This is a genomic window from Pseudomonas sp. HB05 (assembly GCF_016756915.1).
In the GTDB taxonomy this organism is placed as follows: Bacteria; Pseudomonadota; Gammaproteobacteria; order Pseudomonadales; family Pseudomonadaceae; genus Aquipseudomonas; species Aquipseudomonas alvandae.
In genome coordinates, this window is the sequence record NZ_JAESPG010000001.1 from 169563 (window position 1) to 398568 (window position 229006).

Consider the following 229006-nt stretch of genomic DNA (forward strand, 5'->3'; position numbering starts at 1 on the left):
CCAGTAACAGCCAACCGATCATTCGCATCTTCACCTCCACTCAAAGCCATTGATCTATGTTGCAGGACATCCCCACCCATGTCATCGCCGGTCCATTGGGTGCCGGCAAGACCAGCCTGATCAGGCACCTGATGGCCCAGCGCCCTGCGGACGAACGCTGGGCGGTGCTGATCAATGAGTTCGGTCAGGTCGGCCTGGATGCCGCGCTGCTGACCCAGGCCGCCGATGGTATCGCATTGGGCGAAGTGGCCGGTGGCTGCCTATGTTGCGTCAACGGCGCGCCGTTTCAGATAGGCCTGGGTCGCTTGTTGCGAAAGGCTCGGCCCCACAGGCTGCTCATCGAACCTTCCGGACTGGGCCATCCGGCGCAACTGCTGCGTCAATTGAGCGCGGCGCCTTGGCTCGGCGTGCTGGCGGTCCAGCCTTGCGTGATGGTGTTGGATGCCCGAGCGATGGCGGACGGCAAGCCATTGCCCGATACACAACGACAGGCGTTGGTTGATGCCGGATTGCTGGTGCTGAACAAATCCGAAGGCCTCACCGACAATGATCGGGCGCGCGTAATTGCCCAATTGCCTGCGCTGGGCGTGTATTGGACGCAACAGGCTGAGTTGCCGATGAGTCGATTGCCGGGCATTTCGGCTCGGGGCGATGGCGCTGTGGATAACCTGAGCCTACCTGTAGGGCTGGGGCAAATCCCGGCTATCTGGACCGATCCGATGGCGCCGATGTGCCTGTACCAGCAGCAGGGGGAAGGCTGGAGCATTGGTTGGCGGTGGCATCCGTCCCAGCGTTTTGATGCGGCCGCGGTGACGCGTTGGCTCGACGGTGCGCATTGGAAACGGGCGAAGATGGTTATCCACAGCGCTGACGGTTGGGTCTCGGCCAATGCGTTGGAGAGTGCGTCGTTGCAGTGGCAGGCCAGCGAGTGGCGACAGGATTCACGGATCGAACTGATCTTCGCCGAACCGCAGGACGTGGTTGCGCTGCAAACGAGCCTGGCAAATTGCCGATGTCCATGAATCAGTCGCGCTTCACGGCTTCCACTTGTTGTGCTCCTGGCGCCATTGGCTGAGCTCGATGACCTCAGCCCTGGGCCGGGTCTGGACCGGTTCAATCGGCGCAGGCGGGGTTTCTTCGAACGGCATCGGGTAAGGCGCCAGTTCGATGTGGGCGCTGTGGGCACCAAACTGAGTGATCGTACCCGAATGACGGGTCTCGCCCGTCACCGTGAATTCGAAGTTATACACACGCGCCAGGCGCCGTCGTCCGCTGGCGTCCTTTACGAATCCGATCTTGCGCAGCGCGACATTGCCGTCCAGCAACTCGATCTTGAGGTTGGCGCAATGTTGCATGACCCTCGCCAAGGCGCGCTCGCGCAAGCCATGGTTGTGCCACAGCCAGGCGCCACCGGTAGCCAGCAGCATCAGCACGAAAATATTTCCAAGGGTCAGCATGAACGGAAAGCTCCAACAAGTTGCCGTCAGCTTAACTGTGTCTCCGGCCTGTCGTACAGGCTGCGTTTAGTCGCATACTGCGCGGCTTGAATTTCATTCGTTTTACGGAAACTTCCCGCATGAAACGTACGCCTCATCTGCTTGCCATCCAGTCCCATGTGATATTTGGCCATGCCGGCAACAGCGCTGCCGTGTTTCCGATGCAGCGGGTCGGCGTAAACGTATGGCCGCTCAATACCGTGCAATTTTCCAATCATACCCAGTACGGACAATGGGCCGGTGAAGTGCTCGCGCCCGCCCAGATACCGCTGTTGGTGGAAGGCATCGCCGCCATCGGCGAGCTGGGTAATTGCGACGCGGTGCTCTCCGGTTATCTGGGTAGCGCGGCCCAGGGGCAAGCCATTCTGGCGGGTGTGGCGCGGATCAAGGCTTGCAACCCAAAGGCGCTGTACCTGTGTGACCCGGTCATGGGACACCCGGAGAAGGGTTGTATCGTGGCGCCCGAGGTCAGCGAATTCCTGCTGGAGGAAGCCGCTGCCGTGGCCGATATCATGTGCCCGAACCAACTGGAGCTGGACAGTTTTTCGGGGCGCAAGGCGCAATCATTGTTTGACTGTCTGGCCATGGCCCGTGCGCTGCTGGCCCGCGGTCCGAAGGTCGTGCTGGTCAAACACCTGGCTTACCCCGGCAAGCCCGAAGACAGTTTCGAGATGCTGCTGGTCACGGCTGATGGCAGTTGGCATTTGCGCCGTCCGCTGCTGGCGTTTCCGCGTCAACCAGTGGGGGTGGGCGACCTCACGTCGGGGTTGTTCCTGGCGCGGATATTGTTGGGGGATAGCCTGGTGGCGGCATTCGAATTCACCGCTGCGGCCGTGCATGAGGTGCTGTTGGAAACCCAAGCGTGCGCAAGTTACGAGCTGCAGTTGATCCGCGGCCAAGACCGCATCGCCCATCCGCGCGTGCGGTTCGAGGCAGTGCCGATCAGCCTCTGATCGATGCTAGCCATTGTGGGAGCGAGCTTGCTCGCGATGAGGGCCTCACGTCCAACATAGATGTTGGTGTGAAAACGTCATAGCGAGCAAGCTCGCTCCCACATTATTGGATTTCTGCGGCTGGTTAAGGCCCGTCCGCCTTGATTTCCTGATAGCGTCTCTCCAGCTCCTGGCGAATCTGCCGGCGTTGCTGGGCTTGTTCATAGCGCCGTTTTTCTTCGCTGTTCTGCGGTTGCAACGGCGGGACGGGGGCCGGCTTGCGCAAGTCATCCACCGCTACCATGGTGAAGAAGCAGCTATTGGTGTGGCGCACCGAGCGTTCACGGATGTTCTCGGTCACGACTTTGATGCCCACTTCCATCGACGTGTTGCCGGTGTAGTTCACCGAAGCCAGGAAAGTCACCAACTCACCGACATGAATCGGCTCGCGGAAAATCACCTGGTCGACCGACAGCGTCACCACGTAGCGGCCGGCGTAACGGCTGGCACAAGCGTAGGCCACTTCATCAAGGTATTTGAGCAAGGTGCCGCCATGGACATTGCCAGAGAAGTTGGCCATGTCGGGGGTCATCAACACCGTCATCGACAGCTGGGCGTTTCCGGGTTCCATAACGTTCTCACGGTTCAAGGCAGCATTTCAGGATGGGCGCCTCTGCGGGCGTTGGGTTGTGGTTATACCTACAAACCACTCATATCGGGACGCTGCGGCAATGCATGCCGTCACGCCTCGGTGGATCTGTTTCCGCATATTGCACCGTCTTTTTGCCAGAAGTTCCGGTGTTAACCTGCAAAAGCCCTTCATCTGGGTATTTCCTACAAGAGAAACGGACCTATCCGACTCCGCAGCATCGAGTCATGTTCAGCAAGGAGCCCCCACTATGCATGCCATCAGTTTCATACAAGACCTGGCGATCATCATGCTGGCGGCGGGGTTGGTTACTGTACTGTTTCATCGCTTCAAGCAACCGGTGGTGCTTGGCTACATTGTCGCCGGCTTCGTCATCGGCCCGCATACACCGCCGTTCGGCTTTATCCATGACGAAGAAACCATCAAGACCCTGGCCGAGCTCGGGGTGATCTTTCTCATGTTCTGCCTGGGCCTGGAATTCAGCCTGCGCAAATTGTTCAAGGTGGGGGCCACAGCGTTCATCGCGGCGTTCCTGGAAATCGTCTTGATGATCTGGATCGGCTATGAGATCGGGCGCTGGTTCGGCTGGAATGCCATGGACTCGCTGTTTCTCGGCGCCATCCTCGCCATCTCGTCGACCACTATTATCGTCAAGGCCCTGAATGACCTGAAGATGAAGAACGAGCGCTTTGCGCAGTTGATTTTCGGGGTGTTGATTGTCGAGGACATCCTTGGCATCGGCATCATCGCCTTGCTTTCGAGCATCGCGGTCAGCGGTGCGGTGAGTTCCGGCGAAGTGCTATCGACCGTCGGCAAGCTGTCGTTGTTCATGATCGTAGCGCTGGTGATTGGCATCCTGCTGGTGCCCAGATTGCTGGCCTATGTGGCGAAGTTCGACAGTAACGAGATGCTGTTGATTACAGTACTGGGGCTCTGCTTCGGCTTTTGCCTGTTGGTGGTGAAGCTGGAATACAGCATGGTGCTCGGGGCATTTCTGATCGGCGCGATCATGGCCGAGTCCCAACAGCTGTTGAAAATCGAGCGGCTGGTAGAACCGGTGCGCGATCTGTTCAGCGCAATCTTTTTCGTGGCCATCGGGCTGATGCTCGACCCGGCCATAGTGCTCCAGTACGCGTGGCCGATCGCCGTGATCACCTGTGCAGTGGTGCTGGGTAAAGTGCTTTCGTGTGGTCTCGGTGCCTTTATCGCAGGCAATGACGGACGCACCTCACTGCGCGTTGGAATGGGCCTTTCACAGATTGGCGAGTTTTCTTTCATCATCGCGTCGCTGGGGATGACCTTGCAGGTCACCAGTGATTTCCTTTATCCGGTGGCGGTGGCTGTCTCGGTGCTCACCACGCTGCTGACGCCCTATTTGATCCGGGCCGCTGATCCGTTGTCCGTCAGGCTGGCATCGGCGATACCGCGACGATTGGCGCGCGTGCTGGGCATGTATGGCGAGTGGTTGCGCAGTATCCAGCCCCAGGGTGAAGGAGCCATGCTGGCCTCCATGATCAGGCGAATCCTGCTGCAAGTCGGCGTCAACCTGGCGTTGGTCATTGCCATTTTTGTTTCCGGAGGGTACTTCGCCGAGAGGATGGCGGCTTATCTACAGGTGTGGATCAGCGACCCGAGCTGGCAAAAGGCGCTGATCTGGGGCGCAGCGTTGCTGCTGTCGCTGCCGTTCCTGATCGCGGCGTACCGCAAGCTCAAGGCATTGTCGATGCTGCTGGCGGAGATGGGTGTAAAGCCGGAGATGGCCGGCCGCCATACCCAGCGCGTGCGTCGGGTGATAGCCGAAGTGATCCCGATCCTGTCGCTGCTGGTGATCTTCCTGCTGTTGGCAGCCTTGTCGGCCAGTATCTTGCCGACCAACAAGTTGCTGTTGCTGATTGCCGTGGTGGCGACTGTCGTGGCGGCGCTGCTCTGGCGCTGGTTTGTCCGCCTGCACACGCGGATGCAGGTGGCTTTGCTCGATACGCTGGACAATCACAAGGAATCGTCCGGGAATTGACCAGCGCCGGGCCCTGGCGGATCAGCTTTCCAACCAGACGTCCCGTGCCCAATGCCAGACCGACTCCCAGGTTTCCTCGGCGATCAGTTCTTCGTCTGCTTGCCACAGCACCACGGTGCCGTCTTCTTCGACGCAATAATAATCGTCGCCGTCCTGGCAAATCGGAATCAGGCTCCGGTCGACGCCAGCGTCCCAGGCGTTGGCTGCCACATCGGGCAGGTAGGTATGAGATTGTGGATCGGTAACCGTTACCGGTTCCAGGCTGCCATAGACGACGTCACTGACGGTCAGCAAAAATTCCCTGAATACGAAGGGGATATCGATGAACAACTGCTCTTCGATTTCTACCAGCAGATCTTCATCAGGTAACTCCAGCGGAACCGGCACGGGTTCGTTGGCTTCGCGTAATTGTTCGATGATTTCTTCCACGTCCGGGATCCTCTTTCTCGATGGCGCGGTTTTATATGGGCGGTTTATACAGTAGCCCGCCATAGATGCAACTGCGAAATAGAAAACCCCGGCAAGTGCCGGGGTTCTTTTATTTCAACATGCGAAACGCGAAAAGGTTCAACCGTTCTGGCGGATACCAGCCACCAGCCAAGGCTGGTTCTCGCCTTGGGCGCGTTCCATGTTCCAACTTTCGCTGAACGCTTCACCCTGGTCGAAGCGGGAGTCTTTCGACACGCCGATAAAGGTCAGGGTGGCGATGGTCTTGTCGGCGCGATCGTCGACGCCGTCCAGTTGCACCTGCAGGTTATCGATGTAGGTGGACTGGAAGCCGTCACCCAGCTCGGCCCGCTCGCGCTTGAGGAACTCAAGCAGTTGTGGGGTTACGAACTCGGCGATCTTGTCCATTTCGTTCGCGTCCCAGTGCTGCTGCAAGGACATGAAGTGGCTGCGCGCCGCTTCGATGAAGCGCTGTTCGTTGAACCAGGCGGGCGCATTGATCACTGGACGCGCCACTGGAGCGGCCGCGCCACCAAAGATCGAACCGCCGGCAGGCTGCTGGTTGAACACTTCACGCTGCATCGGCGCATGACCGGCCGGAGCGAACTGCTCCTGCTGCTTGCGACGACGGGCTGCGATGAAACGGAAGACCAGGAAGGCGATGACCGCCATGATCAGAATGTCGAAGATCTGCATGCCCTGGAAGCCGTCGCCCATGAACATGGAAGCGAGCAGGCCACCGGCGGCGATACCGGCCAGGGGGCCGAGCCAGCGGGAAGCGCCGCTGGCCTTGGTAGCGGCGCCAGCAGCGCCGGCCGCGCCAGCGGTGGCGGCAGTGGACCCGGCGGCAGAGGACGGTGCCATCTGGCTGGTCTGGTGAGTCGGGGCTGCGCCCGAACTTTTACCACCGCCAAAACGCTTGGCGGCATTGGCGTCGATGGCCATCGTCAGGCCGATGCACAACGCCATGGCGATGCTAAGAAAACGTTTCATATAAAGGCATTCCCATTTGTGGATAGCACGCGCGCCATGTTGCACAGCTGAACTGTTGCTGGCTAGCGACAGAGTGTTTCGGGCTTTTGCGTGACAGCTTAGGTTCAGCTTTGGCTATGCAAGCAGGCCTGTTCGCTTTGGGCTGTAGGAAAGGTAAACAAGTTCTATCGGAAATTTTGACGTCTCCGAAACGACTGTGGGAGCGGGCTTGCTCGCGATAGCGGTGTGTCAGTCAGCATGAATATTGACTGATCGGCCGCTATCGCGAGTAAGCTCGCTCCCACAAGGGGACTGCAGAAATTTTTTAGATCGCCTCGAGCTTGGCATACCCCAGCATCAGCCATTTACTGCCTTCGCTGAAGTTGACCTGGACCCGAGCCTGGGCACCGGCGCCCTCGAAGTTGAGGATCACACCGTCGCCGAACACCGAATGCCGTACCGCCTGGCCAAGGCTGAAGCCGGTTTCCGGGATATCGCTGCCACCGAACAGGCTGCTGCTTTGTTGCTGGCTGCCGCCGAACGGACGGCTGACGCTGTTGGAAAGACGGACTTCCTGAATGAGACCTTTCGGTACTTCGCGTACGAAGCGCGACACCTTGTTGTAGGTCTCGCTGCCATATAAGCGTCGGGTTTCTGCGTAGGTCATCACCAGGTTCTGCATGGCGCGGGTGATGCCAACGTAGGCAAGGCGGCGTTCCTCTTCCAGGCGTCCGGGTTCTTCCAGGCTCATCTTGTGGGGAAACAGGCCTTCCTCCATGCCCACCAGGAACACATACGGGAATTCCAGGCCCTTGGCGCTGTGCAGGGTCATCAGCTGGATGCTGTCTTCATGCTCGTCGGCCTGGGTGTCGCCGGCCTCCAGGGAAGCATGGCCGAGGAAAGCCGACAATGGCGAAAGGTCTTCGTCTTCTTCCGTCGTTTCGAAGTTGCGTGCGGCGCTGACCAGTTCCTCGAGGTTTTCCACCCGGGCCTGGCCTTTCTCGCCTTTTTCCGCTTCGTGATAGGCGATCAGGCCGGATTGCTCGATGACGGTCTGGGTCATCAGGTGCAGTGGCATTTCCCCACACTTGGCAGCCAGGTCTTCTATCAAATCCATGAAGGCCTTCAGCGCGCCGGCGGCGCGACCGGTGACGCCTTTGTTGTCGACCAGCAGACGCATCGCTTCCCACATCGACACATGGCTGTGGCGGGCATGCTCGCGAATCGCCTCGACGGTTTTCTCGCCGATGCCCCGCGTCGGCACGTTGATCACCCGCTCCAGGGCCGCGTCGTTGCCACGGCCTTCGATCAGGCGCAGGTAGGCCATGGCGTTCTTGATTTCGGCGCGCTCGAAGAAGCGCTGGCCGCCATAGATCCGGTAAGGAATCCGTTCGCGCAGCAGGGCTTCTTCCAGCACCCGTGATTGGGCGTTGGAGCGATACAGGATGGCGATGTCGCTGCGGGCCAGGCCGGTCTTCAACGCGCTCTCGATGGTTTCCACAACATAGCGGGCCTCATCGTGTTCGTTGAAGGCGGCGTAGAGATTGATCGCCTCGCCTTCGCTGCCGTCGGTCCACAGTTCCTTGCCCAGGCGCCCGGTATTGTTGGCAATCAGGGCGTTGGCGGCCTTGAGGATGCCGGCGGTGGAGCGGTAGTTCTGTTCCAGGCGAATGACCTCGGCGTCGGGGAAGTCTGCCGAGTACTGGTGGATGTTCTCGATCTTCGCGCCCCGCCAGCCATAGATCGACTGATCGTCGTCACCCACCACCATCAGGCTGTCGCCGCCCTTGGCAAGCAGGCGCAACCACGCATATTGAACGGCGTTGGTGTCCTGGAACTCGTCCACCAGGACATGCCGGAAGCGTTTCTGGTAATGGGCCAGCAGGCCCGGGTGGTCACGCCAGAGATCCAGGGCCCGTAGCAGCAGCTCGGAGAAGTCGATGACGCCGGCACGCTGGCACGCCGCCTCGTAGGCTTCATAGATGCTGCGCATGGTCGCCAGGAAAAGGTCGCCGCTGGCCTGGATATGTTGCGGGCGCAGGCCTTCGTCCTTCTGGCCGTTGATGAACCATTGGGCCTGACGGGCCGGCCAGCGTTGTTCATCCAGGCCCAGTTCGCGAATGACCCGCTTGACCAGGCGCTGCTGGTCATCGCTGTCCAGGATCTGGAACGTCTGGCTCAAGCCGGCTTCCTGCCAGTGGGCTCGCAGCAGGCGATGCGCCAGGCCGTGGAACGTGCCGACCCACATGCCGGCCGGATTTATGCCCATCAGCTGCTCGATGCGATGGCGCATCTCGGCGGCAGCCTTGTTGGTAAAGGTGACCGACAGGATCGAATGGGGCGAGGCGTTCTCGACCTGGATCAACCAGGCGATACGGTGCACCAGCACTCGGGTCTTGCCGGAGCCGGCACCGGCCAGGACCAATTGACGGCCCACGGAGGCAGCAACAGCCTGGCGTTGGGCATCGTTTAGGGAGTTCAGCAGAAGGGAGAGATCATCGCGCATCGGCGCATTCTAGGGTGCGGCGCCACCCCGGGCAAACCGAGCTTTGCATCAACCGACAAAACACCGCTTGGTGACGACCGGTTGGTCAGCCTCTACAGGCATGGGCGGCGCTTGCCTGGCGTCACCAGTGCCCGGTGGAATGGCCATTTTTTTCAGCATTTTTATGAGCGAGAGCAGTGTGGGATGGCCTTTGGCTTGTGTATGCTCGGTTCTCGTTTCGGGTGCACCATGCGCCCCTGAATAAGAACAAGAACATCGACTATGACCTTCAATTCCGATCTGGCGGGCCCTTGTGTTGAGCCGCGGGTCATTTACAAGCAGTACGCCACGGAAATGGCGGTCGAACGCACAAGGCTGTTGTATCAGGGCTCACTGCTGCCCACGCTGTTCATGCTGATCAACGGTCTGGTCTGTGCCGCACTGTTGTGGCAGCCATCGCGCTATTTCCTGGTCAGCGTATGGCTGGTCTGGTTGTTGTCGCTGGTAGCGCTGCGGGTGATCCAGGTGGCAGCGTTCGATTCGGCGATGCCAAGCCGCCAGGCGCACCCGATCTGGTTGCGCATGTTTTTGCTGGGCTCGGCCATGACCGGCCTGACGCTGGCCGGCGCTGGCATTGCGCTGGTTCCGGCGGACAGCTTCCAACAACAGGCCTGGGCGTTTGGCCTGATCGGCGCGGCTACGTTGTCGGCCAGCGTTGCCTACGCCGTCAGCCTTTCGGCATACCTGTCCTTCACCCTGCCGTGCCTGTTGCCGGCAATCGGTTATCTTTTCTGGGGCGGTGATGAGCAGCAGCTCGGTTGGGGCTGGCTTGGGCTGGTCCTGCTGGTTTTCCTGAGTGTAGTGGCCTGGCAGGTCAACCGGCTGATACACAACGGCATGCTGCGACGGTTCCAGAACCAGGCGCTGATCGAGCATTTGCAGCAGGCGCAAGCCCGTGGCGCGCAGCTTAACGAGGCCTTGGCCCGGGAGGTCGAGCAGCGTCGTTCTGCCGAGGCCCGGCTGCGTGCGGCCCAGGTGGGGCTGGAGGAGCGCGTGGCGCAGCGCAGCCTGGAGCTGGATATCGCCAACCAAGCCCTGAGTAAAAGCGAGGCGCGCCTGGCCCTGGCCTTGAAAGCCAGCGAGCTGGGGCTCTGGGACTGGAACCTGCAGACCGACGAAGTCCATCACACCCAACTCAAGGAACTGTTCGGCCTGGAGCCCGAATACGTCACGGCCATGCTCAGCCATTTGACCCCGCGGCTGCATCCGCAAGACCTTCCCGCGCTCAAGCGCGCGCTTGTCGAGCACCTGAAGGGCCGTAGCGAGGATTACCAGATCGAATACCGTGTCCGTCACGGCGACGGCCATTGGGTCTGGATCGAAGACCGTGGTCGAGCCGTGGAACGCAGCCCTGGCGGTCGGGTTTTACGCATGGTCGGCACCCGGCGAAACATCAGCGCAAGCAAAGAGCTTGAACAGCAACGGCAACTGGCGGCCACGGTATTCGAGGCCGCCAGCGAAGGCATCGTGATCTTCGACCCAAACTACGCGTTGCTGGCGGCCAACCAGGCGTTCACGCGGGTGACCGGGTTCAATATCGCCGACATGTTGGGGCGCAACGTGGTCGACCTGCCATGCAGCCGCGATGCGCGCCGACACTATCCAATCATTCGCCAGGCCCTCAGGCAGCACGGCACCTGGCAAGGCGAACTGGTGGAGGCTCGCGCCAACGGCGAGCTTTATCCGCAGTGGCTGCAGCTGAACGTGGTCCGCGATCTGCGGGGCAACGTCAGCCATATCGTCGGCTTCTTCGCGGATCTCTCGGCCCGGCGCGAGTCCGAGGAGCGGATGCGCTATCTCACGCATTACGACGAACTGACCGGTCTGGCGAACCGTTCACTGTTTCGCGAGCGCCTGCAAGAAGCCCATCAGCGGGTGCGCCAGGGTGGGCGACGGAGCCTGGCGCTGCTGCATATCAATCTGGATCGTTTCAAGCTGCTCAACGACAGTCTCGGTCATGACATCGCCGACCAACTGCTGCAAAAAATGGCTCGGCGCCTGATCAATGCACTGCCGGAGGCCGATACCATCGCCCGGCTGTCCGGGGACGAGTTCGCGGTGCTGTTCGACGCCTACGGCAATCTCTCGAGCCTGGCACGTGTTGCGACCCGGCTGGCAGCCAAACTCCGCGTGCCGGTGACCATCGACGGCCACGAACTGGTGGTCAGCGCATCCATCGGCATCAGCCTGTTGCCCGATAACGCACGGGAAATTTCCACGCTGGTCAGCCAGGCCAACATGGCCATGCAGCACGCCAAGCATCTGGGTGGTAATAATTTCCAGTTCTACACCGATAGCCTCCAGGCCAGCACGCTGGAACGTCTGCAACTGGAAAACCAGTTGCGCAAGGCACTCGAAGAGCAACAACTGAATGTCTTTTATCAACCCAAGTTGTGCCTGAAGACCGGACGCCTGAACGCCGCAGAGGCGTTGGTGCGCTGGAATCATCCAAGCATGGGCCAGGTTCCTCCGGGGGATTTCATCGGTTTGGCCGAAGAAACCGGACTGATCGGGCCGATTGGCGAGTTTGTGCTGCGACAGGCGTGTTGGCAGGCGTGTGAGTGGCAGCGCCAGGGACTCGCGCCGATCAGGGTGTCGGTCAACTTGTCGGTGCATCAGCTGCGCCAAGGCAAGTTGGTCAGTCAGGTGCGGCAGGTATTGGAGGAAACGGGCCTGGCTCCTCGTTACCTGGAGCTCGAATTGACCGAGAGCCAATTGCTCGACAGCGTTGAGCATATTATCGCGACGTTTCAGCAGCTACGGGATTTGGGGGTCAAGCTGGCCATCGATGATTTTGGCACCGGCTATTCTTCCCTGAGCTACCTCAAGCGTATTCCGGTGGACTACGTGAAAATCGACCAGGCCTTCATTCGCGGCCTGGAGGAGGGCGGCGAGGACGCGGCCATTACCCGCGCGATCATTGCGATGGCCCATGGGCTTTCACTCAAGGTAGTGGCCGAGGGCGTGGAGCGGCAAGGGCAGCTCGACTTCCTGAAAAATGAACAATGCGACGAGGTCCAGGGGTATCTCATCAGCCGGCCGGTTGACGCTGAAGGCTTGGCCCGCTTGTTGGGGACGCAAAAATAGGACCGCGCGCTGGGTTTGATCGAGGAATCGTTTCGAACTTTTCCCTGCTTCCCTCGCTGCGACGGCTACATGAAGCGTTCCCCGCCAAAACAAGGGTTGGCGGGGCTAAATCAGTTACGTATTGGGCAGGCATAAAGACAATTCTTGTAGTATAACTACAAGATTGCTACATCCCGGCACCTGCCCATAACAAGAGTCCAGCCCTTTGAACCTGTTGCAACACATCGCCCAGTCACGCCACCTGCTGCGCAAGTCGGAGCTGAAAGTCGCCGATCATGTACTGCTTGATCCTGCGGCCGTGATGCACAGTTCCATGGCCGATCTTGCCCACAGCGTCGGCATCAGCGAACCGACCATCGTGCGTTTTTGCCGGGCCATTGGTTGCTCGGGTTTCCAGGACCTGAAACTCAAGTTGGCGCAAAGCCTGGCGGCCGGTGCGAGCTTCGGCCAGTTTGCGATCCATGAAGACGATTCGGTCGCCGACTACAGCCTGAAAATCTTCGATACGACCTTGCACACGCTGATGGAGGTTCGCGAGAAGCTCGATCCGGTGGCGTTGCAGAAGGCCGTCACGGCCATGTCCCAGGCCCAGCGCGTCGAGTTCTATGGCTTCGGTGCCTCGGGCGCGGTGGCGGCCGATGCCCAGCACAAATTCTTCCGGTTGCTGCTCACGGCAGCGGCCTATTCCGACCCGCACATGCAAGCCATGTCGGCCGTCACGCTGAAGCCAACCGACGTGGCGATCTGCATTTCCCAGTCGGGGCGTTCCAAGGACCTGCTGATCACCGCCAACCTGGTGCGTGAAAGCGGCGCCTCGCTGATTACCTTGTGCCCGAGCCAGACGCCGTTGGCGGAGCTTTCCACGGTAAACCTGGCCATTGACGTGCATGAAGACACCGAGATCTACACGCCGCTGACCTCGCGCATCGCCCATCTGGTGGTGATCGACGTCCTGGCGATGGGCGTCGCCATGGCGCGTGGCCCGAGCCTGGTCAACCACCTCAAGAGCGTGAAGCGCAGCCTTCGCAGCCTGCGGTTGTCGCCCAAGTCGGTGAAGGCGCTGGACGACTGAGCGCTGATTCTGAAAGTTAGGGGCTCTTGTGGCGAGGGAGCTTGCTCCCGCTGGGCTGCGAAGCAGTCCCCAACGATTTTTCCAGATACACCGCATGGCTGGTTTGCGACTGCTGCGCAGTCGAGCGGGAGCAAGCTCCCTCGCCACGGTTCATTCGCCCGAATTCATCGTTCTGTAACGGTCGCGCCCCCAAACCGTCATCCCCCGCCGTCATCGTAAAGCTCCCGTATACGTCTTGGGAGTCTCGACATGACCCAGTCCTACGAAGAACGCAGCGCCGCCAAAACCCGTCGTCAGCAGGAAGATCAGCGCCGCATGGCGTTCCGTCGTGCGATCGAAGACCGTTTCGAGCAACGCCAGCTCCTGGCGGAAATCAGCGAATTTCCTGACGCGGTTGAATTCAATTACTGGCAGGCAACACCGGCGGCTTCCCGTCGAAGCGCTCAACCAGGCCGATAATCTGCGCGCGCTCACCGCGAACGAAGGCCAGGAAGGCATGAGCCACCGGTGACAGGCGCTTCGCCCTGGCCTGCACCAGGCACCAGCTGCGGTACAGCGGCAGTTCTTCCACCGGCAACTCGATGAGCGCGCCGGATGATAGTTCCCGGCTCACGGCGTGGCGTGTCAAAAGCGCCACGCCCAGCCCGGCCACCACGCATTCACGCTGGGCTTCAGCCGAAGCCACTTCCAACGTCTGGGTGAAGTGCACCCGCTTTTCCTTGAAATATTCTTCGCAGGCCAGCCGTGTACCGGAGCCCGGTTCGCGCAGCAGCAGTGTGTAAGGCTCCAGGTCTTGCAAACGCAGTGGGCCCATGTGACACAGCGGATGATCGGGTGGCGCCACGGCGACGATCGGATTGTTGAGAAACGGCAGGAATTCCAGGCCCATGTCCTGGGGCACCATGGACATGATCACCACGTCGTCGCGGTTGTCCGAGAGCCGTCGGATGACCTGGCCGCGATTGACCACCGTGAGGTTCAGGTTGACCTCCGGATGCTGGCGCTTGAACGCGGCGAACAGATGCGGGACGAAGTATTTGGCGCTGGATTCCACCGCGAGCTTCAATTGGCCTTGCAGCGAACCCTGCATGTCCGACAGCTGCATGTCGAGGTTCTCCAGGCGTCCGAAGATGTCCCGGCTGGCGCGTTGCAACGCTTCGGCGGCTTCGGTCATGTAGAGTTTCTTGCCAACGTACTCAAACAAAGGCTGGCCAATAAGCTCTTCGAGGGAGCGAATCTGTAGGCTGACGGCCGGCTGCGTAAGCGACATTTCATCGGCAGCGCGACTGTAGGACCGCAGGTCGCACACCTCATTGAAGATTTGCAGTTGACGCAATGTCATACGCATCAATGACTTACGCATTTTTCAAACACTCTGGGTCGAGACAATTACCTCAACTATAAGTCTTTGCTTATGCACGGCCCAATAATTATTCATTTTTGTTAATCCCCAGCCGGGACTAGTGTGGACCTGCGACCAATTGTTACATCTGGTCACGCATCGGCCTGAACCCAGGCCGTGGGTATCACCGGCTCAAGGGAACCTCCAATTGATAACAAAGATCCTGATCGCCAACCGTGGTGAGATTGCCGTCCGCATCGTGCGCGCTTGCGCCGAGATGGGCATTCGCTCGGTCGCGGTCTACTCCGACGCGGACCGCCATGCGTTGCATGTCAAGCGTGCGGACGAGGCCCACAGCATCGGCGCCGATCCGCTGGCCGGCTACCTCAACCCGCGCAAACTGGTGAACCTGGCGGTGGAAACCGGCTGCGATGCGTTGCACCCCGGCTACGGTTTTCTCTCGGAAAACGCCGAACTGGCAGACATCTGCGCTGAGCGCGGCATCAAATTCATTGGCCCCTCGGCGGAAGTCATTCGCCGCATGGGCGACAAGACCGAAGCGCGCCGCAGCATGATCAAGGCCGGCGTACCGGTCACGCCGGGCACCGAAGGCAACGTCTCGGGCATCGAAGAAGCGCTGGCCGAAGGTGACCGGATCGGTTATCCGGTGATGCTCAAGGCCACGTCCGGCGGCGGCGGTCGGGGTATCCGTCGTTGCAACAGTCGCGAAGAACTCGAACAGGCCTTCCCGCGCGTGATCTCCGAAGCCACCAAGGCGTTCGGTTCGGCGGAAGTGTTCCTGGAAAAATGCATCGTCAATCCCAAGCACATCGAAGCGCAGATCCTGGGCGACAGTTTTGGCAACGTGGTGCACCTGTTCGAGCGGGACTGCTCGATCCAGCGCCGCAACCAGAAGCTGATCGAAATTGCCCCGAGCCCGCAACTGACCCCCGAACAGCGCGCCTACATCGGCGACCTGTCGGTGCGCGCGGCCAAGGCCGTGGGCTACGAGAATGCCGGCACCGTGGAGTTCCTGCTCGCCGAAGGCGAGGTGTACTTCATGGAGATGAACACCCGGGTGCAGGTGGAACACACCATCACCGAAGAAATCACCGGTATCGACATTGTTCGCGAACAGATCCGCATCGCCTCCGGGCTGCCATTGTCGGTCAAGCAGGAAGACATCCAGCACCGTGGTTTTGCGTTGCAGTTCCGCATCAACGCCGAAGACCCGAAAAACAACTTCCTGCCCAGCTTCGGCAAGATCACCCGCTACTACGCTCCGGGTGGCCCGGGCGTGCGCACCGACACGGCGATCTACACCGGCTACACCATTCCGCCGTTCTACGATTCGATGTGCCTGAAGTTGGTGGTTTGGGCACTGACCTGGGAAGAAGCGATGGACCGAGGCCTGCGAGCGTTGGATGACATGCGCCTGCAAGGGGTCAAGACCACCGCCGCCTATTACCAGGAAATCCTGCGCAATCCGGAATTCCGCAGCGGCCAGTTCAATACCAGCTTCGTTGAAAGCCACCCTGAACTGACCAACTACTCGATCAAGCGCAAACCCGAAGAGCTGGCCCTGGCCATCGCCGCCGCCATTGCCGCCCACGCAGGCCTGTAAGGAATCATGACAATGTCCAAGAAGATCCACGTTACCGACACAATCCTGCGCGACGCCCACCAATCGCTGCTCGCCACCCGGATGCGCACCGAAGACATGCTGCCGATTTGCGACAAGCTCGACAAAGTCGGCTATTGGTCGCTGGAAGTCTGGGGCGGCGCAACTTTCGACGCCTGCGTGCGCTTCCTCAAGGAAGACCCGTGGGAGCGCCTGCGCCAACTGCGCGCGGCGCTGCCCAACACCCGCCTGCAAATGCTGTTGCGCGGCCAGAACCTGCTGGGCTATCGCCATTACAGCGATGACGTGGTCAAGGCGTTCGTCGCCAAGGCCGCGGTCAACGGCATCGATGTGTTCCGGATCTTCGATGCGATGAACGACGTGCGTAACCTGCGGGTCGCCATCGAAGCGGTGAAAGCCGCCGGCAAGCACGCCCAGGGCACCATCGCCTACACCACCAGCCCGGTGCACACCATCGACGCGTTCGTGGCCCAGGCCAAGCAGATGGAAGCCATGGGTTGCGACTCGGTGGCGATCAAGGACATGGCCGGCCTGCTGACCCCGTACGCCACTGGCGAACTGGTGAAAGCGCTGAAGAGCGAGCAATCGTTGCCAGTATTCATCCACTCCCACGACACCGCCGGCCTGGCCGCGATGTGCCAACTCAAGGCCGTCGAAAACGGCGCCGATCACATCGATACCGCAATTTCCAGCTTCGCCTGGGGCACCAGCCATCCGGGCACCGAATCGATGGTCGCCGCCCTCAAGGGCAGCGAGTTCGACACCGGCCTGGACCTGGAACTGCTGCAGGAAATCGGCCTGTATTTCTATGCCGTGCGCAAGAAGTACCACCAGTTCGAAAGCGAGTTCACCGCCGTGGACACCCGCGTCCAGGTCAACCAGGTACCGGGCGGGATGATTTCCAACCTTGCCAACCAGTTGAAAGAGCAGGGCGCGCTGAACCGGATGAACGAAGTGCTGGCGGAAATCCCGCGGGTGCGCGAAGACCTCGGCTTCCCACCGCTAGTGACCCCGACCTCGCAGATCGTCGGCACCCAGGCGTTCTTCAACGTGTTGGCTGGTGAGCGCTACAAGACCATCACCAACGAAGTGAAGCTCTACCTTCAGGGCGGCTACGGCAAGGCACCGGGTTTGGTGAACGAGAAGTTGCGTCGCCAGGCTATCGGCAGCGAAGAGGTGATCGACGTGCGTCCGGCCGATTTGCTCAAGCCGGAAATGACCAAGCTGCGTGGCGAAATCGGTGCCCTGGCCAAGTCAGAAGAGGACGTGCTGACCTACGCCATGTTCCCTGACATCGGTCGCAAGTTCCTCGAAGAACGTGAAGCCGGCACCTTGACCCCTGAAGTGCTGCTGCCAATTCCAGAGGCCGGCAGCGTCAGCTCCGCCGGCGGCGAAGGCGTGCCGACCGAGTTCGTCATTGACGTTCACGGCGAAACCTACCGTGTCGACATCACTGGCGTGGGCGTCAAGGCCGAAGGCAAGCGTCACTTCTACCTGTCTATCGATGGCATGCCGGAAGAGGTCGTCTTCGAGCCGCTCAATGAATTCGTCGGCGGCGGCAGCAGCAAGCGCAAGCAAGCCACTGCGCCGGGCCATGTCAGCACCACCATGCCGGGCAACATCGTCGATGTCCTGGTCAAGGAGGGCGACGTGGTCAAGGCCGGCCAGGCGGTATTGATCACCGAAGCCATGAAGATGGAAACCGAAGTGCAGGCGGCCATCGCCGGCAAGGTCACCGCCATTCATGTGGCCAAGGGCGACCGGGTCAACCCGGGCGAGATCCTCGTCGAAATCGAAGGCTGATTCAAACAGCCTCGATGCAACGTTTTACCTCGGGGGAGCAGGTGCTCCCCTTTTTTTTCGCCTTTCAGAACATCATCTTCCACTGGCCCATCAGCGCACCGTTGCGATTGTCCTGGCCAGTCTCGCCGCTGTAGTTCAGTCCCAGGGTATGACGTGGCGATACGGCCAGGTCCAATCCTGCTTGCAAGAGCAGGCTGTCACGGTCCAGCTCGACTCCCTGGATGACGTACGTATTGCCTCCGCTGGCCAGATGTTGATGGGAGTTGCCCCTGATGTCGCCGTACAGGTGCTTCCAGCCGACATCGAGGCGCGGCGTCAATCGCATGCCTTGGTCGAATACAAAAGGGCGGGCGAGGCGCAGGCCGAGGTCGCTGCTGAAGTGTTCCTGGGTCTGGTCGTGGTATTGCAGCGCGGCATCGCCACCTTTTTCCGCGTAGGCGTCGCGTTGGTAGCGTTGGTAACCCACCTGGACGTAGGGCTCTATATCGAACTGTCCGACGTCCAGGTGGTAGCCGACCTGTCCGAAGACCTGTTGCGTCGTGGCGTCGTAACGGCCCTTGAGATGATCCTTGAAACCATTGAACGCGACATGGCGCTTGGTGCTGCCGTCATGGCTGCCATAGACGGCACCCAGGCGCAGCGCCACCGGCCCTTCCTGGCGCAAGGCGTAGGCGCCTACGAGCCAACTGTCGAGTGCTCCGTCGAATTGATAGCTGTCCAGTCGTGTTTGGGTCTTGCTGCCAATGACGCCCAATCGCCAATTGGAGCTGACAGCCCAATCGGTTCCCAGCATCAGGCCCTTGGTCGAATGCTTGAGGGCGTAGCTGCCCAATTGCTTGGCGAGGCTGCCGCTATTGCCAACGGCCTGGACCCAGACCTGGCCGTTACCATGTTCGCCCGACGGGTTATGCCTGCCCATCACGGACAGCATTCCCGTGCTGATCGGTGCGACGCTGCTCAGGGTGGCGTTGCCCAGGTCTGCCGTGTCGTAGCCGCCGAGTTGGTCGATGGCATCGGCGGCTGTGGCCATGTTGGTGCCGAGCAGGGCGTTGATGGCAGTGTTGGGTTTAGCTACAGGTTTGATGGGCTTCGCCTGGACGACGGGCTTGGGTTTGGCTGCGGCGACTACTTTTGGTGGTTCGGTGGGCTTTGCTGCAGGGCTTGTGGTTTTCGGTTTGCTCGCAGGAGATGGTTCAGGCTCTAAAATACCGTTGGTTTCTTGCCGCAGGTCCGGGATAGCGCCTGCAACTGCCAGCCCGTTGGGAGTCGACGCGGCTTTCGTGAGTGGAACGTTGTTGCGTGTGAGGACCAACCCCACTTGTTTACCTGCGACGTAGTCCGGCGTCGCGTTCATGTAAACGAGTTCATTCAAGACCTTCCCGAATTTGCCATCGATCTTTTTCGCCTCGATCACAACGTGCTTGCCGGCTTCAGTGGATTCGCCGGATACAGCGATGACTTTCAAAGTCGCATCACCCAAGGTGGCTGTACCGCCAACCTTAATCGTGGCGCTGCCTTTCTCCGCGTCAATTCCATAAACCAACGTCGCGCTCTTGGAGAACTTGAGGTCGTTGGTAACCGAAGGCGCACCGACGTCTGGACCGACTTTCATCAAGCCCGTCACATCCAGCGCATCGACCGTCCCGTTACCGCTGAACGTGGCGTTTTTCCCAACGAACACGGGCCCGCCCACGGTGCCTTGATTATCGAATATGCCGAGCACGTGCACCGCACCCGCAATCTGACCGGTGTTGGTCAACCTGGCCTTCGAGTCGACCAGACTTCCACCATTGAAAGCGCCGCCGTTGGACCATTCGCCTTGCTTGAGATGCAGATCCTTAACGTTGCTTATTTGATTGATGACGCCTCCCTTGGCGATATCCAATTGCAGGACATTAGTCCCGCCGCCGCCGTCGGTAAGCCCGAAAAGTTCGCCTTGCTTGCTGACAATCACCAGGTCGTTGCTGTCGCCCATCGATAGGGGAGCTTCCTGGGCCTTGATAACCTTTTCGACCTTCGTATCTGGAGCCGCCGCGAATGCCTTGAGGCGGGCCTGCGCCTGGGCAGTTGTTTCAACGGGTTGGGCTTCTTCGGCAACCGACTGGGCCATCGAAAGCTCGGCACAACCAAGCGCCAGCGCTATTGCCAGCGCGAGATGTTGGGGCAGGAATACGTGTTGGGTAGGCATTGAGTGCGACCTGTGATGGAGAAGGTCGCACTGTAAAAATTCAGCCGGGGCGGCGATGCCAGCCATCTTCCCGCCGTGGGCACGATTCAGTGGATGAAGTTTGTAGGCTGGTCGTGTTGCGTTCCCGCTATCGTCGCGATGGCTGGCGGGAACTGTGGCTTTTCCCTACAGCATGTTCATACACAGCCGTCAGCTGCGCTTGAGATAAGCCTTCCCATAATGCCGCTCCATCCGCGCCTGAATCAGCTCCAGTGCAATGGACATCAGCCAATAAATAATCGCCGCTGTCGTCAGCATCTCGATATACCGATAGCTGGAACGACCATAAGACTGCGCCAAGAACATCACTTCCCAGACCCCCATCACCGAGATCAGCGAGGAATCCTTGAGCATGGAAATGAATTGGTTGGTGGTCGGCGGGATGATGGTGCGCATGGCCTGGGGCAGGGTGACGCGCCAGAAGATCACGGTTTCGCTCAGGCCCAGGGCAAGGGACGCTTCGCGTTGGCCATGGGGGACGCCGAGGATGCCGGCGCGGAAGATCTCGCTCAGGTAGGCGCCATAATTCAGCGATAGGGCGATGATTCCGGCGGCGATGGCGCCGGGGACTACGCCCAGTTGCGGCAGGCCCAAGTAGATCAGCAGGATCTGGATCAACAGCGGCGTGCCGCGAAAGAACGACGCGTAGAAACTGGCGATGCCGAACGCCACCGCACTGCTGGAAAGCCGCGCCAGGGCTGTGATGAAGCCCAGCAAGGACGAAGCGACGATCGAACACAGGCACAGGAACAACGTCAGCATCGCACCCTGCAAAAAGCCATTGGGCGCCAGGTGTACGCCCAGCAGGTTCGGCAATTTGTCGAGGATGATCGAGAACTTCAGGTCGAAACTCAGGAAGAAACTGGCGAACAGCACCAGCATCGCCGCCCAGGTCAGGTACAGCCGGGTACGAAAACCGAAGATTTTTTGCAGGCGTGATTCAGCCACCGAAGGCGGTGGCTGGGGGGGTGGAAAAGAAGTCATTGGGTGATGTCGGCGCCGATCCATTTCTGCGAGAGTCTGCTCAAGGTGCCGTCCTGTTTCAACTGGGCAAAGACTTCACGCACCTTGCTGTCCCACTGCGCATCACCCTTCTCGATGGCCACCGAGTTCGGTTCGGAGTAGAGCGACGGGCCGGCCAGCTTGAAGCGCTTGTCCTCGGTCAGGCGCGGCTGGGCGGTCACCAGGTTGGTCAGCACCGCGTCCAGGCGTACCCCGGCGCCAAGGCCCAGGTCTTGGAACGCCACGTTGTCGGTGTCGTACGGGGCGATCTGCACGTCTTCGAACGGGTAGCTCAGTTGGGTATCCTCGGCGCCTTCGATCACCAGGTTCTTGTTCAGGTAGCTCTCGTAGCTGGAGGCGCTGGTCAAGCCGACTTTCTTGCCGCTCAAGTCCTTGGCGCCGTGGATACGGTCGTCCTTGGCATTGACCACGATGACCGCGGGCGACGCGTAGTACTGCACCGGGAAATCAAACACTTCGGCGCGGGCCTTGCTCGGCGTCATGGAACAGATGCAGATGTCGTAGCGCCCGCTCCAGTGGCCGGCCGCGATCACGTCCCAGGACGGCGTCTCCAGGCGCAACTTCACGCCCAGTTTCTGCGCCACGGCCTTGGCGACGTCCACGTCAAAACCGTCGAGCTGGTTCTGATCGTTGAGGAACGAGAAGGGCGGATAGCTTTCCATCAGCACGCCGACCAGTTCTTTTTTCTGTTCGACGCGATCCAGCGTGGCGCCGGCGAACACTTGCGAAGAGGCGGCCAGCAGCGTCAGGCCCAGGGCCAGCAACGGTTGTAATTTCATATGAAGGCCCTGTTAGAAAAATAAGTTGTAGTTCTCTGAATGGTGCGTATTAAATAGTTATAAGAACAACTCCGGTAGTGAGTATTTTTCATAAGCTTATGAGTGAATCGCATATGGGCGCAGCAACAGTCATTCTCGATGGCGGCATGGGCCGTGAACTGCAACGCCGTGGCGCGCCGTTCCGACAGCCCGAGTGGTCGGCGCTGGCCTTGAGCGAAGCGCCCCAGGCCGTGGAGGCCGTGCATGCGGCTTATATCGCCAGCGGCGCCAATGTCATTACCAGCAACAGCTATGCCGTGGTGCCGTTCCATATCGGTGAGGCGCGTTTCGCCGCCGAAGGCCAGGCCTTGGCGGCGCTGGCCGGCGAGTTGGCGAAGCGGGCAGTTGAGGCTTCAGGCAAAGCGGTGCGGGTAGCGGGGTCGCTGCCGCCGTTGTTCGGTTCCTATCGGCCGGATCTGTTCGACGCCTCCCGCGCCGCCGAATTACTTGCGCCATTGGTCGCCGGCCTGGCGCCCCACGTCGACTTGTGGCTGGCCGAGACCCAGAGCTCCACTGTCGAAGCACGGGCGATTCACGCCGGGTTGCCGAAGGACGGCAAGCCGTTCTGGCTGTCGTTTACCCTGAAAGACGAAGACACCGATGAAGTACCGCGCCTGCGTTCTGGCGAGCCGGTGGCAGACGCGGCGGCGGTCGCGGCGGAGCTGGGCGTCGAGGTGCTGCTGTTCAACTGCAGCCAACCGGAAGTGATCGGTGCGGCAATCGACGCGGCGCGAGAAACCTTCGAGCGGTTGGGCGTGAACATCCACATCGGCGCCTATGCCAATGCTTTCCCCCCGCAGCCCAAGGAAGCGACGGCCAATGATGGGCTGGACCCATTGCGCGAAGACCTCGACCCGCCGGGCTATCTGCAGTGGGCGGCTGACTGGCGCAAGCGCGGAGCCAGCCATCTGGGTGGTTGCTGTGGTATCGGCCCAGAGCATATTGCGGTGTTGGCGCAGCAGTTGGTCTGAGTGACCGGGTCGGCTCGGGTGGAGGGCACGCGTACAGGCGCTGCCAGGGAACCCGGTGGACGCGAGCTCCTCGCCACCGGGTAAGGCGCTGGTCTACAACCGGCATTCCACCAAGCTGCGCACTTGCCCATCCTCGCGCTGATTCTCTTCGCTCAGCCAGCGCTCGAATCCTGCGCCGATGGCTGGCCATTCCGAATCCAGCATCGAATACCAGGCCGTGTCGCGGTTCTGCCCCTTGACCACCATGTGCTGGCGGAACACGCCCTCGAACGTGAACCCCAGCCGCTCGGCGGCGTATCTGGAACGGGCGTTGGCGTTGTTGCACTTCCATTCCAGGCGACGATAACCCAGGGCGAAAGATTCCTTGGCCAGCAGATAAACCGCCTCGGTGCTTTTCGGCGAGCGCTGCATCGGCGCGCCGAAGGTCACATGGCCGATCTCGATGCGCCCTTGGGCGGGCACGATGGACATCAGGCTGAGAATGCCCTGCACCTCGCCGCTGGCACGGTCAATCACACTGAAGAAATACGGGTCGACGTTGGCCGCATGGTTGTTCAGCCAGGCATCGAACGCGCCGCGATCCTGGAACGGGCCATAGGGTAAATAATCCCAGAGTTTCGGGTCGGCTCCGGGGCCTTCCAAGGCTTGCCACAGGCCATCGGCATGGCGCGCCGGATCGAGTTTTTCCAGGCGGATGAAACGCCCTTCGAGCAACTGCGCGGACGGCGACGGGACACCTTTCCAATCAGCGAGTGAAGACATCGGGCACTCCTTAAAGGGCTTTGCGAAATTGAATGTAGCCAGGGCGTTCGGCGATGCGTTCGTACAGCTGGATCGCCGTGGCGTTGGTTTCGTGGGTCAACCAGTGCACCTTGCAGCAGCCGTCGGCCTTGGCGGTGCTGTAGACGAACTCGATGAGCTGGCGACCCACACCGGTGCCACGGGTTTGTTCCGCTACCAGCAGGTCTTGCAGGTAGCAGGAATTCTCGATGCTCCAGTTCGAACGATGGTAGATGAAGTGCACCAGGCCCACCGCCGTGTCGCCATTCCAGGCCAGGGCAGCATGGGTCGGTTCGCTGTCATCGAGCAAGCGTTGCCAGGTGCTTTGGCTCACCGCGTCCGGTAATTCGGTGTTGTAGAAGCGCAGGTAGGCTTGCCACAACGGCAGCCAGGCAGCGTGATCGTCGGCGCTGACGCGGCGGATGTCGAGTTGGCTCATGGTCACTCCTTGGACAATTGTTCAGGTATCAGGTGGGCGAGGGCCCGGTCCTGCGGATCAGGGCTGGCAGCGAGCCCGTTGCGTACCCCGGCGACATCTACCGGGCTGCGGTTCTGACTGAGCTTGCGTTTGCCCTCCAGACGCTGGATCGGCAGGGCAAAACCGACGATTGCCTTGAGCATGCTGTCGATGTATTCGGCCGGAGCATCGTCAATTTTCCAGGGCTGGGCCCGGCCGATCTCGTGGCGATCGGTGAGCGCGCCCACCAGGTTGCGCAGGCGATCAGCGTCGCTGAACACCTCGGCGGTGCCGTAGGCGTGCACGGCCAGGTAGTTCCAGGTCGGCACCACCTTGCCGTGTTCGATTTTGCTGGGGTAGAAACTCGGGCTGACGTAGGCATCGGCGCCGGGGAAAATCACCAGGGCGTTGGCGCCCGCTTCCAGGTCGCGCCATTGCGGATTGGCCCGAGCCATGTGCCCATAAAGGCTCCCATTCGGGCCTTGTCGTGGGTCCAACAGTAGCGGTAGATGACTGGCCTGCAAGCCCTGCTCGCCCTGAGTGATCATTATCGCCAGGCGGCAATCACCCATCATCTGGTGCAGTTGAGGCAGATCTTCGACAGCAAAGCCCTTGGGGTTGTACATGATAAGTTTTCCTTGGCGAATGCGAGCATCCTAGGCAGGCTATTGGTCTGTGTTAAGAGCCACTTACAGCCAATTTCATAGGTCCATTCGTCACGGGATATGAAAAGCGGATGGGGTCCCCGCTTATCTTCCTCGCTGTCTGCTGTGGGAATATTTACATAGGCCGATCCACTTACAATTTCTAAAACTCAATCCGCCTGAATATATATATGTATGCGCTGACGGGTTTAACGACACCGTAGGGTTCTGGTTCGTCAATCAACGCCGGACCTTTTTATGCCTACGTTCCCCAAAGATGGATCAACCGCGTCGCCGCAACCCGAACTTCCTCCCCTCAGCCCCCTCAATGGGCTGCCCGATGGCAATCCATTCAAGCCCCATGACTTTGTGGATCCGTGGCTACTTGCGTTGGGATTGCAAGGTGATGCGCAGGTTCGAGTGTTTTATCAAGAGATCAAAGCGGCCGGCAGAGCTGTTGAAGACAGCACCGCGTGGGTTCCCTTGCGCGCTGCTGTCACACAAGGTTTTCTTGAGGCCTATCAAAGCAAGCCGATTCCCAGCCCCACCACCTTTGCCCGATGCGAGAGTTGGGTGATTTATCCCTACAGAAACCGCATGAGCCTGGACTTTTCTCTGCTTCGAGTGGATGGGCTAAGGCTTTCGCACAGCGTGCTGACGAAACTGCAAACAGGCGTTCCCCCGCAATACAGCGGGCAAAATCAGGTCGTCGATACTGAGGTGGGGAGCCAAGAGAGCCCGGGCAGTCTCCGTGAAGAAGTTCAACGCAAACAATTGAAGCGCCTCTATGCCCATAAGGCCGATCTGGCGCGTCTTTTCGCCGGCCTGCCCACGTTCGACTCGGTGCTCAGCCATGTGGTGGTGGGGTTGATGCTGGAGACAATTGATCCCGGCAAGTTCCGAGGGCCAGTGCTGCAGGACGTCGATCCCGGTCATTGGTATGTAAATCGTTTCTCCACGGACTCACGGGGACACCGCTCGCTTGTGTCGTCCAGCACCTTCAGCGAAGTGCTCTGGGAGAGTTTGTTAAATCACGAGCCTCCCGACTTTGCCGTGGAGAACGTCGGCTTTTTTACCAGGCCCGATACGGTGCAAGAAATCGATAGCGTGTTCGTCGACCCGATAGATGAAAGCATCGTGCAAGCCATGGCGTCAGCATTTGATATCGCCAATCCTACGACCCACGACCGTGTCGCGCGCCAGTTCCTCGATGATTTCGTCGGCTTTCGTTTTAAAGAAATTCAAGGAGCGCTTGATCGTCCAGACGTTTTTACAACAGAAGAAGAACTCGCCCTCAGGCTTTCCCAACGATTCTCATATCTGTTCGATTTATACAAAGCTGACCGCGACCCCTCTGTCCGACTCAGTGATGCTGCTCGGATTTTGCAGCATGCCGAAGATCGTCTGCTTGAAATCATCATCACCCACCCCTCCAAAGCGGGTCGGGAACGGTTGATGAACAAGCAGGGCGTGCCGCGGGTGTACAAGGTCATGCTGGATATCAAGGACCAGGCAGCCCAAAAGTGGCCTGCTGCGATGGTGATTAAGCGGACCGATACAGAGGCTATGTTTCTTTATTCCCTGGAGGGTGGAATACAGAAATTCGACGATTTTCAAGAACTGGTGGACACGGTCAATCCTTTCCACGAAGGGCAAGAGCGGAAAATAGCTCATATCGACTTCGAGCTCATCGCGCCGGTTTTCGAAGATGCGGCAAAAGAGTTGCTACGGCTTCAATACACCGCGTTGGAATCGGTTCTGAAGGCTCCGGAAAAAGCGCGTTTTGATTTGAAAGTGTTCGCTGCAGCTACCGAAGCCGCGCTGCAATTGCCGATGTTGGAACTCGATGGTCCCTTGCTGGCCCGTATCAACACCTTGTTCAGGAATAGTCGACCCGAGGCCTACACCGTCGCATCGGTTGCGCAGAAAAGAACCTATCGGCATCTGGAGAGTGAAGCGTCGGAGGCTGATGAGAAAGCTGCCGGCAAGCGCATCCAGTCGCTCATGGAATTCACCCGCGAAAAAATAAATGCTTACCTTCGAACGCTCTTGCATGTGGACATCGATCCCGACCCAGATCGAACATTGATCACGCTGTTCCAAGGGGCAGCCTGTAATGTGAAGGATTCCCGTGTCGCCAGTTTGACGCAACTGATGCTGGACAACATTCGCCCCAGCGCCTACCCGAATGCGATGAGGGAAATATGTCCTGTTCAACTTGCCGATGAAGAAGGGCGACCTGTCTTTCACCCCGTGACCGGTCGTCTCATCGTCTTGAGCGGACCTGAGCTTGCCCAAATGGCCACGAGCCTGGATATCGGCGAAAACTATGACGCGTACCTCAGGGGAAAGTTGAGGGCACCTGACTATCAGGAAGCCTGGTGGTCCGCTTACAAAGCCAACATGAGTTTCAAGGGGTATGAAGCTACGCTCAACGGTGACCAAGTATTCACGTCCATGGTTATCGTTCAGGGCACCAAGTCCGCAAAACTCGAAAAGGTAATCCCGCTTTGGTTGAACGCCGTCCTGTCATCATCGACTGCACAGGAGCGTGGGCAGGTCCAAGGACGAAAAGTCCATGTCCACGGTCTGTTGCTCGGTGGTACCACTGCCATGGGAAATCATCCTGGCAGGATGAGCAATTCAACCAGCATTGACGGAGTGTTGATCTTCTCAGACCAGGAGGGTGCGGATATTCAAGGACCTGTTGGCGTTTATTTTCCGGACAGTCCTGGAGAGCATGATTTTTACGAATTCCCCGACCTTGGCGACGGCATCGCACAACTCCTGAAACTTGAAATTTGGCAGGACTATTTTTCTTCTCGCATCGCGACAAACAATCCTGATGAGCTGAGGCGAACGTTGGGGCTGCAAGGGGGCCGACCCTTGATCCGCGGTTCGTTAATCGACGGAAATCTTCCCGAAGCGCTTTATGCCGCTCATATCAGATTCCTGAATGCCTATGCGAACCATCGCTCCAACAGCAACCGGGAAATACGCTATCAAACCATCGTCACGCTTACGATGGCGGCGTTGGAAGCAGTCATCGACATCGCGTCGACCTTTGCTTTTTTCCTCGGTTTTTTAAGATTGTTCCTGGTGGTGAGCAAGACCGGTCGTATTCCTCTGCATTGGGGTATTGTCAGATACCTGACTGCGGTCGGTGTTGCACGGCGCCCTGTCGGCGGCATGGTGGGGCTGTCACGAAATCGATCATTTCTCAAGGACGTGCTTTCCCGCCTGAGGTCGCCTGGAAAAACAGGCGGGCTGCTTTTGGAGCGAGCCATATATAGCCGTTTCTTCGCGAATGACGGATCGGTAATAAGAGGAGTCGTGCCGGATGCCGGAGGGTTTTATCGCCCAACCGTACAAAATGTAAGCACGGGTATCGTGACTGCTCGCCCCGTGTATGTGCGGCAGCCGGACGGGACGGTGCTACGGGTCCACGACAATACGAAGTTGAATGCAACCGAGGCCACCCTAGTCGACCCCGAAACCGGCTTGAGCATACGTTCCAGTGGCGTAATGCGAAGCACCATTGCGCGAATGCCTGATGGCGAATGGCGCGCCGTGGGATTTGGCTTGGGGGGAGGCGGCGGGAAACGCTTGAGGAGCCCATCTCCCCAACCGGGCCCTTCACACGCGGGGTCTGCCCCAATACAGTTTCCAGACCAGGAGGCGTTTCCCCAGTCAATCGAGGAAATGGCCGATTTGGTAGAGAGATCTGGCGAATGGGATAATCCGGCGATGGATCTGGTTCCTGAATTCATTCCCAATCTGCCAGGTTGGCCCCAAAACCGGGGATTGGTCATTATTGATGAGCGCCCAGAAAGGGAAGCCTCCACGATGCGGTTTGGGCCAGGAGAAGCTCCTGTCTATCTGCTGAACAGTCCCCCCAATCCACGCACGGATGTCGTCTTGAGACGCACTGGCGGCAACCATTATGATCTGCTCCAGACCAACAATGCCCCGCCAGTGAGAATACCGGCCGATGGCGATTGTTTCTTCACGGCCGTTGCCTTGGGGTTGAATACATTCGGGGATGGCAATGTCTTCTCGATGCGGGGATTGCGTGTAGCGGCTGGCAGGTATATCCGCCGGAACCGGCAGCTTTTCAGTTTCATGGAGACTCGGCAACCATTGGCTTCACTTGAGTTTCCGCTTGAAAGGTTATTGGGCAAGGAGACGCAACCGCTGGCACAAGTGGAGTCAACACTCGAGGGAATACTTGGCAAAGAGGCGCTAGAGGTCCTGAAGAAAGCTTTATCCGATAAGCCCCGGTCGGACGAGTTGTTCCTCCCGCTCAGGTCATACTTGGGAAGACCTGGCTTATCGCTTGCCCCTACCGCCAAGCAGCACCTTGTATTGAAAGAAATTGCCGACCTGATTCAGGTGCGGCCTAGTTCCGGGTTGGCGCCGTTGCGTGCCCCCTATACGCCTGAACAAATAAAATCCATTCAGTACTTGGTCTACAACGTTCTACGGGCCCGGGGCCGTGACGGGACGCTAAGCTCAATACTCAAAGACACTTTTTTTGAAGTGAATGCAGATTTAATGCACCTGCTGCTTGAGTACGGCGTTAACGTCGGAGATTTACGCAGGTTTTACCCTCGAAACCCAGGAGGTTATGTGTTCTATGACGAAAATACACATGGGGGAATGGGGGTGTTTGAGCTCTTGGAGCATATGGGTAGTGCAGAATTTGTGTATGAACATCAATTGCAGGAACTGGCAGGTAGGCTGAGAACAAATACAGGCGAAGTTGTTACAGATATTCCTAAACTCATGAATATCTATAGGTATGAAGAGCAGGTCAGACGAACGATTGGTTTGCTTCGATCTACGCTTCGTAGCAGGCCATCCCTATTGGAACGCGCCGATATTCTTCTGGGCTCTCCCGTCATTTCACGCCATCTGGGTGGGCGCCTGTCCGTGCAGGTTTTTGCAAGGTGGATAAGTCATCCAGACATCAATCTGGTCAAGCTGAATTCTATTGCTAAATATTCAACTTCGCGTCTGTATGAGCTTCTGGAAACCGGAAACATAGACATCAGTTGGACTCATCTGCTTGATCAGTTTAATGCAAGGAAAATCGTCAATAACTCTAAAGAAATAGTAAGTTTTTATAAATTTCTAAAGCCGTCGTCGGAAAAAGTGGGCATGTCAGAAATCGTCAATTTATTCAGCAATCCTGGGGAGTATCCAATGAATACCAGGATAAAAATTCTGCTCCGCTCCCTGGACTTGTTCGATAAGCTCAAGAAAAATTTTTCACCTGAGCAGGCCCAAGGAGTTTGGGCGGAATTGATAAGCCCCAACTATACCAATGCCAATATAGAGAACACCCTTTTGCAGACGAACTCGCTGAGTTCCGAGGCTGATTTCACAGAGGCGTTAGTCATGAGCCTTGTATTGGATGCGCGCCGCGCGGACCACATAGCTACTCGTCTACTTAGAGATGAGTCGATTTCGCTGCAAGTGCGGAATCAGCTGTACCTGTTCGAACTGTCAAATAATCGCACAGAGCATAATTGGTTGAGTTTCGTAATGTCCGTGTCTCGTTATAAGCAGATACCGGGCTGGGCCTGGCAGTATAAAAAGCAGAACGGTTGATGCGCTATCGCCAGCCCTTCGACGTGTTATAAGCGATACCGTACTGTTTCCGTGAGACTTGTCGTGAAGAACGTTGTGCCGCCATTGTCCTTCAACCCTGCCGGGATCGAACTGGACCGCCGCCAAGGGCTCAGCCGTCAGCTCTACCAGGCGTTACGTGCCCGTGTGCTGGACGGGCGCCTGGCGAGCGGCACGCGGCTGCCGGCCAGCCGTGATTTGGCTGCGGCTTTGTCGATCTCGCGCAACAGTGTGGTGCGGGCATACGACCAGCTCTACGCCGAGGGTTTCATTGACGGACGCATCGGCGACGGTACTTACGTGGCACAACTGTCTTCAGCCATGCTGCCGCTGAAAAACATATCCACAAAACTATCCACAGAGATTCCCACAGGGTTATCCCCAAGCTTATCCACAGATTGGCTCGATTTACCTGTGGGTTCATCCAGTAAAATCGCCCGTAGCAATGCACTGAACCGTGTCGAAGAGCATTATCTGGCGCAGCCATCCGGTGGGCCGCCGCGGGCGTTTCGGGTCGGTGTGCCGGCCTTCGATCTGTTTCCATTCGACGTCTGGGCCAAGCTGAATGCGGCTTTCTGGCGCAAACCGGATCTGGAACAACTCTGCTATGGCGATTCACAAGGGGACGCACGTCTGCGCGGGCTGATCGCAGCTTACCTGCGCAGCTCTCGGGGTTTGCACTGTACGGCTGAGCAAATTGTGATCACCAGCGGTGCGCAGCAAGGCATTAGCCTTTGTGCACAGCTATTGGTGGATCCAGGGGACATCGTCGCGGTGGAAAATCCGGGTTATCGCGCGGCAGGGCATGCGTTTTCGGTAGCGGGTGCCGATGTGAAGGGCGTTCCGGTAGATAGCGAGGGTTTGGACTGCACGGTGCTCGGTACGTTGGCGCATTGTCGGCTCGCTTACGTGACACCGTCCCATCAGTATCCAACCGGGGTTGTCATGAGCCTGGCAAGGCGACTGGAACTCCTGGCCTGGGCTGAACGCAACGATGGCTGGATCGTCGAAGACGACTATGACGGTGAATATCGTTACAGCGGCGCGCCGTTGGCGCCCTTGGCTGCGCTCGATAGCCAGGGCCGGGTGCTCTACGTCGGTACGTTCGGCAAGGTCGCCTTTCCGGCGTTGCGACTGGGGTACCTGGTGTTGCCGCCTGGCTTGGTCAATGCATTCGCCCGCCGGCGCGCCGTGGACGTGCGTCACTCGGAAGTCAGTACCCAGGCAGTCATGGCGCAGTTCATGGCTGCCGGCCATTTCCAGCGGCACATCCGGCGCATGCGCAGGGCCGCCCTGGCTCGGCGAGATGCGTTGTTCGCGGGTTGGCCAAAGGCTGTGGCGGGTGTCGGCACCCTGCCCACGGTCGTCGCAGGGTTGCACGTCACAGTGCCTGTGGACACTGTCGAACGTGAACACGAGCTGATCGCTCAAGCGGCAAGCGTAGGGGTCGAGATCAATGGCCTGAGCGATTATTGGCTACCCGCCACACCTTCACCCGTGCGAGCCGGCCTGGTGCTGGGGTTTGCCGCGGTCCCGCCTGCGGCGATCGGCACCGCGTTGGCGAGCCTGGCAAAGGTCTGGGAAACATGAGGGCCTGCCGCACGGTGCCGACCGCAGGCCCGGCTATGAGCGTACTTTTGGAAAGAACACCTGCTGGGCCTGGTCCACGGCGATTTCGCTGCGGTAGTGATCAATCAATTGCCGTTGGCTGAATCCTCTCGTAGAGACTTCGATGGCTCCTGAATTGACCTGCTCCGCCGTTCTCAGGCGCGCTGAGAGAAATGCCCGATCAGACACCCAATACTGTGAATAATGAAAGTCCGCGAACCAGAGCGTTTTACCGGTTCCCTTGTCCTTGATTTCGTATCGGTCGAGGTAGCCCTTGAACGGGGTTCTGATGCGTTCTCGGTTAGTCCGCTTGCTGATTCGAATCCGGTTTCGGTCGTTGAGCCAGACAACGCCACTCATGGTGGGCGGGCTCTGTTTGATTATGCTCAGTACGGTTTCGAATTCCTCCGCGTACAGCGTCTTCGATTCCTTCTTGAGCTGTAATCGCAAGGCTTCAGCCGTGCGCTGCTCTTCCTGTGGAAGTTCTACCGTTTCGTTCGTGACGACACTTTCTGCCAGGTCCAATGCCTTTCTGATCGCCACGCCGACGGTTTCCATTCGGCTTGCATGCGCATTCATGAGCATGGCGATACCGGCAGGCGTGCGGTGGGGGTCTTGTGCATAGGTTTTGATTTGCGTCTTGAAGGCAGCCAGTCCGTCGATCAGGGCTTTACCTTTTTGAACGCTCGCTGCCAACGCAGGGATTGTCGCAGGAATAGAGGGCAGCACGTGGGGCACCCACTCACCGTTTTCCTTGTGATGAAAGGTAGCGATGATTTCATTCGAGAACGGATTTCTCACGTCGAGCCAGCCTGTTTCTTCGCGCGAGCTGGATAGGCGAGGCTCTCCGCTGACAAAGCCCCAGAAGCGCGTCCTGATGAATTTTTTCCTGGAGCGTGGACGCTGCTCATAAGGACGGCCAGATCGTCTCTGGCTGCTTCGCTCATCGAGAGCCTGTGCCAAGTTACGTAGCGCCAGTTTTTTTGAATCGCTTATCCGTCGTCGCAGTCGCGTGAGTTGCAGGGGAACACTGCTGTCTTGATACTCGCGTTGCATGTAGTCGAGGTGTTCCTGGATGGCCGCGAATTGTTCCGTCAGGCTGCCCAGTGCGTCGATTTTTTCATCCAGACGAATCGCGCTTCGCTCATCGATCGCGTCACGCAGGCTTTGGAAGGCGACTGTAGCGTTGTCGACCAAGCGGTTTATTTCTGCCCAACCTTCGGGCATCGTCGCGACGCTTTCAACGGAGAGGCAGAGGTGTCGATACATATCCAGCTGGATAAGCCGTAGATCGTCGCTGGTATAAACGGGCAGCTTTTTACGGTGCTCACGGACCAATTCAAAGCCACCGAAGCCCAGTTGCTTGAGACGGGTAAATCGAGTCTCGAGGTAATCCAGGCGCTCGATCATCTGGTCGCCGATGCTGATCATGCTATTGGCAGCGTCGATGTGTTGCTGCTCCGACGTCCTGACCAAAGACGTGATCATGCCCTGTGCCTTGGCCATGACGGGGGTAAAACGCTCTTTCAGCAGGTCGATCTCTGCGAAGGTGAAATTTATCTGCGCCCCCAGGTAGCCAATGCTGATCTGAGGGTAATCGGGTCTTGACTGGAAGACTGGCCATTCAACTAACGCCTTCAGTGCTTTTTCATAGTTTTCTCGCTGCTCTCGCAGAGTCGCCAGGTAGGTATTGGCCTGGGTTTCTCTGTCGGCGGGCGAGGTCAGCGCCATGGCTTTAGCCTCCATCGTCAGCATTCGCTCGTTCAACGGTTTCTGTTGTTCAAACGTCCTGAGTTCAGCCAGCAACTGAATGCTGCGGCGTTGTGCGTTGACAACGACTTTTTGCCTGGCGCCTTTGGAACCACTGCCACGTAAACGCAGGCGGCTGTCGACGTGCCATTGGCCATGCGCATTCCGGGTCAGGGGAGGACCGGTGCGTTCACCCTCGATGATGTTGACTTGCTCGCCCGTTACGCTGACCTCGAACCATTTGTCGGCGATGTTCGCGTACCACTTCTCTTCTTTCTGATAGAGCCCCTTGAGTGGTCCTTCGAGCTCGGGCTGGGTAACGTCGGGAGCATTGACACTGAAGCTGCCAAGAAGCGTGGCGTCCTTCCCGGCTTTACCCATCAGGGCGCCGCTGGTATGGACATCGTCGTAGTGCTCTTGTGGCAGCTCAGTTTGGATGAGCGGCGTGAGCGCCTTGATGACCGGTTCGGGTTTGGGCCCTGGCTGGGTTTTCGCCGGGACGACTTCCGGAGCATCGGTCGGACGGCTACGTCTGCTTGTCTTGGTGCGATCTATGGCAATGTTGATGACGCCCAATGCCACGTTGAGCAACAAGTCGACGAAGGTTTCCCATTTGGCCTGGCCTTGGGTTGCCCCGTCGTTTTGCGTGAGTTGTTCCAGGTCGTTCAATATCTGCCAGAGCCAGATCGTGGTGTTCGCCGTCGTGCCAAGGTAGGGCAAAGCCAGGTTGAAAATCAGCCAGCCCGCTTGCTTGAATGACTCCCAGCGGCTTTCGCTGTTGGAGACGGACTGACGGTCGGCGAGTGTGACCAGCGCGTTAGCGTTGGCCTTGAACAACAGCGACATGAAATCGTCTCCCAGGGCGTCGTCGCTGAGTGTCACGGGGCCGCTGTTGGCCAGAGACATCAGTGGATTCGCCACAAAATCAACAACGGCCCAGGGCGAGGGCATGGTGTTGGGGAAAACGTATCGGCTGTAGTTATCCCGTACCCCATCAGGCAGCCACGCCAGTACCGATTGGCGCAAGTCAGCGTTTTGCTTGATGGCGTACAGCAGGTTGCTGAACGAGGGAAACTGGAGCAGTTGCGGTTCGAGCAAGGGGCGATAAAGCAGGCAAGGTCCGGCACTCGCTGTTTGCGTGCCGATCACGAACATATTGGCAACGATGTCCTCTGATACACCCAGTTGCAGCTCGGGTACAAAGGCTAATTTGCGCAGCACGATAGGTTGTCCATCAACCTTGCGATCGGTCTCCAAAGGCTCCATCAGCGCCGCGACATAACGACAACCGCGATCATCTATATCGCCTTGCCCACGAAGCTTGCCTTCCAGCGCGATCATGGGCAGCTGGATGCGTAGCTGTGAAATGTACAAGCTCTCGCGCAGGGTCGACTCTGCCGGATCATCGAGCAATTTGTGCTTGATCAGCTCGGGATAGACGCGACCGATATCGATTTTGGTGATGAGATTTTCAACGTAGGCCACCGTCATCCAACTCGGCAACTCCGTACCGTCGATGGCGCGAATGGTTTTATTGCCCGATGGGACGGCAATCAGGTTCTGCAAGGCCAACTCGACGAGATTGAACCGCGTGGTATCCAGCTGGAAGGGCACAACGAAGGAGCCCCATACGACGGGACTTTTTATTTCGATCTCAATATTTTCAGGGACCCATGTCGAGGCGTCGGCGTGCTCGGCTTGCATCTGCGTCTTGAGTGCATTCGACGCATGGTTCTTGATAGACGCAATACCGTCCAGGTAGGTTTTACCGGCGTGGGAATTACTCAGCGCCGACAGGCTCTTCATGTACTGAGCGAACAGAACCTGGTCGGCTACCTGCGCGACTTGCAGCCACTCGGGTATCTGTTGGCGGAACCAGTCCTCGCCAGGCCCGTGGGTCAGGCCTGCGGCGGGAGGTTCGTTCTCTGCGAGGATCTGTTCTTGCTCGATATTGAGGAGGCCGAGAACCTTGACCTGTGTGGTGATGATTCCGCAGGCCTTGCTGTCAAAAACATTGCCACCGGGTTCATAAAGCCGCCATTGCAATACGTTAGGGCGCAACAAGCTGCCCAGATTGGCCAAAAGCGACTTCCCCAACGCCTCGCGAGATTCGTACTTCTGGTAGCCGCTGAGCAGCGAGTGGGCAAGGATGACCTCTTTTTTATCAATTGTGCCAATCAGCACCACCAGCGAGTTATCGCTCACGTGGCTTTTCTGGTTATCGGCGATCGCGTCGATTTCGATCAGATAGGCGTGGCTGTCGTACGCATCCTTTCGGTCCTGTCGATCAGGGTGAAGGTAAAGTTGCCTGGCCATGTCGCATTCAGCCACTGTCCAGCCGTCGACCTGCTTGACGTCCCAGAGTTTGCGCAACGTCAGGGAGAGTTGGTGCCAGCGTGGACCGTAATTGCCAAACGGAATGTTCCAGTACGCCAGTTGTTGTTCCTGGCGGGCTGGCACCATCGCGGGCGCCAATTCATTTATCAATCGCCCAACCTGGTCGATACGCACCGGCAAATGCACTTCGGGCGTGGTGATGGGCAGTTGCGTCAGGAAATGCAGCCCTTCGATCAACAAAGTCGGCTGGCCCTGCCCCTGGTCCATCTGCGCGGCCAGCATATCGCTGAGCGACTCATAAAGAGTGGGACGCGCAATGATCTCGCTGCCGACAATCTCCCAGGCCGGCTCGCCGACGACGGTTGTGTAGGGGTCGAGATCCAAGTCCGGATAAAGTTGTTTGAGTGCGTCCCGCAGGAGTACGGCGGCCACTTCCGCTGAGGTGGGGCCCGCGAGCAATTGGTTGAACAGCGCGCCCCTGAGGCTTGCTTCGGACGCAGATTCTGTATCGGTAGAGTCGGGTGCCATTTGAATGTCCTCTCTCGAAATAATGAAAAAACCGAAGCCGAACGCTTCGGTTTTTTCATGCTAGAGAGGGAGGGAGCGGGGAAGGTGGTAACTATGTATAGGTTGTCGCGCCACATTGCAGCCCGTCCGAGGCCATCGCCTGCGTGATCACTGGCCGGACTTGATTCGCGTCCAGGCCCGTGTGCGTGCGCGCTCGGCATCCCTGGGCAACGGTTGCAGCGTGTACAGCGAGGCCATGGCGGCTTCAGTTGGATAAAGGTTGGGGTTGGCGCGGATCGCCGGGTCGACCATTTCCGTGGCGTCCTTGTTCGGGTTCGGATAGCCGACGAAATCGCTGACTGGCGCGATCACCTGCGGTTGCAGCAGGTAATTGATGAAGGTGTAGGCATCGTCCGGGTTCTTCGCACCCTTGGGAATCGCGAGCATGTCAAACCAGATCGGTGCGCCTTCCTTGGGCAGTCGCATGTCCACCGTCACGCCATTCTTGGCTTCCTTGGCGCGGTTGGCCGCCTGGGAAAAGCTGCCGGAATAACCGACGGCCACGCAGATGTCGCCGTTGGCGATATCCGCCATGTATTTGGACGAGTGGAAATACGTGATGTAAGGCCGGATCTTCAGCAGCAGCGCTTCGGCCTTGGCGTAGTCCGCCGGCTTCTTGCTGTTGGGGTCCAGGCCGAGGTGCTGCAAGGCCAGGGGCAGGATCTCCGACGGTGAATCGAGCAAGGCCACGCCGCACTGCTTGAGCTTGCTGATGTTCTCTTCCTTGAAGATCAGGTCCCAACTGTCCACCGGCGCGTTGCCGCCCAGGGCAGCCTTGACCTTGTCCGGGTTGAAGCCGATCAGGATGGTGCCGTACATGTAGGGCACGGCGAATTTATTGCCGGGGTCGTTGGCTTCGATCAGCTTCATCAGCTTGGGATCGAGGTGGTTCCAGTTCGGCAGCTTGCTGCGATCCAGGGGCTGGAACACTCCGGCTTCGATCTGCTTGGCCAGGAACACGTTGGACGGTACCACCACGTCATAGCCGGCGTTGCCCGTCAGCAGCTTGGCCTCCAGCGCCTCGTTGGTGTCGAAGATGTCGTAGATCAGCTTGACCTGGCTGTTCTGCGCCTTGAAATCGTCCAGGGCCTTGGGCGTGATGTAGTCGAACCAGTTGTAGACGCGCAACGTGCGCTCCTCGGCCTGGACAGCGCCGCAAAGCAGCGCGGCGCACAGGGGCGGGGCCATCAGATGCTTGAGTCTGTTCATGCTATTGTTCCTCATTGGGCGCTTTGGAAACCTTCAAGGACGTTCACGGCATTGATGCCGATTTCTGCCACCGCGTAGCCGCCTTCCATCACGAACAGCGTCGGTTTGCCGAGAGCGGCGATGCGTTTACCCATCGCCAGGTAGTCGGGGCTGTCGAGCTTGAATTGCGAGATCGGATCGTCCTTGAACGTGTCCACGCCCAGGGAGACGACGATGACGTCGGCGTCGTAGCGTTGGACTTCGCCGCAGGCTTGCTCCAGGGCGGCGCTCCAGGTGTCCCAACCTGAGCCGGCCGGCAAAGGGTAGTTGAAGTTGAAACCCGCGCCGGCGCCTTCGCCGCGCTCATCTTCGTAGCCCAGGAAGAACGGAAACTCGGCCTCCGGATGGCCGTGGATCGAGGCGAACAGCACGTCGCTGCGGTCGTAGAAAATCGATTGGGTGCCGTTGCCGTGGTGGTAATCCACGTCGAGGATGGCGACCTTTTCATGGCCTTGATCGAGGAAAGCCTGGGCAGCGATGGCGGCATTGTTGAGGTAGCAATAACCGCCCATCAAATCGCTGGCGGCGTGATGTCCCGGCGGACGGCACAACGCAAAGGCACTGCGCGCGCCACGCTGGACTTCGGCCTGGGCGGTGAGGGCAACCTGGGCTGCGCTATACGCCGCTTGCCAAGTGCCGGCGGTGATCGGCGCACCGCCGTCGAAGCTGTAATAGCCGAGTTGGCCGTGCAGGCTGGTCGGGATCACCGTGCGCAGGGTTCGGGCCGGCCAGGTGTAGGGCAGCAGGTCGCCGTCGCGGTTGAACTCGGTCCAGCGCGCCCACGCGCCTTTGAAGAAGTCCAGGTACGCCGCGCTGTGGATACGCTGGATCGGCGCCAGGCCAAAATCCTTCGGCGCCTCCACCGGCCCCAACGCCCGAGCCTTGACCCACTCCAGCACATGGTCGGCCCGGGACGGCATTTCGAAGCAGGGCATCAACTGCCCGTCCATCAATTCGCAGCGTCCATGGTGCAGGTGGTGATCGTCCGAGTAGAGCGTCAGCATTCTTGTTCTCCGCAGGGCTGATTCGTTGGAACACAGTCTTGCGGCGCGCAGGGTTTAGGAGAACGGCAGGAAAGGCCAAAAGGGGATCGAAATGGCCAAAAGGTTTGACCGTAAATCGCCCCTTGTTGGCGCGGGTGTGCGCTGGTTCGGGGCGTAAGTCTACGGCTCCCAAAAATCCCGTGGCGAGGGGATTTATCCCCGCTGGGCTGCGCAGCAGCCCCTAACCAGCCAACCCAATCTGCCTGACCCACCGCGTCGTCTGCATTTTAGGGCCGCTTCGCGCCCCAGCGGGGATAAATCCCCTCACCACAGGTGATGCCGCGGTTATCGAGGATCGACGTTATCCAACACCCGGTTCGCCAGCAGCGAGCTCAGCTCGATCAGTTGTTGGATGCCGAGGAGGACGTGGCGGTTGGAGCCTTCCAGATCGAACGCCAGTTCGTTGACCATCGCATCGGCTGAAGCCAGGGTTTCGCTGAGGTTGGCCAGCAGGCATTCGTTGTCGAGATCTTTTACGACGGTGAATAGCTGGCCGGGCTTGATGGTTTCTTTGGGTTTTGTTGGTTTGGGCTTTAGATAAAAGTCCAATGCGCGGGTAGCGGCTTCTTCGAGTTTTTTGGCGTTTAGGCCGTCCAGGTAAGGAGAGTTGGGATCTGCTTCTGGAGGGTTTGGTGTGATCTTGAACATAGTGAAGCTCCTTTCATATGAGGAACCGTCACCGGCTGCCGCCAAGCAGTTGGGGTGACGGATTACGCAAGGTTGGCGGCCCGGAACGAAAGGAACCCGGTATCCCCGAGGGGATCCTTGCGCAACCCGTCATAACGAATGCCAATGCCAGAAGCATCGCAATAACGCTGAGGGGTATTGTTGCGCCTTTCGAAACCAGGCCGCCAAGCCTATTCGCTGGTGTCAGCGACAGGGAAACGATAGAGCCCGGGTGCAAGGCGCACAAGCCGGCGGATTCTGGCGTAGTTGTAGGCAAAGGCGCAAGGATGCGTGGCTTGGCGGAAGGGGCTGAGCAATCTGTCAGACGCGCCTCACAACTGTGGTGAGGGGATTTATCCCCGCTGGGGCGCGAAGCGGCCCCAAAACAGGACAACCTGGTGTGTCGGGCCGATAGAGTGGCTACTTTAGGGGCTGCTGCGCAGCCCAGCGGGGATAAATCCCCTCGCCACAGGGGCGATGTCGCACAAGCGGCAGGCGGTTCACGCCCTGAACCGACTCGGTGCCACGCCGCTCCAGCGTACGAAGGCATGGCGAAAGCTCGCCGTTTCACTGAAGCCAAGCATTTCGGCAATCCGATAGATCGGCAGTTGATCCTCGCAGAGCATTTGCTTGGCCCGCTCGAAGCGCAGTTCATCGAGCAGTTCCTGATAGCTGCAACCCAGATCCTTCAAATGCCGGCGCAGGGTGCGTGCCGAGCAGTTCATTTGTTCGGCCAGGCCCTCCAGGCCTGGGGCGGCATCGAGTTGCGCGACGAGCAGTTGGCGGATGCGCCCCAGCCAGGCCTGGCGGCCGGTGAATTCGGTGTTCTGCCGGCGGCAGCGTTCGGCCATGGCGTGATGAGTGATGGGGTCGGCCAGCGGCAGGGGTTGTTCCAGCCAATGGCGGTCGAAGGCGAAGGCGTTGTCGACGCTGTCGAAGCGCACCGGGCAATCGAACAGGTTGGCGTAGCGCGCCTGGTAATCCGGCGCCGAATGTTCGAAGCGCGCCGCACGCAAGGGCAGCGGGTGACCGAGTAGGTCGTTGCAGATCACCTTCAGCGAGACCATGCAGAACTCGGCGTTGAATACCGCCAGGGCCGGGTTTTCCCGATAGTCGCTGGCGCTGAGCCAGATGTGCTCGCCGTCATCGTCCAAGGCCAGTTCGAAGAGTGTTCCCAACAGCGCCGGATAGCGCAGCGCCAGGCGCAAAGCGTCACCTAAGGTGGCACTGGTGAGCAGGGCATAGCCGAGCATGCCGTAGGACGAAACGTGCATGTTGCGCCCCAGTTCCAGGCCGATATCCCGCTTGAGGGCGACGGCGTTGGCACAGACCTGCATTTCCTGGTTGGTGGTGATGCGCGTGTCGGCCCGGCTCAGATCCGCCGTGCTGATGCCGCTGCCGGCCAGCAATGCATCACGGGGCAGGCCGTCGTGCTTGAAGGCGTCGAGCACCAGGGAGACGGCGTTGAGCGTGGTGAGGTGGGAATGCAGCATGGTCCGTTTCCAGCCTGGGGAGACGGGAGATGGAGCAAGTTATATGCCGGCCCAGTTTCGCGACGCGAACGCTGGACCCTAGTGGGAGCGAGCTTGCTTGCGATGACGGTGTGTCAGTCGAAGTAGATGTCAACTGTGCCGCCGCTATCGCGAGCAAGCTCGCTCCCACAGGGTTTGGCAGGGTGTCAGATCAACTCACCACACAGATCCAACTCTACCAACCGCCGAACCTCATCCACCGGCAACCCGGCGCCAATCAACGCCTGCAACTTGCCGAACGCCGCTTCGCGTGTCATGCCGCCGCCGGACAACACACCAACGCCGCGCAAGCGGCTGCCGGCTTCGTACACGTCCAGCTCGACGCCGCCTTCGTGGCACTGAGTGACCGCGACCACCACCACGCCGCTGTCCCGCGCCCGCTCCAGGCTGGCGAGGAACGCCGGATTGTCGCTCGGCCCGGTGCCGCTGCCGTAGCACTCCAGCACCAGGCCCTGGAGGCCACTGCCCAGCAGGCCATCGAGGATTTCGGCACCGATGCCGGGGAACAGCGGCAGCGCGGCGACGTTCGCCAGGTGTTTCGGCTGGTTGTAATTCAACTGGGTTGGCAGCGAAGCGGCCTTGACGCCACCGCCCTGGCGTTCCAGGCGCTTGAACGGGTGACGACCGAAGCTGCGCACTTTCGCGCAACGGGTCGGCGCCAGCAGTTCACCGTGGAAATAAAGGTGCACGCCCGGCGCCAGGCCTTGGCCGAGGGCGACCAGCGCGCCGCTGAGGTTTTCCCAGGCGTCGCTGTCAGTTACGCCGGCGGGCAGCATCGAACCGGTGAAGCAGACCCGCGCGTGCAGGCCCAGTAACTGGAAGCTCATGGCGGCGGCGCTGTAGGCCAGGGTGTCGGTGCCATGCAGGATCAGCACGCTGTCGCAGCCTTGCACGTCCACGGCGTCGACCACCGCTTCGCGCAGTTGCTGCCAGTAGGCCGGGGTCATGTTGGCGCTGTCGATCAGCGGCGACATCTCCCGGAAGCGCCACTGCGGTACTACCAGCTCAGGCTGGCTGTGCAGGTAGTCGCGCATCCGCGCTTCGAAGCCGGAGGCCGGGGCCAGGCCGCTGGCGCTGGCTTGCATGCCGATGGTGCCGCCGGTGTAGAGCACCATGACGTGCTGGGCGGCAGGGTAGGTCGAGGAATTCATGGATTGTTCTCCGAGGATGAAAACGGCCGCTTGGGTTAGCCGTCACAACATGAGGCCGAGCATGACGCCGACCTCGTGCTGTGTCACGCCGGGCGCAGGGGATGCGCCCGGTTTTTTACGATCAGCCTGCCGCTCAGCGTTGCGCTGCGGCCGCGCCCGCCTGGGCGTTTTCAGGCTTGGCAACCGGTGCCGACGGGGTGGCCGGCCAGGCGTTGCGGTCCAGGTCCAGGTCCGGGAACTTGCTCGAGTCAAAGACCGGAACCTTGATACCGGCCGCACGCTGGTCGTCGTAATCGCGCAGGATGCGCATGCCGACCTTGAACAGCAGGAACAGCGCGATCAGGTTCACGAACGCCAGCAGGGTCATGGTGATGTCGGCGAACGCGAACACGGTACCCAGGTTCTCGATGGCGCCCCAGAAAATCAGCGCCAGGACCAGGGTGCGATACGCCATCAGCGCCTTGCGGTTTTCGCCGAGCATGAAGCGCAGGTTGTTCTCACCCAGATAGTAGTTGTAGAGGATCGAGGTGAACACGAACAACGACAAGGCTACGGAGATGAACACCCGGCCCCAGTCACCGACCACGGCCGCCAGGGAGTTCTGGGTCAGGGCAATGCCGTCGCCTTCGAAGCCCGGGGTGTAGAAGCCCGACAGCAGGATCAGCAACGCGGTGCAGGTGCAGATCACGAAGGTGTCCAGGAACACGCTGAACGCCTGGACCACACCTTGTGCCACCGGGTGCTCGACCGACGCGACAGCGGCGACGTTAGGCGCGCTGCCCAGGCCGGCTTCGTTGGCGAATACGCCACGCTTGACGCCCATGACGATGGCGCTGCCAATCAGGCCACCAAAAGCCTGGTCCAGGCCAAAGGCGCTCTTGACGATGGTCGCCAGCATGCCCGGTACGTGTTCGAACTGCAGCACGATCACGTAGAGGGTCACGCCGATGTACGCCAGGGTCTTGACCGGTACCAGCAGGTCGGCAACCTTGGCGATACGCTTGATCCCGCCAATGAACACCAGGCCCAGCAACACCGCCAGGCCCAGGCCGGTGTAAGTGGTGTCGAGGCCGAAGGCGTTGTTCAGGGAGTGGGTCACGGCGTGGGCTTGCAGGCCGTTGAAGGCGAAGCCGAAGGTGATCAGCAGCAGGAACGCCATGATCATGCCCAACCAGCGTTTCTGCAGGCCGTGCTGGATGTAATAGGACGGGCCGCCACGGAACTGGCCTTCGGAGTCGCAGCGCTTGTAGAGCTGGCCGAGGGAGCATTCGAAGAAGCTGCTGGACATGCCGACCAGCGCGGTCACCCACATCCAGAACACCGCACCCGGACCGCCGAGGGTCACGGCAATGCCGACACCGGCAATGTTGCCCGCGCCGACACGGCCGGCCAGGCTGAGCATCAGGGCCTGGAACGAGCTGAGCTGGTCAGTGCTGCTTTTCAGGCTGTCACGGAATACCGTGAACATGTGGAAGAAATGACGGAACTGGACGAAACGCGAGCGGATCGTGAAGTAGCCACCGAGCCCGACAATGAGCGCGATCAGCACTTTCCCTGAGAGGAAGTCGTTGATGACTTCGAGCATGAGTATTCCTCGCTGTTTTTTGTTTAAGCAATGATGGCCATTTGGAAACATCGTGTTACATCGGTCGGCGCGCGGCTCGACAGATTGGGGATGCTTCGTCCCGGTCCACTTCGCGGGTTTGTTATTAGTTCGGTTTTCGCATGTTGTTGAGGCCTCGTTGACGACGACCACTCATGCGAAGAGGGGCGGCACTATACCTATCAGTGCGACGCCCGTCTGCACAGTTGTGGTGCATGCGACGAAACGAACCCTTGTATCTCCTGGCCTTTCGGTCAGGTTCTTGCGGGAGAGAGCTGGCTCGCGATGGCGAGCGACGCGGGGTACAACGGCAGCGCGGCGCTGTTTATTGCCAGTCGGCTCGGTCCTACAGGTTCTGTCTTGCTTGCATCCTTCTGTTAAAAAAAAGGGCTTGGGGAACGAGTCCCCAAGCCCTCAAAAGGTGAGAGGTGTCTAGTCCCTCGACCTGGTGAGCGGTGGTCGCGTCGATCAAGCCTTCAGTGGGACCAGACGCGGGGCAATCATGTTTTCCGGGCGCAGGATGTCGTCGAGCATGGCGTCGTCAAGCAAGCCTTCTTCGCGCACCAGCTCCAGCACGCCGCGGCCGCTTTCCAGGGCAACACGGGCGATACGGGTGGCGTTTTCATAGCCGATGTATGGGTTCAGGGCGGTGACCAGGCCGATCGAGTGCTCGACCAGCTCACGGCAGCGCGCCTCGTTGGCGGTGATGCCGACGATGCAGTGCTCGCGCAGCATGTCCATGGCGCGTTGCAACAGGCGGATCGAGTCGAAGATCTTGAAGGCGATCAGCGGCTCCATCACGTTCAGTTGCAGTTGGCCGCCTTCGGCCGCCATGGTCAGGGCCAGGTCGTTGCCGATGATCTGGAACGCCACTTGGTTGACCGCTTCCGGGATCACCGGGTTGACCTTGCCAGGCATGATCGAGCTGCCTGGCTGGCGGGCCGGCAGGTTGATTTCGTTGATGCCGGTGCGTGGGCCGCTGGACAGCAGGCGCAGGTCGTTGCAGATCTTCGACAGCTTGACCGCGGTGCGCTTGAGCATGCCGGAGAACAGCACAAAGGCGCCCATGTCGGAGGTGGCTTCGATCAGGTCGGCGGCTGGCACCAGCGGTTGGCCGCTGATGGTCGCCAGGCGCTGTACGGCCAGGGCCTGGTAGCGCGGGTCGGCGTTGATGCCGGTGCCGATGGCGGTGCCGCCCAGGTTCACTTCGGTAAGCAGCTCAGGCGCCAGGGTTTTCAGGCGTGCCAGGTCTTCGCTCAGGGTGGTGGCGAAGGCGCGGAATTCCTGGCCGAGGGTCATCGGCACGGCGTCTTGCAGCTGGGTGCGGCCCATTTTCAGGACGTGGCTGAATTCTTCGCCCTTGGCGGCGAACGCCTGGATCAGGCTGTCGAGGCTGGCCAGCAACGCGTCGTGACCCAGCAGCAGACCCAGGCGGATCGCGGTCGGATAGGCGTCGTTGGTGGACTGCGCCATGTTCACGTCGTTGTTGGGATGCAGGTACTGGTATTCGCCCTTCTGGTGACCCATGGCCTCCAGCGCGATGTTGGCGATGACTTCGTTGGCATTCATGTTGGTCGACGTGCCGGCGCCGCCTTGGATCATGTCTACCACGAATTCTTCGTGGAAATCGCCGCGGATCAATCGTGCACAGGCTTCGCTGATCGCGGCATGCTTGGCTTCGCTGAGCTGGCCAAGTTCGCGGTTGGCGTCAGCGGCGGCTTGCTTGACCATTGCCAGACCGACCACCAGCTTGGGGTAATGCGAGATCGGGACACCGGAGAGACGAAAGTTATTGATCGCTCGCAGGGTCTGGATGCCGTAATACGCTTGCGCCGGTACTTCGAGTACGCCAAGCAGGTCTTTTTCTGTGCGGAATGATGCAGCGGAGGACATGATGGAAATCATCTCAATAAGGACCCGGTCTAGGCCGGAACGCTGTGAATCCTAGGCTTTCAGAAAAATTAGGGCCAATGCTGTTAAACACTGGCCTATGCATATTCGGCATAATGCCCGTGTGACGCCGACGACACGGCGAACGTGCGACCTGTTTTGGTGCGTCCTTCGGGAGGACGGTGATGAATTTAGAAAGCAAATGGCTGGAGGACTTCAGTGCCCTGGCCGCGACGCGCAGTTTTTCCCAGGCGGCCGAACGACGCTTTGTGACACAGCCCGCCTTCAGCCGGCGGATCCGTAGTCTGGAGGCGGCGCTGGGGCTGACGCTGGTCAATCGCTCGCGCACGCCGATCGAGCTGACCGCCGCAGGGCAACTGTTCCTGGTGACGGCGCGCACGGTGGTCGAGCAGTTGGGCGAGGTGCTGCGGCATCTGCATCATCTGGAGGGCGGGCAGGGCGAAGTCATCCAGGTGGCAGCCGCGCATTCACTGGCGCTGGGCTTCTTCCCGCGCTGGATCGCCCAGTTGCGCAACGACGGCATGAACATCGCCACGCGGCTGGTGGCGACCAACGTGGGCGATGCGGTACATGCCCTGCGCGAAGGCGGCTGTGACCTGATGCTGGCTTTCTATGATCCGGATTCGGCGATGCAGATGGACCCGGAGATTTTCCCGTCCTTGCATTTGGGCCAGACCGAAATGCTTCCGGTCTGTGCCGCCGACGCACAGGGCCGGCCATTGTTCGATCTGGAAGGCGAGGCCAGCGTGCCGCTGTTGGCCTACAGCGCCGGGGCCTTCCTCGGGCGTTCGGTCAATCAGTTGCTGCGCCAGCGCGCGCTGCGTTTTACCACGGTCTACGAGACCGCGATGGCCGACAGCCTGAAAAGCATGGCCCTGGAAGGCTTGGGCATCGCCTGGGTCCCTCACCTGAGTGTGCGCAACGAACTGGCCCGGGGCGAATTGGTGATCTGCGGCGGGGCGCAATGGCATGTCCCGCTGGAGATCCGCCTGTACCGCTGCGCCCTGGTGCGCAAGGCCAACGTGCGGTTGCTGTGGCGCAAGCTTGAGGGTGGCGTGGCGCAGGGTGTGGCCGGTTCTTGAAACCCATGCAGCCCCTTGTGGGAGCGAGCTTGCTCGCGATAGCGGCGTGTCAGCCAGTGTTGATTTGACTGACCTACCGCTATCGCGAGCAAGCTCGCTCCCACAGGGATCTGAGGCGTTTTTCTGCTGACCTGCGAGTCAATAAAACCGCCGCTTCGACGCAAATGACAGATGGTCGGCGAAAGTGCGTTTAATTTACCTTTTTCGGTATACTGCCCGGCCTTCGGTCGGTTAACCCGGCCATCATTCGTACAACAAGCCACGCCGGTTTCCCGCGTGGCTTGTTGTTTTTTGACGCGCCCGAGGGCGCCCAGAGAGAAGAGGCACGACGATGAGTGCACTGGTTGGCGTGATCATGGGCTCCAAGTCCGATTGGTCCACCCTTAGCCACACCGCCGATATGCTGGAAAAGCTCGGCATCCCTTACGAGGTGAAAGTGGTGTCCGCCCACCGTACCCCGGACCTGCTGTTCCAGTACGCCGAAGAAGCCGAGGCGCGCGGCATCGAAGTGATCATCGCCGGTGCCGGCGGCGCGGCCCATTTGCCAGGCATGTGTGCGGCCAAGACCCACCTGCCAGTGCTGGGCGTGCCGGTGCAATCCTCGATGCTCTCGGGTGTCGATTCGCTGCTGTCGATCGTGCAGATGCCAGCCGGCATCCCGGTCGCGACCCTGGCCATCGGCAAGGCCGGCGCGATCAACGCGGCCTTGCTGTCGGCGAGTATCCTGGGCGCCAAGCACCCACAGTTTCATACCGTGCTGAAAAAATTCCGCGCTGAGCAGACAGACAGCGTCCTGGACAATCCAGACCCACGCATTGCCTGAGGTTGTTGACGAATGAAGATCGGTGTAATCGGTGGCGGCCAGTTGGGTCGCATGTTGGCCCTGGCGGGAACCCCGCTGGGGATGAACTTCGCTTTCCTGGACCCGGCGCCGGACGCCTGTGCCGCTGCCCTGGGTGAACACCTTCGGGCCGACTACGGCGACCAGGATCACCTGCGCCAGTTGGCCGATGAAGTCGACCTGGTAACCTTCGAATTCGAAAGCGTCCCGGCCGAAACCGTTGCCTTCCTGTCCCAGTTCGTCCCGGTCTACCCGAGCGCCGAAGCCCTGCGCATCGCCCGCGACCGCTGGTTCGAAAAGAACATGTTCAAAGACCTGGGCATCCCGACGCCGGCCTTCGCCGACATCCAATCCCAGGCTGACCTTGACGCCGCTGTCGCGGCCATCGGCCTGCCGGCCGTGCTCAAGACCCGCACCCTGGGTTACGACGGCAAGGGCCAGAAGGTCTTGCGCAACCCTGAAGACGTCGCCGGCACCTTTGCCGAGCTGGGCAGCGTCGGTTGCCTGCTGGAGGGTTTCGTACCGTTCACCGGTGAAGTCTCGCTGATCGCCGTGCGCGCCCGCGACGGTGAAATCCGCTTCTACCCGCTGGTGCACAACACCCACAAGGACGGCATTCTCAAGCTGTCCGTCGCCAGTACCGACCATCCGCTGCAAGCCCTGGCCGAAGACTACTCCAGCCGGGTGCTCAAGCAGCTCGATTACGTCGGCGTCATGGCGTTCGAGTTCTTCGAAGTGGACGGCGGCCTCAAGGCCAACGAAATCGCCCCGCGCGTCCATAACTCCGGACACTGGACCACCGAAGGCGCCGAGTGCAGCCAGTTCGAAAACCACCTGCGGGCGGTGGCCGGGCTGCCGCTGGGTTCGACCTCCAAGGTCGGTGAAAGCGCGATGCTGAACTTCATCGGCAAAGTGCCGCACACCGAGAAAGTCCTGGCGATTGCCGACTGCCACCTGCACCACTATGGCAAGGCGTTCAAAGCCGGGCGCAAGGTTGGTCACGCCAACCTGCGTTGCGCCGATCGGGACACCCTGGCCCAGCAGATCATCAAGGTCGAGACGCTGATCGCCGAACAATAGTCTGCAACACCGGTGGAACCATTCATCGGCTAACCTCTCTCATGGCTAAGTGCCAAAACCTGATCAGGTTTTGGCTTTGCGTCTAATCAGAGGGGAATGCCATGGGAATCATCGGAACCATTTTTATCGGCTTGATCGTTGGCCTGCTCGCGCGCTTCCTGAAGCCTGGCGATGACAGCATGGGCTGGATCATGACCATCCTGCTCGGTATTGGCGGTTCGTTGGCAGCCACTTATGGCGGCCAGGCCCTGGGCATCTACCAGGCCGGTCAAGGCGCGGGTTTCATCGGTGCCCTGGTGGGTGCGATCGTGCTGCTGGTGATCTACGGCCTGATCAAAAGAAACTGATTAAACTTGATGAAGCCCTCTCTGCGCGGCGCACAGAGAGGGGCTAAACTGCCCGGCGTTTCATTCCTTACTCATTGCCGAGCCCATTCATGCGCCGTCTAGTGTTGACCCTTCTTTTGTTGGGCAGTGGCCTGGCCCACGCCGCCGAGCTGCCGGAAACCGACTGGCTCGAACTGATGCCCAAGTCGGACCAGAAAGCCCTCGAGGCCATGCCCGAAATCGATCACAACTCCCCCGAAGCCAACGGCACCTTCACTGAAAAGGGTGGCTTGAAGCAAAGCAAAGGCTTGCCGGCGGTGATGTATTCGACCAAGACCGTGGCGTCGATGAACGACAAGCACATCCGCATCGGTGGCTATCCGGTCCCCCTGGAAAGCGATGCCAAGGGCCGCAGCACGCTGTTTTTCCTGGTGCCTTACCCGGGTGCCTGCATCCACGTCCCGCCACCGCCGCCTAATCAATTGGTGCTGGTGCGCTATCCCAAGGGGCTGAAGCTGGACGACATCTACACGCCGCTGTGGGTGACGGGCACGTTGAAGATCGAGAAGGTCGATAACGACCTGGCGAGCGCAGCGTATGCGCTGGAGGCGGAGAAGGTGAGGGTGGTGCAGGAGGCGGATTTGTAACCGGCCCATTGACCCAACACAAAACCCAATGTGGGAGCGAGCTTGCTCGCGATGGCGGTGTGTCAGTCGACGCTGAGGGTGACTGTCAGCCCGCTATCGCGAGCAAGCTCGCTCCCACAATGGTTTTTGCGGTGTCAGAGCGGCTTGCTGCAGATGCTCACGCCCAGGGTATGGCTGGCGTCGGGCAACAGCGTCACCACGTCATCCATCACATTCGCCGTCTCGATGCACAACATGCGCTGCCAGCCGTCGTCGGCCATGTCGCTGAAGGCCTTGGCCCGTTCGGTCCAGGGATTCCAGATCACCGCCGAGCGTGAGCCGGTGCTGGTCAGTTGGATTCGGCGTTGCCAGTGCGGGTCAACGATGCTCAGTGTCGGCGGGGTATTGAGGTAGATGCGGTCGGTTTCGCCGGCAAAATGCAGGTCACCGGCCTGGGCGTGGGTCTTCCAATCGTCCAGGGTCTCGATGTAGCTCAAGCCATCCACCCCTTCGACCTGCACGTTGCGCACATCGCTGACAGCGAAATAGCTGTGCAACGCCTGGCTGAGGCTGACGGTTTCACTGCCACGGTTATGGCTGGTGAGGTGGATATGCAGTTGCTCGTTCATCACGATGGTCAACGTCAGGTCGACCTGATGGGGCCAACCCGACAGGCCGTTTTCAGGGTAGGGCAGGACGAATTCGATTTTCAGGCTTTCACCTTCGGCCTCGATGCCCCTCAATTCCCAATCCATCGCCCGCACCAGGCCGTGGGCCGTTGCAGGCTCGTTGCTGACGCGCATGGCCTGGACGCTGTCGGGGTTGCGGGTCAGGTTGCCGAACCACGGCCAGCACACCGGCACACCGGCGCGGATGCTCTTGCCGGCCTTGAAGGTGGCCTGGTCATTGAGCCAGATCAGCGGCGGCTGGCCGTCCACCTGATAACTGAGGATATGCGCGCCTTGCTGGGCCACCAGCAACTCGGCCTGACCGTGGCGGATGCGCCAACCGTTCAGTTCATCCAGTTTGACGGCTTCGACGTTGGGCGTAGGCATGTTGCAAATCTCGTTCAGGAACATGGACTGCAATGGACCGCAAAACGGTTGCCGCGTTTAACGGGCCCGTGGTGGAACCGAACGGGTACGACCGCTACCGTCGATGGCGACGAACACGAACACCGCTTCGGTGACCTTGCGCCATTCACTGGACAGCGGGTCGTCGCTCCACACCTCGACCATCATCTGGATCGAGCTGCGGCCGATTTCCAGCGCCTGGGTATAGAAGGACAACTGTGCGCCCACGGCCACCGGCACCAGGAACGCCATGCGATCAATCGCTACGGTCGCCACGCGCCCACCCGCCACCTTGCTGGCCATCGCGGTGCCGGCGAGGTCCATCTGGGACACCAGCCAGCCGCCGAAAATGTCGCCGAAGCCGTTGGTGTCACGGGGAAGTGCGGTGATTTGCAGGGCCAGGTCGCCTTGCGGAATTGGATCTTCTTGTTCGAGCTCTATCATGCCGGGGGTGCCTCTGACCCGTAACTCTGTCGTGTACTTCAGGTGAATAGCCGTCTTTGAAAAAAACGATTCAGCCCGAACATGCCTCGTTCGTCACGTTTTTCATAAAGGCGTGCCAAAGGGAAACTCTGCGAAACCGGCTGATTTGTACTACATCACCAACGACGTTTTCGCACAGCAACCCCTTACAGAGTGTCGCAAGGTTGCGAGTATATCGGGCGATAGACGTCGATACGACCATCGGGTTCTGATTTTGACTGTCAATTACGCGCCTCTATGTGCTTTTTCGAACAATTTGCTATCGTGCCGAACCGGCCCGGGCTCCCATCCGGTGTTGTCGGGCCGAGAACTGACTATAAGAGAAGCCCTTGCCATGACCACTGCGCCTTCGAGCACGGCGACGCCCGCACAACCCGCCCGTCCGCTGACCCGTAACGACTACAAGACCTTGTCGCTTTCTGCCCTCGGCGGCGCGCTGGAGTTCTACGATTTCATCATTTTCGTGTTCTTTGCCACCGTGGTCGGCAAACTGTTTTTCCCCGCCGAAATGCCTGAATGGCTGCGCCTGATGCAAACGTTTGGCATTTTTGCCGCCGGTTACCTGGCTCGCCCGTTGGGCGGAATCATCATGGCTCACTTCGGCGACCTGCTGGGGCGCAAGAAAATGTTCACCCTGAGCATTTTCATGATGGCCGTGCCGACGCTGATCATGGGCTTGCTGCCGACCTATGCACAGATCGGCATGTGGGCGCCGATCCTGCTGTTGCTGATGCGCGTGATCCAAGGCGCCGCGATTGGCGGCGAAGTACCGGGGGCTTGGGTATTCGTTTCCGAGCACGTTCCGGCGCGGCACATCGGCTACGCCTGCGGCACCCTGACCTGCGGCCTGACGGCGGGGATCCTGTTGGGTTCGTTGGTCGCTACCGCCATCAACAGCATTTATACGCCAGTGGAAGTGGCGGATTACGCCTGGCGGATTCCGTTCCTGCTGGGTGGTGTGTTCGGCCTGTTCTCGGTGTATCTGCGCCGCTGGTTGCACGAAACCCCGGTGTTCGCCGAGCTGCAACAGCGCAAGGCCCTGGCCGAAGAAGTGCCGCTGCGCGCCGTGCTGCGCGACCATCGTGGCGCCATCGCCATTTCGATGCTGCTGACCTGGCTGCTGTCGGCCGGCGTCATCGTGGTGATCCTGATGACGCCAACGGTGCTGCAGACCGTCTACCACTTCAGCCCGACCACGGCGTTGCAGGCCAATAGCCTGGCGATTGTGTTCCTGAGTCTTGGTTGTATCGGCGCCGGTGTATTGGCCGACCGCTTCGGCGCTGGCCGGGTGTTCGTCTTCGGCAGCGGCCTGCTGCTGATCACCTTCTGGACCTTCTACCACAGCCTGTTCGCCCACCCCGAGTGGCTGTTCCCGCTCTACGCCTTGAGTGGCTTGCTGGTGGGTACGATCGGCGCGGTGCCCTACGTCATGGTCAACGCCTTCCCGGCCGTGGTGCGCTTCAGTGGCTTGTCGTTTTCCTACAACCTGGCCTACGCAATCTTCGGTGGCTTGACCCCGATGGTGGTGACGTTGCTGTTGAAGGAGAGCCCGATGGGGCCGGCGTATTACGTGGCGATCATCTGCGGGATCGGGATGGTGATTGGTGGGTATCTCTGGAAGAAAGGGCGCTAAGCAGCGCAGAACAGCCTCTGTGGCGAGGGGATTTATCCCCGCTGGGTCGCGAAGCGGCCCCAACACTGCCAACTCAATCTATCTACCACATCGAGTTATCAGGTTTAAGGGGCTGCTGCGCAGCCCAGCGGGGATAAATCCCCTCGCCACAAGAATCATCTTGCAAAACTCAATACTGGCCTTTCATCCAATTGTCATATTTCAGCCATAGAGTGTTCACACGGCTTACCGATACTTGGCCGACTTAACACACCCTATCTGCTAGGAGTAAGGCATGAAACTGAAGCGTTTGATGGCGGCAATGACCTTTGTCGCTGCTGGCGTTGCGACTGCCAACGCGGTTGCCGCTGTTGACCCTGCGATCCCGAGCTACACCAAGACCACTGGTGTGTCGGGCAACCTCTCCAGCGTCGGCTCCGATACCCTGGCCAACCTGATGACCTTGTGGGCCGAGAACTACAAGAAAGAATACCCGAACGTAAACATCCAGATTCAGGCCGCCGGTTCCTCCACCGCGCCACCCGCACTCACCGAAGGCACCGCCAACCTGGGCCCGATGAGCCGCAAGATGAAGGATAACGAACTGCAGGCCTTCGAACAGAAGTACGGCTACAAGCCAACCGCTATCCCGGTTGCCGTGGACGCCCTGGCCGTGTTTGTGCACAAGGACAACCCGATCCAGCACCTGACTATGGAACAGGTTGACGCGATCTTCTCGTCCACTCGCCTGTGCGGCGCCAAGGCCGACGTGAAGACCTGGGGCGACCTGGGTGTGACCGGCGACCTGGCCAACAAGCCAGTGCAACTGTTTGGTCGTAACTCGGTGTCCGGCACCTACGGCTACTTCAAGGAAGAAGCCCTGTGCAAAGGTGACTACAAGCCAAACGTCAACGAACAACCAGGCTCGGCTTCGGTCGTGCAGTCGATCAGCTCTTCGCTGAACGGCATCGGTTACTCGGGCATCGGCTACAAGACCGCCAGCGTGAAGACCGTGGCCCTGGCCAAGAAAGGCAGCACCGAGTTCATCGAAGACAGCGAAGAGAACGCCCTGAACGGCAAATACCCGCTGTCGCGCTTCCTCTACGTGTACGTCAACAAGGCCCCGAACAAGCCTCTGGCGCCGCTGGAAGCTGAGTTCGTCAAGCTGATCCTGTCCAAGCAAGGCCAGGAAGTCGTGGTCAAGGACGGCTACATCCCGGTTCCAGCCAAAGTCGCCGCCAAGGCACTGGCTGACCTGGGTCTGCAAGAAGGCGGCAACGTCGCCAAGAAGTAACACCTGAACCCGGGCCGACGCCCGGGTTTCCTGTGGGAGTGATGCCTGCTCCCACAGCCCCAATTCCTGTCCGCTGCCGCTCACCGCTGGCGGCGGATTTGTTGCGTCACTGCATTGTCATCTTTCTGTCATACAGGATCGCTAGGGTGTGCGCATGAATGATCTGGCCAACTCCACAATGACTACGACTTCCCCTCCCAAGCGCATTGACTTCAATACGCCTGAGCTGCAACGCAAGCGCCGCATCCGCGCGCTCAAGGATCGCCTGACCCGCTGGTACGTGTTGGTCGGCGGCCTCGCCGTTCTCGCGGCCATTACCCTGATTTTCTTCTTCCTGGCCTATGTGGTGCTGCCGCTGTTCAAGGGCGCGGACCTGACCGCCAAGGATTCGATCACGCCTGCCTGGATGCAAGATGCCGGCAAACCGCTGATGATCTCCATCGAAGAGCAGAACCAGGTGGCCATGCGGGTTTCCGACAAGGGCCAGGCGCTGTTTTTCGACATCACCAGTGGCGCCGAACTGCGCCGCGTCGACCTGCCGATCCCGGCCGGCGCGAGCGTGACGTCCATTGGCGAAGACCAGCCCGGCAGCCCGCTCGTGGCGATCGGCCTGTCCAACGGCCAGGCCTTGGTGTTCCGTCACACCTATAAGGTGTCCTACCCGGACGGCAAGAAAACCATCTCGCCTGCCGTCGAATATCCTTATGGCGAGACGCCGATCGCGTTGAACGAGCAGGGCGCTGCGCTGGAACATGTCAGCCTCAACGCGACTGATTCGACCTTGTTGCTGGCCGGTTCCAGCGGTGCTCAACTGCAAGTGCTGTCGCTGACCAGCGAAGAAAACATGATGACCGGTGAAGTCACCAGCGAGCAGACGCGTATCGATCTGCCGCAAATGACCGAGCCGGTGAAGAACATCTTCGTCGATCCGCGCCAGCAATGGCTGTACGTGATCAACGGGCGTGCCCAGGCCGATGTGTTCAGCCTGCGGGACAAGAGTCTCAACGGTCGCTACAAGCTGCTCGAGAACGCCGATGCCCAAGTCACCGCGGCTACCCAGCTGGTGGGCGGTATCTCGCTGATCATTGGCGACTCCAAGGGCGGCCTGGCCCAGTGGTTCATGGCCCGCGACCCGGACGGCGAGCTGCGCTTCAAACAGATCCGTACCTTCCAGATGGGCAACACGCCCATCGTTGAAATCACCGCCGAGGAGCGTCGCAAAGGTTTCGTGGCCCTCGACGCCGCCGGCAAGCTCGGCGTGTTCCACAGCACCGCCCACCGCACCTTGCTGGTGGACCAGGTGGTCGATGGCCAGGGCCTGTTCGGCATGTCGCCACGGGCCAATCGCCTGATCGTGGAGCAGGGCGGCAAGCTGCAACCGCTGACGCTGGAAAACCCGCACCCGGAAGTCTCGTGGAGCGCGCTGTGGAGCAAGGTCTGGTACGAAAACTACGACGAGCCCAAGTACGTCTGGCAATCGACGGCTGCCAACACTGACTTCGAACCCAAGCTGAGCCTTTCACCGCTGACCTTCGGCACCCTGAAAGCCGCGTTCTACGCGATGCTGCTGGCCGCGCCGCTGGCGGTTGCCGCCGCGATCTACACCGCGTACTTCATGGCACCGGGCATGCGCCGCAAGGTCAAGCCGGTCATCGAACTGATGGAAGCCATGCCGACGGTGATCCTCGGCTTCTTCGCCGGCCTGTTCCTGGCGCCCTACGTTGAAGGGCACCTGCCGGGGATCTTCAGCCTGCTGATGTTGCTGCCGATTGGCATCCTGGTCGCCGGTTTCGTCTTCAGCCGCCTGCCGGAGTCCATTCGCCTGAAGGTGCCGGACGGTTGGGAAAGCGCCTTGCTGATCCCGGTGATCCTGTTCGTGGGCTGGCTCTCGCTGTACATGAGCCCGTACATGGAAGCCTGGTTCTTCGGCGGCGACATGCGCATGTGGATCTCCCATGACCTGGGCATCACCTACGACCAGCGCAACGCCCTGGTGGTGGGCCTGGCGATGGGCTTCGCGGTGATCCCGAACATCTACTCCATTGCCGAAGACGCCGTGTTCAGCGTGCCGCGCGGCTTGACCCTGGGTTCGTTGGCCCTCGGTGCCACGCCGTGGCAGACCATGACTCGCGTGGTGATCCTCACCGCCAGCCCGGGCATCTTCTCGGCGCTGATGATCGGCATGGGCCGCGCGGTGGGCGAGACGATGATCGTGCTGATGGCCACCGGCAACACCCCGGTCATGGAAATGAACCTGTTCGAAGGCCTGCGCACCCTGGCGGCCAACGTGGCGGTGGAAATGCCTGAGTCGGAGGTCGGCGGCAGCCATTACCGCGTGCTGTTCCTGTCGGCCCTGGTGCTGTTGCTGTTCACCTTCGTCATGAACACCCTCGCCGAGCTGATCCGTCAGCGTCTGCGCAAGAAATATTCGTCGCTTTAAGAAAGGTAGAAGTCTGTGAAACAGAACTCCCTGAAAGGATGGTTCAAGAGCGGCGCCCCCGGCGTCTGGATCAGCGGCGGCGCGGTGTCCATCGCGGTCATCATGACCATTGGCCTGCTGGCGGTGATTGCCGTGCGCGGCCTGGGCCACTTCTGGCCGGCGGACCTGATCCACGCCAGCTACACCGTGCCGGGCATGCCTGCGCAATTGGTCGTCGGCGAAGTCGTGCAGAAAGAAGAAGTGCCTCGCGAGCGCCTGAAAAGCGCCGGCCTGCCGGTGCCGGACGAAGGCCCGGAGTTCATGACCCGCGAACTGGTCAAGGTCGGCAACCGTGACCTCAACGGCACCGACTTCACTTGGATCGTCGGTGACTGGCTGAAAAACCAGACCACGCCGCCCGAGCTGATGGCCATCGAGCGTCGCGAATGGGGCAATTTCTACGGCTACCTGGTCAACGTCAAGGAAGAAGGCAAGGTCGTAGCCGAAGGCGAAGCAGCCTGGCCGCAATTGCAGGCGCGTATCGAGCGCGTCAACAAGCTCGCCGACGAGCTCAAGACCCTGGAGAAGGTCGACATCGGTGCGATCAACGCCGGTCTCGAACGCATCCGCCTGCACGGCCGCAAGCTGGAACTGGACGGCAAGCTCGACGCCGCCGCCCAGGCCGACCTGGAAAGTGAACGCGCTGAACTCAATGCCCGCTACAAGGACATCGAAGCGCGCCTGGCCGACCTGCATGCGCAGTTCAACCGCGACAGCCTGACGGCCCGTGATGCCAACGGCAAAGAAGTGGAAATCGAAATCGGCAAAGTGGTGCACGCCTACCAGCCAAACGGCATGGGCACGTTCACCAAGATGGGTTTCTATTTCAGCAAGGTCTGGGAATTCCTCAGCGACGATCCCCGTGAAGCCAACACCGAAGGTGGCATCTTCCCGGCGATTTTCGGCACGGTGATGATGACCTTGATCATGGCGATGATCGTCACGCCGTTCGGTGTGCTGGCGGCGGTCTACCTCCGTGAATATGCCCGCCAAGGCCCGATGACCCGACTGATCCGCATCGCGGTGAACAACCTCGCGGGCGTTCCGGCGATTGTCTACGGCGTGTTCGGCCTGGGCTTCTTCGTCTACGTGCTGGGCGGCTCGGTTGACCGGCTGTTCTTCCCCGAAGCCTTGCCGGCGCCGACCTTCGGTACGCCGGGCCTGCTTTGGGCGTCCCTGACCCTGGCGTTGCTGGCGGTGCCAGTGGTGATCGTCGCCACCGAGGAAGGCCTGGCGCGGATTCCTCGGACCGTACGCGAAGGCTCCCTGGCCCTTGGCGCGACCAAGGCCGAGACCCTGTGGAAAATCGTCCTGCCGATGGCGAGCCCGGCGATGATGACGGGCATGATCCTCGCCGTGGCTCGTGCCGCGGGTGAAGTGGCGCCGTTGATGCTGGTGGGCGTGGTGAAACTGGCGCCGTCGCTGCCGCTGGATGGCAACTATCCGTACCTGCACCTGGACCAGAAAATCATGCACCTGGGCTTCCACATCTACGACGTCGGCTTCCAGAGCCCGAACGTCGAGGCAGCCCGGCCGCTGGTCTACGCCACGGCGCTGCTGCTGGTGCTGGTGATCGCGACCTTGAACCTGTCGGCGGTGTGGATCCGTAACCACCTGCGCGAGAAATACAAAGCACTGGATAGTTGATGATCGACGCGGACCTTGTGGGAGCGAGCTTGCTCGCGAAGCTTCTGGCGGCCTCGATGGCCCCATCGCGAGCAAGCTCGCTCCCACACTGATCGGCGTTCACTGGAATTTCATTGGGCCGCCAGAAAAGGCGTTCCGAACCGAATTTGTTAGCACAGGGAGCCTCCCATGCAACACGAAGCACACACTCACGGCATCAACATGTCGGCCCTGGGCCGCGACAAGCAGAGCCTGGACCTGGCCCAGGAAACCGTCGCCATCGAAGTGCCCGGCCTGAACCTGTTCTACGGTCAGAAGCAGGCGCTGTACGACGTCAGCCTGAACATCCCGAAACAACGCGTCACCGCGTTCATCGGCCCGTCGGGCTGCGGCAAGTCGACTTTGCTGCGCACCTTCAACCGCATGAACGACCTGGTGGACGGCTGCCGCGTCGAAGGTGAAATCAACCTCTACGGCAACAACATCTACCGCAAGGGCGAAGACGTCGCCGAGCTGCGTCGCCGCGTGGGCATGGTGTTCCAGAAGCCCAACCCGTTCCCGAAGACCATCTACGAAAACGTGGTCTACGGCCTGCGCATCCAGGGTATCAACAAGAAGCGCATCCTCGATGAAGCCGTGGAATGGGCCCTCAAGGGCGCGGCGCTGTGGGACGAGGTCAAGGATCGTCTGCACGACTCGGCGCTGGGCTTGTCCGGCGGCCAGCAGCAACGCCTGGTCATCGCCCGCACCATCGCCGTGGAGCCGGAAGTCCTGTTGCTCGACGAACCCTGCTCGGCCCTCGACCCGATCTCGACGCTGAAGGTTGAAGAACTGATCTACGAGCTCAAGTCCAAGTTCACCATCGTCATCGTGACCCACAACATGCAGCAGGCGGCGCGGGTGTCCGACTACACCGCGTTCATGTACATGGGCAAACTGGTGGAGTTCGGCGACACCGATACCCTGTTCACCAATCCGGCAATGAAGCAGACCGAAGACTACATCACCGGTCGTTACGGCTAGGAAGCCGTTGTTGCTCATTGTGAATCTACGCTGCGGTCCGCCGCACCTTACCGGACGCTCCAAGGACGCCAAAGATGATTAGTAAAGAAGGCCTTACCCACCACATTTCCGCACAGTTCAACGCCGAGCTGGAAGAAGTGCGCAGTCACTTGCTGGCCATGGGCGGGCTGGTGGAAAAGCAGGTCAACGACGCGGTAACCGCGCTGATCGAGGCCGACTCCGGCCTGGCCCAGCAAGTGCGCGAGATCGACGACCAGATCAACCAGATGGAACGCAACATCGACGAAGAGTGCCTGCGCATCCTGGCCCGTCGCCAGCCGGCCGCTTCCGACCTGCGCCTGATCATCAGCATCTCCAAGTCGGTGATCGACCTGGAGCGGATCGGCGACGAAGCCACCAAGATCGCCCGTCGCGCCATCCAATTGTGCGAAGAAGGCGAAGCGCCGCGCGGTTACGTCGAGGTTCGCCACATTGGTGACCAGGTGCGCAACATGGTTCGTGACGCACTGGACGCCTTTGCCCGTTTCGACGCCGACCTGGCGCTGTCGGTGGCCCAGTACGACAAGATCATCGACCGGGAGTACAAGACTGCCCTGCGTGAGCTGGCGACCTACATGATGGAAGATCCACGCTCCATCTCGCGGGTGTTGAGCATTATCTGGGTGCTGCGTTCCCTGGAGCGTATCGGCGATCATGCACGCAACATCTCGGAACTGGTGATCTACTTGGTGCGTGGTACCGACGTGCGGCACATGGGCCTCAAGCGGATGAAGGAAGAAGTGGAGGGCACCCCGTCCGAAACCGCTAATGTTCCCGGTGAAACTGACGATAAGTAAGATTGCCAAGAAAAGCGCCCGGCCTTCTGGTCGGGCTTTTTTTTGCGGTTTTTTTAATCGAAAGCAGCACCCCGTGAACGAAAAGTCCCGGCGTGACTGAAGGTTTTTGGCAATGTGCCATCAGTAAAGCGGTATGCTTGCCGGGATTTTTTAGAGGTGTATCTGGATGAGTAAGGTCAGTGTGTTGGTCGTGGACGATGCTTCGTTCATTCGTGACTTGGTGAAGAAGTGCCTGCGCAACTACTTCCCAGGCATCCGCATCGAAGACGCGGTGAACGGCAAGAAAGCCCAGGCCCTGCTGGCCCGTGAAGCGTTCGACCTGGTGCTGTGCGACTGGGAAATGCCAGAGATGTCGGGCCTGGAGCTGTTGACCTGGTGTCGCCAGCAGGACAACCTCAAGGGCATGCCGTTCGTCATGGTCACCAGCCGTGGTGACAAGGAAAACGTGGTCCAGGCGATCCAGGCCGGCGTTTCCGGCTACGTCAGCAAACCGTTCACCAACGAACAATTGCTGACCAAGGTCAAGCAGGCCCTGAACAAGGTGGGCAAGCTCGACACCTTGATGAACAGCGCCCCGACCAAGATGAACTCGGCATTTGGCAACGATTCGCTCAGTGCCCTGACCGGTGGCAAGGCCGCTCCGGCCGCCGCCGCAGCGCCAGCCGCGAACCCGTTTGCCAAGCCCGCTGCCCCGGCCGCCGCGCCTGCACCGGCTGCCGCCCGTGGCCTGCTCAACAGCCCGCCCGTCAAGGCACCTGCCGCGTCCGCGCCGACCAGCAATCGTGGGCAAGGCCAGTTGCGTCTGTCCAGTGGCACCCAGCAATGCGTGATCAAGGCCCTGAGCCTCAAGGAAGCGCTGCTGGTGGTCAAGCGCACCGACACCCTGCCACAAGTACTGGAAAGCTCGGTGCTGGACATGGAGCAGGGCGACAACGCCGAGACCGCTCGTCTGAACGGCTACCTGCACGCCATCGTCGCCCACGAGCAGACGCCGGACAGCGAATGGCTGCAACTGACCTTCCGCTTCGTCGACAAGGATCCGCAGAAACTCGACTACATCTCGCGCCTGATCGCCCGCGGCACCGCGCAGAAACACTTCGTACCGGGTGCCTGATTCGGCGGCGCCCTTGAGTCCGCTATCGCGAGCAAGCTCGCTCCCACAGTTGATCCAGTGAGCGCTGAAGATCCTTGTGGGGGCGCGCTTGCTCCGGGCGGCGATCCGACGATGGGGCCATCAGCTCCAACACCGACCGCTGATCCAATTTTGAAACATCTGCCGACTACGCTGGTCCATCCCAGCTGCTAGGCTGCTTTGCAGGCCTTCATTTCGACAGAATTCTTGCCCATGCTCGTGCCGTTGCTGTTCGCCTGTGGTCTCGTCCTGGCCGCCACCCCGGCCCTGGCCATGACCATCTACAAATCCACCGATGCCAATGGTGTGGTCTCCTATAGCGACCGCCCCAGCAAGGGTTCGCAGGTGTTCGTGTTCCGCGATCGCATGGTCGAGCGCCTCGAGCGCCAGGTGTTCCTCGACATCCAGAAACAGAAGGGCGCGGACGCGGTGTACGTGCGCAACGACCTGTACGCCCCTGTGGAGATCGAGCTGAGTTTTGCCGGGCTGCGTAACGTGAGCGGGGCGCCGAGCCGGCCGATTCGTCGGGTGCTGCCGGCGCGCAGCAACCTGCGCCTGGCGCTGCTGACGGCGACGCGACCGGGAAGGCCGCTGGCGTATACCCCAAGGTTCGAATACTCCCTGGGCGACCCGGCAGGCGCCGCGCAGGCCTATCAATATCCGTTGCCGTGGCGTGGCGGGCCGTTTCGGCTGAGCCAGGGCGCCAACGGTCAATACAGCCACTACGGTCCGAAGAACCGCTACGCCATGGACATCGCCATGCCCGAAGGCACGCCGATCATCGCGGCGCGGGGTGGCGTGGTGGTCAAGACCGAGAACGAGCAGACCGGGCGTGGCACCGATCCCTCCGGCAACTTCGTGCGCGTGCTGCACGATGACGGGACCATGGGCGTCTATCTGCACCTGCAGAAGGGCTCGGTGAGCGTCAGGGAAGGGCAACGGGTCATGGTGGGCACGCCGTTGGCGCTGTCGGGCAACACCGGCAACAGCTCCGGCCCGCACCTGCACTTCGTGGTGCAGCGCAACACCGGGCTGGGTTTGGTGTCGATTCCCTACCAGTTCAACCAACCGGTGGGCGAGTTGCCCAACTTTGCGTTGGGCAAGCAGTAGCACTGGATATTCGAGGGGCTTTTTGTGGCGAGGGGATTTATCCCCGCTGGGCTGCGAAGCGGCCCCAAAATCTGCCACCTCGGTGTGTCGGGAGGATTGTGCTCGATCTTATTGGGGTCGCTTCGCGACCCAGCGGGGATAAATCCCCTCGCCACAGGAGAGTGTCGCCGGAAAGCAGGTCGACCCTCAATCGAGCATCAACACCTTCGCCAGGATGATCTTCGGCCCTTTCATCTTCTTGATGATGATCCGCAGGCCTTCGACTTCCAGCACTTCTTCCTCTTCCGGCACCCGCTTGAGGGTTTCATAGACCAACCCGGCCAGGGTTTCCGCCTCGATGTGATCCAGGTCGATCCCCAGCAGGCGCTCGACCTTGAACAGCGGCGTATCACCGCGTACCAGCAGCTTGCCCGGCTGGTAGGCCAGGATGCCGCGTTCGGCCTTGCGGTGTTCGTCCTGGATATCGCCCACCAGCACTTCCAGCACGTCTTCCATGGTCAGGTAGCCGATGATGTTGCCGTCGGCTTCCTCGACCACGGCGAAGTGCGAGCCGCCCTTGCGGAACTGCTCCAGCAATTGCGACAACGGCATGTGCCGCGACACCCGTTCCAGCGGCCGGGTCAGTTCGGCCAGGTTGAACGACTCGGGAATGTGATCCAGGGCGGCCAGTTCCAGCAGCAGGTCCTTGATGTGCAGCAGGCCGACGAACTCCTGTCGCTCGCTGTCGTACACCGGGTAACGGCTGAACTTGTGGCGGCGGAACATCGCCAGGATTTCCTTGAGCGGCGCGTTGAATTCCAGCGTCACCAGGTCTTCCCGGGAGTTGGCCCAGTCCACCACTTCCAACTCGCCCATCTCCACGGCGGAGGCCAGCACGCGCATGCCTTGGTCGCTCGGGTCCTGGCCACGGCTGGAGTGCAGGATCAGCTTCAGTTCCTCGCGGCTGTAGTGGTGTTCATGATGCGGGCCGGGCTCGCCTTGGCCGGCAATACGCAAGATGGCGTTGGCGCTGGCGTTGAGCAGGTAGATCGCCGGGTACATCGCCCAGTAGAACAGGTACAGCGGCACGGCGGTCCACAGCGACAGCAGCTCGGGTTTGCGGATGGCCCAGGACTTGGGCGCCAGCTCACCGACCACGATGTGCAGGTACGAAATGATGAAGAACGCGGTGAAGAACGACACGCCCTTGATCACTTCCGGCGACTGGACGCCGACCGCGCCGAGCAACGGTTCGAGGATGTGGGCGAACGCCGGCTCACCGACCCAGCCCAGGCCCAGGGAAGCCAGGGTGATACCCAGTTGGCAGGCTGACAGGTAGGCGTCGAGCTGGCTGTGGACGGTGCGCAGGATATGTCCGCGCCAGCCGTTCTGCTCGGCGATGGCCTCGACCCGGGTCGAGCGCAGCTTGACCATGGCGAATTCCGCCGCAACGAAAAAACCGTTGAGCAGGACCAGGATCAGAGCAAAGAGAATCATGCCGAATTCGGCGAAGAGTGTAACGAGGGACAAGCCAGGGGAAGGGTCCATGATGGGGTTTTGCGGGTTCCGTATGTTCGTAGGGTTGGAAATCGGCGCCTGAAAAGGCAGGCACAAGTCAGCCAATGTAGCGGCTGACCGGTCGATTGCCTAGAGGGGACGGCCGGTCGGCATCACTCGTCGCGGCTTGAGCGTCGTCCGTGAACCACTTGGGCCGGGGCGAAATGGCAGGTAAACGTACTGCCGTGGCCGGGTACGCTGCTGATTTCCATGCGTCCGCGATGGCGTAGCAGAACGTGCTTGACGATGGCCAATCCCAAGCCGGTTCCGCCGGTGTTGGAGTTGCGGCTGGAGTCGACCCGGTAGAACCGTTCGGTCAAGCGCGGCAAGTGCTTGCTGTCGATGCCGATGCCGGAATCGCGCACGCTCAGGTGCGCGCCTTGCTCATCGCCCCACCAGCGAACATGGATCCGCCCTTGCTCCGGCGTGTACTTGACCGCGTTGAACACCAAATTGGAAAACGCGCTGCGCAGTTCCGCCTCGCTGCCCTTGAGTTGCACGGCAGGGTCGGCTTCAAGCGTGATCGCCTGCTGCTTGGGGCCGGACAGCTCCTGCGCATCTTCGGCGATGGTCTGCAGCAGCTCTTCGATGGGCACTGGCTGGTTGTCCGAGGGGTAGTCGGTGGCTTCCAGCTTGGCCAGCAACAGCAGGTCGTTGAGCAGGGTCTGCATGCGTCCGCTCTGCTGATGCATCTGCTGCAAGGCCCGGCTCCAACGGGGATTCACCTCCTCGACGTTGTCGAGCAGGGTTTCCAGATAGCCGCAGATTACCGTCAACGGCGTGCGCAATTCATGGGAAACGTTGGCGATGAAATCCTTGCGCATCTGTTCCAACTGATGGATGCGGGTCACGTCGCGCACCAGCATCAAGTGTTCATTGTTGCCGTAGCGCGTGATGTAGAGCTGGATGCGCAGCCGATCGTTGGTCGGCGAGGGGATTTCCAGGGGCTCGGCGTAATTGTCCTGCTCGAAATATTCCTTGAAGCGCGGGTGGCGCACCAGGTTGGTCACCGGTTGGCCGCTGTCCTGGGGCGTCTTGAGGCCCAGCAGGGTTTCGGCGGCGCGGTTCCACCATTCCAGGTTGCCTTCGCTGTCGAGCATGATCACCGCGTCTTTCAGCGCGGCGGTGGACTCCTGGACGCGGTCGATCACCGCTTGCAGGCGGCCCCGGACGCGCTGGTCGCGCCGTTGCAGGTGATAGATGCTGTCGAACACCTCGCCCCAAAGGCCATAGCCGTCGGGCGGGGCTTCGTCGGGTTGGTGCAGGCGCAGCCACTCGTGCAGGCGCAGCAACTGCTTGAGGGTCCAGGCCAGGTAGAGCCCAAGGCCCGCGGCCAGGCTCCAGCCGTAATACCCGGTGATCAGGCCGATCAACAGGCAACCGGTAACCAGCAACAACATGTGGCGAATCAGGGTGCCATGCCAGTTTTGATTCACGTGACGCGCGTCCTTGTCAGCTTGTCGGGCGGTAAGGGCTCGGATCAGGCCTTTGTCGAAAAACGATAACCGGTGCCGCGCACGGTTTGTACCAGATTCTCGTAGGCATCGCCGAGGGCTTTGCGCAGGCGGCGGATGTGTACGTCCACGGTGCGCTCCTCGACATACACATTGCCGCCCCAGACCTGGTCCAGCAGCTGCCCACGGGTGTAGGCGCGCTCCTGGTGGGTCATGAAAAACTGCAGCAGGCGGTATTCGGTCGGGCCCATCTCGGCAGGCTTGCCGTCGATGGTCACGCGGTGGCTGATCGGGTCGAGCAGCAGGCCGCCGACTTCGATGGGCGCTTCGCCATCGGTCGGCCCGGCGCGACGCAGCACGGCCTTCAGGCGCGCCACCAGTTCTCGTGGGGAAAACGGCTTGGTGATGTAGTCGTCGGCGCCGACTTCCAGGCCCTGGATCTTGTTGTCCTCTTCGCCCTTGGCGGTGAGCATGATGATCGGGATATCACCGGTCAGCTCATCGCGCTTGAGGCGCCGCGCCAGCTCGATGCCGGACGTGCCGGGCAGCATCCAGTCCAGCAGGATCAGGTCGGGCTTGCGGTCGACGATGATGGCGTGGGCCTGTTGGGAGTTCTCTGCTTCCATGCAGTCATAGCCGGCCATCTCCAACGCAACGGCGATCATCTCGCGGATGGGCGCCTCGTCGTCGACGATCAGAATGCTCCTGCCAACCATGGGGTAATCCTCTTGTCATTTAACTGTCTTGCGCCGCATTAGATAACGGAATTATTGCAGTCGTGTGACAGAAATTTCTGTGCGAGGCGGCAAAGGGGATCCTGGACTACGCTTTTCAGTCCGAATCCTGACAACTACAAAGGAAGGTTTCCTATGACGCGCATGACTGTTTCTTCGAAAACCCTGCTGATATCTGCTGCCCTGGCCCTGCCTGGATTTGCGATGGCTGCCGATCCTGCGATGGAGAAGGACGGCATGTTCACCGACCACAAGGGCATGACCCTTTACACCTTCGCCAAGGACTCCGCCGGCAAGTCGATGTGCAACGACAAGTGTGCGGCTAATTGGCCACCGTTGATGGCCAAGGCAGGTGCTAAATCCATGGGTGACTGGACCGTGATCAAGCGCGATGACGGCTCGATGCAGTGGGCCTATGAGGGCATGCCGCTGTACACCTTCGTGATGGACAAGAAGGCCGGAGACATGACCGGCGACGGCAAGATGGACGGTGCCTGGAAAGTTGCCAAGCCCGACTGACAGTTTTTCGCCAAAGTAGCGACAGATCATCTGTGGCGAGGGGATTTATCCCCGCTGGGTCGCGAAGCGGCCCCGGATCTGTCGCCTTGGTGTGTCAGGCGAAACTCATTGACTGTTTTGGGGTCGCTACGCAACCCAGCGGGGATAAATCCCCTCGCCACGGGGCCGCGTGGGGACTCAGCGCAATCCGTAATCCAGCACAATCCCCACGAAAATCGCCAAGCCGGCCCAGTGGTTGTGCAGGAACGCCTTGAAGCAGCGCATCCGATCCCGGTCGCGGGTGTACCAGAACTCCCAGGCGAAACACGCCGCAGCGGCCACCAGCCCCAGGTGGAACCAGCCGCCGAGCTTGAACTGAGCGCCAGCCAACAGCAGGCAAGCCAAGGCCAGGCCCTGCAACGTCAGGATGATCACCCGGTCGGCATCGCCGAACAGGATCGCCGTGGATTTCACGCCAATCTTCAGGTCATCGTCCCGGTCGGTCATCGCGTAGTAGGTGTCATAGCCCACCGTCCACAGCAGGTTGGCGATGTACAGCAGCCACGCAGCCGCCGGCAAATGACCGGTTTCGGCGGTAAACGCCATCGGCATGCCCCAGGAAAACGCCGCGCCCAGTACCACTTGCGGGTAATACGTGTAGCGCTTCATGAACGGGTAACTGAACGCCAGCGCCAGGCCGCCGAGGGACAGCAGGATCGTTGGCGCGTTGGTGCACAGCACCAGCAGGAAACTTACGCTCATCAACACCGCGAAGAACACCAGCGCCTCTTTCGAGCTGATCTTGCCACTGACCAAGGGGCGTTGCTCGGTGCGTTTGACATGACCGTCGACCTTGCGGTCGGCCCAGTCGTTGATCACGCAACCGCCGGCTCGGGTCAGCACCACGCCGAGCACGAAGATCACGATGTTGGTCGCGGATGGCGAACCTTCCCCGGCAATCCACAGCGCCCATAACGTCGGCCACAGCAGTAGATAAATACCGATGGGCTTGTCCATGCGCGTCAGTTGCACGAAGTCCCAGGCCCGAGGATTGAGGCGGTTCAAGGATTTGAGCAGTTGCGTGTACATCAGCAATTCTCCGAATAGGCGCGGGCGACCGTCCACAGGCGTGGCAGGAACACCTCTGCCACCAGCACGCTCAATGCGCCTCGATCGAAACGCGAACGACGACCCCACAGCGCGCTGGCGCGAACCTGCGGCGGCAGCCATTCGCTCGGGTAGTGGCAGACCTCGATCGCCCGGCGCTGGAACGCCTGGTCACAAAACAGCAGCTCGCCCAACGAGCGGCTGCCCAGTTCGTCCATCTGCAAGCCGTCGCCTTGCAATGCACTGCGGGCCGCCACGCTGCGGGCGAACACCCAAGGCTCGCCGTGGCCGCGCAAAAACACTTCGCGCACCCAACCCTCGCTGCCCTCGGCGAGGTCCAGCGCGGCACACTCATCGGCGCGCAAAGGCTGCCAGCCTTCGAACAGCGGCGTCACGCTGAAGTGATCGTTCGACAGGCCTGTCAGGCGCCGGGTCAGGGAGCCTTCGTCAAACAGCCAATCCATGACGCACGCATCCGGGCGGGGCGACAGCAGGTGTTGGGGCAGCCATTGAAGTGTAGGAAACATCGAATTTGTCGGCGGCACTGGGGTCTTGAATGGCAGCAAATGAGGTCGCGAGCTTACCATGCCGGTCGGCGATTTTGGCCGAGCCAACCCGCCGTCACGCCGATGCCGCTTGCATCTGTCGCGACCGATCAGTACAAAACGGCCCTGAGCCGGAAAATACCGGCCAAGCCTGACATCTCGAGGAAGTAGTGGAATGAAGAAGTGGCAATGTATCGTCTGTGGCCTGATCTACAACGAAGCTGATGGCTGGCCGGACGATGGCATCGCGCCCGGCACCCGTTGGGAAGATGTACCCGAAGACTGGCTGTGCCCGGACTGCGGCGTCGGCAAGATGGATTTCGAAATGATCGAAATCAACTGATCGTTTCATAAACGGAGAGCAACATGAGCGCACCTGTCGTTATCGTCGGTACGGGCCTGGCCGGCTACAACCTGGCCCGGGAATTTCGCAAGCTCGACAGCGAAACCCCGTTGCTGCTGATTACCGCGGACGATGGCCGCTCCTACTCCAAGCCGATGCTCTCCACGGGCTTTGGCAAGAACAAGGACGCCGATGGCCTGAGCATGGCCGAACCCGGCGCCATGGCCGAGCAACTGAACGCCGAGGTGCGCACCCACACGCGCATCAGCGGCATCGACCCGGGCCACAAGCGCCTGTGGATCGGCGAAGAGGCGGTGAGCTATCGCGACCTGATCCTGGCCTGGGGCGCTGAAACCGTACGTGTGCCGGTGCAGGGCGACGGGGCGGACCTGATCTTCCCCATTAATGACCTCGAAGACTACGCGCGCTTTCGTGCCGCCGCCGCTGGCAAGCGCCGGGTGCTGCTGCTCGGCGCCGGCCTGATCGGTTGCGAGTTCGCCAACGATCTGATCCTCGGCGGCTACGAGGTAGAACTGGTGGCCCCGTGCGAACAGGTCATGCCGACGCTGTTGCACCCGGCTGCCGCCGCCGCGGTACAGGCGGGGCTGGAAAGCCTCGGCGCACGTTTCCACCTGGGGCCGGTGCTCAATCGCCTGCAACGGGTGGCCGACGGCTTGGAAGCGCACCTGTCGGACGGCCAAGTGATCGCCTGCGACCTAGTGGTCTCGGCCATCGGTCTGCGCCCGCGCATTGACCTGGCCGCCGCGGCTGGCCTGGTGGTCAATCGCGGCGTGGTGGTCGATCGTCACCTGAAGACTTCTCACGCCAATATCTACGCCTTGGGCGACTGCGCCGAGGTCGATGGCTTGAACCTGCTCTACGTCATGCCGCTGATGAGCTGCGCCCGCGCCCTGGCGCAAACCCTGGCCGGCAACCCGACTGCGGTCAGCTACGGCGCCATGCCGATCACCGTAAAAACCCCGGTGTGTCCACTGGTGGTTTCACCACCGCCACGGGGCAGCGAAGGCGTGTGGAGCGTCGAAGGGCAGGGCGCCGACATCAAGGCTCTGTGTCGCGATGCCCAAGGCAACCTGCTGGGCTATGCCCTGACCGGCGCCGCGGTGATGGAGAAACTGGCGCTGAACAAGCAGCTTCCAGCGCTGCTGGCGTAAATGCCGGTCGTTCTGTCGTAAATACCCTGCTTTTGACCCCACAAACACCCGCCGGCCACTGGCGCCGGTTGCGGCCCCGTGCCATCCTCACTCCCGTCTGCCGCAGAGTAGAGCCTGCGGCGCCTTAGGGGTTGTTCCGAAGAGAACAGCACGGACATAACAACAAAAAAACCGTCAAAGGGGCTTCATTCATGCGTAAACCAGAACTCGCCGCCGCCATCGCGGAAAAAGCAGACCTCACCAAAGAACAAGCCAACCGCGTCCTCAACGCCGTCCTCGAAGAAATCACCGGCGCCCTGCACCGCAAGGACAGTGTCACCCTGGTCGGCTTCGGCACCTTCCTGCAACGCCACCGCGGCGCCCGCACCGGCAAGAACCCACAGACCGGCGAGCCGGTGAAGATCAAGGCCAGCAACACCGTTGCATTCAAACCGGGCAAATCCTTGAAGGACAGCGTCAACCCGTAATTGCAGCGAGTACCTCGGTCGAGGGAAGGAAGCGGCAACAAAAAAGGCATACCGAGGGTGATCGGCATGCCTTTTTTTGTGGCTGTTAGATAGCAACCATCTGTTAATCCACCACAGTGGGTTGCGGTGTGGCGGCTAGCGGGGATCGACGTTATCCAGCGCCCGATTCGCCAGCAACGAACCCAGCTCGATCAATTGCTGGATCCCGAGGAGGACGTGGCGGTTGGAGCCCTCCATATCGAAAGCCAGTTCATTGACCATCGCATCGGCTGAGGCCAGGGTTTCGCTGAGGTTGGCCAGCAGGCATTCGTTGTCGAGGTCTTTCACGACGGTGAATAGCTGGCCGGGCTTGATGGTTTCTTTAGGTCTTGTTGGTTTGGGCTTTAGATAAAAGTCCAATGCGCGGGTAGCGGCTTCTTCGAGTTGCTTGGCGTTCAGGCCGTCCAGATAAGGAGAGTTGGGGTCTGCTTCTGGAGGGTTTGGCGTTATCTTGAACATCGTTGCGTTACCTTTGATTAGGCTGCAACCATCTCGCTACTAAACGAATGGAGGCAGCTGTGCGCAAGTTAGTAGACCGGTAAAGGCAACGGAACCCGGCGCGCCCGAGGGCGCCTCGCGCACAGCCACCATCGAGTGCAGGCAATGCCTGACTGATGAGACTCATGCAGCCGTTGCTATTACCGAGCTACTAAACCCGACCACTGATGGGCAGTGGCAGGCAAACGATAGAGCCCGGGGGCAAGGCGCACAAGCCGGCGGATTCTGGCGTAGTTGTAGGCAAAGGCGCAAGGATGTGTGGCTTGGTGGAAGGCTAAGGGGCAGCGAATAAACACCCCCGCCGAATTCACCCAAAAACCCGTGGCGAGGGAGCTTGCTCCCGCTCGGTTGCGCAGCAACCGCAATCGGTTGATGCGATATTTCTGTAGGAAAACTTGCCTTTCAGGGGCCGCCGCCGAGCTCGTCCGCCATTCGACTACGGCATGCTCATCAGCGTCATTCTCAGCCGCTTGATCAGTTTCGGGGTCTTGAGGCAATCGGCCGGGCGTTTGTCGCCCAGGGCGGGCACGGACCGTTCCAGCCACTGCAGCGCTCTCTCGCGTCCCATTTTTCCGCAGAGCACAACGGCCATGTCCAGATGGTCATCCATGGCCTTGGCCAGTTCCCGGGCGTCATCGTTGAGGTAATCCTCTTCGTACACTTGCACGAAATTCTGCCAATCGGCATCACCGACGTATTCGTCTTCCAAGCCCATTCTAAAAACCTTCGAAAGAGATCAAGTTGCTGCCGGTCGGGTTTCGGGCCGACGGCGCCAGGATCCCATCATAGCCGTTGGCCTTGGCCCAGGCGCCGATCTGATGGGTCTGGGTGTATTTGTTGCCGGTGATGCTTTTGAGGGATACACCCAGTTGCTTGCGCACATCGGCCCGGGTCAGGTCCAGGACGTTATTGAGTTGCACTTTTTTGCTCACTAGCACCCGCGTGGACAGGTCGACGCCCCCGTGGGCGGGAAAAGAGCATTGCCAATGCCCTCGCATATATTGCTCAACCCCTTGTCAGCCCCGGTCTTGCTCATGGCGAGGCCGACCACGGCGCCCACCACCGCGCCGAGCAGGAAGCCACCCAAGCCGCCGGTTGCAACAGTAATACCCGTGGCCGCCACCACGGCAGCCGTCGCCACCGCGGTGATCGCAATGTTCGCGGCCACTTCCAGGACGCCGCCGAGGATATCGGCCATCATCGAGGTGTGGTTCAGCGCGTCGCCTAGCCGGGCGGCCCAGAGTGCATCAGACATGCAATGTGCTCATCAAGCCGGGACGTCGAATACCAGCGAGCCCTTGATCGTCGCCCAATGCGCCGATTCGGCATCGCCCAGCTTCTCGGCTTTCACATAACTCAAGGCAAGCATCTTGCGCGTGCCCGGCAATACCAGCGCCAATTGGTACTGGAAGACTTTTTCGTTGCCCTTGTTGAACTGGCTGCGCAGCTCGATGGCTTCGACTTCCTGGTTGGCGCCCACGCGCAGGGTGGCGCCCGGTTGGCAGCGCAAGTCCTGGACTTGTTTTTCCAGGCGCTTGAGCTGGTCGTCGAGGTTGCTTTGCAGGGTTTCGCCCTCGGCCAGCAGGCTGCGGCTGACGATCAGGGAGGTGCCCAGCTCGGGAAACTTGAGGATGTTGATCGAGGCGTCGAGCAACTCGCTGGGCGGCAGTTGAAGCTGGAATTCGTTGAGGCGGTAAGTCATGGCGCATAAATCTCGAAATTAGCCCTTGGGGAACGCGGCGCTGATGTTGGCGTCGATACTGCCCTTGACGCCTTGGCCGTCCGGCGTGGCACCGGGGCCGCCGCCATTGTTCAGGTGCAGCACGCCGCCGGTGTTGAACTCGGCGTCGCCGCTGGCATAGAAGCTGATCTGCACGCCGGTCAGGTTGATCTGGCCGCTGGCGTTGAGCTCCAGGATGCTTTCACCGCACACCAGGCGCAGGTTCTCGCCCACTTCGATGACGTAGCTCTGGCTGATGCTGTCAGTCTTGCGCTGGCCCACCGAGAGGATGTCCTCCTGCTTGACGATGCGCAGGCGGTTGTTGCCGATGGTCACGGTTTCGTTGTGGCCGATGCTCTTGTTGCGGTCGTGGCCCACCGAATGGCTCTCGTCCACCTCGACCACGATGTCCTGATTGCGCTCGGCATGGATGTACAGTTGCTCGGCGCCTTTTTTGTCTTCCATGCGGATTTCGTTGAAGTTTGCCGGCGTGCCGCCCTTGCTCGAACGGCTTTTCATGCCGCTCTGGGTCGCGTTCTCGGGCAGATCGTAGGGCACGGTCTGCTCGGCGTTGTACACGCGACCGGTGATGATCGGCCTATCGGGATCACCTTCAAGGAAGCTGACAATCACTTCCTGGCCGATGCGCGGAATCTGCATCGAGCCCCAGTTCTTGCCAGCCCAGGATTGCGACACCCGAATCCAGCACGAGCTGTTCTCGTTGGATTGGTCGTGACGGTCCCAATAGAAATGCACCTTCACCCGGCCGAACTGGTCGGTCCAGATTTCCTCGCCCTTGGGCCCGACCACCAATGCGGTTTGCGGGCCCTTGACGATGGGGCGGTGGGTGATCGCCATCGGGCGAAAGCTCTGCTGGGCGTCGATGCAGGTCAGGCTGCTTTCGAATTGCGCCGAAGGCGCGCCGACGCCGCTTTCACCGCTTTCCTGGGAGAGGTAATAACGCGCGCCGACAATCAGGTATTCGCGGTTCTGGTCCTGGCGCGTGAAGCCAGTGAGGCTGAACAGATGCCCCGAGCCCAGGCCCCGGGCGTTGCCCGCCAGCTCGACTTGCTCATGCAGGGTCTGCAAGGCTTCGATGCGAGTGCGCGCATAGTGTTCGCCGTCTTCGCTCTGCACGTAGGTGCCCGGGTAGTCGAACAGCGGATAGTCGCCAGCGGCGTGCGGCCGGGGCATGGCCGAGCGCACGTCGATGCGTGCGCTGGGGCGCTGGAAATCATAGTCGTTAAGTTCCAGCGAACCCGGCTGGACTTCCTGCGCCAGGTGCCAGTCGTGGATGTGGTCGCGTTCGCGCTGCTGCTCGTTCTTCGGGTAATAAGGCACCGATCCGTAGCCGGGCGCGGCGGTGTGGGCGCCGTAGGCGTCGGCCAGCACCAGTACGTGGCGGCCCTGCTCATGGCGGAAGAAGTAATAGATGCCTTCCTGTTCCATCAGACGGCTGACGAAGTCGAAGCTGGTCTCGCGGTACTGGACGCAGTATTCCCACTCGCGATAGGGCCGGCTGAGGGCGTCTTCGAAATCGGAAAAACCCAGGTCGCGGAACACTTGCTTGATGATCTGCGGGATGGTCAGGTTCTGGAAAATCCGGCAGTCCGAGGTGCGCGTCAGCAGCCACAGCCACGGGCGCAAGGTGGCTTGATAACTGGCGAACTGGCCCTGGTCGACGTTCTGGCTGAAGCGCGCGACGATGCCGTGGAAATGCCGCTCGCCACCGCCATCGAGTTGCAGGCTCACGCACATCGGCTTGCCGAGTACCTGGTTGAGGTCGATGGCGTTGTCCAGCGAATGCAGCTGCAACTCATAGTTGAACAGCCGCCCCAGCTCTTCGCCGCCGCCCATATCCTTGAGCAACAGCACCTCGGGACCCAGGGGGCTGGTGATCTTGGCCAGGCGGGAGGCTTGATTCAATAGCATGGGTCGTCCTTATCGCTGCCGCAGTCCTTTGGATGCTGCGCAAGATTGCCGGCTTTCGAGGCTGAAGATCAAGCGATCGCGCCCTTCGACAGCCCGTGCACAGGCAGGTAATCACCGGAGAAGTGACGCTGATCGCATAATGTAGTTTGTTACGCGGGGCAGAGGAACCCGGTTCTTGATTGTTGCCAGGCATTACTTGAATATCTGCTCCTTCGCGCGTCACCTCACGTCCATGGAAAGCGATTACTGTGACTTCCTACCGCATTCAAGAAGCCGATCTCGACATCCCCGATGCCTGGCAAGACCAGAGCATCAATATTTTCAAGCTGCCGGCTATCGGTCCTGCCAAAGAAGCCAGTTTTGTGATCAGCCGCGACGCCAGCCAGGGCGACGCGCCCTTTGCCGAGTACGTGGATCGCCAACTCAAGAGCGCGGAGCAGCAATTGCCGGGTTTCAAGCTGGTCCAGCGCTGGGACACGGTGTTGCAGGGGCTCACGACCACGTTGCTCGATTACACCTGGCAACGCGAGGGGCGCGACCTGATGCTGCGCCAGGTGTTCATCGAGCGTAAGCCGGCGGTGCTGATCACCACCTTGACCACGACCCCGAACGACTTCCCTTATCACGAGCCGGCCTGGAAGCTTGCGATGCATTCGTTCAAGCCACAGCCTCCGATTGCTTGAGCATCGATACGACCCACTGAGCACTCAGTCACATCAGTAAGGTAGTTGCGCGCAATGGATGCACAGGCAGCAGCACGTCTGGGAGATGAAATCGCCCACGGGTTCGGGTTGGCCGCGATGGTCGCCGGCGCCGTGGCCGGCGCCTTGATCGGCGCGGCGGTCGTTGCCGCGACGGTCGCCACCGGCGGCGTGGCCCTGGCGATCATGGCCGGCTCGATTGCCGCCGGCGGCTTGTCGATGTTCCAGATCGTCAAGGGCCTCTCCACCATCTTCAACCTGCCCGAACCCACCACGGGGGCGTTGATCACGGGCAGCTTCAACGTCTACATCAACGACCGCAATGCCATGCGGGCGGGCGAAGACGTTTCGTCGTCCTGCACCGGGCTGCCGATGAACCATCCGATCTGGCCCTTTCCGGTGCTGATCGCCGAAGGCAGCGCCACGGTGTTCATCAACGGTAAACCGGCGGCGCGCCTGCACAGCAAAATGGTCTGCGGTGCCCACATCAAGACGGGTAGTCCGAACACCTTTATCGGCGGGCCGACGGTGTCGGTGGCGTTTGTGCTGGACCTTGAAGGGTGGATGCATTCCGGGTTGGAAGTGTTGGGGTTGGCGGCGGCGGGCGGAGCCTTGTTGCTCGCGGCTTTTGCCGGCGCTGCCGCTTTCTTCGGCGCCCTCGCCGTCGGTGGTGCGTTGTATGTCGGCATGGAGCTGCTAGGTGATTTGGGCGACCGTCTCGGCCCCGGCTATCGGGACTTGTTCCAAGGCGTGGCAGGCATGGCCCTGCTCGGTGCTGGTCCGAAGCTGGCACGTAAGCCCATGACGGCGGCCGAGCGAACGATCCTGGCTCGTCAGCGACAGGAGCAGATGCTCAAGGACAATCGAGGATTCAACATTAGCCCGACGGCATGGGATACATACCCTACGATTGGCCGGGCCGGTACTTTTGTTTCTGACAAAAAAGGCATCACCGACGTTATCGGGAATTTTTCGGGTCGTTCCAAGATCACCATCAGTGGTAAAAAAGCTGCAGAACTGGAGCGCGCCTTTGGTTTGGAAAAAGATGCGCTTAAAGGCGGATTCAAGATCAGGCAGGTCGATGATGTCGTGGGGCGCATGCCCAGAAGTCCGATGGAGGGGAACCAATATTTCCTGGGACCAGGCAAACACTTGCCAGGTGGAGCTCCAGAAATGGTTGTCGAATCGATTCCAACCAAGGACGCGGACGGTATTACCACTTTAACCGAGGTATTTGTCAGTGATTAATGATGTGTTGAAGGCGTACGTGGAAAAAGCGGACGGTGACGTGATTCATGTTCAAGTCATCGATAACGCCTTGGATTCGCCTTTGCGGACCATTGGTTTTTCGAATGCGGCAGAGAAAGATAGCTACGTTCTGCAGGTCGCGGACAACAAGCAAAAGGCCAAGGTGTTCGATGAACTCCGTTCATTAGGCGTGGCCTTTTCTGCGGGCAAGGAATGGTGCCCGTCCGAAGTGTTCGAATACCTTCGCGATGAGCAATTGCTGAGCGGCAAGTACCTGCGAGTCGCATGGACGCAGCCCGGTCAGTACCGGCTTACGAACGAGTGAAATTTGCGTCCTTGGACAACGTATTACTGCTGGCCCTGGCCAATGACGAGTTGGATAAATTCCTCGTCGGCGAGCCGTTCTATTTTCAAGAAGCCAAGAATGACAATGCTGAACCGCAGAACGTCGTCGCGGCTTTCGATCAACTTGTGCTGCGTTATTGGCAACAAACTCACGACAGTCAGTTTCCCGGGCGCTTCGTGGCGGCTTTGCTCAAGATTCTCGCGACCTACCCTGACCGCAATCGGGCGATTTATGTCGCTGCGGTGTGGGTCTGGTACTACCAGTTTTGCCTGAGCAAAAAGCAGGCACGACCCGAGGGGCTTTATGCCGACCTCTTCGAGATCGACATGGGCGCCGTGGCGCTGGCCCTTCAGAGGCAGCTTGAGCTCAACAAGGCTGAGTTGGTCCAGGATACGCGTTGGGCCGGTGCCAGTTGGAACAGCCAGAACGGTTTGTGGGGGCCACTGATGCGCACAGCCCTGGTCGTCCGGGACAAGCTGGGCGGCCCTGATTTTGTGCCGGCCAATCTCTGAGCGATTGATTCTGTATTCGGGGCTATCGGTGAATCCGTGGCGAGGGAGCTTGCTCCCGTTTAACCGGGCTGGCGCTCCAGTGCGAAGCGCTCACAAAAGGGGCCGCTACGCAGCCCAGCGGGAGCAAGCTCCCTCGCCACGGTGAACCTCAGGGCTTGGCCTTCGCCGGGAACAGCGCCTTCACCGCCGCGTCGATAACGCCCTTGATGCCCTTGCCCTTGGGATCCACTTCGCTGGCGCCACCGGAGTTGAGGTCCAGGCGCCCGCCGGTGTCGATGTTGCCGTTGCCACTGGCGTAGATGTTGAACGCGGTGCCCGAGATGTTGATCTCGCCACTGGCGTTGAACTCCAGCACGCTCTTGCCACACACCAGTCGAATCTGCGAGCCCGCCTCCACGAGGTATTGGGTGCTGATGCTGTCGCTCTTGGTTCCGCCGACGAGCAGGGCATCGTTGCACTGCACGGCCCGCAGTCGGTCTTCGCCAATCCGCACGGTTTCATTGCGGTCGATGTTCTTGCGCCGGTCGCGGCCCACCCAGTGGCTTTCATCCACTTCCACGGCAATGTCCTGGTTGCGCTCGGCGTGGATGTACAGCTGCTCGGCGCCTTTCTTGTCTTCCATGCGGATTTCGTTGAAGTTCGCCGGCGTGCCGCCCTTGCTTGAACGGCTTTTGGTGCCGCTCTGCGTAGCATTGGCGGGCAGCGCATAAGGTACGGTTTGCTCGGCGTTGTACACCCGACCGGTGATGATCGGCCGATCGGGGTCGCCTTCGAGAAAGCTGACGATCACTTCCTGGCCAATGCGCGGGATCTGTACCGAGCCCCAATTTTTCCCGGCCCAAGCCTGCGACACTCGAATCCAGCAAGAGCTGTTCTCGTTGGATTGGTCGTGACGGTCCCAGTAGAAATGCACCTTCACCCGGCCGAACTGGTCGGTCCAGATTTCCTCGCCCTTGGGGCCGACCACCAATGCGGTTTGCGGGCCCTTGACGATGGGGCGGTGGGTGATCGCCATCGGGCGAAAGCTCTGCTGGGCGTCGATGCAGGTCAGGCTGCTTTCGAACTGTGCCGACGGCGCGCCGACGCCGCTCTCGCCGCTTTCCTGGGACAGGTAATAACGCGCGCCGACGATCAGGTATTCGCGGTTCTGGTCCTTGCGACTGAAGCCAGTGAGGCTGAACAGATGCCCCGACCCCAGGCCCCGGGCATTACCCGACAACTCGATCTGCTCATGCAATGTCTGCAGGGCTTCGATGCGGGTGCGGGCGTAGTGCTCGCCATCCGAGCTTTGCACATAGGTGCCGGGATAGTCATACAGCGGATAGTCGCCAGCGGCGTGCGGGCGGGGCATGGCCGAGCGCACGTCGATGCGGGCGCTGGGCCGCTGGAAGTCGTAGTCGTTGAGCTCCAGCGAACCCGGCTGGACTTCCTGGGCCAGATGCCAATCGTGGATGTGATCGCGCTCGCGCTGTTGCTCGTTCTTCGGATAGTAGGGCACCGATGCATAGCCGGGCGCACGGGTGTGGGCGCCATAGGCGTCGGCCATCACCAGCACATGGCGACCCTGCTCATGACGGAAAAAGTAGTAGATGCCTTCCTGTTCCATCAGGCGACTGACGAAGTCGAAACTCGTCTCGCGGTACTGCACGCAGTATTCCCACTCGCGATAGGGATGACTCAAGGCATCTTCGAAATCGGAAAAGCCCAGGTCGCGGAACACCTGCTTGATGATCTGCGGGATGGTCAGGTTCTGGAAAATCCGGCAATCAGAGGTGCGCGTCAGCAGCCACAGCCAAGGCCGCAGCGTGGCCTGGTAACTGGCGAATTGGCCCTGGTCGACGTTCTGGCTGAAGCGCGCAACGATGCCATGAAAATGTCGCTCGCCACCGCCGTCCAGCTGAACGCTTACGCACATCGGCTTGCCGAGTACCTGGTTGAGGTCGATGGCATTGTCCAGCGAGTGCAGCTGCAACTCGTAGTTGAACAGCCGCCCCAGCTCTTCGCCGCCGCCCATGTCCTTGAGCAGCAGTACCTCAGGTCCGAGGGGGCTGGTGATCTTGGCCAGGCGGGAGGCTTGGTTGAATAGCATCGGTTGTCTCGTGCAAGTTGTAGTAACCGGAGTAACGCAATCAACTGTGGGAGCGAGCTTGCTCGCGAAAGCGGTGTGTCAGTCAACAAGGGTGTCACTGACAGATTGCATTCGTCGGATCGCCGCCCGGAGCAAGCTCGCTCCCACAGGGTTATGCGGTGTTCCTTCGGGTCAGGCCGCGTCGCTGAAATCGTACTTCAGTTCGTTGTCCACGGCACTGATCCGCACACCGGCCAGGGCCTTGCCTTCGAGCATGCGAGTCAGGAACTCGCGGCTCATGTCCGGCAGCAGGCTGTTGGTCAGGATGGTGTCGATCATGCGCCCACCGCTTTCGGTTTCGGTGCAACGCGAGACAATCAGGTCGATCACCGCGTCGTCGTAGTCGAAGGCCACTTTGTGTGTGCTCTCCACGCGCTTCTTGATGCGGTTGAGTTGCAGGCGGGTGATGGCCTTGAGCATCTCGTCGCTGAGCGGGTAGTACGGGATCGTCACCAGGCGACCGAGCAGCGCCGGCGGGAAGATCTCCAGCAACGGCTGGCGCAGGGCCTTGGCAATTTCTTCCGGCTCTGGGACGTTTTGCGGGTCCTTGCAGACCTGGGCGATCAGCTCGGTGCCGGCGTTGGTGGTCAGCAGGATCAGGGTGTTCTTGAAGTCGATCACCCGGCCTTCGCCGTCCTCCATCACGCCTTTGTCGAAGACCTGGAAGAAAATCTCATGCACGTCCGGGTGGGCTTTTTCCACCTCGTCCAGCAGCACCACGCTGTACGGTTTGCGCCGCACGGCTTCGGTCAGCACGCCGCCTTCGCCGTAGCCGATGTAGCCCGGTGGCGCGCCCTTGAGGGTGGACACGGTGTGGGCTTCCTGGAACTCGCTCATGTTGATGGTGATGACGTTCTGCTCGCCGCCGTACATGGCTTCGGCCAGGGCCAGGGCGGTTTCGGTCTTGCCCACGCCGGAGGTGCCGGCGAGCATGAACACGCCAATCGGCTTGCTCGGGTTATCGAGGCCGGCGCGGGAGGTCTGGATGCGCTTGGCGATCATCTGCAAGGCATGGTCCTGGCCGATGATGCGTTTCTTCAGGTGCTGGTCGAGGTTGAGCACGGTTTCCAGTTCGTTGCGGGCCATGCGGCCCACCGGGATACCGGTCCAGTCGGCGACCACCGAGGCCACGGCCTGGTAATCAACGGTTGGCAGGATAAGCGGGTTCTCTCCTTGCAGGGCGGTCAGGCGCTGTTGCAGGTCCACCAGTTTCTCGCGCAGTTCGTGACTTTCGTTGTCGCAAGCGTCGCTGCTGTCTTCGCTGTCCACCACGCCAACGCGTTCGCGCAGGGTGGCGCGGGTTTCCAGCAATTCGTCCACCAGGGTTTTCTCTTCGGCCCAGCGGCTTTCCAGTTCGGCCAGGCGTTCGCGCTCAGCGCTCAGCAGGCTTTCGCTGTGGGTCTGGCGAGTGCCGATGACCACGCCAATCGCGTGTTCGCGGGCGATGATCTGCAGCTCGGTTTCCAGTGCTTCGATGCGCCGGCGGCTGTCGTCCACTTCGGCCGGCACGGCGTGCAGGCTGATGGCGACGCGGGCGCAGGCGGTGTCCAGCAGGCTCACGGATTTGTCCGGCAGCTGGCGTGCGGGAATGTAGCGGTGGGACAGCTTGACCGAGGCTTCCAGGGCTTCGTCGAGGATCTGCACCTGATGGTGTTTTTCCATGGTCGAGGCCACGCCGCGCATCATCAGCAGGGCTTTGTCTTCCGACGGCTCGGCCACTTGCACCACTTGGAAACGACGGGTCAGGGCCGGGTCTTTTTCGATGTGCTTCTTGTACTCGGCCCAGGTCGTGGCGGCCACGGTACGCAAGGTGCCGCGGGCCAGCGCCGGCTTGAGCAGGTTGGCCGCGTCGCCCGTGCCGGCGGCGCCACCGGCACCCACCAGGGTGTGGGCTTCGTCGATGAACAGGATGATCGGCTTCGGCGAGGCCTGGACGTCTTCGATGACCTGGCGCAGGCGCTGTTCGAATTCACCTTTCATGCTCGCGCCGGCCTGCAACAGGCCTACATCGAGGCTGCGCAGTTCCACGTCCTTGAGGGACGGCGGCACGTCGCCGGCGACGATGCGCAGGGCGAAGCCTTCGACCACGGCGGTCTTGCCCACGCCGGCCTCACCGGTGAGGATCGGGTTGTTCTGCCGGCGGCGCATGAGAATGTCCACCAGTTGGCGGATCTCTTCGTCACGGCCAACTATGGGGTCGAGCTTGCCGCTGCGGGCCTGCTCGGTGAGGTCGACGGTAAAGCGCTTGAGGGCTTCCTGTTTGCCCATCGCACTGGGGGCCATGGCGCCGCTGGCTTCGCCCGGCACGCTGCCCGCGTTGAAACCGTCGCTGGCGGTCAAGGCGTTTTCCGGCGAGTCGCCGACGTATTCGTCAAAGCGTTCGCTCAGGGCTTCGACCTTGACCTTGTCGAACTCCGACGACAGGCCCAGCAGCGCATGGCGCAGGCTCGGCGTCTTGAGGATGCCGAGCACCAGGTAACCGGTGCGCACCTGGCTTTCGCCGAACATCAGGCTACCGTAGACCCAGCCGCGTTCCACGGCTTCTTCGACATGGGAGGACAGGTCGGTGATCGACGTCGAACCCCGTGGCAAACGGTCCAGGGCCTCGGTCAGGTCACGGGCCAGGCGCGCCGGCTCGATGTTGAACTGGCGGATGATGCGGTGCAGGTCCGAGTCCTGCAATTGCAGCAACTGATGAAACCAGTGGGCCAGTTCCACGTAAGGGTTACCGCGCAACTTGCAGAATACGGTGGCGGCTTCGATGGCTTTGTAGGCCACGCTGTTGAGTTTGCCGAACAACGCGGCGCGACTGATTTCACCCATGCTCATGGCTCCTTGAGGTCTGTGAGGTGTTGGCCTGTTCGGCGTAATGCCTGGCCAGTATTAGATCGTTGGCATCTTTTTCAGGACGTCCCAGCCAGGTGTTGAAGCCCAGGCGGAAACGGCCATTGAGTTGTAGTGCGGGCACTTCGGGCTGTTCCAGGACCAGGTTGAGGTCCCAGTCCAGCTCGTGGCCCAGGTATTCGGCGACCCAGGCCACCAGCTCGTTGAACGGTTGGCTGCCGGGCAGCATGCCCATGTAGTCGACGAGCTTGAGCGGCCCCAGGCGAATGCGGAATTTGTGCTGGCGATCCCAGACGAACCGGCCCAGGCAGAAGTCCACGCCCAGTTGAGCGTTGACGCCCACGCGGCTGCGTTCCGGTAGTTCCAGCCATTGACCGACGTATTCTTCGATCTCCACCGGCAGGCCGAAGTACTCGCTGAGGATCGCCTTCAAACCGTCCGGGTAGCGGGTTTGTGCCGACAGGTGGCCGCTGTAGTGCAGCTTCGCCGTGTCAGGGATCAGCCCCTGGTTGAGCAGGCTCGGCATGCCCCGGCCGCTGAGTGCCGCCAGGCGCGCCGACCAATAGTCATCGTCCGGGCGGTCGTGGCTGACCGTTGGCCGTGCTTCGGCCCAGGCCCGGTAGAACAGGCTGAGCAGGCGATGGTGGAACACGTCGAGGAAGCGCTTGCTGGTGCTGTCGCCGTTGTTGCGCTGGCGCTCGCGTACGTACTCGGTGATGTGCAGCGGCATCGGGCCGTTGGGGCCGCCGAGGCCGAAGAAGAACTGCTCCAGGCGCGCGGGCGTACCGTCGCCGCCCGGTTGCACCGAGGCAAGGGTGGCCGGGGCGAAGGTGCAGTCGGCTTGTTGCCCGAGGCGCAACGGGTCATCGGCCAGGCGCAGGGAATGGCCCAGGCGCGGCAGTTCGGGGGATTCGCACTCGATGCGCCGCAACGCCTGGAAGAAGTCGTATTCCCAGGGTTCCTGGTGCATCGCCTCCAGGGTACTCACAGGGTCGGACGACGTCCGGGCTTGGCTTTCCATCGCATGATCTCGCCGCGTTCGGTGGTACGGATCACCGTCTCGGTAAAACTGTTGATCGACACGTAGCGTGCCAGGAAGCGTTCCAACACCGCGCCGAGCAGGAACACCCCGGTGCCGCGAAACGCGTTTTCATCGAATTCCAGGGTGATCTCCAGGCCTCGACCGAACACGATCGGGCCGGGCATCGGCAGGCGCCGGGTGCAGGGCTTGCTGCTGACCTCGCGCAGGCCTTCGATCTGCAATTGCAGCGCCGCGTCGTTGCTGTCGCCGTACAGGCGCAGCAGTTCACGCAGCGCGGCGGCGCCCTGGCCTTGCTCGCTCAATGACAAGTAGTTCAGCGACAACTGGCTGATCAACCGCCAGGCCTTGGCGTCGTGGGCATGGCTGGCCCGCGGCCGACTGGGCCCGGCGACGCAGCGCACCGCGCCCACCGGCGCACTGTCGGCGAGGGTGAAGTCGGTCTTGCCGTTGCCCACGCTCATGAACAGCGGCAGGTCGCGGTTGGTGCACAGCGCGGTCACGCCCAGTTGGCGCAAGTCGTGGCGGTAGGGCGCTTGTTGGCTGTCCACCAGGCTGACAAAGGTCTCGCTGCCGACGTAGGTCGAACGCGGGCCGTTGCGGCGCTGGTCGCTGGACAGCACGCGGGGTTCGCGCCGTACCGTGTAATAGGCCTTGTCGCGCCCATAGCGGGACGGATCGCGCACGGCATAGAACGGCAGGAACGGTTGCTCTGGCCCGGTGCCGTGGCCGGTCAGCCCGGTCAGCGAATGCACTTCGAAATCCATCGGCCGGGTGCGGTCGGCAATCACATGGTGTTCGTTGACCCGGTCCGACAAGTGAATGCGGTCCAGGCGCTTGGGAAACAGGTTGATCGCCGGGGTGCAGAACGGCAGGAACTGCGAGGCGCCGACGCTGCCTTCCAGGCTCGGATCATGGCGGTCGAACAGCACGATCAACTCCAGTTCCTGGCCGTCGCAGCGCTTGACTGCGCGACTCAACTGGGTGAAGTCGACAAACAGGAAACGGTGGGGCAGGGCGAAGTATTCCTGCAACAGGCGATAGCCCTGGAACGCCCGCGACACCACTGGCAGGGCGGCTTCGGCGTCATCGAAACCCTGGGAGCGCAACGCATCCTGCGGCAGCCGCTCGACCCAATTGCCGCCCGGCTGGCGCGCAAACACCGCGCAGGCGTTACCCAACAGTTGCTCGTAAAGGCGGAAGGGTTGCTCGTCTGCACCGCTGAGGTACAGCGGCAGGTTGTCCAGGGCCAGGCTGTTGAACGGCAGCTCGGCGCCGGTGCGCAGGGTCAGGCGCAGGCCAGCCTTGGCTTTCGGTTCGCTGGCGGCCAGGCGCCCGAGCACGGCGGACGGGTTGCCGAAATACTCGGCCTGGCTGACCTGCAACGGCCACAACGTCACCGCGTGGGCAGTGCGGTACTCGCAGCAGGTCTGGGATTCGCGACCCAGGGCGGCGCGCATGATGGTGTCGCGGGGCAGCGGGAAACCACTGCTCAGGGAGCCTTCGTCCGGGTCGGCCTGCATCTGCACCACGGTCATCGACGGTGTCGGCGCCAGGTAGTGCGGGTAGGCGATCTCCAGCAGGTTGTGAGTGAACGTCGGGTATTCGGCGTCGAGCTTGAGTTGCACCCGCGCCGTCAAATAGGCGAAGCCTTCCAGCAGGCGCTCGACGTACGGGTCGGCGCAATCCATGCCGGCCAGGGTCAGCCGACTGGCGATCTTGGGGTATTCCTTGGCGAACTCCGCGGCGCTTTCGCGCACGTGGTGCAGTTCCTGGTTGTACAGCTCCAGCAGGCGCGGGTTCATGGGCGTCTCCGCTGGTCGGCGTTGACCACGCGCACGTGGCCGGTTTCCAGGTCCAGGTCGGTTTGCAGCATCAGGCGCAACGGCACCGGCTGCGCCCAGAGGTCGCCTTCGATCTCGAAGCTCAGGGCGTTGTGGTTCATCTCGGCCGTCGCCCGGGCCCGCACGCGCAAGGTGTGGCGCAGGATGCGCGGCTCGAACGTGGCGATGGCCTGGTGGATCAGGGTTTCCAACGCGGGGACGTCAACGTTCGAAGCACTGTTGCCCGCCAGCGCCGGCAGCCCGAAATTCACCACCGACGTGCCCGCCGCCGTGTGCAGCGTGGCATCGTCGTCGAGCAGCGAGGTGGTGTTGAGCAGCCACGCCAAGTCACGCAACACCGAGGCTTTCAACTGGGTAAGGGAGAGCACGCGCTTGTCGGCGCTTTCCTTGGGGTTGGTCGGATCGTCGTCGGTCAACCGGTCCAGCAGGGACGGTTGCAGGCGATCGCGGGTGGCGATTTCGGTTACCACGTGAAAAGGCCCGTGTAATCCTTCTGGTCACCTGTGCCAGTCATGCAGCTGGCAGTACGAGCGATTATCGAGGGTTCGAGTTGTCCATTGATCTGGCGTATGGCGCGATACTCGGAGCGACACTCCTGATTGTTATGGGGGCCAGCAGATACATGGACAACGATGACAATAGGCACCTCGCCGAAGGTCTCGACGTGGGGTTTGCCTTGTCGATCGACCCTGAACTGGCAGGGCCAGGCCAAGTCGAGTGGCATCAGGGTCTGGTCGGGTTTGCGCAGCGCGCAGCGCGCCTGGTCGTTCGCCAGCTTCAGCGTTTGCCCGCCCATCGAGACGATCTGCTCCACCGCTAGGGAGGGCGTTGCCGAGGGGGATTGCTCCTGGGCACAGGCGGTCAGGCTGGTCAACAGGCAGCCGACCCATATCGCGCAATGGGCCTTGATCATACGAGCTCCCAGAACCAGATCGCTCGGGCTCGATAGGCCGGATCGTCATAACCTAGGGTCAGGCCACGGTTCCAGAGGTCGATATGATCTCCGGTGCGACCTTCCGAGGCTTCTCCCACTTGCTGGAAACAATCCTTGAAGAAAATCAGGCCAGTCTTGTCTTGCAGCTTGCGCCGGTCCGCGGCCGTTCCGCCAAGGATCAACGGGCGGCCCAGATGATGTTTCCACAGCCAATTTGCCAATGACTCGGCCCCACGTGCATGCCCATGGGCGCATTTGGGTTCGGTGTAGGTGGACTTGTTGACCTTGATGGTCAGTTCAGTATTGAGCGTGATGCTCATGCGAATCGCGCACTGGTTTGCCCAATGGCCGTCGCAAGGTTTCGCGTCGGGATAGGTCACCAGCAAATCGGAATACGCTTTCCACAAATTGATAAACGAAGGCTTGGCCATGACTCAGACACCGGACAGAAAGGGATGGGATGCGAGCAAGCACCAAACACCCCCGGCGCGTGGCACCGGGGGTGTGTTCGATTACACCTTGACGTTCTGACGGATGTTCCAGCCGAACTTGACCGGGCCGCCTTCCTTGGTGCCGTCGGCTTTCTGCGGCTGGTAGTCGACCAGCACCTTGGCGAAGTTCAGGGTGATGTTTTCAGTCAGGCGATCATCGCTGCCCGAGCCACCGGTGCTCAGGGAAGTGATCAGCACTTCTTCCAGGTTGATGATCATGTACTCGACCTGGCTTTCACCACCGGCCTTGCGCACGGTCAGCTTGACCTTGTCGACGTGCTTGCCGCTGGCGCAGTGCATCATCAGGTTCGGCGAAGCCTTGTCGACGTACTTGGTCAGCGACAGGTCCTGGATGTTGACCTTGCCCGCGCCACCGCCGCTGCCGACGTGCATGTTGCCGGACTGGGACATGCCCCAGCTCCAATTCAGGACGTCGATCTCGTCCTTGTGGGCCTTGTCCATGGACTCGCCCTTGATGTCGCCAATCTTGATGAAAATATCAACAGCCATGTTTTCTCCCTGTGTGGTCTCTACCACATTGTTTGGTTGACGCTGACCTTGCGAAATTACTTTGAATGTCAGTCAAGACACCGAACCTGTGGGAGCGGGCTTGCTCGCGAATGCGGTGGGTCAGTCGACATCGATGCTGGCTGATCGACCGCCTTCGCGAGCGAGCCCGCTCCCACACAGGAGCGAGCCCTTTCCAACAGAACCTCTGTTTATGCGCCCTTGGCCGAAGGCAGTTTCGATACCAGGCGCAGCGACACGGTCAGCCCTTCGAGCTGGTAGTGCGGGCGCAGGTAGAACTTGGAGTTGTAGTACCCCGGGTTGCCTTCGACTTCTTCGACGATCACTTCGGCGGCAGCCAGTGGGTGCTGGGCCTTGGTGGTCTCGGTGGAGTGCGCCGGATCACCGTCGACGTAGTTGAGGATCCAGTCCTGCAACCAGCGCTGCATCTCGTCCTTCTCTTTGAAGGAACCGATCTTGTCGCGCACGATGCACTTCAGGTAATGGGCGAAACGGCAGGTGGCGAACAGGTACGGCAGGCGCGCGGCCAGGTTGGCGTTGGCGGTGGCGTCCGGGTCGTCGTATTCGGCCGGTTTCTGCAGCGACTGGGCGCCGATGAACGCGGCGAAGTCGGTGTTTTTCTTGTGCAGCAGCGGCATGAAACCGTTCTTCGCCAGTTCCGCTTCACGGCGGTCCGAAATGGCGATCTCGGTCGGGCACTTCATGTCCACGCCGCCGTCGTCGGTCGGGAACGTGTGGGCCGGCAGGTTTTCCACTTCACCGCCCGACTCCACGCCACGGATGCGCGAGCACCAGCCGAAGTGTTTGAAGGAACGGTTGATGTTCACCGCCATCGCGTAGGCAGCGTTGGCCCAGGTGTACTTGGAGCTGTCGGCGCCGTCGGTGTTTTCTTCGAAGGCGAAGGCTTCCACCGGGTCGGTCTTGGCGCCATACGGCAGGCGTGCCAGGAAACGTGGCATGGTCAGGCCGATGTAGCGCGAGTCTTCCGATTCACGCAGCGAACGCCAGCCGGCGTATTCCGGGGTGGTGAAGATCTTGGTCAGGTCGCGCGGGTTCGACAGTTCCTGCCAGGAACCCATGCCCATTACGGTTGGCGAAGCAGCGGCAATGAACGGTGCGTGCATCGCGGCGCAGACTTTCGACAGTTCGCCCAGCAGTTCCACGTCCGGTGGCGACTGGTCGAAGTAGTAGTCGCCCACCAGGCAGCCGTAAGGCTCGCCGCCGAACTGGCCGTATTCTTCTTCGTACATCTTCTTGAAGATCGGGCTCTGGTCCCACGCGGTGCCCTTGAATTTCTTCAGGGTCTTGTGCAGGTCAGGCTTGGAGATGTTGAGCACGCGGATCTTGAGCTGCTCATCGGTCTCGGTGTTGTTGACCAGGTAGTGCAGGCCACGCCAGGCGCTTTCCAATTGCTGGAAATCCGGGTGGTGGATGACCTGGTTGACCTGGGCGGTGAGCTTGGCGTCGATGGCGGCGATGATCGACTCGATCGACTTGATGGCGTCGTTGGACACCAGGTCGGTCTGCGCCAGGGCCTGTTCGGCCAGGGTGCGCACGGCGGTCTCGACGGCTTCGCGGGCACGTTCGGTCTTGGGTTTGAATTCTTGCAGCAACAGCGAGGCGAACTCGCTGGTTTCTTCGGTGGCGCCCAGGTTCTGGGGCTGATTGTCGCGTACCAAATCGTTCATGATCGTTAGTCCTTAAGCCTTGGGCTCTGCGTCGGCGGGCTTCGGCGCGCTCGCCAGGGCCTGCAACAGCGCTGGGTCCTTGATCGCCTTCATGATGATTTCCTCGGCGCCGGTCTTGCCGTCCATGTAGGTCAGCAGGTTGGCCAACTGAGTGCGCGCTTCGAGCAGCTTGTTCAGCGAATCGACCTTGCGCGCCACGGCTGCCGGGCTGAAGTCGTCCATGCTTTCGAAGGTCAGGTCCAGGCTCAGGTTGCCTTCGCCGGTCAGTTCGTTAGGCACATGGAACGCCACGCGCGGCTGCATGGCCTTGAGGCGCGAGTCGAAATTGTCGACGTCGATCTCGAGGAACTTGCGATCGGCCACCGGTGCCAGAGGCTCGGCGGGCTTGCCGGCGAGGTCGGCCATGACGCCCATGACGAAGGGCAACTGGACCTTTTTCTCGGCGCCGTAGAGCTCGACGTCGTACTCGATCTGCACTCGAGGCGCGCGATTGCGCGCGATGAATTTCTGAGAACTTTGCTTCGCCACGTTGCTGCTCCTGGTCGCTTGAGCGACGGTGTTGGCGTCATCGGGGGTACCTATGACGTGACTGCGTGATCCGCTCGCTTTTTATTCGCTTTCCGGGCCGCGCAGGTTTTCAAATTGACTCATGCCGTCGGGAATCAGATTGCGCACGATCGCCGCAAAGTCGGCGTGCACCAGATTCTTCGCCCGGTTCAACAGCACCGGCAGCGGGCTGGAGGGCTCGTGGCGGGTGTAATACGCCAGGATACGGTCCAGGCTGCGCAGCACGTCGTCACGGTTGTTGATTTCCCCCGGGACGGTACTGCTGCGCGGCGCGCTCGGTGCGCTGGTGTGTTCAGCCGGCGCGGTGTGGTCGGGTTCGACGGGATCGGCGAGGTCGCTATCGCCGCTCTGTGGGGCGAACTGACCGAGAATCTGCAGGGCCATCTTCAGCGGTTGTTTCAACGGGCCGAGGTCCACGCCCTGGGCGGAACCGACCTGGTCGCTGACCTGCTGTTCGATGGCTTCGGCGGCGCTGCGGGCTTCCAGCAGGGCGGCACGGATGGTTTCCAACTGCTCGGGATCGCTGTCGAGCAGGGCCCCGGCAAGCTGTTCGGCACCAAGGCTTTCATCGGCAAAACTCTGCAAGCCACTGGCATTGGCGGCGGCGCGCAGGCTGACGGCACCGAATGTCCGTGAGCGGGCCAGGATGCTTTCACGCAGCAAGCGAATGGTGACGTCCGAGGTCAGGCCGGCGAGGGCGTTGATGCGCACGGTGGGGTCATTGTCGTCATCGGCGTCCAGGCGCGGATGCAGATCAGCCCAATACTGCTTGAGCAGTTCGCTGATCAGCGTCAGTACGCGGGCGAGGCCGGGAATGCCTTCCAGGGCCAGGGAGCTTTGCAGCAGGAAATGGGTGATGCGCAGGTCTTTGCTGCGTTGCAGCAGGTCCAGGCTCTGCTGCTGGATGCTGCGCCACTCGGGAGGTTCGGCAGGCAGGATCGAATCGCCCATGCTGCGTTCGGGTTGGCCCCGAGAGTCGCGTTCCAGGCGCAAGAAATCCGCGTCATATTCCAGGTCTTCACCGCAAGGCGAATTCGCGGAAACGGCGGCGAGCAACAAAGGCACATCCACTTGGATCGATCTCCCTATCACCCGCTGAAGAAGTCGGGCAGTGCACACGCAAGTTTCGGATGAAACTCCACATGTTCCTTGATGATAATGGCGCTATAAGTGCGAGATGATCTTAAGGTGCCATCATGTATATTCAAGAAGTTGTGCATTTTTGGTGTAGTACTTATCCGTTGTCAAGGTAAGCTATTTCGCCGATGTGACAGTTGTGAGGTGCTTAACAACCCGCGCGACCCATGGGTCGAAGCGCGTACCGATGCAGGTTTTTTGTCATGCGGGCCGGTTAAGATCAGCAATCATGCTGGCAAAAAGCCGTTTCGGGTTGTTTGCAAGGTGTGTGGCGCATAGCCGGCGCCGCTCCCAATGTATCGTCGGCGACAAGAAGTATTCAGCAAGGAGGCGAGATGCCGCTGTGTTTGACTATCACTAGTTATCACAAGATTACCCCCGGACAGTGCTCTGAAAAGACCTTGGGCCAGGGAGTGATGGCAATTGGCCGCAATTCCGATAATGACTGGGTATTACCGGATCCGGAGCGCTTGGTCTCGGGCAAACATTGCGTTATCCAATATAAGGATGGGCGCTATTACTTGACCGATAACAGCACTAACGGTGTGGAATTGGTCAAGGCCGGTATTCGCTTGCGCAAAGGCAACAGCGAGCCGTTGCAGGACGGCGAAGTGATCCGCATCGGTGACTACGAGATCCAGGCGCGGGTGGACTTCGACCTGCCGATGACCGACAGCAACCCTTTCGCCGAAGCCCCCAGCAGTTTCGAAGCCTTGATGGGGCGCCAGAGTGCCCCCGTGCATACGCCTTCGCCAATGCCCGTGAGCACGCCGGCGCATTTTCAAGGCGTGTCGTCGATGGACACGCTGCCGGACCTGTTCGATTTTCTCGCGCCGACCAGCGTCCCGCCGGCCACCCAGCCGGACCACGTGCCGGCCGAGCAGCATGATTTCCGTCCGCCTACGCCGATTCCACGCCCGAGCCCACCACCGGTAGCTGAGCCAGTGTTCGAGCCGGTGGCCGTGACGTCCGCCCCGGTCATCCCGGATGACTGGGACCCGTTCAGCGACAAGCCCGCGACAGTGGCACCGATGCCCGTCGCGCCGCTGCCTGAGCCGGTTTCCATGCCGTCGCTGCCGGTGCTTGAACCAGTACCCCCGCCGCCGATCCCTGTGGTTGAAGTTGTTGCGCCGATTGAATCCGCGCCACAGCAAGAAGCGCCGGTCAGCCGTGTCGAGCCGACGGCCACCCCGGCGCAATCCTCTCAACCCGACCTGCTGCAAGCCTTCCTGCGTGGCGCCGGGCTGGATCAGCTGCGCCTGGACAAGGCCAACGCCGAAGCCCAGATGGAAAGTATCGGTCGCAGCTATCGGTTGATGGTCGAAGGCCTGATCGATGTACTGCGCGCCCGCAGCAGCCTCAAGGGTGAATTCCGCATCCAGCAGACGATGATCCAGCCGGTGGAAAACAACCCGCTGAAGTTCGCCCCCAATGTCGACGAAGCGCTGCTGTTACTGCTGCGCCATGGCAACCAGGCGTTCATGGCGCCGGATGCGGCGGTGCGCGACAGCTTCGATGATCTGCGCGCCCACCAGCTGGCGGTGATGGCCGGTGTGGAAGCGGCGATCAAGCATTTGCTGGCGCGTTTCGAGCCGGCGCAACTGGAAGAGCGCATGGGCAAGCCCGGCGGGCTGTCGGGCATTTTCAGCGGCTCGCGACAGGCCCAGTACTGGCAGCAATTCACCGAGCTCTACAGCAACATTTCCCGGGAAGCCCAAGAGGATTTCCAGGACCTGTTCGGTCGCGAATTCAGCCGCGCCTACGAAGAACACAGCACACGACAGCGACGCCGTTGAGCGCCGCCGTCTTATAACAATACTGATCAAGTCAACAACGGATAGCTCAAACGTCATTGAGGACGCAGGATGATTCCCAGGTTTTTACTCGCAGTCGCCGCAGCGCTTCTGCTGACGGCGTGTGCCAAGGATGCGGCCCCACCCCAGCCCGAAGAAGCTGAGGCCGACACCGCCGCCATCGAGTTGCATTTCCATGCCATTGCCGGCCTCAACCCCGGCGCCACCGGACAGCCGGCCCCGGTCCGGGTGCGCATTTTCGAACTGAAAAATGCCGCGACCTTTGGCCGTTCGGATTATTTCGCCTTGGCCGAGCGAGCCCAGGCCACCCTCGGCGCCGACCTGATCGACCAGGACGAAGTGCTGATCCAGCCCGGCCAGCAATTGAGCCTGCAACGCGACCTCGACCCTTCAACGCGGCACATCGGAATCCTGGTGGGCTATCGCGAGCTGGACCAGTCGCTGTGGCGCACGGTGATGAATGTCCCGCCGCGCGAATACACCGAATACCAGATCAGCCTCGATGTGCGCGCCGTGCGCAGCGCCGTCGTCGTTACCCCATCCAGCCCTGCCCAATAAGCAATCGGAGCCCCCATGTCCTGGAACAATCGCGTGGTCTGGTCGGAAGGCATGTTCATTGGAACGCAGCACTTCCAACAGCATGACCGTTACCTGGAAAACCTCATCGACGCACGCAGCCGCCCCTTGTCGGCCGGCGCCTGGGGTTTTTCCGAATTGCTGATCGACCAGGGCCTGCTGGCCCAGGGCAAGCTGGCGATCATTTCGGCGCGGGGCCTGTTGCCGGACGGCACGCCGTTCAACATTCCCCAGGATGACCTGGCGCCAACGCCGCTGAACGTCGATGACAACCTGCGCGATGGCCTGGTCTACCTGGCCTTGCCGCTCAAGCGCGCCGGTGCCCGCGACACCGTGGACGAAGGCGAGGACCTCGGCGCTGCACGTTATGTAAGCCAGGTGTGCGAAGTGCGCGACGACAACGCGCCGTTCGAAAACCGCGCGCCGGTGGCCCTCGGCTCGCGGGCCCTGCGGTTGTTGACCGAGCAGGATGGCATCGGCGACTACGCCGCCATCGGCGTGGTGCGCATCAAGGAAAAACGTGCCGACCGTGCGTTGGTGCTCGACGATGTCTACATCCCGCCGCTGCTGGATGTCATCGCCTCCAAGCCATTGGCGGCGTTCCGCAGTGAACTGCTGGGCCTGCTGCATCAACGTGGCGAAGCCCTGGCCGGGCGGGTGGTGGCGTCCGGTGCCGGTGGCGCCTCGGAGATCGCCGATTTCATGCTGCTGCAACTGGTCAACCGCGCCCAGCCGCTGATCCAGCACCTGAGCCAGTTGAGCCCGCTGCACCCCGAGCGTTTCTACAGCGAACTGGTCAGCCTGGCTGGCGAGTTCTCCACCTTCACCGCCTCCGGCCGACGACCGCAGCAATATCCGCCTTACCAGCACGATGACCTGGCGCTCAGCTACGCGCCGGTGATGCAGGCCCTGCGCGAAGCCTTGTCGATGCTGATCGACAGCAAGGCCACGCCGATCCCGATTGTCGAGAAAGCCTACGGCATCCACGTGGCGATGCTGGCCGACAAGACCCTGCTCGACAGCGCCAGCTTCATTCTCGTGGTGCGCGCCGATGTGCCCGCCGAAACCCTGCGCGGCCGCTTCGGCCAGCAGAGCAAGGTCGGTTCGGTGGAGCACATCCGCGACCTGGTCAACCTGCAACTGCCGGGCATCGGCCTGCTGCCGTTGCCGGTGGCGCCACGGCAGCTGCCGTACCACGCCGGTTCCACCTATTACGAATTGGACCGGGGCAGCGACCACTGGCAGCAACTCAGCAACTCCGGTGGCTTTGCGTTCCATATCGCCGGCCAGTTCCCAGGGTTGAACCTGGCGTTCTGGGCGATCCGAGGATAAACCGCGATGAGCAACGACGATCGTACCCAGTTCATGCCGACGCCCGGTGGCCGTGGCGCGGATCCGTTCCGTCCGGACCCGGCACGCCAGCAGCCGGCACCCGCACCGGCGCCGTTGTCGATGCCGGCCGCGCCAGTCCTGACCGGCAAGGCCCAAGGCCTCAACCCGCTGGAAAGCGCCGCCGGCCCGCTGCTGGCCCTGCTGACGCGCCTGCGCAACACCATCGCCCACCCGGCGCCGGCCAGTTTGCGCGCGCAACTGTTGGCGTACCTGCGCCAGTTCGAAGAGCGCGCCGAGGCCGCCGGTGTGGTGCGCAACGATGTATTGCTGGCCCGCTACGCCTTGTGCACCGCGCTCGATGAGGCGGTATTGAGCACGCCCTGGGGCGGCACCAGCGACTGGGGCAAGCAAAGCCTGTTGATCACCGTGCACAACGAGGCCTGGGGCGGCGAGAAGGTGTTCCAGCTGCTGGAGCATTGCCTGCAAAGCCCACGCGAGCGCCTGTATCTGCTGGAGCTGCTGTACCTGTGCATGTGCCTCGGTTTTGAAGGCCGCTATCGGGTGATGAACGACGGTCGCAGCCAACTCGAAGCATTGCGCGAGCGCACCAGCGCGGTGATCCGCAGCGCCCGTGGCGACTATGAACGCGAGCTGTCGCCGCACTGGCGCGGCGTCACCGTGGCCCGCGATCGACTGGCGCAATTCATGCCGCCGTGGATTGCCGTGGCCATCGGTGTGGCTTTGCTGCTGGCGCTGCTGTTCGGCCTGCGCATGAAACTGGCCGCCGATGCCGAGCCGGTGTTCAAGAACATCCATTTCCTCGGTGAAATCCCGGTGCAGACCATTGACCGTCCGGTGGTGCAGCCGAAAGTGATCGAGCGCCCACGCCTGGCCGGTTTCCTTGCCGATGAAATCCGCTCCGGCAAGGTCGCCGTGGAAGACGCCGTCGATCGCTCGGTGGTGACCATCCGTGGCGATGAACTGTTCGCCTCCGGCAGCGCGAGCATCAAGGATGATTTCCAACCGCTGATGCTGCGCATCGCCGATGCCGTGCGCAAGGTCAAGGGCCAGGTGCTGGTGACCGGCCACAGCGACAATCGTCCGATTGCCACGTTGAGGTTCCCGTCCAATTGGGCCTTGTCCGAGGCACGGGCGCGGTCGGTGCTGGACATTCTTTCGGCCAAGACCGGCCAACCCGAGCGCTTCAGCGCCGAGGGCCGCAGCGACACCGAACCGTTGGCGTCCAACGCCACGACCGAGGGACGTGCGCGCAATCGTCGGGTTGAAATCACAGTGTTGGCGGAGGGGGTCGAGTGAAGGCGTTTTTCAGTTTCATGATCCGCTGGGTCATTCCATTGCTGGGGCTGATTGCCCTGAGCCTGATCATCTGGTTCGTTGGCCCGCTGCTCGATTGGCTGGTGCCAGAAGGGCGGCGCTGGACGTTGATCATCCTGGTGTTCGCGGTGTGGATCGCCTACCGGGTGTTCCGCATTATCCAGGCCCGCCGCCAGGCCGCGGAAGTGATGCGCAGCCTGGCCGCGCAGACCCCGCCCGACCCGACCAGCATCGCCACCGCCGAAGAACTCGAGACCCTGCGCCAGCGCATGGACGAAGCCTTGGCCTTGCTCAAGAAAGCCAAGCTCGGCGGCGACGAGCGTCGCAACCTCTACGAACTGCCGTGGTACGTGATCATCGGCCCGCCGGGCTCGGGCAAGACCACTGCGCTGGTCAACTCCGGCCTGCATTTCCCGTTGGCCGCGCAACTCGGTGCCGGTGCCGTGCGCGGTGTCGGCGGCACGCGCAACTGCGACTGGTGGTTCACCGACCAGGCGGTGCTGCTCGACACCGCTGGCCGCTACACCACCCAGGACAGCGACGCGACCGTCGACAAGGCGGCGTGGCTGGGTTTCCTTGGCCTGTTGAAGAAGCAACGGGCGCGTCGGCCGATCGATGGCGCGTTCATCGCCATCAGCCTTTCGGACCTGCTGTTGGGCAGCGACGCCGAACGCGCCGCCCACGCCGCAGCGATTCGCCTGCGGATCCAGGAGTTGTACACCCAGCTAGGCGTGCGTTTCCCGGTCTACCTGATGCTGACCAAGCTCGACTTGGTGCCGGGCTTCATGGAGTACTTCGACAGCCTGAGCAAGGAAGAGCGCGCCCAGGTCTGGGGCATGACCTTCGCCCTGGACGACGGCAAGAGCAACGACAGCCCGTTGGCGCACCTGCAAAGCGAATTCACCTTGCTGGAGCAGCGTCTCAATGACCGCTTGGTCGAACGCCTGCAACAAGAGCGCGACCCGGCGCGGCGCGATTTGATCTACGGCTTCCCGCAGCAGTTCGGCGCGTTGAAGGACTGCCTGCAAAGCTTCCTCGACGGCGTGTTCAAACCCAACGCCTTTGAAGAGCGGGTGTTGCTGCGCGGTGTGTATTTCACCAGCGGCACCCAGGAAGGCAGCCCGATCGATCGCCTGATCGGCTCCATGGCCCAGAGCATGAACCTGGACCGCCAGCACCTGGCGCGCCAGACCGGCACCGGGCGCAGCTACTTCATCGAAAAACTCTTCAGCGCCGTGGCGTTCGCCGAGCGCGGACTGGTGGGTGTCGATCCGAAGGTCGAGCGTCGACGCAAATGGATCGCCCGTGGCGTGCTCGCGTCCACCGTCGTGCTGGTGTTGGTGGTCAGCACGTTGTGGTGGGTCAGCTACCGCGCCAACCAGGCCTACATCGCCCAGGTCGATCAGAAAGTCGCGCCGCTGGGCCAGACCGTGCAGAACCTCAGCCCGGCCCAGCGCGACGTCCTTGCGGTGTTGCCGCTGCTTAATGCCGTCAAGCATTTGGCCGGCGACGCGCCCGACTGGGCTGAAGGCCTGGGCCTGTATCAGGGCGACATGCTCGAAGCGGAGTCCGGCAGCGTCTATCGCAAGCTGTTGATTGCGGTGTTCGCGCCACGCCTGCTGACGCGCATCGAAGAGCAACTGCACAGCGGCGGCAATTCGGACTTCCTCTACGAAGGCTTGAAGGCTTACCTGATGCTCGCTGATAACGAGCATTACGACGCCGACTTCATCAAGGCCTGGATCGCCCTGGATTGGGACCGCAGCCTGCCACGGGATTTGCCGGCCGAGCAGCGCCTGGCCCTGACCGGGCATTTGCAGGCGCTGTTCGAGCGGCGTCCGCCGACTGCGCGCCTGGACCCACGCCTGATCGAAGACCTGCGCCGCCAGCTGCAACAACTGCCGGTGGCCCAGCGCGTCTACGACCGCATCAAACGCCAGAAGCTGCCCGAAGGGATCCCGGACTTTCGCATCAACGAAGCCGCCGGGCGTGACGCCGCGTTGGTGTTCAGCCGCAAGAGTGGCAAGCCATTGGGCGAACCGTTGAGCGGGTTCTTCACCGTCAAGGGCTACCGCCAGGGTTTCTTGCTCAGCAGCCTGAGCCAGACCGGCACCCTGGCCGAAGAGCAATGGGTGCTGGGCCACGAAGAGGCCGACCAGCAGAACGTCGCCAGCCTGGCCGCCGACGTGCGGCGCCTGTACTTCCAGGACTACATGCGCCAATGGGACGCCTTGCTGGCCGACATCGACTTTGTGCCGATCACTAGCGTGGCCCAGGCCGCCGACGTGCTACGGGTGATTTCCGGCCCGACCTCGCCGTTGAAAAAGCTGCTGGTGGCGGTGGCGAAGGAAACCGACCTGCAACAGGATGAACGCTTGCTGGCCGCACAAGGCGCGCCGGTGGAAGGTGGCGTGGACAAGCTCAAGGAGCGCCTGGGCAGCCTGCTCGGCCAGGAACAGGCGACGTCAAACGCGCCGGCGGCGAGCGATGACCCGATCACCGCGCATTTCGCCGAGCTCAACAGCATCGTCAACAAGAACGAAGGCGAACCTGCGGCCATCGACGGCCTGCTGTCCGACATGAACGCGCTGTACGTGCAAGTCAGCGCCATGGTCGGTGCCAGCGGCGATGCCTTGCTCGGCGAGGCCAAGAACCAGGCGTCGGCCGCCGCGACCCGCGTCAGTCTCAATGCCGAACGCCAGCCGCCGCTGGTGCAGGGCCTGGTCAAGTCGGTGGTCAACTCCACCACCAACACCATGATGGGCGGGGTGCGCAATCAACTGAACGCCGCCTGGACCAGCGAAGTGGTGAACATCTATCGCCAGTCCCTGGCCGGGCGTTATCCGATGTCGCCGGGCAGTGCGCGGGACGCGACCCTGGATGACTTCGGCCAGTTCTTCGGCGTCGGCGGGGTGATGGACAACTACTTCCGCAAGTACCTGCAACCGTACGTGGACACCTCGACACAGACTTGGCGCTGGCAGCCGGGCGCGGCGCAGAAGCTCGGGATTTCCCCGGGTGTGCTGCAAACCTTCCAGCGTGCGGCGACCATCCGCGATGCGTTCTTCCGTTCCGGCGGCACGCAGCCGATGGTGCGCTTCGAGCTCAAGCCGGTGGCGATGGATTCGACCATCACTCAATTCCTCCTCGACCTCGACGGCCAGCAGTTGAGCTACGACCACGGCCCGAGCCGCCCGACCGCCATGCAGTGGCCGAACCCGGGCAGCATTGGCGTAGTGCGGATCTCGATCATGCCACCGTCGTCCAGCGGTCGTTCCGGCATCACCCTGGACGGGCCGTGGGCCTGGTTCCGCCTGCTGGAGCAATCGGACCTGACCGCCGGCAATTCGCCGGACCGCTTCAACCTGCGGCTGCGGGTCGATGGCGCCAGCGCCTCTTACGAGTTGCGCGCCAACAGTGCGTTCAACCCGTTCAAGAGCCGCGTGCTCAGCGGTTTCAGCCTGCCGGAGCGTCTATGAGTACGCCGGGCTTCTATGGAAAGTTGGCCAGTCGCGGGGACTTCGTCAGTCGCGGCTTGCCCCAGAGCTTTATCGGGCCGTGGGACTCCTGGCTGGCGGCGGGTTTGCTCGCCAGCCAGACCAGCCTCGGCGAGCGTTGGCTGGACGCCTATCTGGTCAGCCCGCTGTGGCGCTTCATGGTCGCGCCCGGCGTGTGCGGGCCGGACGCTGCCGTTGGCGTGGTGATGCCGAGCATCGACCGGGTCGGGCGCTATTTTCCGCTGACCGTCGCGGTATTGCTGGACCCGGATGCGGACCCGGCCTCGGTGGTCGGTGGCGCGGACGACTGGTTCGAGCGGGTCGAGAACCTTTTGCTGAGCACATTGAGCGTCGAGGCCAGTTTCGAGGCATTCAACGAACAGCTGGAAAACCTGGGCAGCCCGATGTACCTGCCACGCACCCCAAGCAGCCGTTTCGCCAGCCTGCATCGCTTCGATGCCACCGACCCGCAGCGACGCATGAGCGCCCTGGCCGAGTCGGCCTGCGAAGGCGCGAGCCTGTGGTGGGGCCAGGGTTCGGAGCGCATCGCGCCCGGTTTGATGCGCTGCCAGGGATTGCCGGCGGCGGCTGATTTTGCGCAATTTTTGCTCGGCCAAGAAGGTGTTGTGTAGATGCGTCCAAGTGCCGGAAAAGCAATCAAGTCTGCCAGCAAGAGCCACGTCGGCATGGTCCGCCAGGTCAACGAAGACGCCTGCCTGGACCTGCCGGAAAACGGCCTGTGGGTGGTGGCCGACGGCATGGGCGGGCACGCGGCGGGCGACTACGTCAGCAGCCTGATCGTCGATAGCCTGCGCAGCATCGCGGTAGGCCGTTCCCTGGATGAATACATCGCGGCGCTGCAAAGCGACCTGCTGCGGGTGAACGCCGCCGTGCGCGAAGAAACCGCCAACCGTGGCGTGACCATGATGGGCAGCACCGTGGTGGTGCTGGCCGCCCGCGACCTGCGCGGCATGTGCCTGTGGGCCGGCGACAGCCGCTTGTATCGCCTGCGCGACGGCGTGCTCGAAAGCATTTCCCGGGACCACAGCTACGTCCAGGATTTGCAAGACAGCGGCCTGCTCAGTGAAGCCGAGGCCCGCGTGCATCCGCGCGCCAACATCGTCACCCGCGCCATCGGCGTCGAGGCGCAACTGAACCTGGCGATGACTGAGCTGTTGCTGGTGCCCGGCGACAGCTACCTGTTGTGCAGCGACGGCCTGACCAAGACCGTCGAGGACGAGGAAATCCGTGAAGTCTTGAGCCACGACGAGCCCGGCGAGATCGCCAGCAGCCTGGTGTCCCTGGGCCTGATGCGCGGCGCGCCGGACAACATCACCGTGGTCGTCGTGAAGGTGCCGTCATGAGCTTGACCCTGAACATTGTCATCCCCGGATACGACATCGACGGCGAGATCGGCGAAGGCGCGATGGCCAGCGTGTACCTGGCGACCCAGCGCTCGCTGGAACGCAAGGTGGCGCTGAAAGTCATGGCCGCCGCCCTGGCCGCCGACCCGACGTTTTGCGAACGTTTCCTGCGCGAAGGCAAGACCCTGGCGCGCCTGTCGCACCCGCACACCGTCACCATCCATGACATCGGCAACGTCGGTGAGTTGTATTACATGGCGATGGAATACCTGCCCAACGGCACGCTCAAGGAACGCATCGCCGCGGGCCTGACGCCGGAGCAGGGCCTGACCTACATCCGCCAGATCGCCTCGGCCCTGGGTTACGCTCACGGCTTGGGCCTGGTCCACCGCGACGTGAAGCCGGCCAACATTCTGTTTCGTGCCGACGGCACGGCGGTGCTCTCGGACTTCGGCATCGCCAAGTCCCTGGACGATCGTACCCAGTTCACCCAGGCCGGTTTTGCCGTCGGCACACCGAGCTACATGAGCCCGGAACAGGCCCGAGGCCAGGACATCGATGGCCGCGCCGATCTCTACGCCCTGGGCGTAGTGCTCTACGAAATCCTCGTCGGCAAGCTGCCGTACACCGGCAATGACGCGCTGTCGACGGCGCTGGCGCACCTGACCGAACCCTTGCCGGAACTGCCGGTGCATCACGGCCGTTACCAGGACGTGTTGCGCAAGCTGCTGGCGAAGGATCCGGCGGAGCGTTTCCCGGATGCGGCGGCGTTGCTGCGGGCGTTGGACAATTTGCCCCAGGAATCGTCGGAAGCGACGCTGATCCGGCCGTTGTCGTTTGAACTGCCTGCCGTGCCGCCTCCGGTGGATGACTTGGCGGGCTTGACGCCCATGTCCATCGACATTCCCAGCGGTCCGGCTTACTCGCAGCCACAACCCAAGCCCGTGCCGCCGCCGATCAAGCCAACACCACAATCCACGGTCTCGGAGCAACGCAAGGGGCCGGTATTCGCTCTGGCTGCCGTTGCGGTCGCCGTGGCGCTGGCGTTGGGCGGCGCGGGTTATTGGTGGTTGGCCGGCGACGACGGCAAGGAAGTGAAGACGCCGGTGGCCAAGACAACATCGGTCAAGCCTCCGGAGGTCGCCCCACCGAAAGCCCCCGAGGTACCTGCGGTCAAGCCTCCCGTCGCCCCTCCAGCCCAGCCGCCCGTGGCGACCGAGGCCGACGGCGGCCAACGTCCGCTGCTGATGGCCGGCAAGAAAACCCTGTTCCAGCGCGTGCTCAGCAAACCGGGGGCGAAACTCGCCGACGCACCGGGTGCCGCGCCGGGCAAGGCATTGCCGGCGTTTTCCGTGTTGTATGTCTACCAGCGCAAAGACGTGGATGGCAGCGGATGGGTGCGCGTCGGCGCGGCCACCGACGGACGCAGCGACGGCTGGTTGCCCGCCGCCCAAGTCAGCGACTGGAAACAGAGCCTGGTGCTCAAGTTCACCGAACGTTCCGGCCGTGCGCCGGTGATGTTCCTGCGCCAGCCCGGCGAGGTGGAGAAGCTGCTGGCCAATCCGTCGGCGGCCAAGAACGTGTTGCTCAAGGCCCAGCAGAGTCCCCAGGACGACCAGCAAGTGCTGGCCCTGGAACCGGCCGCCAGCGCCGTGCCGCAGAACCAGTTCTACCTCTTGCCGATCTTCGATTCCCGCGAGAGCTTCGACGACAACGGCCAGCCGGTGCAGTTGTTGAACGTGGCCTCCATCGACCCTGGCAATGCCCCGAAGGCGGCGTCCAATACGCCGATCACCACCGCCAATGCCGACGCGTTCCGTACCGCCGTGGTGTTGGTGGTGGACACCACCGTGTCCATGCAGCCCTACATCGACCAGGTCCGCGACGTCGTGCATCAATTGCAGACCCGCATCGCCGAACGCGGCGAACTCGACAGCGTCAGTTTCGGCATGGTCGGGTTTCGCAGCAGCATCAAGAAAACCCCGGGCCTGGAATACACCGCCAAGACCTTGATCACCCTGGAACAGGGCCGCGACCCGCAACGCTTCCTGGAGATGGCGCGACAGGTCAAGGCCTCCACCGTATCGAGCCACTCGTTCAATGAAGATGCGTTTGCCGGCGTCATGGAAGCGGTGGAAGGCATGGACTGGTCCGGCTACGGCGGGCGCCTGATCCTGCTGGTCACCGATGCCGGTGCGCTGCGCAAGAACGACCCGTTCGCCGCCACGCAAATGAACGAGGCCGAAGTGCGCCAGGCGGCGCTGGGCAAGCAGATCAAGATCTACGCGCTACACCTGCTCAGCGACGCCGGCAAGAAAACCCACGCCGGTGCCCAGAGCCAATACCGCACGCTGACCGCCGACGCCAACCCGCAGATCGGCGACCTCTACATCCCGGTGCCGGGCGCCGACGTGCGCAAGTTCGGCGAGCGCGTCGACGAGATCGGCTCGGTGTTCGCCGACCTCGTCCATCAAGTGCGCAGCAATAAGCCGCAGAGCGTGCCGTTGCTCAGCGCCGCGCCAAGCCTGACTGACAAATCGGCAGCGGTCGGCTACGCGATGCACATGGATTTCCTGGGGCGCAAATCCGCCAGCCAGGCGCCGCAACTGGTCAGCGCCTGGACCGCCGACCGTGACCTGACCAACCCGGCGCTGCCGGCATTCCAGGTCTGCGTGATGCTGACCAAGCTGCAACTCAACGACCTTCAGCAATCGCTGAAACTGATCGTCGACGCGGCGCGCAAGACCCAGAGTTCGCCCAAGGACTTCTTCCAGGAAATCGCCAGCGCCAGCGCCTACATGAGCCGCGACCCGTCGGCCCTGCGCAAGGGTGGCAACCTCGCCACGGGCGGGATTCTCGGCGAGTACCTGGAAGGGCTGCCGTACCGCAGCAAATCGCTGAACATGACCCAGGACTTGTGGCTGTCGTTGAGCGTCGCCGAGCAGGAGGATTTCATCGACGAGCTGGAATCGAAGATCCGCCTCTACGAAACCTTCCACAACGACCTCGCCAATTGGGTGCGCTTCGGCGATGCCGAGCCGGGCGATGCGTTGTACCGCGTTCCGTTGTCGACGCTGCCGTGATGCTGAACCTGAGCGCGGTGCACAAAAGCCGGGGCGCCGGCGGCCAACGCTACAGCCTGGTGATACCCCGGCTGCAACTGCGCGCCGGAGAACAACTGGCGGTGGTCGGCCCGAGCGGCTGCGGCAAGAGCACCTTGCTGGACTTGCTGGCGCTGGTGCTGGCGCCGGATCAGGCCGGGCAGTTCGACTTCACGCCCGCCAATGCGCCGCTGGACATCGCCAAACTGTGGCGTGCGTCGCAACAAGGCACCTTGGCCGAGCTGCGCAGCCGTCACCTGGGCTATGTTCTGCAAACCGGTGGCCTGCTGGGCTTCCTGGACGTACGCGGGAACATCGAGTTGTCGCGCAAATTGCTGGGCTTGAAGGATGACGGCAGCGTGAAGCGCCTGGCCGGACAATTGGACATTGCCGATCAACTGGACAAGAAACCGGCGGACCTTTCCGTCGGCCAGCGCCAGCGGGTCAGTTGCGCCCGGGCGTTGGCCCATGGCCCGCGCCTGCTGCTGGCCGATGAGCCGACCGCCGCCCTCGACCCGCTGAACGCCGAACGCGTCATGCAATTGCTGGTCACCCAGGCCCGCGAGCACGGCGTCTGCTGCGTGGTTGCCACCCATGACGAAGCGTTGGCCCGGGCCAGCGGCTTGCAGGTGCGTCGCATCAGCTGCCGTCGCGATGTCGACGGTGGCGTTACGGCCACGCTCGGGGAGGCTTGCTGATGCGCGGCGCGCTGGTGGCTTCCCTGGCCTGGCAGGATTACCGCAACGACGCCTGGCTGTCGGCGTGTTCGGTGCTGGCGTTGGTGGCTGTGGTGGCGCCGTTGCTGGTGCTGTTCGGCCTGAAGTTCGGCCTGGTCAGCAGCCTGACCGAACGCCTGCAAAACGACCCGGCCACCCGGGAAATCATTCCCTTGGGCGGCGGCCGCTTCAGTGCCGGATTCGTTGAACAGTTGGCGCAGCGCAGTGATGTGGCGTTTGCCTTACCGCGCACGCGACAGATCGCGGCCACGGCGGACCTGAGCAGCGAGGCTGCTGCCGTCACGGTCGAGATGATTCCCACTGCCGCTGGCGACCCTTTGTTCGATCACCTGCCGGTGCCACAAGGCTTGGATCAAGTGGTGCTCAGCCAGACCGCCGCTGAAAAACTCGGCGCCAAGGCTGGCGATTGGTTGCAGGCCAGTTTCGGTCGGCAGGTGGCCGGGCGCAGCGAGGCGCAGCGCACGCGGGTTCAGGTGTTGAACGTGCTGCCGCTGGAAGCCTTTGCGAGGGACGGTTTGTTCGCACCGTTGGCCTTGCTCGAAGCCGCGGAAGATTACCGTGACGGTCGCGCCGTGCCCGCCTTCGGGTGGCCGGGCGATGCGGTGGGCGAGGCCGGGCAGCGGGTCTATCCGGCGTTTCGCCTGTACGCACGCAACCTCGGCGATGTCGAGCCGCTGCGCCAGTTCTTCGCCGGGCAGAACCTGTTGGTGTCGACCCAGGCCCAGACCATCGCACAAGTGCAATCGTTGAGCCGCAACCTGTCGATCGTGTTCTGGATCATCGCCGGGTTGGCGTTGGCCGGCGCCTTCGCGGCGATCTTTGCCGGTGCCCTGGCGGCGGTCGAACGCAAGCGCCGCGAGCTGTCGGTGCTGCGCCTGTTGGGGGTTTCCACCGCGGCACTGTTGTTGTTCGTGGTGTTGCAGGCGCTCTACAGCGCCACGTTTGCGGCCCTGCTGAGCGCTGGCCTGTATGGCCTGGCGCAGTCGGGCCTGAATCTTTTATTTGCGCAGATGCCCGGCGAGTACGCCAGCCATCTGCTGGTGCGTCATTACACCTTGGCCCTGGTGGCCGTGCTCGGCGTCAGCGCCGTCGCGGCGGCTTGCGGTGGTTGGCGGGTGGCGCGCATCCAGGCGTGTGAAGGAATTCGCGATGTATAAGTTATTGGGTGCCGCCGTGGCGCTGAGCCTGGCCAGTCTGGTCTGGGCGGATGAGGGCACGGACAAGCTGGACAATCCCAAGCCGTTGCCCGACGACGTCAGCCTGCCGCTGCCGTGTGAAGGGCAGATGGTGTTCCGCTACGTCTATATCCTCGCCCAAGGCACCCTGGACGATCGCGAGATCAGCCTCGGCTACCCGTTCAGCGAAGGCGAGGCGGGCTATCAACAGTCGTTCATTTCCGGCTACCGGCGCGACTTCATCAACGGCCAGTTCACCCTCAAGGACCTGCCCAAGGACTGGAACAAGACCATCACGCCGTTGATGCCCAAGACCGACGCCAAGACGCCGCTTAAGCCGATGCTGTACTTCATCGGCAAGTACGAAGTCACCGCTCGCCAGTACGCCCAGGTCATGGCGCAGGCGCAGTCGCTGGCCAGTGGCGAAGCGGCGCCGGCCTGCGAGGCGCTGTTGGCCGAGTTGCCCCAGGGCATGGCCGGGCGCTTACCCAAGGTGAAGCTGTCGAAGTTCGAGGCCGAGCGCTTCTCGGCGGTGTACAGCGCCTGGCTGATGAAATATCACAAGGACCTGCTGCCGGTGAGCGGTCGCGGCACTTCCGCCGAAGACGGCGGCCTGGGCTTCGTGCGCCTGCCCACCGAAGTGGAGTGGGAGTTCGCCGCCCGGGGTGGGCAAGCCGTCAGCCGTCAAGAGTTGGAAGGCCGGCTGTTTCCACGACGCCTGGAAGGCAGTGAAAGCGACGGGCCGCTGGCCGATTGGGCGGTGTTCAACCAGGTCGCCGGCGGCACCGGCCAGGCTGCGCGGCTGATGCCTATCGGCACCAAATTGCCGAACCCCATCGGCCTGTTCGATGTGGTCGGCAACGCCGCCGAGATGGTCCAGGAATCGTTCCAGTTGGTGCACGCCGGTCGCCGCCAGGGCGCCTATGGCGGCTTCGTGGTCAAGGGCGGTAATTACCTGGAAGGCGAGGGCACGCTGTTCACCGGCATGCGCCGCGAGTACCCGTTATTTGCTGCCGACGGCACTGAGCAAAGCAACGAAACCACCGGTTTTCGGGTGGCCGTCGGCGCGTTGTCGGCGCCGCGTTCGCGCTACAAGGAATTGTTCGCCCAGTGGCAGAAGGAGGGCCGGCTTGCATCCTTGACCGATGCCATCGACGACGCCGACGACCCGACCAAGCGCCTGGACAGCATCATCTCCGCGAGCACCGATCCGCGCCTGCAAGCCGAGTTGGGCCTGGTCAACGAAGAGCTCAAGCGCAACGTCTCGCTCATCGCCCAGCAGCGCGAAGAAGCGGCGGGCAACCTGATCCAGTCTTCGGCGCTGGTGGCCGAGACCATCAACAACTACAACATCCGCCTGACCAATCTGCAGAACAGTCGGCAGGCGGCCTTGGATGCCAAGGACGAGGCCAGCGCCACGCTGTTCGCCACGGCCATCGACAACGGCCGCAGTGCGCTGGACGGCGCGGTGGCGATCTACATCGACAACCTGGCAACCGGCACGCGCTACACCGATGCCGTGATCCAGGCGCAGTTCCAGCGCATCAAGGAAGAGCTTGAGCGCAAACCGGTACTGGGCAAGAGCCTGGTGGCGCGTGCAACGTTATTCGTTCGTCATGTCGGGGATTATCGTCAGCAGAAACGAGCCGACCCGGCGGCGATATTGAAGGAATTGCTCGCATCGAATGCTCAGCGGTCTTGAGTGTTCGTTGTCAGCGAGCTTGGAAGGGACTCAGGCGGCGATAGGGCTGCGCTGAGCTGGTCAAAACTTAAACGAGAACACAACTATGCTTTTCTCCCGTAAACCTTTTGCTTCGGTTTCCAAGCGTCATTTGCTGCTGGTCGCTGTTGGCTTCAGCACCGTACTGACCGGCTGCGCTTCGTCGCCGACCTCCAAGGTCGCTTCGAGCACCAAGGTCGAGTACTACCCGAATTGCTACGAGCCGGTGCAGCACCTGCGCTCCACCGAAGGCAACATGACCAAGTCGGTCGTCACTGGCGCAGCCGTCGGTGCCGTCGGTGGTGCGCTGCTGGGCGCCCTGACCGCCGACAAGGAAGACCGTGGTCGCAACGCCGCCATCGGTGCCGCGGGCGGCGCCCTGGCCGGTGGTGCAGCCGGTTACTACACCGAGCGCCAGAAGCAGATCGCCGATGACAACATGCGCATCGCTTCCTACGCTGCCGACGTCAGCAAGAGCGCTTCGGACATCGACCGCAGCACCGCGTACGCCAAGGCTTCGCAACAGTGCTACCAGAACGCGTTCAGCAAACTGGTTGCCGACCGCAAGGCCAAGACGGTCAACGACACCGAAGGCCGCAAGCGCCTGGCGGAAATCGTTGCCGGCCTGAAAGAGTCCAACGACCTGATCGTCGCGGTGAACGGCAAGGCGTCCGAAGACCTGAACAACTACACCCAGGCTTACGAGAAAGACCTGCAACAAGTGGGCGTGCAGCGCACTGACGTGGTGACCGTGGCCACTGCTGACACCACGCAGGTTGTGGCGGCGCAGACCAGCACCAAGACCAAGAAGAAAGTGACGCCGGCGAAGAAGAAAGAACTTCCAGTGGTGCCGAAAGAAGCGGTCGCTACCGAGAAGACTTTGCAGGATGCCAAGGCCAAGCAGGATCAGAGCAAGCAGGTTGCGAGTGCCGGTACTACGCAGGTGAACAGCATGTGCAAGAACCCGGACCTGGGTGACTGGGCGCCGGTTCCTTGCCCGAATGTTTGATCGGGTGCATATCCGTTGCTGCGGTGATGGCGGCTGGCGGTTACGCCCTTACGGCGTGTCACTTTTGGCAAACGCCCCAAAAGTAACCAAAAGGTCTTGCCCCACCACTCGGCACCTCGCCTAGGCTCGGTGTGCCCGAACGCAGGCATTGCTCCGTGGGCCGCCGCGAAGGGTCATCCATGACCCAGCGCGGCTAACCCGGCATCCATGCCGGGTTGCCCACTGCGCAATACCTGCGTTCGGCCATCGTGGTTAACGGGGCCCCAAAATCAAAAGCCAAGCCGAGGCGGCCTTAAAGCCGACCTGGCTTTGGGTGAGACCGTGTTTCCTCTGTGGGAGCGGGCTTGCTCGCGAAGGCGGCCGTTCAGCTTGCATCGATAGCGACTGATCGACCGCTTTCGCGAGCAGGCTCGCTCCCACAGTTGTTTTGTGGTGACCGAAATATCTGCGACAACCCCGATCCCTTGTGGGAGCGAGCTTGCTCGCGAATGCGTCGGTTCAGCTTGCCTCTATGTCCGTCCTATCCCTTGGCTGCGGACGCCGCCCCCTTCGTCTCCAGATGATCCAACGCCCGCTCGACCAACAACTGCACCCCATCGGCCATGCGGCTGATCGCCAGGGCGATGCAGCGGCGTGATTCGTCGATGTCGTCGGCCAGGTCGGCGGCGATGGTGCTGATGGAGAGCAGGTCTTCGGAGGCGTTGGCGAGCAGGGTTTCGGTGTCGATGTGGGGAGAGACGATGAAGAGTTGGTCTTTGTCGGGTTCCGGCGGTGAGGCGGGGTGGGGCTTGAGGTAGTAGTCGAGGGCGCGGTTGGTGGCGTCTTCGAGGCGTTTTTCTTCGAGTTTTTCGGCGCGGGATTTGTGTTCTTTTTGCGGTGGGTTCGGAGTTGCTTTGAACATAACGAAATTTCCTGGAAGTGGAGCCGGCACCCTCCGATTGCACGTCGAAAAATGGGTGGCAGCTGTACGTAGGTGTGCAAGACCGGTCCAGGAACCCGGCAGACCCGAAGGTCTCCCACGCGCAGCCGCCATAACGATCGGCGAGCATAGAAAAATGCCCGACGAATAGCCATAAGCGAATGCACCTGGATCGGACTTGCACGTCCGTGTCACCGTTTTTTCGATGACGAACAGAGGTTAGCCGCGCTCGGTTGCGCTGCCTAGTTCATGAACAGCTCGCCGTTTTGAAGGAAATGTCCGATGGACCTGAAGTCCAGCGAATGAAGCTTCTAAACGTGACTTGGCGGTCATCATGCGCAAAAGATGGCCGATCTTCCCCAAACTGGATTGGATGATGGCGTTCTTCTGAAGAATCGCTAAACTGCGCCAGCCGTTCATTTTTCTCACGAGGCTGTGCCGATGAAATTTCGTTTCCTGTTGTGGATGCTGGGGTGGTTGATGGGCAAGGCCAGCCGCACCAATCCAGCGTTCCAGCAGCAGTTGGGCGACAAGGAGCTGGTGTTCCAGCTGCAAACCCTGGACGGCAAGGTTGCCCGGCACTTCACCGTGAAGAACCAGCGCATCACCAGCCAGTCGGGTGTTTATCCGACGCCTGCCTTCGCCATCGCGTTCAAGGATGCAGGCTATGGCTTCGCCACGATGCAGGCGAAGAACAAGCAACTGGCGTTCATGACCGGGATCCAGGACAAGTCGATCCAGATCAAGGGCAACCCGGCGCTGGTGATCTGGTTTCAGGGGTTGATGAAGTATTTGAAGCCGAGGAAGGCGAAGAAGGCTTGAGCCCAGTGAGTCACTGTTCTGAGAGAGGCTTCTGTGGCGAGGGGATTTATCCCCGCTGGACTGCGCAGCAGGCCCCAAAAAGCTAAGTGCGGTGAGCCTGCTTAACCGGGGGGCTAGGTTTTAGGGCTGCTTCGCAGCCCAGCGGGGATAAATCCCCTCGCCACAACAGCCCATCTGCCGCATTCATTAGTGGCTGAACTGCGAAGCCAGCTCCCGCAGCAGCACTTCAGCCTCAAGCACCTTGCTCACCACATCATCGGCCTTTTCCCGAGTCAGCCCTACGCGATCGAGCAGTGCATCCGGGATCTCTTCGTCCGGACCGGAGCCGATGCTGCGCGAGCGCAGCAGGCGCACGGCCAGGCACACCAGGTTCGGGTAGGCGGCGTATTCGCCGTCGTAGTGGGGGTCGTGCTGGAAGCGCAGGGCGGTGGCCAGTTCGTCGGGCATGTCCCAGTAGCGCATCAGCCAGGCGCCGATCTGCTCGCGGCTGATGCCCAGCAGATGTTGCTCCACGTAGCTGTGGCACAGGTGCGGGTTGACCTCCAGGTGCCGGCAGATCAATGAAAAATGCGGCGGGAAGACGTGGGCCAGCAGCAGGTAGCCGAAGTTGTGCAACAGGCCCGACAGGTAAGTCAGGCCGCCTTCCGGGCGCTGGGCGCGGGGCATGGCGCGGGTCAGGCCTTCGATGACGGCGGCGGTGTAGATCGATTGCTGCCAGTACGGCGTGGTGTGTTGCGGGTGATCCTTGGGCAGGCTCAAGGTCTTGCCCAGGGCCAGGCCCAGCGCCAGGTTGATCACTAGGTCGAAGCCCAGCACGCGGACGATGGCGTCTTCCACCGAGCGAATCTTGCCCGGCGACGCGTAGTACGGTGATGCGGCCCAGCTCACCACTTGCGCGGCCAGAGCCGGGTCGGTTTCGACCACGCCGGTGATGTCGTCGATGGTGGCGTCGGGGTCGACCCGCAGCTTGATGATTTTCTGCGCGGTTTCAGCCAGCGGCGGGATCTCGATGGTCTCTTCCAGCCGTTGCTGGATGCGCCGGGCGGTGAATGCCTGTACCGCTTGGGTGATTTCCTTGCGGTCGTCGTCCGGGCGGTCCAGGTTCGGGGTGATGTTGCTCACAGGTTCGCCGAACGTCGCGGCGCTGGCCTTGGTGAGCATGGTCTTGAAGGCTTCGCTGGAGACCTCCAGCAGCAACCCCGGCTCGCCCGAGTTGATCAGCAGCTTGGGTTCGCGCAGCAGGCCTTCTTCGTACAGGCACGGCGAACTGGTCAGCGCGGGCAGGCCTGGCAACAGGCTCAGGCTGTGTTTGCCGAGCATGCGCTCCAGGCGCTCGGTCGGCACCGCCGTGAGCTTTCGGCCAGTCAGTTCGGCGAGGCGGTTGAGGTCCAGCAATTGGCTTTGCGGAAACAGCACCATGAGCGCGCCAACGGCATCGTGCAGCAACACGGCCTGCACTTTGCGAGCGGGGTTGAGGCCCGGTCGTTCGATGACTTCGTCAAAGGCGATGCCCAATTTCTCGAGCAACTGCCGAATCACAGACGGAGCGTGCGGGGTTTCGGGGACGAGGGCAGCTTCAGTCATGGTCTGTATCCGTTTTCCTACAAGTGGGTCAGTATAACCAGCTTGTCTAGAAGGCGCGTCCAGAAAACTGAGCGCGTGCTCACACTTGGCCGTATTGCTGCCCATGGCGCAGCCAGCGGTCCAGCAGCGGGCTGACATGGTCGGGCCAGCGCTCCAGCAGCGCCTGGGCAGCGTCGCGTACTGCCGGGAGCAGGTCGGCGTCGCGCATCAGGTCGGCCACCTTGAATTGAAGCAGACCCGTCTGGCGCGTGCCGAGCATTTCGCCCGGGCCGCGCAGTTCGAGGTCTTTTTCGGCGATGACGAAACCGTCGTTGGTTTCGCGCATGATCCCCAGGCGCTGGCGCCCGATCTGCGACAATGGCGGATGATAGAGCAGCACGCAATGGCTGGCGGCGCTGCCCCGACCGACGCGGCCACGCAACTGGTGCAGCTGCGCCAGACCCAGGCGCTCGGGGTTCTCGATGATCATCAGGCTGGCGTTGGGTACGTCGACGCCGACCTCGATCACGGTGGTGGCGACCAGCAGTTGCAGGGCGCCGGCCTTGAACTCGGCCATCACCGCGGCTTTTTCGGCGGGCTTCATGCGACCGTGGATCAACCCGACCTTCAATTCGCCGAGGGCGGCGGTGAGGTCTTCATAGGTGGTTTCGGCCGCCTGGCAGGTCAGTTCTTCCGATTCTTCGATCAGCGTGCAGACCCAATAGGCTTGCCGTCCTTCGGTGCAGGCGCTGCGCACGCGCTCGATCACTTCCACTCGTCGGGTATCGGTGACCAGCACCGTGTTGACCGGCGTTCGACCGGGCGGCAGTTCGTCGAGGATCGAGGTGTCGAGGTCGGCGTAGGCACTCATCGCCAGGGTCCGCGGGATCGGTGTCGCGGTCATGATCAGCTGGTGCGGGCACATCCGCCCGCCGACGCCTTTCTGCCGCAGGGCCAGGCGCTGTTGGACGCCGAAGCGGTGCTGTTCGTCGATGATCACCAGGGCCAGGTTCTTGAACTGCACTTCGTCCTGGAACAAGGCGTGGGTGCCGACCACCATCGGCGCGCCCTCGGCGATCTGCGCGAGGGCGGCGGCGCGGTTCTTGCCCTTGAGCTTGCCGGCCAGCCAGGCGACTTCGATGCCCAGGGGGTCGAGCCAGCGCTGGAAGGTGATGAAGTGTTGCTCGGCGAGGATCTCGGTGGGCGCCATCAACGCCACCTGATACCCGGCTTCCAGCGCTTGCAGGGCGGCGAGGGCAGCGACCACGGTCTTGCCCGCGCCCACGTCGCCCTGGATCAGCCGCAGCATTGGCTCGGGCTGGCTCAGGTCGTAGGCGATTTCGTTGCCGACCCGCTGCTGCGCGCCGGTGGGGGTAAAACCGAGATTGGCCAGGTAGCGAGCCGGCAGCTTAGTCGCCTTGGGCATGGCGGGGGCGCGCAGCGAGCGCAGGCTTTCGCGCAGGCGTTGCTGGGACAGTTGATGAGTCAGCAGCTCTTCGAAGGCGAGGCGATGCTGGGCCCAGTGGTGTCCGAGGGCGAGCTCTTCCACATCCGCGTCGGCAGGCGGGTGATGCAGGTAGCGAATCGCGTCGGCCAGCGGCGCAAGCTGATAATCCCGGGCCAATTCCTTGGGCAGCCAGTCCGGCAGGCTGGTGGGGCCGAGCATTGTCAGGGTTTGCTGGCAGAGTTGGCGCAGGCGCTGTTGGGTCAGGCCTTCGGTGAGCGGGTAGACCGGCGTCAGGGTTTCCGCGACGGGCGGCGGCTCGTCGCCGGTGATGGCGCGGTATTCCGGATGATAGATCTCCAGCCCCGAGGCACCGGGCCGCGCCTCGCCGTAGCAGCGCACGCGGGTGCCACGCTTGAGGCCTTCCTTTTGTGCATTGCTGAAGTGATAGAAACGCAGGCTCAACCCGCCGGTGCCGTCCTGCAGGCGCACCACCAGGCTGCGACGCCGGCCCATGACCACGTCGGCGCCGCTGACGGTGCCTTCCACCACCGCATCCTGCCCGGGCCGCAAATGACCGATGGGCACCACGCGGGTGCGATCCTGATAGCGCAACGGCAGGTGAAACAGCACGTCCTGGAGGTTTTCCAGGCCGACCTTGGCCAGTTTCTCGGCCATGGCTTCACCGACACCCTTGAGTGTCGTCACCGGCACTTTCGACAGCTCAGTCATGGCTACGGCTTACTTGGCGGCAGGCGGCTTGGCCACGGAGCACAAGCGGATCGAGTCGGCGAGGATCTCGATGGCCTTGGGTCGCGGGAAGCTGGCGCGCCAGGCGATGGCAACGGTGCGGAACGGCACGGGGGCCGTCAGCGGGCGGACTTCGATCACGCCGGGGGAGTAATGATGGCTGTCCACCGCCGACAACGGCAGGATCGAAATGCCCAGGCCGGATGCGACCATGTGGCGAATGGTTTCCAGGGAGCTGGATTCCACCGTGGTGTGCTTGGCGCCTTCGCTGCCCTTGGTCAGCGTCGGACAGGCTTCGAGTACCTGGTCGCGGAAGCAGTGGCCTTCGCCGAGCAACAACAGGCTCTTGTCGTTGAGCAGGGCCGCGTCGATGGTTTTTTTCTGGGTCCAGGGGTGCTGGGCCGGCATCAAGACGTAGAACGGCTCGTCGTAGAGGGGCAGGGTCAGGACGTCGGCTTCGTTGAACGGCAGGGCGATGATGATCGCGTCCAGTTCGCCGTTGCGCAGCTTGTCACGCAGCACGTGGGTGAAGTTTTCTTCGATATACAACGGCATCTGCGGGGCAACCCGGTGCAGTTGTGGAATCAGGTGCGGGAACAGATACGGCCCGACGGTGTAGATCGCGCCGACTTTCAGCGGGGCGGTCAGCTGGTTCTTGCCGGCCTGGGCCAGTTCGCGAATGCCCTGGGCCTGTTCCAGGACCTTTTGCGCCTGGGCGACGATGCCTTCGCCCACCGGGGTCAGGCGCACGGCGCTTTTGCTGCGCTCGAAAATCAGCACACCGAGTTCGTCTTCAAGCTTTTTCACACCCACCGACAGCGTCGGCTGGCTGACATGGCAACGCTCGGCCGCGTGGCCGAAATGCTGCTCTTGGGCGAGGGTCACGATGTAGCGTAATTCTGTGAGGGTCATGGCGAAACGTCCGTGAAGTTGCGAGCCAAGCATACCGGCTGCAATCGATAGACGCACGTTATCAGACTGGAGGCGCGGTGCGACACTGGCGAATGTCTGATGTGGTGAGGGGATTTATCCCCGTTGGGCTGCGAAGCGGCCCCAAAACAGGATTGGCTACGGGAAAGCCGGGGGGCATGTCAGCTTTTTTAGGGCCGCTACGCGCCCCAGCGGGGCGGTGCGACGTTTCGCTAAATCCCCTCGCCACAAATAAGAAGCCCCTAACAGGGGCTTGCAATTTGAGGTCAGCGCCGACGCTTGTCGATGGAATACAGGAACGGCGCCGTCAGTTCGACCGTGCCGTTGGTCAGCAGGTCGGCCGGTGGCTTGGGCAGCGGTTGGGCGCGGCGGATCATTTCCAGGGTGGCCCGGTCCAGATCGGCGTTGCCTGACTTGCCCACCAGTTCGAAGGACAACACGTTGCCTTCGGCATCCACCACGAACCGCAAGCGGTTCATGCCTTCCTTGCCGCGTGCCTGGGCGCTGGCCGGGTACTTCTTGTATTTGCCCAGGTGCGCCAGCAGCGTGCCTTGCCAGCTCGCCTTGGCTGCCATTTGCGCGGGCGAAGGGCCTGGGGCCGGCTGCGCGGACTTCTCGGTCGGCGCCTGGGTGGGCTGAGTGTCGGCGGGCTTCTGCTCCGACGGCGTTTCCTTCGGCGGTTCCGGCTTTTTCTCCACCGGCTTGGGCTTGGGCGGTTGAGGCTTCGGCTTGGGCTTGACCGGCTTGGGCACGGCGATTTCCGCCTTCGGTGCTTCGGCCAGTTTCGGCAGCGGCAGCTCTTCCATCGGCTCGGGCGGTTGCGGCGGTGTGACGACTTTTGGCGGGGCAGGCGGTGGCGGCGCTGGAACCGGGGCCAGTTCGACCATCATTGCCTGGGGCGGCAATTCGATGGGCGCACGTGTCGTCCAGTTCAGCGTCAGTGCGATGGCGAGCGCGTGCACGCCCAGCACCACGGCCAGGCTACCGCTGTAACGCGTCAGCTTTTGGCGCGTCGTGATCATTTTTTCGGCGCCGTCTCGAGTCCGACCAGGCCGACCTTCAGGTAACCGGCGCCGCGCAGGGCGTCCATCACGCTCATCAGGTCGCCGTAATCCACGCCTTTGTCGGCCTGGAAGAAGATCGTCGTGTCTTTCTTGCCCTGGGTCTTGGCGTCCAGGGTCGGGCCGAGGCTCTCGACCTTGATTTCCTCTTCGCCCAGGAACAGGCGCTGGTCAGCCTTGACGCTCAGGAACACCGGTTTTTCCGGCCGTGGCGACGGCTTGGCCGTGGACGCGGGGAGATCAACCTTGATGTCCACGGTGGCGAGCGGGGCGGCCACCATGAAGATGATCAACAGCACCAGCATCACGTCGATGAACGGCGTGACGTTGATTTCGTGGTTCTCGGCCAGATCGTCGTCTGCGCCTTCTTTCAAATGCAGGCCCATGGCCGATTACCCCACTTTCACCATGTGCGGTTGCGAGCCACGCTCGGGCGGCAGGTGATCGAGGTCGCGGCTGACCAGCAGCAGGACTTCGGCAGAAGCATCGGAAACCTGGGCCTTGTAGCCAGCGATGGAGCGAGCGAAGACGTTGTAGATCACCACCGCCGGGATGGCCGCGACCAGCCCCAATGCGGTCGCCAGCAAGGCTTCGGCAATGCCGGGGGCGACGACGGCGAGGTTGGTGGTCTGGGTCTTGGCGATGCCGATGAAGCTGTTCATGATCCCCCACACGGTACCGAACAGGCCGACGAATGGCGCGGTGGAGCCGATGGTGGCGAGCACGCCGGTGCCGCTGCTCATGTTGCGACCGCAGGCAGCCACCAGGCGCTCGAGGCGGAAGCTGACGCGTTCCTTGATGCCTTCCTTCTCGCGGCTGTTGGCCGACAGCTGCATTTCTTCGAGCGCGTCGTGCACCAGCAAATTGGCGAGGGTGCCTTCCTTCGCGGCGCTGGCGCTGGCTTCCTTGAGGGTGGCGGCCTTCTTCAGTGCGGCGATTTCACCCCGCAGGCGACGCTTGGCGCCCAGCAGTTCGAAGCCCTTGGCGATCCAGATGGTCCAGGTGATGATCGAGGCGATGGCCAGGCCGATCATCACGGCTTTGACGACCACGTCGGCGTTTTTGTACATGCCCCAGGGCGACAGGTCGTGGGCCATGCCCAGGGTGTTGTCTGCTTCGAGCACTTGAGGCGCGTCGGCTTCGACGGCCTGAGTCTGATCGGTGGCCACGGGCGTCGCAACGGGTGCGGCCGGGTCGGCGGGTGCCTGGGCGCCGGCCGGCGCGGTGGCCGGAGTCGTGGCGGGTGCCTGGGCATCAGCGAAGGCGGCGCTTGGCGCCAGCATCAGGCTGAGCAGCAGGGCTGCCACCGCGCTCCAGGCGCGAGGTCGGTTGGTTGGCGAAGCGGAGGAGAGAGAGCGTGTCATGCTGGCCGGACCTGAGAGGAAAAAGAAGGTTGATGTTCTTCCAGGCCTCGTGAGGCCGAGAACAAAAGTGGCGAGCATTATTGCAAGTAATTCTTGTTAACAAAAGTAATACAGTTACTTTTTTTGTCGCATGGCTAGCCGCTCATCCCTCTGGCAGCTAGTCTGCGGCTTTTCCAAAAGGAGATCCTGATGCCCGCGCCTTCTGTTTTGATTGCCGGTTGTGGTGATGTCGGCGGTCGTCTGGCCACGAAACTGCTGGCGGCTGGCTGGCATGTTTATGGCCTGCGCCGTGATGTCTCGCGGTTGCCGGACGGTGTGACTGGCGTTGCCGGCGACCTGTTCAATGAGGACTGCCCCATGACTTGGCCGGTAGGCGCTATCGATTATGTGGTTTATTGCGCCGCCGCCACCGACCACGATGAGAATGGCTATCGGAAGGCATACGTCCAGGGACTGCAGAACGTGCTGAGTTGGTTGGGTGACTACGGGCAGGTGCCCGATCGACTGATTTTTGTATCCAGCAGCAGTGTGTATGGCCAGCAGGACGGTGCATGGGTCGATGAGACCTCCGAGACTGTCGCTGCCGGCTATTCCGGACGCTTGATGCTTGAAGCCGAGCAGGTGGCACTCAATAGCGGTATTCGCGCAAGTATCCTTCGCCTGACGGGCATTTATGGCCCGGGCCGCGAATGGCTGCTGACGCAAGTGCGTCGGGGTTATCGCGTGGCGACGGAGCCGCCGCTCTATGGCAACCGGATTCATGCGGACGATGCTGCTGGATTGCTGGCGTTTCTGTTGGAAAAGGATCGGCAGGGCGTACAGCTGGAGGATTTCTACATCGGTGTCGACGATGCACCCGCGCCGTTGGCCGAAGTGGTGGGTTGGCTGCGCGAATATCTGGGCGTGACCGAGTGGGCTGATGACGCCAGCGTGCGCCGCACGGGTAGCAAGCGTTGCAGCAATGCGCGGGCGAAAGCGTTGGGCTGGGTACCCCGTTATCCGAGTTATCGCGAGGGGTATGCGGCGATTCTGGAAGGGCGCTGCTGATTTTTTCTGCCAGCCGAAAAAACGACTGTGGGAGCGAGCTTGCTCGCGATAGCGGTATAACAGTCAACTCGATGTTGGGCGTTATGGCCTCATCGCGAGCAAGCTCGCTCCCACAGGGGAACCCCGTCGGGGCTACTATTGTTTTTCAAGCACCCACTTGCGGGCACCCGGCGTGAACGACGGCATTTCATCCGCCAGCGCCGCATTCACGGTCTGGAAGATTTCCAGTTTCTTGCCATCGCGGGCGAAGATCCAGGTGTTGCCCTGGCCGTTCTGCTGCAGCCAGATGTTGTCGTTGCCACCGCTCATCGAGGCGCAGTCGCCGGCCAGGCACAAGGCGTAGCGATCGGCACCCGGCAGGCCGCTGACCTGGCCGTCGGGTTGGAATTGCACCGTGGCGCCCTGGCCTGGTCCCTCGACGATGTTCCAGTTGCCACCCAGGTAGGCGGTGTACAACGCTCGCTCGAAGCTGGCGCCAATCGGTGCGCCTTCAGGTATCTGCACCTGGGCGCGGTCGAATAGCTGCTGCGGCTCGTTTTCGGTGGCGGCCTGGCTCAACTGGTCGCCGTCGCGCTTGAGTTCGCTGGCGGAGCTGCCGTAGAAGTCGACCTTCCACGCGCCGTCCTGTTCGCCGAGCAGCTTGCCTTCGACATTTTCAAAACCGTTGGTGTAGCGCGCCTGGCCGGCTCGGGTGTTGACGTCCCATTCCAGGTTAGGGCCATAGGCCTGCAGTGCTTCGCGAAGCGGGCCGCCCTTGGCGGCAGCGTCGATGGCGGCCTGGTTGATCCAGGTGCCGCTGATGTCTCGGTCGGCAGGGTCGCTGGCGCAGCCGCTCAGAAGGAGGGCAAGCAGCGAGAAGGCAAGCGCTTTGCGCATGGAGGAATCCTTTCAAAACGAAAACGGCGCAGCGGGGAAACGCTGCGCCGGGTTTTTTACTCGATGACCAGGATGGCGTCCATCTCGACTTGGGCGCCCTTTGGCAAGGCAGCCACGCCAATGGCTGCGCGGGCCGGGTAAGGCTGGTCGAAATACTTGCCCATGATCTCGTTGACCTTGGCGAAGTGGCTCAGGTCGGTGAGGAAGATGTTGAGCTTGACGATGTCCTTGAACGAACCGCCAGCGGCCTCGGCCACGGCTTTCAGATTCTCGAAGACCTGCACGGTCTGGGCTTCGAAGCCCTCGACCAGCTCCATGGTTTTCGGGTCCAGTGGGATCTGGCCGGACATGTACACGGTGTTACCCGCCTTGATCGCCTGGGAATAAGTACCGATGGCGGCCGGGGCCTTGTCGCTGGAGATAACGGTCTTGGTCATTCATGACTCCTTGTAATGAGGGCGCTGTTTGCGGAGCTATGCACGCATCCGCGTGATGCGGATAACCCCTGTCAGGGCGCGCAGTTTCTTGATCACACGGGCCAGGTGCACGCGGTCGTGCACGCTGACCACCAGTTGGACGACGCTGATGCGGCCATCGCGTTCGTCCATGCTGATTTTCTCGATGTTGCCGTCGGCGGCGTTGACGCTACTGGCCAGCAGGGCAATCAGGCCGCGCTGGTGCTCCAGCTCGACCCGCAGCTCGACATTGAATTCGCCGGTGACATCCTTGGCCCAGGAGAGCTGGATGCATTTTTCCGGGTTGTGGCGGATTTCACTGATGTTGCGGCAGTTGTCCAGGTGCACCACCATCCCTTTGCCGGCGGACAGGTGGCCGACAATCGGGTCGCCCGGGATCGGTGTGCAGCACTTGGCATAACTGAGCACCAGGCCTTCGGTCCCGCGAATTGCCAGCGGGCCTTCGGGGCTCGGCAATTGTTCGCCTTCGCCGAGCAGGCGACGGGCGACGACATAGGCCATGCGATTGCCCAGGCCGATGTCCTCGAGCAGGTCTTCGATCAATTCGAGGCGGTATTCGTGGAGCATGACCTGCACGCGCTCGGCCGGGATCTTGTCCAGCGAGCTGTCGAAACCGTTCAGGACCTTGTTCAGCAGGCGTTCGCCGAGGCTGATGGACTCGGAGCGACGTTGCAGCTTCAGCGCGTGGCGGATGTGCGTGCGGGCCTTGCCGGTGACCACGAAGTTGAGCCACGCCGGGTTGGGGCGCGCGCCGGGGGCGCTGACGATTTCCACCGTGGAGCCGCTTTGCAGCGGTTCGGACAACGGTGCCAGGCGGCGGTTGATGCGGCAGGCGATGCAGCTATTGCCCACATCGGTGTGCACGGCGTAGGCAAAGTCCACGGCCGTGGAGCCCTTGGGCAGCTCCATGATCCTGCCTTTGGGCGTGAAGACGTAGACCTCGTCCGGGAACAGGTCGATCTTTACGCTTTCAATGAATTCCAGGGAGTTACCGGCGCGCTGCTGCATTTCCAGCACACCCTTGACCCACTGCCGCGCGCGGGCGTGAGTGCTCTTGGGTTGCTCGTCGCCGCTGGATTTGTACAGCCAATGGGCCGCGATGCCATTGTTGGCCATCTCTTCCATTTCGCGGGTGCGGATCTGGATCTCGATCGGTACGCCGTGCATGCCGAACAGCGTGGTGTGCAGCGACTGGTAGCCGTTGGCCTTGGGAATCGCGATGTAATCCTTGAAGCGCCCCGGCAACGGTTTGTACAAATTATGTACGGCACCCAGCACGCGGTAGCAGGTATCGACCTTGTCGACGATGATCCGGAACGCATAGACGTCCATGATCTCGTTGAAGGCCCGACGCTTGCCGCGCATTTTCTTGTAGATGCCGTAGAGGTGTTTCTGCCGTCCGCTGACTTCGCCTTCGATGCCGTCGATTGCCAGGCAGTGGCTCAGGGACTCTTCGATCTTGTTGACGATTTCCTTGCGGTTGCCCCGGGCGCGCTTGACGGCCTGGTTGATCCGCGCCGAACGCATCGGGTGCATCGCCTTGAAGCCCAGGTCCTCGAACTCGATGCGGATCGCATGCATGCCCAGGCGATTGGCGATGGGCGCGTAGATTTCCAGGGTTTCCTTGGCGATGCGCCGGCGCTTTTCGCCGGAGAGCACTTCCAGGGTGCGCATGTTGTGCAACCGGTCGGCGAGCTTGACCAGGATCACGCGGATATCGCGGGCCATGGCCATGGCCATCTTCTGGAAGTTCTCGGCCTGGGCCTCGGCCTTGGTCTCGAAGTTCATCTGGGTCAGCTTGCTGACCCCGTCGACCAGTTCGGCCACGGTTTCGCCGAACTGCGCTTGCAGCGCTTCCTTGGCAATGCCGGTGTCTTCGATCACGTCGTGCAGCATGGCCGCCATCAGGCTCTGATGGTCCATGTGCATGTCGGCAAGAATATTCGCCACCGCGAGCGGGTGCGTGACGTACGCCTCGCCGCTGCGGCGGCGCTGGCCGTCGTGGGCTTGTTCGGCGTAGAAATAGGCTCGGCGGACCAGGTTGACCTGGTCCGTGCCGAGGTAGGCCGATAAGCGATCGGCGAGGGCGTCTATGCTCGGCATGATGATGACTCCTGCCGTCTGCTGTGACCCCGCGCCGTGCTACGTCGACCAGGCATAGGCTTAGACCGCCTCGTTGGACTCGTCCTCGAACGCCGCGAACAGCGGTTCGTCTTCAACGATTTCAGCGTTGGCGATGAACTCGTAGCTCATCAGGCCTTCGGCGATTTCACGCAGCGCTACCACGGTAGGCTTGTCGTTTTCCCACTGGACCAATGGCTCTTTGCCGCCGGTGGCCAGTTGACGGGCACGCTTGGTAGAGAGCATGACCAGCTCAAAGCGGTTTTCCACGTGTTCTAGGCAGTCTTCAACGGTTACGCGGGCCATGGTATTCCTCGGAGCGAATGCAATATGCGCGCTGCCCGGTTGGGCGAGCGGACTCGACAGTTTAAAAAAACACCAGCGTTTAGGGAAGCGCTGATTTTTTGATCAAACCCCTCGGCGCGCTGCGAGTACCAATGTAAAGCCGTCGCAGCGGTTTTGGGAAGGGCTGTTCAGCCCAGCAGTTCGGCCAATAATTTACCGAAACGTTGCTGTTGGCGTTTTTGCTGGAGCTGGCTGGCGCGGAAAATCGCCTTCAAGTCATCCAGTGCATGGGCGAAATCGTCGTTGATGATCAGGTAATCGTAGTCGACGTAATGGCTCATTTCGCTGACCGCTTCGCGCATCCGGCCTTCGATGATTTCATCGCTGTCCTGGCCGCGGTTGGTCAGGCGCTGGCGCAAGGCTTGCTGGCTTGGCGGCAGGATGAAGATCGAACGGGCGTGGGGCATCAGCTTGCGAACTTGCTCGGCGCCCTGCCAGTCGATTTCCAGGATCAGGTCGTGGCCCTCGTCGAGGGTCTGCTGCAAATAGCTTTGCGAAGTGCCGTAGAGGTTGCCGAAGACTTCGGCGCGTTCGAGGAAGTCGCCGTGCTCGGCCATCTTCACGAACTCCTCACGATCGACGAAGTGATAGTTCACCCCGTTGACTTCACCCGGGCGCATGGCGCGGGTGGTGTGGGAGACCGAAACGCGGATCTGCGGCTCTGCGTCGATCAGGGCCTTGACCAGGCTGGTCTTGCCGGCGCCCGAAGGCGCGGAAATGATGTAGAGAGTGCCGGTGCTGTGGGTCATGTCGGGTTAGCCTTACTCAATGTTCTGCACTTGTTCGCGCATTTGTTCGATCAACACCTTGAGGTTGACCGCCGCTTGGGTGCTGCGCGGGTCGAAGGCTTTGGAGCCCAGTGTATTGGCCTCGCGGTTGAGCTCCTGCATCAGGAAGTCGAGGCGACGACCGGCCGCACCACCGGACTTGAGCACCCGGCGAACTTCGATGATGTGGGTGCTCAGTCGATCCAGTTCTTCAGCCACGTCGCTTTTTTGCGCGAGCATGACCATTTCCTGTTCCAGGCGCTGCGGGTCCAGCTCGGCCTTCATGTCGGCGAAGCGGTCGAGGACTTTCTGGCGCTGGGTGGCGAGCATCTGCGGGACCAGCTCGCGCAGGGTGACGACGTCTTCTTCAATGGAGGTCAGGCGCTCGTTGATCAGCCGGGCCAGCTCCGCGCCTTCGCGCTCGCGACCGGCCTTGAGTTCCTTCAGGCCTTGATTGAACAGCGCCAGCGCCTCGGCGTTCAGCGCCTGGGGATCGCTCGCGTCGCCTACCAGTACGCCGGGCCAGGCCAGGACCTCGAGTGGATTCAGGGCGGCGGGATTCTTGATCAGGCTGGCGACGGTTTCTGCGGCGGCAACCAGTTGCGCCGCGCGCTCGCGGTCGATCTGCAGCGTCTTGCCGCTGCTTTCTTCGGTAAAGCGCAGGGTGCATTCCAGCTTGCCCCGGGACAGGCCCTGGCGCAGCGCTTCGCGCACGCCGCCTTCGAGGTCGCGGAAGGACTCGGGCAAGCGCAGGTGCGGCTCCAGGTAGCGGCTATTGACCGAGCGCAGTTCCCAGCTCAGCGTGCCTTGGGCGCCGGCCTTCTCGACGCGGGCGAAGGCGGTCATGCTGTGCACCATGGAGGTTCCTCGCAATGCAGGCACCCACAACGGTGGTCGTGGCGCCTGGGACTTGTGGATAAATGCCGCAGGGCAGCAAAGGCGCAGGATTGTAGCGCAGTGGGACGCAGTGCCCAAACAGCTCCGGTTACAAAGCGCTGCAGCCCGTCGGCCGGGGCCTCCAGCGTGTTCACCCGTCGCGTCGGCTTTTTAGATATGCCCTATGGCTGTCCACGGCTCTATAATGCCCAGCAGTTTTCCGTCCTCTGTACAGGTGTTCCCTATGAAACGTCCAAGTGGTCGCGCTGCCGATCAGCTTCGCTCGATCCGCATTACCCGCAACTACACCAAACACGCCGAGGGATCTGTACTGGTCGAATTCGGTGATACCAAAGTCATCTGCACCGTCAGCGTCGAAAACGGCGTGCCTCGCTTCCTCAAGGGGCAGGGCCAAGGTTGGCTGACCGCCGAATACGGCATGCTGCCGCGCGCAACCGGCGAGCGGAACCAGCGTGAGGCCAGTCGTGGCAAGCAGGGCGGCCGGACCCTGGAAATCCAGCGCCTGATCGGTCGTTCGCTGCGCGCCGCGCTGGACATGTCCAAGCTGGGCGACGTCACGTTGTATGTCGACTGCGATGTGATCCAGGCTGACGGCGGCACTCGCACCGCGTCCATCACCGGTGCGATGGTTGCGCTGGTCGATGCCTTGAAAGTGATCAAGAAGCGCGGCGGCCTGAAGGGCGGCGACCCGCTCAAGCAAATGATCGCCGCCGTGTCGGTGGGCATGTACCAGGGCGAGCCGGTGCTGGACCTGGACTACCTGGAAGACTCCGCCGCCGAGACCGACCTGAACGTGGTGATGACCAGCGCCGGTGGCTTCATCGAAGTCCAGGGCACTGCCGAAGGCGCGCCGTTCCAGCCGGAAGAATTGAACGCTATGCTGGAGCTGGCGAAGAAAGGCATGAACGAAATCTTCGAACTGCAAAAGGCCGCATTGGCCGACTGATCGTTGTGCGCTTCAGACAAGGAGAATGTCATGAGTGATGAGCAAGTCCTGTTGCCCCAGCCGAGCAGAGAAGTGCGGCAATGGGCGATGTTTTGTCACCTGTCTGCGCTGGTGGGGATTTTCATTCCGTTCGGTTCGCTGATCGGCCCGCTGATCATCTGGCAGATCAAGCGTGAATCCGACCCGTTCATCGATGCCCAGGGCAAGGAAGCGCTGAACTTCCAAATCACTGTGGCGATCGCCGCGGCTATCAGCTTGCTGCTGATGATCGTGGTGATCGGTTTCTTCCTGTTTGGCCTGGTGGCAATCGGTGCGTTGGTGCTGACCATCATCGCTGGCGTGAAGGCCAATGAAGGGCAGCCGTATCGGTATCCGTTTACCTGGCGGTTGGTTAAATAACGATCAGTAAACGCCTGTCCCTGTGGGAGCGAGCTTGCTCGCGATAGCGATTTTTCATTCAGCATCGGTGTTGAATGATCCACCGCCATCGCGAGCAAGCTCGCTCCCACAATGGGTCTTCAACGCCCACAAAAAACCGACATTGCTGTCGGTTTTTTTGTAGCTGCGGATGACACTTAGATCGTCAACGTCCAGTCGTAGTCCACGATCAGCGGCGCATGCTGCGAGAATCGTGGTTGGCGCGGCAGGCGGGCGCTGCGTACGAAGCGGCGCAGCCCAGGCGTCAGCAACTGGTAGTCGAAACGCCAGCCGAGGTTGAGCATCTCGGCCTGCTCGTTGTCCGGCCACCAGCTGTACTGGTCGCCTTCGCGGCTGACTTCACGCAGGGCGTCGACATAACCCATGTTGCCAATGATCTCGTCCATCCAGGCCCGTTCCGGCGCCAGGAAACCAGGAGATTGCTGGCTGTCGCGCCAGTTCTTGATATCCAGCTTCTGTTGCGCCACGTACAGCGAGCCACAGTAGATGTACTCGCGACGTTTGCGCCGCTGTTTATCAAGGTAACGGGCGAAGTCGTCCATCAACTTGAATTTCTGATTCAAATCTTCATCGCCGTTCTGCCCCGATGGGAGCAGTAAGGTCGCGATGCTGACCTTGTCGAAATCGGCTTGCAGGTAGCGCCCGTAGCGGTCCGCCGTCTCGAAACCGAGACCGTTGATGACAGCCTTCGGTTGCAGCCGCGAGTACAGAGCCACGCCACCCTGGGCGGGGACTTCGGCATCGCAGGCATAAAGGAAGTAACCATCCAGTTGGAAGGCTGCATCGTCCAGTTCAAAGGCGGAGGCGCGGGTGTCCTGCAGGCAGATGACGTCGGCATTCTGTGCTTGCAGCCAACTGAGCAAACCACGCTCGACTGCAGCCTGAATACCATTGACGTTCACACTGATGATCCGCATAAATGGCCCCAAAAATCACGTGCGTGTATGATACACGCCGTGTACCTATTTAGCTAAATCCGCGGTATTTGAGGCTTTTTTTCATGCAGGCGTATCAGCGCGATTTCATTCGCTTTGCCATCGATCGCGGCGTTTTGCGCTTCGGTGAGTTCACTCTCAAGTCCGGGCGCACCAGCCCGTACTTCTTCAATGCGGGCCTGTTCAACAGCGGAACCGCGCTGGCGCAGTTGGGCCGGTTCTATGCCGCGGCCATCGTCGAGAGCGGCATTCCGTTCGACGTCTTGTTCGGCCCCGCCTACAAAGGCATCCCCCTGGCCGCCACCACCGCCGTCGCCTTGGCCGAGCACCATGGCCGCGACTTGCCTTGGTGCTTCAACCGCAAGGAAGCCAAGGCCCACGGCGAGGGCGGCAGCCTGGTCGGCGCGCCGCTGACCGGCGACGTGCTGATCATCGATGACGTCATCACCGCCGGCACCGCCATCCGCGAAGTGATGCAGATCATCGCCTCGCAAGAAGGCGCCAGGGCCGCCGGCGTGCTGATCGCCCTGAACCGCCAGGAGCGCGGCAACGGTGAGCTGTCGGCGATCCAGGAAGTGGAGCGCGACTTCGGCATTCCGGTGATCAGCATTGTCTCGCTGAACCAGGTGCTGGAGTTCTTGGCCGACGATCCGCAGCTCAAGCAGCATCTGCCTGCGGTTGAGGCTTATCGAGCGCAGTTCGGCGTCTAAGAAAACCGCTGATTTTGATCCTGTGGCGAGGGAGCTTGCTCCCGCTGGGTCGGTCCGACGCTTCGGGCGCAGCGGCCCCAATATTTTTACGGTCGCTGCGCACTGGAGCGCCAGCCCGGCCGAGCGGGAGCAAGCTCCCTCGCCACAAAAGCATCGTCTGAAAAAGTGGTGTAAAAAAAGACCCCGCTCAACCAGGTTGAGCGGGGTCTTTTTATCAGGGTATTGCTTACGGACGCTTGCGATTGCTGATCAGCGTGCCCACACCCGTATCGGTGAAGATCTCGAGCAGGATCGCATTCGGCACACGACCATCGATGATCAGCGAGCTGCCAACGCCGCCTTGTACCGCTTCCAGCGCGCAACGAATCTTCGGCAGCATGCCGCCGTAGATCGTGCCATCGGCGATCAAGTCATCGACTTGTTGGGTCGACAGTCCGGTCAGGACCTTGCCGGTCTTGTCCATCAGGCCGGCAATGTTGGTCAACAGCATCAGCTTCTCGGCCTTCAGTGCCTCGGCAACCTTACCGGCCACCAGGTCGGCGTTGATGTTGTACGACTCACCGTTGGCGCCCACGCCGATTGGCGCGATGACCGGGATGAAGTCGCCCTTGACCAGCAGGTTCAGCAGGTCGGTGTTGATGCCGACCACTTCGCCCACCTGGCCAATGTCGATGATTTCCGGCTGGGTCATCTCCGGGGTCTGGCGGGTAACGGTGAGCTTCTTCGCCCGAATCAGCTCAGCGTCCTTGCCGGTCAGGCCGATGGCGCTGCCGCCGTGGCGGTTGATCAGGTTGACGATGTCCTTGTTGACCTGGCCGCCGAGGACCATTTCCACCACGTCCATGGTCTGCGCATCGGTAACGCGCATGCCATCGATGAAGTGGCTCTCGATCGACAGGCGCTTGAGCAGGTCACCGATCTGCGGGCCACCACCGTGCACCACCACCGGGTTGATGCCCACGGCCTTCATCAGCACGATATCGCGGGCGAAGCCGGTCTTGAGCTCCTCGCTTTCCATCGCGTTGCCGCCGTATTTGATCACCAGGGTCTTGCCGACGTAGCGTCGGATATAAGGCAACGCTTCGGACAGGACCTTGGCGGTGTTGGCGGCGGCTTCGCGTTCGAGGGTCATTCAGGGCTCCGGTAGTGCTTCAAAAAATCAAAACGGTAGTTGGAGATCAGGTGCAACACGTTTGAGTTGGGCGTGGAACACGTCCTTGATGCGCTGCAGTTCGGCTTCGTTGTCGGCCTCGAAGCGCAGTACCAGCACCGGTGTGGTGTTGGACGCGCGAACCAGGCCCCAGCCGTGTGGATAGTCGACCCGAACGCCATCGATGGTGGTCAGTTCGGCGCCTTCGCCCCACTGGGCGTCGTGCAGTGCATCAATGATGCTGAATTTGCTCTCTTCGGTCACATGGATATTGATTTCTGGCGTAGAAATATCGTTCGGGAAGGTCGCGAACAGCTCTTCCGCGGTGGATTTCTCCTTGCTGAGGATCTCCAGCAGACGCGCGGCGCTGTAGATACCGTCATCAAAACCGAACCAGCGTTCCTTGAAGAAGATGTGGCCGCTCATTTCGCCGGCCAGCAGGGCACCGCTTTGTTTCATTTTCTTCTTGATCAAGGAATGACCGGTTTTCCACATGAGCGGACGACCGCCGTATTCCTTGATCAGGGGTACCAGGCGACGGGTGCATTTCACGTCGAAGATGATTTCGGCGTCGGGGTTGCGTGCCACCACGTCTTTGGCGAACAGCATCAACAGGCGGTCCGGGAACACGACGCTGCCGGTCTCGGTCACCACGCCCACGCGGTCGCCATCGCCGTCGAAGGCCAGGCCCAGGTCTGCCTTGGTTTCCTTGACCTTGGCGATCAGGTCCTGCAGGTTTTCCAGCTTGCCCGGGTCCGGGTGGTGGTTCGGGAAGTTGCCGTCAACGTCGCAGAACAGCGGGATCACTTCGCAGTTCAGGGCTTCGATCAGTTGCGGGGCGATCACGCCAGCCGCGCCGTTGCCGCAATCGACCACCACTTTCAGGCGGCGGGCGAGTTTCACGTCCTTGACGATCTCGTCGTTGTAGCGCGGCAGGATGTCGACCTTGGTCACGCTGCCTTGGCCGCTGCTCAAGTCATTAGTCTTGAGGCGGGTGTGCAGTGCCTGGATCTGCTCGTTGGCGAGGGTGTCGCCGGCGATGACGATCTTGAAGCCGTTGTAGTTCGACGGGTTGTGGCTGCCGGTGAGCATCACGCCGGATTTGCCGGCCAGCACGTTGGCGGCGTAGTACAGCGCCGGTGTTGGCACCAGGCCGACATCGCTGACGTGGCAGCCACTGTCGGCAATGCCCTTGATCAGTTGCTCGACCAGCTCCGGGCCGGACAAGCGACCATCGCGGCCGACGTTCACGTTCGGTTCGCCCTGGGCCAGGCTCTGGGAGCCGATGGCGCGGCCAATCCAGTAGGCGGTTTCAGCCGTCAGGGTTTCCGGCACGACGCCACGGATGTCGTAGGCGCGGAAGATGCTGTCAGGAAAGATCGGGGCGATTGCGGCTGGGGTGTTCATGGGCGGGGCGCTCTATCAGGAAGGTGACTGGACAGGCCGACATTGGGTGTCGGCAGGCTCAAGCTGAAGGGTATGACGACGTTTTTGGCAGAGAGTTCGCGGTGGGAAAGTGCCATGAGACAGCGTTACCCCGGTCTGAACCGTCTAAAACGTTGATTCCGGATGGGAAACCTCGTTGCCAGCCGTCGCGCATTTTTCGTCCTGAAACAGAAGCTTAATAAAGCAGCCGGGCAGGGCACCCGGCTGGATATGTGGCTCAATGGCTCCCGGAATGCCCGAAACCACCTGCGCCACGCTGGCTTTCGTCGAATTCCTGGACCAGCTCGAAGTGGGCCTGGACCACCGGCACCAGCACCAGTTGGGCAATGCGCTCGCCCACGGCGATGTTGAAAGCGGTCTGGCCGCGGTTCCAGCACGACACCATCAATTCGCCCTGGTAATCGGAGTCGATCAGGCCCACCAGGTTGCCCAGCACGATGCCGTGCTTATGGCCCAGGCCCGAGCGTGGCAGGATCAGCGCGGCAAGGCCCGGGTCACCGATGTAGACCGACAGGCCGGTCGGAATCAGCAAGGTCTGGCCTGGTTCCAGCACCGTGTCCTGCTTGAGCATGGCCCGCAGGTCGAGGCCGGCGGAGCCAGGTGTGGCGTATTGCGGCAGCGGGAATTCGTTGCCAATGCGTGGGTCGAGGATCTTGGCTTGTAGAGCGTGCATTGAAATTAAACCTGGTTCAGCCGTTCGGCGATGAAAGTGATCAGTTGGCGGGCGATCTTGCCCTTGCTGGTCTGGGCGAAAAGCGTGGCGTGCAACTGGCGGTCGATCACGCTGCAGGCGTTTTCTTCGCTGTTGAAGCCGATGCTCGGGTTGGCGACGTCATTGGCGACGATCAGGTCCAGATTCTTGTCCTTGAGCTTACGCGCGGCGTAATCGAGCAGGTGTTCGGTTTCGGCGGCGAAGCCCACGCTGAATGGACGGTCGGGGCGGGTGGCGATGGTGGCCAGGATGTCAGGGTTGCGCACCATTTGCAGGAGCAGGCCGTCGCCGCTCGTAGGGTCTTTCTTCAATTTTTGCGGGGCGACGACTTCAGGGCGGTAGTCCGCCACTGCCGCCGAGGCGATGAACAGGTCGCACGGGATGGCGGCTTCGCAGGCTGCAAGCATGTCTCGGGCGCTGACCACGTCGATACGGGTCACGCGGTCCGGCGTTGGCAGGTGCACGGGGCCGGTGATCAGCGTCACCCGGGCGCCGGCCTCCACGGCGGCTTCGGCCAGGGCGAAGCCCATCTTTCCGGAGCTGTGGTTGGTGATATAGCGCACCGGGTCGATGTTTTCCTGGGTCGGCCCGGCGGTGATCAGCACGTGCCTGCCCGTCAGGGCCTCGCGTTTGAAGCAGTCGGCGGCGCACTGGGCCAGGTCGGTGGCCTCGAGCATGCGGCCCATGCCGACATCGCCGCAGGCCTGGCTGCCGGAAGCCGGGCCGAAGACTTTCAGGTCGCGGCTTTCAAGCAGTTGCAGGTTGGCCTGGGTGGCTGGGTCGCGCCACATCGCCTGGTTCATGGCCGGTGCCACGGCGACCACTGCGTCGGTGGCGAGCACCAGGGTGGTCAACAGGTCATTGGCAATGCCTTGGGCGAGGCGAGCGATCAGATCGGCCGTCGCCGGGGCGATCAGCACCAGGTCGGCCCACTTGGCCAGTTCGATATGACCCATGGCGGCTTCGGCCGCCGGGTCGAGCAGATCCAGGTGGACCGGGTGGCCGGACAGGGCCTGCATGGTCAGCGGCGTGATGAACTCGCTGCCGCCACGGGTCATGACGACCCGCACTTCCGCGCCCTGGTCGATAAGCCTGCGAACCAGCTCGGCGCTCTTGTAGGCAGCAATGCCGCCGCCGACGCCCAGAACGATGCGTTTCCGATACAGCCGCTGCATAGGCCTGCCTTTCGATTTCAGTGGTCAGTGCAGGGCGAAACCCTCGGCATGAGCCTGCCTGGGTGCAAATCGCCTGCAAAAAAGATGGGCTAAGATATCACAGCGTCCGCTACGGAACAGCGGCGCCCACTATCAGGGAGATGCCATGAGTATTCGGGATTGGCCCGTGGCCGAGCGGCCGCGGGAAAGGTTATTGGCGTCGGGAGCGGGGAGCCTTTCGGACGCCGAGTTGCTGGCGATATTTTTACGCACGGGTGTGGCGGGCAGAAGCGCGGTGGACCTGGCGCGACAACTCTTGATCCAATTTGGCAGCCTGCGCGCGCTGCTTGAAGCGGATCAGATCACCTTCAGTAACCATATGGGGCTCGGGCCGGCGAAGTTTGCCCAGCTTCAGGCCGCTCAGGAAATGAGTCGTCGGCATCTGGCTGAACGGGCACGGGAGAAGACCACGCTGGAAAGCCCGTTCGCGGTCCGTGACTATCTGAAATCAATGCTGCGCCACGAGCCCCACGAGGTGTTTGGTTGCCTGTTTCTCAATTCCAAGCACCAGGTGCTGACCTTCGAGGCGCTGTTTCGCGGCTCGATCGATAGCGCCAGTGTCCATCCCCGGCAAGTGGTCAAGAGGGCATTGGCCCACAACGCCGCTGCCGTGATCCTGTGCCACAACCACCCCTCCGGCAACACCGAGCCCAGCCAAGCCGATCGAGCGCTCACCGAGCGGCTTCAGGAAGCGCTTGAGCTGATCGATGTGCGGGTATTGGACCATTTCATCGTTGGCGATGGGGAGCCATTGTCCATGGCGGAGTATGGGTGGATGTGAGCCCGATCTGACGATACGAAACCCTTGTGGGAGCGAGCTTGCTCGCGATAGCGGTCGGTCAGCCAACATCAATGTCGTCTGATACGCCGCCCTCGCGAGCACGCGCGGTCCCACAGGGGGTGGGGTGGGGGGGGGGTACTTGAGACTGACCTTGGAATAATCCTGGCGCCCAAACGGGCTCACCGCATACCCCTGCACATCCTTGCGGGTCAGTGCGAAGGCGGTGGGGTGCGCCAAGGGCAGCCAAAGGGCCTGCTGCTGGATCTGCGCCTGGGCCTGTTCGTAGAGCTTGGTGCGTACACCTTGCTCGCCAGTGGTCTTGCCGGCGCTGATCAGCTTGTCCAGGTCCGGGTTGCAATAACGGGCGAAATTGGTCCCGGACTTCACCGCGGCGCAGGAAAATTGCGGGGTGAGGAAGTTGTCCGGATCGCCGTTATCCCCGGCCCAGCCCATGAACAACAGGTCATGTTCGCCGGCCTTGGCGCGGCGGATCAGCTCGCCCCATTCGATCACGCGGATTTCCGCCTGGATGCCGATCTCTGCCAGGTCCGATTGCAGCAACTGTGCCCCCAGGCTCGGGTTGGGGTTGAGCAGGCTGCCGGAGGGGCGAGTCCAGATAGTGGTCTTGAAGCCTTCCTTCAAACCGGCCTTGGCCAACAACTCCCGAGCCTTGGCCGGATCATGGGCATAGCCGGGCAGGTTTTTCGCGTAGCTCCAGGTGTTCGGTGGATAAGGGCCGTTGGCCGCTTCGGCGGTGCCCTCGAAAACGGTCTTGAGGTAGCTGGGCTTGTCAAAGGCGAGATTGATCGCCTGGCGGACTTCAGGCTTGTCCAATGGCGGATGCTGGCTGTTGATCGCCAGGAAGGCGGTCATGAAGGCGTCAGTCTGTTCCACTTTCAACGTGGGCTCTTGCTTGGCGGCCTGTACGTCCAGAGGCTTGGGCGACAGTGCGATCTGGCATTCATTGCGCCGCAATTTCTGCAATCGGACGTTGGCGTCCGGGGTGATGGCGAAAATAAGGGGGTCTACCTGAGGCTTGCCGCCGAAATATTCGTTGTTGGCCTTGTAGCGAATCGAGGCGTCTTTCTGGAAGCGGTTGAAAATGAACGGGCCAGTGCCGATGGGTTGGCTGTTGAGCTGTTCCGGCTTGCCGGCGTTCATCAACTGGTCGGCATATTCGGCTGAATAGATCGACGCGAAACCCATGCTCAGCGTGGCCAGGAAGGTTGAGTCGGCGTGGTCCAGCGTGAATCGCACCGTCAGCGGGTCGAGTGCGTCGATTTTGGTGATCAGCGCAGGCAGTTGCATGGACTGCGCGTGGGGGAAGCCGCTTTGCGCAACTTTATGCCAAGGGTTGGCCGGATCGAGCATCCGATCGAAGCTGAACTTGACGTCTTCGGCCGTCAGGTCGCGGCGCGGTGTGAAATAGTCGGTGTGATGGAACTTGACCTGTGGCCGCAGCTTGAAGACATAGGTCAGGCCGTCGGGCGAGACGTCCCAACTGCTGGCCAGGCTCGGCACCACTTTGCCGCTGGCCGTGTCGAAATCCACCAGGCGGTTCATCAGCACGTCGGCGGAAGCATTGGTGGTGGTCAGCGAGTTGTATTGAACGACATCGAACCCCTCCGGGCTGGCCTCGGTACACACGCTCAGGGCGGCGGCCTGGGCCAGCGGGCTGATCAGCAGAGGGGCGAGCAACAAGGGTAGGGCAGCGAGGCGCATGATTGATTTCCTGTGCAGGTCGGAGGCCCATCTGCGAGTGCAGTCTGGAAAAGGCCTACCCTAGTGGGCTCGCCGGTAAATGACTATCCCCTTTTTGCATTTTCCGGCACTCTGCGGCGCTGTACTCAGGTTCCCATCGGGTGCCAGTGAAAAATTACCTGCGTGCAGCGACGAGCGGTAAAGGGCTGCGCCAGCCTCTGCCCCCGCCGTCCGGGGCGCTTGCTCGAAGATTCCCCAGGAAGACAAATCACAACGGCTGTTGTTGTGCCTGGGTCTTTCTGGTATAAAGCAGCGCTCTTTTCTAGGGGCCCGGTTCCTTCACTGTAGGTGTAGCCGGTAAGACCCTTAAAGAAACGCGGCGCCTGGCGCCAAATGACTGAGAGATTAAGCGGCCAACCCATGCCGGGTTGGGCATGTGGTTTTAGAGGGCTGAGGCATGTCTAGAGTCTGTCAAGTTACCGGTAAGGGTCCGGTGACTGGGAATAACATTTCCCACGCAAACAACAAAACCCGTCGTCGTTTCCTGCCGAACCTGCAGCATCACCGCTTCTGGGTTGAAGAAGAGAAACGTTTCGTACGTCTGCGCGTATCTGCCAAGGGCATGCGCATCATCGACAAGCGTGGCATCAGTGTCGTGCTGGCCGAACTTCGTCGCGATGGCAAGGTTTAAGGGAGCTAATCATGCGTGAATTGATTCGTTTGATCTCGAGCGCCGGTACTGGTCACTTCTACACTACCGACAAGAACAAGCGTACTACCCCGGACAAAATCGAGATCAAGAAATATGATCCGGTTGTTCGCAAGCACGTGATCTACAAGGAAGGCAAAATCAAGTAATTGATTTTTCCCTCTTTACGAAAAAGGCCCGTATCGCGAGATACGGGCCTTTTTTGTTGTCTTTTTTCTGTCTGTCAGGACCTCATCGCGAGCAAGCTCGCTCCCACAGGAGTCCAGGCGTCACACAGTCCAGTGTGGGAGCGAGCTTGCTCGCGATGGGGCCAGTCCAGGCAACACAAAATCCTCAAGCCTTCTGCTCAAACACCACATAGATCTTGCGGCACGGTTCCAGCACTTCCCAGGTGCCCTTGAACCCGGCCGGGATCACGAAGCGATCGCCCGCCCGCAGGGTCTTGGCGTAGCCATCGTTGTCCCGCAGTACGGAGACACCTTGGACGATCTCGCAGTATTCATGCTCGGTATAGTTGACCGTCCACTGGCCGACGGCGCCTTCCCAGACCCCGGCATTCATTTGCCCGCAGGGGCTGCTGTAGTGGTTGAACACCGCTTGTTCGGGATCGCCCTTGAGTACCTTGGCCGGGTCCGGGCGATAACGATCGGCGGGCGTATTGGCCTGGCCAAAATCGACGATGTCCTGAATGCTCATGCGCTTGGTCTCCGGTGATGGCTTGGAAGGCCTCGAGTCTATGTTTATTAAAATGAACATCGCAAGGCCGTTTGCCTGGGTTGTGTCAAATATATTGAAACATTACCAGCGGCTGGTTTAGGGTGGTGGATGCCCCGTGCCGAAAACAACGCCGTAAACAGGCTGGCGCGGCAGGAATTCTTGAACGCTGCGCGGGACGCGGCGTTCCTACCAATAAGAGGAGGACACTCGCATGACCACCCTGACTCGTGCCGACTGGGAACAGCGCGCCCGCGACCTGAAGATAGAAGGCCGCGCCTTCATCAACGGTGAATACACCGATGCGGTGTCCGGCGAAACCTTTGATTGTTTGAGCCCGGTCGATGGCCGCCTGCTGGGCAAGATAGCCAGTTGCGACGTGGCTGATGCCCAGCGCGCCGTCGAAAACGCTCGTGCGACTTTCAGTTCCGGCGTCTGGTCGCGCCTGGCACCGAGCAAGCGCAAGGCCACCATGATTCGTTTCGCCGGCCTGCTCAAGCAGAACGCCGAAGAGCTGGCCCTGCTGGAAACCCTGGACATGGGCAAGCCAATCAGCGACTCCCTGAACATCGACGTTCCTGGCGCGGCCCAGGCGCTGAGCTGGAGCGGCGAAGCCATCGACAAGATCTACGACGAAGTGGCCGCTACGCCCCACGATCAGTTGGGCCTGGTGACCCGCGAACCGGTTGGTGTCGTGGGCGCGATCGTGCCGTGGAATTTCCCGTTGATGATGGCTTGCTGGAAGCTCGGCCCGGCGCTGTCCACCGGCAACTCGGTGGTGCTCAAGCCCTCCGAGAAATCCCCGCTGACTGCGATTCGCATCGCTGCCCTGGCCATGGAGGCCGGTATCCCGAAAGGCGTGCTGAACGTCCTCCCGGGGTACGGCCACACCGTTGGCAAGGCCCTGGCCTTGCACATGGATGTCGATACGCTGGTGTTCACCGGCTCCACCAAGATCGCCAAGCAATTGATGATCTATTCCGGCGAATCCAACATGAAGCGCGTCTGGCTGGAGGCCGGCGGCAAGAGCCCGAACATCGTCTTCGCCGATGCGCCGGATCTGCAAGCCGCCGCCGAATCCGCCGCCAGCGCCATTGCCTTCAACCAGGGCGAAGTCTGCACCGCCGGTTCGCGGCTGTTGGTGGAGCGCTCCATCAAGGACACGTTCCTGCCGCTGGTGGTCGAGGCGCTCAAGGGCTGGAAACCCGGCAATCCGCTGGACCCGGCCACCAATGTCGGAGCCCTGGTCGATACCCAGCAGATGAATACCGTGCTGTCCTACATCGAGGCCGGTCACAGCGATGGCGCCAAGCTGGTGGCGGGCGGTAAGCGGATCCTCGAGGAAACCGGCGGTACCTATGTCGAGCCGACGATTTTCGACGGCGTGAGCAACGCGATGAAAATCGCCCAGGAAGAGATTTTCGGCCCAGTGTTGTCGGTCATTGCCTTCGACAGCGCCGAAGAAGCCATCCAGATCGCCAACGACACGCCTTATGGCCTGGCGGCGGCGGTATGGACCAAGGACATCTCCAAGGCTCACCTGACCGCCAAGGCACTGCGCGCCGGCAGCGTGTGGGTCAATCAATATGACGGTGGCGACATGACCGCGCCGTTCGGTGGCTTCAAGCAGTCGGGTAACGGTCGCGACAAGTCGCTGCATGCGTTCGACAAGTACACCGAGCTGAAGGCGACCTGGATCAAGCTCTGACCGGGGCTTCATGCAGCGCTGATCCTTTGTGGGAGCGGGCTTGCTCGCGAAGGCGGTTTAACATTCAACGGTTATGTTGACTGGTACTCCCCCTTCGCGAGCAAGCCCGCTCCCACATTGCTGTGTGCAAGGCTTGAAATCTGAATCCACAGGAGCGTGGAAATGCGTTGGGCGACTTATTTCGCCGTGTTGGCTTCTGTCCTGAGTGTCGGCCTGGCCCTGGGCGTAACCATGCCCCTGGTGTCGCTGCGCCTGGAAGGCTGGGGTTATGGCTCGTTCGCCATCGGTGTGATGGCGGCCATGCCGGCGGTTGGCGTGCTGGTAGGGGCCAAGGTGTCGAGCCGGCTGGCGGCGCGCTTCGGTACGGCGGCGCTGATGCGCTTGTGCCTGTGGGCCGGAGCGCTGTCCATCGGGTTGCTGGCGCTGTTGCCCAGCTATCCGGTCTGGTTGCTGCTGCGGCTGGTGATTGGCGTGGTCCTGACCCTGGTGTTCATTCTGGGTGAGAGTTGGATCAATCAGTTGGTCATCGAGCGATGGCGCGGGCGGTTGGTTGCGCTGTATGGCAGCAGTTATGCCTTGAGCCAGTTGTCCGGTCCGTTGCTGCTGGGGGCGCTGGGCACCGATCACGACTACGGCTTCTGGGTGGGCGTCGGCCTATTGCTGGGCGCGCCCTTGTTGTTGCTCGGTCGCAGTGGCGCGCCCAGCAGCGAAGCCAACAGTGTCACGCTCAAGGATTTGTGGGGCTTTTGTCGAGGCCTGCCGGCGATCGGCTGGGCCGTGTCCTTGTTTGCCGCCTTCGAAGCGATGATCCTGACGTTGCTGCCGGTCTATTGCTTGCGCCAGGGTTTCAGTGCGGATGTTGCGTTGGCGATGGTCAGCACCGTGGTGGTCGGCGATGCCTTGCTGCAGCTGCCCATTGGCGCCTTGGCTGATCGCCTGTCACGCCGTTCGCTGTTTACCGGGTGCGCGGTCGCCTTGATGTTCTCGAGCCTGGCGGTGCCGCTGTTGATCGACACGCTTCTCATCTGGCCGTTGTGGGTGCTGTTTGGTGCCAGCGCGGGCGGGCTGTTCACGTTGTCGTTGATTCTGATCGGCGAGCGTTATCGTGACGATGCGTTGGTACGGGCCAATGCCCATATCGCCCAACTGTGGGGGATTGGGTGCCTGGTTGGTCCGCTGATCGCAGGCGCGGGAAGCCAGTGGGTCAGCGGGCATGCGTTGCCATTGTTCATGGCGGCAGGGGCGTTCGGATTGGTGATTCTATTGCTGCGCCAAGGCGCGTTCGGGGCGACGCAGACTGCCTGAAAGATAGAAGCGACCTGTGGCGAGGGAGCTTGCTCCCGTTCGGTTGCGCCAACCGCAAAAGCCGGGACCGCTTCGCCCGAGGCGTCGGACCGGGCCAGCGGGAGCAGGCTTCCTCGCCACAGAGGCGGTCTACCAGAAAGCAGTCGATCTCTACAGCATCCTCTCCAATCCGATCGTCGTGGCGAACCAGGCATTGAACCGGCGCCACCAACTGCCCGGCTCACGGTCCAGGTCGTGCAGCTTGCCATTGTCTTCGGTGGTCCATATCAGCTTTCCGGCATCATCGAGGCGGGCCTGATAGCTCAGGGTTGGCGCCATGCCCTGCAATGCCAGCTCGCGCACCTGGCCGGCAAGTTCCGGGCTGTCTACCAGGACGCCGACTTCGGTATTCCATAGCACTGAGCGCGGGTCGAAATTGAACGAGCCGATGAACGATTTCTGCTGGTCGAAGATGATCGCCTTGCTGTGGAGGCTGGAGTCCGATTCGCCGTAGGACTTGCTGTAGAACAGATGCGGGCTGCTGCCGTTGTCGCCCGGTTGTCGACGCAGCTCGAACAGGCGCACGCCGTGCTGCAACAGGGCGTTGCGATACGGCGCATAGCCACCATGTACGGCGGGCACGTCGGTGGCTTCCAGGGAATTGGTCAGCAGGCTCACCGACACGCCGGCATCGGCGCGGCTGGTCAGGTACACCAGGCCTGGCTGGCCGGGCACGAAATAGGCGGAGATCATGATCAGTTCTTTGCTGACGCCGGCCAGCTCCGGGCCCAGTTGGGTGGTCAGCAACAATTGCGGGTCCGGCTCGTCTTTCGCCAGGACTTTACTCGGCGCGTCCCACAATGCCTGGTTCCAGGCCCAGGTCAGTTGGCTGCGCCAGGTGTCCAGGCGCGGTTGGGTCTTGTAGGCGGTCAACTGTTGGTACAGCGCGTGGTTTTCCTTGTGCGTCTGCTCCAGGGACTCCTGCAGGCGTAATCGGCTGTTGGCCAAGTCCTTGGCGGTAGGCCGATGGGACATGAATTGCTCGATGGGCTTGCTCAGCGCGCTGTTCCAGTACTGATCGAAGCTGTGCCCCAATTGTTCAGCCACCGGACCGACGCCGAGCAGGTCGATGTCGGTGAAGTTGAGGTTGGGTTCGGCATCGAAGTACTCATCCCCCAGGTTGCGGCCTCCGACAATCGCCATGCTGTTGTCCGCCAGCCACAACTTGTTGTGCATCCTGCGATGCTGCAATGACAGGTCGAACAGGCGTCCAAGGCTGCGGGTCACGCCGGTCGCTCGGCCAAGATGCAAAGGGTTGAACAGGCGGATCTGGATGTTTGGGTGCGCGGCGAGCGTCGCGATGATCTGATCCTGGCCGTCACTGGTGGTGTCATCCAGCAGGATGCGCACGCGCACGCCCCGGTCGGCGGCCTTGAGCAATTCATCCACGAGCATTCGCGTGCTGATGCCGTCGTGGACGATGTAGTACTGCAAGTCCAGGCTGCTTTGGGCGTTGCGGATCAATTCGGCACGGGCGGTGAAGGCCTCGGTGCTGTCCGACAACAGGCGAAAACCCGAGCGACCCTCATGAGGCGCAGCTTGCGCCTGGACCGAGCGACCAAATGCCGAACTCGCCGCTGGCAATGCCTGGCTGGGCTCGCGAGTAATGTCCAGGCTCGTACAGCCGCAGAGAAGCGCAGCAAGCAGCAGAGCGAAAGGCAGGGCCAGATGTGGTCTCAAATCAAGTCGTCCCGGATCGTTGCGAGGAAGTATGGCATGGCTTTGTGATTCATCCTGTTTGCGGGATACGACGCCTCAGGCTGTGGGAACCCGCTTCAGAAGTTGGAAAAGCCACAAGCCACGTTGAAAAAGCCAGATCCTTGCAAGGTCTTTTCCTACATAAAAATCCTACCTGATGAGCAACGATACGCAGGCATTGGCAGGGGGTGGTTGGTTCTCTTTCCCCGATGCCATTGCATGGCTGTATCCCTTTCTCTTTTGCAGGTACGTGACTATGAAAAAACGACTCTTGGCCACCTGCTTGGCCGTTGCCTCTACACCCTTGATCGCCCAGGCGGCCAGTGTTGATTTGAACGTGACAGGCCGAGTTATCCCGACATCCTGCATTCCGGCATTTGCCGGCGGTAGCGATGTCAATCTAGGTCGGATTTTCTCTTCGGCCCTGGCTCCCGACAGGCAGAACGATCTTCCCCCGCGGGATATCAGTCTGCAAATCACCTGTAGCGCCCCGGCATCCGTGGAGATCGCCGTCACCGATAATCGCGGTGCATCCAAGGTGCCCGGTCTGGCTTTCAATGGTCGTTCGGGCGACGAACTGTATTACGGCCTGGGCAGCACCCAGGGGGTTGGAATCGGTGGTTTCGGTCTGTTGAGTGGCTTGCCGCGGACTGACGGCGTTCCGCAGATTCTGCTGGCGCGAACGCTGGCCAATCCGAGCTGGAGTGTTCCGACCAATGGTTTGATTACCAATTCGCCGACGACTTACTCCTGGGGTTCAAGCTCGGCATCCGGCCCTGCTGCTGCTCGTCTTCACACGTTGCCGATGAAAGTCGCCGCGGCCATCCGTGCCACTTCCGAGTTGCCGCCGACTACGGATGAGTTCGATCTTGATGGTTCGGTCACGTTCGATGTGTTTTACCTCTGACGCCTGAAGTGACGGAGCGTCGTGAGCGTTTGAAAGGCCTGCAGTGACCTGAAGGTCTGCGCTCCGGCGGGTTGGTTTGCTGCCGACGGGACATGCCAGGCATGTCTCGGTCGGTGCTTCTGGAGATTTCCATGTTTTTGCGAAATTGCTTACCGGTATTGAACACGGTGGCGGCGTTGTGCCTGCCATTTATAGCCTCCGGCGCCCAGGCCGCTGGAATGGTCCCGGAAACGCCGGTAGTGATTGTCGACCAGGGCAAGGGTGAGGCGACTCTGAATATCAAGAACACCGATGAACGACCGGCGCTGCTTTACAGCTCTGTCTTGGATGTTCCAGAAGACTCGGAGCCGTTGCTTCTGGTCAATCCGCCCGTGGCTCGGGTCGAACCCGGGCAGAGCCAGCAGGTGCGTTTTATCCTGCACAGTCGCGCTCCTTTGCAGACGGAGCGCCTCAAACGCGTGGTGTTCGAGGGTATCAAGGCGCGTCCAGCGGCGGGTGGCGCACAGATTTCCATGGGCGTGCGTCAGAACATTCCGGTCATTATTCGTCCGGCGCACCTGGCGATTGAGCGAATGCCTTGGACGCGACTGGTCTGGAGCGCCAAGACCGGGCAGGTCAGCGTGAGCAATCCCAGCCCCTACGTCGTGAGGCTGGCAAGATCAGTGAGTTTGATTCCAGGCGGTACGACACTTGATCTGGGGCGTACCTATATTTTGCCCGGGGAAACGTTGACGTTCACCACCCCCTCGAGCCTGGGCACCCATGTGCGGTTGTTTCCAGCCACCACTTACGGGTTCGCGGCTGCCAGTCATGACGCACGCTTGAGCCTGCAATAATGCGCCCGGGTGTCCTTTGGCGGCTCGTCGGCAGCCTGGTCTTGATGTCGACTGCCCGGGCCGAAGCCTCGGCACAAGCATCCGCTGAATTTGACCGCTCGGTGCTGCGGGCGCGGGGAGTCGACCCGGATGTTGCCGAATATTTTCGCCGCGCCGCACGCTTTGCTGCTGGACGCCATCGTGTCGCCTTGAGCGTCAATGGCATTCCATCCGGGCAGGTCATGGCAATGTTCGATGGCGAAGGGCAGTTGTGCCTCGATGCGAACCTGCTTGAGCGCGCGGGGATTGCCGCGTCGCTTAATGCGTATCCCGGCGCTGACGATCCGCAGTGCGTGTCTGTTGACCAAGGGTTGGCCGGCGCTCAGGTGCGGCTTGATCCAGGGCAAAACCTTGTGCATCTGGTGGTCCCCGCAGACTGGCTCTTGAGGCCCACCGAGAGCCGTGGAAGCTGGGATTCGGGTGGGATGGCCGGCGTATTGAACTACGACGCGCTAGTCATTGCCGGCTCCGCCGCCGGCCAGTCCAGTGCCTATCGCAGCGTGGGCACCGAACTGGGCTTCAACGCGGGAGACTGGGTGGTCCGCAGTCGTCAGAACTACACGTCATTCCAGGGAGTAACGCGTTTCGAGACGTTGTACACCCAGGCATCCAAGACGTGGGAGCGCTTCGATGCGCATATTCAACTGGGCCAGTTGAATATGCGTTCGCCGTTGTTTTCCACAGGACCTTTCACGGGTGTGCAAATCTTTCCTGAAAATGCGCTTTCGGCGGGTGCGGATGGACTGGGGGGCGGGTCGCTGGTCCACGGGCTGGCCTATTCGACGGCCAGGGTCGAGGTCCGCCAGAGCGCAATAGTGATCTACACCACGTTGGTGCCCGCGGGGCCGTTCACACTGCGCGATTTACCGTTGATCAGTGACCGGGTGGACTTGGAAGTCAGCGTGTTTGAAGAGAACGGCGAACGTCGCGACTTTCATGTGCCCGCCGCGGATGTGCGTCCGGTAAGGCTCGGGGCTGTGTCCAGTTATGGGCTGGCGGCAGGCAAGATCAGGCAGTTCCCTGGGAGCGAGCGTGACACGCCGGCTTTCTTTGCTGCCAGCCGGGACTGGCGATGGGGACCGCAGACCCAGACAAGCGCAGGGTGGATGGGGGCCGAAGGTTACCAGTCCATGGGCTGGGGGATCTCACAGGCATTGACCCGAACGACAATACTAGGCCTGCAGCAACTCGGTTCACGCACGGCGCAAGGCACCCGTGGCCAAGAAATGCAGGCTACGCTCAACACCGTGGCGGGCGCTGGGCTAACCGTCGGACTGACGGCCGGCCAGCGCAGTTCCGGGTTTCGATATCTGTCCGAGGCGAGTCTCGACCCTGCCGTTGGTGATCCGCTTGCCCGGGCGACCCATCACTGGAGTCTATCGCTGAGGCGGGCGGATTCGTCGTGGGGAGCAGTCAGCGGATCGCTGACTCGCTACAAAGGCGCGGGCGGGAACGGCAATTCGCGCATCAGTACGGCATGGTCACGGGCATTCGACTGGGCGACGTTTTCGTTGAGTGTCGAGCATGACCGGGCTGAACAGGCAGGCCGGACCGGTGTGTTCGCCAATATTGGCGTGCCCTTGGGACGCAATCGAAGGCTGAGCATTTCTACTCGCCATGATGACTCTAGAGGATTGCGTACGGGCGCGCGCTATACCGAGCAGGTCAGTGACAGCCTGGGTTACAGCATCGGTGCCGATCGTTCCGCCGCTGGCCGGAACGACCTCAATGCCAGGCTTAACGCCTTGCCCCGTTACACCAGCGCCGAACTGGGATATGCCCAGACCAGCGCGGGAGCGCGCCATTATGACCTGGCGTTGCGCGGCGGGCTGGCTTTGCATGAGGAGGGCGTTACGCCTTCGCCGTATCCGCTGCGCGACACGTTTGGCCTGCTCAAGGTCGGCGACTCTGCGGGAATCAAGATTGGCACTTCCCAGGGGCCCGTCTGGACCGACGGCGCGGGGCGTGCAGTGGCGGCCGCGTTGCCGGCCTACCAGGCGAGCCGCATTGAAATCGACACGGTGAGCTTGCCGGGCAACGTCGAGGTACCTAACGGTTTCCAAGAAGTACGCGCCGCGCGTGGCGCGGTGCCGCGGCTCGACTTCCAGGCCGGCATGGTTCGCCGTCTGATGCTGTACGTGCGCAACGAAGAAGGGACGCCCGTGGCGAAAGGCTTGGGCGTCTATGACCATGAAGGGCAGTACCTGACGACGGTAGTCGACGCTGGCCTGGTCTACCTGGAGGATGCCCCCGACGTGGTTCGGCTCAACGTGACACGTGCCGATGAGCGAATCTGCCGTCTGGAATTCGATGCCCGCCAATTACCCGCTTCAACCGAACCCTATGACCGTCTTGAGGTGGTTTGCCAGGAAGGCTGAGCCCAGCGGTGCCTTGGATGTTGGCACGCAACGCTCAGGAGCCATCGGGCATGTCCGCCAGCAGTCGGCTGGCTGCTGTGCCGACCTTGCGCACGGCGTCTTCGATCTGCGCCGTGGGCTTGGCCGCGTAGTTCATGCGCAGGCAGTTGCGGTATTTGCCTGACGCCGAAAAGATGCTGCCGACGGCGATCTGTACACCTTGGTCATGCAGCACGCGATTGAGCTTCAGCGTGTCGAAACCCTCGGGCAGCTCGACCCAGAGCATGAAGCTGCCACGGGGGCGGCTGGCGCGGGTGCCTTGGGGAAAGTACCGGCTCACCCAATCCATCATTACGTCGCGATTGCGCTGGTATTGCGTGCGCATGCGGCGAAGATGGGGTTCGAAGTGCCCGTTCTTGAGGAACTCCGCGATGGCGATCTGAGGCTGCGGCGCGGTAGATCCGGTGCTGATGTACTTCATGTGCAGCGCGCGCTCAAGGTACCGACCGGGCGCAATCCAGCCGACCCGCAGGCCTGGCGCCAACGTCTTGGAAAAAGAACTGCAGAGCAGGACGCGGCCATCTTCATCGAAGGATTTGATCGTACGTGGTCGCGGGTAGGTGTAGGCCAATTCCCCGTACACATCGTCCTCGATAATGGCCACGTCGAAACGCTGGGCCAAGGTCAGCAAGGCGCGCTTATTGGCCTCCGGCATGATGTAGCCCAGCGGGTTGTTGCAGCTGGGCGTCAACTGTATGGCCTTGATTGGCCATTGTTCCAATGCCAGCTCCAGTGCCTCCAGGCTGATTCCCGTGAGCGGGTCGGTGGGAATCTCGAGGGCTTTCATGCCCAGGCCCTTCAGCGTCTGCATGGCGCCGTGAAAGCTGGGTGAATCCACTGCGACAATATCGCCCTGTTCGCAGGTCGCGCGAATGCTGACCGACAGCGCTTCGTGACAGCCGGTGGTGACGATCAGGTCGTTGGCTGTCAGTTGGCAGCCGGAATCCAGGGATAGCCGGGCGATCTGTTCGCGCAACTGGAGGTTGCCGTAGATGTTGTCGTAATACAGACCGGGCATGTCTTGTCGCCGGCTGATCTGCGCCAGGCTGCGCAGCAACGGTTTCATGGTGGGTGAATGGATATCCGGCATGCCACGGCCCAGCTGTACCACATCCTTGCGAGGTATTGCGCGTATCAGTTCCAGCACTTGGTCCCACTGGGAAATATCCACCGGGCGCTGGGCTGGACGGCCGATTGCCGGCAGGTCCGGCAGCTCACGGCTGACCGGGACGAAATAACCTGATTTGGGTTTCGGCGTGGCCAGCCCGTTGTCTTCCAGCACGCGGTAGGCCTGCTGGACGGTGCTCAGGCTGACGCCATGTTCCGTACTCAAGGCTCGCACCGAGGGCAGCCGGTCGCCGGGGCGGTAGAAGCCTTGTTCGATGCGGGTCCCGAGCAACTCGGCGAGATTCACGTAGAGCGTCATGGCGTAGTCCTGATCAGGTGAAAGCAGCGACCGATACAGATGAGCTGAAAAACTTCAATTCAGCCGTGAAAATAGCCTATCTGTATGCATGTAAAAGATATTGGTTGGATCTGTATCGCTTTTTGCCGTCCGCGCATCATGAAACCTCTGGCTACCCAAGTAAACAGGAGCGATCAAAATGAACGGCTTGAGCGATGTGCGGCTGACGTTACACAGTCAGGAACTGGCGGCGGGGCAGGAGAAGGGGCTGCGTAGCGGGGATTTGCGCAATGCTCCAGCCGACCTGAGTCGCTGGGGCCTGTTCTGGCATCGTTTGCATACACGCAAAGCCTTGCTGGATCTGTCGACCGAACAGTTGCGTGACATCGGGCTGAGCCGGGAGCAGGCACGGGCGGAAGGCCTGAAGCCGTTCTGGCGGCTTTGAATCGATAAGAAAACTGTGGCGAGGGAGCTTGCTCCCGCTCGGTTGCGCAGCGACCGCCAGAGCTTGGGGCTGCTACGCAACCCAGCGGGAGCAAGCTCCCTCGCCACGGTTACATCAGTTCTTTCAACCGATGCCACAACATCCCCAGCGCCAGCAATGGCGAGCGCAAATGCTTGCCGCCCGGGAAGGTCATGTGCGGTACCCGGGCAAACAGGTCGAAACCGCCGCCTTGCTGTCCACTGATCGCCTCAGCCAACAGTTTGCCCGCCAGGTGTGTGGCGTTCACGCCATGACCGGAATAGGCCTGGGCGTAATACACGTTCGGCTGGTCTTTCAGCCTGCCAATCTGCGGCAGGCGATTGGCGCCGATGCCAATCATCCCGCCCCACTGATAATCGATTTTCACGTCCGCCAGTTGCGGGAACACCTTGAGCATTTTCGGACGCATATAAGCGCCAATGTCCTGCGGATCACGCCCCGAATAATGACAAGCGCCGCCGAACAACAAGCGCCGATCTGCCGAAAGTCGATAGTAATCCAATGCCACTCGTTGGTCACAGACGGCCATATTCTGCGGCAACAGGGCTTGAGCCTGGGCTTCGCTCAGTGGTTCGGTGGCGATGATGTAGCTGCCGGCGGGCAATACTTTTCCACTCAATTCCTGATTCAGGCCGTTGAGGTAGGCGTTGCAGCCCAGCACCAGGGTATTGGCGCGGACCGAACCTTGAGAGGTGTGGATTTTCACCTGCGGCCCATAGTCAATGCGGGTAACAGCCGATCCCTCGAACAGTCGGACCCCCAGTTGTTGCGCAGCGGCCGCTTCGCCCAGCGCCAGGTTGAGCGGATGCAGATGCCCCGAGCCCATGTCGATCAGGCCACCAACGTAGCGGTCCGAGCCCACCACGCTGTGCATCTCATCGGCCTGCAGCAGCCGGGTCTCGTAGCGATAGCCCAGGCTGCGGAGCTCTTCGCCGTCTTCGGCAAAGCCCTCGAGGTCGCCGGGTTTGTTGGCGAGGTCGCAATAACCCCAGGTCAGGTCGCAAGCAATCTGAAAACGCTCGACCCGCTGTCGGACGATTTCCACCGCCTCGAGCCCCATCAGTTTCATCTGACGGACGCCCTCGGTGCCGACGACAGGAGCGAACTGATCGAGACCGTGGCCAACGCCGCGAATCAGCTGGCCGCCGTTGCGTCCGCTGGCGCCCCAGCCGATTTTGTGTGCTTCAAGCAGGACCACGCTCATCCCGCGCTCGGCCAGTTCGATGGCTGTGTTCAACCCGGAGAACCCGCCGCCCACCACGCAGGCGTCCGCTACCAACTCGCCTTGCAACGCCGGATGGTCCGGCTGCGGCAGGCTGCTGGCGGCGTAATAAGAGGCGGCGTGCGCGTGGCTGGGGACAGGTTGCTGAACACGGGCGTTCATGTGCGTAATCCTGATTTTTGTGTTTGAGAAATTTTACGGAGCATAAGCCGTGCTTTCCCCGGTCGGCAACACTGGTCGGCTGGTGCTGTCTGGCCTGCGGTTTTTAAGGCAGAATCCGGGGCTGTCCCGATCCGGTAATCGCCTCGATGAGCTGCAACAGTCAAAAAATCCGCACGTTGCGTCAGCAGATCCCGACGTTTGAGTGCGTTCCGGGCTGTCACGACTGCTGCGGTCCGGTGACCACCTCGCCCGAGGAAATGGCCCGCCTGCCGCGCAAGAGCCGCGCCGAGCAGGACGCGGCGTTGGAAGCGCTCGATTGCGTACACCTGGGGCCGAACGGCTGCACGGTGTATGACGAGCGGCCGTTGATCTGCCGGCTGTTCGGCACCACGGCGACCTTGCCGTGCCCCAATGGCCGGCGGCCGGTGGAGTTGATCCATCCGCGCGTCGAGAAGCAGATCCATGAGTACATGGCCAGCACTCGGCAGGTGTTGGTTTAACTGCCAGGGATACCGGGTCGCCGCCTTCGCGAGCAAGCTCGCTCCCACAAGGGATCTCCGTTGTTCGCAAGAAAGCGTTCGCCACCTACCTGTGTGGGAGCGAGCTTGCTCGCGATAGCGGCCTGGAGCCAGACTCAATCCGGAATCGGCAGGTTCAGGCTCTCTTTCACCTCTTCCATCACGATGTAGCTCTTGGACTCGCGCACATGGGGCAGCTTGAGCAGGATGTCGCCCAGCAGCTTGCGGTACGAGGCCATCTCGGAGATCCGTGCCTTCACCAGATAGTCGAAGTCCCCCGACACGAGGTGACATTCGAGCACATGAGGCAATTTCAGCACCGCGCGTCGGAACTCTTCGAAGGTGTCGCCGGATTTGTAGTCCAGGCTGATCTCGACGAACACCAGCAGGCTACCCTTCAGGTGTTGCGGATTGAGCCGGGCGTTGTAGCCCATGATGATGCCTTCGCGCTCCAGCCGTCGCACCCGCTCCGTGCACGGCGTGGTGGAGAGGCCGACCTTTTCGCCCAGTTCGGTGAAGGAAATTCGCCCGTCCGCCTGAAGGATGCGCAGGATGTTGCGGTCGATCTTGTCCAGCTCGCGTTTGGTCTGAGTGTTGGTCCGCACAGGTGATGCGCCTCCGTGAAAAGGGTTCTTGCCGAGAATTCTCGCCAAATATAGGCATTTATATAGTGAAAAGCACTGGCTGATCTTTTTTACACTGCGCGCATCTAAGGTTTGTACAACAAACGTCAGCGGTTATCCGCGATGAGGGTTTCAACATGCGCGTTCTGGTCTTGGGTAGCGGCGTCATCGGTACCGTCAGTGCTTATTATCTGGCGCGTGCCGGGTTTGAAGTGGTGGTGGTCGACCGTCAGCCGGCGCCTGCCATGGAAACCAGTTTCGCCAATGCCGGCCAGGTATCGCCGGGTTACGCCTCGCCGTGGGCCGCGCCGGGCGTGCCGCTCAAGGCCATCAAATGGCTGCTTCAGCGTCACGCACCGCTGGCGATCAAGGCCACCGCCGACATCGACCAATACTTGTGGATGGCGCAGATGTTGCGCAATTGCACCGCCAGCCGCTATGCCATCAACAAGGAGCGCATGGTCCGGCTTTCCGAGTACAGCCGTGACTGCCTCGATGAACTGCGCGCCGAAACCGGCATCGCCTACGAAGGCCGCAGCCTCGGCACTACCCAACTGTTCCGCACCCAGGCCCAGCTTGATGGCGCGGCCAAGGACATCGCTGTTCTGAAGGAATCCGGCGTACCGTTCGAAGTCCTCGATCGCGAAGGCATCGCCCGCGTCGAACCGGCCCTGGCGAATGTCACCGATATCCTTGCCGGTGCCCTGCGCCTGCCCAATGACCAGACCGGCGATTGCCAGATGTTCACCACTCGCCTGGCGGAAATGGCCGTGAAGCTCGGCGTGCAATTTCGTTTCGACCAGAACATCGAGCGCCTGGATTTCGCCGGCGACCGAATCAATGGCGTGTGGATCGATGGCAAGCTGGAAACCGCCGACCGTTATGTCCTGGCGCTTGGCAGCTACTCGCCGCAACTGCTCAAGCCGCTGGGTATCCGTGCGCCGGTGTATCCGCTCAAGGGTTACTCCCTGACCGTGCCGATCACCAACCCGGCGATGGCACCGACTTCAACCATCCTCGACGAAACCTACAAGGTCGCGATCACCCGGTTCGACAACCGTATCCGCGTTGGCGGCATGGCGGAAATCGCCGGTTTTGACCTCTCGCTCAACCCGCGCCGGCGCGAAACCCTGGAGATGATCGTCAACGACCTTTATCCTCAGGGCGGCGATTTGGCCCAGGCCAGTTTCTGGACCGGCCTGCGCCCGACCACTCCGGACGGCACGCCGATCGTTGGGGCGACGCCGTTCAAGAACCTGTTCCTGAACACCGGCCACGGCACCCTCGGTTGGACCATGGCCTGTGGTTCCGGTCGCCTTCTCGCGGACCTGATGGCAAAGAAAAAGCCACAGATCAGCGCCGAAGGCCTCGATATTTCCCGTTATGGCAGCAAACCCCAGGAGTCCGCGAAACATGGCAATCCAGCGCCAGCTCACCAATGACCGCATGAGTCAGGTTGTCGTGCACAACGGCACCGTTTACCTGGCAGGGCAGGTCGGCGACGACATGAGTGCCGGTATCGAACAGCAGACGCGCGAGACACTGGCCAATATCGAGCGACTGCTCGACCTGGCCGGGACCGACAAGAGCCGCCTGCTGTCGGTGACGATTTACCTGAAGGACATCGACGCGCACTTCGCCGGCATGAACTCGGTGTGGGACAAATGGCTGCCCAAGGGCGTCGCCCCGGCCCGCGCCACGGTAGAGGCCAAATTGTGCGAGCCGCAGATCCTGGTGGAGCTGTCCGTCGTCGCGGCGCTGCCCTGATCACTGTCAAGACTCTCCCTCTCCCGGCGCTGTTGTCGGCTGATGCCGTCAGCCGGCGCCGGTTTTTTTAACCATGACCGCCTAGAAGCCTGCCGCCATGCGTCCTGCCCGTGCCTTGATCGACCTCCAAGCCCTGCGTCACAACTACCAGCTAGCCCGTGAAGTCACGGGGGCCAAGGCCCTGGCGGTGATCAAGGCCGACGCTTACGGGCATGGCGCGGTGCGCTGCGCCGAGGCCTTGCAGGAAACCGCTGACGGTTTCGCGGTGGCGTGCATCGAAGAAGCCCTGGAGCTGCGGGCCGGTGGGATTCGCGGGCCGATCCTGCTGCTGGAAGGTTTCTTCGAGGCCGATGAACTTGCCTTGATCGTTGAGCACGACTTCTGGTGCGTGGTGCATGCATTGTGGCAGCTCGAAGCGATCGAGCGCGCGACGCTGGGCAAGCCGATCACGGTCTGGCTCAAGCTCGATTCGGGCATGCATCGGGTCGGCCTGCACCCGGACGATTTCCAGCCGGCGTATCGTCGTCTGCTGGCCAGTGGCAACGTGGCGAAGATCGTGTTGATGAGCCACTTCGCCCGCGCCGATGAATTGCATGACCCTAGCAGCCTGCAACAATTGGCAGTATTCGAGCAGACCCGCCAGGGCTTGATGGCAGAGGTCAGCCTGCGCAACTCGCCAGCGGTGCTGGGCTGGCCGCAGATTCCCAGCGACTGGGTGCGGCCCGGCATCATGCTGTACGGCGCGACGCCTTTCGAAGAAGCCAATGCCGTTGCTTCACGCCTGCAACCGGTCATGACGCTGGAATCGAAAATCATCAGCGTGCGTGAACTTCCCGCCGGCGAGCCCGTGGGCTATGGCGCGCGCTTTGTCACGGCGCAACCGACCCGGGTCGGCGTGGTCGCCATGGGGTACGCCGACGGCTACCCGCGCCAGGCGCCCAACGGCACGCCGATACTGGTGGATGGGCAGCGTAGCCAACTGGTCGGGCGGGTATCGATGGACATGCTGGCCGTGGACTTGACCCATATTCCCCAAGCCGGGCTTGGCTCAACCGTGGAGCTGTGGGGCAAGAATGTCCTCGCCAGTGACGTTGCGAAGGCTGCCGACATGATCCCCTACCAGATTTTCTGCAACCTGCGACGGGTGCCAAGGCTCTATTCCGAGGGCTGACACCCAGAGTGACCTACCGAAAGTCGCTTCACCGCACAGGATTCGGGCCAAGGTGTTGTAAATACTGAACGCTGTCGCCATGATAACGCTCACTTTACACATAACCTGATTCCCTGGAGGCTCCAGCATTGGACGTCGGTGAACGACTGCAATCCATTCGTAAACTCAAAGGCCTTTCCCAGCGTGAACTCGCCAAGCGCGCGGGCGTCACCAACAGCACCATTTCGATGATCGAGAAGAACAGCGTGAGCCCCTCGATCAGCTCGCTGCGCAAGGTCCTTGGCGGGATTCCCATGTCCATGGTCGAGTTTTTCTCCGAAGAAATCCTCCAGGAGAAACCGACCCAGATCGTCTACAAAGCCAACGAACTGATCGACATCTCCGATGGCGCCGTGACCATGAAATTGGTGGGCAGGGCGCATCCGAGCCGGGCGATTGCTTTCCTGAACGAAATCTATCCGCCTGGCGCCGACACCGGTGACGAGATGCTCACCCATGAAGGCGAAGAGACCGGAATCCTGGTGGAAGGGCGGTTGGAATTGGTAGTCGGCGCCGAAACCTTCGTGCTGGAGGCGGGCGACAGCTACTATTTCGAAAGTACCAAGCCCCATCGTTTCCGTAATCCGTTCGACGTGCCGGCGCGACTGATCAGCGCAGCCACACCGGCCAATTTCTAGAAGAAGAGGCGCCGAACCCGCAGGGCAAAGGCGCTCGAAGGTTGGGCTGTCATGACAAACAAGACCCTTGCGACTTTGGGGTTGTTTCGGAGTGACAGGCTTACCGCTATACTTGCGCCCGCCTGCAAACCGTGGCCGCAGGCGTGACTAGCCACCATTGAGGGTGTACGCGTGAACCTAATTATGAAAATGCTGGCTGCACCAGCAACCGTATTGGCCCTATGGGCTGCGAGCGCTCAAGCGGCGCCGACCGATGATATCGCCAAGCGCCTTGAACCCGTCGGCCAGGTTTGCGTCCAGGGCAAGGAATGCAAGGGCATGGAAGTGGCTGCCGCGGCGGGTGGCGCTGGCGGTGCCAAGGCGCCAAAAGACGTCATCGCCAAACATTGCAACGCTTGCCACGGTACCGGCCTGCTGGGCGCTCCGAAAATCGGTGACAAGGCTGCCTGGAAAGAACGCGCCGACCACCAGGGCGGCCTTGACGGCATCCTGGCGAAGGCCATTACCGGGATCAATGCCATGCCGCCTAAAGGCACCTGCGCCGATTGCACCGATGATGAACTCAAAGGCGCCATCAAAGAGATGTCCGGCCTGTAACAGGCATTCATCTTCCGCAAAAAAGCCGCTTACGAGCGGCTTTTTTGTGCCTGGGATTTTTTCCGGACTGGTCATCGCAACCAAGACCCGGCAAGCTCGGTCCAACCCACATTCATGGAATGTCCCGGAGGGTCGGATGGTGCAGTTGTGTTCAATCGAACAGGCGGTGGATGACGTACTCGAGCGTCTGCCCGCGCATATCCACCTCGGCATGCCCCTGGGGCTGGGCAAGCCCAACCTGTTCGCCAACGCGCTTTACCAGCGCATTGCGCAAATGCCCGAGCGACAGCTGACCATTTACACAGCACTGAGCCTGGGTCGGCCGAGCTTGGGCGACGGGCTGCAGAAGCGCTTCCTCGAGCCCTTTGTCGAACGGGTCTTCGGTGATTATCCAGAACTCGATTACCTCGCCGATCTGCAGCGCGACAGCCTGCCGGCCAATATCCGCGTCCAGCAATTCTTCATGCAGCCCGGCAGCCTCCTGCACAGCGCTTCGGCCCAGCAGGACTATGTCAGCAGCAACTACAGCCACGCCGCCCGGGATATCAATGGGGCTGGCTTGAACCTGATCGCGCAACTGGTGGCGAGCGACCCGGAACATCCGGATCGCTTGAGCCTGAGCTGCAACCCGGACATCACCCTGGACCTGTTGCCGATGATCGCCAAGCGGCGCGAGGCGGGGGAAACCATTCTCATGGTGGGCCAGGTCCACAGCGATTTGCCCTACATGCCCGGCGATGCGGAAATCGGCATCGATGGCTTCGACCTGTTGATCGATGAGAAGGACAGCCACACGTTGTTCTCCACGCCGAACATGCCGGTGGGTTTCCAGGACCATTTGATCGGCCTGCACGCCAGCACCCTGGTGCGCGATGGCGGTACGTTGCAGATCGGCATCGGCTCCATGGGCGACGCGTTGACGGCGGCGCTGTTGGCGCGCCAGGCCGATAACGCCGGTTACCAGGCCCTGCTGGCGGACGTGAACCTCAGCCAGTGGGCGCAGTTGATCGAGCGCGAGGGTGGGGTCGAGCCTTTCGCCAAAGGGTTGTACGGTTGCAGTGAAATGTTCGTCAACGGTTTGCTGGTGCTGGCGGAGGCCGGGATTATCCGGCGCAAGGTCTACCCCGACGAACCGACCCAGGAACGGACCATCGCCGGAACCCTCGACGAAGCGGCGCAACCCGACGGCATCTGCATCCACGGCGGGTTCTTCCTCGGCCCGCGCAGTTTTTACGAGCGCCTGAGGGAGTTGCCGCAGAGCCGCCTGCTCGAATTCAACATGACCCGCATCAGCTACATCAACGAGCTGTACGGCCAGGAACCGCTCAAGCGCTTGCAGCGCCTCGATGCGCGTTTCATCAACACGGTCTTCACCATGACCCTGATGGGCGCCGGAGTGGCGGACCAGTTGGAAGATGGGCGGGTGCTCAGCGGTGTAGGTGGGCAGTACAACTTCGTCGCCCAGGGCCATGCGCTGGTAGGGGCGCGCTCGATCCTGCTGTTGCGCAGCTGGCGGGAGTCGGGCGGGGTGGTCAGTTCGAATATCGTCTGGGAATACGGCCATTGCACGATTCCCCGGCACCTGCGAGACATCGTGGTGACCGAGTACGGCATCGCCGACCTGCGGGGCAAGACCGACGCGGCGGTGATCGAGGCGTTGCTGAATATCAGCGATTCGCGCTTCCAACCCGGCCTGATCGAGCAGGCACAAAATGCCGGTAAATTACCGAAGGATTTTCGACTTGATCCACGGTTCGCCGACAACACGTCGGAGCGTCTACAGGCGATCCAGGCGCGGCATCCCAACCTTTTTCCGGAATACCCGCTGGGTTGTGATTTCGACGGGATCGAGCGCGACTTGTTACGGGCTCTGAACTGGCTGAAGAGCAAATTCAAGCTCACCGAGATCCTGGACCTTGGCAAGGCCGCCCTGGATGCGCCGGAGCCCTGGGAATATGCCGGGCATCTGGAGCGGATGCAGTTGACGAATCCCGAGGGGCTGAAGGAGGAGCTGTATCAGCGGCTGTTGCTGGCGGGGCTCAAGGCGACTGCGCCATAACGGCCGATCCACCCCCTGTGGGAGCGAGCTTGCTCGCGATAGCGGTGTATCAGTTACCCGAAATGTGTCTGACAGGCCGCTATCGCGAGCAAGCTCGCTCCCACAGAGGGTAGGGCGTGATCAGTCGATAAAGGTCACGACCCCACCCGCCAGCGACTTCACCCGAGCCAACGACTCGACGCGATAGCCCTGGGCATCCAATTCCGCACGGCCGCCCTGGAACGACTTCTCGATCACGATCCCCAGCCCGGCGACGGTGGCGCCAGCCTGCTTGATAATGGAGATCAGCGCCTGGGAGGCTTTGCCGTTGGCCAGGAAGTCATCGATGATCAGCACGCGGTCGCTGCTGGTCAGGTGACGCGGGCTGATGGCGACGGTGCTTTCGGTCTTCTTCGTGAACGAATACACCGTCGCGGACAGCAGGTTCTCCGTCAGGGTCAGCGATTGTTGCTTGCGGGCAAAGATCACCGGCACGCCAAGGTTCAGCCCGGTCATGATTGCGGGGGCAATGCCCGAGGCTTCGATGGTGACGATCTTGGTGATGCCCGAATCCTTGAACAGTTCGGCAAACTCATCGCCGATCAGCTTCATCAACTGCGGGTCGATCTGGTGGTTGAGAAACGCATCGACCTTCAGGACCTGGTCGGACAGCACAATGCCTAGCTCGCGGATTTTCTGGTGCAGGGCTTCCATGAAGCCTCCTCTGGTGACGCGTCAGCGCCTGAAGTCGGTAAAAAAGTAGTCGATTCTAGCGCTTCAACATCGCGCGTATATCCGCCAGGGCATTGTTGCCGCGAACGGCTTTGACTTCCGTCGGCGTGTCGTCGTTGCCTTCCCAGGCGAGGTCGTCCGGCGGCAGCTCATCGAGAAAGCGGCTGGGGGCGCAGTCGATCACTTCGCCGTACTGCTTGCGCTTGGCGGCGAAGGTGAAGGCTAGCGTCTGGCGCGCTCGGGTAATGCCGACGTAGGCCAGGCGCCGTTCTTCTTCAATGGTGTCGGCCTCGATGCTGGAGCGGTGCGGCAGGATTTCTTCTTCCATGCCCATGATGAACACATAGGGAAACTCCAGGCCCTTGGAGGCGTGCAGCGTCATCATCTGCACCCCTTCGGCGCCGTCTTCCTCTTCCTGCTGGCGTTCGAGCATGTCCCGCAGCACGAGCTTGCCGATGGCGTCCTCGACGGTCATGTCGCCGTCTTCGTCTTTTTCCAAGGTGTTCTTCAACGCCTCGATCAGGAACCAGACGTTGCTCATGCGGTAGTCGGCAGCCTTGTCGCTGGAGCTGTTGGTGCGCAGCCAGTTCTCGTAGTCGATGTCCATGACCATGCTGCGCAGCGCCGAGATCGGATCTTCCCCGGCGCATTGCTCGCGGACCTTGTCCATGAAGCGCTTGAAGCGCGCCAGGCGGTCGGTGAAGCGGCTGTCCAAATGTTCGCCCAGGCCGATTTCGTCCGTGGCGGCGTACATCGAGATCTTGCGCTCGGTGGCGTAGTTGCCGAGTTTCTCCAGGGTGGTCGAGCCGATTTCCCGGCGCGGCACGTTGATCACCCGCAGGAAGGCGTTGTCGTCGTCCGGGTTCACGATCAGGCGGAAGTAGGCCATCAGGTCCTTCACTTCCTGGCGACCGAAAAAGCTGTTGCCCCCCGACAGGCGATAGGGAACCTGGTGATGCTGCAGTTTCAGTTCGATCAGCTTGGCCTGGTAGTTACCGCGGTACAGGATTGCAAAATCGCTGTACGGCCGATCGGTGCGCAGGTGCAGGCTGAGGATTTCCATGGCCACGCGCTCGGCTTCGGCGTCTTCGTTGCGGCAACGGATCACGCGGATTTCGTCGCCGTGGCCCATCTCGCTCCACAGTTGCTTTTCGAACTCGTGGGGGTTGTTGGAAATCAGCACGTTGGCGCAGCGCAGGATGCGGCTGGTGGAGCGGTAGTTCTGCTCCAGCATCACCACTTTGAGCGACGGATAGTCTTCCTTGAGCAACATCAGGTTTTCCGGCCGCGCGCCGCGCCAGGCATAGATCGACTGGTCGTCGTCGCCCACCACGGTGAACTGGTTGCGTTTGCCGATCAGCAACTTCACCAGCAGATACTGGCTGGCGTTGGTGTCCTGATATTCGTCCACCAGCAGGTAGCGGACCTTGTTCTGCCATTTTTCAAGAATGTCGGCGTGGTCCTGGAACAGCTTGACCGGCAGCAGGATCAGGTCGTCGAAGTCCACCGCGTTGAACGCCTTGAGCGTGCGCTGGTAGTGGGCGTAGACGATGGCGGCGGTCTGCTCCTTGGGATTGCGGGCATTTTCCAGGGCTTCGGGTGGCAGGACCAGGTCGTTTTTCCAGGCGCCGATCATGTTCTTGATCTCGTCGACGCCGTCGTCGCCCGAGTATTCCTTCTGCATGATGTCGGTCATCAGGGCCTTGACGTCGGTCTCGTCGAAAATCGAGAAGCCCGGTTTGTAGCCCAGCCGCGCGTGTTCCTTGCGGATGATGTTCAGGCCCAGGTTGTGGAAGGTGCAGACGGTCAGGCCGCGGCCTTCGCCGGCGCGCAACAGGCCACCGACCCGCTCCTTCATTTCCCGGGCGGCCTTGTTGGTGAAGGTCATGGCGACGATGTACTGGGCGCGGATGCCGCAGTTCTGGATCAAATGCGCGATCTTGCGGGTAATCACGCTGGTCTTGCCGGAGCCTGCACCGGCGAGCACCAAAAGAGGGCCGCCGACATAGTTCACGGCTTCTTGCTGCCGGGGATTGAGTCGGGACATGACAGAGTCAGGGAGTCGTTTGCGAAATGGGCCGGCATTTTAACAGGCTCTGAGAATTGTGCTGCCCTGTCCGACTTGTGACGCTGTCCATCATCTCCATTTGCCGCTTTTGTCACTTTCCCTCAGGATGCGGACAGAATTTAGGTCTAACGTTCGTTTTTGGATGAATAAACGCTCAAAAGCGGGTGTTTGAGAACCATTGGCATTGGTGATTGCCCTTCGGCGAGTCATAATGCCCCGCGCCTACCACCTTGCAGAGTCTAGGGAGTCAGCTTGTCTACGCCTGTCGAACCCTTGCGTTTGCTGTTGTTGGCCGAAACGCCTGAGTGGTCTGCGATATTGCGCGAGTGCCTGGCGCCCATGGGAGCCTCGGTCGTATTGATCAGCGCTCCGAGCTGGGAATCGGTCAGCAGCCTGTTCGAAGACAACCGCAACGCGGTGCTGCTGACTGTTGCGTCCCTGCAGCCGGCGCCGGGTCGCTGTCGTCTGCCGACGGTCCTGTTGCTGGAGCATGAGCCTTCGACTTCCCCGGATGGTGTCAGCGATTGGTTGGTGCGTGATGTTCTTGACGAGGCGACGTTGCGCCGTTGCCTGCGCCATGTGCGCGAGCGGGGGGTGCTGGAAAATACCCTGCAACGACTCGCCGAACAGGACCCGCTGACCGGCATCGCCAACCGTCAGGGCTTCCAGACCCTGCTGGCGGCGCGCCTGGCTGAAAACGAAGGTCGTGGCCTGGCGCTTGGTCACCTGGACCTCGATAACTTCCGTCACGCCAACGACGCGTTGGGGCATCAGGCCGGTGATCGGCTGATCCTGCAAGTGGTCTCGCGGCTCAAGGGCTCGCTTGAGGCCGGTGATCAACTGGCGCGGCTGGGCAGCGACGAGTTCGCCCTGCTGATCGACACCCGCCGTGCGCCGCAGCGCGCGGAGTGGATGGCCGAACGCATCACCGAGGCCATGGCCGAACCCTACTGGGTGGATGGCGAAAGCCTGTTGATCGGTTGCAGCCTGGGTATCGCCCATGCCCGCGCCCAGGCCGGTGCCGATCCCTTGATGTGGCACGCCCACATCGCCATGCAGCAAGCCAAGAGCACACAAGGCTGCACGTTTCATATCTTCAATGAACGCATCAATCGCAATGCCCGCAGCCTCGCCGACTTGGAAAGCGAACTGCGCCGGGCGCTGCGTCGCGATGAACTGGAGTTGCACTACCAGCCCCGGTTGAACCTTGATGGCGGCCATATCGTCGGCCTCGAAGCGCTGGTGCGCTGGCGTCACGGCGAGCGTGGCCTGCTGCCACCGAGTGAATTCGTGCCGCTGGCCGAGCAGAGCGGCTTGATCGTGCCGTTGGGTTACTGGGTGATTTCCCGGGCACTGCGGGACATGCAGGATCTGCGCGAACGCGGGCTGGCGCCGCTGCACATGGCGATCAACCTGTCATTCCGGCAGTTCCAGGACAGCCAGCTGCTGCCGACCCTGAGTCGATTGATCGCCGAGCGGGGCGTCGAGGCCCAGTGGCTGGAGTTCGAACTCACCGAAACCGCCGTCATGCGCCGCAGCGAACTGGTCAAGCAGACCATGGATGCGCTGGGGCGCCTGGGGGTACGGTTTTCCCTGGACGACTTCGGCACCGGGTTCTCATCGTTCGTACACCTCAACAGCCTGCCGATCGCCTTGCTCAAGATCGACAAGAGCTTCGTCGGCGGCATGGAGCAGCGCGAAGAGAACCGCAAACTGGTGCACGCGATGATCAACCTGGCCCATAACCTCAACCTGGAAGTGGTCGCCGAAGGTGTGGAAACCGCTGAACAACTGGACCTGCTGCGTGGCTTCGGTTGCGATCAGGTGCAGGGATTCCTGATCAGCAAGCCGTTGCCGCTGGTGGAGTTGGTGGAATACCTGACGTTCGGGGGGGATCAGCAGTCCACGCACGAAGTCGTGGTCTGACTCCTTTCCCTTGTGGGAGCGAGCTTGCTCAGTGTGTCAGTCAAAATCGATGTGACTGAACTATCGCCATCGCGAGCAAGCTCGCTCCCACAGGGGATGGTTTCATTTGGCCGGGATGGCTTCGAAACCGGGCTGCCCCGGCTCACGGCGAATCATCCGCTTCATCTTCCATTCGAACGCCAGCGTCAGGCTCACCGCCGCGCAGGCCAGCCCGAGGGCCAGGCCCCACCAGACGCCAGTTGGCCCCCAGTGCAAATGGAACGCCATCCACCACGCGGCTGGCGCGCCAATTAGCCAATAGCAACCCAGCCCCACCAGGAACGTAGTCTTGGCGTCTTTCAATCCGCGGATACAACCCATGGCAATGGTTTGCGTGCCGTCGAACAGTTCGAACCAGGCCGCCACGGCCAGCAGGCTCACTGCCAGGTTGATCACTTCGCGGAACGCCGGGTCGTTATGGTCCAGGAACAAGCCGATCAGTTGGTGAGGCAACAACCAGAACACCATGGCGAACGCCAGCATCGCCGCCGCGCCGAAGCCAATCCCGACTCGCCCGGCCAGTCGCGCCATTGGCAGTTGGCCGGCGCCGTAGTGCTGGCCGATGCGCATGGTGATGGCGTACGACATGCCCGCCGGCACCATGAACGCCACCGAGACGATTTGCAGCGCGATCTGATGGGCCGCCAGTGGCGTGCTGCCCATGGTGCCCATGCAGAGGGCGGCGAAGGCGAACAGCCCGACTTCCACCGCGTAGGTGCCGCCAATCGGCAGGCCGAGGCGCCACAATTCCTTGAGGTACTGGCGATTGGGCCGTGACAGGCCAGCGAGCAATGGATAGGCCCGGTAGGCCGGGTGCCGGTGGATGTGCCACGCCAGCGCCAGGGCCATGCTGTTGGCGACGATGGCCGTCACCAGGCCGATCCCCATCAAGCCGAGTTTCGGCAAGCCGAACATGCCGGTAATGAGTGCGTAATTGAGCAGGAAGTTGGCCACCGTGCCGCCGAGGCTGATCACCATGACCGGCGTGGCCCGGCCAATCGCGCTGGTGAAACCGCGCAGGGCCATGAAACTGAGGTAGCCGGGCAGGGCGAACGGCAGCGCCAGCAGGAACTGTCCGGCGGACAACACATTGGTTTCGGTCTGGCCGAACATCAACAGCACCGGCTTGAGGTTCCATAACAGCAGGCCCGCCATCAGCGCCATCAGCCAGGCCAACCACAAACCGGCCTGGGTCAGCCGAGTGGCGCCTTCGATGTCGCCCGCGCCCTGGCGGATCGCGACCAGGGTGCCCACCGCCGCGATCACGCCGATGCAGAAAATCGAGACGAATGAATAAGTCGCCGCCCCGAGTCCCCCGCCGGCGAGGGCTTCAGGGCTCAGGCGCGCCATCATCACGGTGTCGGTGAGGACCATCAGCATGTGCGCCAACTGCGAAGCTATCAACGGCCCCGCCAGCCGCAGGATGGCCCAGAGTTCGGTACGCGCTGGATGCTGCATGATCATCACGCTCCATGTTCAACAAGGCAGTAAAGCGTTGATTCTCGGCGCTCGCCGTGGTTTGCACAAAAGGATAAATCCGATTGCTGGCATGATTAAAACTCATGCTGGAACGATCTTCTGATAGGGTTCAAAAATCGCTATAGGAGCTTTCCCAATGTCTCGTCGTCTTCCTCCTCTTTATGCATTGCGGGCATTCGAAGCGGCGGCGCGATACAGCTCGTTTACCCGGGCTGCCGAAGAGCTGTCGATTACCCAGAGTGCGGTGAGCCGACACATCCGCACGCTCGAAGATCATTTTGCCTGCCGGCTGTTCCAGCGCAGCGGCCGCAACCTGCAGTTGACCGAAGCGGCGCGCCTGTTGCTGCCGGGCGTGCGGGAAGGCTTCATGGCCCTTGAGCGGGCTTGCCATACGTTGCACGGTGATGACGGCATCTTGCGCATGAAGGCGCCATCGACCCTGACCATGCGCTGGTTGCTGGCACGGTTGAGTCGTTTCCGGCATCTGCAGCCTGGCAACGAGGTGCAATTGACCAGTGCCTGGATGGACATCGACTCGGTGGATTTCAACACCGAACCCTTCGATTGCGCGGTACTGCTGGGTAACGGGCACTTCCCTGGGGATTGGGAGGCCAGTTTGTTGTTCCCCGAGGAATTGATCCCGGTGGGCGCGCCGAACCTGTTGAACGATCAGCCTTGGGACGTGGCGCGCCTGGCCAGTGCGGAGCTGCTGCACCCCACGCCGGATCGTCGGGACTGGCGCAATTGGTTGCAGCGCATGGGCCTGGCCGACAAGGTCTCGCTCAAGGGCGGCCAGGTCTTCGACACGTTGGAACTGGGCATGATCGCGGCGGCCCGTGGTTATGGCGTGTCCATGGGCGACCTGTTGATGGTGGCCGAAGACGTTGCCCAGGGGCGCTTGAGCCTGCCATGGCCGACGGCGGTCGCCAGCGGCGAGCACTACTATCTGGTCTGGCCGAAAACCCGGTCGGGTGGTGAGCGCTTGCGTCGGCTCAGCGATTTTCTCCAGGGCGAGGTCAAGGCCATGCAGCTACCCGACGTGGAGCGCCTGGGCTGAATCGTTGAAGCCTTGGCGCCGGTTGTTTGGCATTTATCCTTCCGGATCGCTCAAGTATTAGGGTTTGCTGCCGAATCCGTGGACATAGAACCTTCGTTCAGAAAGGGCCAATTCATACCTTAACGAATAAGATGCCGAGCGTGCGACGTGATCAGGACGATCCGGTCTCTCGGCCAGGAGCCGTCATGTCTCATCCCCGTGCCCGAATCGCCTCACAGCTTGGCCTTGCCCTAGCCGTGATATTGGCGGTCGTGATTTCCGGCAGTACCGTCTTCGCCTTGCGTTCGTTGGACACTGCCAACCTGTCCACCCGTGAAGAGCATCTGGCCAGCGAAGCGCGCCTGATGGCCGACCAGCTCAACACGTTCCACAGCACCTTGCGCGAAAGCACCCAGCGGTTGGCCGGTCTGTTCGAAAAGCGCTTCAGCGCGGGCTTGAGCGTGCATGCGGACCAACCGGTGACGGTGGCGGGCGTGCAGACGCCGGGCTTGAGCCTGGGCGGCGAAGTGTTGAACAACAACTTCAAGGAAGTGGACGACTTCAAGACGATGACCGCCGGGGTGGCCACGGTGTTCGTGCGCAGCGGCGACGACTTCATCCGCATCAGCACCTCGTTGACCAAGCAGGACGGCACGCGCGCGATCGGCACCGTGCTTGACCGCGCCGGCCCGGCTTATGGCCCGGTCATGGCGGGCCAAAGCTACATCGGCCGTGCCTTGCTGTTCGGACGCTACTACATGTCCCAGTACACGCCTGTGCGCGACAGCGGCGGCAAGATCATCGCCGTGTTGTACGTAGGCTTCGACTACACCGATGCGCAGAACGCCCAGTTCGAAAACCTCAAGCGCTTCCGTATCGGCCAGACCGGCTCCTTGGCGTTGCTGGACGAGCAAAACAAATGGCTGGTGCCGCCAGCGGGCGTGCAGGCGCTGGACAAGGCCACCGCGACCATCACCGACTTGGTCAAGAAACCAGGCAAAGGTGCGTTCTGGGAAGACACCGCAGAAGATTTCTACAGCGTTGCCGTGCCGTTTGAAGGTGGGCCGTGGGCGGTCGTGGCGAGCATGCCGAAAGCCGAGATTCGTGCCGTGACCTGGAGCGTCGGCACGCAACTGGCAATTGGCAGCCTGCTGGCGATGTTGTTGGCGGTCGGCTCGGCGATGTGGTTGTTGCGAAGCAAATTGGCGCCGCTCGGGGATCTGGTGCGCCAGGCCGAAGCGCTGGGCGCCGGCGACTTGAGCGTGCGCCTGAACGTGTCGAGCCATGATGAAATCGGCCAACTGGCCCGTGCCTTCAACCAGATGAGCCAGGCCTTGTCGACTATGGTGGAGCACATCCGTAAAGCCTCTCAGGAGGTCAATAGCCGTGCCCAGGCGCTGTCGGGCTTGTCCAGTGGCGCGTATGAGGGGATGGAGCAGCAGTCCGGTGAAATCACCAGCATGGCGGGCGCGGTTGAAGAGTTCAGCGCCACGTCCCTGAACATTGCCGACAACATGGGCAATACCCAGCGCCTGGCCCAGGAAAACGCCCAGCAAACCAAGATCGGTCGCACGTCGATGGACGAGGCTTCATCGTCGCTGGAGCAGATCGCTGGCGCGTTGAACAGCACGGCCACGGTCATCAACACCCTGGGCCAGCGTTCCCAGGAAATCGGCGGCATCGTTGGCGTCATTACTTCCATCGCCGAGCAAACGAACCTGCTGGCCCTGAACGCCGCCATCGAAGCCGCCCGCGCGGGTGAGCAGGGCCGTGGTTTCGCCGTGGTGGCCGATGAAGTGCGCAGCCTGGCCTCCCGCACTCGGCAGGCGACCGATGAAATTTCCGGGATGATCCAGAGCATCCAGCAGGAAACCGGCAACGCCATCAGCACCATGGAGCAGGGCAACCTGTTGATGCAGGAAGGCCTGTCGCGCAACGCCAACGTCGCCTCGGCCCTGGCGCGTATCGATGAGCAAAGCCGCTCCGCCGGCCAGCAATTCGCGGCGATCACCACCGCCACCCAGGAGCAGAGCAGCACCGCGACGTTGCTCAGCAGCAACCTGCAAAGCATTGCCATGGCCAACAGCGAACAACGGGAAGTGGTTTCGAACCTGGCGATCACCGCCAAGGAACTGGAAACACTGGCGCAGGACCTGCGCAAAGAGGTTGATCGATTCCGCTGAAGCCTCTGCAACCAGCGCGAGCAAGCTCCCCCGAGATCAGTGTGGGGGAGCCTGCTCGCGAAGGTGGCGTTCCAGCCACTTCTCTACTCGCTGACCCACCGCTTTCGCGAGCAAGCCCGCTCCCACGAGGGAGTTTGCGGCGAACATCTTCTGGCGGCCGCCCCGGAATTAGTGTGGGAGCGGGCTTGCTCGCGAAAGCGGCTTTCCAGCCACATCCCTGCCCACTGACCCACCGCCTTCGCGAGCATGCCCGCTCCCACAGAAGCTCCATTCGTGTGAACTTTACTTTTTAAGGAAATTGCTGTTTTTAAGCTTGCTGAAACGTTTCTTCAAGTCTATAAAAACCGCACAACTCCAATAAAAGGTCACGTCCATGACTCCGTTCAAACTCCTCGTTACCCTTGGCGCCCTGGGCGCTGCCTCCCATGCCCTGGCTTGGGATTACGTCCTGTTGGACACCGATAAAGCTGCCCAGCCCTGGAAAATCACCAGCGAACAGCTAGGCGTGAAAACCGGCAAGCCGTTCTCCGTGACGATGCGCACCCTGCACGGCGGTCGGCAGGAAGGCGTCAGCATCGTCGACATCGACAACGGCGCCCTGAAGCTCTCGGTCGTTCCGACCCGAGGCATGAACGTGCTGCAGGCTTCTGTCGGCAATGTGCGCATGGGTTGGGATTCGCCAGTCAAGGAAGTGGTCAATCCAGCCTTCATCGAACTCAACGGCCGCGGCGGCCTGGGCTGGCTGGAAGGTTTCAATGAACTCGTCACGCGCTGTGGCTACGAATGGGTTGGCCATCCGGGCATGGACAACGGCGAGCTGCTGACCCTGCATGGTCGCGCTGCCAATATTCCAGCCAATAAGGTCACCCTGCACATCGATGAAAAACCGCCCTACGCCATCACCCTGCGAGGCGAGTTGAAGGAGCAGGCGTTCAAGAAAGTCGATTTCTCGGTCCAGACCGAACTGGTCACCGAGCCTGGCAGCGTGACCTTCGCGCTCAACGACACGCTGACCAACAACGGCGATTACCCGAAGGAATACCAGGCGCTCTACCACAGCAATTTCAGCACCCCCTTCCTGGAACAGGGCGCGCGTTTCGCAGCGCCGGTCAAGCAAGTCTCGCCATTCAATGACAAGGCCAAGGGCGACCTGAAAGATTGGACAACCTATCGAGCCCCCACCAAGGATTACGACGAAACCGTCTACAACGTCGTGCCTTACGGCGATGCCAAGGGCGACACGTTGACGGTGCTGCACAACAAGGCCGGCAGCCTTGGCGTCTCGGTGGGCTTCAACACGGCCACGCTCCCGGTGTTTTCCCTGTGGAAAAATACCGATACCCAAGGCCAGGGCTACGTGACCGGGCTTGAGCCGGGCACCAGCTTTTCCTACAACCGCCACTACCAGCGCCCGCTGGGGCTGGTGCCGACCATCGCCCCGAAAGAGCGCAAGCAGTTCCAGATCCACTACAGCCTGTTGGCGGACAAGGCGGCGGTGGACAAGGCCCTCAAGCGCATCGACGACATCCAGGGCGATCGCAAAACCGAAGTGCGGGATGCGCCGTTGGTGGACCTGAGCAAACCATAAGCTGTTTCAGGCCGTGGTCGGCCGATACTGCAGCGCTTCGGCCAGGTGTTCCCGGCTGATCCGCTGCACATGCTCAAGGTCGGCCAGGGTCCGGGCGACCTTGAGCAGGCGATGAGCGGCTCGCAACGACAGGGTCAGTCGTTCGCAGGCGGTTTCCAGCCAGGCTTCGTCGGCGGTGGAGAGTTTGCAATGCTGGCGCAAGCCCGGCAGGTCCAGGAATGCATTGGCGCAACCTTGACGTATTTGCTGGCGCTCCCGGGCTTCGGCCACCCGCTCGGCCGCGGTGGCCGTGTCGCCACCGGGTTCGCCTTTCGGATTCAGCGCCGTGGCCTCCCGTGCAACGGTCAGGTGCAGGTCGATGCGATCAAGCAAGGGGCCGGACAGTTTATTGCGGTAACGCTGCACCATGTCGGGCGTGCAGGAGCAACGGCCACTGGGCTCGCCGAGGTATCCACAGGGACAGGGATTCATTGCCGCGACCAGTTGGAAGCGCGCCGGGAAGCGCACGCGGTCGCGGGCTCGGGAAATCACAATGTGACCGGACTCCAATGGTTCCCTCAGCACTTCTAGCACCTTGCGGTCGAACTCCGGCAGCTCATCCAGGAACAGGACACCATGGTGGGCGAGGGTGATTTCCCCCGGTTGTGGCTTGGATCCGCCGCCTACCAGCGCAGGGCCGGAAGCCGAGTGATGCGGCTGGCGAAACGGACGTTGCGGCCAATGGCTCAACGGCACGCAGCTGGCCACCGACTGGATGGCTGCGACCTCCAGGGCCTCGCTTTCGGCCAGTGGCGGCAACAGCCCTGGCAAACGGCTCGCCAGCAGAGTCTTGCCGGTGCCCGGTGGGCCGCTGAACAACAGGTTATGAGCGCCCGCTGCGGCGATCAGTAGCGCGCGCTTGGCACCTGCCTGCCCTTGGACTTCGCTGAGATCGGGGTACGGCCTGCTGGCCGAGAGCAGCCCGTTGGAAACAAAGGGCTCGACGGGTGTGTGGCCGTTGAAATGCGCCACCGCTTCGAGCAGATGATCCACGGCGATCACTTTCAACCCCGAGGCCAGGCAGGCCTCCTCGGCATTCGCTCGCGGCACCACCAGCATCCGCCCGGCCGCGCGTGCCGCCAGTGCTGCCGGCAGAACGCCGCGTACCGGTCGCACGGCGCCGGACAACGCCAGCTCACCGAGGCACTCGACGTCGTCCAGCATCAGCGTTGGCACCTGCACGCTGGCGGACAGGATGCCAAGGGCAATCGCCAGGTCGAACCGCCCGCCGTCCTTGGGCAGGTCTGCCGGCGCGAGGTTGAGGGTGATGCGTCGTGCCGGGAAATTGAGTCCCGAATTGATGATCGCGCTGCGCACCCGGTCCTTGCTTTCCTTCACTGCTGCCTCTGGCAGACCGACCATCGTCAGTGACGGCAAGCCATTGGCCAGATGAACTTCAACGGTAACGGCGGGAGCCTCCACCCCCACCTGGGCGCGGCTGTGGACAATGGCGAGCGACATGAAGCGGTCCTTGAGACGAATAGGGTGCCGCGTCCTGCGGCTCTTGAAGATTAGTCGGCGAAAGCAGCGCGGGAGCTGCAATTGGAAGGGGAAATCTTCGCAGGATATTACCGAGGCGCCGGCGCCATCTCAGGATGAACGTGGCCCGGGCGAGGCCTCTGCTAAGCTGGATTTTGTCTGATCGGCACCGGGCGGGATCAACGCACAGAGAGGATGTGACCCATGGACGATCTGTTGGCGTTGTTGACCGACAAGCGCTTCATGCCCCACGGGCATTGCTACATGTGGCGGCCTGACCTGCTGTGGACCAATGTGATCGCCGACGGTTTGATCACCCTGTCCTACGTCACCATCCCCTTCACCCTCCTGTACTTTATCCACAAGCGCAAGGACGTACCGTTTGATTGGATGCTGGCGGCCTTTGGAGTGTTTATCCTGGCCTGCGGGACCAGCCACGTGATGGAGATCCTGACCATCTGGCAGCCCTATTACTGGCTGTCGGCGCTGGTCAAGGTGATCACCGCGATTGCCTCGGTGATTACCGCGATCCTGCTGGTCCGGCTGGTACCGGCAGCCCTGAAGATCCCCAGCCCGCAGCAATTGGCCAGGGTCAACGACGAGTTGCGCGAGGCGCAGGCCGAACTGGTCACGACGGCGCGCCGGGCCGGCATGGCGGAAATTGCCACCAACGTGCTGCACAACGTGGGCAACGTGCTCAATAGCGTGAATGTGTCAGCCCAGGTCCTGTACGAGAAGGTGCATACGTCCAAGGGGCCATCGGTGGCCAAAGTCGTCCAGCTGATGAAGGAGCATCCCGATGACCTCGGTGACTTCATCAGCAGCGACCCGAAGGGGCGCGCGCTACCCGATTATCTCGACAAGCTGGCCGACGCGCTGGCAATCGAGCAACAGGGCATGATCGCCGAGCTGGCGCAGTTGACCCGCCGGATCGACCACATCAAGGAAATCGTCGCCACCCAGCAGTCCTACGCCGGTAATTCCAGCGTGCTGGAACCGGGCATGCTGCGTGAACTGGTGGAGGATGTGGTGCGCATCAGCGGGGTGTCCCTGGTGCGGCACAAGGTGACGCTGGTCCAGGAACTTGACGATGTGCCGATGATGCCGCTGGACAAGCACAAGGTCTTGCAGATCCTGGTCAACCTGATAAACAACGCCAAGCAGGCGCTTGTCCCGGTCACGGATCGGTCGCCGCACATCACGTTACGCCTGAAGGCGGTTGACGACGCCCGTGTGCGAATCGAGGTGGAGGACAATGGCGAAGGCATTACCGAGGACAACCTTGCCCGGGTGTTCGAGCATGGCTTCACCACGCGTGCCGATGGTCATGGTTTTGGCCTGCATAGCTGCATCCTGGCCGCCCATGAGATGGGCGGCGACCTGACCGTGCGCAGCGCGGGGGAGGGCCAGGGGGCGCTTTTTATCTTGGAACTGCCGATCACGCCGGCCCCCGGGCAATCGCGAAAGGTTGCCCAAGGCTGAGGTCGCTTATGGCGAGGTCGAGGCCAGTCGCTCTTCCAGCTCGGCTACTTTTGCCTCCAGGCTTTCCAACCTGGCCCGAGTCCGGGCCAGCACGACCATCTGGCTGTCGAATTCCTCCCGGCTGACCAGGTCCAGCTTGCTGAAGCCGCTTTGCAGCAAGGCCTTGAACTGGCTTTCGATTTCGCTTTTGGGCAGCGGCGTGTCGCCACTCAACAGGCGGGAGGCATGGCCGCTCAGGGCGTCGAGGAGGTCTTTGGGCGCAAGCATGGCAGGTGTCCTGGAAAACAATGGCGGGCAGTGTATCACGCAGTGTCTATAGTCAATTCGCCAGGCAGGGATGCACGCTTTTCGCGCACAGGGCCGGGCGCTGTCGCACCGTTGTTGTGCGTATCGTTGCGCTTCGTGGCCCGACACCGCCGCATGCAACGGGTAAGGGGTTGAAATCAGGAGGGTTGGGCACAGATGGCAAGGTTTCTGCTTAGAGGCTGATGACCCATGCACTGATGCAGTCGCTGTGACGAATGCAGTGCAGCAGGCGAAACGGGGAGTTTCGTCAGGATCGGTTAACTGGCACCTGTCGGGCAACTTGGGCCGACGACGCGTTACAAAGCCAGGCACTGCGCTTAGACTTGAGTCGGGTTTGTTTTCCTGGGGCAAGTCCACCAATTCGGGAGAAAGTTTCATGAAGCTAGTCACTGCCATCATCAAGCCGTTCAAGTTGGACGACGTGCGCGAGTCGTTGTCCGAGATCGGCGTGCAGGGCATTACCGTTACTGAGGTCAAAGGCTTCGGTCGGCAGAAAGGTCACACCGAGCTGTATCGCGGCGCGGAATACGTGGTCGATTTCCTGCCCAAGGTGAAGATCGACGTCGCCATTGACGACAAGGATCTTGACCGGGTGATCGAGGCAATCACCAAGGCCGCCAACACCGGCAAGATCGGTGACGGGAAGATCTTTGTGGTCAATCTGGAACAGGCTATCCGCATCCGTACCGGCGAAACCGATACCGACGCCATCTAAGCCGCCAAACCCAACGCCCCAGGAGAAAACAATATGACTCTGCGTAAATTCGCAGGGCTAGGAGCCCTGTTGTCCTTCGCAATGCCTGGCCTGGCCATGGCAGAAGAAGCGGCAGCCCCCGTCCTGAACTCCGGCGACACCGCCTGGATGCTGACGGCCACGATTCTTGTACTGTTCATGACCATTCCCGGCCTCGCCCTGTTCTACGGTGGCATGGTCCGGTCGAAAAACCTTCTTTCCGTGATGATGCAGTGCTTTGCCATTACCGGTCTGATCAGCGTCCTGTGGGTCATCTATGGCTACAGCATCGCGTTCGACACCACCGGCATGGAGCAGGGCGTCGTCAACTTCAATTCCTTCATCGGTGGCCTGGGCAAAGCTTTCCTGGCCGGCGTCACGCCAGCGAGCTTGACCGGCCCGGCGGCGCTGTTCCCTGAGGCGGTGTTCATCACCTTCCAGATGACCTTCGCCATCATCACTCCGGCCCTGATCGTCGGCGCGTTTGCCGAGCGGATGAAGTTCTCCGCCATGCTGATCTTCATGGGCGTGTGGTTCACCCTTGTGTATGCGCCGATTGCGCACATGGTCTGGTCCGGTAACGGCGGCCTGCTGTGGGACTGGGGTGTGCTGGACTTCGCTGGCGGCACCGTGGTGCACATCAACGCCGGTATCGCAGGCCTGGTGGCGTGCCTGGTGTTGGGCAAGCGCAAGGGCTTCCCGACCACGCCAATGGCGCCGCATAACCTGGGTTACACCCTGATGGGCGCGGCCATGCTGTGGGTCGGCTGGTTCGGCTTCAACGCCGGTTCCGCCGTTGCCGCCAACGGCACCGCCGGCATGGCGATGCTGGTCACCCAGATCGCTACCGCCGCGGCGGCGCTGGGCTGGATGTTTGCCGAGTGGATCACCCATGGCAAGCCAAGCGCACTGGGCATTGCCTCGGGCGTGGTGGCCGGCCTGGTCGCCATCACTCCCGCTGCTGGCACCGTGGGCCCGATGGGCGCCCTGGTTATCGGCCTGGCGGCCGGTGTGGTGTGCTTCTTCTGCGCCACCACCCTCAAGCGCAAACTTGGCTATGACGACTCCCTGGACGCCTTCGGCGTGCATGGCATCGGCGGTATCCTCGGCGCGATCCTGACCGGCGTGTTCGCCGCTCCGGCCCTGGGCGGCTTCGGCACCGTGACCGATATCGGCGCGCAAGTGTGGATTCAATTCAAGGGCGTGGCGTTCACCGTGGTCTACACCGCGATCGTCACCTTCATCATCCTCAAGGTACTGGACGCCGTCATGGGTCTGCGCGTCTCCGAGGAAGAAGAAGCCGTGGGCCTGGACCTGGCCCAGCACAACGAGCGCGGTTACAACCTGTAAGCAGCGCATAAAAAAAATGCCCGGTTCGCCGGGCATTTTTTTGTCTGGAATTTGTCATTGCTCACAGGGCGTGCTGGTTTTTCCGACGCCTTTTGTTGTGTATGCGACGTGGGTTTTTCTACCGCCAAAGGCTTACATGGGGGCAAGAATATTAGGCCCTTTGTTTTTTCCCAGAGCGCGCTAGAATGCGCGCCGAACGTGCGGAGATCTGTATGTGGCAGCAGACGTTGATAACCCTGCGGGCAAGGCCCCGGGGCTTTCATCTGGTGACAGACGAGTTGCTCGCCGGCTTGCCTGAACTCAAGGCCTGTCGTGTCGGTCTGTTGCATCTGTGGCTGCAGCACACCTCGGCCTCGTTGACCATCAACGAGAACGCCGATCCGGCGGTACGTCGAGACTTCGAACGATTTTTCAATCGGCTGATCCCACAAGGAACCGCCGACTATGAGCACAACGACGAAGGCCTGGACGACCTCCCGGCGCACTTCAAGGCCAGTGTGCTGGGGTGTCAACTCAGCCTTCCGGTAACGGCGGGGCGGTTGGCATTGGGTACCTGGCAAGGTGTCTATTTGGGCGAACACCGTGATCATGGCGGTGCTCGTAAAGTCCTCGCCACCTTGCACGGTGAAGGGGCATGACCGCTGATTGCCGGCGGATCTTGAATTTTTTCTGGCAGCCTTCGACAGATGGCGAAGCTGGGCTATAACTAATCTGCTTTTCGCAAGTCATGAGGTAGAACATGAGCGACGATGATCTGGAAAACGACGACCTCGAAGTAGGTGATGAAGACGAGGCCGAAGAAGGCCTGGAAGCGGCGGCTGAAGACGTCGCTGACGACGACGGTGCCGATGTTCCGGTCCCGACTGCCAAAGGCAAGGCCAAGGCAGCGGTATCGGTCGACGAGTTGCCGAGCGTAGAGGCCAAGAACAAGGAGCGTGATGCGCTCGCCAAGGCCATGGAGGAATTCCTGGCCCGGGGCGGAAAGGTGCAGGAAGTGGAGGCCAACGTGGTCGCTGATCCGCCCAAGAAGCCTGACAACAAGTACGGCAGCCGCCCTATCTGAGTATCTGCCCTTGCTTGCTGAAAAAGCCCGCCGTCGCTGCGGGCTTTTTCATGGGTGCGATTCTGTTCCCAGACCAGGCGCAGTCTCTGTGGGAGCGAGCTTGCTCGCGATAGCGGTGGGTCTGTTGGGAGTTGATGTTGTATGTGCCGCCGTCATCGCGAGCAAGCTCGCTCCCACAGAAGGCTGTGGCTACAGGGCAGGGTTCAGCGCTGGCTATGCCACGCTGCCAACAACCCCGGCAGTTCGGTCAGGCTGCGGATCTCTGCGTCGGGGGCGTGATCGGCGTCCCAGGCCTTGCCCGTCGGGTTGAACCACACCGCGCGCAGGCCGGCCTGTTGGGCGCCGGCGATATCGTCGCCCGGGTGATCGCCGATGTGCACGGCGGTTTGCGCCGTTGCACCGCCGCGTTGCAAGGCTTCGTGGAACAGCCGGGCGTCAGGCTTGGCGACGCCGATGTCTTCGGCGCACAAGGCAAACTTGAAGTAGTCGGCCAGTCCGAGGCGACGCACATCGGCATTGCCGTTGGTGACGACGCCAAGGGCGAACTGGTTGGCGAGGATTTCCAGGGTCGGCTCGACGTCGGGAAAGACCTCCAGTTGATGCCGGGCATGGAGGAATGCCTCGAATCCCTGGTCTGCCAACTCCGAGGCTCGCCACTGGTCATAACCGGCGTCTTGCAGCGCCCGGAACAGCACGCGTCGGCGCAGTGCACTGATGCGGTGCTTGAGGTTCGGTTCTTCGCTGAGCACTTGCGCGCGGATCGCCCACAGGCGCTCCACCGGGAAATCGCCCAGGTCAGGCGCGTTGTCGGTCAGCCATTGGCGTAGGACGGCTTCGGCGCTGGCGATCACCGGCGCGGTGTCCCACAGCGTGTCGTCCAGGTCGAAAGTGATGAGCTCGATGGTCATGATTCGTCGCCCTTGATGCGTTTGGCCCTGGGGTGGGCACTGTCATAGACCGTCGCCAGGTGCTGGAAATCCAGGTGGGTATAGATCTGGGTGGTCTTGATGTCCGAGTGGCCGAGCAGCTCCTGGACGGCGCGCAGGTCCTGGGAGGATTCCAGCAGATGGCTGGCGAAGGAATGCCTGAGCATGTGCGGGTGCAGGTTCTGCCCCAGCTCACGTTCGCCGGCGGCCTTGACCCGCAGTTGGATGGTCCGCGGGCCCAGGCGTCGGCCCTGCTGGCTGATGAACACCGCGTCATCGACCGGATTGGCCAGTGCTCGCAGCGGCAACCACAATTCCAAGGCTTCGCGGGCTTTGCGGCCGATAGGCAACAGTCGGGTCTTGCTGCCCTTGCCGAGCACCTGGACCATGCCGTCGGCCAAGTCCAGTTGATCCAGGTTCAGCCCCGTCAGCTCGGAAAGCCGCAAGCCGGAGGAGTAGAAGAGTTCGAGGATCGCCTGGTCCCGTCGCGCCATGAAGTCATCCTCGACGGCGCCGTCCAGCAATTGCAGGGCGCGGTCGGTGTCGAGGGTCTTTGGCAGGCGGCGTTCGCCTTTGGGCGGTGCCAGGCCGGTGGCCGGGTCGTGATCGCACAGGCCTTCGCGGTTCAGGTAGTGATACAGGCCCCGCACCGCCGACAAAAGTCGCGCCAGGCTGCGGGAGGATTGCCCCTGCTGGTGCAGGCGGGCGACGAGGCTGCGCAGGCGCTGGATGTCGAGGCTCGACCAGGTGTCGATGTTCTGCTTCTGGCACCAGCCGAGCACTTTTTCCAGGTCACGGCGGTAGGCCGACAAGGTGTGAGGCGACACCTGGCGCTCACTGCGCAGGTGTTCGCAGTAGGCGTCCAACTGCCGTTCCATCGTCAGCGTACCGAGCGCAGCGAACCGGCGACCCGTGGCAGCACCCGACCGGTGACTTCGGCGATGTAGCTCAGGAACAACGTGCCCACCGAGCTCTTGTAGTGCTGCGGATCGCGGCTGGCGATGGCCAATACGCCGTGGACGCCTTGGTGGGCGATGGCCACGACTGCAGTGGAACCGATCTGCTTGCGCTGCTCCTCGCCAAACAGGAAGTCCAGCTCGTGCTCGCGCAGGCTGCCGCTGACACTTTTGTTCTCCGTGAGCAGGCCGCCGATGGCTGTCTGCGCGTCGGCGTGGGTGACCCAGCGGCCCACCGGCATGGCGTTGTCGCCAAACAGGATCAGGCTGACGAAGGGCACCTGGAAATCCTGGCGCAGGCTGTCCTCGACGCTCATCACCACGTCTTCCAGGGTGCTGGCATCCATCAGTGCAAGAATCAGCCGCCGGGTCTTGTCGAAGAGCCGATCGTTGTCCCGGGCGACGTCCATCAGGTGCGAAAGGCGATGGCGCATCTCGATGTTGCGCTCACGCAGGATCTTCATCTGGTGCTCGACCAGCGACACGGTATCGCCGCGCCGGTGGGGGATCCGCATCGTGGCAAGCAGGTCTTCATGCTCGACGAAGAAGTCCGGATGCGCCTCCAGGTACGCGGCCACCGCCACTGAGTCCGGGAGGCTCGGGGTTTCGTCGGATTGCGGGGCTGGAACCTTTGGCTTGTCGGTCATGGGTTTGGCTCACTCAAAGACGAACTTGTCCTTCGTATACGCGTACGGCCGGGCCGGTCATCATGACCGGTTCGCCAGGGCCTGCCCACTCGATGGACAGGCGCCCGCCGGGCAGGTCGATCAACAGGGGCGAATCCATCCACCCTTGGCTGATCGCAGCGACGGCCGCAGCGCAGGCGCCGGTGCCGCAGGCCTGGGTTTCCCCGGCGCCGCGTTCCCAGACGCGCAGTTGGGCGCGGTGGCGGTCGATCACTTGCAGGAAACCCACGTTTACCCGTGCCGGAAAGCGCGGATGGTTTTCGATCTTCGGCCCCAGTGCGTGTACCGGTGCGCCGTTGATGTCGTCCACGCGCAGCACTGCATGGGGATTGCCCATGGACACCGCCGCCAGTTCCACTGGCGTGCCGTCGACATCAACGGTGTAGTTCAGGGCCTGGGCCGGCGCCTGGAACGGAATGTCCGCCGGCACCAGGCGTGGAGCACCCATGTTGACGCCGATCTGGCCGTCGCTGCGCACATCGAGTTCGATGATGCCGCTCTTGGTCTCGACGCGAATCTGCCGCTTGGCGGTCAGGCGCTTGTCCAGCACGAAGCGGGCGAAGCAGCGCGCGCCGTTACCGCACTGTTCCACTTCCGAACCGTCGGCGTTGAAGATCCGGTAGCGGAAATCCACGTCCGGGTTGTTGGGCGCCTCGACGATCAGCAACTGGTCGAAACCGATACCGGTGTGCCGATCACCCCATTGCTTGGCGTGCTTGGGCAGGATGTGCGCGTGCTGGCTGACCAGGTCGAGGACCATGAAGTCATTGCCCAGGCCGTGCATCTTGGTAAAACGCAGCAGCATGGTATTACTCCGGCAGCAGGCTTTCGCCGGCAAACAGCTCGGCTACCGTCTCGCGGCGGCGTACTTCGAATGCCTGATCACCGTCCACCAGCACCTCGGCGCAGCGGCCACGGGTGTTGTAGTTGGAACTCATGACAAACCCGTAGGCACCCGCCGAATGCACGGCCAGCAGATCGCCTTCTTCCAGCGCGAGCTCACGACCCTTGGCGAGGAAGTCACCGGTTTCGCAGATCGGCCCGACGATGTCGTAGCTGCGGGCTTCGCTGTCACGTGGGCGCACGGCGGTGACGTCCATCCAGGCCTGGTACAGCGCCGGGCGGATCAGGTCGTTCATGGCCGCATCGACGATGGCGAAATCCTTGTGTTCGGTGTGCTTGAGGTACTCGACCTGGGTCAGCAGCACGCCGGCGTTGGCGACGATGTAGCGGCCCGGCTCGAACATCAACGCCAGGTCGCGGCCGTCGAGGCGTTCGCGCACGGTCTTGATGTAGTCGGCCACCAGCGGCGGCTCTTCATCGCGATAGCGCACGCCGACACCACCACCCAGGTCGATATGACGCAGGTAGATGCCGCAGTCGCCGAGGCGATCGACCAGTGCCAGCAGGCGGTCGAGGGCGTCGATGAAGGGTTCGAGGGTGGTCAGTTGCGAGCCGATGTGGCAATCGACGCCCAGCACTTCCAGGTTCGGCAGTTGGGCGGCGCGCACGTACACGTCCTCGGCGTCGGCAATGGCGATGCCGAACTTGTTTTCCTTCAGGCCGGTGGAAATGTACGGATGGGTGCCGGCGTCGACGTCCGGGTTCACGCGCAGGGAAACCGGCGCACGAACGCCCAGTTCGGCGGCGACGACTTGCAGGCGTTCCAGCTCATCGGTGGATTCGATATTGAAGCAGTGCACTCCGACTTCCAGGGCGCGACGCATGTCTTCGCGGGTCTTGCCAACGCCGGAGAACACGATCTTGTCAGCGCTGCCGCCAGCGGCCAGCACACGCTCCAGCTCGCCACCGGACACGATGTCGAAGCCGGCGCCCAGGCGTGCCAGGACGTTGAGCACGCCCAGGTTCGAGTTGGCTTTTACAGCGAAGCACACCAGGTGCGGCATGCCGTCGAGGGCATCGGCGAACGTGCGGTACTGGGCTTCGATGTGGGCACGGGAATAGACGTAGGTCGGCGTGCCGAAACGTTCGGCGATCGCAGACAGGGCGACCCCTTCCGCGAACAGCTCCCCGCCACGGTAGTTAAAAGCGTCCATGGCGTTCCCTTAGTAGGTGGTCTGGGTGTCGTGCGTGTGGGATTTGGATTGCGACGACTTGGCCTGCTCTGCTTGTTCTTCGGGAGACTTGCTGTCATCAGGCAGGTACAGCGGACCTTTTTGACCACAGGCTGTCACAAGGCAGGCAACCGCGACGAGCGCAGCAAGGGAAGAGATCAGGCGCTTCATGGCGAAATCCTTGAAAATGCGTTAATTGCGCCGGAGTATACCGGCCACCCGACAGCTTGCCTATGCAACGGGGCGCCCGTCCGGCGGGCCTTGGGCTCCAGCGGCGCCCATTTGGTGAACAATGTTCAGCACCCACGGGCCCTTGGTCGTTATCCTTTGCATTCAGCCGGGCGCGTCCGTATCTTGCGGCGCTTGAGCATGAGCAGACATTTTCGAGGTTGCCGCAATGAGTTTGACTGAAGCCCGTTTCCACGATCTGGTCGATGCGACCCAGCAAACGCTGGAGGATATCTTCGAAGAAAGCGACCTGGACATCGACCTTGAAATGTCCGCCGGCGTGCTGACGGTCAAGTTCGAAAACGGTACCCAGCTGATTTTCAGCCGCCAGGAACCGTTGCGACAGTTGTGGCTGGCGGCGGTGTCCGGCGGCTTCCACTTCGACTACGACGAGGAAAGCGAGCGCTGGATGTGTGACAAGAGCGAAGAGCAACTGGGCGAGATGCTTGAACGCATCGTCAAGCAACAGGCCGGCGTCGAATTCGATTTCGAAGGCTTGTGATTTCGTGAGCCAGACCGTCCCGGCGCGGCCGCCCAAGCCGCTCTACAGCAATGTCAGCCCGGCCGTGCCGTCGCCGTGCACCAGCGTGTGCAAGCTCAATGAGCATAAGGTCTGCCTCGGCTGTTTCCGGCATGTGGAGGATATCCGCGAATGGCGCTCGGCCGACGATGAGCGTCGGCGGGTGATTTGTGCCGAGGCGCTCAAGCGCCGATCCCTGAAGTAGCCACTCACGGATGGATGAGCGCTTTGTGGCGAGGGAGCTTGCTCCCGCTGGGACGGTCCGACGCCTCGGGCGAAGCGACCCCAAAAAACTGCGACTGCTGCGCAGCCGAGCGGGAGCAAGCTCCCTCGCCACAAGGGTTCTGTGTTGCCCATGGGCAGGGCGAGCCTTCCTCGGGTTGTATATTTTTTGAGCTGTGGTAGTGTCCAGCAACGCCTCACCTCATCGAGGCGCGTGAAAACCCCGTCTTTATGTGGCGGGGTTTTGCTTTTTTCGTGCAGAAGAAAGGAGTCTGCCTGGACCATGACCGCACCTTCCATCACCCTGACTCGCCTGGACGTACAGCGTCTGGAGCGCTTGATCGACAGCCTGGATGAAACGCTGCCAGGCGTGGTCGCCTTGCAAACCGAACTGGATCGCGCCGAAACCCTGGTGGGACACGATGAAGTGCCTGCCGATGTCGTGACCATGAATTCGCGGGTGCACTGCCGCGAGGAAAGCAGCGGCAAGGATTATCACCTGACGTTGGTCTATCCACAGGACGCCAATGCGGACGAGGGGCGGATTTCGATTCTTGCGCCAGTGGGCAGCGCCTTGCTGGGCTTGAAGGTCGGGCAGCACATCGACTGGCCGGCCCCGGGCGGCAAGACGCTGAAACTGACCTTGCTGGAAGTCGAGTCGCAGCCGGTCAATGGCGGCGACTGCGCGTTCTGACCCCGTCTCAGACCTGGTTCAGCGCCTCGTTCAGCGCGCGTTCCAGGTCCGCCTTGTAGCGCAGGAACAAATTGCTTGAGCAAGCGCTGTCACCCACCAGGCCCGAGAGGTCCAGGTCGGTGATGTAGCAGCGATAGCGCTCGGCCTCGCGGCGCTGGCCGACAATTTCCCTGGCGACCACGCGGAACAATTGGTCGCCATGTTCCAGCTCCGAAAATTCGCGCTGATCGCAATAGAGGGTGACGTGCACCTGGCCGTGCGCGGCTTTGCCGATGATCGCCTGTACGTCATAGAACGACTTGTTGACCGGCGTTTGCGGCGATTGCCGTGATTCGACACGCCGGGCCCGTCCGCTGCCAGAAGGCAAGAGTTGGTAATAGAGAATTTCCAAGGGCAGGGGCTGCGCCCCGTCCATCGGTAACAAGGCATCGCGGCGGTAAAGTACCGATTGCAGGAATCGCTGCAGCGGCACCAGCAGGCTTTGTTCATCGTGGAATGGCAAGCGTTGCTGCCACAACGCATTGAACTCATCGAGCACGTACAGCTCGGCTTCTTCTTCATAGACCCGGTAGAACACCTGGATGCACTCGGGCTGGCCCATGGGCAGGATCAGCGCTACGTCGTGATCTTCCAGCGCCATCGCGTCCAAGTTCAGCGGGCTATAGGCCGTCAATTCTTCGCCCAGATAATCCATCAGCGCCGACAGGCTGCCGAGCGCCACGTGGTTGACCTGGCCCGGCACCAATTCCAGCACGTGGTAGTGCTGCTGGACCTGAAGCAGGTAGCGATAGTTGAGTCTGCTCAGCAGCAAGGTCTGGGCCGTCTCGATAACTTCCTCGACCCGTCGCGCGATGAACTGCGCGCGGTTGTGGCAGAAACAGCGGACCTGCAAGCGTGGCTGGTGCCGTGTCGCCGGCAGATCGTTGAGGTAATCGCGCAAACAGTCGAGCAACGCATGCTCGCCGTCGAAGCGGGTGACCAGCACTTCATTCCAGCTATTGAGCGTGACCTGGTCGAGGGTCAGCACCAGGTTCTCCCGCACCCCGGCATAGCTCAGGGAATCGGTGCGCTCGGTGGTCATCAGGATGTTCAGGTCGCGATGATGCTTGAGCGGGTCGACGCCGACGTTCACCAGGATCAGCACTTCGCTGGGGACGCTGGCATGCAGCAACTGCTCTTCGTCGACTGTGGTCAGGGGCAGGGCGATGGCCTGTTGCAGGCTGCCCAGCAGGTTGAACAGTTCAAACTCGCTCAGGTCGCTTTCGCCGGGGTGCAGCGCCAGGCGCGTGCTGCTGTCGATCACGCCGTTGCGATGGCACCAGGTGAGCAATTCAAGCAATTCGCGGCTGCGCTTGATGGGGGCGAAGTTTTCCCATTCCAGGGCGTTCAGGCTGCCGTTGTACAAGCCCCACTGGTTCTGCCCCGGTTCTTTCTTGTTCGGCGACTGGACCAGGGTCAGGGTGTCTTCGGCCAGGTCCGGGGCGATTCCAGGATTGATGAATTCGACCTTGTCGGCCTTGCGCTCGAAGGCCGCGTACAACCGACGACCGAGGACATTCAGGTCGCGCTTGTTGATCAGGCTGACGGTCTTTTCGGTGCGGGCGAACTGGGTCAGGAAGCGATAGCTGTAGGTCAGCTCGCCGACCAGCGCGCGCCGCTCATTGCTGACCTGGCGCACCTTCCATTGGCTGCGGCTGTCCAGCAGGGCGAGTTGACGTTGATCCCAGCCCCACTCACGGGCCAGGCGTTCCAGCAGGTTGCGCTGCCAGCCGCTGCTGCGAACCGGGCCGGTGAGCTTGCGATTGACCTTGAGGTACAGCGCACGCCGGATCAGCTCAAGGCGCTCGGGTTCGCCACGGGCGTTGAGGTATTCCTCGATCCGGCGATAAACCACCATGTATGGATCCAGCTCGTCCAAGTCCAGGCGGTTGGCGAATACGGCCTGCTTGAAGCGCAGGCTCAGGCAGCGCACCGTTGGGTGTTCGCTGGCGTAGACCTCGGTGAGCAGGAGCTTGAGCACGGACTTGTAGGGAGATTCGATGCCCTTGAACAACTGCCAGAGCCCGGCGCCGATGAATTCTCCCGGCGGGATGTAGGCCAGGTGTCCCAAGTCCAGGGTTTCGTCTGCACGAATGAAACGCTTGGATATCAGCGTATGGGTGTATTGCTCATAGTTTTCTTCTTCGTAGACCGGCACCAGCCACCAGATCGGCGTACGCCCGGCCAGCCAGATCGCGGTGCGGTAGAACTCGTCCAACAACAAATAGTGTTGCGTGGTGCCACAGTCATCGGAGCTGAGCTGATTGTCCCGTTCGCCCCGGACGAATCGCGCCGGGTCGATGAGAAAAAAGTGCGCTTCAGCGCCCTGGGTCGCAGCCCAGATTTCCAGCAACTGGCATTTCTTGCGCAGCTCGGCCAGTTCATCGTCGCTCAGGTCCGGCCCGTGGCACACCCACACGTCCATATCGCTCTGGTCGGCCTGGGCCAGGGTGCCGAGGCTGCCCATCAGGAACAGGCCAAGGATCGGCCGTGGTGGGTTGCTGCCATGGCGCGGCTTGTAGGAAAACGACCGGGTCAGGCGTTGGGCTTCGGCGAGGACGTTGGCGTCGGGTTCGTAATTGGATAACCCGGCGGGCGTGCTCCCCGAGACGTAGCCGGGCAGCAGCGGATGGTTGACGTGAAAAAACAGGGGAAGCAGCGTCAGCACGCCTTGCTGGCGGGTCGACAGACCTTCCAGGGCACGCTCCATGCGTACGGAGTTGAGCTTGAGAAAACGCGCGCGCAACTGGCTCAGGACCTTGCGGTCGATTCCCTCGTCCAGATCGGGGCGTATTTCGTGATTGCGGGTCATGTCAGCTCAAACCGGCTCGCGGCGTCGAACGTGGGGAACAACACAGGTGATGGCAGGTTAGCGCCCGTCTCTTGGAATTCTTGAGCTGGAAATGATTTTGAAATCAGGATTTTTACGCAAGAAGCCTGTACGCCTGCGGAAATCCCGAGGAAGGGGATTTCCGTGGGCGGGGAGAGATCAGGCGGTTTCTTCGGCGCGGAGTATTGTCAGGACAGTTTGCACATTTTGCGCGGCATCACGCCCCAGGCTGGTCAGGTAGCCGCCATCGGGTTGGTCTATCAAGTCTTTTTCAAACAGCCGTTGGGCAGCGGCGATAGCTTTGGGGGCAGCGGTCTGATGAATTTTCAGGCCTTCCTGGGAACTGTCCAGGTTGAAGAGTGCAAGGATTTCCAGTTCGGCAACCAGCTCAGGGGTAAGCGACATAAGGACTCCAGACTTTCTAGGAATTTGGACGACAGCGTCACTAAGGTGAGCGCACTTGGCCGAGCTGTCCAGTGTCAGTGTCATGCTTTTTTTGTTTTTTGTAGCGAGTCCAGGCAAGTCCCTTGTGGCGAGGGGATTTATCCCCGCTGGGGCGCGAAGCGGCCCTAAAAAATGGATTCATTACCATTTTGGGCCTGCTGCGCAGTCCAGCGGGGATAAATCCCCTCGCCACAAAGAGCAGCTGTGCTTGTCGATTCAGTTCTTTTCCGGCGGCAGCTCGGGCAGGGCGCGCAACGCGGCTTCGTACCACTCGGTATTGAACGGGCGGTCTTCTTCCAGGATCGCGTCGATTTCCACCGCCAGCACGTGGGCCATCAGGTTGAGGATCTCGTCGCGCTCATAACCCACCAGGGTCAGCTTGTTGAACGTGGCCTTGGCCGCTGGCGGGTTGTCGCTTTCGATCTGGTTTTCAATGGCCTGGATCAGCGTGTTCTCGACGAATTCTTCCTCGTCGTTGTCAATGTCGGTCGGCTCGCTCATGGCAGGCTCCTTTGGGAAAGGGCGCCAGTTTACCTGCATTCAGCGGGGTGATGCGCCTGGCGCGAAATGCGTCGGCGGGCTATAACCCAAGGCTGCCAACCCCCGTACGGCCTGGAGGCTATGGAATGCTTAAGCTTTATGGTTTTTGTGTCAGCAATTATTACAACATGGTCAAGCTGGCGCTGCTGGAGAAGGGGCTGCCCTTCGAAGAGATCCCGTTCGTGGGGGCCCAGACTCCCGAAGCGCTGGCCATCAGCCCTCGCGGCAAAGTGCCGGTGCTGAAGACCGAGCAGGGATTTATCAACGAAACCAGCGTGATCCTCGAATACCTCGAGCAAACCCAGCCAGGCAAGGCCTTGTTGCCCGCCGATCCGTTCGAGCGGGCCCAGGTGTTGGCCTTGTGCCGGGAAATCGAGCTGTACATCGAGTTGCCTGGACGTGCCTGCTACGCCGAGGCTTTTTTCGGCATGCCGGTGCCGGATGCGGTCAAGGAGAAGGCCAAGGGTGAATTGCTGCTGGGGTTCGCTTCCCTCGGCCGGCACGGAAAATTCGCGCCGTACGTGGCGGGTGAGACCCTGAGCGTTGCCGACTTGTACTTCTACTACAGCCTGTCGCTGGTCTTGCAGGTGGGCAAGAAAGTCTTCGATATCGACCTGCTGGCCGATATGCCAAAGGCGAAAGCCTTGATGGAACGGATGGGGCAGAACCCGCACGTGCAGCGGATAGCGGCGGACAGGGAGGCAGAGATGCCGGCGTTTTTGGCAAGGATCTCCGCCAAGAAGTGATACTTTTGCTGCTCTGAAGGGCGCTATCGCGAGCAAGCTCGCTCCCACAGTTGGATCTCCAATGTTCGCAATTATGCGTCTACCGAAGATCTACTGTGGGAGCGAGCTTGCTCGCGATGCTTTTGGCTTTGAGCTGTTAGCGGCTGGCGAGCAGAGCCTGGCCTCGCACCACGGCTGTCTTGACCTGCGCCGGCGCCGTTCCGCCAACGTGGTCACGGGCATTGACCGAACCTTCCAGGGTCAGCACCGCAAACACGTCCTGCTCGATCTGGTCGCTGAACTGGCGCAGTTCGTCCAGGCTCATTTCCGCCAGGTCCTTTCCAGTGTCCACGCCGTACTTCACCGCATGGCCAACGATTTCGTGGCAATCACGGAACGGCAAGCCACGGCGCACGAGGTAGTCGGCCAGGTCGGTAGCGGTGGAGAAGCCGCGCAGGGCCGCTTCGCGCATGACCGCATGCTTGGGCCTGATGGCCGGGATCATGTCGGCGAAAGCCCGCAGCGAATCGCGCAAGGTGTCGGCCGCGTCGAACAGCGGTTCCTTGTCTTCCTGGTTATCCTTGTTATAGGCCAGTGGCTGGCCTTTCATCAGGGTCAACAGGCCCATCAGCGCACCGAATACCCGGCCGCTCTTGCCCCGTACCAGTTCCGGTACGTCAGGGTTTTTCTTTTGCGGCATGATCGAGCTGCCGGTGCAGAAGCGGTCGGGCAGATCGATGAATTGGAATTGCGCACTGGTCCACAGCACCAGTTCTTCGGAGAAGCGCGACAGGTGCATCATGGCAATGCTCGCGGCGGCGCAGAATTCGATGGCGAAATCGCGGTCCGAGACATTATCCAGCGAGTTCCCGCCGACGGCATCGAAGCCCAGCAGTTGCGCGGTGTACTCACGGTCGATCGGGTAGGTGGTGCCGGCCAGCGCAGCGCTGCCCAGGGGCATGCGGTTGGTGCGCTTGCGACAATCCACCAGGCGCTCGTAGTCGCGGCTGAGCATCTCGAACCAGGCGAGCATGTGATGCCCAAACGTTACAGGTTGCGCGGTCTGCAGGTGCGTGAAGCCGGGCATGATGCTCTCGGCCTCGTGCTCGGCCTGTTCCAGCAGGCCTTTTTGCAGGCGGGTGATCTCGGCCAGGATCAGGTCGATTTCATCGCGCAGCCACAGGCGGATGTCGGTGGCGACCTGGTCGTTGCGGCTGCGGCCGGTGTGCAGCTTCTTGCCGGTCACGCCGATGCGATCGGTCAGGCGCGCCTCGATGTTCATGTGCACGTCTTCCAGATCGACACGCCAGTCGAACTGGCCGGACTCGATCTCGCCCTGGATGGTCTTCAGGCCATTGATGATGCTGTCGCGCTCGGCATCGGTCAGCACGCCGACCTTGGCCAGCATGGTGGCGTGGGCGATCGAGCCCATGATGTCGTGGCGATACAGGCGCTGGTCGAAGTTGACGGAGGCGGTGAAGCGGGCGACGAAGGCGTCGACGGGTTCACTGAAGCGGCCGCCCCAGGACTGATTGGTCTTGTCAGTGCTCATGAATTCGCTCGTGATCGGCTGGAAAAAAGTAGCGGTTGAAGGCTGTGGCGGATGATAGCAGGGTTGCCGGGGCTGGCGCTGGCAGTGGTCGCCAGGTTTTTCGCAGCGAACGCCAACGGATCCAAAGGGTTTTTCGCACAACGATATTTTTCGATTGAGCAATATCGTCGCGGCAACCGTCTACAGTGGACGGTAAGGCTTTGCTTTTTCACCTGGACGCATCGGATGCACCAAGCAAGGGGGTGTGCATATTGGTCAAATCGATTGTTAACAAACCCTGTGGCGACGCTGTGCGACAACAGGCCTCGAGCATCGGTCGGCAAGCGCTGGTAAAGATAGGCAACCGCCTCGCGGCACTTTTTGGCCCTCGGACGAGTCTTAGCGTGGATCGCGGTGACGGATGTCACTTCCCCTGTCTACGCTATCCTTGTGCGAGACTCACGCAGGAATCCAGCGCAATATGAATGTCCTGATCGTTGACGACGAACCACTGGCCCGCGAGCGCCTGAGCCGATTGCTCGGTGAACTCGAGGGTTACAGTGTCCTGGAGCCGAGCGCCACCAATGGCGAAGAGGCATTGGCCCTTATCGACAGCCACAAGCCGGATATCGTGCTGCTCGACATTCGCATGCCTGGCCTGGACGGCTTGCAGGTCGCGGCGAAGCTGTGCGAGCGCGAGTCCCCGCCCGCGGTGGTGTTCTGCACCACTCGGGATGACTTTCCCCCCGAGGTATTGCAGGCCGGCGCCGTGGGCTACCTGATCAAGCCTGTTTCCGTTGAGGCGCTGGAAGAGGCGCTGCGCAAGGCAGAGCGGCCGAACCGCACACAACTGGCGGCGCTGACCCGTCCTGCCGCCGAAAGTGGCAGCGGTCCTCGCAGCCATATCAGTGCGCGGACGCGCAAGGGGATCGAACTGATCCCGTTGAACCAGGTGGTCTATTTCATTGCGGATCATAAATACGTGACGTTGCGCCACGAAAGCGGCGAAGTGCTGCTGGACGAGCCACTCAAGGCCCTCGAGGACGAGTTCGGCGAGCGGTTCGTGCGCATTCACCGCAACGCGTTGGTGGCGCGTGAACGCATCGAGCGGTTGCAGCGCACGCCCCATGGGCATTTCCAGTTGTACCTCAAAGGGCTTAACGGCGATGCACTGATTGTCAGCCGGCGGCATGTCGCGGGTGTGCGCAAGATGATGCAGCAGCTTTAGCACGACGCCTCGATGGGTTCTGTTTCCAGGATTGGCGGCCAGGGAGGCCTCGGGGTCGTGATTCAAATCAAAGCGGATTTGGCTGAGCTGTTATTATCTGCCGTATCTTTTAAGTACGGATTGATCCATGTCCCCTCGCGAGATCCGCATCGCCACCCGTAAAAGCGCCTTGGCCCTCTGGCAGGCCGAATACGTCAAAGCCCGCCTGGAAGCGGCCCATCCCGGTTTGATCGTGACGCTGGTGCCGATGGTCAGCCGCGGGGACAAGCTGCTGGATTCGCCACTGTCGAAGATCGGGGGAAAGGGCCTGTTCGTCAAGGAACTGGAAACGGCCTTGCTGGACAACGAAGCCGATATCGCCGTGCATTCGATGAAGGACGTGCCCATGGATTTCCCCCTGGGCCTGGGTCTTTTCTGTATCTGCGAACGGGAAGACCCGCGCGATGCGTTCGTCTCCAATACCTATGCCAGCCTTGATGCACTGCCCGCCGGGAGTGTGGTGGGTACTTCCAGCCTGCGTCGCCAGGCTCAGTTGCTGACCCGTCGTCCCGATCTGCAGATCCGTTTCCTGCGCGGCAACGTCAACACCCGCCTGGCGAAGCTCGATGCCGGCGAGTACGACGCGATCATCCTCGCCGCCGCCGGTTTGATCCGCTTGGGTTTCGAAGACCGCATCACCTCGGCCATCAGTGTCGACGACAGCCTGCCGGCTGGCGGGCAGGGTGCGGTAGGGATCGAGTGCCGCAGCGCCGACGATGAAATCCACGCCTTGCTGGCGCCTTTGCACCACGAAGACACCGCCATCCGTGTATTCGCCGAACGCGCCCTCAACAAACATCTGAATGGCGGCTGCCAGGTGCCGATTGCCTGCTACGCCGTGCTCGAGGGCGAGCAAGTCTGGTTGCGTGGCCTGGTCGGCGATCCGAGCGGCGGCACGCTGCTCAGCGCTGAAGCCCGGGCACCGTGGCGCGATGCCGAGGCGCTGGGTGTGCGGGTCGCCGAAGACCTGCTGAGCCAAGGCGCTGACGACATCCTCAAAAAAGTCTACGGCGAGGCAGGCCCCGCGTGACAGGTTGGCGCCTGCTGCTTACCCGTCCAGCGGACGAGTCGCGCGCGCTGGCGGCTGTCCTGGCGGATGCCGGTGTCTACAGCAGCAGCCTGCCATTGCTGGATATCGAGCCGATTCCCCTTTCAGCGCCAGGGCAGGCGACCCTCCAGGCCTTGGATCAATATTGTGCCGTGATCGTGGTCAGCAAACCCGCTGCACGGTTGTGCGTGGAACTGCTGCGCCAATATTGGCCACACCCCCCGGACCAACCATGGTTCAGCGTGGGGGCTGCGACCGGCCAGATTCTTGCCGACGCCGGCCTTGGCGTGTCTTATCCCGATAATGGCGACGACAGCGAGGCCTTGCTTGAGCTTGCGGCGTTGCGACAGGCTATCGACCGACCTGACCCACGCGTCTTGATCGTGCGCGGTGAAGGCGGGCGCGGTTTGCTGGCAGAGCGTTTGCGCGAGCAAGGTGCTAGTGTCGATTACCTGGAGCTGTACCGGCGCGGCCTGCCGCAATATGGCCAGGACGCTTTGCCGGCGAAGGTTGAAGCGGAACGCTTGAACGCCCTGGTGGTCAGCAGTGGGCAGAGCTTCGAGCATCTGCACCGGTTGGCCGGTGAAGCGTGGCCCGCCCTGGCGCGGCTACCGTTGTTCGTGCCAAGCCCCAGGGTCGCCGAGATGGCGCGTGCCGCCGGGGCTCGGACAGTTGTGGATTGCCGTGGCGCCAGCGCCGCGGCTTTGCTGGCGGCGTTACGGGAACAATCCGTGCCGTTTTCTAATGCAAAGGATGGACACGTGAGCGAAACAGCCTTGCCAAAAGATCAAGATCAGCCAGCGCTCGATGCTCCGCTCGACGCCAAGGCGCCGATTGCGCCGCGTCGCGGCAACGGACTGGCGATTGTCGCGCTGTTGTTGGGCGCCGCCGGCGTGGCGGTGGGTGGCTGGGGCGTGTGGCAAGTGCGCCACTTGCAAGCCAACACCCAGCAGCAGTCTGCCCAGGTCCAGACGCTCAATGACCAGGCCCAGAGCCTCAAGCTCAATGAGCAACGCCTGAGTGAGCGCCTGGAGCAGTTGCCCGCGGCTGAAGAATTGGAAGAGCGGCGCCGCCAGGTCGCGCAGTTGCAGGGCGATCAGCAGCGCTTGAACCAGCGCCTGGAAACCGTGCTCGGTGCCAGCCGCAAGGATTGGCGCCTGGCTGAAGCCGAACACTTGTTGCGCCTGGCCAGCCTGCGCCTTTCCGCACTGCAAGACATCAGCAGCGCCCAGGCATTGGTGCAGGGCGCGGATGAAATCCTGCGCGAGCAAAACGATCCGGGATCGTTCGCCGCACGCGAGCAACTGGCCAGGACTCTCGCCGCGCTGCGCAGCACCGAACAACCGGATCGCACCGGCCTGTTCCTCCAGTTGGGTGCCTTGCGCGACCAGGTACTGCAGCTTTCAGAAGTGGCGCCCGAGTACAAGGATCGCGGTGAATCCCTGTTGGGCCTGACCGCCGATGGCGATGGTGCCAGCCGTTGGGCGCAGTGGTGGGATCAGATCTCCCGCTACATCCGCATCGATTTCAATGCCGATGAAAACGTTCGCCCACTCCTGGCCGGGCAGAGCTTGATGCAGGTGCGCCTGGCCTTGAGCCTGGCGCTGGAGCAGGCGCAATGGGCCGCTCTCAACGGCCAGGCGCCGGTCTACACCCAGGCGTTGGCCGAAGCGCGGGATGTGCTCAAGAACAACTTCAACCAGGACAACCCGCAAAGCAGGATCATGCTCGAGCGCGTCGTCGAGCTGAGCAAGTCGCCGGTCACTGTAGTCACGCCGGACCTGACCGGCACGTTGAGCGCGGTCCAGGCCTACCTTGAACGTCGCAACGTGAATGCCGAAGATTCCGTCAAGCCGATGCCCAAGGCTGGCGGGCAGGAGACCACGCCATGAAACGCCTCTACGTGATTCTGTTCGTGGTCATCGCTGTCGCCGCCGTGCTGGGCGTGGCGATTGCCGAGCATTCGGGTTACGTGCTCGTGGCGTACAAGAACTTTCGTTACGAAGCCGGTCTCTGGGTCACCCTCGCATTGCTGGCTGTGCTCTGGCTGGTATGGCGGGGCGTGAGCGCCTTGATCGGGCTGGTCACCACGTCCACTGGCGTGGTCAATCCGTGGTCGCGCCGCAACCGCAGTCGTCGCGTGCAAGTCGCCATCGAGCACGGCCAGTTGGACCTGGCTGAAGGTCGCTGGGCCAGCGCCCAGCGGCACCTGCACCGTGCGGCCGAAGCCGAGCGCCAACCCTTGTTGTATTACCTCGGTGCCGCCCGTGCGGCCAACGAACAAGGTCTTTATGAGCAAAGCGACAGTTTGCTGGAGCGAGCCCTGGAGCGTCAGCCCCAGGCGGAACTGGCCATCGCGCTGACACACGCTCAGTTGCAGACGGACCGGGGCGACACCGACGGTGCTCTGGATACGCTGCAAGCCATGCATGATCGCCATCCGCATAACGTGCAGGTCCTGCGTCAGTTGCAGCGTTTGCACCAACAGCGCGGTGACTGGTCGGCGGTGATCAGGCTGTTGCCTGAGCTGCGCAAGGACAAGGTGCTGCCCGCCGCCGAACTGGCCGAGCTGGAGCGTCGTGCCTGGGGCGAAAACCTCACCCTGGCGGCACACCGCGAAGCCGATGGCAGCGTCGGCTTGCAGTCGCTCAACCGCGCCTGGCAACAATTGAGTTCCGCACAACGCCAGGAGCCGGCACTGGTGTTGGCCTATGCCGAACAGCTCCGGCAGCTGGGCGCCCAAGTAGAAGCGGAAGACGTGTTGCGCACCGCCCTCAAGCGCCAGTACGACAGTCACCTGGCACGCCTGTACGGCTTGGTTCGCGGTGCGGATCCAACCCGTCAATTGCAGGCGGCAGAGGGCTGGCTCAAGGACCATCCGACGGACCCAAGCCTGCTGTTGACGCTGGGGCGCCTGTGCCTGCAAAACAGTTTGTGGGGCAAGGCCCGGGATTATCTTGAAAGCAGCTTGCGGGCCCAGCGCAACCCCGAGGCTTGCGCCGAGCTTGCGCGGTTGCTGGCGCAACTGGGGGATGCGGAGCGTAGCAACCAGCTCTTCCAGGAGGGGTTGGGGTTGTTGGACGAGCGTTTGCTTGCAGCACCCCTGCCAGTTCCGGCGCAGGTCGTTTAAGCAGCAATCTAGTCGCTGTAGCGACGGTATTGTGCTGTCTTCGGTAAAGTCCTACAGCTAACTGCGCCAAGTCCCGTTGTGTCTGTCGGGAATTCCCTACACCTTTGGTGAAGTGTCCGCACGGGCCTGCCTTGAAAGGCCCGACGGCTTTCCTCTACCGTAACAGCTTGTCTCTTCTGTTACGGAACCGCCATGTCTTTGGCCAGCTCACGCTTCTTGTTTCTCATGGCTTCCATTGCCGCAGCCCTGGCTCTGGGTATCGCCAGTTACCTGGAATATGCGGTCGGCCTGACCCCGTGCAGCTTGTGCATTTTGCAGCGGTTATGCCTGACGATTTTCCTGGTGAATTGCCTTGGGGCTTGCGTGCACGGTCCTGGCCGAAAGGGCAGTGTTGTCTATGCCACCGCAGGGGTGGTATTCGCGTCCGCAGGGTTGATGCTGGCGTGGCGTCAGGTCTTGGTGCAGAGCGCTTCGGTTGAGGGTTTGCCTGACTGCGTTGCCCGGTTGAAGGGAGCGGATTCGTGGTGGCATGCGATGAGCCATGTGCTTGAGGGCGCTATCGACTGCACAAGTGTCACTTGGACGTTATTCGATCTGAGCCTGCCCGAGTGGAGCCTGCTGTTTTTTCTTGCCCTGGCCATTTCGATGGCCTACCTGCTGTTGCGCCTGGCCTGGGATGCCCTGGTCCGCCCTTTCAGCGACCAGACGTCGCAGTTGGTCAGGGTGCTGGATTAAACACTTGTATGAACTTTATCTCCTGCGTACCTTGAAGCGGTTGTCGTGCGGGCATAATCTGGCCCGCACGTATCATTGGAATTGTGCCACTCGATCATGTTGTACCTGGCGTGTTCCTGGTCATCCAGGTGTGTTTCAGGCTGCGAGGGGCATGACTCAGAAGGGAAGAAATCACCATGCTCGAAAGTTGTCAGAATGCTCAGGAACGCTGGGGTGGGGTGCATCTGCTGATCGACCGCTGGTTGCAGGAGCGTCACGAACTGGTTCGGGCCTATGATGCTCTCGGCGCCAAGCCTGAAGCCCTGAGCGAAAGCCGCAAACCCTTGCAGGATTTCTGCGGTGTGCTGGTCGACTATGTGTCTGCCGGTCATTTCGAGATATACGAACAACTGACGGGCGAGGCCAAGGCCTTCAACGACAAGCGTGGCCTGGAGTTGGCCGACACGATTTATCCGCGCATCGACGTCATCACCGAAAAATTGCTGGCCTTCAATGATCTCTGCGACGAAGGCAAATGCGTGGCGGAAAAATTCAAGGAGCTGGGTGGCTTGCTCCACGAGCGTTTCGAGCTGGAAGACTGCCTGATCGAAGTGTTGCACAACGCCCATAAGGAAGAGGCTGCGGTCCAGGCTTGAGGGATTCGCGGTAAACGAAAAACGGTGCGCATTGCGCACCGTTTTTTTTTGCTTCAGGTCGTCGCGCCGAGCAATTCGATTTCAAACACCAGTGGCGTGAAAGGCGGAATCACATCCCCTGCACCTTCGGCACCGTAGGCCAGCGCCGACGGAATCACCAACCGCCATTTCGCACCCACCGGCATCTGCGGCAACGCACTGCGCCAGCCGTCGATCACGCTATCGAGGTTGAACCACTGCGCTTGATGGTTGGAGTCGAATACCGTGCCGTCCGGCAACCGACCGACATACAGCACCTGGACCTTGCCGTGAGGGCCGGCTTTGCTGCCGTTGCCGGACTTGAGTTCGGTCAGCAGGATCCCATCCGGCAGTTGCTGGACGCCCGGTCGGCTTTTTTCATCGTTGAGAAATTTCTGCTCGGTCTTCAACGCCACTTGGGTCTCGGGTGATGCCGATTGCGCGGTCAGTTGCGCCTGGTGTTCGGCCAGGATCTGTTCGATGCGCTCGTCCTTCAGGGCCAGCGGCTTACCGAGATAGGCCTGTTGCAGGCCTTGGACCAAGGCTTGTATCTGCAAGTCGGGCACGTCTTGGCGCAAGCGTTCGCCAAGGCTCGCGCCGAGGCTGTAGGCCAGGTCGTGGGCATCGTTTGCGTTGGTTTTCTCCGCGGCCTGCGCCATAGGGAAGACCAAGCAAAAGAGTAGAAAAAGGTGACGCGACATGTGTGCTTACTCCGGCCTCGATTCGAGGGATTATGCCAGTGTCGATATCTGTGCAAGCGCATGGCCGTGACAATGCCGCAGAAGATTTTTTGCGACTTGCAACGCAACGCCATGTGTAGTGTCAACATGCCCTAGCGGCGGTTGCAGCAGAGGTCTAGTATGAGCCGCACTCACGTCAGTCAGGAGGTAAACCATGTCGGCCACCAAGAAGCCTGTAAACACTCCGTTGCACTTGCTCCAACAACTGTCGGGCAGCTTGCTCGAGCATCTGGAAAATGCCTGCTCCCAAGCTCTGGCTGATGCTGAAAAATTGCTCGCCAAGCTGGAAAAACAACGCGGCAAGGCGCAGGAAAAACTGCACAAGTCGCGCACCAAACTGCAAGACGCGGCAACCGCTGGCAAGGCCAAGGCACAAGCCAAGGCAAAAGACGCCGTGAAAGAACTTGAAGACCTGCTCGACTCCCTGAAGGATCGTCAGTCCGAAACCCGCGCCTACATCCTGCAGCTCAAGCGTGACGCACAGGAAAGCCTGAAACTGGCCCAGGGTGTCGGTCGCGTCCAGGAAGCCGTAGGCAAGGCACTGAGCCTTCGTGCTGCGAAGCCTGCCGCTGTATCGGCCAAGAAACCCGTGGCTAAACCTGCCGCTGCAAAAACGCCAGCCAAGGCGCCCGTCAAGCCAGCCGCCAAGGCTGGGGCAAAAGCTGCCAGCAAGCCAGCTGCCAAACCTGCTGTTAAAAAACCGGTTGCTGCCAGTGCAGTAAAACCAGCGGCGAGCAAGCCGGCCGTCAAGACGGCGGCCAAGCCTGCTGCGAAAGCCACGGCTGCGAAACCTGCTGTCGCCAAACCCGCTGCAAAAGTCGCCGCCAAGCCAGCCGCCAAAACCGCTGCTGCCAAACCTGCCACTAAAGCAGTTGCCAAACCAGCTGCTGCGAAGCCTGCAGCAGCCAAGTCAACTGCGGCAAAAACCGCTGCGGCCAAACCAGCGACCAAGCCTGCAGCGAAATCGGCAGCCAAGCCAGCTGCAGCCAAAGCGCCTGCCAAGGTTGCGGCGAAACCTGCAGCCAAACCAGCAGCCGCCAAACCTGCGGCGGCCAAACCCGTAACGGCCAAGCCGGCCGCTGCCAAACCCGCCACAAAACCAGCAGCGACCAAGCCTGCCGTGAAAAAGCCTGCCGCTGCAAAACCAGCGACTGCTCCGGTTGCCAAGCCTGCCGCGCCAGCGCCCGCTCCTACGGCGACTCCCGCGCCAACGGCCAGCACGCCGGCACCGGCTGTGAATCCGAGCGTTACCGTGGCATCGGGCAGCACTCCACCCCGCGCTTCCTAAGTGTCGGACACCGCGACGCGCAGCTGATGCAGCGCGTCGTGGTGAAGGCGGCCGGCGTTTCCCGCCACGCTTTGCAACCATTGACCCGCGCCTGCATGTCGTTCCTTCGGCCAACCCTTGGTCACTGTCTCCAATTGATCGAGTAGTTGCCGCTCGGCTTCCAACTCCAGACGCTTGATCTGCTCGCGCAGGCCATTGAGCCTTGCATCCTCCAGGGCAGCCTCTTTCCATTGAATGCGCAGCGCACGCAATGGCTGTACGACCTGTTCATCCCACGGTTCCGCCAGGTTCCGAAGTTGCTCCAGCCGCTGTTCATCGAACGTCACGCCACGCTGTTCCAGCCATAGCCCGCAGAGCAGCAGGCAGACATTTGCGCCGGCTGCCTGTAGCGCCAGGCATGCGGGCTCCACGCCAGGCTTGGCGTAGAGGTCGAGGGAAAAGCTCCACAGATCAGAGGACATCGTGCTACTCGCGCCAGTTGCGAGCGAAGCTGGTAGACTCCGCCGCCATTATGATTCGACTTCAGAACCTGACTTTACAGCGTGGCCCGCAACGTCTGCTAGAAGACGCCGAGCTGACCCTGCACGCCGGCCACAAAGCCGGCCTCATCGGTGCCAACGGCGCCGGCAAATCGAGCCTGTTCGCCTTGCTGCGTGGCGAGCTGCACCCGGACTCCGGCGATTGCTTCCTGCCGGCCGATTGGCGCATCGCCCACATGCGCCAGGAGGTCGATACCCTCGAACGCCTGGCGGTGGATTACGTGCTTGACGGTGACGTGCGCCTGCGTCAGGTCCAGCGTGACCTGGCCGCAGCCGAAGCCGCGCATGATGGGGGCGCCCAAGCCCGCCTGCACGCCGAGCTCGACAGCGCCGACGGTTACACCGCCGACGCCCGCGCTCGTAAATTGCTGGCCGGCCTGGGCTTCACCAACGAACAGATGGACCGTCAGGTCGGGGATTTCTCCGGCGGCTGGCGGATGCGCCTGAACCTGGCGCAAGCCCTGATGTGCCCGTCGGACTTGCTGTTGCTCGACGAACCGACCAACCACTTGGATCTCGACGCCATCATCTGGCTCGAAGACTGGCTCAAGGGCTATCCCGGCACGCTGCTGCTGATCTCCCACGACCGAGATTTCCTCGACGCCGTGGTCGATCACGTCGCCCATGTCGACCAGCGCAAGCTCACCTTGTATCGCGGCGGCTACAGTGCCTTCGAGCGGGCTCGGGCCGAGCGCCTGGCGCAGCAACAACAAGCCTACGAGAAGCAGCAGGCGCAGCGCGCGCACATGGAAAGCTACATCGCTCGCTTCAAGGCCCAGGCCACCAAAGCCCGCCAGGCGCAGAGCCGGATCAAGGCGCTGGAGCGGATGGAAGAGCTGTCGGCGGCCCATGTCGATTCGCCATTCGATTTTGTCTTCCGCGAGTCGTCGAAGATTTCCAGCCCACTGATCGACCTGTCCGATGCGCGACTGGGCTATGGCGACAAAACCGTGCTGGAGAAGGTCAAGTTGCAACTGACGCCCGGCGCGCGGATCGGTCTGCTGGGGCCTAACGGTGCCGGTAAATCGACCTTGATCAAGAATCTGTCAGGTGAGCTTGAGCCCTTGGCCGGGCGCCTGACACGCGGTGAAAACACCGTGGTCGGCTATTTCGCCCAGCATCAGTTGGATTCCCTCGACGCCAAGGCCAGCCCATTGCTACACCTGCAGCGCCTGGCCCCGACCGAGCGCGAGCAGACGCTGAAGGATTTCCTCGGCGGTTTTGATTTCCGCGGGGCGCGTATCGACGAACCGGTGCTGAACTTCTCCGGTGGTGAAAAGGCTCGCCTGGCGCTGGCGTTGATCGCCTGGGGCCGGCCGAACCTGCTGCTGCTCGACGAACCGACCAACCACCTGGACCTGGAAATGCGCCTGGCGCTGACCATGGCGTTGCAGGAGTTCAGCGGTGCGGTACTGGTGGTGTCCCACGACCGGCATTTGCTCAAGAGCACCACTGACAACTTCTTCCTGGTCGCGGACGGTAAAGTCGAAGAGTTCGACGGTGACCTTGAAGACTATGCGCGCTGGCTGGTGGACTATCGCCAGCGCAACGCACCGGTCAGCACCACGCCGGTCAATCCGGACAAGACCGACAAGAAAGCCCAGCGTCAGGCCGCCGCGGCGTTGCGTCAGCAACTGGCGCCACACAAGCGCGAGGCCGACAAGCTCGAGGCCGAGTTGGGCAAGCTCCATGAAAAACTTCAGAAAATCGAAACCAGCCTGGGTGACAGTGGTCTCTACGAGGCAGCGCGCAAAGATGAGCTGCGTGACTTGCTGGCTGAGCAGGCCAGGCTGAAGGTTCGGGAAGCGGAGCTTGAGGAGGCGTGGATGCAGGCCCTGGAGTTGCTGGAAAACTTGCAAGCGGAGCTGGAGGCGCTGTCCTGATGGAAGCGTTGTCCTTGCCCATACCTGTCATGTGGATCGAGCCGATCTGGCTCGGTGTGCAAGTCCTGCTGATCTTGCTGGTAGGTTACGTGGCCCAGCGTTTCGTGGCGCGTGCGCTCACGGGCCTGGGTGAGCGCTACCCGCTGCCGCCCCAGTTGGTCATCATCCTGCGCGGTGTGCTGCGCTGGTTGATCATGGGCAGCGCCGTGCTGGTGGCACTGGAGCGCCTGGGCGTTTCGGCCACGGTTCTGTGGACGGCCCTGTCGGGGTTCGTTGCCGTGGCGGCGGTGGCCTTCTTCGCCATCTGGAGCGTGTTGTCGAACCTGCTGTGCGCCATTCTGATCTACACCGTCGGGCCGTTCCGCCTCGGTGACGTGGTCGAGCTGGTGGAAGCCACCGACAAGCCAGGCATCAAGGGCCGGGTGGTGGCGATCAATCTGCTCTACACAACGTTGATCGAACCCGAGGAGCTCGGGACCGGAAGCTCAATGGTGCAAGTGCCCAATACGTTGTTCTTCCAGCGCTCGGTCCGCCGTTGGCGCGGCAGCGAAGCGTTTCCGGTTGGCGGGTTCGTCGAATAGCCTTATTTGCTGGTGCACGAAAAAATCGGTGGTTATCCCAACGGCGGCGCATTAGCTTATTCGTTTCGACGGATCCGAGCTGAGGTGTGCAATGTTGCTAGAAACGTGGCTGGCGTTCTTCGCCGCTTGTTGGGTTATCAGTCTTTCGCCGGGCGCCGGGGCCATTGCCTCGATGTCCAGTGGCCTGCAGTACGGCTTCTGGCGTGGCTACTGGAATGCCTTGGGCCTGCAATTGGGCCTGGCGTTGCAAATCGCGATCGTCGCGGCAGGCGTCGGCGCGATCCTCACCGCTTCGGCCACCGCGTTTTACGCCATCAAATGGTTCGGCGTGGCCTATCTGGTCTACCTGGGTATCAAGCAATGGCGGGCGATCCCCGGTGATCTCAGCGACGATGCAGCCGTTCGGCCCATCGGCAAGCCCCTGGCACTGGTGTTCCGCGGTTTCCTGGTGAACATCAGCAACCCCAAGGCCCTGGTGTTCATGCTCGCCGTGTTGCCGCAGTTCATCGATCCCCACGCGCCCTTGGTCAAGCAGTACCTGATCCTGGGCGTGACAATGGTTTGCGTCGACCTGATTGTCATGGCCGGCTACACCGGGCTGGCGTCCAGGGTGCTGCGTCTGTTGCGTACCCCTAAGCAGCAACGACGGATGAACCGGACCTTTGCCGGGCTGTTCATTGGCGCGGCGGGTTTGCTGGCGACGATTCGCAAGGCTGCGGTGTAGTCAAAGCCTGTATCAGAACGCTTCTGTGGCGAGGGGATTCATCCCCGTTCGAGTGCGCAGCGCTCGCAGAATGTCTGGGGCTGCTTCGCACCCCAACGGGGATGAATCCCCTCGCCACAAAAAGCACCCCCAACGATGTTGATCAGCGCAGGATCACCGGCGCGGTATCCCGCGGCAGGCTGTTGCGCTGCACAGGTTCGCCGGCCTGTTCACGGATCGGGCCGCCGAGCTGTTCGCTCAACTGCTGCGCCACGTCTTCCCCCAGCGCCTTGGAAACTTCGCGCACGACCCGTGGACGATTGAGGCTGATGTGCACGTCCCGGTGGTTCATCAGCTTGGTGTCCTGGCCTTCGCCCATGGCGGTAAAGGCCGAGGTGATTTCAAAGGTCTTGGTATTGATCAGGCTGAAATCCGCCACCAACGTCAGGGCAAGCACCGCCGAGTAGCTGTCGGCAGTGCCCAGCTCGTTGATGTCACGGGTGAAATCGATGTCCGACACGGTGCCGAACAGCACGTAGTCGGCGCCCTTGAAGTTCCCCGCCTTGATCCGCTTGATCACGTCGTAGACGTCGCCCTTCGACGATGCGGTATATGGCGTGCCCTGCACCAACTGGAACATCCCGCTGCGCAGGATCTCGCCCTTGATATCACCGGTGAACTTGCGCAGCTCGCCCTGTTCGATGTAGCTGCTGGTGGCCTCCATTTCGTCGTAGCTCGACGAGGCGCTGGCGGCGTATCCGTTCGCCTGGAAATTGTTCTGGGCCGAAACCGTGTGGATGTACTCCTCCACACGCTCCTGATAGGCGAGGTCAGTCACCGCGACTCTTGGGGCCGCTTGCGCAGTGAATGCGCAAGCCAGGGCCATCATGCCGATCCATGTGCGCATGGCTTATCGCTCCGTGGTCTTGCGGATTTCTTTTTCGTCCATCCATTCGGCCAGGCCGCTTTCGACGTCGATCAGTTGCAGGCTGAATTTGTAGAAGACGTCCTTGTAGTCTTCGCTGCGCTTGACGATGGAGCTGATGGAGCCCTCGATGCGGTATTTGGCCGCGATCATGTTGCCGGTCTTGGCCACGGTGCTCTTTTTGTACAAGCCGCTCTGGTTCTGCAACTTGAGCTGGTCGACCTGGCTGTCCATGGCGTTGTTGTCACTGGCAAAACGCGCCGCGCCGGTCTTCATCAGCTGGGTCTTGATGCTGGTGGTGATTTCCCGGGTATCGATGTATTCGCTGGTCTTGTTCTTCACGTCATAGACCTGAACCACCGGGCGACCCTGCAGGACGCCGGATTGGGCGAGGGAGCGGGTCATCGACTCGGCGATCATCTGCAGGTCGGTGGAGCCGAATTCATTGGTGACGGTTTCCACGGCCTTGGTGTCGCCATAACTGATGTTCTTGTTGCCCAGTACCGGCGAGTTGTTGGCGCAGCCGCTGACGAGCAGGGCGGCGAGGGCGAGGGAGGAGATGCGTAGGAACATGTGTGGGCTCTCGAAACTGAATAAAGGATAAGGCGTCACTCAAACTTTTGTGGGAGCGAGCTTGCTCGCGATGGCGCAGTACCAGTCGAACCATTCAGGCTGAACGAACGCTATCGCGAGCAAGCTCGCTCCCACAGTTTTTCGCATCTCAAGGGGTATTGATTTCCAAGCGGAAATCCACGGCCTTGGGCGTTGGGGCGATGGCCGGCAGGAAGCGGGTCTGTTCGCCGTACAGCGTCAGGCTTTTCCAGCTTTCCTCTTCTGCGATCGGAAAACCTTCCGGCCCCAGCCAGGCAAAGCGGTAGTACATGTTCTTGTTATTGAAGCTGGTATTGCTCAACTGCACGTTGACGGTCAGGTAGCCGTTTTCCCGGGCGACGCGCATGGCGCCGACCACGATGTTCTTGGTCTTGCCCATCGCCACAACCTTGCTGGCGGCGCTGCCCGGCTCCGGTGGCGGTGGGGTGGCGCAGCCGGCCAGCAAGGCCAGGGCGCCGACGGCGATCAGTTTTAAACGCATGTGAACAAGACTCCGTTCTTAGGGTTGCTTGAGGGCGATGGCGGTGGGATTGGCGCTCGGGATGACCTGGGCCGCAAGGCCGCCGGCGAAAACCTGGTTGCCCACCGCTCGCAGGGTGATGACCTGGTAACGCTGATCGACCTTGACCTTCACCACCGAGCCGCCTACTGCGCTTGGCAAGGTGACCTGGTGCTCACCTTTCTTCAGGCGCAGCCGCACCACTTGGGTGTAGTCCGGCAAGGTGCGCCAGGTCCGGGTGTCGGCCCCTTCGAGTACGGCCGAGGTAATGCCCACGGCCAGGCCGGCCAAGGGATTGGTTTCGTTGATCTGTTTCTGCGCCACGCCACGGCTCACCGCCCGCACGGTTGTGCGCAGGATGATCCCCGGCATGTCATCACGCAGGGCGCGGCGGGACATGGCGGTGGTGCTGTTGAGCTGGGTCAGGTCCAGTTGACGGCCGTCGACGCCGATCTGGGCGAAGGTCGCGGTGGAGGTGTCCGGCTTGATCAGCGGGAACGACAGCGGCGTGATCACCACGTTGCCACTGATGGGCAAGGGCAGCGGGATGCGGATCGAATCCCGGGAGGGCGCCAGGCCGCTCTGCACCACGATCAGGATATCGCTGTCGTCGCCCTTGGCGGCAGGCTTGTCCAGATTGAGCAGGGCCTGCTCCAGCAGCGGGGTGTTGGGACGCAGCTCGGCGGCTTTGCGATAACCCGGCGCAGCCAGGTCTTTCTCGCCCAAGGCTTCATAGACGAAGCCCGCCAGGTAGTGGCTGAACGCGCTCTGGTAGCTGTTCTTCAGGCTGACCACTTCCGGCGCGTCCAGGCTGGCGACCGGATAACCCTTGAGGTCCTTGTATTCGGTCTTGACCCCTTGCTTCTCGGCGTCTTCCTCGCGCTTGAGGTATTCCTTGTCGCGCAGGTCGGCAATCACCGCTTCGCGCTCGTGGGTCTTCTTGATTTGCGTCCGCGCGCCGTCGAAATCATTCACGGCCAGCAGGTTCAGGGCCATCTGCGTCGTGAGCATGACCTTTTCGTAGTCATATCCCTCGTAGCGCCGGACCTTGTCGTTGACCAGGAAGCTGCCGAACTGCGCGAGGTACTTGGCGGTGTCGAGCTTGACCGCGTCTTCCCATTGTCCGACCTGTTGGTCGGCGCTGGTCCAGGCTGTCTGGCTGCCGGACAGATCACCCTTGGCCCGCAACAGTTCACCCTTTTCGAAGAAATAGAGCAGGTCTTTGTCCTGGCTGGCGTTGTTCTTTTCCAACAGGGTCAATGCGGCGTCGACGTTGCCGGAGGCCAGTTGCTGATTGGTCTGGGCCAGCTCACTGTCGTAGTTGCGGAAGGCTGAACAGCCGGACAGCAAGGTGATCGCACCAAGGGCGACCGAAAAAACGGCACGGGATGCCATGAACATTTCTTCCCTGAATAGCAGCCTGGGTGTGCGGGTCGGGCTGAGGCGATCCACGGACAGGCCTTGGGGGCGCCGTCGGTTCCTCGGAGCGAGGAGCGCTTATGCCGTCTGTTGATAAGAAGGCGGCGCATTATAAACAGCGCTTCGGTCGGAGTAGTGGCTTTTTAATCCCTAAATGATGTTTTTGTGATGTCACCTCCAAAGCGTGAATATCCGATGAAAAAGCGTTGCTTGAACACATAGGCACTTGAGCCAAGCGCATTGGAAGTGAACAATGTGTTACTTCTTATTTCCAATCGAGAGTCATTCATGACTGCCCCGTTTCGTTTCCTGGCCTGGCTAGCGCTGCCGTTGTTGGCGCTGTGCAGCGCCGACTTGCTGGCCGATACCGTCGAAGGCGCTCCCAAGGCGCTGCATCTGCTGGATTACATCGGGGCGGATTACCCGGCGACTGTCGAGGCGGGGAAGGTCATAGACGATTCCGAATACCGCGAGCAATTGGAGTTCACCGGGGTCTTGGAAGGCTTGATCGCCGAATTGCCAGCCAAGCCGGAAAAAGCTGAGTTGGCCCAAGGTATCGATACCTTGCGCAAGGCGATTACCGAGCGCCAGGAGGGCGGCGACGTGGCTCGCATGGCGCGGCAATTGGGCGCAAGGCTCGCGGTAGCGTACGAAGTCAGCCAGGCGCCGATCATTACGCCGGACCCGACACGCGGCGCGCCGCTGTATGCGCAGAATTGCTCGATCTGTCATGGGGACAGCGGCGCCGGTGACGGTCCGGCCGGCGTCGGCCTGGAGCCGCCGCCGTCGAACCTGCGTGACGGCCAGCGTCTTGATCGGCTCAGTCTTTATGCGATCTACAACACCTTGGGCATGGGCGTTGAAGGCACTGACATGCCAGCGTTCGCCGATCAACTCGATGATCGGCAACGCTGGGACCTGGCCACTTACATTGCCAGTTTCAGCGCTGATCCGGCCGCGGCTAAAGGCGAGCTGACGTACAACCTCGCCGATCTCGCTCGCCAGACCCCGGCTGAAGTCCTGGCTGCCCAAGGTCCTGGCGCGGCGGCGACGTTCCGTGCCCAGCGCGCCCAACCGCCACAAGTGCAGCGTGGGCCGGGGCAGTTGCTCGACTACACCGCCACCACATTGGATAAAAGCATCGCGGCGTACCGTGCGGGCGATCATGACCAAGCCTATGACCTCTCGGTAGCGGCCTACCTGGAAGGTTTCGAGCTGGTGGAAAGCTCGCTCGATAACGTCGACCCCAATGTGCGCAAGGACACCGAAAAGGCCCTGATGGCGTTCCGTCAGTCCCTGCAGGACGGCCTACCGGTGGCGCAGGCCGAGCAACGCCTGGACGCGGCCAAGGCGAAATTGAAGGAATCCGCCGGCCTGTTGGGTGGCGATGGCTTGAGCTGGTCGTTGAGCTATATCTCCGGCTTGCTGATTCTGCTGCGCGAAGGTCTGGAAGCGATCCTGGTCCTGGCGGCGATCCTGGCGTTCTTGCGCAACACCGGCCAGCAATCGGCGGTGCGCAGCGTCAACATCGGCTGGGGATTGGCTTTGCTTGCCGGTCTGGCGACGTGGGGAGTGGCCGCGTATGTGATTGATGTCAGCGGCGCGCAGCGGGAATTGCTCGAGGGCGCGACAGCGCTGTTCGCCAGCGTGATGGTGCTGTGGCTGGGTGTATGGATGCACGACCGACGTCACGCAGCGGCCTGGCAGGATTACATCAAGAGCAGCCTGGTGGGCGGTGGTGGCCGTTTCGGTTTTGCGATCCTGGCGTTTTTCTCGGTCTACCGCGAACTGTTCGAAGTGATCCTGTTCTACGAGACCCTATGGCTGCAGGCCGGTCCCGCCGGGCACAACGCGGTGCTGGCCGGCGGCGCGTCGGCCCTGGTGTTGCTGGTGGGGTTGGCCTGGGTGATCTTGCGCGGCTCGGCGAAACTGCCGCTGGCGCTGTTCTTCAGTATCAACGCTGCGTTGCTGTGTGCGCTGTCGGTGGTATTCGCCGGTCATGGCGTGAAGGCATTGCAGGAAGCCGGCATCTTTGGCACACGGCCGGTGGCGTTCTTCGACTTCGATTGGCTGGGCATTCATGCCGATGCTTATTCGCTGGCGGCCCAGGCTGTGGCGATTACCGCGATCGTTGTGTTGTACGGGCGCAGTTGGATGGTGGAGAAACGTCGGGTCCAGGTTTCCTGAACGGCCGCATTCGCTGCGCTCATAATCGCGAGCAAGCTCGCTCCCACAGGATGTAGGCTGTCACTGTGAGAGCGAGCTTGCTCGCGATGCTTTTTAGATAGAGGAAACCACTCGATGCGCGTATGGATCGATGCAGACGCCTGCCCCAAGGCGGCGAAGGAGCTGGTGGTCAAGTTCGCCTTGAAGCGCCAGTTCGAGGTGGTGCTGGTGGCCGGGCAACCGCAGATCAAACCGGGCCTGGCCCTGGTGAAGCTGATCGTGGTGCCGAGCGGTCCTGATGCGGCGGATGATTACCTGGTGGAGCATGCCGTGCCCGGCGAGTTGGTCATTTGCAGCGATGTGCCACTGGCCGATCGCCTGGTGAAGAAGGGTGTCGCCGCCCTGGACCCCAGGGGCAAGGAGTTCGACGCGCAGAACATGGGCGATCGACTGGCGGTGCGCAACCTGTTCGCCGACTTGCGTGAACAGGGTCATATGGGCGGCGGGCCGGCGGCGTACAGCGAGCGGGACAAGCAAGGGTTTGCCAATGCGCTGGATCGGATCCTGACGCGGTTGGCTCGCTTGTCCTGATTCTCGTGGATCCCCTGTGGGAGCGAGCTTGCTCGCGATTGCGTCCGTCCTGCTGCATATGCATCGCTTGACACACCGCTATCGCGAGCACGCTCGCTCCCACAGGTCCCACAGGAAAGGGGTAGGCAAGTCAGGCATCGTTCTCGTGCGTCAACTCCAACACCCGGTCCACCAGCTTGTTGATGCCCGACGCCGCTTCACTGATGTTCCTGGCCAGCATGTAGGCGGGTGTGCTGACCAGTTTGCGCGCGGTGTCCTCGACGATATCGGTGACCAGGCATTCCTCGTGATTTCCGCCCATCTTGGTCACGGCAGCGGCCGTGTCGGCATCTGTGCCGATGGTGCAGTTCACTCCCGGGCCATAGATCTTCGCCGCCAGGGCGGGGGAGATGCACATCAGTCCTACCGGTTTCCCAGCCTCGGCAAAGGCTTCGGTCAACGCCAGGACTTCCGGCTGGACGGTACAGCCGGCACCCTCGACAGCGAAATTGGACAGGTTTTTTGCCGATCCGAAACCGCCGGGCACGATCAGCGCGTCAAAGTCCTCGGCCTTGGCCTCGCGCAGGTCTTTCACATCGCCTCGGGCGATGCGCGCGGATTCCACCAGCACGTTGCGGCTTTCGGGCATTTCTTCGCCGGTCAGATGGTTGATGACATGCAATTGGGCAATGTTTGGCGCAAAGCATTGGACCTGCGCGCCGCGCTGGTCGAGACGCAACAGCGTGATCACGCTTTCGTGGATCTCTGCGCCGTCATACACGCCACAGCCGGAAAGGATCACTGCAACTTTTTTGCTCATGGGCTTTTCTCCAGATTCATGGCGTTAAATGTCTACTAATTTGTCACTCGTTGCCATAGGGGGATCTGGCGGCTACACCTAACCTGCCGACTTCTCCCGCCTTGCCTGCCCAGGTCGCGTCATGAACTTCATCCTGTATGCCGTGCCGTTTTTCTTCGTGCTGATTGCCGTCGAATTGCTCGCCGATCACTGGCGTGGCGTGAGCCACTATCGCCTGGCGGATGCGATCAACAGCTTGAGTACCGGGGTGCTGTCGACCACGACGGGGCTGCTGACCAAAGGCGTTGGACTGGTGACGTACGCCTTTGCGTTGGAACACTTGGCAATTATCGAGCTGCCTGCCGATAAAGCCTGGACCTGGGTGTTCGCCTTCGTGTTCTACGACTTCTGTTATTACTGGCTGCACCGCATGGGGCACGAGCGCAATATTCTCTGGGCGGCTCATTCGGTGCATCACCAGAGCGAGGACTACAACCTCTCCACCGCGCTGCGACAGACCAGCACCGGTTTCCTGCTGAGCTGGATTTTCTATCTGCCGCTGGCGGTCCTGGGCGTGCCGCTGGTGATGTTCATCAGCGTCGCGGCGCTGAATCTGCTGTACCAGTTCTGGGTCCACACCCAGCACATTCCCAAGCTCGGCTGGCTGGAGTGGTTCTTCGTCACGCCGTCGAATCATCGTGCCCACCATGCACAGAACCCTCTCTACATGGATCGCAACTACGGCGGGGTGTTCATTATTTGGGACCGTCTGTTTGGCAGCTTCCAGGAAGAGGATGATCGGGAACCGGTGATCTTTGGCGTGACCACGCCGCTGGCGAGCTGGAATCCGTTGTGGGCCAACCTGCAGTTTTATGCGCAATTGTGGGCTGATGCGCGGCGGGCCGGGCGCTGGCGGGACAAGCTGCGGATCTGGTTCATGCCCACCGGTTGGCGGCCGGCGGATGTCGCGGCCAAGTATCCGCTGAACAAGCCGGACCTGGGCCAGTTCCGCAAGTTCGAGGTGCCGCTGGAAAGCCGCCAGCAGGGATATGTGGCGCTGCAGTTCTGCGTCTACATTGCCTTGGGCAGCTATTTGATGAACCTTGAACACCGCCTGCCGGCCGCCGCCCTGATACTGGGTGGGGGCGCGGTGGCGTTCGGTCTGTTCGTGTTGGGCGTGGCCCTGGAGAATCGCCCTTGGGCGCTGAAGCTGGAACTGCTGCGGCTGGCTTCGAGCCTGCCACTGGTGTGGCTGGCACCGATGACCGGGCTTTGGCCGGCCAGTCCGCTGGCCTGGGTGGGGGTGTCCTGCTATTGCCTGCTCAGCGGTATCGGGCTGTATTGCTGCCGCAGCCGGTTTATTCGTTTGGCGTCGTAGGTGTGCCGGACCGGCTCTGTTCCTGGCGCTCGGCTTCAAGGACCTTCCTGGCCAGTCGCGCATTCTTGATGCGCCGACGCAGCCACAAGCCCAAGCCCAGCAACAGCAGGGCACCGAGCACCCACAATTCGTATTTCTTGATGCTGCCCAGCATGCCTTCGAGCACCGCGCCGAAGTGGTACGCGGCGGCGGCCAGCGCCGTGGCCCAGATCGCCGCGCCGATACCGTTGAGCAGCAAGTAGCGGCCAGGCGGATAGCCCGACAGGCCGATGGCCACCGGCATCACCGTGCGCAGGCCGTAGACGAAGCGAAAGCTCAGCACCCAGATGTCCGGATGCTTGCGGATGTGCTCCAGCGCCCGATCGCCCATCAACTGCCAGCGCGGCTTGCGCGCCAATAGCTTGCGTCCGTGCTTGCGCCCGAGGAAATACCACAGCTGATCGCCCGCGTAGCTGCCGCAAAACGCCACGACCACCACCAGGTTGATGTCCATGTAGCCACGGAACGCCAGGAAACCTGCGAGCACGAGGATGGTTTCGCCTTCGAAGAACGTCCCGATAAAGAGGGCAAAGTAGCCGAAGTCATGCAGAAATTGTTGGAGCATTGTCTGGGTGCTGGCGAAATGAACGCGCAGCCTAACCCTTCAGGCACATTCAGGAAAGTATCGAAATGTGTCTCGACGTTAACATTTCCTACAGAAGACAATGACTGCGACTACAGGTCACGCCTACGCACAACTGTCATACGTTCGTCATAATGGCCGCTTATAACTGTCACGCTCGCCCGTCTGCGGGCTCAGGAGTCTGCCGTGAGCTTTACCCCTGCCAATCGTCTGTTTCCCGCTACCCGTCTGCGTCGCAACCGTCGCGATGAATTCTCTCGTCGGCTGGTGCGTGAAAACGTCCTGACGACCAACGACCTGATCCTGCCAGTGTTCGTGCTGGACGGGGAGAATCGTCGTGAAGCGGTGGCTTCGATGCCCGGCGTGGAACGCTTGACCATCGACCTGCTGCTCGAAGCGGCGGCCGAGTGGGTCGAGCTGGGAATTCCGGCGTTGGCGCTGTTTCCGGTCACGCCAGCTGAACTCAAGTCCCTGGACGCCGCCGAAGCCTGGAACCCGGAGGGCATCGCCCAACGCGCGACCCGTGCCCTGCGCGAGCGTTTCCCCGAGCTGGGCGTGATCACTGACGTTGCCCTGGACCCCTTTACCACCCACGGCCAGGACGGCATTCTCGATGAAGATGGCTACGTGCAGAACGACGTCACCGTCGATGCGCTGGTCAGGCAAGCGCTGTCCCACGCCGAGGCCGGCGCGCAGGTGGTGGCGCCGTCCGACATGATGGACGGCCGCATCCAGGCAATCCGCGAAGCCCTGGAAGTGGCCGGGTATGTGAATGTGCGCATCATGGCCTACTCGGCCAAGTACGCCAGCGCCTACTACGGTCCTTTCCGCGATGCCGTCGGCTCGGCCCTGAACCTGGGCAAGGCCAACAAGGCCTCCTATCAGATGGACCCGGCCAACAGCCATGAAGCCCTGCACGAAGTGGCCGCCGACTTGTCAGAAGGGGCAGACATGGTCATGGTCAAGCCGGGGATGCCTTATCTCGACATTCTTTATCGGGTCAAGGATGAGTTCAAAGTGCCGACCTTTGTTTATCAGGTCAGCGGCGAATACGCGATGCACATGGCCGCGATACAGAACGGCTGGTTGAACGAAGGGGTGATTCTCGAATCCCTGACCGCTTTCAAACGCGCGGGCGCTGATGGCATTCTGACTTACTTTGCCGTGCGCGCCGCCCAATTGCTTCGAGAGCAGAAATAGCCTCCCAGGAACTTGCGATGAATACCGAAGGACTCACAGAAGTTGCCGTAAAAGACGCTCAGCCCGTGGTCGAGCAGGTCGCCGAAACGCCGCCAGAGCTGGAGCCGGCTCCACCGGTCGTGCCTGAGGTGCCTCCAGCGCCAGCGATTGCGATCCCCAACCTGGATGACAGCAGCCTGTACATCCACCGCGAGCTGTCGCAACTGCAATTCAACATCCGCGTGCTGGAGCAGGCGCTGGACGAGTCCTATCCGCTGCTGGAGCGGCTGAAATTCCTGCTGATTTTCTCCAGCAACCTGGACGAGTTCTTCGAAATTCGCGTCGCCGGCCTGAAAAAGCAGATCACCTTCGCCCGCGAGCAGGCCGGTGCCGACGGCCTGCAACCGCACCAGGCCCTGGCGCGCATCAGCGAGCTGGTCCACGGCCATGTGGATCGCCAATACGCGATTCTCAACGACATCCTGTTGCCTGAGCTGGAAAAGCACCAGGTGCGCTTCATCCGTCGCCGCTATTGGACCACCAAGCTCAAGACCTGGGTGCGCCGCTATTTCCGCGACGAGATCGCGCCGATCATCACCCCGATCGGCCTCGACCCGACGCACCCGTTCCCGCTGCTGGTGAACAAGAGCCTGAACTTCATCGTCGAGCTGGAAGGCATCGACGCCTTTGGCCGCGATTCCGGCCTGGCGATCATTCCAGCGCCACGCCTGTTGCCGCGGATCATCCGTGTGCCCGAAGACGTCGGCGGCCCGGGCGACAACTATGTGTTCCTGTCGTCGATGATCCACGCCCACGCCGATGACCTGTTCCAGGGCATGAAAGTGAAGGGCTGCTACCAGTTCCGCCTGACCCGAAACGCCGACCTGTCGGTGGACACCGAGGACGTCGAAGACCTGGCGCGCGCCCTGCGCGGCGAGTTGTTCTCCCGTCGCTATGGCGATGCGGTACGCCTGGAAGTGGCCGATACGTGCCCGAAACACCTGTCCGACTACCTGCTCAAGCAATTCAACCTGCATGAGACCGAGTTGTACCAGGTCAATGGCCCGGTGAACTTGACACGTCTGTTCAGCATTACCGGCCTGGACAGCCATCCGGAGCTGCAATACACGCCGTTCACCCCGCAGATCCCGAAACTGCTGCAGAACAGCGAGAACATTTTCAGCGTGGTCAGCAAGCAGGACATCTTGCTGCTGCACCCCTTCGAGTCGTTCACGCCTGTGGTCGACTTGCTGCGCCAGGCTGCCAAGGACCCCCATGTGTTGGCGGTGCGCCAGACCCTGTACCGCAGCGGCGCCAACTCGGAAATCGTCGATGCACTGGTGGACGCGGCGCGAAACGGCAAGGAAGTCACGGCGGTGATCGAGCTGCGCGCACGCTTCGATGAGGAATCCAACCTGCAATTGGCCAGCCGCCTGCAAGCGGCCGGCGCAGTGGTGATCTACGGCGTGGTCGGATTCAAGACCCACGCCAAGATGATGCTGATCCTGCGGCGCGAGGCCGGCGAGATCGTGCGCTACGCCCACTTGGGTACCGGCAACTATCACGCCGCCAACGCCCGTCTCTACACCGACTACAGCCTGCTCACTTCCGACGACGCCCTGTGTGAAGACGTCGGCAAGTTGTTCAGCCAGTTGATCGGCATGGGCAAGACGCTGCGCATGAAGAAGCTGTTGCATGCGCCGTTCACCCTGAAAAAGGGCATGCTCGACATGATCACCCGGGAAACGCAATTCGCCCTGGACGGCAAGCCTGCGCACATCATCGCCAAGTTCAACTCGCTGACCGATCCGAAGATCATCCGTGCGTTGTACAAGGCCAGCCAGTCGGGTGTGCGCATCGACCTGGTGGTGCGCGGCATGTGCTGCCTGCGACCGGGCATCCCCGGTGTCTCCCACAACATCCACGTCCGCTCGATCATCGGGCGCTTCCTGGAGCACACCCGGGTGTTCTACTTCCTCAACGGTGGGGAGGAGCAGATGTTCTTGTCCAGCGCCGACTGGATGGAGCGCAACCTCGACAAGCGCGTCGAGACCTGCTTCCCGGTGGAAGGCAAGAAGCTGATTTTGCGAGTCAAGAAGGAGCTGGAGAGCTACCTCACCGACAACACCCACAGCTGGAGTTTGCAGTCGGATGGCCGCTATATCCGCAACACCCCGACCGGCAATCAGAACCCGCGCAGCGCCCAGGCGACCTTGCTGGAGCGCTTGAGCAACCCGGTGTTGGCGGTGCGATAAAAGCTCGACGGTTGGGGGGCAGGCTTCGCTTTTGTGGCGAGGCAGCTTGCTGTGGCGAGGGGATTTATCCCCGCTGGGCTGCGCAGCAGCCCTTGGAAGATTGAACCCAATGAAGCTGATGCACCGCGGTGCCAGGCTTTGGGGCTGCTGCGCAGCCCAACGGGGATAAATCCCCTCGCCACAAGAGATCTGTGTTGTCGCTGGACTCAGTGAATGTTCAGCAAAATCCCCACCCGAGTCAGCCATTCGGCTTCCTGGGCGAAGTCGGCCTGGGTCAGTTGGTTCTCTTCCAACCAACCGTCAGGAAACATCACATCCAACTGATCGCCGTCGGCACGCAGGGCCACTTGCGGCATTTCCTGGGTGCCACGGATGTGGTGGAACAGGATCGCAAAGCGCAGTAGCACGCACAGGCGAATCAGCTTGATGCCGTCGTCGCCGAACTCGGCGAATTTATCCTTGGGAATATTGCGTCGATGGCCGCGTACCAGTAGCGCGAGCATTTGCTGGTCTTCGCGGGAGAAGCCCGCCAGGTCCGAGTGCTCGATCAGGTAGGCGCCGTGCTTGTGATAATGATAGTGGGCAATGTCCAGGCCCACTTCATGGACCTTGGCCGCCCAGCCCAGCAGTTCACGCCAGACACCGTCGTTCAGGTCCCAATCGTCGGCCACCTGGTCGAAGGCATGCAGCGCCTTGCGCTCGACCCGTACGGCTTGTTCCTGGTCGACGTGATAACGCTCCATGAGCGAGCCCAGGGTGCGCTCGCGGACGTCTTCGTGATGATGACGACCCAGCAGGTCATACAGCACGCCTTCGCGCAGGGCGCCTTCGCAGTGATCCATGCGTTGCAGTTCGAGGGCGTCGAAAATCGCCTCGAGGATCGCCAGGCCCGCCGGGAAAATCGCCCGGCGATCAGGCTTGATGCCGTCGAAGTCGATCTTGTCCGATTCGCCGAGCTTGAACACCTTGCGCTTGAGCCAGGCCAGGCCTTCGGCGTTGACTTCACCGCTGCCGTGGCCGCCAGCCTTGAGTGCCAGGCCGATGGCGCGGATGGTTCCCGAGGAGCCGATGGCCTCATCCCAGGTCAGGCGATGCAGGGCATGTTCGATGCTCATGATTTCCAGGCGCGCCGCCGTGTACGCCTGGGCGTAGCGGGCCGGGGTGATCTTGCCGTCGCGGAAATAACGCTGGGTGTAGCTGACACAGCCCATTTGCAGGCTTTCGCGCAGCAGCGGTTCGAAGCGCTGGCCGATGATGAACTCGGTACTGCCGCCTCCGATGTCCGCCACCAGGCGTTTGCCGGGGGTGTCGGCCAGGGTGTGGGAAACGCCGAGGTAGATCAGGCGCGCTTCTTCACGGCCGGAGATGACTTCCACCGGATGGCCGAGGATCTCTTCGGCGCGGTGAATGAACTCGCCACGGTTGCGCGCCTCGCGCAGGGCGTTGGTGCCGACGATCCGCACCGCCCCCAGGGGCATGCCGTTGATCAGTTGGGCAAAGCGCTTCAGGCAATCGAGCCCGCGTTGCATCGATTCTTCGCTGAGTTTGCGCTCTTCGTCGATGCCGGCGGCCAGTTGGACCTTCTCGCCGAGCCGCTCAAGAATGCGGATTTCCCCGTTCTGGGCCTTGGCGACGACCATGTGGAAGCTGTTGGAGCCCAGGTCAATGGCAGCGATCAGGGACAGATTCTTGGCTTGGGATGGCGGCATGGTCAAAAAGTCTCGGTCGATAACCTTGCCATCCTGCCACGATCGACCGCTTACGCCAACGCGCCTGAACCAAACCCTTGAGCCAGAGCAGGCTGCAACGCGCCTTTGTGGCGAGGGAGCTAGCTCCCGCTGGGCTGCGCAGCAGCCCCAAAAACCAATCAACCCGGTACACCAGGAATACATCGGCAGGCAGATTCTGCGATTGCTGCGCAATCGAGCGGGAGCAAGCTCCCTCGCCACAAGAGCTTTCATCGACCGTCAGGCGGGCTCGACCGTCCCGATAAAATTCGCCAGTTCCGCCGTCTGCGGGTCGGCGAACAACACCTTGGGATCGCCCACCTCGTGCACCTTGCCCTGGTGCATGAACACCAGCTTGTCACCCACCTCCCGGGCGAAGCGCATTTCATGGGTGACCATGATCAGCGTCATGCCTTCCTTGGCCAGTTGACGCACCACGCTGAGCACTTCGTTAACCAGTTCCGGGTCTAGCGCCGAGGTGATTTCATCGCACAGCAACACTTTCGGCGACATCGCCAGGGCGCGGGCAATTGCTACCCGTTGCTGCTGGCCACCGGACAAGCGGTCAGGGAAAGCATCGAATTTCTCGCCGAGCCCGACTCGTTCCAGCATCTGCCGCGCCAGTTCGGCCGCCTTGGCCTTGGGCACTTTTTGCACAACTTGCGGCGCCAGCATCACGTTCTCGCCGACTGTCAGGTGCGGGAACAGGTTGAACTGCTGGAATACCATTCCGACTTTCTGGCGCAGGCTACGCAGGTCGGCGCGGGCGGCATCGAGGTATTCGCCGTCGACTTCGATCACGCCATCGTTGATCGATTCCAGGCCGTTGAGGGTGCGCAGCAGGGTGGATTTGCCCGAGCCGCTGCGGCCGATGATCGCCACCACCTGGCCTTCCTCGACGCTCAGGTCGATACCTTTGAGCACGTGGTGATCGCCATAGTATTTATGCAGGGCGGTGATTCTAAGCAGAGGCATGCAGTCTCCTTTCCAGGTAGCGCGCACTGAGGGACAGGGGGTAGCAGAGCAGGAAGTAGCCGAGGGCGACCAGGCCATACACCATGAAGGGTTCGAAGGTAGCGTTGGCGAGCATGCCGCCGGTCTTGGTCAGTTCGGTAAAGCCGATGATCGACGTCACGGCCGTGCCCTTGACCACTTGCACGGAAAACCCCACCGTCGGCGCCACGGCAATGCGCAGGGCCTGGGGCAGGATCACGTAGCGCAATTGCTCCAATGGGTTAAGGGCCAAGCTCGCGGAGGCTTCCCACTGGCCATGGGCAATCGAATCGACGCAACCGCGCCAGATCTCCGCCAGATAGGCGCTGGTAAACAGCGTCAGGGCAATCGCCGCGGCCATCCAGGGAGAAATCTCCACCCCGGCCAGCGCTACGCCGAAGAACACCAGGAACAGCTGCATCAAAAGTGGCGTGCCTTGGAACAGCTCGATATAGGTGCGGGCGATGTTGCGGGGCAGGGCGCTTTTTGAAATGCGCAAGACCATCACCAGCAGGCCGATCACGCCGCCACCGATAAACGCCACCAGCGACAGCGCCAGGGTCCATTGCAAGCCGGTGAGCAGGTTGCGCACCACGTCCCAGAAGGTGAAATCGCTCATTGGCTGCTCCTGGCGATGTAGCGACGCCCGATCCAATTCAGGAACTGGCGGATCAACAGCGCCATGCACAGATAGATCAGCGTCGTCAGTGCGTAGGTTTCAAAGGCGCGGAAGTTGCGCGACTGGATGAAGTTGGCGGCAAAGCTCAGCTCTTCGGTGGCGATCTGCGAACAGACCGCCGAGCCGAGCATCACGATGATGATCTGGCTGCTCAGGGCCGGCCAGACCTTGCCCAGCGCCGGCAACAGCACCACGTGGCGGAACGCTTCGAAGCGGCTCATTGCCAACGCCGCTGCTGCTTCCAGTTGCCCTCGCGGGATCGCCTGGATGCCGGCGCGGATGATCTCGGTGGAATACGCGCCCAGGTTGATCACCATCGCCAGCACCGCCGCCTGCCACTCGGAAATCTGCAAGCCCAGGGACGGCAGGCCGAAGAAGATGAAAAACAACTGCACCAGGAACGGCGTGTTGCGGATCAACTCCACGTACACGCCAAAGATCGCCGCGAACGGACGGATATTCCAGGCCCGGACCACGGCCCCGACGATGCCAACGCCGACCCCGAGCAACGCGCCAATGGCCGTCAGCTCGAGGGTGAACAGCGCACCGCGCAACAGCAGCTCGGTGTTTTGCACCACCGGCAGGAAATCGAACTGATAAGCCATGCTCAGCCTCTCAAGCGACGGTCAGAGGTCGGCCGGCAGCGGCTGCTTGAGCCAGGTCTGCGAATTCTTTTCCAGGCTGCCATCGGTCTTGGCGGTGGCGAGGATCTGGTTGACCTTGTCGAGCAATGCCGGCTCGTTCTTGTTCACGCCGACGTAGACCGGCGAGTCCTTGAGTTTCACTTTCAACGCCGGGACGCGCTTGGGGTTGCGTTCGCTGATAGCGACCATCACCACGTTGCCGCTGGCGATCAGGTCCACCTGGCCGGCCAGGTAAGCGGCAATCGTCGAATTGTTGTCTTCGAAACGCTTGATGGTGACGCCTTCGGGGGCGACCTTGGTCAGCTCGATGTCTTCGATGGCGCCACGGGTGACGCTGATGGTCTTGCCCTTGAGGTCGTCCAGGGTGTTGATGGCGGCATCAGGCGGACCGAACACCGCCAGGTAGAACGGCGCGTAGGCGCTGGAAAAATCGATGACCTTTTCGCGCTCGGGGTTCTTGCCCAGGCTGGAAATCACCAGGTCAACCTTGCCGGTGGTCAGGAAAGGGATGCGGTTGGTGCTGTTGACCGGTGTCAGTTCCAGCTTGACCTTGAGCTGGTCGGCCAGCAGTTTCGCCGTGTCGATGTCCAGGCCGCGCGGCTTCATGTCCGGACCGACCGAACCGAACGGCGGGAAATCCTGCGGCACAGCAACCTTGAGCGTGCCGCGCTTGACCACATCCTCCAGGCCATCGGCGTGGGCGGGCACCTGGCAAAGCATCAGGCTGGCAAACAGGGCAGTGAGCAGGACGCTGCAACGCTGGATCATGGTGAATCTCCGCAGTCGATGGTGTGGTTTCTGCGATCGGACAGAGCACAGGCCATGCCAAGGCGGGTTTTATCGGGTCAAAGCCACGGTTTTGCTGGTGGGATGCGGTCTTACTGGTCTGAACAGTTGGGCCGCGTTTCGCACCTTTATCGGGCGTTGGCATTTGCCACCGAACCCTGCTGGGGCACGACTTGCCCGGCACGGCGAATAGCATTACAACTAGTCGCTCACTGGCCCGGTTTGTCTGAAAAAATCATGAATTCCATCGCTCGTGCCGTTCCTGAAGTGGCATTGCAAGCCATCCGTAAACTGATCGCCGACGAGGGCTTCGGCCCGGGGGACGCGCTGCCCTCGCAGCGTGATCTGGCGGTTCAACTGGGTGTGAGCCGGGCGTCCCTGCGCGAGGCGCTTTCATCGTTGAGTGCCCTGGGGATGATCAGCGTGCAGCCGGGCCGGGGAGTATTCGTGCAATCGGCCGCGCAAGAACCGCGCAGCGACTCGACACCGGGTTGGCCCTTCGCGGCCCAGGCCTCGCCTGTGGATATCTTTCAATTACGCTATGCCCTCGAGGGTTTCGCGGCAGGATTGGCTGCCGTGACGTTGAGCGCCGATGAACTCGATGCGTTGGACGACAACGTCGAGGCCATGCGCCGGGAACTGAAGGCCGGGGACTTCGACGCGGCCGCCCAGCTGGATTTCGAGTTTCATCGACGCATCCTGCTGGCCAGCGGCAACCAGGCCATGCTGAGCATCCTCACCGCCAGCGCCGACATCTTCCTGGAAAGCCAGAAGCTACCGTTCATCAGGGCGGAGCGGGCGATGGAGACTTGGCAGGAACACCGCAAGATCCTTCGTGCATTGGCCCGCCGAGCCTCGGCCTCGGCGCAAAAAGCCATGCAGGAACATGTACGTAACGCTGCGCTGCGTACCGGTATTTCCTTTGTCGCGCCCGCTGCCCCATGACCTCGGCGATACCCAAAGCCATCGTTCGTCATAGCGAGACTCAATCAACTGCGGCTTCCTGAACCTGGGAAGGGCAGCTATGATGGGCCACGTTTTTTTGCTGATTACCCCGGAGATTTCCATGAGCAGCGATCTGATCAAACACGTTAGCGACGCTAGCTTCGAAGCTGACGTACTCAAGGCCGAAGGCGCAGTGCTGGTCGACTATTGGGCTGAGTGGTGCGGTCCTTGCAAAATGATCGCTCCGGTCCTGGACGAAATTGCCGAGACCTACAAGGGCAAGCTGACCGTTGCCAAGCTGAACATCGACGAAAACCAGGAAACCCCGGCCAAGCACGGCGTGCGCGGTATCCCGACCCTGATGCTGTTCAAGAACGGCAACGTCGAGGCCACCAAGGTCGGCGCGCTGTCGAAGTCGCAACTGGCGGCATTCCTCGACGCCAACATCTAAGCGTCGAATGTCCTGCCAAAAGCCCCGCAAATCGCGGGGCTTTTTCGTTATTCGGGGCTAGACGCTCGCAAATCGAGGTGTTACATTCGGCCCCGCACTGGTTTCTCCATTGCCCCCTGCAAGCCGTCGCCGACGCTCTCCTTTCGAACAAGTACGCGATCCTGTCGCCTTCTCCGCGGCGCGGCCTCATTAAGCCAAAAGCTTAATTTCCCCCCTCCATAAATGATTACGTCATTCCTATATGAATCTGACTGAACTCAAGCAAAAGCCGATTACCGAACTGCTCGAATTGGCCGAACAGATGGGCATAGAAAATATGGCCCGTTCGCGCAAGCAGGACGTGATTTTCTCCCTGCTCAAGAAGCACGCGAAAAGCGGCGAGGAAATCTCCGGTGATGGCGTGCTGGAGATTCTCCAGGACGGCTTCGGCTTCCTTCGCTCCGCAGACGCTTCCTATCTCGCCGGCCCAGACGATATCTACGTCTCGCCGAGCCAGATCCGTCGCTTCAACTTGCGCACCGGTGACACCATCGTTGGCAAGATCCGCCCTCCGAAGGAAGGCGAGCGTTACTTCGCGCTGCTCAAGGTCGACACGATCAACTTCGACCGTCCGGAAAACGCGAAGAACAAGATTCTCTTCGAGAACCTGACCCCGCTGTTCCCGACCGTGCGCATGAAGATGGAAGCCGGCAACGGTTCCACCGAAGACCTCACCGGTCGTGTCATCGACCTGTGCGCACCCATCGGCAAAGGCCAGCGTGGCTTGATCGTGGCACCGCCGAAAGCGGGCAAGACGATCATGCTGCAGAACATCGCGGCCAACATCGCCCGTAACAATCCTGAAGTTCACCTGATCGTACTGCTGATCGACGAACGCCCGGAAGAAGTGACCGAGATGCAGCGCACCGTGCGCGGCGAAGTGGTCGCCTCGACGTTCGACGAGCCGCCGACCCGTCACGTGCAGGTTGCCGAAATGGTGATCGAGAAGGCCAAGCGCCTGGTCGAGCACAAGAAGGACGTGGTGATCCTGCTGGACTCCATCACCCGCCTGGCCCGTGCCTACAACACCGTGATCCCGAGCTCCGGCAAGGTGCTGACCGGTGGTGTCGATGCCCATGCCCTGGAGAAACCGAAGCGTTTCTTCGGCGCCGCACGGAACATCGAGGAGGGCGGTTCGCTGACTATCATTGCCACCGCGCTGGTCGAGACCGGCTCGAAGATGGACGAAGTGATCTACGAAGAGTTCAAGGGTACCGGCAACATGGAACTGCCCCTGGACCGTCGCATCGCCGAGAAGCGTGTATTCCCGGCCATCAACATCAACCGTTCCGGCACCCGTCGCGAAGAATTGCTGACCGCCGATGACGAGTTGCAGCGCATGTGGATCCTGCGCAAGCTGCTGCATCCAATGGATGAAGTCGCTGCCATCGAGTTCCTGGTCGACAAGCTGAAAACGACCAAGACCAACGATGAGTTCTTCCTGTCGATGAAGCGCAAGTAACACGAAGCTACGCATAAAAGGGCGCCCCACACAGGGCGCCCTTTTTTTCGGCTGAATGTATCAAAATGGACAACTTTCCAAGACCAGCAGTGTCCTTGCTGTTGACGTCTGTACTTCAAACGACAAGGAGCGTTATGCACACGTTTGGCAATCGCCGTGACATCGATGGCTTGAGGGCCCTGGCCGTTATTCCGGTGGTACTGTTTCACTTCGGCTTCAGCACGTTCAGTGGCGGCTTTGTCGGGGTCGATGTTTTCTTTGTCATCTCCGGATTCTTGATCACCGGTATCCTGTTTCGCGAGATCAGTGCGCAGCGCTTCAGTTTCGTCGACTTCTGGGCTCGACGTGCGCGCCGCATCCTCCCAGCCTTGAGCCTGGTGCTGTTGGTGACGTTAGCCTTGGGCTGGTTGTTGCTGACCGCCAAGGATTTTTCGGAGCTTGGCCGAACGGTTCGTTACCAGTCGCTGTTCATTTCGAACATCTTGTTCATGCGTGAGGACGGTTACTTCGAGCCAGCGTCGGATCTGAAACCGCTGCTTCATACCTGGTCCTTGGCCGTCGAAGAGCAGTACTACATTTTCTTCCCGTTGCTGATGGTGTTGTTGATGCGCCATGTTCGTCATTGGCGCTGGATGCTGTTTGCCGTATTGCTGATTTCCTTCGGGCTCAACGTCGCTTATATCGACCGCAAACCTGATGTCGCTTTCTTCTCGTTGCCGACACGCGCTTGGGAGCTGTTGTGCGGTGCGATGCTTGCGGTATTGCCAAAGCCGAGACACATCACGAAGCCGTGGGTCTGTCACTTGGCGGGCGTGGCCGGGTTGGCAGCGGTGCTGGCGGCGGTGTTCACTTTTGACAGGGCCACGACGTTTCCAGGTTGGGCTGCTTTACTGCCGGTCCTCGGCGCCACTGCGCTGATATGGTCTGGGGGGCAGGGTTCGAGCTGGGTCGCCCGACTGCTCGGTACCAGGGTGCTCGTCTGGATTGGCTTGATTTCCTATTCCCTTTACTTGTGGCATTGGCCGGTCTACGTCTACGCCAATGCCGTTTCCATCGACGGTATCGGGCATTTGGAAGCCGTGGGCTGGATCCTGTTGGCGTTGGGTCTTGCCTGGTTGAGCTGGCGCTTCGTAGAGCTTCCGTTTCGTGAAAAACGCGTGTTGCCCGGGCGCAAGCCGGTGTTGGTGGGCGGTTTGTTGGCCATGGTCGCCCTGGCGGTGACAGGTTCGGTGGTGCGTTCAGCGGATGGCTTTCCCCAGCGCCTTACCGGCAAGGCGTTGGCGTATGCGCAAGCGCGGGATTGGAAGGCTGGGCAGATGGAATGCATGCTCGTGACTTCTGACAAGAACCTGGACAAGGCCTGCCTGGTTGGCGAACGCAAAGAGGCGCCGGCGACCCAACTGTTTTGGGGCGATAGCCACGCCGCTGCGCTGTTGCCGGCGATTGAAGACAATGCCACGCGTGAGGGGCGCCCGGTTTGGCTTTACAGCATGAGCGCCTGTCCGCCAATCGTCAGCGATGACCTGCGCCAGCGCTGCAGGGACTTCAACGAAAAGACCATGGAACAGGTTCGTCACCTGCAGATCAAGGATGTGGTGCTGGCTTCCAATTGGAGTCTGTACGTATACGGCCGTGAGGACGGCGACAAGAAGGTATTGCTCAACGCCTCCGACAATACGGCCGAAGCCGAGGCGCGTATGGCTGCGGCGCTCAAGGCTCGGGTCGCGATGTTGAGGGCGGCGGGCGTACAGGTTTGGTTGTTCAAGGAAGTGCCGCTGCAGCGCAAGGGCGCTATCAGCAGATTGACGAGCCTGGCGCGGGCTGGGCGTTCAGCTGAAGGGTTGGGTCGCCCACTTGAGGAGCACTTGGCCCGTCAACATTTCCTCAGTGCCTTGTTTGACTCAATGAGTAGCGCCGATCCCGGTGTGCATGTCATTGACCCGACCCCGTTGATGTGTGCGGGGCAGGTCTGCAGCATTGAGGTCAACGGTTACTCGCAGTACAAGGACGAGGACCATCTGTCTGATCTCGGTAGTGCCCGGCTGAGCCCGCTGTTTGCCCCGGTGTTGCTGGGGTCAACCGGCAATTGATCGCCGCCGCGCACGCACGGGCTGCTGTTTGGGCGTTAGAGCAGGTAGGATGTACGCCTATTTTCGGGGTGGCATCTCAATGAAATTCAAGGATCTTCGGGATTTCGTGCAGCAGCTTGAACAGCGCGGCGAGTTGAAACGCATTCAGGTTCCTATCTCTCCAGTGCTGGAGATGACGGAAATCTGCGACCGCACGCTTCGGGCCAAAGGCCCGGCGTTGCTGTTTGAAAACCCGACGGGTTATGACATTCCGGTGCTGGGCAACCTGTTTGGCACGCCGGAGCGCGTGGCCTTGGGCATGGGCGCGGAAGCCGTCAGCGAGCTGCGCGAAATCGGCAAGCTGCTGGCGTTCCTCAAGGAACCCGAGCCGCCGAAGGGCCTGAAGGACGCCTGGTCCAAACTGCCGATTTTCCGCAAGATCATTTCCATGGCGCCGAAGGTCGTCAAGGACGCGATCTGCCAGGAAGTGGTGATCGAGGGCAACGATGTCGACCTGGCCATGCTGCCCGTGCAGACCTGCTGGCCAGGCGACGTAGGGCCGCTGATTACCTGGGGCCTGACCGTCACCAAAGGCCCGAACAAAGACCGCCAGAACCTGGGCATCTATCGCCAGCAGGTGATCGGCCGTAACAAGGTCATCATGCGCTGGCTGAGCCATCGGGGCGGCGCGCTGGATTACCGTGAGTGGTGTGAAAAACACCCTGGCCAGCCATTCCCGGTGTCCGTCGCCCTGGGCGCGGACCCCGCCACGATCCTCGGCGCGGTCACGCCGGTGCCCGATAGCCTTTCCGAATATGCGTTTGCCGGCCTGCTGCGCGGCAACCGTACCGAATTGGTGAAATGCCGAGGCAATGACCTGCAAGTGCCGGCCACTGCCGAGATCATCCTTGAAGGCGTGATCCACCCCGGCGAAATGGCCGATGAAGGGCCGTACGGCGACCACACCGGTTACTACAACGAGGTGGACAGCTTCCCGGTGTTCACCGTCGAGCGCATCACCCACCGCATCAAGCCGATCTACCACAGCACCTACACCGGTCGTCCGCCTGACGAGCCGGCGATTCTCGGTGTCGCGCTGAACGAAGTGTTCGTGCCGATCCTGCAAAAGCAATTCCCGGAAATCACCGATTTCTACCTGCCGCCCGAAGGTTGCTCGTACCGCATGGCCGTGGTGACCATGAAGAAGTCGTATCCGGGGCACGCCAAGCGGGTCATGTTGGGCGTCTGGTCGTTTTTACGACAATTCATGTACACCAAGTTCGTTATTGTCACTGACGACGATATCAACGCACGGGACTGGAATGACGTGATCTGGGCCATCACCACGCGCATGGACCCCAAGCGCGACACGGTGATGATCGAGAACACGCCGATCGACTACCTCGACTTCGCCTCGCCGGTGTCTGGCCTGGGGTCGAAGATGGGCCTCGATGCCACGCATAAATGGCCCGGTGAAACCACCCGCGAATGGGGCCGGGTTATCGTCAAGGATGAAGCCGTTACCCAACGGATCGATGCCATCTGGAATCAGTTAGGAATAGATTGATGCGTGTAACCTTGCAGCCTTCCGGTGCGGTGCTGGAGATAGAGTCGGCCGAGCGGATACTCGATGGCGCGCGGCGCCTGGGCTACGAATGCCCACAGAGCTGCCGCAACGGCAACTGTCACGTTTGTGGCGCGTTGTTGGTGGAAGGTCGCGTGGAGCAGGCCGGTGAAGTGCGTGACCACGGTGAGGTCTTTACCTGCATCGCCGAACCTCTGGAGGACTGCGTGCTGCTGTGGGATGGCGTGCTGTCGCCGGGTGAGCTGCCGGTGCGCACTCTCGCATGCCAGGTGATCGAGTGCGCCGATGTTGGTGGCGATGTCTGGCGGGTGCACTTGCGTGCGCCGGCGGGTAAGCCTCCGCGCTATCACGCCGGGCAATACTTGATGATCGAGCGGGAGAACGGTGAGAAGTCGGCGTTCTCCCTGGCCTCGGCGCCGCACTCGGGGCGCGACCTGCAATTGCATGTGCTGGTGCGCGAAAACAGTGCGCAAACGCTTTTGGAGCAACTGCAGCGCAACCCCAATGTGCGTATCGAGATGCCATTCGGCGACACCCATTTGTCCGAACTCCCGGATGGCCCGCTGGTTTTGATTGCCGCCGGCACCGGAATGGCGCAGATGCACAGCCTGATCGAGCACTGCCGCGCCCAAGGCTTCAAGCACCCGGTGCATCTGTATTGGGGTGTGCGGCGGCCGGAAGATTTCTATGAAATCGAACACTGGGACGAGTGGAAGAAGCTGCCAAACCTGTATCTGCACAAAGTCGTCAGCGATCTTTGTGGTTGGGAGGGGCGCTGCGGCATGCTCCACGAGGCAGTGTGCGAGGACATCAGCGATCTCTCCGGTGTCTACGTCTACGCCAGCGGCTCGCCGGCCATGATCTACGCCACGCTCGATGCGCTGGTGGAAGCCGGCATGGACGCCCATCAGATGCGCGCCGATGTGTTCGCGTATGCGCCGCGGGCTTGAGCTGTACTTATCAGCCCAGGCTCAGTTGAGCTTTTTGTGGCGAGGGGATTTATCCCCGTTGGGCTGCGCAGCAGCCCTAATGCAGTGAACTCAATCTTCCTGGCCCACTCAGTGCCTTGTTTGGGGCTGCTGCTCAGCCCAGCGGGGATAAATCCCCTCGCCACCAAAGCGGATGCCACGTTACCCATCGATATAACTTCCCATATTGCGTTTCGGTATTTAGCTGGCGGGCCAGATACCGATAACGTATATGCGGACGTAATGGCATTTAACTTGCCTTGATCCTCACAAACGTCAACGCCATGACGCTCTATTTTCCCGCGAGGAGCCATCCGCTACCGGCCATGACCGCTATCGAATCCGCCATAACCTGCGCCCTGTACCCGCCCCGGCTCGAGCTGGGTGCCCAATTGACCCGTGAACAATTGCTCGCCTCGATGCGATCGACCATGAGCCTTCACCAGGGCGGCCCGGTCTGGCTGTTCGCCTACGGTTCGTTGATCTGGCGTCCGGAATGCACGGCGGTGGAGCGAATGCGTGGCCGGGTCCATGGTTATCATCGCGGCTTGTATCTATGGTCCCACGAACACCGGGGCACCCCGGAATTGCCAGGGTTGGTGTTTGGGTTGGATCGCGGCGGGTCCTGCAGCGGATTCGCCTACCGGTTGCCGGAGGAGAACCTCGAGGATTCGCTGTTCGCGCTGTGGCAGCGCGAGATGCCGGTCCCGTCCTATCGTCCGCACTGGCTGACGTGCCGTCTAGAGAATGGCAATCGGGTACAAGCCTTGGGCTTCGTGCTGGAGCGACACCTGCCCAGCTATGCCGGCAACCTGCCGGACCATGTGCTGAGCCAGGTGTTTGAAAGCGCTTGCGGGCGTTATGGCACGACTCGCGATTATGTCGAGCAGACCATCCACGCCCTGCGCAGCCACGCCATGCCAGACCGGAACCTGGAGGCGCGGCTCAAGCGCTGTCGATCAGCGCTGGATCAGGCGACCGCTTCGCGGCTCTGACTGGCGATCTGCTTGTGCCACAGGGTTGGCGCGAGGAACGCCATCGCCAGCAGGCAGGCGCCGATCAGCAGCACAAAGCCGCCGTTCCAACCAAAGTGGTCCACGGTGTAGCCCATGGCTGCACTGGCCGCGACTGAACCACCCAAATACCCGAACAGGCCGGTAAAGCCCGCGGCGGTACCGGCGGCTTTTTTCGGCGCCAGTTCCAATGCCTGCAAACCGATCAGCATCACCGGGCCGTAGATCAGGAAGCCGATGGAAACCAGGGCGATCATGTCGACGGTCGGGTTGCCGGCCGGGTTCAGCCAGTACACCAGGGTTGCCACGGTCACCAGGGCCATGAACACCATGCCGGTCAAGCCACGGTTGCCGCGGAAGATCTTGTCGGACATCCAGCCACACAACAGCGTGCCCGGGATGCCGGCCCACTCATAGAAGAAGTAGGCCCAGGAGCTTTTGTCCACGGTGAAGCCCTTGGCTTCCTTGAGGTAGGTCGGCGCCCAGTCCAGCACGCCGTAGCGCAGCAGGTAGACGAAGACGTTGGCCATGGCGATGTACCAGAGCATCTTGTTGCGCAGCACGTACTTGACGAAGATTTCCTTGGCGCTGAATTCGTTCTCGTGACTGGCGTCGTAACCTTCCGGGTAGTCGTTCTTGTATTTCTCGATCGGTGGCAGGCCAACCGATTGTGGGGTATCGCGCATGGTTGCGAAGGCAAACACCGCAACGGCGAGCGCTACGGTAGCGGGTACATAGAAAGCCGCGTGCCAGTCGTTGAACCAGGCCATGCCCAGCAGGAACAGCGGGCCGATCAGGCCACCGCCCACGTTGTGCGCCACGTTCCACACCGAAACCACGCCACCGCGTTCCTTCTGCGACCACCAGTGCACCATGGTCCGCCCGCTTGGCGGCCAGCCCATGCCTTGGGCCCAGCCGTTGATGAACAGCAGGATGAACATGATCGTCACGCTGGAGGTCGCCCAGGGTGCGAAACCGAAAATGAACATCACCCCGGCGGATACCAGCAAGCCGAACGGCAGGAAGTAGCGCGGGTTGGAGCGGTCGGACACCAGGCCCATCAAGAACTTCGACAAGCCATAGGCGATGGCGATGGCCGACATGGCCAAGCCAAGCTGGCCACGGGTGTAGCCCTCGTCGATGAGATACGGCATCGCCAGGGAGAAGTTCTTGCGCAGCAGGTAATAACCGGCATAGCCGATGAAAATCCCGGCGAAGATCTGCCAGCGCAGGCGTCGGTAAGTGCTGTCTATTTTTTCTTCAGGCAGGGCGGCCTGATGTGCGGCAGGTCGAAAGAAAGCAAACATTCAAGAGCTCCAGGTTTTTATTGTGGTGGCGGATGCGAATGTTACAGTTTCGTTACCGAAAATAGCATCGCTCGTTGTCGCATAAAAAGCGGAAATTTCGATAGGCCATGTTCTTAAGTGAACATGTCGCGTGCGCATAAACTGACGGCGCTGTAGGAATCGTCGCAGTGGCATCTCCCGGCAGCTTTACATGACAAGAAACAGGGAAACGTCCTTCAATCGAATGGGAAGCGTCGCCATTCAATCCACGAGACACCGCCCTTACCCTTTACGTTTGTCGGTTCAGGCATTCAAACAAGGGGTCGGGTATGAGGTGGTGCGCTGTGACGTTGTGGCTGTGTCTGGCTGGCGCGAGTTGGGCGGGGGAAAGGGTGCTGGTGCCGGAGAACAATCCCAAGCCGGAGTATCCGACAGCTCTGAACCGGGCCGGGATCATGGGCGCGGTCAAGGCCAGTTTCACCGTACACACCGATGGTCGTGTGGATGAGATCACGATCCTGCACAGCGACCATCCGGAGTTTACCGAAGCGGTTCGAGGGGCGCTGGTTGAATGGCGTTTCCAGCCTTGGACGGCGGATGACGAACATTCCGCCCAAGTACGCGTCGTGGCGCCGTTCGAGTTTCGCCTGGATGACACGCCGATCGATGCCAATAAATGGATCAAGACCTGGCGATGCTCGGACATCAACGCCTATGCCAGCGACCGATTGCAGGTGCGGGACCTGCTCCCGTTCCATTACACGCGCAGCTACCTGTCCAATGTCTTCTTCGTCAGGCAGCTACCGGAAGCCGAGCGCCTGGCGCTGATCGCCCGGTTCAACCGGCTGCTGCCCTCGATCGTACAGCGCTGCGGAAGGTTTCCCGCGACGCGGTATATGAGGATGTTGCCGAAGGAGATTCGGGAGTTGCTTTAGAAATGGGCGGTAAATATCTACCGCCAAATCGGTTTGAATTTGTGGTTGGCAGGAATTACGGCGCGGTCATTGGAAAGAAAAAGGCCAGAACCCTCTATCAATGGCTCTGGCCTTTTTTAATCGGTACGGGTTCAGCGAACTTGCACAACTACCTTGCCCACAGCCTTGCGCTGCCCCAGGTCGTTGATCGCCTGCGCCGCGTTGTCCAGCGGATAAACCTGGGACACCAGCGGCTTGAGCTTGCCTTCGGCGAACCAGCCGAACAGTTGCTGGAAGTTGGCCGCGTTGTCCTGGGGCTGGCGCTGGGCGAAGGATCCCCAGAACACGCCGACCACCGAGGCGCCCTTGAGCAAGGCCAGGTTTACTGGCAGTTCGGGGATGCGGCCGCTGGCGAAACCGACCACCAGCAGACGGCCGTTCCAGGCGATAGCGCGCACGGCCTGGTCGAACAGGTCGCCGCCCACCGGGTCGTAGATCACGTCGGCGCCCCGGCCGTCGGTGAGGCGCTTGATTTCGTCCTTGAGGCTGGTTTCGGTGTAGTTGATCAGCTCGTCGGCGCCGGCGGTCTTGGCCACGGCAAGTTTTTCCGCGCTGCTGGCGGCGGCGATCACGCGAGCGCCCATGGCTTTGCCGATTTCCACTGCCGCCAGACCGACGCCGCCGGAAGCGCCAAGCACCAACAAGGTTTCACCGGGCTGGAGGTTGGCCCGCTGCTTGAGGGCGTGCATCGACGTGCCATAGGTCATGCTGAAAGCGGCAGCCGTGTTGAAATCCATGGACGAAGGAATCGGCAATACGTTGTAGGCCACAACCGCCACCTGTTCGGCGAAGCTGCCCCAGCCGGTCAGTGCCATGACCCGGTCACCTGTTTTCAGGTGGCTGACCTTTTCGCCTACTTCACGGACCACGCCCGCCGCTTCGCCACCCGGGGAAAACGGGAAGGGCGGCTTGAACTGGTATTTGCCCTCGATGATCAGCGTGTCAGGAAAATTCACCCCGGCGGCGTGCACATCCAGCAGCACTTCGTTCTTTTTCACGACGGGGCTGGCGACGTCTTCCAGCACCAGCGATTCGGCGGGACCGAATTCTTTGCACAGCACGGCTTTCATCAGGGCTATTCCTTTGGGAGTGATGGCCGATAAGTGTAGGTGTGAGAGTCAATGGGTCAACGAGCATGTCCCGCCCTGATAGCTGGCCATAAGCTTGTGCTTGGACGGCGGGTCGGTATGCTGGGCCGCAAACCGGATGAGGAGTCGAATGTGAAAGCGTGGATCATGTTGATGCTGGCCCTGTCGCTGCCAGCGGCAGTGATGGCCGAAGAGGGCAAGGAAGCCAAGGAAGGCGAGGCGCCGAAAGTCAGTTACATCACCCTGAGCCCTCCCTTCGTGGGGAATTATGGGCTGGACGGTACAGCCAAACTGAAGGTCTACAAGGCCGACGTCGCCCTGCGCGTAACCGGTGACGCCGCCGCTGCAGCGGTGAAGGCTAACGAGCCGTTGATTCGCAACCAGTTGGTGGCGCTGTTCGCCCAGCAGACGACCGAGACGATGAACAACCTCGAGGCCAAGGAGAAGCTGCGTCAGGAAGCGTTGAAGCAAACCCAGCAAGTGATGAATGACGAGACCGGCAAGCCGATGGTTGAGGATTTGTTGTTCAATAACCTGATCATTCAATAAGCCGCCTCGATCGCAGCCTTGGGCCGTGCCCGGATCTCCTGGCGCTGGCCAAGGCTGCTTTTTTTCGTCAAGACGCCAGGCTTTTCCGAAACCGGGCCAGGGCGATTGCAAAGAACAAAAGCCCGATGATCGCCAGCGCCAGCAGGTCCGGCCAAATCACGCCAGGGCCGGCATCTCGGAACAGGATCGCCGCGCTGAGGCTGACGAAATGCGTCGACGGCGAGCCCTGCATCACCCATTGCAACCACTGCGGCATGCTGTCCAGCGGCGTACTGCCGCCTGACAACAGCAGCATTGGGATGATGACCGGGATCGCCAGCAAGCCGAATTGCGGCGTCGAACGGGCCAGGGTGGCGAGGAAGATGCCCAGCGATGTGCTGGCGAACAGATAGAGTGCGGTCACCAGCAGGAAGAGCACCATGGAGCCAGCAAGCGGTACTCCCAGTGCGAATTTGACGATGATTTCCAGCGATGCCCAGGTGCACAGCACCACCACCAGCAGGTTGCTCCAGATTTTCGCCAGCATGATTTCCAATGCCGTCAGCGGCAGCACCAGCAAATGGTCGAGAGTGCCATGCTCACGTTCGCGTAGCAGCGCGGTCCCGGTGAGAATGATGGCCAGGATGGTGATGTTGTTGACGATCTGGATCACCGCCAGGAACCAGCCACCTTCAAGGTTGGTATTGAACAGCGAGCGGGTGGTCAGCCTCACGGGCGTTCGCTCGCTCGTTTCTGCCTGACCGGCGTAGGCCGCCAATTCCTGCTGGAAAATCCGCCCGATGTAGCCGGCACCCATGAACGCCTGGCTCATGGCCGTGGCGTCGACGTTGAGTTGCAGGGTTGGTTCGCGTCCTGCGACCAGGTCGGCCTGGAAGTTGGCGGGCACGTTGATGACGAAGGTGAAGCGGCCACTGTCCATGACCTTGTCCAGGTCGGCATAGGGCAAGGCCACCGGGCTCTGGAATTCCGGAGGCTGCAGGACCTGGGCCAGTTCACGCGAGAGTTGGCTCTGGTCTTCGTCCACTATGGCGACACTGGCATGGTGGACGCCGACCACTGAACCGGCGGCCGGCATGTAGATCGCCACCGTGAAGGCGTAGCCCAGGAACAGCAGCAGGACGGAGTCATAGCGCAGGCTGGTCAGTTCCTTTAGCCCGAGACGCCAGATATGTGAAAGCGTGTGCATCAGGCCTCCTGCTTTTTCAGCATGATCAGGCTGAGTCCGGTGAAACCGAGGAAAAAACCGCATAACGCCAGGCATTGTGGCCAGAGCTGGCGCAGGTCCAGGGCCTTGGTGAAGGTACCGACGGCGATATCCAGGAAGTACCCGGCGGGAAACAACTGGCCCATCACCGAGGCTGCACCTTCCAGGGACGAGCGCGGCACGATCAGTCCGGAAAACTGAATGGTCGGCAGGCTGGTGATAATCATGGTGCCGAGGATCGCCGCGATCTGGGTGCGTGTGAATGCCGAGATCAGCAGCCCCATGCTGGTGGTCGCCAGTACATAGAGCAGGCCGCCCAACGCCAGCGTCACGCCGCTGCCCTTGAATGGCACGCCGAACAGCCAGCGGTTCATGGCAGTCAGCAGGGCCAGGTTAATCAGGCTGACGACCAGGTAGGGAACCTGTTTACCTAGCAGGAATTCCAGTCGGGTCAGCGGCGTGGCATAGAAATTGGTGATCGAACCCAGTTCCTTCTCCCGCACGATACCCAGCGCAGTCAACATGGCAGGAATGAATGCCAGGATCAGCGCCATGACCCCGGGGCCGATAGCGTTGACGCTGACCACGTCCTGGTTATAACGAAAGCGCGTCTCCAGCGTCGCGCCGGGTTGCCGGGCCAGCGCGCGACTGCTCGATTCAGCCAATTGCTCAAGGTTAGCCGCGTGGACGGCCTGGACATAGTTGCGACTGGTCTCGGCCCGAAACGGTATGCCGCCATCCAGCCAGGCGCCCACGGTTGGCTGACGGCCAGCGTAAAGGTCACGGCCGAAACCGGGTGGTATTTCCAGGGCGAGCTTGATCTCGGAGCGCTGCAAGCGTCGGTGCAGCTCCTTTGCGTCACGGATGATTGGCTGCTCCTC

The 229006-nt window shown here is 61.3% G+C and carries 202 protein-coding genes and 5 pseudogenes (2 of these 207 only partly in view); 105 read left to right on the forward strand and 102 right to left on the reverse strand.

The features are described 5' to 3' along the window. Positions 1–28, reverse strand: partial view of an NADH:ubiquinone oxidoreductase gene (locus JMN22_RS00790; RefSeq protein WP_198796166.1) — the start only. The gene continues 326 nt to the left of window position 1, outside the view; only the first 28 of its 354 coding nucleotides appear in the window; it begins with the start codon at positions 26–28; the stop codon falls past the left edge of the window. A gap of 28 nt (positions 29–56) precedes the next feature. On the opposite strand from JMN22_RS00790, the gene JMN22_RS00795 reads away from it, so the two are divergent. After that, positions 57–1022, forward strand: a complete 966-nt coding sequence (locus JMN22_RS00795; protein ID WP_198796167.1) for a CobW family GTP-binding protein — start codon at positions 57–59, stop codon at positions 1020–1022. A 12-nt stretch (positions 1023–1034) separates the two neighbouring features. Here JMN22_RS00795 and JMN22_RS00800 read toward each other — a convergent pair whose 3' ends face one another. Beyond that, positions 1035–1457: a DUF3301 domain-containing protein gene (locus tag JMN22_RS00800; protein WP_198796168.1), complete on the reverse strand. Its 423-nt coding sequence runs from the start codon at positions 1455–1457 to the stop codon at positions 1035–1037. 119 nt (positions 1458–1576) lie between these two features. Here JMN22_RS00800 and pdxY point away from each other — a divergent pair, with 119 nt between their 5' ends. Then, positions 1577–2449, forward strand: coding sequence for a pyridoxal kinase PdxY (gene pdxY / locus JMN22_RS00805; RefSeq protein WP_198796169.1), 873 nt, complete (start codon positions 1577–1579; stop codon positions 2447–2449). A gap of 124 nt (positions 2450–2573) precedes the next feature. Here pdxY and JMN22_RS00810 read toward each other — a convergent pair whose 3' ends face one another. After that, on the reverse strand, positions 2574–3059 hold the full coding sequence (locus tag JMN22_RS00810) for an acyl-CoA thioesterase (RefSeq protein WP_030139081.1): 486 nt from the start codon (positions 3057–3059) through the stop codon (positions 2574–2576). A 268-nt stretch (positions 3060–3327) separates the two neighbouring features. Between JMN22_RS00810 and JMN22_RS00815 the strand changes: the two genes are divergently transcribed. Continuing rightward, positions 3328–5091 (forward strand): cation:proton antiporter, encoded by a 1764-nt coding sequence (locus JMN22_RS00815; RefSeq protein ID WP_030139082.1) that lies wholly within the window; start codon positions 3328–3330, stop codon positions 5089–5091. A 21-nt stretch (positions 5092–5112) separates the two neighbouring features. Here JMN22_RS00815 and JMN22_RS00820 read toward each other — a convergent pair whose 3' ends face one another. The 3 genes from JMN22_RS00820 to uvrD form a co-directional block, all read right to left on the reverse strand. Then, positions 5113–5520, reverse strand: coding sequence for an SMI1/KNR4 family protein (locus JMN22_RS00820; protein ID WP_030139083.1), 408 nt, complete (start codon positions 5518–5520; stop codon positions 5113–5115). A gap of 138 nt (positions 5521–5658) precedes the next feature. After that, entirely contained in the window at positions 5659–6531 is an 873-nt protein-coding gene (locus JMN22_RS00825; RefSeq protein WP_030139084.1) for a Tim44 domain-containing protein, read from the reverse strand. Positions 6532–6835: 304 nt separating this feature from the next. Next, positions 6836–9016 carry a DNA helicase II gene (gene uvrD / locus JMN22_RS00830; protein WP_030139085.1) on the reverse strand — a complete coding sequence of 727 codons (2181 nt, stop codon included), beginning with the start codon at positions 9014–9016 and terminating at the stop codon, positions 6836–6838. Between the two features lie 261 nt (positions 9017–9277). Between uvrD and JMN22_RS00835 the strand changes: the two genes are divergently transcribed. The 3 genes from JMN22_RS00835 (at position 9278) to JMN22_RS00845 (ending at position 13673) form a co-directional block, all read left to right on the forward strand. Continuing rightward, a complete protein-coding gene (locus JMN22_RS00835) occupies positions 9278–12142 on the forward strand; it encodes a putative bifunctional diguanylate cyclase/phosphodiesterase (RefSeq protein WP_198796170.1) in 2865 nt (954 codons plus the stop codon). A gap of 205 nt (positions 12143–12347) precedes the next feature. Continuing rightward, entirely contained in the window at positions 12348–13214 is an 867-nt protein-coding gene (gene hexR, locus JMN22_RS00840) for a transcriptional regulator HexR (RefSeq protein ID WP_003187110.1), read from the forward strand. A 249-nt stretch (positions 13215–13463) separates the two neighbouring features. Beyond that, the gene (locus JMN22_RS00845; RefSeq protein WP_080628535.1) at positions 13464–13673 is read left to right on the forward strand and encodes a PA3496 family putative envelope integrity protein; all 210 of its coding nucleotides are present in this window, start codon (positions 13464–13466) and stop codon (positions 13671–13673) included. On the opposite strand, the gene JMN22_RS00850 is transcribed toward JMN22_RS00845, so the two are convergent. Beyond that, a complete protein-coding gene (locus tag JMN22_RS00850) occupies positions 13615–14577 on the reverse strand; it encodes a LysR family transcriptional regulator (protein ID WP_030139088.1) in 963 nt (320 codons plus the stop codon). The two genes, JMN22_RS00845 and JMN22_RS00850, sit on opposite strands and share 59 nt — an antisense overlap. A 187-nt stretch (positions 14578–14764) precedes the next feature. On the opposite strand from JMN22_RS00850, the gene JMN22_RS00855 reads away from it, so the two are divergent. Then, entirely contained in the window at positions 14765–16180 is a 1416-nt protein-coding gene (locus tag JMN22_RS00855; RefSeq protein WP_030139089.1) for an acetyl-CoA carboxylase biotin carboxylase subunit, read from the forward strand. Between the two features lie 12 nt (positions 16181–16192). Next, positions 16193–18001 (forward strand): sodium-extruding oxaloacetate decarboxylase subunit alpha, encoded by a 1809-nt coding sequence (gene oadA, locus JMN22_RS00860; RefSeq protein ID WP_030139090.1) that lies wholly within the window; start codon positions 16193–16195, stop codon positions 17999–18001. A gap of 64 nt (positions 18002–18065) precedes the next feature. Here oadA and JMN22_RS00865 read toward each other — a convergent pair whose 3' ends face one another. The 3 genes from JMN22_RS00865 to JMN22_RS00875 all read right to left on the reverse strand — a co-directional run bounded on the left by JMN22_RS00865 (position 18066) and on the right by JMN22_RS00875 (position 22030). Then, a complete protein-coding gene (locus JMN22_RS00865; RefSeq protein ID WP_236010281.1) occupies positions 18066–20255 on the reverse strand; it encodes an autotransporter outer membrane beta-barrel domain-containing protein in 2190 nt (729 codons plus the stop codon). Between the two features lie 123 nt (positions 20256–20378). Beyond that, positions 20379–21212, reverse strand: coding sequence for an amino acid ABC transporter permease (locus JMN22_RS00870; protein WP_030139092.1), 834 nt, complete (start codon positions 21210–21212; stop codon positions 20379–20381). After that, positions 21209–22030, reverse strand: a complete 822-nt coding sequence (locus tag JMN22_RS00875; RefSeq protein ID WP_198796171.1) for an ABC transporter substrate-binding protein — start codon at positions 22028–22030, stop codon at positions 21209–21211. The genes JMN22_RS00870 and JMN22_RS00875 overlap by 4 nt, the downstream gene beginning before the upstream one ends. A 113-nt stretch (positions 22031–22143) precedes the next feature. On the opposite strand from JMN22_RS00875, the gene JMN22_RS00880 reads away from it, so the two are divergent. Beyond that, positions 22144–23040 carry a homocysteine S-methyltransferase family protein gene (locus JMN22_RS00880; RefSeq protein ID WP_030139094.1) on the forward strand — a complete coding sequence of 299 codons (897 nt, stop codon included), beginning with the start codon at positions 22144–22146 and terminating at the stop codon, positions 23038–23040. Between the two features lie 93 nt (positions 23041–23133). On the opposite strand, the gene JMN22_RS00885 is transcribed toward JMN22_RS00880, so the two are convergent. The 3 genes from JMN22_RS00885 to JMN22_RS00895 are packed head-to-tail and all read right to left on the reverse strand — an operon-like array spanning position 23134 to position 24903. Then, the gene (locus tag JMN22_RS00885) at positions 23134–23802 is read right to left on the reverse strand and encodes a GNAT family N-acetyltransferase (protein ID WP_198796172.1); all 669 of its coding nucleotides are present in this window, start codon (positions 23800–23802) and stop codon (positions 23134–23136) included. A 10-nt stretch (positions 23803–23812) separates the two neighbouring features. Beyond that, positions 23813–24259: a GNAT family N-acetyltransferase gene (locus JMN22_RS00890; protein WP_198796173.1), complete on the reverse strand. Its 447-nt coding sequence runs from the start codon at positions 24257–24259 to the stop codon at positions 23813–23815. Positions 24260–24261: 2 nt separating this feature from the next. Beyond that, positions 24262–24903: an FMN-binding negative transcriptional regulator gene (locus JMN22_RS00895; RefSeq protein WP_030139097.1), complete on the reverse strand. Its 642-nt coding sequence runs from the start codon at positions 24901–24903 to the stop codon at positions 24262–24264. Positions 24904–25179: 276 nt separating this feature from the next. Between JMN22_RS00895 and JMN22_RS00900 the strand changes: the two genes are divergently transcribed. Together JMN22_RS00900 and pdxR are read left to right on the forward strand one after the other, a co-directional pair. Next, the gene (locus JMN22_RS00900; protein ID WP_198796174.1) at positions 25180–30534 is read left to right on the forward strand and encodes a dermonecrotic toxin domain-containing protein; all 5355 of its coding nucleotides are present in this window, start codon (positions 25180–25182) and stop codon (positions 30532–30534) included. 63 nt (positions 30535–30597) lie between these two features. Next, positions 30598–32142 (forward strand): MocR-like pyridoxine biosynthesis transcription factor PdxR, encoded by a 1545-nt coding sequence (gene pdxR, locus JMN22_RS00905; protein ID WP_198796175.1) that lies wholly within the window; start codon positions 30598–30600, stop codon positions 32140–32142. A gap of 33 nt (positions 32143–32175) precedes the next feature. Here pdxR and JMN22_RS00910 read toward each other — a convergent pair whose 3' ends face one another. From JMN22_RS00910 to aspA, 8 genes are all read right to left on the reverse strand, one after another. Further along, a complete protein-coding gene (locus JMN22_RS00910; protein ID WP_198796176.1) occupies positions 32176–36774 on the reverse strand; it encodes a dermonecrotic toxin domain-containing protein in 4599 nt (1532 codons plus the stop codon). Positions 36775–36921: 147 nt separating this feature from the next. Then, a complete protein-coding gene (locus tag JMN22_RS00915) occupies positions 36922–38022 on the reverse strand; it encodes a polyamine ABC transporter substrate-binding protein (protein ID WP_198796177.1) in 1101 nt (366 codons plus the stop codon). 11 nt (positions 38023–38033) lie between these two features. Beyond that, complete coding sequence (locus JMN22_RS00920) at positions 38034–39065, reverse strand: histone deacetylase family protein (RefSeq protein ID WP_198796178.1); 1032 nt, start codon at positions 39063–39065, stop codon at positions 38034–38036. Between the two features lie 324 nt (positions 39066–39389). Next, positions 39390–39752, reverse strand: a complete 363-nt coding sequence (locus JMN22_RS00925) for a DUF6124 family protein (RefSeq protein WP_198796179.1) — start codon at positions 39750–39752, stop codon at positions 39390–39392. Positions 39753–40270: 518 nt separating this feature from the next. Further along, entirely contained in the window at positions 40271–41263 is a 993-nt protein-coding gene (locus tag JMN22_RS00930) for an AraC family transcriptional regulator (protein WP_198796180.1), read from the reverse strand. Between the two features lie 185 nt (positions 41264–41448). Beyond that, on the reverse strand, positions 41449–42453 hold the full coding sequence (locus JMN22_RS00935; RefSeq protein WP_198796181.1) for an asparaginase: 1005 nt from the start codon (positions 42451–42453) through the stop codon (positions 41449–41451). Between the two features lie 133 nt (positions 42454–42586). Next, the gene (locus JMN22_RS00940) at positions 42587–44038 is read right to left on the reverse strand and encodes an alanine/glycine:cation symporter family protein (RefSeq protein ID WP_198796182.1); all 1452 of its coding nucleotides are present in this window, start codon (positions 44036–44038) and stop codon (positions 42587–42589) included. Between the two features lie 486 nt (positions 44039–44524). Then, the gene (gene aspA / locus JMN22_RS00945; protein WP_030139110.1) at positions 44525–45949 is read right to left on the reverse strand and encodes an aspartate ammonia-lyase; all 1425 of its coding nucleotides are present in this window, start codon (positions 45947–45949) and stop codon (positions 44525–44527) included. Between the two features lie 182 nt (positions 45950–46131). Between aspA and JMN22_RS00950 the strand changes: the two genes are divergently transcribed. The 5 genes from JMN22_RS00950 (at position 46132) to JMN22_RS00970 (ending at position 49943) form a co-directional block, all read left to right on the forward strand. Continuing rightward, the gene (locus JMN22_RS00950; RefSeq protein WP_198796183.1) at positions 46132–47049 is read left to right on the forward strand and encodes a LysR substrate-binding domain-containing protein; all 918 of its coding nucleotides are present in this window, start codon (positions 46132–46134) and stop codon (positions 47047–47049) included. Positions 47050–47380: 331 nt separating this feature from the next. Further along, a complete protein-coding gene (gene purE / locus JMN22_RS00955) occupies positions 47381–47872 on the forward strand; it encodes a 5-(carboxyamino)imidazole ribonucleotide mutase (RefSeq protein ID WP_003196369.1) in 492 nt (163 codons plus the stop codon). Between the two features lie 12 nt (positions 47873–47884). Beyond that, entirely contained in the window at positions 47885–48970 is a 1086-nt protein-coding gene (locus tag JMN22_RS00960) for a 5-(carboxyamino)imidazole ribonucleotide synthase (RefSeq protein ID WP_198796184.1), read from the forward strand. 101 nt (positions 48971–49071) lie between these two features. Next, positions 49072–49317, forward strand: a complete 246-nt coding sequence (locus tag JMN22_RS00965; protein WP_003187057.1) for a GlsB/YeaQ/YmgE family stress response membrane protein — start codon at positions 49072–49074, stop codon at positions 49315–49317. An 89-nt stretch (positions 49318–49406) separates the two neighbouring features. Continuing rightward, complete coding sequence (locus JMN22_RS00970; RefSeq protein ID WP_030139124.1) at positions 49407–49943, forward strand: DUF3299 domain-containing protein; 537 nt, start codon at positions 49407–49409, stop codon at positions 49941–49943. 134 nt (positions 49944–50077) lie between these two features. Here the strand turns inward: JMN22_RS00970 and JMN22_RS00975 are convergent, their stop codons facing one another. Both JMN22_RS00975 and JMN22_RS00980 read right to left on the reverse strand, forming a co-directional pair. Beyond that, positions 50078–50977 carry a D-hexose-6-phosphate mutarotase gene (locus JMN22_RS00975; RefSeq protein WP_030139125.1) on the reverse strand — a complete coding sequence of 300 codons (900 nt, stop codon included), beginning with the start codon at positions 50975–50977 and terminating at the stop codon, positions 50078–50080. Positions 50978–51034: 57 nt separating this feature from the next. Further along, positions 51035–51439 carry an acyl-CoA thioesterase gene (locus tag JMN22_RS00980; RefSeq protein ID WP_030139126.1) on the reverse strand — a complete coding sequence of 135 codons (405 nt, stop codon included), beginning with the start codon at positions 51437–51439 and terminating at the stop codon, positions 51035–51037. Positions 51440–51812: 373 nt separating this feature from the next. Between JMN22_RS00980 and JMN22_RS00985 the strand changes: the two genes are divergently transcribed. The 8 genes from JMN22_RS00985 (at position 51813) to JMN22_RS01020 (ending at position 62590) form a co-directional block, all read left to right on the forward strand. Further along, entirely contained in the window at positions 51813–53111 is a 1299-nt protein-coding gene (locus JMN22_RS00985) for an MFS transporter (protein WP_030139127.1), read from the forward strand. Positions 53112–53385: 274 nt separating this feature from the next. After that, positions 53386–54384, forward strand: a complete 999-nt coding sequence (locus JMN22_RS00990) for a phosphate ABC transporter substrate-binding protein PstS (RefSeq protein WP_030139128.1) — start codon at positions 53386–53388, stop codon at positions 54382–54384. 406 nt (positions 54385–54790) lie between these two features. Next, on the forward strand, positions 54791–56824 hold the full coding sequence (locus JMN22_RS00995; protein ID WP_187293308.1) for an ABC transporter permease subunit: 2034 nt from the start codon (positions 54791–54793) through the stop codon (positions 56822–56824). Positions 56825–56839: 15 nt separating this feature from the next. Then, positions 56840–58510, forward strand: a complete 1671-nt coding sequence (gene pstA, locus JMN22_RS01000; RefSeq protein ID WP_030139130.1) for a phosphate ABC transporter permease PstA — start codon at positions 56840–56842, stop codon at positions 58508–58510. Between the two features lie 168 nt (positions 58511–58678). Then, positions 58679–59512 carry a phosphate ABC transporter ATP-binding protein PstB gene (pstB, locus tag JMN22_RS01005; protein WP_030139131.1) on the forward strand — a complete coding sequence of 278 codons (834 nt, stop codon included), beginning with the start codon at positions 58679–58681 and terminating at the stop codon, positions 59510–59512. Positions 59513–59586: 74 nt separating this feature from the next. Next, positions 59587–60348 carry a phosphate signaling complex protein PhoU gene (gene phoU / locus JMN22_RS01010; protein WP_030139132.1) on the forward strand — a complete coding sequence of 254 codons (762 nt, stop codon included), beginning with the start codon at positions 59587–59589 and terminating at the stop codon, positions 60346–60348. Between the two features lie 166 nt (positions 60349–60514). Next, positions 60515–61462, forward strand: coding sequence for a response regulator (locus JMN22_RS01015; RefSeq protein WP_198796185.1), 948 nt, complete (start codon positions 60515–60517; stop codon positions 61460–61462). Between the two features lie 231 nt (positions 61463–61693). Further along, positions 61694–62590 carry a peptidoglycan DD-metalloendopeptidase family protein gene (locus JMN22_RS01020; protein WP_030139135.1) on the forward strand — a complete coding sequence of 299 codons (897 nt, stop codon included), beginning with the start codon at positions 61694–61696 and terminating at the stop codon, positions 62588–62590. Between the two features lie 186 nt (positions 62591–62776). On the opposite strand, the gene JMN22_RS01025 is transcribed toward JMN22_RS01020, so the two are convergent. The 3 genes from JMN22_RS01025 to phoB form a co-directional block, all read right to left on the reverse strand. Beyond that, positions 62777–64117 (reverse strand): hemolysin family protein, encoded by a 1341-nt coding sequence (locus JMN22_RS01025; protein ID WP_030138217.1) that lies wholly within the window; start codon positions 64115–64117, stop codon positions 62777–62779. Between the two features lie 122 nt (positions 64118–64239). After that, complete coding sequence (gene phoR / locus JMN22_RS01030) at positions 64240–65526, reverse strand: phosphate regulon sensor histidine kinase PhoR (RefSeq protein WP_206768472.1); 1287 nt, start codon at positions 65524–65526, stop codon at positions 64240–64242. A gap of 80 nt (positions 65527–65606) precedes the next feature. Beyond that, positions 65607–66296 (reverse strand): phosphate regulon transcriptional regulator PhoB, encoded by a 690-nt coding sequence (phoB, locus tag JMN22_RS01035; RefSeq protein ID WP_003177195.1) that lies wholly within the window; start codon positions 66294–66296, stop codon positions 65607–65609. Between the two features lie 153 nt (positions 66297–66449). Between phoB and JMN22_RS01040 the strand changes: the two genes are divergently transcribed. Continuing rightward, positions 66450–66833, forward strand: a complete 384-nt coding sequence (locus tag JMN22_RS01040) for a COG4315 family predicted lipoprotein (RefSeq protein WP_198796187.1) — start codon at positions 66450–66452, stop codon at positions 66831–66833. Between the two features lie 177 nt (positions 66834–67010). Here the strand turns inward: JMN22_RS01040 and ubiA are convergent, their stop codons facing one another. Beyond that, a complete protein-coding gene (gene ubiA / locus JMN22_RS01045; protein WP_198796188.1) occupies positions 67011–67901 on the reverse strand; it encodes a 4-hydroxybenzoate octaprenyltransferase in 891 nt (296 codons plus the stop codon). Beyond that, positions 67901–68446: a chorismate--pyruvate lyase family protein gene (locus JMN22_RS01050; protein WP_030138221.1), complete on the reverse strand. Its 546-nt coding sequence runs from the start codon at positions 68444–68446 to the stop codon at positions 67901–67903. Before JMN22_RS01050 ends, ubiA begins: the two co-directional genes overlap by 1 nt. 193 nt (positions 68447–68639) lie before the next feature. Between JMN22_RS01050 and JMN22_RS01055 the strand changes: the two genes are divergently transcribed. The 3 genes from JMN22_RS01055 to JMN22_RS01065 all read left to right on the forward strand — a co-directional run bounded on the left by JMN22_RS01055 (position 68640) and on the right by JMN22_RS01065 (position 70446). Continuing rightward, complete coding sequence (locus JMN22_RS01055) at positions 68640–68807, forward strand: rubredoxin (RefSeq protein WP_030138222.1); 168 nt, start codon at positions 68640–68642, stop codon at positions 68805–68807. A 23-nt stretch (positions 68808–68830) separates the two neighbouring features. Continuing rightward, entirely contained in the window at positions 68831–69979 is a 1149-nt protein-coding gene (locus JMN22_RS01060) for an NAD(P)/FAD-dependent oxidoreductase (RefSeq protein ID WP_198796189.1), read from the forward strand. A 191-nt stretch (positions 69980–70170) separates the two neighbouring features. Continuing rightward, the gene (locus JMN22_RS01065; protein ID WP_003213368.1) at positions 70171–70446 is read left to right on the forward strand and encodes an HU family DNA-binding protein; all 276 of its coding nucleotides are present in this window, start codon (positions 70171–70173) and stop codon (positions 70444–70446) included. A 135-nt stretch (positions 70447–70581) separates the two neighbouring features. Here the strand turns inward: JMN22_RS01065 and JMN22_RS01070 are convergent, their stop codons facing one another. The 6 genes and pseudogenes from JMN22_RS01070 to JMN22_RS01095 all read right to left on the reverse strand — a co-directional run bounded on the left by JMN22_RS01070 (position 70582) and on the right by JMN22_RS01095 (position 74635). Next, positions 70582–70944, reverse strand: coding sequence for a DUF6124 family protein (locus JMN22_RS01070; RefSeq protein WP_198796190.1), 363 nt, complete (start codon positions 70942–70944; stop codon positions 70582–70584). A gap of 475 nt (positions 70945–71419) precedes the next feature. Beyond that, a complete protein-coding gene (locus tag JMN22_RS01075) occupies positions 71420–71698 on the reverse strand; it encodes an antitoxin Xre/MbcA/ParS toxin-binding domain-containing protein (RefSeq protein ID WP_198796191.1) in 279 nt (92 codons plus the stop codon). Position 71699: 1 nt separating this feature from the next. Then, entirely contained in the window at positions 71700–71903 is a 204-nt protein-coding gene (locus tag JMN22_RS01080; RefSeq protein WP_258648538.1) for an RES family NAD+ phosphorylase, read from the reverse strand. Positions 71904–71944: 41 nt separating this feature from the next. Further along, a pseudogene (locus tag JMN22_RS01085) lies at positions 71945–72238 on the reverse strand (hypothetical protein); the annotation flags it as partial. A gap of 12 nt (positions 72239–72250) precedes the next feature. Next, positions 72251–72685: a DcrB-related protein gene (locus JMN22_RS01090; RefSeq protein ID WP_198796192.1), complete on the reverse strand. Its 435-nt coding sequence runs from the start codon at positions 72683–72685 to the stop codon at positions 72251–72253. An 18-nt stretch (positions 72686–72703) separates the two neighbouring features. Further along, positions 72704–74635 carry a type VI secretion system Vgr family protein gene (locus tag JMN22_RS01095; protein ID WP_198796193.1) on the reverse strand — a complete coding sequence of 644 codons (1932 nt, stop codon included), beginning with the start codon at positions 74633–74635 and terminating at the stop codon, positions 72704–72706. Between the two features lie 248 nt (positions 74636–74883). Between JMN22_RS01095 and JMN22_RS01100 the strand changes: the two genes are divergently transcribed. Genes JMN22_RS01100 through JMN22_RS01115 form a run of 4 tightly spaced genes read left to right on the forward strand, consistent with a single transcriptional unit; the run spans position 74884 to position 77442 of the window. Continuing rightward, a complete protein-coding gene (locus JMN22_RS01100; protein WP_030138228.1) occupies positions 74884–75318 on the forward strand; it encodes a DUF1795 domain-containing protein in 435 nt (144 codons plus the stop codon). 54 nt (positions 75319–75372) lie between these two features. Beyond that, positions 75373–76584, forward strand: coding sequence for a PAAR domain-containing protein (locus JMN22_RS26625; RefSeq protein ID WP_198796194.1), 1212 nt, complete (start codon positions 75373–75375; stop codon positions 76582–76584). Further along, positions 76577–76909, forward strand: a complete 333-nt coding sequence (locus JMN22_RS01110) for a hypothetical protein (protein WP_198796195.1) — start codon at positions 76577–76579, stop codon at positions 76907–76909. Before JMN22_RS26625 ends, JMN22_RS01110 begins: the two co-directional genes overlap by 8 nt. Continuing rightward, a complete protein-coding gene (locus JMN22_RS01115) occupies positions 76870–77442 on the forward strand; it encodes a hypothetical protein (RefSeq protein ID WP_198796196.1) in 573 nt (190 codons plus the stop codon). The genes JMN22_RS01110 and JMN22_RS01115 overlap by 40 nt, the downstream gene beginning before the upstream one ends. Before the next feature lie 148 nt (positions 77443–77590). Here the strand turns inward: JMN22_RS01115 and JMN22_RS01120 are convergent, their stop codons facing one another. The 11 genes from JMN22_RS01120 to tssA form a co-directional block, all read right to left on the reverse strand. Next, the gene (locus tag JMN22_RS01120) at positions 77591–79531 is read right to left on the reverse strand and encodes a type VI secretion system Vgr family protein (RefSeq protein WP_198796197.1); all 1941 of its coding nucleotides are present in this window, start codon (positions 79529–79531) and stop codon (positions 77591–77593) included. A 171-nt stretch (positions 79532–79702) separates the two neighbouring features. Continuing rightward, a complete protein-coding gene (gene tssH / locus JMN22_RS01125; protein ID WP_198796198.1) occupies positions 79703–82393 on the reverse strand; it encodes a type VI secretion system ATPase TssH in 2691 nt (896 codons plus the stop codon). Beyond that, on the reverse strand, positions 82386–83435 hold the full coding sequence (tssG, locus tag JMN22_RS01130; protein ID WP_198796199.1) for a type VI secretion system baseplate subunit TssG: 1050 nt from the start codon (positions 83433–83435) through the stop codon (positions 82386–82388). The genes tssH and tssG overlap by 8 nt, the downstream gene beginning before the upstream one ends. Next, complete coding sequence (gene tssF / locus JMN22_RS01135; protein ID WP_030138235.1) at positions 83399–85258, reverse strand: type VI secretion system baseplate subunit TssF; 1860 nt, start codon at positions 85256–85258, stop codon at positions 83399–83401. Before tssF ends, tssG begins: the two co-directional genes overlap by 37 nt. Continuing rightward, on the reverse strand, positions 85255–85767 hold the full coding sequence (tssE, locus tag JMN22_RS01140; protein WP_030138236.1) for a type VI secretion system baseplate subunit TssE: 513 nt from the start codon (positions 85765–85767) through the stop codon (positions 85255–85257). Before tssE ends, tssF begins: the two co-directional genes overlap by 4 nt. Beyond that, the gene (locus JMN22_RS01145) at positions 85761–86210 is read right to left on the reverse strand and encodes a hypothetical protein (RefSeq protein WP_030138237.1); all 450 of its coding nucleotides are present in this window, start codon (positions 86208–86210) and stop codon (positions 85761–85763) included. Before JMN22_RS01145 ends, tssE begins: the two co-directional genes overlap by 7 nt. After that, positions 86207–86662, reverse strand: a complete 456-nt coding sequence (locus tag JMN22_RS01150) for a T6SS effector amidase Tae4 family protein (protein ID WP_030138238.1) — start codon at positions 86660–86662, stop codon at positions 86207–86209. The genes JMN22_RS01145 and JMN22_RS01150 overlap by 4 nt, the downstream gene beginning before the upstream one ends. Before the next feature lie 81 nt (positions 86663–86743). Beyond that, the gene (locus tag JMN22_RS01155) at positions 86744–87232 is read right to left on the reverse strand and encodes an Hcp family type VI secretion system effector (protein ID WP_030138239.1); all 489 of its coding nucleotides are present in this window, start codon (positions 87230–87232) and stop codon (positions 86744–86746) included. 209 nt (positions 87233–87441) lie between these two features. Then, positions 87442–88938, reverse strand: coding sequence for a type VI secretion system contractile sheath large subunit (gene tssC, locus JMN22_RS01160; protein WP_030138240.1), 1497 nt, complete (start codon positions 88936–88938; stop codon positions 87442–87444). A gap of 12 nt (positions 88939–88950) precedes the next feature. Then, positions 88951–89466, reverse strand: a complete 516-nt coding sequence (gene tssB, locus JMN22_RS01165; RefSeq protein WP_025216163.1) for a type VI secretion system contractile sheath small subunit — start codon at positions 89464–89466, stop codon at positions 88951–88953. An 81-nt stretch (positions 89467–89547) separates the two neighbouring features. Beyond that, positions 89548–90576: a type VI secretion system protein TssA gene (gene tssA / locus JMN22_RS01170; RefSeq protein ID WP_030138241.1), complete on the reverse strand. Its 1029-nt coding sequence runs from the start codon at positions 90574–90576 to the stop codon at positions 89548–89550. A 401-nt stretch (positions 90577–90977) separates the two neighbouring features. Here tssA and tagH point away from each other — a divergent pair, with 401 nt between their 5' ends. From tagH to tagQ, 12 genes are all read left to right on the forward strand, one after another. Further along, positions 90978–92438 carry a type VI secretion system-associated FHA domain protein TagH gene (tagH, locus tag JMN22_RS01175; RefSeq protein WP_198796200.1) on the forward strand — a complete coding sequence of 487 codons (1461 nt, stop codon included), beginning with the start codon at positions 90978–90980 and terminating at the stop codon, positions 92436–92438. A gap of 69 nt (positions 92439–92507) precedes the next feature. Beyond that, positions 92508–93014 carry a type VI secretion system lipoprotein TssJ gene (gene tssJ, locus JMN22_RS01180; RefSeq protein ID WP_030138243.1) on the forward strand — a complete coding sequence of 169 codons (507 nt, stop codon included), beginning with the start codon at positions 92508–92510 and terminating at the stop codon, positions 93012–93014. A gap of 15 nt (positions 93015–93029) precedes the next feature. Continuing rightward, the gene (gene tssK, locus JMN22_RS01185) at positions 93030–94364 is read left to right on the forward strand and encodes a type VI secretion system baseplate subunit TssK (RefSeq protein WP_030138244.1); all 1335 of its coding nucleotides are present in this window, start codon (positions 93030–93032) and stop codon (positions 94362–94364) included. A gap of 6 nt (positions 94365–94370) precedes the next feature. Next, positions 94371–95681: a DotU family type VI secretion system protein gene (locus tag JMN22_RS01190; RefSeq protein WP_030138245.1), complete on the forward strand. Its 1311-nt coding sequence runs from the start codon at positions 94371–94373 to the stop codon at positions 95679–95681. Continuing rightward, on the forward strand, positions 95678–99178 hold the full coding sequence (gene tssM / locus JMN22_RS01195) for a type VI secretion system membrane subunit TssM (protein WP_198796201.1): 3501 nt from the start codon (positions 95678–95680) through the stop codon (positions 99176–99178). The genes JMN22_RS01190 and tssM overlap by 4 nt, the downstream gene beginning before the upstream one ends. Further along, positions 99175–99828, forward strand: a complete 654-nt coding sequence (gene tagF, locus JMN22_RS01200) for a type VI secretion system-associated protein TagF (protein WP_198796202.1) — start codon at positions 99175–99177, stop codon at positions 99826–99828. The genes tssM and tagF overlap by 4 nt, the downstream gene beginning before the upstream one ends. Beyond that, entirely contained in the window at positions 99829–100560 is a 732-nt protein-coding gene (locus JMN22_RS01205; RefSeq protein ID WP_030138248.1) for a PP2C family protein-serine/threonine phosphatase, read from the forward strand. Continuing rightward, the gene (locus tag JMN22_RS01210; RefSeq protein WP_272929118.1) at positions 100557–103643 is read left to right on the forward strand and encodes a serine/threonine-protein kinase; all 3087 of its coding nucleotides are present in this window, start codon (positions 100557–100559) and stop codon (positions 103641–103643) included. Before JMN22_RS01205 ends, JMN22_RS01210 begins: the two co-directional genes overlap by 4 nt. Next, positions 103643–104359 carry an ABC transporter ATP-binding protein gene (locus tag JMN22_RS01215; protein ID WP_198796203.1) on the forward strand — a complete coding sequence of 239 codons (717 nt, stop codon included), beginning with the start codon at positions 103643–103645 and terminating at the stop codon, positions 104357–104359. Before JMN22_RS01210 ends, JMN22_RS01215 begins: the two co-directional genes overlap by 1 nt. Continuing rightward, positions 104359–105555: an ABC transporter permease gene (locus JMN22_RS01220; protein WP_030138251.1), complete on the forward strand. Its 1197-nt coding sequence runs from the start codon at positions 104359–104361 to the stop codon at positions 105553–105555. Before JMN22_RS01215 ends, JMN22_RS01220 begins: the two co-directional genes overlap by 1 nt. Continuing rightward, on the forward strand, positions 105548–107275 hold the full coding sequence (locus tag JMN22_RS01225; protein ID WP_030138252.1) for a formylglycine-generating enzyme family protein: 1728 nt from the start codon (positions 105548–105550) through the stop codon (positions 107273–107275). Before JMN22_RS01220 ends, JMN22_RS01225 begins: the two co-directional genes overlap by 8 nt. A gap of 85 nt (positions 107276–107360) precedes the next feature. Beyond that, positions 107361–108302: a type VI secretion system-associated lipoprotein TagQ gene (tagQ, locus tag JMN22_RS01230; RefSeq protein WP_030138253.1), complete on the forward strand. Its 942-nt coding sequence runs from the start codon at positions 107361–107363 to the stop codon at positions 108300–108302. 520 nt (positions 108303–108822) lie between these two features. Here tagQ and JMN22_RS01235 read toward each other — a convergent pair. Then, complete coding sequence (locus JMN22_RS01235; RefSeq protein WP_198796204.1) at positions 108823–109203, reverse strand: DUF6124 family protein; 381 nt, start codon at positions 109201–109203, stop codon at positions 108823–108825. A gap of 237 nt (positions 109204–109440) precedes the next feature. After that, entirely contained in the window at positions 109441–109641 is a 201-nt protein-coding gene (locus JMN22_RS01240; protein ID WP_198796205.1) for a hypothetical protein, read from the reverse strand. A 21-nt stretch (positions 109642–109662) separates the two neighbouring features. Between JMN22_RS01240 and JMN22_RS01245 the strand changes: the two genes are divergently transcribed. Further along, positions 109663–110043: a hypothetical protein gene (locus JMN22_RS01245; protein WP_030142186.1), complete on the forward strand. Its 381-nt coding sequence runs from the start codon at positions 109663–109665 to the stop codon at positions 110041–110043. A 186-nt stretch (positions 110044–110229) separates the two neighbouring features. Here the strand turns inward: JMN22_RS01245 and JMN22_RS01250 are convergent, their stop codons facing one another. From JMN22_RS01250 to exbB, 6 genes are all read right to left on the reverse strand, one after another. Beyond that, positions 110230–111627 carry an aminoacyl-tRNA deacylase and HDOD domain-containing protein gene (locus JMN22_RS01250; RefSeq protein WP_198796206.1) on the reverse strand — a complete coding sequence of 466 codons (1398 nt, stop codon included), beginning with the start codon at positions 111625–111627 and terminating at the stop codon, positions 110230–110232. Positions 111628–111706: 79 nt separating this feature from the next. After that, a complete protein-coding gene (gene recG, locus JMN22_RS01255) occupies positions 111707–113782 on the reverse strand; it encodes an ATP-dependent DNA helicase RecG (protein WP_198796207.1) in 2076 nt (691 codons plus the stop codon). A gap of 9 nt (positions 113783–113791) precedes the next feature. After that, positions 113792–114712, reverse strand: coding sequence for a hydrogen peroxide-inducible genes activator (locus JMN22_RS01260; protein WP_030142183.1), 921 nt, complete (start codon positions 114710–114712; stop codon positions 113792–113794). Between the two features lie 284 nt (positions 114713–114996). Beyond that, positions 114997–115752: an energy transducer TonB family protein gene (locus tag JMN22_RS01265; RefSeq protein ID WP_198796208.1), complete on the reverse strand. Its 756-nt coding sequence runs from the start codon at positions 115750–115752 to the stop codon at positions 114997–114999. Then, complete coding sequence (gene exbD, locus JMN22_RS01270; RefSeq protein ID WP_030142181.1) at positions 115749–116177, reverse strand: TonB system transport protein ExbD; 429 nt, start codon at positions 116175–116177, stop codon at positions 115749–115751. The genes JMN22_RS01265 and exbD overlap by 4 nt, the downstream gene beginning before the upstream one ends. Positions 116178–116183: 6 nt before the next feature. Beyond that, positions 116184–117155 (reverse strand): tonB-system energizer ExbB, encoded by a 972-nt coding sequence (gene exbB, locus JMN22_RS01275; protein ID WP_198796209.1) that lies wholly within the window; start codon positions 117153–117155, stop codon positions 116184–116186. Between the two features lie 189 nt (positions 117156–117344). Between exbB and JMN22_RS01280 the strand changes: the two genes are divergently transcribed. Further along, on the forward strand, positions 117345–118202 hold the full coding sequence (locus JMN22_RS01280; RefSeq protein ID WP_030142179.1) for an SDR family oxidoreductase: 858 nt from the start codon (positions 117345–117347) through the stop codon (positions 118200–118202). Positions 118203–118337: 135 nt separating this feature from the next. Here the strand turns inward: JMN22_RS01280 and JMN22_RS01285 are convergent, their stop codons facing one another. From JMN22_RS01285 to JMN22_RS01310, 6 genes are all read right to left on the reverse strand, one after another. After that, on the reverse strand, positions 118338–119078 hold the full coding sequence (locus JMN22_RS01285) for a hypothetical protein (protein WP_030142178.1): 741 nt from the start codon (positions 119076–119078) through the stop codon (positions 118338–118340). A 56-nt stretch (positions 119079–119134) separates the two neighbouring features. Beyond that, positions 119135–119515 carry a RidA family protein gene (locus JMN22_RS01290; protein WP_030142177.1) on the reverse strand — a complete coding sequence of 127 codons (381 nt, stop codon included), beginning with the start codon at positions 119513–119515 and terminating at the stop codon, positions 119135–119137. A gap of 36 nt (positions 119516–119551) precedes the next feature. After that, positions 119552–121657 (reverse strand): bifunctional GTP diphosphokinase/guanosine-3',5'-bis pyrophosphate 3'-pyrophosphohydrolase, encoded by a 2106-nt coding sequence (gene spoT, locus JMN22_RS01295; protein ID WP_030142176.1) that lies wholly within the window; start codon positions 121655–121657, stop codon positions 119552–119554. Positions 121658–121717: 60 nt separating this feature from the next. Next, positions 121718–121981, reverse strand: coding sequence for a DNA-directed RNA polymerase subunit omega (gene rpoZ / locus JMN22_RS01300; protein ID WP_003177259.1), 264 nt, complete (start codon positions 121979–121981; stop codon positions 121718–121720). A gap of 167 nt (positions 121982–122148) precedes the next feature. Beyond that, entirely contained in the window at positions 122149–122769 is a 621-nt protein-coding gene (gene gmk, locus JMN22_RS01305; RefSeq protein WP_030142175.1) for a guanylate kinase, read from the reverse strand. A 12-nt stretch (positions 122770–122781) separates the two neighbouring features. Then, the gene (locus JMN22_RS01310) at positions 122782–123645 is read right to left on the reverse strand and encodes a YicC/YloC family endoribonuclease (RefSeq protein WP_198796210.1); all 864 of its coding nucleotides are present in this window, start codon (positions 123643–123645) and stop codon (positions 122782–122784) included. A gap of 262 nt (positions 123646–123907) precedes the next feature. Here JMN22_RS01310 and rph point away from each other — a divergent pair, with 262 nt between their 5' ends. Next, entirely contained in the window at positions 123908–124630 is a 723-nt protein-coding gene (gene rph / locus JMN22_RS01315) for a ribonuclease PH (RefSeq protein WP_003177262.1), read from the forward strand. A gap of 30 nt (positions 124631–124660) precedes the next feature. Further along, entirely contained in the window at positions 124661–125029 is a 369-nt protein-coding gene (locus JMN22_RS01320; protein ID WP_198796211.1) for a DUF4870 domain-containing protein, read from the forward strand. Between the two features lie 176 nt (positions 125030–125205). On the opposite strand, the gene JMN22_RS01325 is transcribed toward JMN22_RS01320, so the two are convergent. Next, on the reverse strand, positions 125206–125985 hold the full coding sequence (locus tag JMN22_RS01325; RefSeq protein WP_013694557.1) for an exodeoxyribonuclease III: 780 nt from the start codon (positions 125983–125985) through the stop codon (positions 125206–125208). A gap of 83 nt (positions 125986–126068) precedes the next feature. Between JMN22_RS01325 and pyrE the strand changes: the two genes are divergently transcribed. Beyond that, positions 126069–126713, forward strand: coding sequence for an orotate phosphoribosyltransferase (gene pyrE, locus JMN22_RS01330; RefSeq protein WP_030142172.1), 645 nt, complete (start codon positions 126069–126071; stop codon positions 126711–126713). A gap of 226 nt (positions 126714–126939) precedes the next feature. Here the strand turns inward: pyrE and argB are convergent, their stop codons facing one another. The 4 genes and pseudogenes from argB to coaBC all read right to left on the reverse strand — a co-directional run bounded on the left by argB (position 126940) and on the right by coaBC (position 131196). Continuing rightward, the gene (gene argB / locus JMN22_RS01335) at positions 126940–127845 is read right to left on the reverse strand and encodes an acetylglutamate kinase (protein WP_030138216.1); all 906 of its coding nucleotides are present in this window, start codon (positions 127843–127845) and stop codon (positions 126940–126942) included. Between the two features lie 27 nt (positions 127846–127872). Continuing rightward, positions 127873–129276, reverse strand: a pseudogene (locus JMN22_RS01340) (phosphomannomutase/phosphoglucomutase); the annotation flags it as partial. A gap of 250 nt (positions 129277–129526) precedes the next feature. After that, the gene (dut, locus tag JMN22_RS01345; protein WP_030138214.1) at positions 129527–129982 is read right to left on the reverse strand and encodes a dUTP diphosphatase; all 456 of its coding nucleotides are present in this window, start codon (positions 129980–129982) and stop codon (positions 129527–129529) included. Between the two features lie 5 nt (positions 129983–129987). Beyond that, entirely contained in the window at positions 129988–131196 is a 1209-nt protein-coding gene (gene coaBC, locus JMN22_RS01350) for a bifunctional phosphopantothenoylcysteine decarboxylase/phosphopantothenate--cysteine ligase CoaBC (RefSeq protein WP_030138213.1), read from the reverse strand. A gap of 145 nt (positions 131197–131341) precedes the next feature. Here coaBC and radC point away from each other — a divergent pair, with 145 nt between their 5' ends. Next, complete coding sequence (gene radC, locus JMN22_RS01355) at positions 131342–132016, forward strand: RadC family protein (RefSeq protein WP_198796213.1); 675 nt, start codon at positions 131342–131344, stop codon at positions 132014–132016. Between the two features lie 138 nt (positions 132017–132154). Here the strand turns inward: radC and JMN22_RS01360 are convergent. Beyond that, positions 132155–133738: pseudogene (locus JMN22_RS01360) on the reverse strand (ABC transporter substrate-binding protein); the annotation flags it as partial. Between the two features lie 436 nt (positions 133739–134174). Here JMN22_RS01360 and rpmB point away from each other — a divergent pair. Further along, positions 134175–134408, forward strand: a complete 234-nt coding sequence (rpmB, locus tag JMN22_RS01365; protein ID WP_003177273.1) for a 50S ribosomal protein L28 — start codon at positions 134175–134177, stop codon at positions 134406–134408. An 11-nt stretch (positions 134409–134419) separates the two neighbouring features. Then, positions 134420–134575 (forward strand): 50S ribosomal protein L33, encoded by a 156-nt coding sequence (gene rpmG, locus JMN22_RS01370; protein WP_003177274.1) that lies wholly within the window; start codon positions 134420–134422, stop codon positions 134573–134575. 184 nt (positions 134576–134759) lie between these two features. Here the strand turns inward: rpmG and JMN22_RS01375 are convergent, their stop codons facing one another. Continuing rightward, complete coding sequence (locus JMN22_RS01375) at positions 134760–135122, reverse strand: cupin domain-containing protein (RefSeq protein ID WP_030138210.1); 363 nt, start codon at positions 135120–135122, stop codon at positions 134760–134762. Between the two features lie 232 nt (positions 135123–135354). Here JMN22_RS01375 and JMN22_RS01380 point away from each other — a divergent pair, with 232 nt between their 5' ends. Then, the gene (locus tag JMN22_RS01380) at positions 135355–136848 is read left to right on the forward strand and encodes an aldehyde dehydrogenase (protein ID WP_198796215.1); all 1494 of its coding nucleotides are present in this window, start codon (positions 135355–135357) and stop codon (positions 136846–136848) included. Between the two features lie 162 nt (positions 136849–137010). Then, positions 137011–138153, forward strand: coding sequence for an MFS transporter (locus JMN22_RS01385; RefSeq protein WP_198796216.1), 1143 nt, complete (start codon positions 137011–137013; stop codon positions 138151–138153). Positions 138154–138303: 150 nt separating this feature from the next. Here JMN22_RS01385 and JMN22_RS01390 read toward each other — a convergent pair whose 3' ends face one another. Continuing rightward, positions 138304–139872, reverse strand: a complete 1569-nt coding sequence (locus JMN22_RS01390; RefSeq protein WP_198796217.1) for a phospholipase D family protein — start codon at positions 139870–139872, stop codon at positions 138304–138306. A 175-nt stretch (positions 139873–140047) separates the two neighbouring features. Here JMN22_RS01390 and JMN22_RS01395 point away from each other — a divergent pair, with 175 nt between their 5' ends. From JMN22_RS01395 to JMN22_RS01405, 3 genes are all read left to right on the forward strand, one after another. After that, positions 140048–140797, forward strand: coding sequence for a DUF1120 domain-containing protein (locus tag JMN22_RS01395; protein WP_225936077.1), 750 nt, complete (start codon positions 140048–140050; stop codon positions 140795–140797). 131 nt (positions 140798–140928) lie between these two features. After that, complete coding sequence (locus JMN22_RS01400; RefSeq protein ID WP_033864412.1) at positions 140929–141633, forward strand: fimbria/pilus chaperone family protein; 705 nt, start codon at positions 140929–140931, stop codon at positions 141631–141633. Beyond that, positions 141633–144050 carry a fimbria/pilus outer membrane usher protein gene (locus JMN22_RS01405; protein WP_198796218.1) on the forward strand — a complete coding sequence of 806 codons (2418 nt, stop codon included), beginning with the start codon at positions 141633–141635 and terminating at the stop codon, positions 144048–144050. Before JMN22_RS01400 ends, JMN22_RS01405 begins: the two co-directional genes overlap by 1 nt. A 34-nt stretch (positions 144051–144084) precedes the next feature. On the opposite strand, the gene JMN22_RS01410 is transcribed toward JMN22_RS01405, so the two are convergent. Then, the gene (locus JMN22_RS01410; protein ID WP_198796219.1) at positions 144085–145515 is read right to left on the reverse strand and encodes an aminotransferase-like domain-containing protein; all 1431 of its coding nucleotides are present in this window, start codon (positions 145513–145515) and stop codon (positions 144085–144087) included. A 178-nt stretch (positions 145516–145693) separates the two neighbouring features. Between JMN22_RS01410 and JMN22_RS01415 the strand changes: the two genes are divergently transcribed. Then, positions 145694–145939 (forward strand): DUF1127 domain-containing protein, encoded by a 246-nt coding sequence (locus tag JMN22_RS01415; RefSeq protein ID WP_030138202.1) that lies wholly within the window; start codon positions 145694–145696, stop codon positions 145937–145939. A gap of 109 nt (positions 145940–146048) precedes the next feature. Here JMN22_RS01415 and JMN22_RS01420 read toward each other — a convergent pair whose 3' ends face one another. Then, on the reverse strand, positions 146049–147362 hold the full coding sequence (locus tag JMN22_RS01420; protein ID WP_198796220.1) for an NAD(P)/FAD-dependent oxidoreductase: 1314 nt from the start codon (positions 147360–147362) through the stop codon (positions 146049–146051). Between the two features lie 146 nt (positions 147363–147508). Here JMN22_RS01420 and JMN22_RS01425 point away from each other — a divergent pair, with 146 nt between their 5' ends. Beyond that, positions 147509–147862: a YkgJ family cysteine cluster protein gene (locus JMN22_RS01425; protein ID WP_198796221.1), complete on the forward strand. Its 354-nt coding sequence runs from the start codon at positions 147509–147511 to the stop codon at positions 147860–147862. Positions 147863–147996: 134 nt separating this feature from the next. Here the strand turns inward: JMN22_RS01425 and JMN22_RS01430 are convergent, their stop codons facing one another. Then, on the reverse strand, positions 147997–148485 hold the full coding sequence (locus JMN22_RS01430; RefSeq protein WP_003206849.1) for an Lrp/AsnC ligand binding domain-containing protein: 489 nt from the start codon (positions 148483–148485) through the stop codon (positions 147997–147999). 155 nt (positions 148486–148640) lie between these two features. On the opposite strand from JMN22_RS01430, the gene dadA reads away from it, so the two are divergent. The 6 genes from dadA to JMN22_RS01460 all read left to right on the forward strand — a co-directional run bounded on the left by dadA (position 148641) and on the right by JMN22_RS01460 (position 154774). Then, the gene (gene dadA / locus JMN22_RS01435; RefSeq protein ID WP_030138199.1) at positions 148641–149945 is read left to right on the forward strand and encodes a D-amino acid dehydrogenase; all 1305 of its coding nucleotides are present in this window, start codon (positions 148641–148643) and stop codon (positions 149943–149945) included. Next, positions 149917–150270, forward strand: a complete 354-nt coding sequence (locus JMN22_RS01440; RefSeq protein ID WP_030138198.1) for a RidA family protein — start codon at positions 149917–149919, stop codon at positions 150268–150270. The genes dadA and JMN22_RS01440 overlap by 29 nt, the downstream gene beginning before the upstream one ends. Positions 150271–150367: 97 nt before the next feature. Further along, the gene (alr, locus tag JMN22_RS01445) at positions 150368–151441 is read left to right on the forward strand and encodes an alanine racemase (RefSeq protein WP_198796222.1); all 1074 of its coding nucleotides are present in this window, start codon (positions 150368–150370) and stop codon (positions 151439–151441) included. 128 nt (positions 151442–151569) lie between these two features. Then, positions 151570–152118, forward strand: a complete 549-nt coding sequence (locus tag JMN22_RS01450; RefSeq protein ID WP_030138196.1) for a cupin domain-containing protein — start codon at positions 151570–151572, stop codon at positions 152116–152118. Between the two features lie 183 nt (positions 152119–152301). Beyond that, positions 152302–152715 carry a c-type cytochrome gene (locus JMN22_RS01455; protein WP_309475726.1) on the forward strand — a complete coding sequence of 138 codons (414 nt, stop codon included), beginning with the start codon at positions 152302–152304 and terminating at the stop codon, positions 152713–152715. Between the two features lie 136 nt (positions 152716–152851). Beyond that, a complete protein-coding gene (locus JMN22_RS01460; protein ID WP_030138194.1) occupies positions 152852–154774 on the forward strand; it encodes an acetyl-CoA hydrolase/transferase C-terminal domain-containing protein in 1923 nt (640 codons plus the stop codon). Between the two features lie 120 nt (positions 154775–154894). Here JMN22_RS01460 and JMN22_RS01465 read toward each other — a convergent pair whose 3' ends face one another. Both JMN22_RS01465 and rep read right to left on the reverse strand, forming a co-directional pair. Then, positions 154895–155467 (reverse strand): xanthine phosphoribosyltransferase, encoded by a 573-nt coding sequence (locus tag JMN22_RS01465; RefSeq protein ID WP_030138190.1) that lies wholly within the window; start codon positions 155465–155467, stop codon positions 154895–154897. 55 nt (positions 155468–155522) lie between these two features. Beyond that, positions 155523–157532 (reverse strand): DNA helicase Rep, encoded by a 2010-nt coding sequence (rep, locus tag JMN22_RS01470; RefSeq protein WP_030138189.1) that lies wholly within the window; start codon positions 157530–157532, stop codon positions 155523–155525. 273 nt (positions 157533–157805) lie between these two features. On the opposite strand from rep, the gene JMN22_RS01475 reads away from it, so the two are divergent. Continuing rightward, positions 157806–159479, forward strand: a complete 1674-nt coding sequence (locus JMN22_RS01475; protein WP_198797543.1) for a putative bifunctional diguanylate cyclase/phosphodiesterase — start codon at positions 157806–157808, stop codon at positions 159477–159479. 102 nt (positions 159480–159581) lie between these two features. On the opposite strand, the gene JMN22_RS01480 is transcribed toward JMN22_RS01475, so the two are convergent. Next, positions 159582–160976: a NorM family multidrug efflux MATE transporter gene (locus JMN22_RS01480; protein WP_033864411.1), complete on the reverse strand. Its 1395-nt coding sequence runs from the start codon at positions 160974–160976 to the stop codon at positions 159582–159584. On the opposite strand from JMN22_RS01480, the gene JMN22_RS26630 reads away from it, so the two are divergent. From JMN22_RS26630 to JMN22_RS01495, 4 genes are all read left to right on the forward strand, one after another. Further along, complete coding sequence (locus JMN22_RS26630; protein ID WP_258648517.1) at positions 160975–161100, forward strand: hypothetical protein; 126 nt, start codon at positions 160975–160977, stop codon at positions 161098–161100. The genes JMN22_RS01480 and JMN22_RS26630 overlap by 2 nt on opposite strands. Before the next feature lie 33 nt (positions 161101–161133). After that, positions 161134–162054 carry a LysR substrate-binding domain-containing protein gene (locus JMN22_RS01485; RefSeq protein ID WP_030138186.1) on the forward strand — a complete coding sequence of 307 codons (921 nt, stop codon included), beginning with the start codon at positions 161134–161136 and terminating at the stop codon, positions 162052–162054. A 185-nt stretch (positions 162055–162239) separates the two neighbouring features. Beyond that, on the forward strand, positions 162240–164216 hold the full coding sequence (locus JMN22_RS01490) for a methyl-accepting chemotaxis protein (RefSeq protein ID WP_198797542.1): 1977 nt from the start codon (positions 162240–162242) through the stop codon (positions 164214–164216). A gap of 373 nt (positions 164217–164589) precedes the next feature. Next, entirely contained in the window at positions 164590–165804 is a 1215-nt protein-coding gene (locus JMN22_RS01495; protein ID WP_198797541.1) for an aldose 1-epimerase family protein, read from the forward strand. 6 nt (positions 165805–165810) lie between these two features. Here JMN22_RS01495 and JMN22_RS01500 read toward each other — a convergent pair whose 3' ends face one another. Continuing rightward, on the reverse strand, positions 165811–167304 hold the full coding sequence (locus tag JMN22_RS01500) for a YifB family Mg chelatase-like AAA ATPase (protein ID WP_198797540.1): 1494 nt from the start codon (positions 167302–167304) through the stop codon (positions 165811–165813). A 222-nt stretch (positions 167305–167526) separates the two neighbouring features. Here JMN22_RS01500 and JMN22_RS01505 point away from each other — a divergent pair, with 222 nt between their 5' ends. Continuing rightward, complete coding sequence (locus JMN22_RS01505) at positions 167527–168804, forward strand: sensor histidine kinase (RefSeq protein WP_198797539.1); 1278 nt, start codon at positions 167527–167529, stop codon at positions 168802–168804. 6 nt (positions 168805–168810) lie between these two features. Here the strand turns inward: JMN22_RS01505 and JMN22_RS01510 are convergent, their stop codons facing one another. Then, entirely contained in the window at positions 168811–169071 is a 261-nt protein-coding gene (locus JMN22_RS01510; protein ID WP_030138193.1) for an accessory factor UbiK family protein, read from the reverse strand. A 415-nt stretch (positions 169072–169486) separates the two neighbouring features. On the opposite strand from JMN22_RS01510, the gene glnK reads away from it, so the two are divergent. The 4 genes from glnK (at position 169487) to sutA (ending at position 172256) form a co-directional block, all read left to right on the forward strand. Continuing rightward, complete coding sequence (gene glnK / locus JMN22_RS01515) at positions 169487–169825, forward strand: P-II family nitrogen regulator (RefSeq protein WP_002555808.1); 339 nt, start codon at positions 169487–169489, stop codon at positions 169823–169825. Positions 169826–169858: 33 nt separating this feature from the next. Beyond that, positions 169859–171193, forward strand: coding sequence for an ammonium transporter (locus JMN22_RS01520; protein ID WP_030138181.1), 1335 nt, complete (start codon positions 169859–169861; stop codon positions 171191–171193). A gap of 212 nt (positions 171194–171405) precedes the next feature. Continuing rightward, positions 171406–171831 carry a secondary thiamine-phosphate synthase enzyme YjbQ gene (locus JMN22_RS01525; protein ID WP_030138180.1) on the forward strand — a complete coding sequence of 142 codons (426 nt, stop codon included), beginning with the start codon at positions 171406–171408 and terminating at the stop codon, positions 171829–171831. A 101-nt stretch (positions 171832–171932) separates the two neighbouring features. Then, positions 171933–172256, forward strand: a complete 324-nt coding sequence (gene sutA / locus JMN22_RS01530) for a transcriptional regulator SutA (protein ID WP_007941277.1) — start codon at positions 171933–171935, stop codon at positions 172254–172256. Positions 172257–172459: 203 nt separating this feature from the next. On the opposite strand, the gene JMN22_RS01535 is transcribed toward sutA, so the two are convergent. Genes JMN22_RS01535 through lptM form a run of 6 tightly spaced genes read right to left on the reverse strand, consistent with a single transcriptional unit; the run spans position 172460 to position 177070 of the window. After that, positions 172460–173164 carry an HAD family hydrolase gene (locus JMN22_RS01535; protein WP_198797538.1) on the reverse strand — a complete coding sequence of 235 codons (705 nt, stop codon included), beginning with the start codon at positions 173162–173164 and terminating at the stop codon, positions 172460–172462. After that, the gene (gene xerC, locus JMN22_RS01540) at positions 173161–174060 is read right to left on the reverse strand and encodes a tyrosine recombinase XerC (RefSeq protein WP_030138178.1); all 900 of its coding nucleotides are present in this window, start codon (positions 174058–174060) and stop codon (positions 173161–173163) included. Before xerC ends, JMN22_RS01535 begins: the two co-directional genes overlap by 4 nt. Before the next feature lie 2 nt (positions 174061–174062). After that, a complete protein-coding gene (locus JMN22_RS01545; RefSeq protein WP_030138177.1) occupies positions 174063–174785 on the reverse strand; it encodes a DUF484 family protein in 723 nt (240 codons plus the stop codon). 13 nt (positions 174786–174798) lie between these two features. Beyond that, positions 174799–175629: a diaminopimelate epimerase gene (gene dapF / locus JMN22_RS01550; RefSeq protein ID WP_198797537.1), complete on the reverse strand. Its 831-nt coding sequence runs from the start codon at positions 175627–175629 to the stop codon at positions 174799–174801. A 4-nt stretch (positions 175630–175633) separates the two neighbouring features. Next, the gene (gene lysA / locus JMN22_RS01555; protein ID WP_030138175.1) at positions 175634–176881 is read right to left on the reverse strand and encodes a diaminopimelate decarboxylase; all 1248 of its coding nucleotides are present in this window, start codon (positions 176879–176881) and stop codon (positions 175634–175636) included. A 9-nt stretch (positions 176882–176890) separates the two neighbouring features. Continuing rightward, positions 176891–177070, reverse strand: coding sequence for an LPS translocon maturation chaperone LptM (gene lptM, locus JMN22_RS01560; RefSeq protein WP_030138174.1), 180 nt, complete (start codon positions 177068–177070; stop codon positions 176891–176893). 226 nt (positions 177071–177296) lie between these two features. Here lptM and cyaY point away from each other — a divergent pair, with 226 nt between their 5' ends. From cyaY to rnk, 3 genes are all read left to right on the forward strand, one after another. Beyond that, positions 177297–177629, forward strand: coding sequence for an iron donor protein CyaY (gene cyaY, locus JMN22_RS01565; protein WP_030138173.1), 333 nt, complete (start codon positions 177297–177299; stop codon positions 177627–177629). Positions 177630–177633: 4 nt separating this feature from the next. Next, positions 177634–177852 (forward strand): DUF1289 domain-containing protein, encoded by a 219-nt coding sequence (locus JMN22_RS01570; RefSeq protein WP_198797536.1) that lies wholly within the window; start codon positions 177634–177636, stop codon positions 177850–177852. Between the two features lie 300 nt (positions 177853–178152). Continuing rightward, positions 178153–178563, forward strand: a complete 411-nt coding sequence (gene rnk, locus JMN22_RS01575; protein ID WP_030138171.1) for a nucleoside diphosphate kinase regulator — start codon at positions 178153–178155, stop codon at positions 178561–178563. Positions 178564–178570: 7 nt separating this feature from the next. On the opposite strand, the gene JMN22_RS01580 is transcribed toward rnk, so the two are convergent. The 3 genes from JMN22_RS01580 to JMN22_RS01590 all read right to left on the reverse strand — a co-directional run bounded on the left by JMN22_RS01580 (position 178571) and on the right by JMN22_RS01590 (position 182377). Beyond that, complete coding sequence (locus JMN22_RS01580) at positions 178571–181414, reverse strand: class I adenylate cyclase (protein WP_198797535.1); 2844 nt, start codon at positions 181412–181414, stop codon at positions 178571–178573. A 177-nt stretch (positions 181415–181591) separates the two neighbouring features. Then, on the reverse strand, positions 181592–181837 hold the full coding sequence (locus tag JMN22_RS01585; RefSeq protein WP_030138169.1) for a TIGR02647 family protein: 246 nt from the start codon (positions 181835–181837) through the stop codon (positions 181592–181594). Between the two features lie 255 nt (positions 181838–182092). Beyond that, positions 182093–182377, reverse strand: coding sequence for a hypothetical protein (locus tag JMN22_RS01590; RefSeq protein ID WP_198797534.1), 285 nt, complete (start codon positions 182375–182377; stop codon positions 182093–182095). A gap of 125 nt (positions 182378–182502) precedes the next feature. Here JMN22_RS01590 and JMN22_RS01595 point away from each other — a divergent pair, with 125 nt between their 5' ends. Then, the gene (locus tag JMN22_RS01595) at positions 182503–183162 is read left to right on the forward strand and encodes a glutathione S-transferase family protein (RefSeq protein ID WP_198797533.1); all 660 of its coding nucleotides are present in this window, start codon (positions 182503–182505) and stop codon (positions 183160–183162) included. A 136-nt stretch (positions 183163–183298) separates the two neighbouring features. Here the strand turns inward: JMN22_RS01595 and argH are convergent, their stop codons facing one another. Then, positions 183299–184693 (reverse strand): argininosuccinate lyase, encoded by a 1395-nt coding sequence (gene argH, locus JMN22_RS01600; protein WP_198797532.1) that lies wholly within the window; start codon positions 184691–184693, stop codon positions 183299–183301. Positions 184694–185007: 314 nt separating this feature from the next. On the opposite strand from argH, the pseudogene JMN22_RS26460 reads away from it, so the two are divergent. The 8 genes and pseudogenes from JMN22_RS26460 to JMN22_RS01630 all read left to right on the forward strand — a co-directional run. Next, positions 185008–185157: pseudogene (locus JMN22_RS26460) on the forward strand (sensor histidine kinase); the annotation flags it as partial. After that, positions 185154–185900: a LytR/AlgR family response regulator transcription factor gene (locus JMN22_RS01605; RefSeq protein WP_030138167.1), complete on the forward strand. Its 747-nt coding sequence runs from the start codon at positions 185154–185156 to the stop codon at positions 185898–185900. The pseudogene JMN22_RS26460 and the gene JMN22_RS01605, both read left to right, overlap by 4 nt. A gap of 127 nt (positions 185901–186027) precedes the next feature. Next, a complete protein-coding gene (gene hemC / locus JMN22_RS01610) occupies positions 186028–186969 on the forward strand; it encodes a hydroxymethylbilane synthase (RefSeq protein WP_198797531.1) in 942 nt (313 codons plus the stop codon). Further along, a pseudogene (locus JMN22_RS26465) lies at positions 186966–187712 on the forward strand (uroporphyrinogen-III synthase); the annotation flags it as partial. The gene hemC and the pseudogene JMN22_RS26465, both read left to right, overlap by 4 nt. Before the next feature lie 36 nt (positions 187713–187748). Then, positions 187749–188879 carry a uroporphyrinogen-III C-methyltransferase gene (locus tag JMN22_RS26470; RefSeq protein ID WP_337248682.1) on the forward strand — a complete coding sequence of 377 codons (1131 nt, stop codon included), beginning with the start codon at positions 187749–187751 and terminating at the stop codon, positions 188877–188879. Further along, a complete protein-coding gene (locus tag JMN22_RS01620) occupies positions 188876–190117 on the forward strand; it encodes a heme biosynthesis protein HemY (protein ID WP_030138165.1) in 1242 nt (413 codons plus the stop codon). The genes JMN22_RS26470 and JMN22_RS01620 overlap by 4 nt, the downstream gene beginning before the upstream one ends. Positions 190118–190309: 192 nt before the next feature. After that, positions 190310–190852, forward strand: a complete 543-nt coding sequence (locus tag JMN22_RS01625) for a disulfide bond formation protein B (protein ID WP_198797529.1) — start codon at positions 190310–190312, stop codon at positions 190850–190852. A 176-nt stretch (positions 190853–191028) separates the two neighbouring features. Then, positions 191029–191487, forward strand: a complete 459-nt coding sequence (locus JMN22_RS01630; RefSeq protein ID WP_030138163.1) for an Rsd/AlgQ family anti-sigma factor — start codon at positions 191029–191031, stop codon at positions 191485–191487. Between the two features lie 53 nt (positions 191488–191540). Here JMN22_RS01630 and JMN22_RS01635 read toward each other — a convergent pair whose 3' ends face one another. After that, the gene (locus JMN22_RS01635; protein WP_198797528.1) at positions 191541–192206 is read right to left on the reverse strand and encodes an FKBP-type peptidyl-prolyl cis-trans isomerase; all 666 of its coding nucleotides are present in this window, start codon (positions 192204–192206) and stop codon (positions 191541–191543) included. A 193-nt stretch (positions 192207–192399) separates the two neighbouring features. Between JMN22_RS01635 and JMN22_RS01640 the strand changes: the two genes are divergently transcribed. Further along, on the forward strand, positions 192400–193533 hold the full coding sequence (locus JMN22_RS01640; protein ID WP_198797527.1) for an AlgP family protein: 1134 nt from the start codon (positions 192400–192402) through the stop codon (positions 193531–193533). Here the strand turns inward: JMN22_RS01640 and JMN22_RS01645 are convergent. Continuing rightward, entirely contained in the window at positions 193530–193994 is a 465-nt protein-coding gene (locus JMN22_RS01645; protein ID WP_198797526.1) for a TIGR02444 family protein, read from the reverse strand. The genes JMN22_RS01640 and JMN22_RS01645 overlap by 4 nt on opposite strands. Positions 193995–194044: 50 nt before the next feature. Between JMN22_RS01645 and JMN22_RS01650 the strand changes: the two genes are divergently transcribed. The 3 genes from JMN22_RS01650 (at position 194045) to rhtB (ending at position 197260) form a co-directional block, all read left to right on the forward strand. Next, the gene (locus tag JMN22_RS01650) at positions 194045–195955 is read left to right on the forward strand and encodes an ATP-binding cassette domain-containing protein (RefSeq protein WP_030138159.1); all 1911 of its coding nucleotides are present in this window, start codon (positions 194045–194047) and stop codon (positions 195953–195955) included. After that, a complete protein-coding gene (locus tag JMN22_RS01655; protein ID WP_030138158.1) occupies positions 195955–196536 on the forward strand; it encodes a mechanosensitive ion channel family protein in 582 nt (193 codons plus the stop codon). The genes JMN22_RS01650 and JMN22_RS01655 overlap by 1 nt, the downstream gene beginning before the upstream one ends. 91 nt (positions 196537–196627) lie before the next feature. Next, a complete protein-coding gene (gene rhtB / locus JMN22_RS01660) occupies positions 196628–197260 on the forward strand; it encodes a homoserine/homoserine lactone efflux protein (RefSeq protein ID WP_030138157.1) in 633 nt (210 codons plus the stop codon). Between the two features lie 142 nt (positions 197261–197402). Here the strand turns inward: rhtB and JMN22_RS01665 are convergent, their stop codons facing one another. The 4 genes from JMN22_RS01665 to JMN22_RS01680 all read right to left on the reverse strand — a co-directional run bounded on the left by JMN22_RS01665 (position 197403) and on the right by JMN22_RS01680 (position 200670). Beyond that, positions 197403–198146: a penicillin-binding protein activator LpoB gene (locus JMN22_RS01665; protein WP_198797525.1), complete on the reverse strand. Its 744-nt coding sequence runs from the start codon at positions 198144–198146 to the stop codon at positions 197403–197405. A 3-nt stretch (positions 198147–198149) separates the two neighbouring features. After that, complete coding sequence (gene lpoB / locus JMN22_RS01670) at positions 198150–198737, reverse strand: penicillin-binding protein activator LpoB (RefSeq protein ID WP_030138155.1); 588 nt, start codon at positions 198735–198737, stop codon at positions 198150–198152. Between the two features lie 148 nt (positions 198738–198885). Continuing rightward, positions 198886–199257 (reverse strand): YcfL family protein, encoded by a 372-nt coding sequence (locus tag JMN22_RS01675; protein ID WP_030138154.1) that lies wholly within the window; start codon positions 199255–199257, stop codon positions 198886–198888. Positions 199258–199275: 18 nt separating this feature from the next. Next, positions 199276–200670 carry a COG3014 family protein gene (locus JMN22_RS01680; protein ID WP_198797524.1) on the reverse strand — a complete coding sequence of 465 codons (1395 nt, stop codon included), beginning with the start codon at positions 200668–200670 and terminating at the stop codon, positions 199276–199278. A gap of 312 nt (positions 200671–200982) precedes the next feature. Here JMN22_RS01680 and JMN22_RS01685 point away from each other — a divergent pair, with 312 nt between their 5' ends. Together JMN22_RS01685 and JMN22_RS01690 are read left to right on the forward strand one after the other, a co-directional pair. Beyond that, on the forward strand, positions 200983–202881 hold the full coding sequence (locus JMN22_RS01685; RefSeq protein ID WP_198797523.1) for an FTR1 family protein: 1899 nt from the start codon (positions 200983–200985) through the stop codon (positions 202879–202881). Positions 202882–202995: 114 nt separating this feature from the next. Then, positions 202996–203451: a YaiI/YqxD family protein gene (locus JMN22_RS01690; RefSeq protein WP_198797522.1), complete on the forward strand. Its 456-nt coding sequence runs from the start codon at positions 202996–202998 to the stop codon at positions 203449–203451. 130 nt (positions 203452–203581) lie between these two features. Here the strand turns inward: JMN22_RS01690 and elbB are convergent, their stop codons facing one another. Further along, a complete protein-coding gene (elbB, locus tag JMN22_RS01695) occupies positions 203582–204250 on the reverse strand; it encodes an isoprenoid biosynthesis glyoxalase ElbB (RefSeq protein WP_198797521.1) in 669 nt (222 codons plus the stop codon). 121 nt (positions 204251–204371) lie between these two features. On the opposite strand from elbB, the gene JMN22_RS01700 reads away from it, so the two are divergent. Beyond that, positions 204372–205607: a sterol desaturase family protein gene (locus tag JMN22_RS01700; RefSeq protein WP_198797520.1), complete on the forward strand. Its 1236-nt coding sequence runs from the start codon at positions 204372–204374 to the stop codon at positions 205605–205607. Here JMN22_RS01700 and JMN22_RS01705 read toward each other — a convergent pair. Continuing rightward, positions 205588–206211: a DedA family protein gene (locus tag JMN22_RS01705; protein ID WP_030138148.1), complete on the reverse strand. Its 624-nt coding sequence runs from the start codon at positions 206209–206211 to the stop codon at positions 205588–205590. The two genes, JMN22_RS01700 and JMN22_RS01705, sit on opposite strands and share 20 nt — an antisense overlap. A gap of 204 nt (positions 206212–206415) precedes the next feature. On the opposite strand from JMN22_RS01705, the gene hemB reads away from it, so the two are divergent. Together hemB and ppk1 are read left to right on the forward strand one after the other, a co-directional pair. Continuing rightward, entirely contained in the window at positions 206416–207429 is a 1014-nt protein-coding gene (hemB, locus tag JMN22_RS01710; protein ID WP_030138147.1) for a porphobilinogen synthase, read from the forward strand. 17 nt (positions 207430–207446) lie between these two features. Continuing rightward, positions 207447–209663 (forward strand): polyphosphate kinase 1, encoded by a 2217-nt coding sequence (gene ppk1 / locus JMN22_RS01715; protein ID WP_030138146.1) that lies wholly within the window; start codon positions 207447–207449, stop codon positions 209661–209663. Between the two features lie 206 nt (positions 209664–209869). Here the strand turns inward: ppk1 and ppx are convergent, their stop codons facing one another. The 5 genes from ppx to JMN22_RS01740 all read right to left on the reverse strand — a co-directional run bounded on the left by ppx (position 209870) and on the right by JMN22_RS01740 (position 214474). After that, the gene (gene ppx, locus JMN22_RS01720; RefSeq protein ID WP_030138145.1) at positions 209870–211372 is read right to left on the reverse strand and encodes an exopolyphosphatase; all 1503 of its coding nucleotides are present in this window, start codon (positions 211370–211372) and stop codon (positions 209870–209872) included. 258 nt (positions 211373–211630) lie between these two features. Then, complete coding sequence (locus tag JMN22_RS01725; protein WP_030138144.1) at positions 211631–212365, reverse strand: amino acid ABC transporter ATP-binding protein; 735 nt, start codon at positions 212363–212365, stop codon at positions 211631–211633. Further along, positions 212352–213002: an amino acid ABC transporter permease gene (locus JMN22_RS01730; protein ID WP_198797519.1), complete on the reverse strand. Its 651-nt coding sequence runs from the start codon at positions 213000–213002 to the stop codon at positions 212352–212354. Before JMN22_RS01730 ends, JMN22_RS01725 begins: the two co-directional genes overlap by 14 nt. Beyond that, a complete protein-coding gene (locus JMN22_RS01735) occupies positions 212999–213667 on the reverse strand; it encodes an amino acid ABC transporter permease (protein WP_030138142.1) in 669 nt (222 codons plus the stop codon). The genes JMN22_RS01730 and JMN22_RS01735 overlap by 4 nt, the downstream gene beginning before the upstream one ends. 21 nt (positions 213668–213688) lie before the next feature. Continuing rightward, positions 213689–214474, reverse strand: coding sequence for a transporter substrate-binding domain-containing protein (locus tag JMN22_RS01740; protein ID WP_198797518.1), 786 nt, complete (start codon positions 214472–214474; stop codon positions 213689–213691). A 255-nt stretch (positions 214475–214729) separates the two neighbouring features. Here JMN22_RS01740 and JMN22_RS01745 point away from each other — a divergent pair, with 255 nt between their 5' ends. From JMN22_RS01745 to JMN22_RS01775, 7 genes are all read left to right on the forward strand, one after another. After that, positions 214730–215437 (forward strand): FadR/GntR family transcriptional regulator, encoded by a 708-nt coding sequence (locus JMN22_RS01745; RefSeq protein WP_030138140.1) that lies wholly within the window; start codon positions 214730–214732, stop codon positions 215435–215437. Positions 215438–215558: 121 nt separating this feature from the next. Continuing rightward, positions 215559–215888 carry a thioredoxin TrxA gene (trxA, locus tag JMN22_RS01750; protein ID WP_003206727.1) on the forward strand — a complete coding sequence of 110 codons (330 nt, stop codon included), beginning with the start codon at positions 215559–215561 and terminating at the stop codon, positions 215886–215888. Between the two features lie 241 nt (positions 215889–216129). Continuing rightward, entirely contained in the window at positions 216130–217389 is a 1260-nt protein-coding gene (gene rho / locus JMN22_RS01755; RefSeq protein ID WP_003206716.1) for a transcription termination factor Rho, read from the forward strand. Positions 217390–217523: 134 nt separating this feature from the next. Next, a complete protein-coding gene (locus JMN22_RS01760; RefSeq protein ID WP_198797517.1) occupies positions 217524–219479 on the forward strand; it encodes an acyltransferase family protein in 1956 nt (651 codons plus the stop codon). A gap of 79 nt (positions 219480–219558) precedes the next feature. Next, positions 219559–221025: a 4-hydroxy-3-polyprenylbenzoate decarboxylase gene (gene ubiD, locus JMN22_RS01765; protein WP_198797516.1), complete on the forward strand. Its 1467-nt coding sequence runs from the start codon at positions 219559–219561 to the stop codon at positions 221023–221025. Beyond that, the gene (locus JMN22_RS01770; protein WP_198797515.1) at positions 221025–221993 is read left to right on the forward strand and encodes a CDP-6-deoxy-delta-3,4-glucoseen reductase; all 969 of its coding nucleotides are present in this window, start codon (positions 221025–221027) and stop codon (positions 221991–221993) included. Before ubiD ends, JMN22_RS01770 begins: the two co-directional genes overlap by 1 nt. 344 nt (positions 221994–222337) lie before the next feature. Continuing rightward, positions 222338–223006 (forward strand): gamma-glutamylcyclotransferase, encoded by a 669-nt coding sequence (locus JMN22_RS01775; protein WP_030138136.1) that lies wholly within the window; start codon positions 222338–222340, stop codon positions 223004–223006. Here JMN22_RS01775 and glpT read toward each other — a convergent pair. Further along, positions 222982–224331: a glycerol-3-phosphate transporter gene (gene glpT, locus JMN22_RS01780; protein WP_030138135.1), complete on the reverse strand. Its 1350-nt coding sequence runs from the start codon at positions 224329–224331 to the stop codon at positions 222982–222984. The two genes, JMN22_RS01775 and glpT, sit on opposite strands and share 25 nt — an antisense overlap. 308 nt (positions 224332–224639) lie before the next feature. Here glpT and JMN22_RS01785 point away from each other — a divergent pair, with 308 nt between their 5' ends. Continuing rightward, entirely contained in the window at positions 224640–225245 is a 606-nt protein-coding gene (locus JMN22_RS01785; RefSeq protein ID WP_198797514.1) for an energy transducer TonB, read from the forward strand. Positions 225246–225376: 131 nt separating this feature from the next. Here JMN22_RS01785 and JMN22_RS01790 read toward each other — a convergent pair whose 3' ends face one another. Then, on the reverse strand, positions 225377–226354 hold the full coding sequence (locus JMN22_RS01790; RefSeq protein WP_198797513.1) for an NADPH:quinone oxidoreductase family protein: 978 nt from the start codon (positions 226352–226354) through the stop codon (positions 225377–225379). A 150-nt stretch (positions 226355–226504) separates the two neighbouring features. On the opposite strand from JMN22_RS01790, the gene JMN22_RS01795 reads away from it, so the two are divergent. Then, positions 226505–226921, forward strand: coding sequence for a flagellar basal body-associated protein FliL (locus tag JMN22_RS01795; RefSeq protein WP_030138132.1), 417 nt, complete (start codon positions 226505–226507; stop codon positions 226919–226921). A 67-nt stretch (positions 226922–226988) separates the two neighbouring features. Here the strand turns inward: JMN22_RS01795 and JMN22_RS01800 are convergent, their stop codons facing one another. Continuing rightward, a complete protein-coding gene (locus tag JMN22_RS01800; RefSeq protein WP_198797512.1) occupies positions 226989–228107 on the reverse strand; it encodes an ABC transporter permease in 1119 nt (372 codons plus the stop codon). Continuing rightward, positions 228107–229006 carry the final stretch of a ribosome-associated ATPase/putative transporter RbbA gene (rbbA, locus tag JMN22_RS01805; protein WP_198797511.1) on the reverse strand. The gene runs 1824 nt beyond the window's last position, so only the last 900 of its 2724 coding nucleotides appear in the window; its start codon lies off the right edge, out of view; its stop codon occupies positions 228107–228109. Before rbbA ends, JMN22_RS01800 begins: the two co-directional genes overlap by 1 nt.

Coding starts and splice junctions, on each gene's coding strand:
- rpmB (WP_003177273.1), top strand. CDS start 134,175: ATGTCTAGAGTCTGTCAAGTTACCGGTAAGGGTCCGGTGACTGGGAAT.
- JMN22_RS01685 (WP_198797523.1), top strand. CDS start 200,983: ATGACTGCCCCGTTTCGTTTCCTGGCCTGGCTAGCGCTGCCGTTGTTG.
- JMN22_RS01190 (WP_030138245.1), top strand. CDS start 94,371: ATGAGCAACGACGATCGTACCCAGTTCATGCCGACGCCCGGTGGCCGT.
- JMN22_RS01770 (WP_198797515.1), top strand. CDS start 221,025: ATGCGTGTAACCTTGCAGCCTTCCGGTGCGGTGCTGGAGATAGAGTCG.
- JMN22_RS01580 (WP_198797535.1), bottom strand. CDS start 181,414: ATGACCCGCAATCACGAAATACGCCCCGATCTGGACGAGGGAATCGAC.
- lptM (WP_030138174.1), bottom strand. CDS start 177,070: ATGAAGCGCCTGATCTCTTCCCTTGCTGCGCTCGTCGCGGTTGCCTGC.
- tssC (WP_030138240.1), bottom strand. CDS start 88,938: ATGAACGATTTGGTACGCGACAATCAGCCCCAGAACCTGGGCGCCACC.
- JMN22_RS01800 (WP_198797512.1), bottom strand. CDS start 228,107: ATGCACACGCTTTCACATATCTGGCGTCTCGGGCTAAAGGAACTGACC.
- ubiD (WP_198797516.1), top strand. CDS start 219,559: ATGAAATTCAAGGATCTTCGGGATTTCGTGCAGCAGCTTGAACAGCGC.
- ubiA (WP_198796188.1), bottom strand. CDS start 67,901: ATGTACACGCAACTGCTCAAATCCTTGAACCGCCTCAATCCTCGGGCC.
- lpoB (WP_030138155.1), bottom strand. CDS start 198,737: ATGTTCCTACGCATCTCCTCCCTCGCCCTCGCCGCCCTGCTCGTCAGC.
- hemC (WP_198797531.1), top strand. CDS start 186,028: ATGTCCCCTCGCGAGATCCGCATCGCCACCCGTAAAAGCGCCTTGGCC.
- coaBC (WP_030138213.1), bottom strand. CDS start 131,196: ATGCAGCGGCTGTATCGGAAACGCATCGTTCTGGGCGTCGGCGGCGGC.
- rep (WP_030138189.1), bottom strand. CDS start 157,532: ATGTCCCGACTCAATCCCCGGCAGCAAGAAGCCGTGAACTATGTCGGC.
- JMN22_RS00845 (WP_080628535.1), top strand. CDS start 13,464: ATGACCCAGTCCTACGAAGAACGCAGCGCCGCCAAAACCCGTCGTCAG.
- JMN22_RS01505 (WP_198797539.1), top strand. CDS start 167,527: ATGGACGATCTGTTGGCGTTGTTGACCGACAAGCGCTTCATGCCCCAC.
- JMN22_RS01785 (WP_198797514.1), top strand. CDS start 224,640: ATGAGGTGGTGCGCTGTGACGTTGTGGCTGTGTCTGGCTGGCGCGAGT.
- JMN22_RS01405 (WP_198796218.1), top strand. CDS start 141,633: ATGCGCCCGGGTGTCCTTTGGCGGCTCGTCGGCAGCCTGGTCTTGATG.
- JMN22_RS00975 (WP_030139125.1), bottom strand. CDS start 50,977: ATGCCTACGCCCAACGTCGAAGCCGTCAAACTGGATGAACTGAACGGT.
- argH (WP_198797532.1), bottom strand. CDS start 184,693: ATGAGCACTGACAAGACCAATCAGTCCTGGGGCGGCCGCTTCAGTGAA.
- JMN22_RS01210 (WP_272929118.1), top strand. CDS start 100,557: ATGAGCTTGACCCTGAACATTGTCATCCCCGGATACGACATCGACGGC.
- alr (WP_198796222.1), top strand. CDS start 150,368: ATGCGTCCTGCCCGTGCCTTGATCGACCTCCAAGCCCTGCGTCACAAC.
- JMN22_RS00835 (WP_198796170.1), top strand. CDS start 9,278: ATGACCTTCAATTCCGATCTGGCGGGCCCTTGTGTTGAGCCGCGGGTC.
- JMN22_RS01065 (WP_003213368.1), top strand. CDS start 70,171: ATGCGTAAACCAGAACTCGCCGCCGCCATCGCGGAAAAAGCAGACCTC.
- trxA (WP_003206727.1), top strand. CDS start 215,559: ATGAGCAGCGATCTGATCAAACACGTTAGCGACGCTAGCTTCGAAGCT.
- lysA (WP_030138175.1), bottom strand. CDS start 176,881: ATGGACGCTTTTAACTACCGTGGCGGGGAGCTGTTCGCGGAAGGGGTC.
- rpmG (WP_003177274.1), top strand. CDS start 134,420: ATGCGTGAATTGATTCGTTTGATCTCGAGCGCCGGTACTGGTCACTTC.
- elbB (WP_198797521.1), bottom strand. CDS start 204,250: ATGAGCAAAAAAGTTGCAGTGATCCTTTCCGGCTGTGGCGTGTATGAC.
- rnk (WP_030138171.1), top strand. CDS start 178,153: ATGACCGCACCTTCCATCACCCTGACTCGCCTGGACGTACAGCGTCTG.
- JMN22_RS00990 (WP_030139128.1), top strand. CDS start 53,386: ATGAAACTGAAGCGTTTGATGGCGGCAATGACCTTTGTCGCTGCTGGC.
- tssK (WP_030138244.1), top strand. CDS start 93,030: ATGTCCTGGAACAATCGCGTGGTCTGGTCGGAAGGCATGTTCATTGGA.
- JMN22_RS01460 (WP_030138194.1), top strand. CDS start 152,852: ATGGTGCAGTTGTGTTCAATCGAACAGGCGGTGGATGACGTACTCGAG.
- JMN22_RS00795 (WP_198796167.1), top strand. CDS start 57: ATGTTGCAGGACATCCCCACCCATGTCATCGCCGGTCCATTGGGTGCC.
- JMN22_RS01240 (WP_198796205.1), bottom strand. CDS start 109,641: ATGAACGGCTGGCGCAGTTTAGCGATTCTTCAGAAGAACGCCATCATC.
- JMN22_RS00970 (WP_030139124.1), top strand. CDS start 49,407: ATGCGCCGTCTAGTGTTGACCCTTCTTTTGTTGGGCAGTGGCCTGGCC.
- tssG (WP_198796199.1), bottom strand. CDS start 83,435: ATGGAAAGCCAAGCCCGGACGTCGTCCGACCCTGTGAGTACCCTGGAG.
- JMN22_RS01380 (WP_198796215.1), top strand. CDS start 135,355: ATGACCACCCTGACTCGTGCCGACTGGGAACAGCGCGCCCGCGACCTG.
- JMN22_RS01655 (WP_030138158.1), top strand. CDS start 195,955: ATGGAAGCGTTGTCCTTGCCCATACCTGTCATGTGGATCGAGCCGATC.
- JMN22_RS01235 (WP_198796204.1), bottom strand. CDS start 109,203: ATGTTCAAAGCAACTCCGAACCCACCGCAAAAAGAACACAAATCCCGC.
- JMN22_RS01635 (WP_198797528.1), bottom strand. CDS start 192,206: ATGTCGCGTCACCTTTTTCTACTCTTTTGCTTGGTCTTCCCTATGGCG.
- JMN22_RS00880 (WP_030139094.1), top strand. CDS start 22,144: ATGGGCGCAGCAACAGTCATTCTCGATGGCGGCATGGGCCGTGAACTG.
- JMN22_RS01265 (WP_198796208.1), bottom strand. CDS start 115,752: ATGATCACGACGCGCCAAAAGCTGACGCGTTACAGCGGTAGCCTGGCC.
- JMN22_RS00870 (WP_030139092.1), bottom strand. CDS start 21,212: ATGACTTCTTTTCCACCCCCCCAGCCACCGCCTTCGGTGGCTGAATCA.
- JMN22_RS01150 (WP_030138238.1), bottom strand. CDS start 86,662: ATGGCCAAGCCTTCGTTTATCAATTTGTGGAAAGCGTATTCCGATTTG.
- JMN22_RS01625 (WP_198797529.1), top strand. CDS start 190,310: ATGTCTTTGGCCAGCTCACGCTTCTTGTTTCTCATGGCTTCCATTGCC.
- JMN22_RS26630 (WP_258648517.1), top strand. CDS start 160,975: ATGATCATCACGCTCCATGTTCAACAAGGCAGTAAAGCGTTGATTCTC.
- JMN22_RS01640 (WP_198797527.1), top strand. CDS start 192,400: ATGTCGGCCACCAAGAAGCCTGTAAACACTCCGTTGCACTTGCTCCAA.
- JMN22_RS01120 (WP_198796197.1), bottom strand. CDS start 79,531: ATGCTATTCAACCAAGCCTCCCGCCTGGCCAAGATCACCAGCCCCCTC.
- JMN22_RS01070 (WP_198796190.1), bottom strand. CDS start 70,944: ATGTTCAAGATAACGCCAAACCCTCCAGAAGCAGACCCCAACTCTCCT.
- JMN22_RS01605 (WP_030138167.1), top strand. CDS start 185,154: ATGAATGTCCTGATCGTTGACGACGAACCACTGGCCCGCGAGCGCCTG.
- spoT (WP_030142176.1), bottom strand. CDS start 121,657: ATGCCGAGCATAGACGCCCTCGCCGATCGCTTATCGGCCTACCTCGGC.
- dadA (WP_030138199.1), top strand. CDS start 148,641: ATGCGCGTTCTGGTCTTGGGTAGCGGCGTCATCGGTACCGTCAGTGCT.
- JMN22_RS01320 (WP_198796211.1), top strand. CDS start 124,661: ATGAGTGATGAGCAAGTCCTGTTGCCCCAGCCGAGCAGAGAAGTGCGG.
- argB (WP_030138216.1), bottom strand. CDS start 127,845: ATGACCCTCGAACGCGAAGCCGCCGCCAACACCGCCAAGGTCCTGTCC.
- tagH (WP_198796200.1), top strand. CDS start 90,978: ATGCCGCTGTGTTTGACTATCACTAGTTATCACAAGATTACCCCCGGA.
- JMN22_RS01490 (WP_198797542.1), top strand. CDS start 162,240: ATGTCTCATCCCCGTGCCCGAATCGCCTCACAGCTTGGCCTTGCCCTA.
- JMN22_RS01705 (WP_030138148.1), bottom strand. CDS start 206,211: ATGCTCCAACAATTTCTGCATGACTTCGGCTACTTTGCCCTCTTTATC.
- JMN22_RS01745 (WP_030138140.1), top strand. CDS start 214,730: ATGAATTCCATCGCTCGTGCCGTTCCTGAAGTGGCATTGCAAGCCATC.
- tssF (WP_030138235.1), bottom strand. CDS start 85,258: ATGAACCCGCGCCTGCTGGAGCTGTACAACCAGGAACTGCACCACGTG.
- JMN22_RS01545 (WP_030138177.1), bottom strand. CDS start 174,785: ATGACCGACAAGCCAAAGGTTCCAGCCCCGCAATCCGACGAAACCCCG.
- JMN22_RS01090 (WP_198796192.1), bottom strand. CDS start 72,685: ATGACTTACCGCCTCAACGAATTCCAGCTTCAACTGCCGCCCAGCGAG.
- JMN22_RS01385 (WP_198796216.1), top strand. CDS start 137,011: ATGCGTTGGGCGACTTATTTCGCCGTGTTGGCTTCTGTCCTGAGTGTC.
- JMN22_RS01205 (WP_030138248.1), top strand. CDS start 99,829: ATGCGTCCAAGTGCCGGAAAAGCAATCAAGTCTGCCAGCAAGAGCCAC.
- JMN22_RS00980 (WP_030139126.1), bottom strand. CDS start 51,439: ATGATAGAGCTCGAACAAGAAGATCCAATTCCGCAAGGCGACCTGGCC.
- JMN22_RS01250 (WP_198796206.1), bottom strand. CDS start 111,627: ATGACTGAAGCTGCCCTCGTCCCCGAAACCCCGCACGCTCCGTCTGTG.
- pyrE (WP_030142172.1), top strand. CDS start 126,069: ATGCAGGCGTATCAGCGCGATTTCATTCGCTTTGCCATCGATCGCGGC.
- tssJ (WP_030138243.1), top strand. CDS start 92,508: ATGATTCCCAGGTTTTTACTCGCAGTCGCCGCAGCGCTTCTGCTGACG.
- JMN22_RS01060 (WP_198796189.1), top strand. CDS start 68,831: ATGAGCGCACCTGTCGTTATCGTCGGTACGGGCCTGGCCGGCTACAAC.
- aspA (WP_030139110.1), bottom strand. CDS start 45,949: ATGTCCTCCGCTGCATCATTCCGCACAGAAAAAGACCTGCTTGGCGTA.
- rhtB (WP_030138157.1), top strand. CDS start 196,628: ATGTTGCTAGAAACGTGGCTGGCGTTCTTCGCCGCTTGTTGGGTTATC.
- JMN22_RS01225 (WP_030138252.1), top strand. CDS start 105,548: ATGTATAAGTTATTGGGTGCCGCCGTGGCGCTGAGCCTGGCCAGTCTG.
- JMN22_RS01055 (WP_030138222.1), top strand. CDS start 68,640: ATGAAGAAGTGGCAATGTATCGTCTGTGGCCTGATCTACAACGAAGCT.
- JMN22_RS01650 (WP_030138159.1), top strand. CDS start 194,045: ATGATTCGACTTCAGAACCTGACTTTACAGCGTGGCCCGCAACGTCTG.
- JMN22_RS01310 (WP_198796210.1), bottom strand. CDS start 123,645: ATGGTGCACAGCATGACCGCCTTCGCCCGCGTCGAGAAGGCCGGCGCC.
- phoU (WP_030139132.1), top strand. CDS start 59,587: ATGATTAGTAAAGAAGGCCTTACCCACCACATTTCCGCACAGTTCAAC.
- JMN22_RS01480 (WP_033864411.1), bottom strand. CDS start 160,976: ATGCAGCATCCAGCGCGTACCGAACTCTGGGCCATCCTGCGGCTGGCG.
- JMN22_RS01410 (WP_198796219.1), bottom strand. CDS start 145,515: ATGACGCTCTACGTGAATCTCGCCGAGTTGCTCGGGACCCGCATCGAA.
- JMN22_RS01680 (WP_198797524.1), bottom strand. CDS start 200,670: ATGGCATCCCGTGCCGTTTTTTCGGTCGCCCTTGGTGCGATCACCTTG.
- JMN22_RS00815 (WP_030139082.1), top strand. CDS start 3,328: ATGCATGCCATCAGTTTCATACAAGACCTGGCGATCATCATGCTGGCG.
- JMN22_RS01420 (WP_198796220.1), bottom strand. CDS start 147,362: ATGAACGCCCGTGTTCAGCAACCTGTCCCCAGCCACGCGCACGCCGCC.
- dapF (WP_198797537.1), bottom strand. CDS start 175,629: ATGCTGCTGCGTTTTACCAAGATGCACGGCCTGGGCAATGACTTCATG.
- JMN22_RS01260 (WP_030142183.1), bottom strand. CDS start 114,712: ATGACCCTCACAGAATTACGCTACATCGTGACCCTCGCCCAAGAGCAG.
- JMN22_RS01690 (WP_198797522.1), top strand. CDS start 202,996: ATGCGCGTATGGATCGATGCAGACGCCTGCCCCAAGGCGGCGAAGGAG.
- JMN22_RS01290 (WP_030142177.1), bottom strand. CDS start 119,515: ATGACCAAGACCGTTATCTCCAGCGACAAGGCCCCGGCCGCCATCGGT.
- glpT (WP_030138135.1), bottom strand. CDS start 224,331: ATGTTTGCTTTCTTTCGACCTGCCGCACATCAGGCCGCCCTGCCTGAA.
- tssH (WP_198796198.1), bottom strand. CDS start 82,393: ATGGGTGAAATCAGTCGCGCCGCGTTGTTCGGCAAACTCAACAGCGTG.
- JMN22_RS00910 (WP_198796176.1), bottom strand. CDS start 36,774: ATGGCACCCGACTCTACCGATACAGAATCTGCGTCCGAAGCAAGCCTC.
- JMN22_RS01455 (WP_309475726.1), top strand. CDS start 152,302: ATGAAAATGCTGGCTGCACCAGCAACCGTATTGGCCCTATGGGCTGCG.
- tagQ (WP_030138253.1), top strand. CDS start 107,361: ATGCTTTTCTCCCGTAAACCTTTTGCTTCGGTTTCCAAGCGTCATTTG.
- JMN22_RS00935 (WP_198796181.1), bottom strand. CDS start 42,453: ATGAATTCCTCGACCTACCCTGCCGCCCAGCACGTCATGGTGCTCTAC.
- JMN22_RS01775 (WP_030138136.1), top strand. CDS start 222,338: ATGACCGCTATCGAATCCGCCATAACCTGCGCCCTGTACCCGCCCCGG.
- radC (WP_198796213.1), top strand. CDS start 131,342: ATGAGTATTCGGGATTGGCCCGTGGCCGAGCGGCCGCGGGAAAGGTTA.
- JMN22_RS01050 (WP_030138221.1), bottom strand. CDS start 68,446: ATGTTTCCTACACTTCAATGGCTGCCCCAACACCTGCTGTCGCCCCGC.
- JMN22_RS00885 (WP_198796172.1), bottom strand. CDS start 23,802: ATGTCTTCACTCGCTGATTGGAAAGGTGTCCCGTCGCCGTCCGCGCAG.
- JMN22_RS01220 (WP_030138251.1), top strand. CDS start 104,359: ATGCGCGGCGCGCTGGTGGCTTCCCTGGCCTGGCAGGATTACCGCAAC.
- JMN22_RS01535 (WP_198797538.1), bottom strand. CDS start 173,164: ATGACCATCGAGCTCATCACTTTCGACCTGGACGACACGCTGTGGGAC.
- uvrD (WP_030139085.1), bottom strand. CDS start 9,016: ATGCGCGATGATCTCTCCCTTCTGCTGAACTCCCTAAACGATGCCCAA.
- JMN22_RS00915 (WP_198796177.1), bottom strand. CDS start 38,022: ATGAACAGACTCAAGCATCTGATGGCCCCGCCCCTGTGCGCCGCGCTG.
- JMN22_RS01485 (WP_030138186.1), top strand. CDS start 161,134: ATGTCTCGTCGTCTTCCTCCTCTTTATGCATTGCGGGCATTCGAAGCG.
- JMN22_RS00895 (WP_030139097.1), bottom strand. CDS start 24,903: ATGTACAACCCCAAGGGCTTTGCTGTCGAAGATCTGCCTCAACTGCAC.
- JMN22_RS01510 (WP_030138193.1), bottom strand. CDS start 169,071: ATGCTTGCGCCCAAAGACCTCCTCGACGCCCTGAGCGGCCATGCCTCC.
- glnK (WP_002555808.1), top strand. CDS start 169,487: ATGAAGCTAGTCACTGCCATCATCAAGCCGTTCAAGTTGGACGACGTG.
- gmk (WP_030142175.1), bottom strand. CDS start 122,769: ATGACCCACAGCACCGGCACTCTCTACATCATTTCCGCGCCTTCGGGC.
- pstB (WP_030139131.1), top strand. CDS start 58,679: ATGCAACACGAAGCACACACTCACGGCATCAACATGTCGGCCCTGGGC.
- JMN22_RS01645 (WP_198797526.1), bottom strand. CDS start 193,994: ATGTCCTCTGATCTGTGGAGCTTTTCCCTCGACCTCTACGCCAAGCCT.
- JMN22_RS01790 (WP_198797513.1), bottom strand. CDS start 226,354: ATGAAAGCCGTGCTGTGCAAAGAATTCGGTCCCGCCGAATCGCTGGTG.
- JMN22_RS01395 (WP_225936077.1), top strand. CDS start 140,048: ATGAGCAACGATACGCAGGCATTGGCAGGGGGTGGTTGGTTCTCTTTC.
- pdxY (WP_198796169.1), top strand. CDS start 1,577: ATGAAACGTACGCCTCATCTGCTTGCCATCCAGTCCCATGTGATATTT.
- cyaY (WP_030138173.1), top strand. CDS start 177,297: ATGAGTTTGACTGAAGCCCGTTTCCACGATCTGGTCGATGCGACCCAG.
- JMN22_RS26625 (WP_198796194.1), top strand. CDS start 75,373: ATGGATGCACAGGCAGCAGCACGTCTGGGAGATGAAATCGCCCACGGG.
- JMN22_RS01025 (WP_030138217.1), bottom strand. CDS start 64,117: ATGGACCCTTCCCCTGGCTTGTCCCTCGTTACACTCTTCGCCGAATTC.
- JMN22_RS01700 (WP_198797520.1), top strand. CDS start 204,372: ATGAACTTCATCCTGTATGCCGTGCCGTTTTTCTTCGTGCTGATTGCC.
- JMN22_RS00920 (WP_198796178.1), bottom strand. CDS start 39,065: ATGCTGACGCTCTACTCGGACGATCACCACCTGCACCATGGACGCTGC.
- JMN22_RS01725 (WP_030138144.1), bottom strand. CDS start 212,365: ATGCCTCTGCTTAGAATCACCGCCCTGCATAAATACTATGGCGATCAC.
- tagF (WP_198796202.1), top strand. CDS start 99,175: ATGAGTACGCCGGGCTTCTATGGAAAGTTGGCCAGTCGCGGGGACTTC.
- JMN22_RS01285 (WP_030142178.1), bottom strand. CDS start 119,078: ATGCGCAAAGCGCTTGCCTTCTCGCTGCTTGCCCTCCTTCTGAGCGGC.
- exbD (WP_030142181.1), bottom strand. CDS start 116,177: ATGGGCCTGCATTTGAAAGAAGGCGCAGACGACGATCTGGCCGAGAAC.
- JMN22_RS00960 (WP_198796184.1), top strand. CDS start 47,885: ATGAAGATCGGTGTAATCGGTGGCGGCCAGTTGGGTCGCATGTTGGCC.
- xerC (WP_030138178.1), bottom strand. CDS start 174,060: ATGGAACGGCAGTTGGACGCCTACTGCGAACACCTGCGCAGTGAGCGC.
- phoB (WP_003177195.1), bottom strand. CDS start 66,296: ATGGTTGGCAGGAGCATTCTGATCGTCGACGACGAGGCGCCCATCCGC.
- sutA (WP_007941277.1), top strand. CDS start 171,933: ATGAGCGACGATGATCTGGAAAACGACGACCTCGAAGTAGGTGATGAA.
- exbB (WP_198796209.1), bottom strand. CDS start 117,155: ATGACACGCTCTCTCTCCTCCGCTTCGCCAACCAACCGACCTCGCGCC.
- rpoZ (WP_003177259.1), bottom strand. CDS start 121,981: ATGGCCCGCGTAACCGTTGAAGACTGCCTAGAACACGTGGAAAACCGC.
- JMN22_RS01665 (WP_198797525.1), bottom strand. CDS start 198,146: ATGCGCACATGGATCGGCATGATGGCCCTGGCTTGCGCATTCACTGCG.
- JMN22_RS00950 (WP_198796183.1), top strand. CDS start 46,132: ATGAATTTAGAAAGCAAATGGCTGGAGGACTTCAGTGCCCTGGCCGCG.
- JMN22_RS01520 (WP_030138181.1), top strand. CDS start 169,859: ATGACTCTGCGTAAATTCGCAGGGCTAGGAGCCCTGTTGTCCTTCGCA.
- JMN22_RS01145 (WP_030138237.1), bottom strand. CDS start 86,210: ATGATCAAGGCCCATTGCGCGATATGGGTCGGCTGCCTGTTGACCAGC.
- JMN22_RS00930 (WP_198796180.1), bottom strand. CDS start 41,263: ATGCTGCATTCCCACCTCACCACGCTCAACGCCGTCTCCCTGGTGCTC.
- JMN22_RS01415 (WP_030138202.1), top strand. CDS start 145,694: ATGAACGGCTTGAGCGATGTGCGGCTGACGTTACACAGTCAGGAACTG.
- JMN22_RS00925 (WP_198796179.1), bottom strand. CDS start 39,752: ATGTTCAAGATCACACCAAACCCTCCAGAAGCAGATCCCAACTCTCCT.
- JMN22_RS01590 (WP_198797534.1), bottom strand. CDS start 182,377: ATGAGCGAGCCGACCGACATTGACAACGACGAGGAAGAATTCGTCGAG.
- JMN22_RS01215 (WP_198796203.1), top strand. CDS start 103,643: ATGCTGAACCTGAGCGCGGTGCACAAAAGCCGGGGCGCCGGCGGCCAA.
- JMN22_RS01280 (WP_030142179.1), top strand. CDS start 117,345: ATGCCCGCGCCTTCTGTTTTGATTGCCGGTTGTGGTGATGTCGGCGGT.
- JMN22_RS00940 (WP_198796182.1), bottom strand. CDS start 44,038: ATGCTCGAAGTCATCAACGACTTCCTCTCAGGGAAAGTGCTGATCGCG.
- JMN22_RS01585 (WP_030138169.1), bottom strand. CDS start 181,837: ATGTCGCTTACCCCTGAGCTGGTTGCCGAACTGGAAATCCTTGCACTC.
- JMN22_RS01325 (WP_013694557.1), bottom strand. CDS start 125,985: ATGCGGATCATCAGTGTGAACGTCAATGGTATTCAGGCTGCAGTCGAG.
- phoR (WP_206768472.1), bottom strand. CDS start 65,526: ATGTTGTTGCTGGTTACCGGTTGCCTGTTGATCGGCCTGATCACCGGG.
- JMN22_RS01735 (WP_030138142.1), bottom strand. CDS start 213,667: ATGGCTTATCAGTTCGATTTCCTGCCGGTGGTGCAAAACACCGAGCTG.
- purE (WP_003196369.1), top strand. CDS start 47,381: ATGAGTGCACTGGTTGGCGTGATCATGGGCTCCAAGTCCGATTGGTCC.
- JMN22_RS01630 (WP_030138163.1), top strand. CDS start 191,029: ATGCTCGAAAGTTGTCAGAATGCTCAGGAACGCTGGGGTGGGGTGCAT.
- JMN22_RS01020 (WP_030139135.1), top strand. CDS start 61,694: ATGCTCGTGCCGTTGCTGTTCGCCTGTGGTCTCGTCCTGGCCGCCACC.
- JMN22_RS01620 (WP_030138165.1), top strand. CDS start 188,876: ATGAAACGCCTCTACGTGATTCTGTTCGTGGTCATCGCTGTCGCCGCC.
- rho (WP_003206716.1), top strand. CDS start 216,130: ATGAATCTGACTGAACTCAAGCAAAAGCCGATTACCGAACTGCTCGAA.
- JMN22_RS01740 (WP_198797518.1), bottom strand. CDS start 214,474: ATGATCCAGCGTTGCAGCGTCCTGCTCACTGCCCTGTTTGCCAGCCTG.
- JMN22_RS01015 (WP_198796185.1), top strand. CDS start 60,515: ATGAGTAAGGTCAGTGTGTTGGTCGTGGACGATGCTTCGTTCATTCGT.
- JMN22_RS01245 (WP_030142186.1), top strand. CDS start 109,663: ATGAAATTTCGTTTCCTGTTGTGGATGCTGGGGTGGTTGATGGGCAAG.
- JMN22_RS00850 (WP_030139088.1), bottom strand. CDS start 14,577: ATGCGTAAGTCATTGATGCGTATGACATTGCGTCAACTGCAAATCTTC.
- JMN22_RS01155 (WP_030138239.1), bottom strand. CDS start 87,232: ATGGCTGTTGATATTTTCATCAAGATTGGCGACATCAAGGGCGAGTCC.
- JMN22_RS00875 (WP_198796171.1), bottom strand. CDS start 22,030: ATGAAATTACAACCGTTGCTGGCCCTGGGCCTGACGCTGCTGGCCGCC.
- JMN22_RS00890 (WP_198796173.1), bottom strand. CDS start 24,259: ATGAGCCAACTCGACATCCGCCGCGTCAGCGCCGACGATCACGCTGCC.
- dut (WP_030138214.1), bottom strand. CDS start 129,982: ATGCACGCTCTACAAGCCAAGATCCTCGACCCACGCATTGGCAACGAA.
- ppx (WP_030138145.1), bottom strand. CDS start 211,372: ATGCCGCCATCCCAAGCCAAGAATCTGTCCCTGATCGCTGCCATTGAC.
- JMN22_RS00985 (WP_030139127.1), top strand. CDS start 51,813: ATGACCACTGCGCCTTCGAGCACGGCGACGCCCGCACAACCCGCCCGT.
- JMN22_RS01440 (WP_030138198.1), top strand. CDS start 149,917: ATGGCAATCCAGCGCCAGCTCACCAATGACCGCATGAGTCAGGTTGTC.
- JMN22_RS01675 (WP_030138154.1), bottom strand. CDS start 199,257: ATGCGTTTAAAACTGATCGCCGTCGGCGCCCTGGCCTTGCTGGCCGGC.
- JMN22_RS01115 (WP_198796196.1), top strand. CDS start 76,870: ATGGACGCAGCCCGGTCAGTACCGGCTTACGAACGAGTGAAATTTGCG.
- JMN22_RS01495 (WP_198797541.1), top strand. CDS start 164,590: ATGACTCCGTTCAAACTCCTCGTTACCCTTGGCGCCCTGGGCGCTGCC.
- ppk1 (WP_030138146.1), top strand. CDS start 207,447: ATGAATACCGAAGGACTCACAGAAGTTGCCGTAAAAGACGCTCAGCCC.
- JMN22_RS00995 (WP_187293308.1), top strand. CDS start 54,791: ATGCAAGATGCCGGCAAACCGCTGATGATCTCCATCGAAGAGCAGAAC.
- recG (WP_198796207.1), bottom strand. CDS start 113,782: ATGACTGAGCTGTCGAAAGTGCCGGTGACGACACTCAAGGGTGTCGGT.
- JMN22_RS01075 (WP_198796191.1), bottom strand. CDS start 71,698: ATGGGCTTGGAAGACGAATACGTCGGTGATGCCGATTGGCAGAATTTC.
- JMN22_RS00965 (WP_003187057.1), top strand. CDS start 49,072: ATGGGAATCATCGGAACCATTTTTATCGGCTTGATCGTTGGCCTGCTC.
- JMN22_RS00810 (WP_030139081.1), bottom strand. CDS start 3,059: ATGGAACCCGGAAACGCCCAGCTGTCGATGACGGTGTTGATGACCCCC.
- oadA (WP_030139090.1), top strand. CDS start 16,193: ATGTCCAAGAAGATCCACGTTACCGACACAATCCTGCGCGACGCCCAC.
- JMN22_RS01425 (WP_198796221.1), top strand. CDS start 147,509: ATGAGCTGCAACAGTCAAAAAATCCGCACGTTGCGTCAGCAGATCCCG.
- JMN22_RS00900 (WP_198796174.1), top strand. CDS start 25,180: ATGCCTACGTTCCCCAAAGATGGATCAACCGCGTCGCCGCAACCCGAA.
- JMN22_RS01760 (WP_198797517.1), top strand. CDS start 217,524: ATGCACACGTTTGGCAATCGCCGTGACATCGATGGCTTGAGGGCCCTG.
- JMN22_RS00825 (WP_030139084.1), bottom strand. CDS start 6,531: ATGAAACGTTTTCTTAGCATCGCCATGGCGTTGTGCATCGGCCTGACG.
- rph (WP_003177262.1), top strand. CDS start 123,908: ATGAAACGTCCAAGTGGTCGCGCTGCCGATCAGCTTCGCTCGATCCGC.
- JMN22_RS00800 (WP_198796168.1), bottom strand. CDS start 1,457: ATGCTGACCCTTGGAAATATTTTCGTGCTGATGCTGCTGGCTACCGGT.
- JMN22_RS01595 (WP_198797533.1), top strand. CDS start 182,503: ATGCTTAAGCTTTATGGTTTTTGTGTCAGCAATTATTACAACATGGTC.
- JMN22_RS01465 (WP_030138190.1), bottom strand. CDS start 155,467: ATGGAAGCCCTGCACCAGAAAATCCGCGAGCTAGGCATTGTGCTGTCC.
- JMN22_RS01375 (WP_030138210.1), bottom strand. CDS start 135,122: ATGAGCATTCAGGACATCGTCGATTTTGGCCAGGCCAATACGCCCGCC.
- JMN22_RS01095 (WP_198796193.1), bottom strand. CDS start 74,635: ATGCTATTGAATCAAGCCTCCCGCCTGGCCAAGATCACCAGCCCCCTG.
- JMN22_RS01500 (WP_198797540.1), bottom strand. CDS start 167,304: ATGTCGCTCGCCATTGTCCACAGCCGCGCCCAGGTGGGGGTGGAGGCT.
- JMN22_RS01400 (WP_033864412.1), top strand. CDS start 140,929: ATGTTTTTGCGAAATTGCTTACCGGTATTGAACACGGTGGCGGCGTTG.
- JMN22_RS01525 (WP_030138180.1), top strand. CDS start 171,406: ATGTGGCAGCAGACGTTGATAACCCTGCGGGCAAGGCCCCGGGGCTTT.
- JMN22_RS01040 (WP_198796187.1), top strand. CDS start 66,450: ATGACGCGCATGACTGTTTCTTCGAAAACCCTGCTGATATCTGCTGCC.
- JMN22_RS00865 (WP_236010281.1), bottom strand. CDS start 20,255: ATGGCTGGCATCGCCGCCCCGGCTGAATTTTTACAGTGCGACCTTCTC.
- JMN22_RS01730 (WP_198797519.1), bottom strand. CDS start 213,002: ATGAGCGATTTCACCTTCTGGGACGTGGTGCGCAACCTGCTCACCGGC.